Genomic DNA, 226,326 nt, shown 5'->3' with positions numbered 1-226,326 from the left:
TCGATCTGATATCATTGCATGTGGTCCCGGATGTCATACCACATATGCCGGTCCAAGCGCGTGTGGTGGAGGTCAGCAGTCTTGCCCGGGAGTTGATCCTGGCGGCACTGGAAGCCGGCCCTGCGGGGATTGCATCGAACCGTATGGATCTCGTCATGCCCTTGCTGCTCGACGTCTTGTCGGCACTGCCTGAACGGGAGCTCGGCCTGCCCTTTCCCCGCGATCCACGTCTTGCCACCCTTTGTCGTGACTTTGTCAAGAAACCGACAGCCGATCTCGCCATCGACGAATGGGCGCGCACTCTGTCGATGAGCAGGCGCAGTTTCACCCGCTTCTTTCGCCGGGAGACCGGGCTCAGCCTCTCTCTTTGGCGTCAGCAGGCCTGCCTGTTCTCCGCCCTCCCGCGCCTTGCCGATGGAGAGGCCGTGACCAGTATCGCGCTCGATCTCGGCTATGACAGCATCGCCGCCTTCACAACCATGTTCAAGCGGATGATGGGCGCACCGCCACGCGCTTATGTGGGCGCGCGCAGGTCTGCGGCGTAAAGACTGCGATCACCGATCGCCGGTGGCTATAGCTCCCAATAGGGTGTCGGCCCGTAGAGTTCGGTCAGATAATCGATAAACAGCCGCACCTTGGCTGGCAAAAATTGCCGGCTCGGATAGATGGCCGAAACCGAGACATTCTTGGAACTTTCATAGGCCGGCAGCACCTGTCGAAGCCTGCCGTCTTTCAGCTCCGGGCCGATATCCCAGGTGGAGCGCAATGCGATACCGAGGCCCTCGATCACGGCCTCGCGGATGACCTCGCTGGAATTGGTAATGAGCCGCCCCTCCGGGCGAAAGCTGACGGCGCCGTCCGGTCCTTCCAGTCGCCACAGGTCGAAATTATGCGGCGGCAGGCAGATGTGACGCTCCAGATCATCGAGGTTTGCGGGCTCTCCATAGGCGGCAATGTAATCCGGAGCGGCGCACAGCACGCGCCGCACGGAGGCAAGTTTGCGCGCCACAAGGCTGGAATCGGTGAGCTCGCCAATGCGGATCGCCAGATCGAAGCCGCCGCCGACAATGTCGGTAAATTCATCCGATAGCACGAGATGAATCGTCAGCTCTGCATGCCGCTCCATGAAGGCTTTCAGATGCGGGGCCACATGCATGCGGCCAAAGGATGTGGGGGCCGAAACCTTAAGCGTGCCGCGCACTTCGGACGAGCGTCCAGCGGCAAAGGCTTCGGCGTCTTCAAGACCCGCCAGCACGGCGATCACCCGTTCGTGAAAGCCTTGGCCTGCTTCCGTCAGCGAGATCTGCCTTGTGGTCCGCTGCAACAGCCGCGTGCCCAGCCGCTCCTCCAGCCGCTTGATGCGTTTGGACACAACAGCGGGTGAGAGGCCGAGTTCGCGCGCGGCCGTCGACATGCTGCCGGTGGCAATCACCTGCGCGAAGACTTCGAGATCACCGAGATTGGTCATGATACCGCATTCTTTCCTGATTTGTCATAAGTGCATAGCATTTGCGCCTTTTGTCGCAAAGTGGTAAAAAATAAATACCAGTTGAAGTCAGGCGTGTTGGTGTATATTCGAAAACCAACTGGGGAGGCCCTGCCATGTCCGATGCGATTGCATTCCTTGAACCCGACCGGAAGGTCCTGTCGCGGCGCGCCGAGATCATTGGCGACCTCAAGGAGTTGCTCCCTCCGGAGCGGCTGATCCACGAGGCGTTGGAACTCACCCCGTTCGAGACCGATGGCTTCATTGCCTATCGTCGTCGTCCGCTGGCTGTTGCCTTGCCGGAAACCACCGCCCAGGCCGCAGCGGTGATGAAATATTGCCATCGATACAATATCCCCGTCGTCCCGCGTGGTGCGGGAACATCGCTGTCCGGTGGCGCGATCCCGCAGGAAGATGCCGTCGTCATCGGCCTGTCCGCGATGGCGAAAATTCTCGAAGTCGATCTGCCCAACCGCTGCGCCCGGGTTCAGGCCGGCGTGACCAATCTGGCGATATCCGAGGCTGTTTCGGCAGACGGTTTTTTCTATGCACCCGATCCGAGTTCGCAACTGGCCTGCACCATTGGCGGCAATATCGGCATGAATTCCGGCGGCGCGCACTGTCTGAAATACGGTGTCACCACCAACAACCTCCTGGGCGTCACCATGGTGCTGGTCGATGGCACCGTGGTGCAACTGGGCGGCAAGGCGCTGGATGCGGAAGGCTACGATCTCCTCGGTCTCGTTTGCGGCTCGGAAGGCCAGCTCGGTATCGTCACCGAGGCCACCGTGCGCCTGATCGCCAAGCCGGAAGGTGCACGCCCGGTGTTGTTCGGTTTCGATAGCTCGGAGGCCGCCGGTGCCTGCGTGGCTGATGTCATCGGCGAGGGGATCATCCCGGTTGCCATCGAATTCATGGACAAGCCCGCAATTGAAATCTGCGAGGCCTTCGCCCATGCCGGTTATCCGCTGGATGTCGAGGCTCTGTTGATCGTCGAGGTCGAAGGTTCCGAAGCCGAGATGGACGCCATGCTCGCCAATATCGTCGAGATTGCCGGTCGCCACGGCGTCAAGACCGTGCGCGAATGCCAGTCTGCCACGGAAGCGGCGCTGATCTGGAAGGGACGCAAATCCGCATTCGGTGCAACCGGACGCATTGCAGACTATATTTGCATGGACGGCACGGTACCGCTTGGCCAGCTTTCCTATGTACTCAAGAAAACCGCCGAGATCATTGCCCGTTACGGGCTGCGCTGCGCCAATGTCTTTCATGCCGGCGACGGCAACATGCATCCGTTGATCCTCTACAACATCAACGACCCCGAAGATGCCGCCAAGGCCGAAGCCGCAGGCATGGACATCCTGCGCCTGTGCGTCGATGCTGGCGGCTGTCTCACCGGCGAGCACGGTGTCGGTATCGAAAAGCGCGACCTCATGCGCCATCAATATTCCGAGATCGACCTTGCCCAGCAAATGGCCATCCGCTCCGCCTTCGACGAAGCCTGGATCCTGAATCCGTCCAAGGTGTTCCCGCTGGAGGGGAGGGTGTGATGCAGGGGATTGCGAAAAGCCGCCGCAGGCCGGACCGTATGGCGCCTGAGATGAAAGAAATCGCGCAATGCTGATCCCCAACACCGAAACCGAAGCCGCAGACATCGTTCGCGCGCATGCAGACACTGCCGCAGCGCTGGACATCGTCGGCAATGCGACGCGCGGTGCAATCGGCAATCCGGTCGAAGCCGATCAAAAGCTGTCGTCGCGCGGGCTGACCGGCATCGTTTCCTATAATCCGGCCGAAATGGTGCTGTCGGCAAAGGCCGGCACGCCCATATCGGAGATAGAGGCGGCGCTGGCTGAGGCCGGCCAGATGATGGCCTTCGAGCCGATGGATCATTGCGGTATCATGGGCACATCCGGCGAGCCGACGATTGGCGGTGCATTTGCCGTCAATGCCTCCGGTCCACGCCGTATTTCGGCGGGAGCGGCGCGCGACAATCTTCTGGGCGTGCGTTTCGTCAACGGCATGGGCGAGTGCGTCAAGGCTGGCGGGCGGGTGATGAAGAATGTCACAGGCCTCGATCTGGTCAAGCTGCTGGCCGGTTCGCACGGCACGCTCGGCTTTTTGACCGAGGTAACCTTCAAGGTTCTGCCCGTTCCAAAATATTCCGTCACCATCGTCCTTTCCGGTCTCTATGAAGACGCGCAGGCAGCCGCTGTCATGGCAACCGCCCTTGGACTTCCGGTCGAAGTGTCGGGTGCCGCCCATCTGCCGGTCATGGTCTCGCCGCATCATCTGGATGGTAGCTTGCCGGAAGGCCCGGCAACCGTGTTGCGGCTGGAAGGTCTGGAGGCCTCGGTGCTGGTGCGGGCTGAAAAGCTGGAAAAGGCCATGGCAGGTTTTGCTCCCGTCTCGCGCCTTGGACCAGACGATACGGAAACGCTCTGGCGCGAAATCCGCGATGTGAAAGCCTATAGTGACGGTACGGAAAAGCCTCTCTGGCGTGTCTCCATGGCACCGACCGAGGGCGCCAAACTGGTCGCAAGGCTGAGGCTCGAGGCGGGCATCGATGCCTTTTACGATTGGCAGGGCGGGCTGGTGTGGATGCGTATGGATGCCGATCCTGAAGCCGATTCACTAAGGCAGATGATCAAGGCATTCGGTGGAGGCCATGCGACACTCATGCGCGCACCCGCAGCCCATCGAGACGGCATTTCCGCCTTTCAACCGCTGGCGCCGGCTGTGGCGCTGCTGTCGCAGCGTGTGAAGCAGAAAGTCGATCCCGTCGGCATCTTCAGCCCGGGGCGAATGGCCAGAGGAGAAGGCGCGTGATGAAGTCGATGTTACGCACGCGATTCCCAGGCCTGAGAGCTGGATCATCTGATTTTGCTGCAGCGACAGTCGCAGATGGCCTTGGCGCCGCCTGCCGTTTCGGAGGCATATAAGTGCAGACCAATTTCACCGCCAAACAGCTTTCCGATCCGCAGACAGCCGAGGCAGAGGCGATCTTGCGCAAATGCGTGCACTGCGGATTCTGCACGGCCACCTGTCCCACCTATGTGACCCTGGGCAATGAGCTCGACAGCCCGCGCGGGCGCATCTATCTGATCAAGGACATGCTGGAAAACGATCGTCCCGCCGACACGCAGACGGTCACCCATATCGATCGCTGTCTGTCCTGCCTTGCCTGCACCACCACCTGTCCGTCGGGCGTGGACTATATGCACCTCGTCGATCATGCCCGCGTCCATATCGAAAAGACCTATCGTCGTCCCTTCATGAACCGCCTGACGCGCGCGGTGCTGGCCATGGTGCTGCCCTATCCGGCGCGCTTTCGCGCGGCCTTGACGCTCGCGCGTTTCGGTCAGCCGCTTGCCGGCATGATGAAGGGTATAGCCCCGCTCAAGCCTTTCGCCGCCATGCTGGAACTGGCCCCGAAACAGATCCACACGCCATCGCAATTTGCAAAGCCCGCCATCCACCAGCCCGAAGGTCAAAAGCGCGGTCGCGTGGCCATTTTGACGGGTTGTGCCCAGCCGGTTCTCGACCCGAAGATCAACGAGGCCACCATTCGGTTGCTGACCCGTCTGGGCGTGGAAGTCGTGGTGCCGGACGGCGAGGGGTGTTGCGGCGCGCTGGTTCATCATATGGGCCGTGAGGAGCAGGCGCTCGCCAGCGCCCGCCGCAATGTCGATGTCTGGTTGCGTGAGTTGGAGCGCGGCGGTCTGGATGCGATCGTCATCACGGCGTCCGGCTGCGGCACAACCATCAAGGATTACGGCCATATGCTCAGGCTCGATCCGGCCTATGCGGAAAAGGCAGCCAGGGTCTCTGGCCTTGCCAGGGACGTGACGGAATATCTGGCCTCGCTCGATCTGCCGGAGGCCGAGCCCAAAGGCATCACCGTTGCCTATCACTCGGCCTGTTCGATGCAGCATGGCCAGAAGATCACCCTGTTGCCAAAGACCTTGTTGAAGAGGGCAGGCTTTACAGTCCGCGATCCGGCCGAAGGGCATCTCTGCTGCGGATCTGCCGGCACCTACAACATTATGCAGCCGGAGATTTCCGCCACACTAAAGCGTCGCAAGATCAAGAATATCGAAGCGACCAGGCCGGATGTCATTGCTGCCGGCAATATTGGCTGCATCACCCAGATCGCAACGGGCACCGCCATCCCGATCCTGCACACGATTGAACTGCTCGACTGGGCTTACGGCGGCACCATGCCGAAGACGTTATCCAATCGCTAACAGATCGCTGTTAGTATAAATTTGGAAACCATAATATACCGTCGATACAGGAGATCCGCATGTCGCGCTGGAACGCTTTGCCTATCGCCGCGATCCTGTCATTGGCAGCCGCCATGCCAGCCGCTGCGGCCAGTCGCTTTTATTGCGCCATAGATGACGCCGCGTTGAAGCTATCGCTGGAGAGCAATTTCACCGATGGCAGCGGACGCCGGCTCAACCATTTCCGTGGCAAGCTGCGCATCAAGGGCGACAAGGTTCCGGGCCTGTTTCAGGATCTGACGCTCAATACGCCGATGCTGACCCAGACCTGGGTGGACGAGAAAAGTTTGCGTCTGCGGTTCTATTACGTGACCGAACGCCAGTTTCCCTATGCCGCCATCGACATGATCGTGAATACGGAAGTTGTTCCGGGTGAAACGGCGCGGTTCCAGGGCAAATATTATATTGCCGCCGAGGCGGTAGACCCGAAAAGCGAGAAAACCGAAGAGGTTATTCGCACCCAGGGTCAGGTCGGGTGCGAATACAAATAAGGTTCTGCCTTACCAGTGGAAGGTCAGGCCGACATTGATGGCGTTGGTGAAGATTTCCGTCTTCAGCGACGAGCCGCTGTCGATATCCACATCCACCCACGAATAGTTGCCCTTGTATTCAGCAAAGGCCGACCAGTGTTCGGCGAACTGGTAGGAAACGCCAGCCTGTGCCTGCAGCGTTGCGCCACCGAGCTGGTAGTCGAAAGTCGAGCCTCCGGTGCTGGTGCGATCCACTTCCACATGCGGAATATTCACACCCGCACCGAGGCCGACATAAGGCGTAAACTTGGTGTTTTCGAGCGGCATGCGATAGAGCGCATTCAGCGTCAACAGGTTCAGACCATCGGTAAATTCAAAGTGGGTGAACCCTGCCGTCGTCTTTGTCGAATCGTCTGCGTAAACTTTTGTATGCGTATAGTCGAGCGCCACGCCCCAGTTGCTGTAGCCAAAATCGTCAAGCCACCAGGTTCCACGAACACCGTAATAAGGCGGGGCGCCGAACGACTTGCCTTCCCAGCTGGCCGTAAAGTCCTGAGCACCCGTCCCCGAGACGCTGACATCGCTATCGGTTGCACCTTGGACGCCGCCATAGACGGAAATACCCATCTCGGCATTGGCAGAACCTGCCATCAGGAAAACGAAGCCTGCCGCCGAAACGGAAGCAAGAAGAGAGGCTGGCAGAATTTTCATGAAGACATCCATCGTGCTGGAATAGACGGTCGAGACACGCAGGCCGCTATAGGTGATTCTCTGTTTATGACCCTGAACTTAAAGAGCTTGCTGCTATTTCTCTTTGACATTTGGATGCTTCCGTATCCGCCCGCCGTCACTTTACTCAGGTGATGTTGCCTAATCGCCACAACGATGCAACCGCAATCAATGAAAGCGCGCGATTGCTCGCGCGCTTTGCGTGTTCTTCCGCCAATTGTAGAGGTCAGCCGCCGAAAATCGTGCGCAGCAGATCGATGCCGTTATCCTCGAAATTCACCTTGCCCTGGCGGTTGCCGGGACCAACGACGATGACCTTGGTGCCGACATTGGCGCGAGCGTAGAGATGCTCCACATCCTTGTTCATCATGCGAATGCAGCCCGATGACATGTTGAGGCCGATGGTCCAGGGCTGGTTGGTGCCGTGGATACGGAAAATGGTATCGCGGCCACCCTTGTAGAGATACATGGCGCGCGCGCCGAGCGGATTGTCGGGGCCACCCTCCTGGACGATCGGCAGCTTATGTCCCTTTGCCGCTTCGCGGGCGCGCATGGAAGCCGGCGGACGCCATTCCGGCCATTCGGCCTTGCGCCCGATCTTCACCACGCCGGACCAGCCAAAGCCGTCGCGACCGACGCCGACGCCATAGCGTGTGGCGCGGTTCTTGCCATCGACGAAGTAGAGAAACTTGTTGTTGGTATCGATGATGATGGTGCCGGGCGCTTCATCCGTCTTGAAGTAGACGGAGCGGCGCTTGAACTTTTCCTTCACCGTCTTTTGCTGGGCCACCTGCACGACATTGCTCGGCACCGTATCCGAAATATTGGCCGGAGCACGGGTGAAGGCGCTCGCATCGAGCGGAGATAAAATGCCGGTCGCGGCAATGGCGACCGCCGCCATTGCGGAGATATATTTCGTCATGATGAGCCCTCTCTAATAGATCGACGGGAGGTTACTGAACTTCAGCATCGTTTCAAGAACGAATATGGGTCCGGAAAACGAATTTGTACCTTCCCCACCATTTTAGAGGGGAAAGGGCAATCCGATTACATGACGATTACAGACGTGCCGACCTTCACACGCTCATAGAGATCCGTCACGTCCTGATTGCGCATGCGAATGCAGCCGGACGACACGCCGTAACCGATGGTCCAGGGCGCATTGGTGCCGTGGATACGATAAAGCGTGGATCCGAGATACATGGCGCGGGCACCGAGCGGATTTTCCGGGCCGCCATCCATGCGGGCTGGCAGGTAATGTCCCTTGGCCGCCTCACGGGAAATCATCTCTTGCGGCGGTGTCCAGCTTGGCCACTCACGCTTGGCGGTGATCTTGTGGCGTCCGGCCCACTGGAAACCCGGTTTGCCGACCCCGACGCCATAACGCCGTGCCTGACCGTTGCCTGTGACCAGATACAAAAAGCGCTGCTCGGTATCGATCACGATCGTGCCGGGCTTTTCCTTGCCGTCATAGGCAACCATCTGCGGCAGGAAGCGCGGATCGATCTGCGTACGGGCAGGTTTGTTGGGGCGGGCAGCCACAGGCTGAGCCTGCGCAGGGCGCGGCGCTGCAGGAAACAGTGTCCGCTGGCTGCGGCCTTGCGAGGGACGAACGCTAGGTGGCGAATAGACCACCGGCCGCGCGGCGCCACCAAGCTGCATCACCCATGGGGCGCTGAGATCGGGGCTGATCAGTACCGGTGGGCGTTGCTGATAGCGGTCTCCGGCCAGAACCGGTTGCGTCAACGCCAGCATCAGGCTGGCGGTCAAAAGAAAGCTTTTCTTGATCATCGGACGAACTCACTACTATTTCACCGAGAAGGGGGACCGGAACCTCTGGTCGCTTGCCGTCATCGTGACTCCGAGAACGCCGCGAAATGGTAAAGATGCGTTCATGAAAATGCCGCCAAACCTGTAAACCTTTCATCAGGGTTAGCAGGGCGTTTGGAAAAACAGTGAACAAATGGTAAACGACTGTTGATCGACAGTGTAGGATTCTTGACGAATGGAACAAAACGGCCTGATTATCGGAGACGACGGTCTGACGCGCTGCTTCTGGCATGGCGGGCTGGAGGATTACCGCCGCTATCACGACCAGGAATGGGGCCGACCGGTAACCGACGATATCAGGCTGTTCGAGAAGATCTGCCTGGAAGGTTTCCAGTCCGGGCTCTCCTGGCTCACCATCCTGAGAAAGCGCGAGAACTTCCGTGCAGCCTTTGCCGGTTTCGATTTTCACAAGGTCGCGCTGTTCGATGACGCGGATATCGCCCGCTGCCTTGCCGATGCCGGCATAGTGCGCCATCGCGGCAAGATCGTCTCCACCATCAACAATGCCCGCCGGGCCGTCGATCTGAAAGCGGAATACGGCTCGCTGGCAGCCTATTTCTGGAGCTTCGAGCCCAGCGCCGACGAACGACCGGCCCGCATGGATTATGAAACCCTGCGGGCCAACCCGACATCGCCGACGTCTGTGAAACTGTCCAAGGAACTGAAGAAACGCGGCTGGAGCTTCGTCGGCCCGACAACCGTCTATGCCTTCATGCAGGCCATGGGGCTGGTGAACGACCATATCGAAGGCTGCTGTTGCCGCCCCGAAGTGGAGACGCTGAGGGCCGGTTTCGTTCGGCCGAAGGGGTGAGCGGCGCCCGATCCCTGGTTTCGGAGCATCTCAATACGCCGGTGGCCTGCCGGCCATCCTCACATCACGTCAATCGATACTCATCGCCAGCACCCGGCTGATCTCCACGAGGGATCGTCCTGACTGCGCGCGCCAGTCGTTGAACGCGGCCTGCACCGCTGCCTTGGCCTTGGCCGATGTCGGCGGTTTGTCGATCACGCCTTCCGCAATCAGCCGGTTCACCACACTTTGCGACAGGATGAAGCTGTCGATGCCGGCAAAGCGCAGGAAATATTGTCCGGTATTGCCACCAAGCCGGCTGCCGCGCTTTTTCAGGATCTCCAGCAGGCCGATGTAATCCTCCGCAGGCCAGCCGGCGAAAAAGGCGCCGGCACTGCCGTGTTCCGTTGCAAGATCGGACACGAAGCGCGCGTTTTCCTGGACCGTCCTGATCTTGGGACCGTGACGGACGATGCGGGTGTCGGATACCAGTCGCTCGAAGTCTTCGTCATGGAGCATGGCGCAGCGGGCGATGTCGAAACCGTCAAACGCGGCCTCGAATCCCGGCCACATGGCTTCCACCACTTTCCAGTTGAAGCCGGCCTGAAACACGCATTTCGCCATGAGGGACAGATAGCGGTCATCCGGCAGGGTTGCGATTTCAGCACGTGTCTTCGGCGTGGCGAGATTGTTCTCCACGGCCTCTTCGCTGCCCTTGCGCCCGACGGCAAGCGCATAGATCTCGTCAAATCTGTGCATGATATTCCAGTCTCTCGTCCATTACCCAAGGCTCTCGATCAAGTCTGGCAACTCGCCCAGATTGGCGATCTCGCGGAAGCGTGGCGCTTCGGAGGGTTTTTCCACATGCTCCAGAATCCAGGTGAGGGCATGTGGAACGAACACGCCCCAGGCGCCCGTGGCGATGGCCGGCACAACATCCGATTTCAGCGAATTGCCCACCATCATCGCCCGCTCGGGCTCTTCGCCATTCATCGAGAAAATGCGGCGATAGGTGGTGGCGGTCTTGTCCGAGACAATCTCGACATTGTCGAACAAGGTGCCGAGCCCCGACTGGGCAAGCTTGCGCTCCTGATCGAAAAGATCGCCCTTGGTAATCAGCACCAGATAATATTTTCCGGCGAGCGCCTCCAGGGTTTCCAGCGCATGCGGCATGGTCTCGACCGGATGACTTAGAAGCTCGCGACCGATCTTGAGGATTTCAGAAATGACGCTTGAGGGAACCTTGCCCTCGGTGATCTCCAGCGCCGTCTCGATCATCGACAGGGTAAAGCCCTTGATGCCGAAACCGTAATAGGAAAGGTTGCGTTTTTCGGCCTCCAGCAGACGTTCCGACACATGCTCGCCCTCGGCATAGTCAGTCAGCAGCGCCCTGAATTGCTCCTCGGTCAGCCGGTAATATTGTTCGTTCTGCCAAAGGGTGTCATCGGCATCGAAGCCCACGGTCGTCAGCGAGTGGCGGCTCATCGGATCTTGCTCCCTCCATCTGTTGAGGCGCAATCTAGCGCCGCCATCGTGGCGATGCAAAGGCCTGGATGATCAGGCGATCTGCAGCATGTGGATGAGCAAGATGCTGATGACCGACAGCAGCAGCAGCGAAAAGATGGCCGCCGTAATGACCCGTCCGCCGGCGCGGGCCGTGTGGCGGACATCGACAGACAATCCAAGGGCTGCCATGGCAATGATGGTCAACACATTGGTGATTGCGGAGATCGGGCCGAGGGCTGCTTCAGGAATGAAACCGAGCGAGCGAAGCGCGATCATGGCGGCAAAGCCCAGGATGAACCAGGGCAGCATGTGGCGCATGGAGATGCTGGTGTCGCGGGCACCGTGTACCAGTCCCAGAGTGAAGATGACAGGTCCGAGCATCAGCACGCGGATCAGCTTGACCAGCGTTCCAGCCTGCATGCTGATCAGGCCCGCCGGTGCCGTGGCCGCCAGAACCTGCGGCACGGCATAAACCGTCAGGCCGGCAAAGGTGCCGTATTGCAGGGAGGTTAGCCCCAGCAGCCCCTGCAAGAGCGGCATCAGCAACACGGCAAGCACGCCCAGAACGGCGGTAAAGGCAATGGAAGCGGCCACATCGTCCGCATCGGCATCGATCACCGGCGCGACGGCGGCAATGGCCGAATTGCCACAAATGGAGTTTCCGCAGGCAACCAGCGTGGAGAGCTTCGATGACAGTCCGAGCATGCGGCCGACAAGGAAGCTCAATCCGATCGAGATGATGACTGTCAGCGCGATTCCGACCACCAGTCCGGCACCGGCATCTTCAATCGCCTTGAGGCTGATCGATGCACCCAGAAGAACGACCGCGATCTCGAGCAGGAGCTTGGCACTGAAGGTGATGCCGGCCTCGAAATGCGGTTTGACATGCACGGTCGAGCGGATGGTCGCGCCAATGATGATGGCAAGCACCAGGCTTTCCAGCCAGCGTCCGCCCAGAAAGGCGATTTCGAATGTCTCAAGGGCAATGGCAGCGAGCGTAACGCCAAGACTGAGGAAAAGGCCGGGGAGAATATGGAGGCAACGCTGGGAAATGGGCATGGGAATAATCCGTGAACTTACTATGTTCCGATAAATCTCATGCGCGATCATGGATTTCCATCGAATAATATGGCATAATTCGTTCGGAAAAATAGAATGATATGCCTTGACCTTTGAACAGCTCGCCATTTTCGTCGCGGTTGCCGAGCGCGAACATCTGACCCGCGCTGCCGAAGCGATCGGGCTCACGCCCTCTGCCGTCAGTTCCGCTATCCGTACGCTTGAAAGCTTCTATCGGGTCGAACTCTTCAACCGGGTGGGGCGACGGATCGAGTTGACCGCCGAGGGCCATGCTTTCCTGCCCGAGGCAAAGGCCGTGCTGGGCCGGGCCAAAGCCGCAGAGCTGATGTTGGCGGAAATGGGTGGCCTGTCGCGGGGTGCGCTGTCCGTCCATGCCAGCCAGACGGTTGCCAGCTACTGGCTGCCAGGGGTGTTGATGCGCTTCCACGCAGACCATCCCGGCATCGAACTCAATCTCACCATCGGCAACACCTCCACCGTGGCGCGCGCCGTGCTGGAAGGCGTCGCCGATATCGGCTTTGTCGAAGGTCCGGTCGACGAGCCGGCACTGTCTGTCACCCGCATCGCCAGCGATGAAGTGATCCTCCTGGTCGGCCGCGATCACCCCTGGGCGGATGGTCGAAAACTGGCGCCGGAAAACCTCGTGGAGGATGGTGCCTGGGTGATGCGGGAACCGGGGTCGGGTACGCGCGCCGTGTTCGAAAGCGCTCTGTCGGCCTATGGCTTAGAGCCGTCGTCGCTGAAGGTCGTGCTGGAGTTTCCATCCAACGAGGCGGTGTTGTCGGCGGTCCGATCCGGTCTTTGCGCAGCCGTGGTCTCTGAAATTGCGGCCGAACCGCAATTGCGCGCGGGGCATCTGGCGCGTGCCAATTTCGCGCTTCCGGCGCGCCAGTTCTCCTGCCTGCACCACAAGGAGCGTCGCCTGAGCAAGGCTGCAGCCGCCCTGCAGCAATTGAGCCGGGAAGCGGCCGTGACCTGAAGACTTCTTCCGCCAATGATCCATTGAGCCTTGCCAAAACGTGCCCACCCTGCATCATTTGAGGGCCAGGCATCAATGGGGGAGGAGAACCATGCAAGGCGTGTTTGAAAAGGATAGTCGGCTGTGAGCAGGACACGTATTGCCATCATAGGTCTTGGAATGGCAGTCACGCCCCATGCGCGCGGACTGATCGATCTGGCCGATACGGTCGAGGTTGCCTATGCCTTCAGCCCCAGCGCTGCGCGACGTCAGGCATTCGCCGAAAAATATCCCTTTCCCCTGTGCGATGACCTCGACACCATTCTTGGCGATAGAAGCGTTGAAGCGGTCGCCGTGCTGACGCCGGCCAATACCCATTGCGAACTCGCCGAACGATGTGCCGACGCCGGCAAGCATGTGCTGATGGAAAAGCCGCTCGACATTACCACCGCGAAAGCAGAGCAAATGGTGGTCTCGTGTCGCAAGGCCGATGTCAAACTTGGTGTGGTCCTGCAGCATCGCTTTCGCCCGGCCGCTCTGCGCCTGACGGAACTGCTGCGCGAAGGCACACTCGGTGCCATCATAGGATGTTCGACGACGATAAGGCTGTGGCGCCCGCAGAGCTATTACGACGAACCCGGTCGCGGTACCTTCGCCCGGGATGGCGGCGGCGTTCTCATGTCGCAGGGTATCCACACACTGGACCTGATGTTGAGCCTTGCCGGGCCCGTCACCCATGTGACCGGTTTTACCGCCACAACGCCGGTCCACCAGATGGAAACAGAGGACATGGTCTGCGCTGCCGTCCGCTTCGAAAACGGTGCAATCGGCACCATCGACGCAACAACGGCGGCTTATCCGGGCTATCCTGAGGAGATCAATCTGACCTGCGAAAACGGCACCGCCCGCCTGCGCGGAACGGAGCTGCAGGTGACATTCCACGACGGGCGTATCGTGTCCATGGAGCCGGATCATTCAGCAGGCGGTGCCGGTGCCGATCCCATGGCCTTCCCGCACGACTACCACCGCGCCGTCATGGCCGACTTCATCTCGGCTATCAGACACGGTCACGAGCCCAAGATATCGGGCGAGGAGGCGCTCAAGGTCCACAGGCTGATTGACGCCCTGATCGAGACAGGCAAGACGAACCGTGTCGTGGAGATCGGCCAGGCAGCAGGGTTAGACGACAAGCGCTAGCCGTGCATTGCCGCGATGACCGTGTGCACGATCCGGTAGTCGGGTCTTTCCTCGCCAAGCGGCACCACGGGCCAGTCCCACTGCGCGCTATGCATCGGCCGCTCTGCCCCATACAAAAGATCGAAGCTCTCGTGCTGTTGGCCGGTGCGGTCGATCAGGCCGTAGGCGATATCGGTGATCAGGCACGTCCGGCAGGGCAGGTTTTGAAGACCGTCGATATGGGCGCGGGCAAGCTGTGCGACCGGTTCCATCGCCGGCTGTCCGCTCGCCTCCAGCCGCCGCTTGGCCCCGCGTCCGATCTGCGAGAGAAGGTTGGCGGATGCAACGAAATCGAGATAGGGCACCTGTCGCAGAAAATCGAGCGGCTGTGGTTCGCGGCCGGCGATCAAGGCGTCGAAGCCGGATAGATCGCGCTCGATCGATCGCACATTATGCAAGCCCTTGATGCGCAACCATGCCCGCACGCTCGCCAGATGCACGAGGTCGACCAGGACCACCGTATCGAAGGTTTTCGCCAGTTCGACAATCGGCACATCGCGCAACAGGCCGGAGCCCAGAACCACGGCGGTGCGTGTCTGCTTCAGATCGGCAATGGCCGATAGCATTGCCCGTTTGCTGTTATCCTCATGCGCGGCCCAATCCTTGGCGCAGCGGCTGGCACGCGACCACAGATTGACCGAATAGCGGATCGAGCTTCGATGATCCGCTGACGTGAGCGGCCAGGTGGCAAGATAGTTCAGCGCCTCAAGGATCATCGCAACGCCCTCAGCCGAGAAGAAGCGGCTTGGGGGCAAGTTGCAGATTGAGTTCGTGCGGAGTGTCGGCAAGGCCCGGCAGATAGCCGAAATCGAGCGTCATCCCCGTTGTCTCGGCACCCATGGCCGCCGCGTGTTCATGCAGGGTCCGAAAGCTCGAATCGATCTCTGACAATGGCCCTCGATGCAGCAGGCGAAGATATTGCCCGGCAGGGATCGAAACCCGTTCCAGGCCACCTGGGATCTTTGTCTTGCGCGCCGCCAGGAAGCCCACAAGCGCGCCGATCTGGTCGCCCGGCGCCGGCTGCGAGATCTTGAGGAAAGCTGTCGCATCGGTCTCCGTCGAATACAAGGTCTCGAAGGCGTCGGCCACGGCTCGGGGAAATTCCGCAGGGCTGGCCACAACGGCAATGCCGATGCAGATCAGTTCGGGCAGGTCTATGGTCTGGATATCTGTGCTCATGGCTTTGGCCTATTGGGATTCGCCGGCCGGGTCCAGCACCGTGCCGACAGGTTGATATTCATCGCCGGCGATAGATGTCGCCGCGGTGGCCAATCTCGACTACCGGCACGACGAGACGATCATCCTGAATGTCGCATTTTCTCGACGGAGTTGCGACCCTCCGTGTTGTCGTCAATCCGCCAGGTCACGCCAGAACTCTTCTTTGCTCGTCGCCTCGCCTCCTTGCGGCCTTGCCGTGAAAACCCCGATCCTCTAAGACAGCCGCAACTCTTCAAAGACATGAAAAGACGGTCCGAACCCATGAGCGAAAAGAACAAGAAGCCGCAGAAACTCAAAGCCCGCCTGCCGCGCGGTTTCGTGGATCGCGAGGCGCATGACATTCGCGCCGTCAACGAGATGACCTCGAAGATCCGCGAAGTCTATGAGCGTTACGGTTTCGATCCGGTCGAGACTCCGCTGTTTGAGTATACCGATGCGCTCGGCAAATTCCTGCCTGACTCGGACCGCCCCAACGAGGGCGTGTTCTCGCTGCAGGACGACGATGACCAATGGATGAGCCTGCGCTACGACCTGACGGCACCGCTCGCCCGCCATGTGGCCGAGAATTTCAACGAGATCCAGCTTCCCTACCGCACCTATCGCGCCGGCTATGTGTTCCGCAATGAAAAGCCCGGCCCCGGTCGTTTCCGCCAGTTCATGCAGTTCGACGCCGATACCGTCGGCGCCCCCGGCGTCCAGGCGGATGCCGAGATGTGCATGATGATGGCCGACACCATGGAGGCGCTCGGCATCAAGCGCGGCGACTATGTGATCCGGGTGAACAACCGCAAGGTTCTCGACGGCGTGATGGAGGCGATCGGCCTCGGCGGCGAGGAGAATGCCGGCCGTCGGCTGAACGTGCTGCGCGCCATTGACAAGCTCGACAAGTTCGGGCCGGAAGGCGTGAGGCTGCTGCTTGGTGAGGGCCGCAAGGATGAGAGCGGCGACTTCACCAAGGGTGCGGGGCTGGAGCCCATAAGCATAGAGTACGTTATCGCGGTGGTTCTCCGACAGCCCTTCCTCGAAGGAGGCAAGTCTGCACGCGCGGACGAGATATCTGCGGCGATGAAGGCCAGCAAAGCGTACAACGAAGGATTCGCTGAACTCGATTTGATTGATGGTTTGGTCAGCGGAGCCGGCTACGGTCCTGATCGCATCAAGATCGACCCCTCTGTCGTCCGCGGCCTCGAATACTACACCGGCCCCGTCTACGAAGCCGAACTCACCTTCGACGTCACCAATGAAAAGGGCGAAAAGGTCGTCTTCGGTTCGGTCGGCGGTGGCGGGCGTTACGATGGGCTTGTCTCCCGCTTCATGGGCCAGCCGGTGCCGGCCACGGGCTTCTCCATCGGCGTATCGCGCCTGATGACGGCGCTGAAGAATCTCGGCAAGCTCGGTCAGGACGAGGTGATCGCCCCCGTGCTCGTCACCGTCATGGACGGCGATGTCGAAAGCATGGGCAAATATCAGAAGTTTACCCAGGAGCTTCGCGCAGCCGGTATTCGCGCCGAAATGTATCAGGGCAACTGGAAGAAGTTCGGCAACCAGCTGAAATATGCCGACCGCCGCAACTGCCCGCTCGCCATCATTCAAGGTGGAGACGAGCGCGAAAAGGGTGAGGTCCAGATCAAGGATCTGATCGAGGGCAAGCGTCTCTCCGGCGAGATCGAGGACAATGCCGCATGGCGCGAGGCGCGCGTGGCCCAGGAAGTGGTCAGCGAGACAGACCTGGTCGCCAAGGTCAGGGACATGCTGGAAGCCCAGGCTGAAGACCGCCGCCGCGCCAACAGCTGAACTTTCCAACCGTCAGACTGTCAGGGGCAAAAGAGACAATCACGCCTCTCTCCCACTGTGTGGGGGAGAGAGCCGGTACGCCGATGGAGCCTCGTCTACGCGGTCTATTCGAGGGCTGCATTCGGCAGAAAATCATCCTATGCTCCCATGCGGAGGATCATCGGATGTCCATTCTCTTCATTGAACATGTCCAGCTTGCCATGCCTGCCGGTCGCGAGGCTGAAGCGCGGGCTTTTTATGCAGGCGTTCTCGGTATTCCCGAAGTTGAAAAGCCCGACAACCTCAAAGCCCGTGGCGGGTGCTGGTTCGAGGATGGGCCGGTGCGTGTCCATCTCGGTGTCGAGCCGGATTTTCGACCCGCAAGGAAGGCCCATCCGGCTTTCACCGTGGAAAACGTTGCCGCACTGGAGCGGAAGATTGCCCGAGCCGGCTATCTGGCAGTCCGCGACGAGCCCTTGAGAGGCTTTGATCGTTTCTATGCCGAAGATCCCTTCGGCAACCGCCTCGAATTCCTGCAGGCAATATGATTGCCGAACTCAGCGCCCGGTTTGCGGAAAAAATGGGCCAATCCGCCCGCCAATCGTTGACATCCGGGTCAAAGGGTGGTGTTCGCTTCCCCCGAAAGCCTGAACAACAGACTGCCGGGATAGCCTATGCCCTTGATCAATATGCCGGACTTCTCCGACGAGCTGCTGGCGGCCTTTGCCGAGCGACGCACCGAACGCGTTGATGCGCCCGTCATTCAGCCGGCCGAGCCTTTCCTCGACATGGCCGGAGAAGATCTGCGCCGCCGTATTTTCATGACCGAGAACGAGCGCGGCGAAAGCCTGTGCCTGCGTCCGGAATTCACTATTCCTGTCTGTCTGCGCCATATCGAAACGGCCACCGGCACGCCCAAGCGCTATGCCTATCTGGGCGAGGTGTTCCGCCAGCGCCGCGACGGCGCCAATGAATTTTATCAGGCCGGCATCGAGGATCTGGGCGATAGCGGCATTGCCGGTGCCGATGCGCGCGCCATTGGCGACGCCCATGCGGTGCTATCGAAACTGCTGGATGGCCGCAGGCTCGAAGTCACCCTTGGCGATCAGTCGGTATTCGAGGCGGTGCTGTCGGCCCTTGGCCTGCCGGATGGCTGGCGCAAGCGGCTCATCGATGCCTTTGGCAATGCCGAACGGTTGGAACAGTTGCTGCAGGATCTGGCGAGCCCGCACCCGGTCGCCGGTCTCGATTTCAAGGTGGCCTCGCTGGTGGCAGCCGGTGACGATGCGGCCCTGATCGCGCATATCGACGAGACCATGCATGCGACCGGATATTCCACCAATGCCAGCCGCGCACCGAAGGAAATCGCCACCCGGCTCAAGGAGAAGCTGGTTCTGGCCGCCACGCGGCTGGATGACAAGACGCTGGCGCTGCTGACGGAATTCCTGTCGCTGGAATTGCCGCTGGGCGAGGCAAGTGCCGCACTTGCCGGCTTTGCCGATGCGGCCGGGCTGAAGCTCGGTGCCGCCATTTCCCGTTTCGATGAGCGCGTGGCAGCACTTGCCAATATCGGGCTCGACCTTGCCACCGTCACCTATCGCGCAGCCTTTGGTCGTCCGCTGGATTATTACACCGGCCTCGTCTTCGAGATAGGGCTCGCAGGCGAGGAGGGCGTTCTCGCCGGTGGCGGTCGCTATGACCGGCTGCTGACATTGCTGGGCGCTGCCGACCGCATTCCAGCCGTCGGTTTCTCGCTGTGGTTGGACCGGATCGAAGCTTCAAGGGCAAAGCCATGACCATTACAATTGCGCTGCCCTCCAAGGGCCGGATGAAAGAAGATTGTGCTGCGATCTTCGAAAAGGCAGGCATGCCGATCACCGCTGTCGGCAATGATCGCTCCTATCGCGGTCGGGTCGAGGGCTTCGATGATATCGAGATCGCCTTCCTCTCGGCATCGGAAATCTCGCGCGAGATCGGCAATGGCACCGTGGATTTTGGCGTGACCGGCGAAGATCTGGTGCGCGAAGGTCTGGCCGATGCCGATAGCCGCGTGGAATTTTGCGCCCGCTTGGGCTTTGGCCATGCCGATGTCGTCGTGGCCGTGCCGGATATCTGGCTGGACGTGGACACGATGGCCGATCTCGGCGATGTCGCCGCCGATTTTCGCGCACGCCATGGACGCCGGCTGGCGATCGCCACCAAATACTGGCGGCTCACCCAGCAATTCTTTTCCCGCCGCCACGGCATCCAGGTCTATCGCATCGTCGAAAGCCTGGGCGCGACCGAAGGCGCACCCGCTGCCGGTCAGGCCGACATCATCGTCGATATCACCTCTACCGGCTCAACGCTGAAGGCCAATCACCTGAAAATCCTGTCCGACGGCACGATCCTCAAATCCGAAGCCTGCCTCGTGCGCGCCCGCAAGCCGGAACATGAGGGAAATGCTACGGTGGCCAGGATCATTGAGGCTGTCAAAGACGCGCTCTGACAGCACCGGCGCGAACTTTCTTGCCACCGCAGCAAGCAGATGATCGCGAAGGCTTAGCCGGACTGTTTGATGTTACATGTGTCGAACTTGCGAGAGGCGGCTACTGCTGCTACCTCTTCTCGGGAAGAGCAATAACACTTAGAGGTCCCACTTTGCCGTCGTAAAAGCCGGTCTCATCCAAAATCACCCCGCTTGGGCCGATGACGTTGTCATCGCGGTCGGGCGTATGCGTTCATCGGGTGGTGGTTCGAGACCGGTTCGGCATTGTCAGCGTGCCACCGGGCATCCCGCCCGATCCTGCTCTTCATCATCCAAAGACACAGCCAAACCGCGCCTGCACGGGTTTTCTCTCCTCGCCGCCCGCTGAACTTCCCTTAAGGAAGATCATGGCACTATGTCTTACATTCTCCGGGTCCTGTGGACCCTCACGCCGCGCGAAGCGCCGCGGCCCCTGCTCGCGTGCAGTTCATGCGGCGACGTCAGGCCCTTTCATTCCAGCGGCAAGATCAGGCTCAATGCAAACGGAAAGCGATTGGACGCCTGGCTCATCTATCGCTGCGACCAATGTGACGAAACCTGGAACCGGCCCGTCTTCGATCGACGGTCCATCCGCTCGCTCGATCCGGCAGTTCTTGCTGCCGCCAGCGATAGCGATCAGGTCTTCGTCGCGGCCTGCGCCTTCGATATGGAAGGTCTCAGGCGCTATGCGCGCCAAATCGAAACCTCCTCCGATGTTGCAATTTCCAAGACTGTGAAGGAGCCAGCTCGAAGTCGCGCGACCGCGCTGGAAATTGAACTCGGAGTGGCGCTGGCCATTGATCTGAGGATTGATCGTCTTCTCTCCCGCGAACTCGGCATGTCGCGCACGCGCGTCACGGCCCTGTTTGACCGGGGCCTCCTGACGACGAATGTCGGAGGGAAAAATGCGCTACGCCGTTCCGTGCAAGATGGCGTGTGCATCATGCTCGAACTATCGGGCGTGTCCGATGCCGCAGCCCTGTTGGATGCGGCGGCTGGACTGCAAATCTGAAGACCAAAAAAATGCCGCCGGATCGCTCCGGCGGCATTTTTGCTTGGGGCAGGGAAGCCTTAGGCGGTGACAGTGTTCATGCCACGGCGGGCATCGATCGAATAGGCGCCGGCACCGACAGTCGCGAGCAGAAGATAGCCGCCGGCCAGTGTGATGTTCTTCATCATCATGATCATGTTGAGCGTATTGATCCAGCCAAGCGCTGCATCCGGCCAACCTTCAATGGCAACGGTGCCGCTGTGGAAGACGAGACCGGTGAACACACAAAAGAGGGCCAGCAGAATAGCGGCGATCTTGGTCTGAAAGCCGACGAGGACGGCAAGGCCGGCCAAGAGTTCGAACGCACCTGCGAGATAGGCAAGCGCAGTTGCAGCCGGCAGGCCGGCGCCGGTGATCATGCCAGCCGTTGCGGCAGGGTCGGTCAGTTTGCCGAAGCCGGACATGATAAACATGAAGGACAGAAGGATACGGGCGACCAGGATCGCGACATTTGTCGTGTTGGACATATTTTTCTCCAGAAGCGAGTTGTTGGATCGGGGGACTGAACTATGTGGCTATAGATGTTCTTTTTCTGTCGTTCTGAATAGATGGACAATAATGCACATATTGTTCAACAAACGGAGACAATTAACGATCCTGCCTCGGTACTGGTTTGAAACGAGGACGTCTCGCTCAGTCGAACCGGTTCTGGCAAAAATGGAGAATGCCCATGTCTGATTTGACCGCCTATCCCGTCACCCGGCGCTGGCCTGCCAAGGACCCCTCGGTCATCCAGCTTTACTCGCTTGCGACCCCAAACGGTGTGAAGATCTCGATTGCGCTGGAGGAATTGGGCCTGCCTTACGAGCCGCATCTGGTGTCGTTTTCCACCAATGATCAAAAGACACCAGAATTCCTGTCGCTCAATCCCAATGGCAAAATTCCGGCCATTCTCGATCCGGATGGTCCAGCTGGCAAACCGCTCGGTCTGTTCGAATCCGGTGCAATCCTGCTCTATCTCGCCGAAAAGACCGGCAAGCTTTTGCCGTCGGATGCGGCGCTGCGCTATGAAACCATTCAGTGGGTTTTCTTCCAGGTGGGCGGCATCGGCCCGATGCTCGGTCAGTTCGGCCACTTCTTCAAATTCGCAGCCGACAAGGTGGCCAACAATTCCTACCCGATGGAGCGATACCGGGATGAGGCACAGCGTCTGCTCGCTGTGCTGGAACAGCGCCTCGAGGGCCGCGACTGGCTGATGGGGGCTGAGTATACGATTGCCGATATCGCCAATTTTCCGTGGGTGCGCGCCATTGAAGCGGCTTATGGCGCGGGCGACGTCATCGGCATTTCGGATTTTCCAAAGGTGATGAAGTGGGTCCAGCGCGCGGAGGCACGGCCTGCAAGCGTCAAAGGCCTGGAGATTCCGGAGACCAGCTGACCATGTCTGGATGGCGTGACGCCGTCACGCCATCGGCTGCGGACGGTTTGCGCCGAGCTTGAAGCGTGGAAAGATGAAGATGCCCAGCATGGTGCCGGCCAGCTTTTCTTCCAGCCCGTTCGATTCACCCATACAAAACACAGGCTGGCGGTTGCCATTCGCCTGCGTGATCATGGTCGAGTAGCAGAAGTTGGAGGAGGCCGTGGCGGCCTGCTCGAAAAGTTCGAGAATATGCCCGCGGTCATTGGTCTCATAGGCGCGCATCATCGACAAGAGGCCGCATTCCGGGCTTGTGAGGCCGTGAAGCGCCATGGCGCGCTCGCCGAGGCGGATCACGCCGTTCGAGAGGTCGCCGGTCCAGGTTTCGGAGGCAGCAAACTGCGACATGACGGATGAATTGCCGCTGTCACGTTCCGCACAGGCGGTAACGAGCGGTTCGGCAAAACTGGACTTGGCAATTTTAAACAAGTCATTCCTCAACGAGTCGCACCGATGGCCCCGCATCCCCAAAAAGATATGGTCTCGGCTGATATTTTCAATAACTGTACCGCCTCGGTCTTTTCTATGGCGGCGCAAGTAGCAGTTACGCGGGCGCGGTTAGAAAGCCCATTCATGCGTCATTGACCCGTCATGGCACCTTTGGAAGGCTCATGCCGACGGAAACTGCGCGGAGCCTGTCTATTGCGGGCATCCGGGCGGGCAGACAAGTCACCCCAGATCATGAGGTCAAGCGATATATAGCCGAGACATGTTTATATTTTGTTTTTGCGTGTCGGCAATGTGTCTTGTCAATATTCCGAGCCTGGAGTGACATTCGCCGGAAGTCGCACATCGCACACGTGTATTCTACCCAGCGTGCACGAAAAAGGGCGGTCCGAAGACCGCCCCGTATTTCTGAACCGATATGGTTGGCTTTCGCAATAAGGCTTTCGCCTTATTACATCATGCCACCCATGCCGCCATTTCAGCGCGCTTGACGCGCTGAAACTCTTGAAGGCAATGGGCGTGCTTTATGGTTGGCTTTCGTAATAAGGCTTTCGCCTTATTACATCATGCCACCCATGCCGCCCATGCCGCCCATGTCAGGCATGCCGCCGCCAGCAGCTTCCTTCTTAGGAAGTTCGGCAATCATGGCTTCTGTAGTGATCAGCAGCGAAGCAACCGAAGCTGCGTTCTGCAGAGCCGTACGGACAACCTTGACCGGGTCGACGATACCCATGGCGATCATGTCGCCATATTCAGACGTCTGGGCGTTGTAGCCGAAGTTGTCTGTGTCGCCGTCGAGGATCTTGCCGACAACGATCGAAGCTTCGTCACCGGCATTGGTGGCGATCTGGCGAACCAGCGACTGAAGAGCCTTGCGAACGATGTTGATGCCAGCTTCCTGGTCGTCGTTTGCACCCTTGACGGTGATCTTGGTCGAGGAGCGCAGCAGAGCTGTACCACCGCCAGGAACGATACCTTCCTGAACAGCAGCGCGTGTTGCGTTCAGAGCATCGTCGATGCGGTCCTTGCGTTCCTTGACTTCGATTTCCGTCGAGCCGCCAACGCGGATGACGGCAACGCCGCCAGCGAGCTTGGCAAGACGTTCCTGCAGCTTTTCGCGGTCGTAATCGGAAGAGGTTTCTTCGATCTGAGCCTTGATCTGGGAAACGCGACCTTCGATGTCCGACTTCTGGCCGGCACCATCAACGATCGTTGTGTTTTCCTTGGTGATCGAGACCTTCTTGGCGCGGCCGAGCATGTCGAGCGTGACATTTTCGAGCTTGATGCCGAGATCTTCGGAGATAACGGTACCACCGGTCAGGATAGCGATGTCTTCGAGCATGGCCTTGCGGCGATCGCCGAAGCCAGGAGCCTTGACGGCAGCAATCTTCAGGCCGCCACGCAGCTTGTTGACGACGAGCGTTGCAAGAGCTTCGCCTTCGACGTCTTCAGCGATGATGATGAGCGGCTTGCCAGACTGAACGACAGCTTCCAGAACCGGCAGCATTGCCTGAAGGTTCGAGAGCTTCTTTTCGTGGAGCAGGATGTATGCGTCTTCGAGATCCGCAATCATCTTTTCCGGGTTCGTCACGAAGTAAGGCGACAGGTAACCGCGGTCGAACTGCATGCCTTCGACGACTTCGAGTTCGGTTTCAGCGGTCTTGGCTTCTTCAACCGTGATGACGCCTTCATTGCCGACCTTCTGCATGGCTTCGGCAATATCTGCACCAACCTGCTTGTCGCCGTTTGCCGAGATCGTGCCGACCTGGGCCACTTCTTCAGAGGTCGAGATCTTCTTGGCCTTGGCCTGAAGGTCCTTGACGACTTCCGACACAGCCAGATCGATACCGCGCTTCAGGTCCATCGGGTTCATGCCGGCAGCAACAGCCTTGTTGCCTTCGCGCACGATGGCCTGGGCCAGAACGGTAGCAGTCGTGGTGCCGTCGCCTGCGATGTCGTTGGTCTTCGAAGCAACTTCGCGGACCATCTGGGCGCCCATGTTTTCGAACTTGTCTTCCAGTTCGATTTCCTTGGCAACCGATACACCGTCCTTGGTGATGCGCGGTGCGCCGAAGGACTTGTCGATGATGACGTTACGACCCTTGGGGCCGAGCGTTACCTTCACGGCGTCAGCGAGGATATCGACGCCATGAAGCATCTTTTCGCGCGCGGTGCGGCCAAACTTGATTTCTTTAGCAGCCATGTTTCAAAACTCCCGGAGCTTAGCTCTTTGGTGAATTGTTGATTGGATTGAGAAGTAACCGGCTAAATTCAGCCGATAACGCCCATGATGTCGGATTCCTTCATGATCAGAAGGTCAACGCCATCGAGCTTTACTTCGGTGCCCGACCACTTGCCGAACAGGACGCGGTCGCCGACCTTGACGTCCAGAGCGACGAGTGCGCCCTTGTCGTCACGAGCGCCGCTGCCGACAGCGATGATTTCGCCTTCAGCTGGCTTTTCCTTGGCAGTGTCAGGAATGATGATGCCGCCCTTTGTCTTTTCTTCAGACTCGACGCGCTTGACTACAACGCGGTCGTGCAGCGGACGGAAATTGGTGCTTGCCATTGTCTAATCCCTCGATCGAATGACATTCGCGGGATCTTTGGGTCCCGCATGGATGTTGTTAGCACTCTCATACGGGGAGTGCTAGCGAGCTCGATCTAAGGATGGGAAGGCTGAGAGTCAAGAAAAACGGCTAAAAATTTTTGCCGTCTTTTCTCTTTCTAGGCGTTTGCCATGTCGAGAATGTGTCTGGCGTGTCGGCATGTCTAAGTCAACCGGCTGCGTGATGCTGCGCATGAAAGGCGGCGACATCGTGGTAAAGGCCGAATTCTCCGGTGATGCCGCGCTCTGCCATGAAGATTTTCGGGTCGAAGCCGTCGACACTATAAAATTGGTCGACAGCCTCCTTTGCGGCCGTCAGGGCTGCCGCACTCTTCCATTCGACGATGGTGACGATCTTCACGGTCGAAGGTCCGGGCGCAACCGCAACCCGATTGTAAAGGCAGCCCTCAAGCGTGTCGAAATAGCCGTGGATAATGGCAAGGCGGTTGGAAAAGGCGCGCACATGATCGGGCGGGCACTCGAAGCAGTCGATGCGAAAGAGGCTGGCGCTTTCCGCCGGAGCTCCGTTTTCGTTGGCGGGGATTTGCAAGGACAATGACATGGCAGGCGTTCCTCTCTCAAAGGCGTGTTGTCAGGTGAACGCGAGCACGATAAAACCTCAACAAAGATTGAGGTCAAGGCGTATTTTCCATGTCGCAAACAACTCGCAAAACAGTGCAGTCTCTCTCGGTCGGTGAGATTGCCCAGCGCTCCGGCGTCGCCGTGTCGGCACTGCATTTCTATGAGCGAGAAGGGCTGATCGAAAGTTGGCGTTCCCAAGGCAATCAGAGGCGCTATCCGCGCGGTGTCTTGCGGCGCATCGCCGTCATCAAGACCGCCCAGCGACTGGGCATCCCCCTGGCCGAGATCCGCGTCGCACTGTCCAGACTACCGGCGGACCGACCTCCCAGTGCTGCCGACTGGCGCAAGCTGTCAGCCGCCTGGCGCGCCGAGCTCGACAGCCGTATCGAAACCATGATGGCGCTGCGCGATCAGCTCGACAGCTGCATTGGCTGCGGCTGCCTGTCGCTCGATGATTGTCCCCTTCGCAATACTGACGACAAACTGCGTTATGAGGGCGCCGGTGCACGGCTTTTGCCGTGATGATGGGGTGTCCGGTTTGGAGTTGAACAACGATGGCTGAAAATTCCGAAGCGGTTGCCCGTCCACAATTGTCGGAACTGGTGGGTGCCTTTGCCCGTATCGGCCTGATGAGTTTCGGCGGCCCGGCCGCGCAGATCGGGCTGATGCACCGTGTGGCCGTCGACGAGAAGCGCTGGATCTCCGAGGATCGCTTCCTGCATGCTTTGAACTACTGCATGCTGTTGCCTGGCCCGGAGGCCCAGCAACTTGCCACCTATATCGGCTGGCTGACCCACGGCGTGCGCGGCGGCGTCGTGGCCGGCCTGTTGTTCGTGCTGCCGGGGTTGGCCGTCATGCTCGGCCTTTCGGCTGCCTATGCGCTCTATCAGGATACCCAGTGGCTGACCGGCCTGTTCTTCGGCCTGAAGGCGGCAGTGCTGGCCATTGTCATCGACGCCTTGATCCGCGTCGGCAAGCGGGCGCTGAAGACGCGGTTTCACCGCATTGTCGCGGTCGTCGCCTTTCTCGCGCTTTTCCTCCTGTCGCTGCCATTCCCGCTGGTGGTTCTGGGGGCCGGCATGGCCGGGCTCGTCCTGGCCCGCTCCAGCGCAGCCACCGCGACAGGGGATATCGACCTGTCAGCGGTGCAAGCCAAACTCGTCGGCTCGCGCCAGGTGCTTGTCCTGTTGTTCTGGGTCGCTGTCTGGCAGGCACCGTGGGCGGTGTTGTGGCTTGTCGCCGGTCCAGACGGAATGACCGCGCTTTACCTGTTCTTCTCCAAAATGGCGCTGGTGACCTTTGGCGGCGCTTATGCCGTGCTGGCCTATGTGGCGCAGGTGGCGGTCGATCATTATCGCTGGTTGATGCCCGGCGAAATGCTGGACGGCCTGGCGCTGGCGGAGACCACACCCGGTCCGCTGGTGCTGGTCCTGTCCTTCGTCGGCTTCCTTGCGGGCTTTCGCGATGCCGGTTTGGGAGCGCCGCTTGTCGGTGGCGTGCTCGGCGCACTTCTGACCGCCTGGGCGACCTTCGTTCCAAGCTTCATCTGGATCTTCGCCGGTGCCCCCTATGTCGAGCGTCTGCGCGGCAATCGCTTTGCCTCCGCTGCCCTGTCCGCCATCACCGCAGCCGTGGTCGGCGTCATTCTCAACCTTGCGCTCTGGTTTGCGCTGCATGTCCTGTTTGCCAAGGTCGAGCGCATGTCATGGGATTTGGCCGGCGCCAGCATCCCGGTGCCGGAATGGTCAAGCCTCGATGTGGCGGCCCTCATCACCACACTTCTTGCCGTCGTCATGATCTTTGCCTTCAGGCAGGGGGTCGGCAGAACGCTCGTCGTCTGCGCTATCGCCGGCTATGGAACCCGTCTCATCCTGTGAGGCATAGAAGGCCTGCTGCATATGTTTTGGCCAACATCGCCATTAAAGGCGGATGTCTCTTGTAATCTGCGATCCGGTTTGCGATGTGACACCAGACTTTATCAAGCAGGACATTTTCCATGGCAAAGCGCATCCAGACCCTCGGTGAAGCCACAGGCGGCTATGACGTCATTCTGTGTGACGTCTGGGGCGTCCTGCACAATGGGATCGATGCGTTTCCCAAGGCGTCCGTGGCATTGACCGAAGCCCGCAACGCCGGTCTCACGGTTGTGCTGATCACCAACTCGCCGCGTCCCTCTCCGGGCGTCATCACCCAGTTGAAGGCAATCGGCGTCGCCGATACCGCCTTTGACCGGATCGTCACCTCTGGCGATGTGACCCGCAAGCTGATTGCCGAGGGACCGAAGAAGGTCTTCCTTCTCGGCCCCGAGCGCGATCTGCCGCTGCTGGATGGAACAGGTGCCGAAGCCGTCGATGCGGCTGATGCCGAAGCGATCGTCTGCACCGGTTTCTTTGACGACGAAAAGGAAACGCCGGAAGATTACCACGACATGCTCGTGGAATTCCAGAAGCGCCAAGTGCCGCTGATCTGCGCCAATCCCGATCTGGTGGTCGAGCGCGGCGAACGCATCATCCCCTGCGCAGGTGCGGTGGCTGTCTATTACGAGCAACTGGGCGGTCAGACCCGTATTGCCGGCAAGCCCCATCATCCGATCTATGAGGCTGCCATGGCAGCTGCTGCTGAAGCTCGTGGCGGCAAAATCGATCCGGCCCGCGTGCTGGCCATTGGCGACGGCATGCCGACCGATGTCCGCGGCGCGCTCGATGCCGGCTATGATCTCCTCTATATCTCCGGCGGCATCCATGCTGGTGAATACACTGTCGACGGCAAGACCGACGAGGCCATCCTGAATGCCTATCTCAAGCGGGAAAGCGCGACGCCGGTATTCTGGATGCAGCGGCTGGCATAAGGTTGGTTTCATGCCGGTGAACTGGACTTCGATCACGGCGAACTGTTGGCGCAAACCTATGTGTGTTAGCGCAACGGGTAATCCATGCCTTGACGCCACATCCGGTGGGCAGTGCCATTGCAGAGTGTCGGACAGCACGGCGTCCTTGTTCGGAAACGGAGCGTCGGCGTGACCGTTTTTCACCGCAACGAACAGAAGAACCCGCTTCCCGATGCGCTGAAGGGCGGCGTCATTGCCATCGGCAATTTTGACGGCGTGCATCGCGGCCATCAGGCTGTTCTGGGCGAGGCACTGGAACTGGCGCAAAGTCGCGGCGTCCCGGCCATCGTCTTGACCTTCGAACCGCATCCGCGCTCTGTCTTCAATCCCGACAAGCCCGTTTTCCGTCTCACGCCGCCATCGCTGCGCGCCCGGCTTCTGGAAGCGTTGGGCTTCCATTGCGTGGTCGAATATCCCTTCGATCGTGAATTCTCCACCACGTCGGCCGAAACCTTCGTGAAGTCCATTCTCGTCGATTGGCTGGGGGCCTCGCAGGTGGTGACCGGTGTCGATTTCCATTTCGGCAAGGGCAGGGAAGGCGGTCCGGCCTTCTTGATGGGCGCCGGCGAGCGCCACGGTTTTGGCGTCACCCTGATCGACCCCTTCCGCGACGAAGGGGCAGAGATCATATCCTCAAGCCGCATCCGAACGCTGATCGCCAAGGGCGATGTGGCACAGGCCGCAGGTCTTCTCGGCTATCGCTATACGGTGGAGGCAGAGGTGTTCAAGGGCCAGCAGCTTGGTCGCACCATCGGCTTTCCAACGGCCAATATGGAGCTGGCGCCGGAGGCGGAGCTGAAGCCCGGCATTTACGCCGTCAGGTTTCGTCGCGCCGATGGCACATTGTATGATGGCGTTGCAAGCTTCGGTTACCGCCCCACCGTCAGCAGCGATGGAGCCGCCTGGCTTGAGACCTACATCTTCGATTTCGACGGTGACCTCTACGGCGAGACCTGTTCGGTCTCCTTCTTCGGCCATCTACGCGATGAGTTGAAATTTGACGGCCTCGATCCGCTGGTTGCCCAGATCCGTCGGGACGAGGAAGAGGCGCGCGCGCTGCTGTCAGGTGTCAGAACGCTTGGCGACCTCGACACGGTCATCGCCTTTTAAATTCAAGTTTAACATTTTTCAGAAACAAAGAGATTGAAGTGCACCGTTTGACAGTCCCGGTCGAAGTCGGGGCTGAAAGGTGCATAATTTCTAAAATTAACAATTAATTTGTCCACATCCACTATAACTGGAGCGTAAGGACGATTTAGACTCATTGGATGCGATGTTGGAGCTAAAAACAATCTTCATCTATACAGCGATGATCAATCTCTCGATCGTCTCCGTCGTCACGATTGCCTGGCTACGAAATCCAAGGCAAAAAGATCTGGTCCTGTGGTGTATGGCGGCTCTTTGCGCGGTGCTCAGCGGCGTCTTGATGAGCAAATTCAAGTTGATCTCTGTGGACTATGTCGAGTTTTTCGGCGGCGCGCTTCTGATCAGCATGACCGGTTTCATATGGCTCGGCTTCAAAGACTTCTTCCGCTGCTCCTACCATCCCATCGAAGCTTTCGGCGTCACGGCCGCCGCTGCCATACTCATGGTTCTGGCGGGCTTCTTGCCTGATCCGGAAGGTGTGCGCGGCATGCTGATTTACGGGGGCTCAGCCGTGAATCTACTGCTGGCTGCCAATGTCGTCTGGGTCAGCCCGAGCAGCGAGCATCTTCCGTCACGCCGATTGGCCGCCCTGGTTCTCGTGGCCTATGCATTGACGAACATTCTGATTGCGCCAATGTCCATCGTGGCGCCCGTGGAGCTCGTGGTGAACACGCCGGTGTCGGCCTGGCTTGGTCCGGCAAGCATCCTGCTGGCGATCTTCAACATGGCGTGCTTCCTGGTCATCGTAGTCTTGAAGCTGGAGCGCACCAGCGAAAGGCAAAGGCAGCTTGCAGAACGCGACGCCCTCACGGGTGTGTTGAACCGGCGCATGTTTTTCACCCTTGGCGAGACACTGGCACGGACCGGCAATGGCGCTGTTGCAATCTTCGATCTCGATTACTTCAAGCGAATTAACGATACGTTTGGCCACAAGGGCGGCGATGATGCCCTGATTGACGTGACGAAGGTCATCGAGGCGAATCTTCCTTCCGGCGCTCTTCTGGGGCGCCTTGGGGGCGAGGAATTCGGCCTGTGCCTGCCGGAGCATGATCGGCGCGAGGCAGCAGCGGTGCTGGAGCGTGCGCGTGCGGCAATAGAAAAGCTGGAAGTCCAATCGGCAGAAAACCGCTTCAGTCTGACAATTTCCTGCGGCTATGTGATGATGAACACTAGCCCAGTGCGGACGCTGGATGCCTGGGTCAACGATGCCGACCGCGCACTTTATGCCGCCAAGAACGAGGGGCGCAATCGCGTCATCCTCCACCATGTGACGGAAGCCGCGAGCCCCTTTGAAGGCATTTCTCCGCCCAAACCGTCACCGGCATAGCAATGTGCCGCCCTCGGCCGGAGGTTTCAAGCAGCCGTCATTCGGTAGCCCGCCCGGTGAACGTCGACATTCTTGCCGGCCACCTCTTCCTTTTCCCGGTAAAACCGCCTAAACAACCGCCACCATGAGCAAGGTACGGCAGACGATATTCTTTCGAATTATTGGCCCGGCCTTCCGCGCGCTTTGAGAGCTGCCGGAGGGTCCGGGTTTTGGGCGCTTCGTTTGCCCCCCTCCGTCACCGCGAATTTCCTTGATTTTCGGCGCGCCTCAAGGCCGCCCCACTTTGGCTAGATCATGACAGATACTGTTGAAAAAGTAGACTATTCCTCCACTCTCTATCTGCCGCAGACGGATTTCCCGATGCGCGCAGGCCTGCCGCAAAAGGAACCGGAAACGGTCAAGCGCTGGCAGGAAATGGGGCTTTACAAGAAGCTTCGTGCATCCGCTGCCGGTCGCGAAAAATTCGTGCTGCATGACGGCCCTCCCTATGCCAATGGCAATATCCATATCGGCCATGCGCTCAACAAGATCCTGAAGGACGTGATCAACCGTTCCTTCCAGATGCGCGGCTATGACGCCAATTACGTTCCCGGCTGGGATTGCCACGGCCTTCCGATCGAATGGAAGATCGAGGAAAAATATCGCGCCAAGGGCAAGAACAAGGACGAGGTTCCGGTCAACGAGTTCCGTCAGGAATGCCGTGACTTCGCAGCCGAGTGGATCAAGGTCCAGTCGGAAGAGTTCAAGCGCCTGGGCATCGAAGGCGACTTCGACAATCCCTACACCACGATGAACTTCCACGCCGAAGCCCGCATCGCTGGCGAACTCCTCAAGATCGCCAAGTCCGGCCAGCTCTATCGCGGCTCCAAGCCGATCATGTGGTCGGTGGTCGAGCGCACGGCGCTGGCGGAAGCCGAGGTGGAATATCACGAGGTCGAAAGCGATACGATCTGGGTGAAGTTCCCGGTGGTTGAAGCATCTGACGAACTGAAATCCGCCTCCGTCGTCATCTGGACCACGACCCCTTGGACCATCCCGGGCAACCGCGCGATTTCCTTCTCGTCCCGGATCGAATACGGCCTCTATGAGGTCACAGAAGCAGCCAATGATTTCGGTCCGCAGCCGGGTGAAAAGCTGATCTTTGCAAAAAGCCTCGCCGAAGAATGCGCGGCAAAGGCCAAGGTGACACTGAACCTTGTGCGTGAGGTCGCAAGCGAGGAGCTGGCAGGGATGACCTGCGCCCATCCGCTGGCCTCGCTCGGTTACGACTTCGCCGTGCCGCTGATGGACGGCGATCACGTCACCGACAGCGCCGGTACCGGTTTTGTGCATACGGCCCCCGGTCACGGCCGCGAAGACTTTGACGCATGGATGGACAATGCCCGAGCGCTTGAAGCCCGCGGCATCTCGTCCAAGATCCCGTTCACCGTCGATGATGCCGGCTTCTACACCGATGAGGCATTTGGCTTCGGCCCCAGCGCCGAGGGCGGTGCCGCGCGCGTCATGGATGACAACGGCAAGAAGGGCGATGCCAACAAGCGCGTCATCGAAGCCCTGATCGCCGCCAACAACCTGTTCACTCGCGGCCGCATCAAGCATGATTATCCGCATTCCTGGCGTTCCAAGAAGCCGATCATCTTCCGCAACACGCCGCAGTGGTTTGTCTATATGGACAAGGAACTCGGCGATGGCACCACGCTGCGCTCGCGCGCACTGGGTGCCATTGAAGACACGCGCTTCGTGCCGGCTGGTGGCCAGAACCGTCTGCGCGGCATGATCGAAGGTCGTCCGGACTGGGTTCTGTCGCGTCAGCGCGCCTGGGGCGTCCCCATCGCCGTCTTTGCCGACGAACAGGGCGAAGTTCTGGTCGACGACGCGGTCAACGCCCGCATCCTTAAGGCCTTTGAGGCCGAAGGCGCTGACGCCTGGTTTGCCGAAGGCGCCCGTGAGCGCTTCCTCGGCGACCGTGCGGGCGAACCTTGGGTTCAGGTCAGGGACATCCTCGACGTCTGGTTCGATTCAGGCTCGACCCATACCTTCACGCTGGAAGATCGCCCGGACCTCAAATGGCCGGCGGACGTCTATCTCGAAGGCTCGGACCAGCATCGCGGCTGGTTCCATTCATCGCTGCTCGAAAGCTGCGCGACCCGCGGTCGTGCGCCTTACAATGCCGTTGTCACCCATGGCTTCACCATGGATGAGAAGGGCGAAAAGATGTCGAAGTCCAAGGGCAACACCGTTGTGCCCCAGGACGTGATGGCCCAGTCGGGCGCCGATATCCTGCGTCTGTGGGTCATGACCACCGATTATTCCGAGGACCAGCGCCTCGGCAAGGCGATCCTGCAGACCAATATCGACAGCTACCGCAAGATCCGCAACACCATCCGCTGGATGCTCGGCACGCTCGCCCACGACGAGGGCGATGAGATCGCCTATGCCGACATGCCGGAACTCGAGCGCCTGATGCTGCATCGTCTGGCCGAGCTCGATGCTTTGGTGCGCTCTGGCTATGACGCCTTCGATTTCAAGAAGATCACCCGCGCCTTGACCGATTTCGCCAATATCGAATTGTCGGCCTTCTACTTCGATATCCGCAAGGACGCGCTTTATTGCGATGCACCGTCATCGCATCGCCGCCGTGCCTCGTTGTTCGTCATCCGCAAGCTGTTCGATTGCCTGGTGACCTGGTTTGCGCCCATGCTGGCCTTCACCATGGAAGAGGCCTGGCTGTCGCGCAATCCGGGTGCCGAGTCAGTGCATCTTGAGCAGTTCCCGGACGTGCCGGCGGAATGGCTGGCACCGGAACTGGTCGCCAAGTGGGAAAAGATCCGCGACGTCCGCTATGTCGTCACGGGTGCCCTGGAAGTCGAGCGCCGTGAAAAGCGCATCGGCTCCTCGCTCGAGGCAGCACCGGTTGTGCATATCGCTGATCCGGAACTCCTGTCGGCGCTCGATGGGCAGGATTTCGCTGAAATCTGCATCACCTCTGCCATCACACTTGTGGCGGCCGAAGGTCCGTCGGATGCTTTCCGCCTCTTCGAAGTGCCAAAGGTCTCGGTGGAGCCGAAACCGGCGGACGGGATCAAGTGTGCACGCTCCTGGCGTATCACCCAGGATGTCGGATCGGACCCGGATTATCCCGACGTCTCGGCCCGTGACGCCGCTGCCTTGCGCGAATTGGCAGCGCGTGGATGACAAATGATGACCGGATAATTTGCGCTTTCGCGGGTCATCCGGTAAAATTGCCTGAAAATGGCCGGATTCATCGGTCAGGCGGTATAACAACATCGCGTGGGGCGGAGACCGGCAAGGCTGGAAGGGTTTCATGAAGACGGCAAATGCGTTTCGAGTTGGCGCCGGTATGGCGGGCATTCTCATGAGTTGCGTTGGCTTGAGCGGCTGCCTTGGCAGTCCGACTTATGGCACAGACAAGACTGCCATGGAGCAGCTGGCGGACGATCTGGGTGACGTCGCCTCCATTGGTGCCAACCCCAACAAGAACACCGGCGAGAAATACAATCCTCGCCCTGAACTGGTAATGCCGCCCAACCAGGAAACGGCCCAGTTGGTTCAGCCGCAGCAGTCTCTCGCCAGCAAGGAAAATCCTGCCTGGCTGGAAACGCCGGAAGAGACCCGTGCGCGTCTTCGCAAGGAAGCCGACGACAACAAGGACAATCCGAACTATCGTTCGCCGCTCCTCGTTGGTTACGGCAGTGCCGGCACCCAGACGGAAAAGCAGAAATGGGAAGCCTTCCGCGAGGCGCGCAAGATCCAGCAGGGCTCTTATCTCGATCAGCGCCGCTTCCTGGCCGATCCGCCGACGGAATATCGCGCAGCAGAAGCTGTCACGCTGGATGATCTGGGCGAACCGGAGTTGAAGAAGGCAAAGCGTCGCAAGAAGGAAGCCAAGGCTGCACAGCAGACCTCTTCCTGGTGGATGCCCTTCCAATAAGCGCAATCGACAGCATCGAAACGGCAGGCCAGTGGCCTGCCATTTTTTTTGGCTATTTATCTGGACTGAACAATGACTTTCACCATTCGCGACGCAACAGCCGATGATGTCGGCACCATCCTGCGCTTCATCACCGATCTGGCGATTTTCGAAAAGGCCGAGCATGAGGTCGAAGCCACAGAAGAAAGCCTGACGGCATCTCTGTTCGGCCCCGGCTCTGTGACCGGTTCGGCCATTCTGGAAGCCGATGGCCTGCCCGTTGGCTTTGCCGTCTGGTTTTTCAACTATTCCACCTGGCAGGCCCGTAACGGCCTTTACCTGGAAGATCTCTATATTGCCCCGGATTACCGTGGCTCCGGCGCGGGCAAGCTCCTGCTGCGCCACCTGGCCCGCATTGCCGTCGAAAAAGGCTGTGGCCGCTTTGAATGGAGCGTACTCGACTGGAACGAGCCGGCCATCCGCGTCTATGACGCTATCGGAGCCGAACCGCAGACCGAATGGATCCGATATCGCCTCACCGGAGACAAGCTGAAGACTTTTGCCAAGGGATAAATCTCGCTCAAGTCCCGTCGCGGAAGACCCGGCGCGGCAGGATCACATAGAAAACCTCGACTGCTGGGCGCGCCACAGTTGACCATGCCCGTCAGCGACCCTTGTATGGGATAGAGGATCAACGCTCCCGTTTCTCCTGAAAGAACCGTTTGAGAATATCGCCAGCGGCACGCTCGCCAATGCCGGAATAGACGTCCGGTGCATGATGGCAGGTCGGCTGGGCATAAAACCGCCCGCCATGATCCACGCCACCGCCTTTCGGGTCTTCGGCGCCGTAGTAGAGACGACGGATGCGGGCAAAGGAAATGGCGGCCGCACACATGGCGCAGGGCTCCAGCGAGACATAGAGATCGGCGCCCGATAGCCGTTCCTGCTGAAGCGCTGCTGAGGCCGCGCGAATAGCCTCTATTTCCGCATGCGCGGTCACATCATTCTTCTCGCGCGTGCGGTTGCCACCGCGCCCGACGATCTCTCCATCGAGCACCACAACGGCCCCGATTGGCACTTCGCCACGCTCTCCGGCGGCTTGCGCTTCGGCCAATGCCGCTTCCATGAAGCGATTTGTCTCCGCCATCCGATGATTTTCCTCTTAACCCGGACCGCGCGACCTGATAGGACACGCAAAATTGCCTCGCCCCCGCGGATATACCGCTTATGGTTGGCGCCATGCGGTCGCCCGAGGTTAGGAACACAGGCAAACAGCAAATGACACCTAAAGACAAGTCCACAGGACCCAAGCCTGCATACGCATCCCGCGGTTCGCGCGACAGCCGCAAATCGGATGGCGATGCGCCCAAGCGTGACAGCAAGCCGGCAGGAAAAGCGTCCGACAAGACGTTCAGCCGCTCATCGGCAGTCGCATCGGCATCGGGCGAAGCGACAAAGCCCGAGCGCATTTCCAAGCTGCTCGCCCGCGCCGGCATCGCCTCTCGTCGCGATATCGAGCGCATGATCATGGAAGGCCGCGTCAGCCTCAACGGCAAGGCGCTGGAAACCCCCGTGGTCAACGCAACCTTTGCCGACAAGATCGAAGTCGACGGCGAACCGATCCGTGGCGTCGAGCGCACGCGCCTGTGGCTCTACCACAAGCCAGCCGGACTGGTGACCACCAATGCCGATCCGGAAGGTCGCCCGACCGTCTTCGACAACCTGCCGGAAGAATTGCCGCGCGTCGTCTCCATCGGCCGTCTCGACATCAACACCGAAGGCTTGTTGCTGCTGACCAATGACGGTGGCCTTGCCCGCGTTCTGGAACTGCCGACAACAGGCTGGCTGCGTCGCTACCGCGTTCGCGCCTATGGTGAGGTCGAACAGGCCGATCTCGACAAGCTCAAGGACGGCATTGCCGTCGATGGCGTGCTCTATGGTGCCATCGAAGCCACGCTCGACCGCAAGCAGGGCCACAATGTCTGGATCACCATGGGTCTTCGCGAAGGCAAGAACCGTGAAATCAAGAACGTGCTGGGCGAGCTCGGCCTCGAGGTTAACCGCCTGATCCGTATTTCCTACGGACCTTTCCAGCTTGGCGACATTGCCGAGAGAAAGGCGCTGGAAGTGCGCGGTCGCATGTTGCGCGATCAGCTCGGCCCCCGCCTGATCGAAGACGCCAAGGCCAATTTTGACGCACCGCTCTTCTCCGACGGTGCTGCGGAAGAAAAAACAGAGGCCAAGGAAAAGCGTCCCTGGGGTGCACGCGAGAAGGGTTCGGATTTCCGCGAGGAAGGCCGTGCACGTCTCGACACCCGCAAGTCGTCTTCCGACCGCGGCGAACGCAAGTCGGCACCGAAGAGCTTTGGCGGCGGCAAATCTGCAGGCCGTGACGAAGACCGTGGTTATGGCGACAAGCCAAAGAGCCGGCCGGCTGCCACGCGCGCCCGCACTGCCAATGTCTGGATGGCGCCGGGTGCTCGCCCTGTGGCTGAAAAGACCGCAAGGGAAGAGGGCGCAGAAGCCCGCAAGCCCGCACGCCGCGATGGCGCTCCGCAGTCCAAGCGTTACGGTCGCGACAAGGATGGTCTGCCGACCAGGAGCCGCGGCAAGTTCGATCCCGACAGCAAGGGCAAGTCCGATTTCCGGCGCGACGACGGCCCACGCGTTGTGGTGAGCCGTACCCGCGACGAAGACGGCGAATGGATCCGCGCGGATTCGCCTGCCAAGCCCGACCGCAAGGACGGCGGCGGTTTCGGCGACAAACGCAGCTTTGGCGGACGCAGTGATCGTCCGGAACGCAATGATCGTGGTCCAAGAGATGACCGGGGCCAAAGAGGCGACAGAGGTCCCAGAGAGGACCGTGGCCCTCGTTCAGACAGAAGCGACCGACCGGCACGCGCTGAACGCAGCGGCGAAGGCCGTCCGGCCCGTGGCGACAGACCTTTTGGCGACAAGCCCTTTGGCGACAAGCCGCGCGGGGCAAAGCCTTTTGGCGATAAGCCCCGTGGCAAACCTGCCGGTGGTCGCGCCTTCGGCGACAAGCCCGGTGGCGGCAAGCCAAGCGGTGGGAAGCCCAGTGGCGGGCGATCCTTTGGTGACAAGCCCGGCGGCGATCGTCCGCGCGGCGACCGTCCCGGTGGTGGCAAGCCCCAGGGCGGACGTGGTCCATTCAAGGGCCGGAGGTAAGCGGTGCGGATTGTCGGCGGTGAGTTTCGCGGACGTGCTCTGGCCGGTCCGAAGTCGAATGATATTCGCCCGACGACCGATCGCACCCGCGAGAGCCTGTTCAATATTCTGGGCCACGCCTATCCGGAATGCCTGGATGGGACGCGCATATTGGACATTTTCGCGGGCACCGGCGCTGTCGGCATAGAGGCATTGTCGCGTGGATGCCGCACGGCGCTGTTTGTGGAAAACAGCGTCGAGGGCCGCAGCATTCTGTGGGAAAATATCGACGCCCTGGGCCTTCATGGCCGGGCCAGAATGCTGCGCCGGGATGCGACACAGCTCGGCGGACCGGGAACCATGGAACCATTCGACCTGGTGTTTGCCGACCCGCCTTACGGCAAGGGTCTTGGCGAAAAAGCCTTGGCCGGTGCCCATTCAGGCGGCTGGCTTGTACCCGGCGCCCTTGTCATTCTCGAAGAGCGATCCGATATCGAACCTGTCGTCGACCCCGTCTTCAACCTGCTTGAGGATCGCGGTTTTGGCGATACGCGCATGCATTTTTATCGCTACACGCCCGGCTGACGGGCCGCAAGAAAAGGTCGTCCGTCCATGGATCAATCGCAGTCTTTGACCGGTACGGAACGAAAAGCGCACTCCTCTGATCCGACCGTGGCCATTGCCTTCGGTGCCGGCGGCGCACGCGGCTTTGCCCATATTCCCGTTATCGAGGCGCTGGATGAAATGGGAATTCGCCCGGTGGCGATTGCCGGTTCTTCCATCGGCGCCATCATGGGTGCGGGCATGGCGGCCGGCATGACCGGTGCCGAAATCCGCGAATTTGCTCTGGAGACCGTTGGCAGGCGCGGCGCTGTCACCAGCAGGCTTTGGAGCCTCCGCGGTGGCACCATGCGCGATGCGCTGGGCGGCTTTCGGTTCGGTCAGTTCAATCTTGAAACCATTCTGCCCGCCTTCCTGCCGGCGCAGCTTCCGGACCAATTCTCCGGCCTGCAGATACCGCTGACAGTGATGGCGACCGATTATTACGGCCAGCGGGAAATCGCGGTGAGCGAAGGCAAACTGGTGACGGCACTGGCAGCCTCTGCCGCCATTCCAGCACTCTTCATGCCGGTCAGCCTCAACGGCGCGCTCTCGATCGATGGCGGTATCTTCAATCCCGTCCCCTATGACAAGCTGAAAGGCAGGGCCGATATCATTATAGGCGTCGATGTCGTCGGCGGTCCCGTGGGCGATCCGACAGAAGCACCCAGCCGTTTCGACAGTATTTTCGGGGCCGGGCAGCTCACCATGCTCTCGGCCATCCAGCTGATGCTGAAGATCTATACGCCGGAGATATTCCTGCGCCCGCCGGTTTCCGGCTTCCGGGTTCTCGATTTTCTCAAAGCCCAGCAGGTGCTGGAGGCGACGGAAGGTTTGAAGGACGGGTTCAAGCGCGATCTGGAAGGCAAGCTGGAAGCGGCTTCGCGCAAATCCGTCGAATAGCTTGTCTTATCATCCTGCCTCGGTGGAGGCCTCTTCGTCTGTTTTCTCGACAGGATTTTTGAGACGCTTCGGCTTGATCAGCGGTTCCGGGTTGACCGGTCTGTTATGCAGCATGTGTCGACCGGCCAGAATGCCATCTGCGGCCTGGATCTGAAGCCGCTCCTCGTCGCGGCGGCGCACATCCTTGACGATGGCACGCGCATCGTCCTCCGACATGCCAAGCGCCTGAATGGTTTTCCGCCCGAACATGAGGCCGGATTCCAGCGTTTCGCGCAGTTCGTACTCCACGTCCCGTGCCCGAAGCGACAGGCTGTGGACGCGGTCATAAGACCGCACGAACAGGCGCGCATGCGGATATTCGTCCCGCACCAGATCGACGATGCGGTCCGTCGTTTCCTTCTTCTGCGTACAGACAGCGACAATCTTGGCATGTTCGATACCGGCCGCCCGCAGGACATCCAGCCGCGTACCATCGCCGAAATAGATGCGAAAGCCGAAGGAGGCCGCCTGGCGCACACGGTCGGCGGAATCGTCGATGATGGTTACCTCGCGACCGCTTGCCAGCAGGATCTGCGCGCTGATCTGGGCGAAGCGGGAAAATCCGATCATCAGCACGTCCGCGCCGGCACCCTCGAAATCCTCTTCCAGTTGCTCGCGACCATCCTCTGTCAGGAACCGGCGCGACAGCAAAGCACCCAGCGGCGTGAGCGCCATGGTGAGTGTGACCATGGAAATGAGCAATGAGGCCGTGGCATTGGAAAACAGCCCGGCCGTGGTGGCGGTGGTGAACAGCACGAAGCCGAATTCGCCGCCCTGCGGGAGAAGGAAGGCAATGCGCACCGCATCGTTCCGGCTTGAACCGGTGAACCGCGCGAGCACAAACATGATCGACGCCTTGACCACCATCACGGCAACCACGCCGACGGCCAGCAGCAGCAGATTGTCCATGATCACGGCGAGCTCCATCGAAAGCCCGACTGCCATGAAGAACAGCGCCAGGAGCAGACCGCGAAAGGGCTCGATATCCGCTTCCAACTCGTGACGATAGGAGGATTCCGCCAGCATGACACCTGCCAGGAACGCACCCATGGCCATGGAAAGCCCCGCCACCTGCATCAAGGTGGCAGCGCCGATGACGACAAACAGCGCCGCCGCAATCATCACCTCGCGCGCACCGGTGCGGGCAATGATCTGGAAAAACGGCGTCAGCAGATAGCGTCCGGCCACAACGGTCGCAGCAATGGCACCGACGGCTTTCAGAATTTCGGGTAAAACCGCAGTCTCGGACTGGCTGTGACTGGTGCCCAGAATGCTGACCATCGCCAACAGCGGCACGATCGCCAGATCCTGCAACAGCAGGATCGAGAAGGCGCGTTGTCCATAGGTTGAGTTCCGGTCGCCCTGATCATTGAGAAGCTGCAGTGCGAATGCGGTCGAGGAAAGCGCAAGACCAAACCCGACCACCAGGCTTCCACGCCATTCTGCAATGCCCGCCACCATGGAAAGACCTGTCAGGGCCAAGCCTGCAAGCATCACCTGTGCGGTCCCAAGCCCGAAGATGTCGGCCCGCATGCGCCATAACCGCGACAGGTTGAGTTCCAGCCCGATGACGAACAGCAGGAACACCACGCCGAGTTCGGCAATGCTGAGAATTTCCTCCGCGCCGGTGATCAGATGGAGCACCGGGCCGATGACCACACCGGCTGTCAGATAGCCCAGAACGGTTCCAAGACCGATCTTGCGGAACAGCGGTGCAGCGACAACGGCACCGCCCAGAAGCAGCAGCGTTTCGGAAAACAGAGTTGTCGAGGTACTCATGAACGACTTTTCCTTCAACTCATTTGGCGACAATTGCCGCAGTTCTGCGGGAATCGACGGTGCTGCCCTTGATGCTGGGTGTATTGCACAATAAATGGTGCCCGAACGAAAGGCTATTTCATGTCGTCAGAATTCGATTCCGCCAGCCTGTTATCCCGCGCCGATCAACTTGTCGAGCTTGCCCGCGCCGCCGGTGCGGATCAGGCCGATGCCGTTGTTGTCCGGTCCCGCTCCAAGTCCGTGTCTGTGCGCCAGGGAAAAGTGGAATCCACGGATTCCGCCGAAAGCGATGATTTCTCTTTGCGCGTCTTCGTCGGCAAGCGTGTTGCCAGCGTCTCGGCAAATCCGGGCTTTGATTTGAAGGTGCTTGCAGAGCGCGCCGTGGCCATGGCCAAGGTGTCGCCGGAAGATCCTTATGCCGGTCTGGCCGACAAGGAAGATCTGGCGACGACCTTCCCGGATCTGAAGCTCTTCGACCCGACGGAAGTGTCGAGCGAAGAACTGACGCAAGCAGCCCTTGCCATGGAAGAGGCCGCCCTTTCGGTGGACGGCGTCACCAACTCCTCGGGCTCCGGTGCATCCTCTGGCCTTGGCGGCATGGTGCTTGTCACCTCCGACGGCTTTTCCGGCAGCTATATGGGCTCCCGCTTCGGTCGCTCCGTCAGCGTCATTGCTGGCGAAGGCACCAAGATGGAGCGCGACTATGATTTCGATAGCCGTCTTTATTATTCCGAACTGGATAGTTCCGAGGATATTGGCCGCCGCGCCGGCGAGCGCGTTGTCCGTCGCGTCAATCCGCGTCAGGTGAAGACCGCTTCCAATCTGACCGTGGTCTTCGACCCGCGTGTCGCGCGTGGCTTTGTCGGGCATATCGCGGGCGCCATCAACGGTGCTTCGGTTGCCCGCAAGACCTCGTTCCTGCGCGACAAGATGGGCGAGCAGGTCTTGAAGCCCGGTCTCACCATCATCGACGATCCACGCCGCGTCCACGGCTCGGCCTCGCGTCCCTTCGACGGTGAAGGCGTGGCCGGCGAGCGCCTGACCATGATCGAGGACGGTGTCTTGAAGCACTGGTTCCTCTCGTCGTCCACGGCGCGTGAACTGGGGCTGAAGACCAATGGTCGTGGCGCACGCGGTGGCACCTCTGTCTCCCCGACATCCACGAACCTTTCGCTGGAACCGGGCGACGTGTCGCCGGAAGAACTCATCCGTTCCATCGGCACAGGCTTCTACGTCACCGAATTGATCGGTCATGGCGCCAACATGATCACCGGCGAATACAGCCGCGGGGCATCCGGCTACTGGATCGAAAATGGCGAGATCGCCTATCCGGTCTCGGAAGTCACCATCGCGTCCAACCTCAAGGACATGTTCATGCGGTTGACGCTTGCAAATGACATCGACCGCGATTTCTCGGTGGCATCGCCGACCATCGCCATTGAAGGCATGACACTCGCCGGCCTTTGAACAGACCGGCCGGTCACCATAGAAAGGCAAGGGCTGCACCATGACATCCGCTCCGACGAACGAACGGCTTGCGGACCTCGCCCTTGTTGCCAAGGCGGCGCGCAGTGCCGGCGAAATAGCCATGACATTCTTCGGCCAGTCACCCGATGTCTGGTGGAAAAACGAGGGTAGCTCGCCAGTCAGTGCCGCAGACTTTGCCGCCAATGACCGCCTGTCGGATATCTTGCGCTCCGCACGTCCCGACTATGGCTGGCTATCGGAAGAAACCGACGACGATTCAGCGCGACTTGGCTATGAGACCCTGTTCGTGGTCGATCCAATTGATGGCACACGGGCGTTCATAGGTGCCAAGAAAACCTGGTGTGTGAGTGTCGCCGTCGTTCACCGGGGTCGCCCGGTTGCCGCAGCACTGTATGCCCCGGCCTTGGATGAGGAATTCCTGGCGGTCGCTGACGGCGCCGTCACCAGAAATGGCAGCCCGATTTCCGTCGCGGGTCCCTCGGCAGGTCCAACCCGGGTCGCGACCGCGACCGATATGCTGGACCTTCTCGATCCCGAGTATCGTGAGACGGTCGAGCGCGTGCCGCATATCCCCTCGCTGGCCTACAGATTGGCCTTGATTGCTGACGGACGTATCGACGCGACGCTGGTGAAGAAAAACTCGCATGACTGGGATCTGGCCGCCGCCGATCTTCTGCTGGAACGGGCCGGGGGGCAGTTGGTTGATTTTCGCGGTGAACCGCTTCAATACAATCGCGCCGAAGTTGTTCAGGATCACCTCTGCGCCGGCTCTGCGACCGCGCTGCCGGGCCTTCTGCAACATCTGCGGGTACCCCGCGCGGTTGACCTTTGAGCCGAAATCGCGCACAGCAATGGCAACAAAAACTGGAATGGAAGGATGACAAGGTATGACGGAAGCAGCAGGCAAGAAACAGCTTCTTCACCTGGTCTTTGGCGGCGAACTGTCCAATCTTCAGGAAGTTGAATTCCGCGATCTGAACGATCTCGACATCGTTGGAATTTATCCGGACTACGCATCGGCGCTGACAGTCTGGAAATCGAAGGCGCAGCAGACGGTGGACAATGCCCACATGCGATATTTCATCGTCCATATGCATCGCCTTCTCGACCCTGTCGGGAAAGACGTTGAAAAGAATTGATCCGGGTGCGCCCGCGACTGGCTTGATTAGCCATCGCGGGCGCCACTATTTTAACGAAGTTATAGCTCAGTCAGTATAGTGGTTTGTGGGGGTAACCAGAGCCACTTTTCAGGTGCCATATTTGATATGATGACGCGGATTTCATAACCCATGAGCAATGGATTGGCCTCGGTCGCGCTGACAGCATACCGGTGGGCGGGCGTCGCTGCCTATCCGCTGGCTGGTGCGTTTCTGGCGATCCGTGCAGCCAAGGGTAAGGAAGACAAATCGCGTAAGCTCGAGCGCTTCGGCTATGCCAGCGTCGAGCGTCCCGCAGGCCCGCTGGCCTGGGTCCATGCCGCAAGCGTGGGCGAAACTCTGGCCGTCATCCCGCTCTTGCGCGAATTGCGCCGACGCCAGATCCAGGTGCTGCTGACCACCGGAACAGTGACCTCCGCTGAAGTCGCAGCGCGCCGCGTCGGCGGCGACATTATTCATCAATATGTGCCGCTGGACGTGAAGCCCGCCATCAAGCGCTTTCTCAAATACTGGAAGCCGGACATAGCCCTGTCTGTGGAATCCGAAATCTGGCCCGCCACGATCATGGAACTGCGGCGTCGCCATATTCCCCAGGTTCTCGTCAACGCCCGCATTTCCGAACGCTCTTTCGATAGCTGGCGCCGCCATTCGGGCATCGCCGAAATCATCTTCGGGCAGATGGCGCTGGTCGTCAGCCAGACGGATATCGATGCCGAGCGCTTTCGCGATCTGGGTGCATGGCCCGTCAGCATTTCCGGCAATATCAAGGTCGATAGCGAAGCCCCGCCTTGCGATGAAGCGGTGCTGGCGCATTATGCCCAGCAGATCGGCAAGCGCCGCACCTGGGTGGCCGCGTCCACGTTCGAGGGCGAGGAAAAGGCCGCCGTGATGGTGCATCGCGCACTGAAAGCCCATACCGGCATATTGACCATTATCGTGCCGCGCCATCCCGAGCGCTGTGACGAGTTGGAAAAGACGATGACCGAGAAGGGGCTCCTGGTCGCCCGCCGCAGCCGCAATGACCCGATCACGGACGAAACCGATATCCTGCTCGGCGACACCATGGGCGAAATGGGTCTGTTCCTGCGCCTGACCGAGATTGCCTTCCTCGGCAAGTCGCTGACCGACAAGGGTGGGCAAAATCCGCTGGAGCCGGCCATGCTCGGCTGCGCAATCCTCTCCGGCCCCAATGTCGAGAACTTCCGCGAAACCTATCAGAAGATGGTGAAGGCCGGTGCGGCCCGCATGGTGCGCGATCCAGAAATGCTGGCCAAGGCCGTACATTTCCTCTCCAACAACGACATTCCGCGTCACAAGATGATGGATGCGGGCACCGAATGCCTGCAGGAGATGCGCGGTGCGCTGGCCGCCACCATCAAGGGTCTGGAACCCTACATCAATCCCCTGACCGTCAAGGCAAGGCTTCAACCGAGAGCAGCGCAGGTATGAGTGTATCAACGGTCGCCATGCCGACGCCCGAGCGTCTGGCCGCCATCGGCGGCATCCTGTTCGACAAGGATGGCACCCTTCTGGATTTCAACGAAAGCTGGGAACCGGTAAACCGCGCCGTGGCGCTGATGGCAGCGGGCGGAGACCCGGTGCTGGCTGCAGACCTGCTGAGGCTTTGCGGCATGGACCCGGCAACCGGCATGATCGCGCCCGACAGCCTCTTTGCAGCCGCCAATACACGAGAAATCGCAGAAGCGATGATTGCGGCCGGTGCGCGGTTCGAGCTGGAAATCTTGGTCGCGCGGATCGACGCCGAATTCGCCGGTGCTGCCGATCAGTCGGTGCCGGTCGCCGCGCTTGCACCCTTGTTTGAAAGCCTGAGCGCACGTGGTCTGAAACTGGGCATCGCATCCAGCGACAACGAGCGGTCGATCAGGGCCATCGCCGCGCGCTTCGGTCTCGATCCCTATCTCGATTTTGTCGCCGGATATGACAGCGGTCACGGCGTCAAGCCTGAGGCCGGCATGGTTCTCGCATTCTGCGATGCGACGGGCCTGGAGCCGCATCAGGTCGCCGTGGTCGGCGATAACAATCACGACATGCATATGGGCCGCAATGCCGGTGCCGGGCTCACCATCGCCGTGCTGAGCGGAACGGGGTTGCGCGAAACGCTTGCAGCCCATTCCGACCTCATACTTGACGATGTGACAGGTTTGCCTGTTCTCTTCGGGTAAGGAGTGGCGGCATCCGTTGGAAGAGCCGCCTGCAAGGGGGATAGATAGATATGGTTTCGGAAGCGCCTCCATTCTGGTGGACGCGGCGGGGATGGCAGGCAATCGCTCTGCTGCCGTTATCTTTTCTCTATGGGCGCGTGGCCGGCTGGCGCATGGGCGTGAAGAGCCGAAACTCCGTTCCTGTTCCCGTCATCTGCGTTGGAAACTTCACCGTCGGCGGTGCCGGAAAGACGCCCACGGCTGCAGCCCTTGCGCGTGAGGCCAAGGCCCGTGGTTTGCAGCCGGGCATTCTCAGCCGCGGCTATGGCGGTTCGCTGGACGTCACCACGCTCGTTGACGCAGATCACCACCGTGCAGCCGATGTTGGCGATGAACCGCTCTTGCTGGCGCGCGAGGCGGTCACTGTGGTGGCCCGCCGCCGCATTGCCGGTGCTCGCATGCTGGTCGAACAGGGGGTCGATCTGATCATCATGGATGATGGTTTCCAGAGCAATTCGCTGGTGACGGATTTCGCGTTGATCGTGATTGATAGCCGCCGCGGCATCGGCAATGGCCATGTGGTTCCGGGCGGACCGGTGCGCGCGCCGATCGGGCGTCAGATGCGGCGCCTGTCTGCGATCCTCAAGGTTGGTAATGGCGATGCCGCCGACAAACTGGTGCGAAGGGCGTCTCGAAGCGGCAAGCAGGTCTTCGTCGCAACCCTGATGCCTAAGGATGATGAAGGACTTGCGGGTCTGGGCGTTCTGGCATTTGCCGGTATCGGCGATCCGGAAAAATTCTACCGCACCCTGTCTGAGCTCAATATTCTGATCGAGGACAGGCAGGATTTCCCCGACCATCATCATCTGGCAGATGATGAAATTGTCGATTTGCTGACCCGCGCCGATGCCAAGGGGCTCCAGATCGTGACGACGGCCAAGGATATGGCGCGGCTCGCTCATGGCCATGGGCGCGCAGCCGAACTGGCCGCCAGGTGTCATGTCATCGATGTCGATATGGTTTTCGACGATCCGGGAGCACCATCACAGATCATCGACCGTGCCATCAACGCCTGCCGTGAGCGAAATCTCCGTCGCGGCCGGTCCTGATCCCGTTGGCGTTCAGCGCCCCGTCTGTACCGGAAGCGTGCCGGCACGCTTTTCGGCTTCGAACGAGGACGCGGCATCCACATAGGGCTCTTGGCGGGCAATGCTCCAGTAGCGCAACTCGTCGATGAGGATCTGTTTGCCGGTCATGGCGCAGATAACATGCGAACCCGGCGACAGGATCTGGAAATCCCCATCGAGATATTTGATCTTCGCTTCGCGATTGCTGCCGCCTTCGAACCGGTTCATGTCTTGCCCTTCCGTACTGCCGTCGTCTGCCTTAAACCGCCGAACGGTCGATTTCCAGAGAAAATCAGCTTCGTCCGAACAGACGCTCGATATCGGAGAGCTTCAACTCCACATAAGTCGGCCGACCATGATTGCATTGGCCGGAGCCCGGGGTCTCTTCCATTTTCCGAAGCAGGGCGTTCATTTCTTCCACGCGCAGCACGCGGCCTGATCGCACAGAACCGTGGCAGGCCATGGTGGCGGCCACATATTCGAGCTTGGCTGAAAGACCCCCGGCTGTATCCCACTCGGCAATCTCGTCGGCCAACTGGCGCACAAGCGCATCCGCATCGACCTCACCCAGCATCGCCGGGGTTTCGCGAACAGCAATGGCACCGGGGCCGAAGCGCTCGATGGCCAATCCCAACTGGTCCAGATCCGCGGCATGGGCCATCAGCCGGTCGCAGTCTTCTTCCGGCAGGTCGATGATCTCCGGAATGAGCAATCCTTGCGAAGGAAGACGCCGTCCCCGCAGCGCTGTGCGCAAGCTCTCGTAGACGAGCCGCTCATGGGCGGCATGCTGATCGACGATCACCAGCCCGTCCGGCGTCTGGGCGACAATGTAGTTCTTGTGCACCTGCGCCCGCGCAGCACCGAGCGGAAAGCGTTCCACCGGTTCGACGCCCGCAGTCTCTGTATCCGGGCGCATTGGCTGGACAGGCATCTCCGCGCGCGCGGCGGGCACGGTCATCGTGTCGAATGCGCTTTGCACGGGTTCGCCAAATCCGCCGGCAGCGCCGGGCGTAAAGGGCCGATACGGCGAAGACTGCGTCGTCCATGTTGCGGAGGGGCTAGGCTGCGGCGGGCGATAACCCGGCCTGAAGGCGCGTAGCATGTCGCTGGCACCTTTTGTCGATGATCGGTCGCCTTCACGCGTCAGCGCCTCGCGCACCGCCCCCACCACCAGGCCACGCACCATGCCCGGATCGCGAAACCGCACATCGGATTTTGCCGGATGAACATTGACATCGACCAAGGCTGGATCGAGCGTGAAGGACAGGACCACGATGGGATAGCGGCCATGCGGGATGGTTTCGGCATAGGCACCGCGCACGGCAGAGAGGATCAGCTTGTCCTGAACCGGGCGACCGTTGACGAAGGCATATTGATGCGCCGAATTGCCCCGGTTGAAGGTCGGAACGCCGGCAAAGCCGCTCAGCTGCACATCCTCGCGTTCCGCATCAAGCGCAATCGCATTGTCGCGAAAATCACTGCCGAGGATCTGGGCGATGCGTGCCAGATGGTCTTCGCCCGTTGCCGGGAATTCGAGTGTCGAACGGTCCGATCCGGACAGGGTGAAGCGGATTTTCGGAAAGGCGATCGCCATCCGTTTCACCACTTCGGTGATTGCGGCGGCTTCGGCACGTTCGCTTTTCAGGAATTTCAATCGGGCAGGGGTGGCGAAAAACAGATCGCGCACCTCGACCACGGTGCCGGGATTGGCAGCGGCTGGACGCACTGGCGAAACCTTGCCGCCGCTCAGCGCAATTTCGGCACCCTCGCTGGCCCCTTGCTTTCGACTGGTGATGATGACTTTTGCCACCGAACCGATCGAGGGCAGGGCCTCGCCGCGAAAGCCCAGGCTGTGGATATCGTCCAGCGTGTCTGAAAGCTTGGAAGTACAATGACGCCGCACGGCCAGTTCGAGATCCGTCGAATCCATGCCGCTGCCATTATCGGTAATCCGAAGCAGGCTCTTGCCACCGCCAGCGGTCGCGATCTCGATCCGGGTCGCCCCGGCATCGATGGCGTTCTCGATCAATTCCTTTGCGGCACTGGCAGGTCGTTCGATGACCTCGCCGGCGGCAATCTGGTTGATGAGCGTCTCGGAAAGTTGCTTGATGGCCATCTGTCTATTTTCGGGGATTCGCAGGCCTGAGGGAAGGGGAAATCGAAGAGAGCGGCGCGCAGTTTTATTGCTCCCGTCGGCAATTTACGATTAACACCGCCTTAATTGAAAGGCGCTAGTTTGCCGGGAAAATGAAATCCTGGCAAAGACGGGCCAAATGATGGCAAGCGCGAGCAAGCTTGAGCTTTCTTCCATAAAAACCGGTTCCAAGCCCCATGCCTCATCCGGGCATGCAATGTCTTCGTGCGCATCGATCACCGTTCGACCTCCAGCCTTTGAGGGAGTGCACGGTGACTGACTTTGCAAAATCGTCTTCAGGCGACCAGGCCCGCGACAGGACGCCCGATTCAGCGGCTTTGCGTGGCGGCGCGCTGCAGCCGGCAGTGCTTGAGGCTGCAGCCGACGCGCTGGGTGCGGCATTTCTCATCTTCGACCAGAACGACAAGATCATCTTTGCCAGCCGCAATGTCAGACAGTTTTTCCCTGTAGCGCCTCTTTTTCTGGAAGCCGGAACGCGTCTTCGCGATCTTTTTGGAGCGCTTTATGACGCGGGCATGCGTGTCAGTTCCGAGGCGCCGGCCTCTGCCTCGAAGGGGGCATCCCGAGAAGAGTGGATCGCCAGCCACACCTCCAGCCATTGGCGCGAGCGCAGCGACAAACAGGAGCGTGACGCCTCAGGACGTTGGCTGCGCTATTCCCGGCGCCGGTTGTCGTCCGGCTATGGCCTGTCGCTTGTGACCGATATCACCGAGCAAAAAAAACGCGAAGAACAGTGGCGCGCCGACATGGAGCGCGTGCAGTTGACCGAGGAAATCCTCGACAACCTGCCCAATCCCGTGGTCGTCCAGGATGCCAATCTGACCGTGGTCGCGGTGAACCTCGCCTTTTCCAACCTATTGTCGCTGAGTTCCGATGGGCTGCTGGGCAAGAGTATGGACAGGATCTTCAGGACCGATGTGGCCGAGCGCGTGAACGCGGCTTGCCGCCACACGCTGCAGACCGGTGCGCCGTCGGTCATCGCCCAGGAGATTGCGGCGGAAGACGACCCCTCGGCACCGGTCTTGATCCGCACCAAGCGCGTGGGAAAGCCGGGACGCTACTTCATCGTGACCACGATTGACGACCTTGCCGAGCTTCACGATCTGCTGCCGGCAGCTGCTGCATCCGCCTCGAACGGGATGCCGCGGCCAAGCCCTGCGTCCGACAGGCGTGACCATGCTGCCGGTCCGGCAGGTCCATTCCCTGTCACCGACCGCAACATTCTTCTCGTGACCGATGATCCGACGATCGAGGCGCAGGCGTTAAGAACGCTCATTGCCCTGGGTGCGGATTGCTGTGCCGTTCGCAGCATCGAAGAGGAAGAGGCATTTCTGCGGCTTGCCAGGTCCTCCGGCGCTCTGGTCGATCTGGTTCTGATCGACGCGCAGATGGATATCGCCTGTCTGGAACTCGCAGAAATGCAGGGGCTGGATGTTCTGCCACTGGATGCCTTCCAGCTGACATCGGACCTGCCGCAAACGATCGGCAATTACCTGGCGACGCGCGCGAATGCGCAAAGACATTTGCCGGATTGGCAATTCTTGACCGGCTCGGAAAAACGCACTGAGATTGATGACACTGACCGTCCCCTGGTGCTTGTGGCCGAAGACGACGAGGTCAACCAGATCGTCTTTGCCCAGATTCTGGAAAGTCTGGGTTACCCCTACAAGATTGCAGTCAGTGGCGATGAGGCAGTTCGCCTGTGCCGGGACCTTCAACCAGGCATCGTGATGATGGATGTCACGCTTCCTGTATTGTCGGGTCTGGAAGCCTGCCGAATAATCCGGGAACTGGGCGGACCGGCGGGCGCAGACATACCGATTATCGGAGTGATCGTAGATAAGTCCGGTGACCTGCGCGCGAGATGTCTTGCCTCTGGAATGAACGATACAATCGCCAAGCCGCTCAGTACAGAAATGATCCGAGATGTGTTCGAGCGTTTCCTGAAAAAGAGTGTGAGCCGCCTCGGCTGAACACTGTACCCCCAAAATTAGGGGTGAGAACATCTAGTCTTCGTCCGCCTATTGCTATGATCTTGTTAAGAGTTGCAGGGCCATTGTTCAGCGGCAGATAGTTGACGCAGGATGACTGAAATGAGGCCCGACAACAGGACTTCGCCGGATGAGAGCCATAAAGAGCTCCAGGCAATGGCCTATACGGACTCCTTGACCGGTCTGGGCAATCGCCACCGTCTTCGAGAGAAGGTCAAGCATCTGGCTGCCGAACGCGCGGATGATCCGGCTCCCTTCACGGTGGGGCTGGTCAATCTGGACGGTTTCAAGCCGATCAACGATCTCTTTGGAACCGAGGCTGGAGACGAGATCCTCTGTCAGGTCGCCCACAGGCTGAAGGCATGTGTGCCGGATGGCGCCACCGTGACCCGTCATGACGGCGATGAATTCGCAGTTGTCTTGCCTCTCATCTGCGAGCGCGTAAGCGCCGAGCGGATGGGCCAGATGATCAAGGATGTGCTGTCGGCACCCTATGATCTGGGCGATCGCAATGTTCGTCTTTCGGCCTGTCTTGGCTTTGCCGTCTATCCCTTTGCCGGTGCAGAATTCGAGGATCTGCAAAAGAGTGCGGAGACGGCACTCTATCGCTCCAAGCGCCGCGGCCGTGGCCACATCACGGTCTATTCCAGCGAAATCGCCCAGGAAATGATGCGGGCCACCCAGATGGAACAGGCATTGCGCCATGCCATCATCAACGACGCCGTCGAGGTCTACTTCCAGCCGATCGTGCGCCTGTTCGACAATCGCCCGGTGGGTTTCGAGGCACTGGCGCGCTGGAACGACCCCGATCTCGGCTTTGTATCGCCGTCGGTCTTCGTACCCCTTGCCGAAGAGCGCGGCTTCATCGATCTGCTGTCGGAGGCACTGCTGCGCAAGGCAGCGGAAGCGACCCTCACATGGCCGAGAGAACTCTTCCTGTCCTTCAATCTCTCTTCAGCCCAGTTGATGGATCTGCGCACCACCAGCAATATTCTGGCCATCCTCGCAAGCACCGGCTTCGATCCGCACCGGCTGGAACTGGAAATCACCGAAACGGCGGTCATGACATCGGCAGAAACTGCCGAGCGTATCATTCAGGATCTTCGTGACGCCGGGATACGCATTTCTCTGGACGATTTTGGAACCGGCCAATCAAGCCTTGGCCGACTGCGCGACTTTGCTTTCGACAAGCTCAAGATCGACCGTGCCTTCGTCTCCTCGATTTCCAAGGACCGCGCCTCCGAGCATATCGTCAAGGCCATCATTACCATGTGCGAAGGCCTTGAGCTGCAGGTTGTGGCCGAGGGTATCGAGACCGAGGCGGAAGCCAAAATGCTGCGCGCGCTGGGATGCGGCATGGGGCAGGGCTATTATTTCGGCAAACCGGTCGATGCCGCTGCCACCCTGCGCTATCTGAAGCAGCATTTTCACGAATTTACCGTCGCCGATCGCATGAACGCCTGAGATCGGCCGCCCGGTCGACCTCTTCGAGCTTGATTACCAAACGACGCACTTCGACCAGAAATCGCCGTGTCTCGACATTGCGGCTCACGGGGCGCTGCGCAACTATGGCAGACGATAGGCGGATCTTCGCCGTCCGGCAGCCATGCCGAAATGCAGCGCGAGTGTGTTCTTCATGCCTGATTTTTCCCGCGATCCGCTTCTTCAGCCATTCCAGCTCAAACATCTCACGTTGAAAAATCGGGTCATGTCGACGGCGCATGAACCAGCCTATTCCGAAGACGGCATGCCGACCGACCGCTACCGGCTCTACCACGTTGAAAAGGCCAGGGGCGGCATCGCCTTGACCATGACGGCGGGATCGGCAAGCGTTTCCAGCGACAGCCCGCCGGCATTTGGCAATCTGCTCGCCTACAGGGACGAAATCGTCCCGCATCTGAAGCGTCTGACCGATGACTGTCACGAGCATGGAACGGCGGTGATGATCCAGCTCACCCATCTTGGACGTCGGACCAACTGGAACAAGGGCGACTGGTTGCCGGTTTTGTCGCCTTCCCCGATCAGGGAGCCGGCCCATCGCCATTTCCCCAAGGAGATCGAGGACTGGGATATCGAGCGCATCGTCGCCGACTATGCCGCAGCAGCCCAGCGCATGCAGGCGGCCGGTCTCGATGGCATCGAGTTCGAGGCCTATGGTCACCTGATGGACAGCTTCTGGTCGCCCGCCACCAACCGGCGAGACGATGACTTCGGCGGATCGCTCGATAACCGCATGCGCTTTTCCAATATGGTGATCGATGCCGTGCGCCATGCCGTCGGTCCCGAATTCATCGTCGGCATTCGCATGGTCGCCGACGAGGACTGGGACAAGGGATTGTCGAAGGCGGAAGGCATGGAGATCGCCAAGCGTATCGCGGCCTCGGGCAAGATCGATTTTCTCAATATCATCCGTGGTCACATCGAACACGACGCCAGCCTGAACGATGTCATTCCGATCCAGGGCATGGCCGCCTCGCCGCATCTGGATTTTGCCGGAGAAGTCCGCCTGGCGACCAAATTTCCGGTGTTCCACGCCGCCAGGATTGCCGATGTGGCAACGGCCCGCCACGCCATTGCCGAAGGCAAGCTCGACATGGTTGGCATGACGCGTGCCCATATCGCCGATCCGCACATTGTCAGGAAGGTCATGGCAGGCGAGGAGGCACGCATCCGCCCTTGCGTCGGTGCGACCTACTGTCTGGACCGTATCTATGAAGGGGGCGAGGCACTCTGCATCCACAACGCCGCGACAGGCCGGGAAGGATTGATCGACCACGATATTGCAAAGGCGCAACGCCCGCGCAAGGCGGTGGTCATCGGTGCCGGACCGGCGGGGCTGGAAGCTGCCCGTGTGCTGGCCGAGCGCGGACATTCCGTCGATGTCCTGGAGGCGAGCGGAAACGCCGGCGGGCAAGTCAATTTGCTCACCCGCAATCCCCGTCGCAAGGAAATGGTGGGCATCGTCGACTGGCGGCTCGGCGAACTGGAGCGTCTGGGCGTTCAGATCCACTACGACACCTATGCCATGGCCGATGACGTTCTGGAATTCGAGCCGGATCTGGTGGTGGTCGCCACCGGAGGCATCGCCCAGCTGCCGGAGCTTGAGGCAGGCGAAGATCTGGTTGTCTCGAGCTGGGATATTCTGGCCGGTTCCGTCAAGCCGGCTGGTCCCGTCCTGCTCTACGACGACAATGGCGGTCATCAGGCGATGAGCGCCGCAGAAGTGATTGCCAATTCAGGCGTGGAACTGGAACTGGTCTCGCCCGAACGCTTCTTTGCGCCGGAAATGGGCGGCATGAACCATGTCCCCTATGCAAAGACCTTCGCCGAGAAGGGCGTCAAGGTGACGATCAATACGCGGCTGGTTTCCGTGCGCCGCGAGGGCAACGGGCTGGTGGCGATCCTGGGATCGGATTTTTCAAAAACCGCAATCGAAGAGCGGCGAGTGGCACAGGTAGTCGTCGAACATGGCACCATGGCCAATGCCGATCTCTATCTGGAGCTCAAGCCGCAATCGCGCAATCTCGGGGCCGTCGACTATTCAGCACTCATCAAGCGCAAGCAGCCTTTGCCGACCAGGAATCCGGATGGCACCTTCGAACTGATCCGCATTGGTGACGCGATAGAGAGCCGCAATATTCACGCGTCGATCTATGACGCTTTGCGCTATTGCACGCTGCTTTAGGCGAAACCTGTCGGCTGTCGGAGCGGGATATCGTCCGGCAGAGGACGAAAAGAAAGGGCGGCGCACGAGGCACCGCCCTTCGGGATCGTGACACGTCCCTCGTTCAAATGCTTAGTTAGCAGTAGACGAGGTGGTCGTGCTGTCGGGCATGGTCGTCGTCATGTCCGTATCGGCTTCGGCAGCCTGCTGATCCAGTGTCTTGAAGGCCGGTGCGGCTTCCAGGGATTCGGCAGTTTCAACCGTGGTCAGACGAACATCGTTGTTTTCGTCATGCGTCACATCGATCTTGGCCATTGGAACAGCGACATCCTTTTCACCGATGCCGAGGAAGCCACCGACGCCGATCACGGCTGCGGCAACCTTGCCGTCTTCACCGATAATCAGGTCGTTGATATCACCGATGCTTTCGTCCTTGCCGTTATAGACGGACGAGCCGATGAATTCGTTGGCGCTGACCTGGTTTTCGGCCTGTTCGGTCAGATATGAGTCTGTTGTCGCAGACGCGTCAGCCGACATGTCGACCTTGGGAGCAACGTCCTTGTTCATCGTATCGGTCGAAGGGTTTACACCCGTTGCCGATGGAGCTTCCACAGCTGGTGTAGCCGGGTCGACTGTTGCGTCCTGTGCGAGGGCAAACGGTGCTGCTGCACTGGCGAACAGGGCGGTGGCGGCGAGCAGATTAATAGACTTCTTCATAACAGATTCCTTTCCTCTCTCGTGAACATCTGGCGGGACGCTGATTGTCCAATCCCACCGTTGTGGTTCGGGGGGTAAATGGCGAAGACGGGCAGATCGTTCCGGAAAAGGCGCCAACTATATTTTTTCGAAGAACAGGAACCTTGGATTGCGGTTTGCGTTTGGCCGGCCGCCATTGATGGACGCACCTCGCTTTGAAAAAGACCCCCGTCTGATGGCCTATGGCCCACAACTTGTGCACCACCGCGGTGTCGCCCCGCAGCTGCATAGTCTTGAATTTACGCTGATAAACATGGCTTATGTTTCGAGTTTCGTTTTGATTGACCATGCAGTCAACGCGGAACACGCTGCGTGTCGCGTCGCTTGTCTATTGCGCGCTATGAGAGTGATCCAATTTTGATCAATCTGTGCAACGTGACTAGACGATAGGCATTTTTTGCGGATATGATGTATTGAGTTGTTCAAACCTAGAATTTTTACGATATGTCATATTTCTGACAGCGGGATCGTGGGGCGGGCAATTTTTATTGAGTATGTGGTATCTATTTAATTTATATTTTTATTGTATTCGGCTGAAGTTATTCAGTTCTCCCAGATCCGTGAACTTACCCATGACGGAAAACATAATTTTCATCATTGGTAATAGCTGACGTCATTAATAACAGTATTGGCTTTCAGGGGAATAGATTTGAATTTTCTTCTTTGGCCCTTGTGAAGAAAAGTGCATTATGACGCCAGCAGAACAAAATAATTCGGAGAGCTTTGTAACGCGCATGCTCACTGAGTTGCACTCGTACAAGACGCAATTCGATGTATTCCGCTTTATGAAGCGACTAACCGATAGCGTCGGTGCGCGAGCATTCATGGTCTTCAACATACCGCACGCAACGTCGGTTGATCTTTCCAGTAGCTCGATCATCACCAACTGGCCGGCTGAGCTCTTGTCGAGCTATGACCAGTCGCGCTTGCTGGCGAATAGTCCTGTCATCGAGCATATCCGGGTGTCGACGGTACCGCTCGCTTTTGATTTCGACGTTGACTACACCAACAAGTTTTCGGTGCCGGTCGAATCCGTGCGGGACCTCTTTGTCCGGTTTAACATGTGTCGCGGGACCTATTTTCCGGTTCATGATGCAACAGGAACGCGTGGGGCCGTCGCTTTTACCGGGGACAGGAAGCCATTCACTCAACAAGAAACGATCGAACTCTATTATCTCTCCGCCCATGTGTTCAATCGCCTGGCCGATATCCGCGATCTGGACAATCGCGCGACGGAAACCTTGACTGATCGGGAGATAGATTGCCTCAACTGGACGGCGGCCGGAAAGACAAGTGTGGAAATCGCCGAAATATTGGGGCTCTCGGAGCACACCATCAATCACTATCTCAATCGCGCGACCAAGAAGCTCGATACGGTCAATCGAACCCAGGCTGTCGCCAAGGCCCTGCGCATCGGGCTCATCAAGTAGCAGTCGCGGTGCATTCAGTTTGACGAGACAAGCGAGTGGCCCCTGGCGTTCATCCCCTCCGCTTCTCGTCCGATACTGCAAAGCAGCCGGAAGCCGCCTAAAACATGTTCAGGGCTGCGGCGCATCTATACGCACTGCACAATTATTCATCGTGTGCACGTCGGCGCAAGGTTCTGCCCAGTCAGACAATGTTGGCGGAAGTAACTGAAAAACAAGACGAATAAGCCGACCTGCCAAACTGGCACATATTCTGCATATCCTAAGGTAAGTCCAGAGGGGACTATGTAGAAGCGTCCATCTAAGGTCGCTCGAGACAAAGTCGCCAAGCCGCTCTCTTGCGCATTGCGTTGATGAGATCAGGCTTGGCGGCTTTTTCATGTTTAGCGTGGTAATTCACCACAACATGCGTCGGTGCTTCAATTTGCCTGCCACTCGCAGTCCCGTGGTTGGGCCACCCCGGGCGGTTAAAGGGTTTTTCACATTTTTCCGACACGATTCCGGAAAAGATGGAAGAGGCACTAGAAATGGCAGCGCGTGAATGTCTGGAGCTGTCGGTTGTAGCGCCGTGCTACAACGAAGAGGACGGTCTGGTAGAGTTTTGCCGCCGCGCGTTGGCGGCTGCGGCTGCCGCCTCGACCGATGGCGCCTACGAGCTAGTGCTGATCGATGATGGATCCAGCGACAGCACCTGGTCTTTGATCAGCGAGCAGGCGTCCCTGCACCCCCAGATCGTTGGTATCAGGCTTATGCGCAACCATGGTCACCAGTTGGCTGCCTCTGCCGGGCTTGCACATGCTCGCGGTAACCGTGTGCTCTTGATCGATGCTGACCTTCAGGATCCGCCCGAGCTGCTTTTGCTGATGATGCCGATCATGGATGGTGGGGCAGACGTTGTTTATGGCCAGCGCGCGGTGCGCAGAGGCGAAACCTGGTTTAAGCGTGCAACGGCAAGCGCCTTTTACCGAATGCTATCCTGGTTGTCGGAGACGGATATTCCAAAGGACGCCGGCGACTTTCGTCTGATGAGCCGTCGTGTGGTTGATGTGGTCCTGTCAATGCCAGAACGGGATCGGTTTCTGCGCGGTCTTGTCAGTTGGGTCGGCGGACGCCAAGTGCCGGTAATCTACGAACGCGATGCGCGTTTTGCCGGTGACAGCCATTACCCGCTGCGCAAGATGCTGCGCCTCGCGCTGGATGCCGTCACCTCATTTTCCACCAAGCCATTAAGGATCGCGTCCTGGTGTGGTGTCGTGACCGCAGCTTTTGCAATGCTGCTTTTGGCATACACGCTATGGCAATGGATCAGCGGCGCAACCGTGTCAGGCTGGGCGAGCCTTATGGTCGTACTGACGACCTTCAGCGCCGTCCAGTTGCTCACCCTCGGTATACTGGGTGAATATCTCGGGCGTCTGGTACAGCAAACGAAGGCAAGGCCCCTATATCTGGTCGACGAAATCGTCTGCCACAACGAGGTGACGACAAATCCCCGTGAAGCAACAGAAAAACCCAATACGGAACAATCTACCCGGACGGCAGGGGCACGGTCCGCTGAGTTGCCGCGTGCCGCGTCGAAGTGATTGGCGACGGATGTCAGTGCGACTTTTGTTGAGTTGGCTTCGAGGCAAAGTCTTTTTCAAATATGCGCTGACCGGCATTTTGAATACACTGATTGATCTTGCTATCTTCTCGGTTCTGTTGGCTTTTGGCGCTTCGGCCCAGCTGGCAAACATCATCGGTTTTCTGTCTGGCGCAGCAAATAGCTATGTTTTGAACCGCAATTTTACATTCGCTGTCGGTGGTGGACTGACCAGACGAAGCGAGCTTTCGCGAGTCCTCGCCTTTCTGATTGTCACGCTGATCGGTACCGCAATTTCATTCCTGACATTTTTTATACTTGATCCGTTGATCGGACACTTCGGTGCCAAATTACTGTCGATCCTGGCTGTGTTGTGGGTGGGGTTCGCACTCAATCGGTTCTTTGTATTTCGTACAGCCGACTGAAATGGCTGATGCGCCTGCTAAGCAACGGATCCGGGGAATTGGAAATGACCGAATGTGCACAAGACCATCAGTCGAAAATGTTCACCATTCTGTCGATTATCGTTTTCGTTATCTGCGCGGCACTTTTGGTGGCTGTGGTCGATATTCCACCCGTACTGGACTATCCAAATCACTATGCGCGCATTTGGCTGCTGTCCGGCGGTATTGGCGAGGCGCCGCTTTCCTCGATCTATGAGCTCGACTGGAGCCGGACATCGACCAATATCGGCATCGACCTGATCGCCTGGAAGCTTGGGCCGGTATTGGGGGCCGTTGCGATCGCCAAATCGGCTTTGTTCCTGGCAATAGTCATGCCGCCCTTGGGCGCGGCGCTCTTGAACCGCTATCTTCTTGGCGCGTGGCACCCCTGGCAGGTTGCCATTTTTTTCTTTGCCTGGTGCGCCACCATGATCGGTGGCTTCATGAATTTCCAGATCGGGATCGGCCTGGCGTTGCTCTTCGCCATCGCCGACGCGTGTCTTCACAAAAGAACTTGGGTTTTGCAGTTCGGCTGGCGCGTATGTGCCACTACCATCCTTTATTATGACCATGCCTTTGCCGCGGCCTTCTTTCTGCTTGTCGTCGTTGCCCTTGAATTCTCTGCACGGTTTACGCCCTTTCAGGATCGTCATGCGTTCTGGAACTTTTGTCGAAGGGCGATGATGGCGACAATGGCGTGGGGCGCGGCCTTGGTTGCGATTGCCTGCCTTCAGGAAGGAAAGGGGACCGTCCCGGGCGAAGACTTTCATGCGATGTGGAATGATCGAATGGTGTCGCAGGTGTGGAACCTGCTATCAGCCATTTGGTCGTATACCTTGATCGTCGATGTCCTGTTCTTGATTGGTTTACTCGTCGTCCAGAGTATATTGCGGAAAAATGGTTACAGACTGCATGCCGGTTTGCTGATCGCCGCCGCCCTTCTTGTGGTGCTGTCGATTGCGTCGCCACGGAGCGCTTTCGGGACTGGCTGGATCAGTTGGCGTTTTCCAATCATGGCAGCACTTGCTGCAACGGCTATGTTTTTGCCATCCCATTTGCAGCGGCGCAGCCCATCAATTGTGCTGTGTCTTATCATAGTCATGACGGTCTTTGGGCGGTTCGCCTGGATCAGCTACAATTGGGTGGCGTATCAGCCGACTGTCGTGCATGTCCGGGACCTCTTGGTCCAGATCCCGCCGGGGTCAGCAGTTTTGCAAGTTGGTCACGTATTTAAGGAGCGCTCTTCTCAAGCGCCGGCTTTTGAACGGATGAGCTGGTATGATGATACCTATCGTCATTTGGCGACGCTTGCCGTCCCGATTGCGCGCTCATTCGTGCCAACAGTCTTTACTGCCAAAGGCAAACAGCCGCTGATGGTCACGCCGCATTGGCGATCTATCGACGTGCCCGAGGATAACCTGATCTCGACATCCACATTGATCTGCATCCCACCCGAAAAGTTTGAAGGCGGATATCGAAACTACTTGGCTGACTGGCGGAACCGGTTTGATTATGTGCTGCTGTTGAACGCCGATCAGCCGGACAAAATCGCCGGAATGGACTTGATTGGTGGCTTGGACCTTGTAGACGGAAGCGGCTTTGCCCAACTTTACAGGGTGGACAGAGGCTGGCGTGCGGATATCGGTGACCTCAGGCCTGCCTATTGCGACGACGCCGAGCCTTGGCAGTGACGAAAGTCGGTGTTAGGCCGTGAATCCGCAGGATGCGCAACAGGCGTCTGTCGCGTATGAAATGTGTTAGGACGGGGTACAAAAATTATGACGGCTGTTACCAGAGAACAGGTTCTCGAAACGCTGAAGACCATTCGCGGGCCGGATCTGGAAGGCAATGTCGTCGATCTGGGCATGGTCTCGGATATTTTCATCTCCGACGCCAAGGCATATTTTTCGATCACGGTCCCTGCCGATCGTGCCAATTCGCTTGAGCCTCTGCGTGAGGCCGCCGAACGGGCGGTCAAGGCGATCCCCGGCATCAAGGGGGCGCTGGTGTCCTTGACGGCAGAAAAAAAGGCAGGTGCGCCCAATCCCACGCCCCAACCGGCGCGGCCTGCAGCAAAACCGTCTGCGGCACCGGCGCATGGCCATTCCCATGGACCGGCTTCAGGCAGCCGCCCGGCCAAGACCGATATCCCCGGCATCGGCGCTATCGTGGCCGTTGCGTCCGGCAAGGGTGGCGTTGGCAAGTCGACGACAGCAGTCAATCTGGCGCTGGGCTTCAAGGCCAACGGTCTGCGTGTCGGCATTCTCGATGCCGATGTCTACGGTCCTTCCCTGCCGCGCCTCATGGGCATTACCGGCAAGCCGAGCCAGATCGAAAACCGTATCATCGTGCCCATGGAAAACTACGGCATCAAGGTCATGTCCATGGGCTTTCTGGTGGATGAAGCGACCGCCATGATCTGGCGCGGACCGATGGTGCAGTCGGCACTCATGCAGATGCTGCGAGAAGTGGCCTGGGGCGATCTCGACGTTCTGGTCGTCGATATGCCGCCGGGCACCGGCGATGCGCAGTTGACCATGGCCCAGCAGGTGCCGCTGACCGGTGCCGTGGTGGTGTCCACGCCACAGGACCTGGCCCTCATCGATGCGCGCAAGGGCATCACCATGTTCAACAAGGTCGAGGTGCCTGTTCTCGGCATCGTCGAGAATATGAGTTATTTCATCGCGCCCGATACCGGCAATAGATACGATATCTTCGGTCATGGAGGCGCAAAGGCCGAGGCCGAGCGCATCGGCGTTCCCTTCCTGGGCGAGGTGCCTCTGACCATTTCGATCCGTGAGACGTCGGATGCAGGCACACCTGTCGTGGTATCTGAACCCGATGGTCCGCAGGCCAAGGTTTATCGCGACATTGCCGAAAAAGTCTGGCAGCAGGTCAGCGCGAAATCGCCGCGGTCGGCACCCAATATTGTCTTTGAGTAACGGGATATCGGCTTGCTGATCGACATAGATCAGCGACTTATTGAATAATCCCGACCGATGACCATATCTTCGATGTGCGCCTGGAACGACGCGCCAACTGCGGGCCCCTCTGGCGGGAAATTTCGGCTTTCCCGTGATGTCGGAGTTGTTGTTTCGTAATCCGCCGGTGGATTTATTCCTCCATGTACGCGCTCTCTGCTGATTTTATGGGGCAGCCACTGTGGATGTGGCTGGGCTACCTTACGTTCGTATTCGTTCTGCTTTCCTTCGATCTCTGGTTCCTCAGCCGCAAGGGCAGGGACATCGATATCAAGCAGAGTATGCGCCTTTCAGCTTTCTATATCTCGATGGGCCTTGCCTTTTCCGTCTTCATCTGGTGGCGTCTGGGCGGCGACGCGGCGGTCCTTTACCTCACAGGCTATGTGGTCGAAGAGAGCCTCTCGCTCGACAACATCTTCGTCATCGCCCTGATTTTCGGTTATTTCCAGATCCCGCAAAGTCATCAGCATCGCGCGCTCGTTTACGGCATCATCGGTGTCGTCCTGCTGCGCGGCCTGATGATCGGTGCCGGCACCGCCATGGTCGATCGCTTCCACTGGGTGCTTTACGTCTTTGCTGCCTTTCTGGTTTATACCGGCATCAGGATGCTGTTGTCGGCAGATGACCAATTCGACGTATCGAATGCCAGTCTGCTGCGTTTCCTGCATCGCCATCTGCCACTGACGACAGAGCTTCACGGCGATCGCTTCTTTGTTCGAGAGCCAAAGACAGGTGCCGAAAAGGCCGGATATTTGGCAACGCCCCTGTTTCTGGCGCTGGTCATGGTGGAGTTCGCCGACGTGATCTTTGCCGTCGACAGCGTGCCGGCGATCTTCTCGATCACCACCGAGCCCTATATCGTCTTCACCTCCAACATTTCTGCCATTCTTGGCCTTCGTGCGCTCTATTTCGCACTGTCGGCCATGCTGGAACGGTTCTCCCTTCTCAAATACTCGCTGTCTGCCGTGCTGGTCTTTATCGGCGGAAAGATCCTGATCGGTGAGATGATGGGACTTGGCAAAATGCCGGATCTCTGGTCGCTGGCGATCACCGTCGCCATTCTGGCTGCAGGCGTTGTCGCATCGCTGGCGTTGACCAAAACGCCTAATACGCAATAAAGAGCCTCCGAAACAGGATCTGCATCGTGATCAACGTTTACCATCAGGATGGCACGGCCAAGGCCTTGCAGATGTCGCAGCCGCCTCAGGTGCTGGCCGATAATGTCGTATGGCTCGACCTTCTCAATCCCGACAAGGGCGAAGAACATCTCGCTGAAACGCTGCTGGGCATCGAACTTCCGACGCGCGACGAGTTGAAGGATATCGAGCCCTCCAGCAGGCTTTATATCGAAGCCGAGGCTGTCTTCATGACAGCATCGCTCATTTGCAAGGCCGAAAGCGAACTGCCGCAACTGGCCGATATCGCCTTCATTCTGGCGGGCAATCGGCTGGTCACCATTCGCTATGCCGAACCAAAGGCCTTCACCTTGTTCGTGGCCGCGATGCAGCGCAATGGCGGCAAATGTCGATCGGGTTTCGAGGTTCTGGCACGCCTGATGGAGACTGTGGTTGACCGCACGGCGGAAGTGCTGGAACTGGCCGTGTCCCGCATCGACGACCTGTCCACAAATGTATTCGTGGATCGCAAGGCGGCCAAGCGCCGCCCTCCACGCTTTCTCGAAGACAAGCTTCTCGACATTGCCAGTCACCACCGCTTGGTGAGCAAGGCACGCGAGAGCCTGATCACGCTGGAGCGGCTGGCGACCTTCATGCGGGCGCTGCCACAGATCAAGAAGGACAAGGACGCCTCCGATCTCTGTCGTATCATTGCGCGCGATGTACAGTCACTGTCCGAACACGCCGCCTTTATCGCCAACAATATCACCTTCCTGCTCGATGCATCGCTTGGTCTGATCAATGTCGAGCAGAATGCCATCATCAAGATCCTGTCGATTGCCTCGGTGGTCTTCCTGCCGCCAACCCTTGTGGCATCGATCTACGGCATGAACTTTGAGTTCATGCCGGAACTGCACTGGAACTACGGCTATGCTGCCGCGTTGCTGGGCATGCTCGTCTCTGCCATCGTCCCCTTTGTCTTTTTCCGCTGGAAAGGCTGGCTCTAGCAGCCAGGGTCACCCATGTCCCAACCTTCATCCGTTGAAACCGCGCACCCGCGTGCGCCAAGTCTTTTCGCGCTCACGCTCGGCTCCGTCGGTGTCGTTTATGGCGATATCGGTACAAGCCCGCTCTATGCCTTTCGCGAGGCCCTAAAGCCGATCAGCGCAGACGGTATCGACAGGCCGGAAATCATTGGCCTCATTTCGCTGATGATCTGGGCGCTGACCATCATCGTCACCATCAAATATGTGCTCTTCCTGCTGCGTGCCGACAACGAAGGCGAGGGCGGCACGCTGTCGCTGCTGGCGCTTTTGATGAAGAATTCCGACCGATACATATCCGTCCTCACCATGATGGGCCTGGTCGGTGCGGCACTCTTTCTCGGCGATGCGATGATCACGCCGGCTCTGTCGGTCCTGTCGGCAGTCGAAGGCGTCAAGCTCGTGGCGCCAGGGCTGTCGGATTATGTCCTGCCGATTACGATCGGCATCTTGATCGGCCTGTTCCTGTTCCAGGTGCGCGGTACCGGAGCCGTCTCGGCATTCTTCGGACCGATTACGCTCGTATGGTTCGTCGTCATGGCGCTTGGCGGCATCGTGCATATTTCCGATGATTTCGGCATCCTGTCGGCCTTCAATCCCTGGTATGCCGTGGCATTCCTGATGGAAGACGGATTTCTGGGTTTTGTCGTTCTGGGGGCGGTCTTTCTGACAGTCACCGGTGCCGAGGCGCTATATGCCGATCTTGGCCATTTCGGCCGCAAGCCGATTCAGCTCGCCTGGTTCATCATCGTCTTTCCGGCACTCGTGCTCAATTATCTGGGGCAGGGCGCTCTGGTCTTGAAAGACCCTTCCGCCGCCAGCAACCCGTTTTTCCTGATGTTTCCCGATTGGGCGCTGTTTCCGGTCGTGATCCTGGCAACGGCTGCGACCATCATTGCCAGCCAGGCCGTCATCACAGGCGCATTTTCGCTCGTGCGCCAGGCCATCAACCTTGGTTTCCTGCCACGCATGCAGATCCTTTTCACATCCGAGACCCATACCGGCCAGATCTATCTGCCGTCGGTCAATCTCATGCTGCTGATCGGCGTGCTGTCGCTGGTGTTGCTGTTCCAGACATCCGACGCGCTGGCCACCGCCTATGGCATCTCGGTCACCGGTGCCATGGTGGTTACCACTATCATGGCATTTGAATTCCTGCGCACCCGCTGGAAGTGGCCGGCTTTCGCCGCCGTGCTGGTGTTGTTGCCGCTTCTGGTGCTCGAACTGGTTTTCCTTGGCGCGAACGCCATGAAGATCATGGATGGTGGCTGGGTGCCGGTGCTCTTTGCCATTGGCTTCACTGTCATCATGTGGACCTGGCGGCGCGGCTCTGACCTGTTGTTTGAAAAAACCAGGCATGCCGATATTCCGCTCGACAGCTTTATCGCTTCGATCGAGAAGAAGAGTGAACATGCGCCAGTCCAGGTGCCCGGAACCGCGATCTTCCTGACATCCGATCCGCAAACGGCCCCCGCGGCACTGCTGCACAATCTCAAGCACAATCATGTTTTGCACGAGCGCAACATCATCTTGACCATCAAGACGGTGAACCGTCCGCGCGCCACCGAGAGCGAACGCTTCATCGCCGAGAGCATTTCGCCGCGTTTCAGCAAGGTGGAATTGCGCTTCGGCTTCATGGAGAGCCAGAATGTCTCGCAGGCACTCGCCAAGGTGCGCAAGAACGGACTGAAGTTCGACATCATGTCGACCTCCTTCTATCTTGGGCGTCGCAAGCTGGTGCCGGATGCCAAGAGCGGCATGCCCTATTGGCAGGACAAGGTCTTCATCGTGCTGGCCAATGCGGCTGCAGATCCGTCGGATTACTTCCGTCTGCCGACCAATCGCGTGGTCGAGCTGGGATCGCATGTGATCATTTGACCGACCTGCAAAACCGACCGTAACGTGCATTTCAAGCACTCGGATCACGCTATTGCGAGATTTCGTTAGGGTTGCGTGCATTAGAGTTAACCAATCATCAAGGTTAACAAGGCATCTTTTTCGCATGTAACCGATGTCGCGTATGGAGTGCCGGTTTTGCGTTCGAGTAAGCCTGTGTCTAAGTCGTCCCGTGTCCGCCGCCGGGACTGGGTATCCCCTCTGGTCTTTGGCTGCCTTGCCTGGCTGGCCCTTCCCAACGACGCTGCACGCGGCGATTTGGCCGGCCTTCTGGCAGGCGAAGATAGTGGCCAGCAATGGCGCATGGTCCTGACCCCGTCACCGGCGGGGTCCGTCCATACCGCCGAATTGGCCTTTACCGGTTCGACCGGTCCTGCGGCCTTTTCGGGCGATGCCGGACTGATCATGCCCGACGGGCGCAAGATGGCCTTCGTCGATCTTGAAAAGGATGCGGTGGACACACCGGACGAAGATCGCGTCACCCGCACTCAGAAAAAATCGCGTGTTGTCACCGTCGAGCCCATGCAGCCACCCAAGGCTTTTACGGCGGGCTCGGTCCTGCAGCGTACCAGTATGCTGTTTACGCCGAAGAAAGATGGTGCTGAACAGGCGGCCTTTACCCGGGACAAGCCCAAGAACCTCAAGCTCGCAAGCTTCTACTACCGCAAATCCGACAAGAAGGCGGATCCGGGCGTGCCGACCATGCTGGCCGGCCTCGTGACCAACCGCAAGGCCGATATACTTGCGACCGCCTATGCGCCGCCTGAACCCGATTACGCAAGGGTCTCCCCTTTCGACGCCATTTTGGCAAAGCCGGACGCGGGCCGCTTCGTGCCGCAAATCGCACCCGACGACCACGCCTGGGCCGCCGCCGTGCTGCCGCCTGAGGTGTTTTCCGCCAAGGAGCAGCAATGTCTGGCATCGGGTGTCTATTTTGAGGCCCGCGGCGAATCGGTAAAGGGACAGGCAGCCGTTGCCCAGGTCATTCTCAACCGCGTCCGCAACCCGTCCTATCCGGATACGATCTGCGGCGTTGTCTACCAGAACCAGGATTGGCGCAATCGCTGCCAGTTTTCCTTTGCCTGCGACCGCATAAAGGACCGTATCAATTCGCAGTCGCACTGGAAGGTCGCGCGTGATGTGGCCATGGCGGTGACGGCTGGGAAGATCTGGCTTGATGAGGTTGGCTCTGCCACTCACTATCATGCCGTCTATGTCCGGCCTGCATGGGCACGCACCATGAAGAAGGTCGGCCGCATCGGTCTCCACGTTTTCTATCGCACCTATGGCGGCGGCTGGAGCTGAGGCACACGCCCCATTGGCCTTTCGCACGCAATGCGACAGCGATTCCCCGGCGTCGCTTTAACGGGGAATCGTCACATGCGACTTAAGTCTATGATTTCCCGGTAAAATTTAGTTCATTCACAACCCGATTCCACGCCTTGACTATGCGGGCACTCAAAATTATGGTGCGCGCGACTTCAAAGCGGGCCCGAGGAAGGCGTTACTCAGCCGATTGCATATCCGCAAAAGCCGTTTAGGCTCGCGATACGGCGCAAATCGGACGGAGGATGTCATGGCCAAGGACCGGGAAGAAAGTCTGGAAGAACGCCGCAAGCGACTGGGGGCCGAATTGGCAGAAGTCCGCACTGAGGCGACGGAAGACGGGGAGAGGGAAGTTCGGGCAGAGCAAAGCCGTAAAGGTTATGCACAGGCCATGAAGCTTTCCAGTGAATTCATCTCCGCAATCGTCGTTGGCGCCATTCTGGGCTATCTCTTCGACCGTTTTGTCGGTACAGCGCCATGGGGCATGATTGTTTTGCTGCTTCTGGGCTTTTGTGCCGGTGTATTGAACGTACTTCGCTCCGCTGGCGCCGTGGCCTCGCCACATCCGGTGGATCGTGACGTAGGTAAAGACAGCTCGAATGGGAACGGCAAGGCCTGAACCTGATCGAACAATTCAAATTCCGCGTTTCAGCGGCAAAGCGAGAGATTAAAGACGGTGTCAAACGATCCGACTCATCAGTTCCTGATCAACAAGATTGTCCCGATCGAAATCGGCGGAATTGATTTTTCGTTCACGAACGCGTCACTCTTCATGGTCGCGACCGTGGCTGCCGCATCAGGCTTTCTGTATTTCTCGACATCGAATCGTGGCCTGATCCCGGGCCGCATGCAGTCGCTTGCCGAGATGTCTTACGAATTCATCGCCTCCATGTTGCGTGAAGGTGCAGGCAGCGCGGGGATGAAGTTCTTCCCCATGGTGTTCTCGCTGTTCATGTTTGTGTTGACGGCGAACCTTCTGGGCATGTTCCCGTACTTCTTTACGGTGACCAGCCAGATCATCGTCACCTTTGCCCTTGCTCTCTTCGTCATCGGCACGGTTCTGGTCTACGGTTTCTGGAAACACGGACTGCACTTCCTGCAGCTCTTTGTTCCGCAGGGCGTCCCCGGCATGCTGTTGCCGCTGGTGGTGACGATTGAAATCATTTCCTTCCTGTCGCGTCCGATTTCGCTGTCCGTCCGTCTGTTTGCCAACATGCTGGCCGGCCACATCACGCTCAAGGTCTTTTCGGGCTTCGTCGCATCGCTTGGAGCGCTCGGCGCGCTCGGTATCGGTGGCGCAATCCTGCCTCTCATCATGACCGTCGCTTTGACCGGTCTCGAGTTCCTCGTTGCCTTCCTTCAGGCTTACGTCTTTGCGGTACTGACTTGCATGTATCTCAACGACGCGATCCATCCCGGCGGGCACTAAGGATAATCCACATTGGCGTCCTGAGGCGTCAGTCTACAGCCGCAACAACCCATTCAAGGAGTTTTCACATGGAAGCGGAAGCAGCAAAGTACATCGGCGCAGGTCTGGCTTGCTTTGGTATGGCCGGCACGGCTCTCGGCCTCGGCAACATCTTCGGCAACTATCTGTCGGGCGCACTGCGCAACCCGTCTGCCGCTGACAGCCAGTTCGGCCGTCTGGTATTCGGCTTCGCCGTTACGGAAGCTCTGGGCATCTTCTCGCTGCTCATCGCTCTCCTTCTCCTTTTCGCCGTTTAATTTCGGTCGGAGATCGGGATCACGGCCGGGCCATATGGCCCGCCGTGATCTCTTGCATTAGGAGTACACCTGGAGGTGAGCATGTTTGTGACCCCCGCCTTTGCCCAGGAAACTGCGGTAGAGGACCATAACACGGAGACCGGTGTCGCCCACGAGCAGGGACACGGCGGTGGCGCTTTCCCGCCATTCGACCAGACCACGTTTCCGTCCCAGCTGCTTTGGCTGGTGATTACATTCGGCCTCTTCTACATGCTCATGCAGAAGGTCATCGTGCCGCGCGTCGGTGGTATTCTGGAAAGCCGTCACGATCGCATTGCGCAGGACCTCGACGAAGCCGCACGGCTGAAATCGGAAGCCGATGCTGCGATTGAGACCTATGAGCGTGAGTTGACCCAGGCCAAGGCCAAGGGCAATGAAATCGCCTCTACTGCTCGTGCAGCTGCCAAGGCCAAGGCCGACGCGGAACGCACGGCACTGGAAGCTGAACTCAACGCCAAGCTTGCGTCAGCCGAAGCCAATATCGGTGAGATCAAGACCAAGGCTCTTGCCGAAGTCGATGAGATCGCCAGCGAAACGGTATCGGCCATTGTCGAGCAGCTCATTGGCGCCAAGGCCACCAAGGCGGACGTCAAGTCTGCCCTGACAGCATCCACCAAGGAGGCATGATCATGGCATTGGACGCAACATTCTTCGCTCTTGTCGGCCTGATTCTCTTCTTCGCGCTGATCGTTTATCTCAAGGTGCCGGGCATGCTCGGCAAGGCGCTTGACGAACGCTCCGACAAGATCCGTGAAGATCTGGCCGAAGCCAAGCGCCTGCGTGAAGAGGCTCAGCATCTGCTGGCCGAATATCAGCGCAAGCGCAAGGAAGCAGAAGCGGAAGCTGCAAGCATCGTTGCCGCTGCAGAACGCGAGGCAGCAGCTTTGGCTGCCGAGGCCAAGCAAAAGACCGACGAGTTCGTGGAACGCCGCACCGCGCTTTCCGAACAGAAGATCAAGCAGGCTGAAGTCGATGCGGTTAACGCCGTTCGCTCCGCCGCCGTCGATCTGGCCATTGCGGCTGCTGAAAAGGTTCTCGAAAAGAAAACCGATGAAGCTGTGCAGGCCAAGCTGTTCAAGGACGCTGTCGGGCAGGTCAAGTCACGTCTCAACTGAGAATGCGACCATACCCTTTGAACGAGGCCGGGTTTTGCCCGGCCTTTTTCGTTTATGCTGTCGACTGTGTTGCACAGACAATTGCAGCGATCCTGGAGGGGCAGGGGCCGGATCTCAATCCAGATCGCTGCGGAATGTTTTAAAGCTCAGGCGATGCAGCGGGCAGGGGCCATGCTCGACGATCGCACTGCGGTGTTTCGCAGTGCCATAGCCGGCATGGATCTCGAAACCATAGGCAGTGTGGACCGTGCCGGCCCTTTCCATCATTCGATCACGGCTGACCTTGGCAATGATGGATGCGGCTGCGATCGAGACACAGCGTCCGTCGCCCTTGATCACGGCTGTTCCTGGGCAGTTGAGGCCCGGCGGCACGTCTCGTCCGTCGGTGAGCACGTGCGCGGCTTTCAATTCAAGACCGGCGACGGCGCGTCGCATGGCATCGAGGCTTGCCTTGCGGATATCCGTCTTATCGATCAGTCGCGCGCTGGAGCTTGCGATGGAAACAAAGGCTGTGGCCAGGATTTGCTCAAACAGTTGATCGCGTTTGGCAGCTGACAGTTTCTTGGAATCGTTCAGCCCGTCCGGAATATTGTCGGGGTCGAGAATGACGGCAGCTGCGACCACCGGGCCGGCCAGCGGCCCGCGCCCGGCCTCGTCCGTTCCGGCAACTGGCCAGACACCTTGCCGCCTGAGCGCAAGTTCCATGGAAAAATCAGGCCCTTTGCTCAGGTCCTGAAAGAGTGTGGGAGAATCGGGCGGCGCGCGACGTTTCATGCGGCAGAAGTCGCACGCCGACCCGATTTCCTGCAAGCCCCCGATTGGCGCGTAAAGGGGATTAAAACGCGCCAGGCGGCAGTCCGGGGGCATTTTCCAGCACATGGCGGTGCGCCGGAACCTCAAGGCGTCAGCGCAGGCTGACAGCCGATCTTAAAGAAGCGACAACTGCACACCGCCGCCAGCCGGCGGAATGAACAGGTCATCGCGCAGGTGAATGCTGCGGCGGGTCATCTTCAGCCGTTTCGTCGCCATTTCGAAACGACGGCTGATCTGCCAGGCATAGGGGCCTGCACCCTTCATGCGCTTGCCGAATTCGGCATCGTAATCCTTGCCACCGCGCATGGAGCGCACCAGCGACATCACGTGACGATAGCGGTCCGGATAATGCTGCAGCAACCAGTCCCGAAACAGCGGGCTGACCTCCAGCGGCAGCCGAAGCAGCACATAGCTTGCCTCGGCAGCGCCGGCTGCCTTGCCAGAATCGAGGATACGCTCGATCTCGTGATCGTTGAGGGCCGGAATGATCGGGGCCATCATCACCGCAACCGGAACACCGGCGTCAGACAGGGTCTTGATGGCTTCCAGCCGTTTCGACGGTGTCGCGGCACGCGGTTCCATGGCACGCGACAGCTTGCGGTCGAGCGTGGTCACGGAAATGCCGACCTTCATCAATCCGCGCCCGGCCATGGAGGAGAGAATATCGAGGTCTCTCAGCACCAGAGCGGACTTGGTGACAATCGCCACCGGATGATTGGCCTTGTCCAGCACTTCGAGGATCTGCCGCATGATGCGCCACTCCCGCTCGATCGGCTGATAGGGATCGGTATTGGTGCCGATGGCAATCGTTTTCGGCTTGTAGCCAGGCTTGGACAGTTCCCGCTCCAGAAGCTTTGCCGCATCAGGCTTGGCAAACAGCTTGGCTTCGAAATCCAGTCCCGCCGAAAGCCCCATATAGCTATGGGTCGGTCGGGCAAAGCAGTAGATGCAGCCATGCTCGCATCCGCGATAGGGATTGATCGAGCGATCGAAGGGAATATCGGGCGAATCATTGCGGGTGATGACGGTGCGCGGACGTTCCACCTGGACTTCCGTGCGGAAGGGCGGCATGTCCTCAAGCGTCATCCAGCCATCGTCAAAGGCCACGCGCTCCGTCGGCTCGAAACGCCCGGACGGATTGAGCCCGGCACCACGGCCACGCCGCCGGTCGACCTCGATCCTGAGGCCGGAGGCGGTGACCATGGCATCGGCAATATCTGCCGTGTTCACAGGCTGGAATGCAGCCTGCGTCATATGAGTCAGCTCGTTCATCGAATTCTCCCGTGCGCAACCAGTCGTCCCGCTCAAGTGACTTTATTCCTATCCGCAAAATGAGAACAATGCAAGAACAAACTTCGAAATCCACAGTGGTATTTCGTTGTGCGATGCGGTAAACATAGCGAATGTTGACTGTCATCATGGAGTGCCGCAACCAGGAACCCGAGCTGGCCCAGACCTTGGCAGGTCTTGTCGTCGGCGCGGTGGAGGGCTTGGTAAGCGATGTAATCGTACTGGATCATGGATCCAGCGACGGCTCGTCACGCGTTGCCGATGCGGCTGGCTGCCGCTTTCATGCCGATTGGGACATGAAGGACATCGTGCGTTCGGCGCGGGGCGAGTGGATATTGCTGATCGAGCCCGGTTCGCGTCTGCATGGTCGCTGGATCGAAGAAATCCATGAATATATTGCACTCAACAAGCGCCCTGCGCGCTTTACGGTCGCCCGCCCTTATCGAATGCCATTCTACAAGCGCATTGTGCGCTCCAGTCCGCCACTGGAGCAGGGTTTCCTGCTGCCCAAGGACCAGGCATTGACGATTGCGAAGTCTGGCACGGATCTTGGAACGCTGGCACGCGGCCATAAGCCCAAGCAGTTGCTGACCGAGATGATCCCGTCCTGGGTCGCCCGCCGGGGCAGGGCGCTCGCCGGCGCGTGAAGCCTCGGCTTAGCCTTTTCCGCCACGCTTCAGATGTTCATCCAGACGCGGCATGATTTCCACGAAATTGCACGGCATATGGCGATAGTCGAGCTGCGCCTTCAATATCCCGTCCCAGGCATCCTTGCAGGCGCCGGGAGAGCCCGGCAGCACGAAGATGAAAGTGGCATTGGCAACGCCGCCGGTCGCGCGGGACTGAATGGTCGAGGTGCCGATCTTGTCGTAGGAAATCCGGTGGAAGACTTCTGAAAAGCCATCCATGCGCTTTTCAAACAGCGGTGCCAGCGCCTCCGGTGTCACATCCCGTCCGGTAAAACCGGTCCCGCCGGTTGTGATCACCACATCGATGTCATCGGATTTCGTCCAGGCTTCCACCTGCGCATAGATCAGTGCCTTGTCGTCGGTGACGATGGTGCGGTCCACCAGTCGGTGACCGGCCTCTTCGATCCGGGCGACCAGCGTATCTCCGGATTTATCGTCGGCAAGCGTCCGGCTGTCGGAAATGGTCAAAACCGCGATGCCGACGGCAATGAAGGGACGTTCGTCGTTGATCCGGCTCATGCTGCATCTCCCGCCATTGTTGTCGTTGCCGCAAAGTACCAGTCGGGCCTTCTGCGCGATAGGCTATCTGCTGCGGCTTGTGCTGCGACAAAATCACTGTAGATGCCAAAGCAGCTGGCACCCGAACCGGACATGCGCACCAGTTCAGCACCACTGTCGGCCATCCGTTCTGACAGCGCTGATATATCCGCCAGCAATGCGCGTGCGGGCGGCTCAAGATCATTGCGCAGATCAGCTAGCCACGCGATCCAGTCACCCGTCGACGCGTTCTGAGGACTAGCGCCAGCAGGCGGATTGGTCTTGGTCGTCAATTGCTGGAAGATCGCAGGCGTGGAGACACCCTTCAAGGGGTTCCCGAGCACCACGGCAAAGGCCGGCATGTGAGAAAGCGGTTGCAGCACGTCACCGATGCCGCTCACACGAAGCGGTCGGGATGTCATGCACATGGGCACGTCGGCCCCCAGTCTGACGGCAAGTGCCGATAGCACATCGCCCACAATCTCTGCCTGCCACAGCTGCAGCAACCCTCTGATGGCGGCCGCCGCATCCGCAGACCCGCCACCGATTCCGGCAGCCACCGGCAGGTTCTTCTCTAACGTGATCGCGACAGGTGGCGCCGGATGACCGGAAGCAACAAGGGCCTCACGCAGAAGATCGCGTGCCTTCAAAACGAGGTTTTGGGCTTCCGGTTCGGCGGATAACAGCGGCCCAAAACGCCCCCCCAGATGAAAGCTGTCGGTCTTGGCAGGTGAAAATGTCAGCTGATCGCCCAGAGCGGCAAATGTCACGATACTGTCGAGCAGATGATACCCATCCGCACGCTGGCCGGTGACATGCAGGCACAGATTGATTTTGGCCGGTGCGGTTTCCCTCACCGTGCCATCCACGGGGCTTGGACGCTCCGTCATGATATCAGGACTTCTTGTCCACTTCGCCTTCCACTGGCGCTGCGTCGGCAGGTTTTTCCGCGGTTGCGCCCGCATCGTCCTTCACCGGCGGCAATCCATCGGCGATCTTGGCCTCGAGCTCTGGAATAAGCGTCGCTTCAGGCTCGGATGCCAGTGCCCGCTTCCACTGATATACGGCTTCGAGCTTGCGGCCGACGCGCCAATAGGCATCGCCGAGGTGGTCGTTGATGGTGGCGTCGCCTGCCTTCAACTCGATCGCGCGTTCCAGTTCGGTCACGGCGTCATCGTATTTTTCCAGGCGGTAGTAAGCCCAGCCAAGCGAGTCGACGATGTAACCGTCATCAGGCCGCAGTTCGACAGCCTTGCGGATCATGTCCAGCCCCTCATCGAGGTTGCGGTTCATGTCCACCCAGGAATAGCCGAGATAGTTGAGGACCTGCGGCTGATCGGGGCTGAGTTCCAATGCCTTGCGGAAATTCGGCTCTGCCTTGTCCCATTCTTTCAACCGTTCATAGGCAATGCCGCGCTGGAAGAAGACAGGCCAATGCACCCGGTTCGGTGCAGGGCCGATCTCGTCTACGGCCGTGTCGTAATTGGCGGCCATGGCCTTGTAGTCCTTGGCGTCCGACAACACGCTGCCATAAGCCAGATAGCTGCGGAAATTCTTCGGATCGGACTCGATCAGCTCTGCCAGATGCTTGCGTGCCTCGTCGATCTTGCCGTTCTGCGCCAGTGCCAGACCCAGCTGCATTTCCGAAATCCGCGCCATGGGCGAAGTATCCGGCACGGACTGGTAGTATTTGATCGCCTGTTCCGGCTGATCGTTCTTTTCGGCAATCCCGGCCAGTAGGATCAGCGTGTCGGCAGCCTTTGGCGCCAGCGCATGGGAAAACTGCAGGTAAAGCGTCACCGTGTCTTCGGCGCCGGGGCGGTTCAAGGCACCGCCAACGGAAAACAGCACAGCGGCCGCCCCTTCCGTTGCAGTGCTGACGACCGGTTTTGGCTTCTCGCCTGCGTTGATCTGATCGCGCATCGCCTTGAAGGGCGCGTAATCGCGGATCATCGCATCGCCGATGGAAATGGCGTCCAGCGCCTTCTGCTTGTTGCCCTGAGATGCTTCCAGCGTCGCAAGGGCAATCACGGCACGGCTGAAGGTGTCGGTCGCAGTCGCCCCGCCGTCTCGATCGGTCACGGCCTCATTCAGGTGGCGACGCGCGGTATCGACATCGCCCAGCATGGCTGCAGCAACACCGGCATTGTAGTTCTTGAAGATGGCATACCATGGCGGACCGTCGAGATCGTCCATCATGGCCAGCGCTTGCTTGCCTTTGCCGGCACCAAGCTTGGCCCAGGCAACCAGAAGCGAATTCATCAGGCGGTCGAGATCGTTGGGGCCGTCATAGGCGAGCAGCTTTTCAGCCGCGTTGAACTCACGACTCCGGATAGCGTCAAGCCCGCGCGCAACGGCGGTCACCCGTTCTACCGCAGCATCGTTTTTCAGATCCTTGGCGTATTTCACGCCCTGATCGAAATCGCCCTTCATGAAATGCGCCAGCATCAGCCTCTGGCGAATTTCCACATTGCCGGGGTCCAGATCGAGAGCCTTCTTGTAGAAGACAACAGCGTTGACGAAATCGCGATCGGCATCGGCCGTGCGGGCAGCGAGAAACGCGCCTGAAAACGTGTCGATATCCGAAGGGTCGAAATCGCTGGTGTCGACCGAAGCCTTTGCGTCCCCGGCCGCAAAAGCGTCCATCTGGCCGGGTGCCAGCCACAAGAGGGCAGCGAAGGTTGCACTGGAAAGAAGACGGATGGCAAGTCTTTGCCGCATGAAAAAGCCTTTCAACAAGCGAGCGCCGGGCTCAGCCGGTGAGGTGAGTCGCGAGAGGCGAACTGATTCCGCAACACAATGGCTTTTTTGAAGCCGAGCCGCAAGGCAATGCCACGCCCGGCCCGTCAATTCACACGGGCCACGCAGAAATCGATCACCTCCATCAGGGCATCCTTGCAGGCCCCGTCCGGAACCGGCGCCAGAGCATCGCGAGCAATGGTCCCGTAATGCAGCGCGCGGGCGATTGTGTCGTTCAGACTGCCATATTTTGTGATCAGGCCGAGTGCCTTTTCAAGCTGGGCATCATCCGCATTGCCACCCTCGATCGCGTCCTTCCAGAAGGCGCGTTCTTCCTTGGTGCCACGGCGATAGGCGAGAATGACCGGAAGGGTGATTTTGCCCTCGCGGAAGTCGTCGCCGGTGTTCTTGCCAAGGTCGGCAGATTTGCCGCCATAGTCCAGCACATCGTCAACCAGCTGGAAGGCGAGGCCAAGATTCATGCCGTAGGATTTGAGCGCATTGCGACTGGCTTTGTCGACGCCTGCAATGATCGGTCCGACTTCCGAGGCTGCGGCAAAAAGCGCAGCCGTCTTGGCGCGGATCACCTGAAGGTAGTCGTCCTCGGTGGTTTCCATGTTCTTGGCGACCGACAGCTGTAGCACCTCGCCTTCGGCAATCACGGAAGCGGAGGTGGCAAGCACGTCCAGAGCATCGAGCGAGCCGACTTCCACCATCATCTTGAAGGCCTGGCCGAGCAGGAAGTCGCCCACCAGAACGCTTGCCTGGTTGCCCCAGATCATCCGTGCCGTCGACTTGCCGCGCCTAAGATCGCTTTCGTCCACCACGTCGTCATGCAGCAGGGTGGCCGTGTGCATGAATTCAACGCTGGTCGCGAGCTTGATATGGCCTTCGCCCTGGTAGCCGAACATCTGGGCTGCCGCGAGCGTCAGCATCGGCCGCAGCCGTTTGCCGCCCGAAGAGATCAGGTGGTTGGCCACTTCCGGGATCATCTCGACATCGGATCCGGCCTTTGACAGGATCAACTGGTTGACCCTGTCCATGTCCGAGCGCGTGAGGTCCACGAGCGGCTGGACAGAAGCCTGTTTGTTTTTGCTTTCGCCAAGCGGTATGACAACGCCCAATTTAGGCCACTCCTATTCACATGATTGAGCCGGACAATAATAAATGGCTCCGTCGCACGGCAAGAGGCGATTTGTCTCGTTGCACTCTAAAAAGGCGGTTTTTGCAGGAAATGCGTGAACTCATCCGAACCAATGACCCCGTTCTGCTCTCCTTTGCGGAAAGCCTTATGAAGGAAGTGGGCATTCACCACATGATTGCCGATCAGGCGACCAGCATCATAGAGGGATCTCTCGGCATGTTGCCGCGTCGTTTTCTGGTGGAGGAGGACCGCGCCGACGAGGCACGCGCGATTTTGCGCGATGCGGGTCTGGAGGCGGAATTGAGAGACGAGGTGTGAAAGCGGTGTTCTATTTGGGTTCAGGGGTGAGGAGCTTCTCGTTTTCGGTAGTGCGGCGCGGGACCTGCCACTCGAATTCCTGCCGCACATCTTTAGACTCCGTCGGCTCGAAGAGAGCTGGCCCATCGCGTCATGCCGATTTCTCCACCTGTGGGGGAGATGCCCGGCAGGGCAGAAGGGGGCTTTCCGATCTGACTTCAAAGACGAGGCGTCCCCAATGAGCTTGCCGGCCGAACCCACCGCTGAGCATACCGTCGACGCCTTTCACCGCGGCGGCTTCCATCTGGTTCAGCCCAAGGGTCGCGGGCATCGGGCGGGAATAGATGCGATGTTGCTCGCGGCACTGGTCGATGCCGATCGACCGGTGAGGGTGGCCGACCTCGGTGCGGGAGCCGGCGCGGCCGGTCTGGCGGTTGCCACCCGGTTGCCGCAGGCGTCCGTCACCCTTGTCGAACGCTCCGCCGAGATGGCCGACTATGCCCGCCGCAGCCTTGTTCTGGTCGAAAACGCCCATCTGGCTGACCGCATCACCGTTATCGAGAGCGATGTCACGCTCACCGGCAAAGCACGGGCTGAGGGCGGTCTTGAGAATAATGCATTCGACCATGTGATCATGAACCCGCCCTTCAATGACGGCGCGGATCGTGTCACGCCGGATGCGTTGAAGGCCGAGGCCCATGCCATGACTGGGGATCTGTTTGAAACCTGGATCCGCACGGCAAGTGCCATCACGGTCTCGGGCGGGCAATTGTCGCTGATCGCAAGGCCGCAATCCCTGGCCGAGATCATTGCCGCCTGCGGACGCCGCTTTGGCGGATTGCAGATCACGCCTGTGTATCCGAGGCGCGGTGAAAACGCAGTGCGTATTCTGGCAACGGCGATCAAGGGCTCTCGGGCAAGGCTGTCCTTGCGCGCGCCTTTGCTGATGCACGACGATCCCGAAAGCCATCGCTTTGCAGCCGACATTGATCGGTTGATCAATGGCCGGGTGGCATACCGACGCGCTTGAAACACTACATTGCGGCACCTGACAGGAAATCGATCACCAGCTTCACATTGAGCAGGCTGATGAGGCCGGCGATCAGGAGGGCGATGGCAGACAGCCAGCGTGGCGAGACCAGTGCGCCCATCTTCATGCGGTTGGCGGTCATCGTCACCAGCGGGAAAACCGCAAAGGGAAGTTGAAGGCTCAGCACCACCTGGCTCAGGATCAGCAATTCGGCAGTTCCGCTCTCGCCGTAGAGAATGGCAACGGCGCCGGCTGGTATGATCGCCAGACCTCGCGTGATCAGGCGCCGCACCCATGGCCTGACGCGAATATTGACGAACCCCTCCATCACGATCTGGCCGGCAAGGGTTGCCGTTGCTGTCGAATTCAGGCCGCTGCACAAAAGGGCTACGCCGAACAGAATTGGTGCCAGTGAACTTCCAAGCAAAGGGGCAAGCAACGCATGGGCATCGCCAAGCTCGGCCACTTCATGATGGCCGCTTTGGTGAAATGCCGCTGCGGCGAGGATCAGGATTGCGGCATTGACCAGAAAGGCAAAGGTCAGCGCCAGCGTGGAGTCGATGGTGGCAAAGGTCAGCGCCTCGCGCTTGCCCTTCGGGGTCTGCTCGATATGGCGTGTCTGCACAATGCCGGAATGCAGGTAGAGATTATGCGGCATCACTGTTGCGCCGATAATCCCGATGGCGATGTAGAGCATGTCCGGATTGAGCACGACCTCGCGGTCCGGCAGGAAGCCCGCAGCCACATCCGACCAGTCGGGATTGGCAAGCGCCAGCTGCACGGCGAAACTGCCGCCGATGATAGCTGTGAGCGTAATGACGAAGGCTTCAATCCAGCGAAACCCAAGTCGCTGCAGCATCAGGATGATGAACACGTCGAGTGCGGTGATCAGTACGCCGATCTCCAGCGGAATGCCGAAGATGAGCTTGATGCCAATGGCTGTGCCGATCACCTCGGCAATGTCGGTCGCGACGATGGCGACCTCCGCCAGAAGCCACAGCATGATGCCCGCAGGCCTGGAATAGGTATCGCGACAGGCCTGTGCCAGATCGCGCCCGGAGGCGATCGCAAGCCGGGCGGACAGCGACTGCAACAGCACCGCCATAAGGCTGGAAAGCAGAATGGCAACCAGAAGCGTATAGCCGTAGCGCGAGCCGCCGGCGAGAGACGTCGCCCAGTTTCCGGGATCCATGTAACCGACCGCCACCAGATAACCCGGACCCAGAAACGCCATGGCCCTTCGCCAGAACGGACGGCTGCTGACAACGGGAATGGAGCCATGCACATCCGCCATTGGCGGCTCGCCGCGCGCCCTGCGCCAGCCCCCGGCATTTTCCTCTTCGGCTAGCGCCTGCACGTCCGACATGATTGCCCATTGGAATTGAATGCGAATAAGTTGCAACTAAGCTAGTGCAAAGGGCAGTATGCTGCAAGGTCTATGGTTGCATTGCACAATGCGCGCCTGAAGTGCTGCCCATTGCGTTTCGCGCCCAAATACATACATCAGCAAGCAAGAGCCGGGCCGGGATGAGGATCACAACTCTGATCGCTGAATTATTCCGTCAACGGCATGGAACGACAATGCGGTCTGCTGCGCTATCACCATAGGCGCGGTATCGACCGCAACAAGGAGATAGAGATGGCCGGATTTATGACGCGTTACTTGCCCCAGCGGTTTCGCAAGACTGGAACTGTAATTCCGGTTATCCGTATGCAGGGCGCGATCATGAGCGGCGGCGGGAAATTCAAGACGCAACTCAATCTGGCAAGCGTCGCCCCCGGTCTGGAAAAGGCTTTCACCCGCAAGAAATCGCCGGCCGTCGCCATTATCATCAATTCGCCCGGTGGCTCGCCCGTCCAGTCGCGCCTGATCTTCGAGCGCGTGCGCACACTGGCGGAAGAAAACAACAAGAAGGTTCTGGTTTTCGTGGAGGATGTCGCAGCCTCCGGCGGTTATATGATTGCCCTTGCTGGTGACGAGATCTTTGCCGACCCAACCTCGATTGTCGGCTCAATCGGTGTGGTGTCCGGCGGCTTCGGCTTTCCCGAACTCCTGAAGAAGATCGGTGTCGAGCGCCGCGTTTACACAGCCGGCGAAAACAAGGTGATCCTCGATCCCTTCCAGCCGGAAAAGGAAAGCGACATCGAATATCTGAAGTCGCTGCAACTCGAGATCCATCAGATCTTTATCGACATGGTCAAGGACCGCCGTGGCAGCAAGCTTGTGGATGACGGCAACCTGTTCTCCGGCCTGTTCTGGACCGGCACCAAAGGACTTGAGCTTGGCCTGATCGACGGCATTGGCCACATGCGCACCATCCTCAAATCGCGCTACGGCAAGGACACCAAACTCGAACTCGTCAGTGGTGCGCGCGACTTTTTCGGTCGACGTACACCTGGAATTTCCGCAATCTGTCCTGAACAAATCGCCGCAGCCGGTGCCTCTGGTCTTGCAGAGGCGATGGAGGAAAAGGCACTCTGGAGCCGGTTCGGGCTCTGACAACGGCTGGGGGATAGATGCAGATTATCTTGTTACTGTTGCTGGTGGGCGCTGGAATGCTGCTGTATCGCCGCTTCATCGCCGACGCCCAGAAGCTGCAGAAGCGCTCGGAGCGCGAAGAAAAAGAGCGCGAAACGGGCGCCGTTGGAACATTGGTAAAAGACCCGGAAACCGGAGAATACCGGGTCAAGCGGGACGACGAATAGCTTACGCCCTCTGAACGGTCGATATGACCGGGCGACGCGTGATCGCGTTGCAATAGATTGATCGAGCGGAACGCCCGCGCCTGAGGGTCGGCGCAGGCGGGTCTTGAACGGCGGACATCAAAACCGGGTGGTAAGGTCCGTCAGCCAGACCGGCGATGTATCGACCAGGGTTGCCTCGAGCCGTTTGTCTGCCCCCGACAGGATCAGCACGCCCAGGAGTACCAGCACGATCCCGAATGCGCCTTTCAACACCTTGCCGGCATTCAGCATCCGGTCGCGCATGCGGTTGAACACATCGCGCGACAGCATGCCAAGCAGCAGCAGCGGCAGGGCCGCACCGATGCCGAATGCCAGCATCGTGGCAGCCACCTGACCCAGGTTCTCGCCTTGCGCCGCCATCAGCGAGGCGGCTCCCAGCGTCGGGCCCACACAGGGGCTCCACACCAGGCCCAGCAGCAGGCCGATGCCGAACTGGCCCTGCCAGCCCTCGCCATCGCCCCCGAAGCGGCGTTCGCTCCAGTTGCCAAGCGGGCCGGCCGCCAGCGCCAGTCGCGACTGCATGGATGGGACCAGCAGGACAGCTCCCAGAGCAATCATGATCAGCGCACCGATGTAACGGAAGAAGCCGAGATCGAAACCCAGGCTAAAGCCGATCAGCGCCACGAACATGCCAACCGCCAAGAAGGACACCGCAAGACCGACGGCAAGTGCCACAGGTCCCAAGCGATGTTTGCCCGATGCCGTTGCCAGCACGATCGGCACCAGCGGCAACACGCAGGGCGACAGGATTGACAAGACGCCGGCAAGGCCAGCCAGGAAGATCGTGGTGATCATGGTTTGGCCGAAAGCGTCGACTTGAACAGGTTTTCGATGGATTGAGGCTTGGTGTCGCCGACCGAGCGTCCGGTTTCGGTTTCGCCGTTAAAGGCAATCAACGTCGATTGCATATTGGCCCCAAGCGCGCGCACCACGTCCTTCTGGTCATCGAAATTCACTTCGAACACGGTGACCGGCTCAAGATCGGACGAGGTTGTCAGCGCCTGAATGATCGGCTTTTGCGCGCGGCATGTCGGGCACCAGCTTGCGGTGATGTCGACGACGATTGCGTCGCCCGCCTTTTGAGCAGCTTCGAACGCACCCTGTTCATAGGGCTTGATTTCGCCTGCAAAAGCGCTGGAAAAAGCGACTGCTGAAAGGGCTGTGGCGGCAAGGCCGGTCAGGATCTTGGATCGAATTGACATCTGGAGGTCTCCTTCGCATTGATGTTGAGCGCCTCCCGGTCGCAACCCTGGAAGACACCAGTCCGCCATGCTGTGCCCGCAAGCATCATGGCTTCATCGACGGTTACGCATTCATCCGGCCCATTGTTACATCTTCCCTAAGACACGTTTCCGTGTTTCCCGGGTGAAAGCGTAGCCCACGGGATAGCGTGTCAGACTTGACCCTGCCGCTGCACCGTGGCACCAGACGCCAAACAGATCCTCACAAGTCGGACAGTTATCCATGACCACCACGCTTGCACCCCATATGGACCCGAAGCGCTCGTTCCAGGCGCTGATCCTGACGCTTCACAATTATTGGGCGGACAAGGGTTGTGCCGTGCTGCAGCCCTACGACATGGAAGTGGGCGCTGGTACCTTCCATCCGGCAACGACATTGCGTGCGCTCGGGCCAAAGCCCTGGAAGGCCGCCTACGTGCAGCCCTCGCGCCGGCCGTCTGACGGTCGCTATGGTGAAAACCCCAACCGTCTTCAGCATTATTACCAGTATCAGGTCATCCTGAAGCCCAATCCGTCCAACCTGCAGGAACTCTATCTCGGCTCGCTGGCCGCAATCGGTCTCGACCCGCTGCTGCACGATATCCGCTTCGTCGAGGACGACTGGGAAAGCCCGACACTGGGCGCCTGGGGTCTCGGCTGGGAATGCTGGTGCGATGGCATGGAAGTTTCGCAATTCACCTATTTCCAGCAGGTTTGTGGCATCGAATGCTCGCCCGTTGCCGGCGAACTGACCTATGGTCTGGAGCGTCTGGCCATGTATGTGCAGGGCGTCGACAACGTCTACGACCTCAACTTCAACGGCCGCGAGGGTGACGAGAAGATTTCCTATGGCGATGTCTTCCTGCAGGCCGAGCAGGAATATTCCCGCCACAATTTCGAATTCGCCAATACCGAAATGCTGCATCGCCACTTCATCGATGCAGAAAAGGAATGCAAGGCGCTGCTGGAAGCCGGTGCTCCGGGCGAAAACGACAATCAGCGTCTGCACAAATGCGTCTTTCCCGCCTACGACCAGTGCATCAAGGCATCCCACGTCTTCAACCTTCTGGATGCCCGTGGCGTGATCTCGGTGACCGAGCGTCAAAGCTATATCCTCAGGGTCCGAACGCTTGCCAAGGCCTGCGGCGAAGCCTTCCTGATGACCGATGCCGGCGGTGTGAATTTCGGCAAGGCTGCCTGAACCGCCAAAACAGAATGTCGCCTGACGGTTTCCCGTCAGACGACATCCATGCTCGCTTGGAGAGGATCAGACAAGGTCACATATCCCGCAACGGCCCCCGTCGGAAGTTGCTTGGAGTAGATCTGCAGGGTCCGCCGAGTACCACAGGGTTCTACTCTCTGCATTGCAACTGCATAGTCGAAAAACAACGACAGAAACGCCGCCATATTGATCACATGCGTAGCGGTAGACATTCCTCGTTCCCCGCTATTCCAGCCATTTCGGGCTTCCGGTACTGGGAGGGACCCGTCCGCCTTGGGTCCCCTGCAGTTCCTTGCCTCGAACGATTACCAAGTTAGCTGCGTCGAGAAAAAAGCGGTATCCCGCGAACTGCCTAGCAAGATCTTTGTATAGCGAAGCGCGCGCCCTGTGATTTGCGCGTTGCATCCACAGTCCGAACCACTGGCGTGTCGCAGGAATGCTTCAGACCGGCCAGCGAGGATTGCGTGATTTTGATGCGTTGAGACAGCAAGATACGCGAAACCATGTGGGGCAGACCTGTTCATCCGGCCCGTCCGCCCCTATAGGTCGTTGTCGAGGGCGCGTCTTGAGATGACATCCATTCCCGTTGCGCCTATTGTCCCGCTGCTCATTTCGCCGGAGAAGCCCGATGTATATTACGCTTGCAGTCCTGGCCGTTCTCGCCGTCTATGCGGTCATCGTCTATAACGGACTGGTCAAGTCCCGGCAGATGACAGAGGAAGCCTGGTCCGGCATCGACGTTCAGTTGAAACGCCGTGCCGATCTCGTTCCCAATCTGATCGAGACCGTGAAGGGCTATGCCACCCACGAAAAGCAGACGCTGGAAGAAGTGGTCGAGCTTCGCAATCGCGCGCAGGGCGTGCCATCGGGCGATGTCGAGGGCAGGGCTGCTGCGGAAGGCATGCTGTCCCAGGCACTCGGACGCGTCATGGCGCTGGCTGAAGCCTATCCCGACCTCAAGGCCAATCAGAACTTTCTCGAATTGCAGCGCTCGCTGGAAACCATCGAGGGCGAGATCCAGATGTCGCGCCGCTACTATAATGGTGCGGCCCGTGATCTGAACGTCAAGGTCGACAGCTTTCCGTCCAATCTGGTGGCGCGTAATTTCGGTTTCACCAAGGCCGGCTATTTCGAAATTGCCAATGATGCCGATCGCGCGGTTCCAGCCGTGAAATTCTAATACCGGGCTGCAAGGCCCGTTTTGAGACCTGATATGACAACTGACAAGCTGACCATCATTCCGCCTGGCCATCCATTGACCGGCCGCGTGAGCCCTCCCGGCTCGAAATCCATCACCAATCGCGTGCTGCTTCTGGCAGGCCTTGCCAAGGGCACGAGCCGACTCACCGGTGCGCTGAAAAGCGATGATACCCGCTATATGGCAGACGCCCTGCGCGCCATGGGCGTCACGGTCGATGAGCCCGATGACACCACATTCGTGGTCACAAGCAGCGGTGAACTTACGCAGCCTGAAGCGCCGCTCTTTCTCGGCAATGCCGGAACCGCCACCCGCTTTCTCACCGCCGCATTGGCGTTGGGCAAGGGGCGCTATGTGGTCGATGGCGACGAGCATATGCGCAAGCGCCCGATCAAGCCGCTCGTCGATGCCTTGAACGCTCTCGGCGTCAAGGCGGACGCCCCGACCGGTTGCCCGCCCGTCACCATCGATGCCACAGGCCAGTTTGCCAGCCATCGTGTGGTGATCGATGCAGGGCTCTCCAGCCAGTATGTGTCGGCGCTCTTGATGGCGGGCGCCTGTGCGTCCGACCCTTTCGAGATCGAACTGGCCGGTGCCGAGATCGGTGCGCGCGGCTATGTCGACCTGACGTTGTCGGCCATGCGCGCCTTTGGAGCAACGGTCACCCAGCCGACATCGGCCTCCTGGCGCATTGCGCCAACCGGTTACACTGCCGCCGACTATCACATAGAACCGGATGCCTCGGCCGCCACCTATCTTTGGGCTGCCGAAGTGCTGACAGGCGGCGCGATCGACATCGGCACCGCGACGGCCGATTTCACCCAGCCCGATGCCAAATCGCAGGCCTATATGGCGCAGTTCCCGAATATGCCGGCCGAGATCGATGGTTCGCAGATGCAGGACGCCATCCCCACCCTTGCGGTGTTGGCGGCGTTTAACCGAACGCCGGTGCGCTTTGTCGGTATCGAGAACCTGCGCGTGAAGGAATGCGACCGCATCAGAGCCCTGTCGACCGGCCTCAACAATATTCGCGATGGCCTGGCTACGGAAGAGGGCGATGATCTGGTGATTGCCTCGGATCCGGACCTTGCCGGCCAGACCCTTCCAGCCGATATCGACACCTTCGCTGACCACCGGATTGCCATGAGCTTTGCGCTTGCAGGCCTGAAGATTGCCGGCATCACCATTCTAGATCCGGGCTGTGTGGCGAAAACATACCCGGCCTACTGGAACGCACTGGCGTCACTCGGCGTTGAATATGCTGGCACTGACGAGGGAACTTTATGACCGGCTAGGCATTATTTCCCCGGATCGGCGCGCTTCCGCGCGCCTGGAATTTCAGGAGTAATGCTTATGAGCCGCAGCAATGGCCTTTATCTCATCATCGGTGCACTGGCCGTCGTCGTCATTGGTCTGGCCACCTATGTCTATCAGGAAGAAACCGAGCCAAAGGGCGTTGAGCTGAGCATCGGCAAGAACGGCCTGTCCGTCGAAGAAAAATAACAGGCGAACGATCTGCCTGCATGTCAGGTAGCCGCGTTTCATGTTTCAATCCCCCTTGTCTGCGCCCTATAAGGGGACTGCAACAAGGGGGATTTTATTGATGAGACCTGTTTTCGGCCTCGTGCTGGCACTGCTTTTGAGCCTGGTCGGGCCACTATCGGCATCCGCCGAAGAATTCATCAAATCCTATCATGCCGACATCGCCGTCCGTCCGGATGCCTCCTTGCATGTTACGGAAACGATTACCGTCAATGCCGAGGGGCGCGACATCCGCCGCGGCATCTTCCGCGACTTCCCGCTGTTTGCGCGCGATGCCGACGGCAAAGTGGTACGTGTCGATTTCGATCTCTCTTCCGTCACCCGCGACGGCGAGCCTGAGGCCTTTCACACCGAGAGCATCAGTGGCGGCATTCGCATTTATGCCGGCGACGAGAATGTCTGGCTCGACAACGGCCTGCACACCTATAAGATTACCTACGACACCAGCCGCTGGATTGCCCGTTACGACGACCAGGATGAGCTCTACTGGAACGTCAACGGAACTGGCTGGCAGTTCCCGGTCCGCGAGGTCTCGGCAACCGTCACCTTGCCGGGCGATGCTGCGCCCACGCAAACCGATTATTTCGCCGGCGGTTACGGCGCGGAAGGCAAAGACGCCCGCGCGCGCATTACCGGGAGCAGCGCGCGGTTCGAGACGACCAGGCCGCTGGGGCCAAACCAGGGGCTCAGCATCATTGTTGGCATCCCCAAGGGTGTGCTGGCGACGCCCACCGATGCCCAGCGTACATGGTGGTTCTTTCGCGACTACAGCAATGTCATCATCGGGTTTGGCGGGCTGCTCGTCGTCGGGCTTTATTACCTGCGTGCCTGGCGTGCGGTGGGGCGAGACCCGGCAAGAGGCATTGTCGTGCCGCGCTGGGACGCACCCGATGGCCTGTCCCCGGCGCTGGTCAACTATGTCGACAACAAGGGATTTTCCGGCTCGGGCTGGACGGCCTTTTCCGCATCCGCCATCGATCTCGCGGTCAAGGGATTGCTGGAACTGGACGATCTCGACAAGACCTTGATCATGCGCCGCACGACAGCCGAGCCCAAGGCCGATCTGCCGCCGGGGCAGCTGAGCCTGCTCAATTCGGTTGGACCGCCCGGATCGAGCCTGACCGTCGACAAGGCCAATGGCGAGACGGTGCAAAAGATCGGTGTGCGGTTTCGCAGTGCCATCGAAAAGGAACATCGCAACAAATACTACAAGCATAATCTGGGATATATCGCAGGCGGCGTTGCCTTGAGCGTCGTGGCACTGCTCAGCCTTTTCATCTTTGGCTGGATTTCCGAAACCTCCATCGGCTTCATGGCGATGGCGGTGTTCGTCGGCTTTTTTGCAGGCGGCATCGCAGTCGCCTTCGGCAAGGAACTGCGCTCGGCATCCATGGTCAAGAAGATCGTGATCATTGCGGCCCTTGGCATCATTCTCTTCGTCGGGGTCATGATTGGCGGCCTCATCATCGCCAGTATGCTGACCGAGCTGGAGGGCATACAGCAGATTGCAGCTGTCATTGCCTTTGGCGGCATCGCTCTTCTGAACGTGCTGTTTTTCTTCCTCATGGGCGCACCGACCCCGCTGGGTCGCAAGCTGATGGACGGGATCGAGGGCTTGCGGCTTTATCTGACGCTGGCTGAAAAAGACCGCATGAACATGCAAGGCGCCCCCACCATGTCGCCGCGCCATTTCGAAACGCTTCTGCCATATGCCGTCGCGCTCGGCGTGGAAAAGCCCTGGACCCGAGCCTTCGAGGCCTGGCTTGCAACGGCGGCCGCGGGGGGTGCTGCGGCAAGCTATAGTCCGCTCTGGTATCACGGCGGCAATATGGGCGGCTTCTCCGACCGCATCGGCGGATTTTCCTCTTCCATGGCCTCGACTATCTCGTCTTCGCTGCCCGCTCCCAAGGCAAGCTCTGGCGGTGGCGGTGGCTTTTCCGGCGGCGGCGGTGGCGGTGGCGGCGGCGGTGGCTGGTGAGGTGGGAGTGAGAACGTGTTCGGCTTGAGCAAATCCGCCGACAGGTATCTTGCCATCGCAGCAACGGTTGCGAGCCTCCTGTTGCTGACTGCCTTCTTCACAAGCGATACCTTTTTCGAATGGGCATTCAATCGCCATCGGAACACGGCCTCGTGGGTCGCTCGTCCGCTGCTGCTTCTGCCAATGTGTTACTGCGCATGGAAAAGATCGTTCGGCGGGATCGGTGTCTGCATTTTTGCTTTGTTGAGCTCGATGTTCTGGTTTCCGGCACCTGTCGAACCGAGAGAGGATGTGACGGCCTTCCTCGCGATGGAGCGCGCCTTGCTTCGTGCGGGCTGGACCTGGTCAAACCTATCCGGACTGATCGCGGTGATGGTGTATGGCGCAGCTCTGCTGACGGCCTTCTGGCATCGCTCGTGGAAGCTCGGACTAGGGGTTGCCATAATCGGTGCCGTCGGCAAGATCGCCTGGAGCCTCGTTTACAGTCCGCAGGCGGGCAGTGCCGTCATACCTTATGCTGTGGGTGGGGCGCTTATTCTGGCTGCGGTCGTTTTCCTGTCGCGCAAGCATTTGCCTTAGGGTCTGCTGGATCCTTATCGGTTTTTCCTGCTTTTCGGATGACAACAGGCTTAGGCCTTGCTAAGTCCGCCGCAGCTTTTCTGTCCATTGAAAAAGACATTGTCCCATGCCCGATCTTCTTATCGAACTCCGCTCCGAGGAAATTCCAGCCAGCATGCAGCGCAAGGCCGCAGGCGACCTGAAGGCGCTGGTCACAGGTGCGCTGGTTGAGGCGGGGCTCAATTATGAAGGCGTCAAGGAATACTGGACGCCTCGTCGTCTGACACTGGATATCCGCGGCCTGTCCGCCCGCTCCGCCGATGTGCGTGAGGAAAAGAAGGGCCCCCGTGTCGATGCACCGGAAAAGGCCATCGAAGGCTTCCTGCGTGGGGCTGGCCTGTCCGACATTTCCGAAGCCGTGGTGCAGAGCGATCCGAAGAAGGGCGAATTCTACGTTGCCTTCATCGACAAGCCCGGCCGTGCTGCCCAGGAGATCGTCACCGAGGTAATGCCCGGCATCATCCGCACATTCCCGTGGCCACGCAGCATGCGCTCAGGCGCGGCCTCCAGCCCCCGGGGCTCGAGCTATAACGGTATTGAAGGCAAGGGCTCGGAAAGCCTGCGCTGGGTGCGCCCGCTGCAATCGATTGTCTGCACCTTCGGCATCGAACACGACGAAACCGAAGTCATCCCCTTCGAGGTCGACGGCATCACGGCCTCCAACATCACCTATGGCCATCGCTTCCATGCGCCTGAAGCCATCACCGTGCGCCGCTTCGACGATTATGCCGTCAGCCTGGAAAAGGCCAAGGTCGTGCTCGATGCCGAGCGCCGCAAGGAAATCATCGCCCAGGATGCGGCCAACCTGGCCTTCGCCAATGGGCTGGATCTGGTCGAGGATGCGGGCCTTCTGGAAGAGGTCGCAGGCCTCGTCGAATATCCGAATGTGCTTCTGGGTACCTTCGAGGAGAGCTTCCTGGCGATCCCGCCGGAAATCATTCGTCTGACGATCAAGACCAACCAGAAATGCTTCGTCACCCGCCCGACCGGCGAGACGGACAAGCTCTCCAACCACTTCATCCTCGTCTCCAACATCGAGGCAAAGGATGGTGGCAAGGAAATCATGCACGGCAATGGCAAGGTGGTGCGCGCGCGCCTCTCCGACGCTTTGCATTTCTGGAACCGCGACCAGGGCAATCTGCCCGATCTCGGCGATCTCGAAGCCTCGGCTGCGAAATTCGATCTGGACCTCACCAAGCCGCTCGACCAGCGCATGGCCAAGCTCGATGCGCTCAACGTCACCTTCCACGCCAAGCTCGGCTCGCAAGGTGACCGCGTCGCGCGTATCCGCGAACTGGCCAAGACGCTGGCGCCGGTCGTTGGCGCCGATCCTGCGCTCGTGGATCGTGCCGTGGTGCTCGCCAAGGCCGATCTGCGCACCGAAGCCGTCGGCGAATTCCCCGAACTCCAGGGCGCGATGGGCCGCAAATATGCAGCTCTGCAGGGCGAAGATGCCTCTGTCGCGGCTGCCATCGAGGACCACTACAAGCCGCAGGGCCCGTCCGACCGTCTGCCGGAAGACAAGGTTGGCCTGACGGTGGCGCTCGCCGACAAGCTCGATACGCTGGTGGGCTTCTGGGCCATCGACGAAAAGCCGACCGGCTCGAAGGACCCTTACGCGCTTCGTCGTGCAGCGCTCGGCGTCGTCCGCATGATCTTGGAGCGTGGCGTTCGGGTGCCATTGCTGACGGTGGTCAAGGACGCCGATCTCCTCTCCTTCTTCCACGATCGCCTCAAGGTCTATCTGCGCGATCAGGGCGCCCGCTATGACATTATCGATGCCGTGCTGACGCCGGATGCCGACGACCTGTTGATGGTGGCCCGCAAGGCCGAGGCGCTGACGGCCTTCATCACCTCGGAAGATGGGCTCAACCTGCTGGCCGGCACCAAGCGCGCCACACAATTGCTGGCCGCCGAAGAGAAGAAGGGCACTGTGGTTGCCGATGGCGTGTCGGTGGAACTGTTGAAGCTGGATGCTGAAAAGGCACTGGCGACTGCGGTCAAGGCCGCGACGGACGAAGCAGCAAAGGCGGTCGCCAAGGAAGACTTCCGCTCCGCCATGCAGGCGCTCTCGACGCTGCGCGTGCCGGTCGACACATTCTTCGAGGACGTGCTGGTCAACGACGAAGACACCGCCATCCGCGCCAATCGTCTGGCTCTTCTTTCAGCCATCCGCGAGGCGACGGGCACCGTGGCAGACTTCTCCAAGATCAGCGGATAATAAAAAGGCCCGGTCGATCCGGGCCTTCTGCTTTGTGCTTCTGTGTCCGCTCAGGCCGGCAGGCGCTTGTCGTAATCGCCTTTCAGGCTGGCCCAGTGTGCCCAGAAGTCCGGGCGTGCCATGCCGTTTGTCACGGCCACGAGCGCGTCGAGATGGGCGTGCCAGCCGGCGGAAACCATCAGCAGCATGGCGCGGTTGGCAACGCGGCGATGGGTGATGGTGAGCAGCACGTTCTCGCCTTTTTCAACAAGCGCAAACGCCACCTCGCCATTGTCTCCCCAAGTGAAAACCAGTGTATTGGGAGGATCGACCGCGACGATGCGGCTTTTCATGCTGTGCTCCGCTCCGAAATCTTCCGGGCGCGGGGTGGCTGGACCGTCGACGAGATTGTCGTTTCGCCAGGTGAGTTCGAAATCCGCACCGTTTTCAAGCTCCATCTCGCCGGAGGCGAGCCATTGGCTGCGCAGTTCGCTGTCGGTCAGATAGGACCAGACGCGCGAGATCGGGCCCGGCAATATGCGCCGGATCATCAGTGTGGTCGGGTCCTCAAGGGTCCCGTAGTCGTCACGCATGCTCATGTCGTTCATGTCTGCTTTCCTTCTTCGGGTGGGGTCTTCTGAGATTTGTCGTCCTGGCGCAGCAATTGCTCGAGCACATCGAGACGGCTGTTCCAGAAGCGTTCGTAATGGCGCAGCCACGCATGGGCGGCGCCCAGTGGTTGTGGCGCCAGCCGGCAGATATGGGTCCGGCCGCGGATTTCGCGGCGAACGAGCCCCGCATTCTCCAGCACCTTGATATGTTTGGATGCCGCCGCAAGCGACATCTCGTAGGGTTCGGCCAGCTGGCTCACAGTCTGTTCACCATCGGCAAGTGCATTCAGCATCCGGCGGCGTGTGGTATCGCCGAGTGCGTGAAAGACGGTATCGAGTTGGGATGCGCTTAATTCAACCATGTGGTTTAATATAAATGGATTGAGCGAATAGTCAACCGATTGGTTTAATAAATTGCAGCATTCTCTCCCGGACCCGCTTGCTGCCGATGCCCTGCGCGTCTTAGAAAAGCCCATGACCGGAAAAATTCTCATCAGTGCCTGCCTGCTTGGTCGTCCCGTTCGCTATGACGGCAAGGGCAAGCTGCTCGCCCATCCGGCCATCGAGCGCTGGCGCAAGCAAGGCCGGCTTGTCGGTTTCTGTCCCGAACAGGCCGGTGGCCTGCCCACGCCCAGACCTCCGGCCGAGATCGAAGGCGGCTTCAGCGCTGAAGATGTGCTGGCGGGCAGGGCACGGGTCGTGGAAGTGACCGGCGCGGATGTGACAGAGGCCTTTATTGCCGGAGGTCGTAAGGCCGTGGACAAGGCTCGCAATGCCGGTTGCCGCTATGCGCTGCTGATCGATGGCAGCCCGTCTTGCGGATCGGGCTTTATCTATGACGGTAGCTTTACCGGAAAAAGACATGCAGGCGAGGGCGTCACGGCCGCGTTGATGCGAGAGGCCGGCATCGAGGTTTTCTCTGACAATCAGGTCGATGAACTGGTGGAGCGTTTGAACATGGATGAAGCCGACCCGGCAATCTGATGCCTCTCGTTACGCTTTGGGGCCTCACGCAATTCAGCGGAAAGGAAAGGGCGGCATGTCGTTTTCAAACCGTCAGTCACGTCAGCGGCATGGCATAGCGACAACAGGACCTGCAGCGTGGCAGGCAAGGCAACAATGTCGCCGCGCGCGGATCCGCCCAAACTTTCAGTGGATGAGCCGGCAATGACACGCAACCTCTCCGACGTTCCAGACTGGATCTATCTCCTTCGCGAGTTCGAAACGCTCTATCGCTATGGCTCCGCCGGTGGCAGCAAGGCCATTCGCAGCCACCGCAAGCGGGTGCGCGATGCCCTGTCGGCCATCATCGACGCCAATCCGGAGATCGTCGAGCGCGACGTCGAGACCAGACCGGTCGTTCAGCATTTCGGCCGCGCCATCGATATAGGCAGCCGCAATGTCATGGCAGGGCTCAGTCGCGCTTTGTCGCGGCTCGAACATCAACTCACATGGGAATTCGGCTATGAGCGCGTGCCAAAGCCGCTGGAGCGCAAATATGCCTATTGCGAGGTCTTGGGCCCCAAGGGACCGATCAAGGCAGATAATCTGATCCTGGGTTTCGTGCTCTTTGCACCCAATACCACCTATCCGCAGCACAGCCACAAGGATATCGAGGAAAGCTACATCTCGATTGCCGGGGCATGGTCGGAAAACGACAGCGCCGTCTATGCGCCGGGCTCGCTGATCCTCAACCGCTCCGATCACGAACACCGTATCACCACCGGTGAATTCGAGCCATGTCTGCTGGCCTATGCCTGGATTGGGCCGATAGAGCGTCTGGCCTATCCGGGGATGAAATTTACGGCCATTCGAAAGCCCAAGCCACCAGGCCTTGCTCCACTCGATTGAACTGTCCTGGCTGTAAAAAAAGGGCCGCCGGACATATGTCTGGCGGCCCTTATGGCAGGCGGTGGATCTAAGGCAAGGTCAGCTTGCGCGGCGCATCTGCTGGGCTGCATGGTGCAGACCGCTTGTGGATGCACTCGAGACCTTGAAGCCGCGGATGAGGTTCAGAAGTTCCTCGGTATCGGCAGCCAGTGTCTCTGCCGATGCTGTGGTTTCTTCGGCCATGGCGGCATTCTGCTGCGTGGTCGTATCCAGCTGGTTCATCGACGAGGCAATCGAGCGCAGCGTTGTATCCTGCTCCGATGCCGAATGGGCGATCTTGGTTACGATATCCGAGGCCGACTTGATCTGGTCGGAGATACGCTTCAGCGCTTCGCCGGCCTGACCGACCAGTTGTACGCCGTTTCCAACTTGGTCCGAAGAGGTCGAGATCTGTTCCTTGATCTGCTTTGCCGCGGCGGCCGAACGCTGGGCCAGTTCACGCACTTCCTGGGCAACGACCGCAAAGCCCTTGCCGCTTTCGCCGGCACGCGCAGCTTCGACGCCGGCATTCAGCGCCAGAAGGTTTGTCTGGAAGGCGATATCCTCGATCACGCTGATAATGCTGGCGATCTGGGTTGAGGACTGTTCGATGCCGGTCATGGCATTGATGGCAGCCGTGACGACCCCATCCGACTTGTCCGCTTCGGAAGAAACGCTGACAACCCGCTTGGCGGCTTCCTTGGCACCATCTGCCGTCTGGCGAACGGCAACCGTCAGCTCGTCGAGAGCTGCCGATGTTTCTTCCAGATTGGCGGCCTGACGCTCGGTCCGCTGCGACAGCTCGTTCGAAGCCCGGCGGATTTCTTCCTTGGAGCCACTGATGTCGATGCCTTTGGCATTGACCTTGCCCATGGCCGCTTCGAGATGGTCCATCGCCTCGTTGAAATTGCCGCGAAGGGTTGCGTATTTCTGGCCGAGGTCGGCGCAACGCACGGTCAGGTCGCCCTTTGCCAGCTGTTCAAGGCTGGCGCCGATGGTGGAGACCACATGGGCCTGCTGCTCGGCTTCTGTGCGCTGCATGGCCGCATTCTGCTGGCGTTCGCTATCGAGCAGCGTCTGCTGTTCCGTCTGGCGTGCCACCATGGCATGGCGCTCGCGCACCTTTTCCTGCAGCGATTCCGTGGCTTTCGCCATCATCCCGACTTCATTGCCCATGTCGGTATGCGGGATCTTGATGCTGACATCCTCGTCAGCCACGGCTTCAAGCGACTTGTGGATCGCTGCCAGCGGCTTGGTGATGCCGCGGATCACGAACCAGGCGGCAAAAAGGACAACGGCAAGAACGCCGCCGCCGATGCCAACGGCCTTGAACACCATGCCGCGGATCTGCGCCTGCAGGTCATCGACATAGACGCCGCTGGCAAGAACGAGCCGCCATGGCTCGAAAGCCTTGGCATAGGAACTCTTCAGATAGTTGCCCGTTGGTTGGCCTGGTTTGACGGTGCTGTAATAGTCGACGATGCCTCCACCGGCCTTGCCGACAGAAACCATCTCGTCGCGATACAAATGCCCGGTCTGGTCTCCCTTGCCCTTGCCGGCTTCGCCGATCTTGCTGGCAACAGGGTGGATGCGCATGACGATGTCATAGTCATAAGCAAAGATATAACCGTCCGGATTATACTTGATTGTCGTGATTTCGCGGAAAGCCTGCTTTTGGGCTTCCTCTTCTGTGAGCTCGCCGGACACTTCGCGGTCGTAGAAAGACTGCATGATCGAAAGTGCAGACTCGACCTGCGAGCGCAGCATGCCGTAACGCTCGGCATAGATCGCGGTCGTCGCCATCTGGATCTGATAGTAGACGAGCCCGGCCGTGCCAACGACCAGAGCCATCACCAGCAGGAAGAGCTGGCGGGAAATCTTCATGTTCTTCATCAAAGGGCCTCTGAGAGGAAAACTGAAATTGTCGGGGGTGAGATGCGGACTAATCATGAGACGCATATCGAAGCGATGCATGGGGCCCGGCCATCATTGCCGTCAGCATTTTCCATTCGTCGATAAGGTTACGACCTAAAAGAAAATGATTTACTAAAATATTCGGACCTAAAAAAGATAGGTTTCCCAGGTCGTCTGTCTGATCAAACAGGAAAAGTTGCATTGGCACGTATCATTTCCGGTGTGCCTTGCACCACGTGCCTTTGAATTCGGCCCAAAAAGGAAGCGCCCCAGCGATAAGGCCGGGGCGCCCTTCCGCTCTTCGCGGATTGCCCATGCAGCTGGGATCGTGCAGCTGGAAGGGGCAGGGAAGTCTGGGGATCACTTCAGTCGAAGATCAAAACCGCCGACATCGGGACCGGCATGCATAGGCGGTGTGCGGCCCATCATTGAAGCCATTGCGGGTTCTGCTCCGCTTGCATCGTCAACAGCGGCGGTGGTCGCATTCCGATCAACGCTGCCATCGGCGATAGCAACAGCCAGTCCGTTCGCACCGCTTGTCCAGCCGGCAGCCTTGTGCACGAAGACCACGGGAGAACCGCCCATCCAGGCTTCTGTCCGAACCAGCTTCTTTTCGCCGTCGACATCTATCGCGACCGTGCGCTGTGTTCCGGTCTTGAGCTCCGGCACGATATAGCTCAGCCGTTTTTCCTTCGGCTTCAGCGGCGGGCAATCGGCGCAACTGATCGTCGTCACGCTGTTGTTCGGCACATCAGGCGTTTTCACGATCTCGATCGAAGACGCCAGTGTCGGTCCGGCGATCAGCACGGCTGCGGCGGTGAGGATCATATGACGCATTACAGGCACTCCTATCCAATTCGAAGGGCAGGATAGCGCCTGTTTATTGCGATCCGGTCAGGAGGGACGGTAAAATTTTACTGAATATGCCGATTTCACCCGGTAACCATGCGACCTAACGCGGAATTTCAGGCTTTTTCGCGAGCAATCGCCTGCCAGCCGATGTCTCGGCGGCAAAAGCCATTGTCCCAGGATACGGCGTCGACCTGTTCATAGGCGCGCGCCTGCGCCTGCGTGACGGTCTTGCCAAGGGCCGTAACATTCAGCACGCGTCCGCCAGTGGCGACAAGCTTGCCGTCCTTCAATGCCGTACCGGCATGGAACACCTTGGTTTCGCCACCTTCGTCCGGAAGCGAGGAAATCGGCGTATTCTTGTCATAAGCGCCGGGATAGCCCTTCGATGCCAGCACGACTGTCAAGGCAGTCTCGTCACGCCATTCAGCGGAGACCTGATCCAGCGTGCCGACAGCCGATGCATGAAGCAGAGGCAAGAGGTCGCTTTTCAGGCGCATGAAGACCACCTGGCATTCAGGATCGCCGAAACGCACATTATATTCGATCAGTTCCGGGCCCTTATTCGTGATCATGAGCCCGGCAAAGAACACGCCTTGAAATGGCATGCCGATCTCCGCCATGCCGCGCATGGTGGGTTCTATGATTTCCTTCATGGTGCGCTCCACCATGTCGGGCGTCATCACCGGTGCCGGCGAATAGGCACCCATACCGCCCGTGTTCGGTCCGGTATCCCCGTCGCCCACGCGCTTGTGGTCCTGCGCGGTCGCAAGCGGTAAAAGCGTCTTGCCGTCGGACAGGCAAAAGAAGCTTGCTTCCTCGCCGTCGAGATAGGCTTCCACCACGACTTCCGCACCGGCCTCTCCAAAGGCTCCCTCGAAGCAGTCGTCAATGGCTGCAAGTGCCTCATCCAGTGTCATCGCCACTGTCACGCCCTTGCCGGCCGCAAGTCCGTCGGCCTTGATCACGATCGGCGCGCCCTGTTCGCGCACATAGGCCTTGGCCTTGGGCGCATTGTTGAAGCGCTGATAGGCACCGGTTGGAATGTTGAAGCGGGCGCAGATATCCTTGGTGAAGCCCTTGGAGCCCTCAAGCTGCGCAGCGGCTGCAGACGGCCCGAAGACGGCAATGTCGGCGCTGCGAAGCGCATCTGCCATGCCGGCAACCAGCGGCGCTTCGGGACCGACAATGACCAGATCGATCTGCTTGTCCTGGGCAAAGGTCACAACGGCTGAATGATCGTCGATATCGAGCGACACCAGTTCGCAATGCTCCGCGATGCCCGGATTGCCCGGCGCGGCATAGAACTTGGTCAGAAGCGGCGATTGCGCGATCTTCCAGGCGAGTGCATGCTCGCGTCCACCCGATCCGATCAGCAATACTTTCATGTCCAAGCTCCTTATGGGATATCCTTGCGCGGTTAAGGGCAGGGGGGCGAAAGGTCAAGGATAAAGAGCGCCGGCCTTGCAGCCTTTCCTGTGGGCGCACGTGCTTCGCCGTTGCCTTGCCGTTTTCGCTGACTACAGTCGCGCGACTGAATTTCTGAGGAACTGACTGCCCATGGCCGACGATATGAAATCCATTGCTGCGATCATTGCAACCGAGATCAAGGCCCGACCGGACCAGGTGGCGTCGGCTGTCGGTCTGCTGGATGAAGGTGCGACCGTTCCCTTTATCGCCCGCTACCGAAAGGAAGTGACGGGTGGGCTCGACGATACCCAGCTGCGCGATCTGGCCGAGCGGCTGACCTATCTTCGCGAACTGGGTGCAAGACGGTCATCGATCTTCGAGAGCATCACCTCGCAGGGCAAGATGACCGATGAACTGGCGGTAAAAATTGCGTCGGTGAAGACCAAGGCGGAACTTGAAGATATCTATCTCCCCTACAAGCCCAAGCGCCGCACCCGCGCCGAGATCGCCCGCGAACGCGGTCTGGGACCGTTGGCCGAAGCCATTCTCGCAGATCGTAGTGCCGATCCGGCAAAGCTTGGGCAAGCCTATCTCACGGAAGAGGTCGCTGACATCAAGACCGCGCTCGACGGTGCCCGCGACATCATCGCGGAAGGCATTGCCGAAAATGCCGATCTGATCGGCCGTCTGCGCAACGACATGAAGGATCGCGCTGTCTTCTATTCCAAGGTGGTCGACGGCAAGGAAACTGCAGGCGAGAAATTCTCGGATTACTTCGACCATTCCGAACGCTGGTCCACAGTGCCGGGTCACCGCGCGCTTGCCATGCTGCGGGGCTGGAACGAGGAGTTCCTGACCCTCACCATCGAAATGGACAAGGACGATCCGTCGCCGATCAAGCCGGCTCAGCGCACAATTGCCGCCGCTTACGACATTCGTGACCGCGGCCCGGGCGACAAATGGCTGATGGACGTTGCCGGATGGACATGGCGGGTCAAACTTTCCATGTCGCTGTCGCTCGACCTGATGCGCGATCTGCGCGAGCGCGCCGAAGAAGAGGCAATCCACGTCTTTGCCCGCAACCTGAAAGATCTCCTCTTGGCAGCCCCCGCCGGCTCGCGTGCCACAATGGGGCTTGATCCGGGCATCCGCACCGGCGTCAAGGTCGCGGTCGTGGACGGCACCGGCAAGGTGCTTGATACCACAACCGTCTATCCTTTCCCGCCCCGCAACGATGTGCGCGGCACCCAGTCCGAGCTCGCTTCCCTCATCCGCAAACACAATATCGAGCTGATTGCGATCGGCAACGGCACCGGTAGCCGCGAGACCGAAAAGCTGGTGGCCGATATGTTGGCACAGATGCCGGCGACAGGTCCCAAGCCCACCAAGGTCATCGTCTCTGAAGCAGGTGCATCCGTCTATTCGGCCTCGGAACTGGCCGCCAGGGAATTCCCCGGTCTCGACGTGTCGCTGCGCGGCGCGGTCTCGATTGCCCGACGCCTGCAGGATCCGCTGGCAGAACTGGTAAAGATCGAACCCAAGGCCATCGGTGTCGGCCAGTATCAGCATGATGTCGACCAGAGCAAGCTGGGTCGCTCGCTCGATGCGGTCGTCGAAGATGCGGTGAATGCCGTTGGCGTCGACCTCAACACAGCCTCGGCACCGCTTTTGGCACGGGTCTCAGGGCTGAGCGCCTCGATTGCGGAGGCCATCGTCGGACATCGCGATCAGTCGGGTGCGTTCGCGAGCCGCAAGGATCTGATGTCGGTGCCGCGTCTGGGAGCGCGCACATTCGAACAATGCGCCGGATTCCTGCGCATCACCAATGGCAAGGAGCCGCTCGACTCTTCGTCCGTTCACCCGGAAGCTTATGGTGTGGCCAAGAAGATCGTCGCTGCCTGCGGGCGGGATCTGCGCTCGCTGATGGGCGACAGCGCCGCGCTCAAACAGGTCGATCCGCGCCAGTTCATCGATGAGAAATTCGGCCTGCCCACCGTCAAGGACATCATTGCCGAACTGGAAAAGCCGGGCCGTGATCCGCGTCCGTCCTTCAAGACGGCAACCTTTGCCGATGGAATTGACGAAATCACCGATCTGAAACCCGGCATGTTGCTGGAAGGCACCGTTACCAATGTCGCCGCCTTCGGCGCCTTTGTCGATATCGGCGTCCACCAGGACGGTCTGGTGCATGTCTCGCAGCTCGCCGATCGTTTTGTCAAAGATCCGCACGAGGTGGTGAAAGCCGGTGATGTGGTCAAGGTTCGCGTGGTTGAGGTCGATGTAAAGCGCAAGCGCATCGGACTGACCATGCGCAAGGATGGCGGCGAGGAAGCACCGCAGTCGATGCGGGAAAAACGCGGTCCGGCTACGCCTCGGCAGTCTTCCCCAAAACCGGGGGGCAAGCCCGAGCAGGCTGCCGTCGGCGGTCTCGGAGCAGCCTTGATGGATGCGATGCGCAAAAAATGAGTGTCCGCCGATAAGACCGTTTCATCAATGAATTTGAGCGGATCTTTTAAAAATATGACGCAACCCGGGCATTCTTCCGCTTGTTTCTGCGAAGAGACGCGCTAACCTTTACAGCATTGCTATCTTTTGATCTTACAATGTTGTGGGGGTGTTAATGACCTCGTCTCTTCGTGAGCTCCTTGGAAGAATTATACGTAAAGGCAATTTGGAAGTCACAGGCGCCGATGGTCGCAAGCAGACCTTCGGCGACGGCAGTGGTCCACCCCTGAAGATCCGCTTCACCGACAACAAGGCCGAAGATGAGGTCTACAGGGACGCGCAATTAAAGCTCGGCGAAGTCTATATGGACGGCCGGCTGATCGTGGAGCAAGGCGAGATCTACGATCTGCTCGCCATGGTCAAATCCAATACTCTGGTTGAGGATCTGAGTTTGGGCATGGCCTGGCGTGGCATTGCCCGCATCGCACTGAACAAGATCCGGTCGATGCTGCCGGTCAATCACAACAAGCGCAACATTGCCCATCATTACGACCTCTCTGCGAAATTATACGATCTCTTCCTCGATGAGGATTGGCAGTATTCCTGCGCCTATTTCAATCCGCCCGATATTTCGCTCGAGGAAGCGCAACTGGCGAAAAAACGCCATATAGCTGCAAAGCTGTTGGCAAAACCTGGCCAGAAGGCACTGGAAATCGGCTCCGGCTGGGGCGGCATGGCCATGTATCTGTCCGAAGCCTGCGATGTGGACGTGACTGGCATCACGCTCAGCGAAGAACAGCTGAAGATTTCGCGCGAACGCGCCGCGAAACGTGGCCTTGCCAACAGCGTTCGCTTCAATCTGCAGGACTATTATTATCTGCCCGCAGAGCGAAACTACGACCGTATCGTCTCGGTCGGAATGTTCGAGCATGTCGGCATCCGCAACTATCCGCGCTTTTTCAACAAGGTGAACGACGTTCTCGCCGATGATGGCGTGATGGTGCTTCACTCGATTGGCCAGCCCTATCCGGCGCTGCTCACCAATCCCTGGATCGAAAAATACATCTTCCCGGGCGGCTATATTCCCTCGCTGGGAGAGGTCATGCCAGCGGTTGAAAAGGCAGGTCTGCTGGTCTGCGATATCGAGATCCTGCCCATGCATTACGGTCACACGCTGCGAAAATGGCGCGAGCGGTTCATGGCCCACAAGCAGGAAGCGATTGCACTGTATGATGAGCGTTTCGTGCGCATGTGGGAGTTCTATCTGGCCGGTTCGGAAATGGCCTTCACCCACGAGAATTTCTTTATCTTCCAGATGCAGATCGCCAAGCAACGAAACGCAGTGCCGGACAACCGCGATTATATCTATGAGCGTGAAGCGGAACTGAAGAGTTTCGAACAGCGCCGCCCACCGCTCGACCGGATCGCGGTTTGAACACGGGTGTTGCGCGCGGGGCGAACCTGCGGGCAATGCTTGCGTCTTTCTGACGTGAACCTTCACATCCCTTGTCCGGCTTGACCGGGCAGGGCGCTGGACTTTAGATGCCGTCATGAAGATTTCTGCTGATTTGACCGACCGCGTTTCGGACGCGCCTTCCACCAATTGGGTCTATCGTTTGCTGCCGCGTGCGGTCTGGCCCTATGCGCAGCTGGCCCGGTGGGACAGGCCCATCGGCTGGCAATTGCTGCTGTGGCCATGCCTCTGGTCGTCGGCGCTGGCTGCCAATCACCTAGCGGCGCAAGACCTCTTGCCGGTTGGCCTGTTCATCTTTCACCTGGTGCTGTTCACCATTGGCGCTATTGCCATGCGCGGTGCCGGCTGCACCTATAATGATATCGTCGACCACGACATCGATATGGCCGTTGCCCGCACCCGGTCGCGGCCCATACCGTCAGGTCGCGTCAGCCGGCAACAGGCCAAGATCTTCATGGTGGCACAGGCGTTTGTCGGTTTGCTGGTGCTGTTATGCCTGAATTCGTTCTCGATCATTCTCGGCCTGTGCTCGCTCAGCCTTGTGGCGATCTATCCCTTTGCCAAGCGCTTTACCGATTGGCCGCAATTCTTTCTGGGGCTTGCTTTTTCCTGGGGTGCCCTGATGGGCTGGGCTGCCCTTGAAGGCGCACTCTCATCGGCAGCCGTCGTGCTTTACGTGGCAGCCGTGGCCTGGACCATCGGTTATGACACCATTTACGCCCATCAGGACAGGGAAGATGACGCCCTGATCGGTGTGCGTTCCACCGCGCGCCTGTTTGGCGAACAGACCAAGCAATGGCTGATTGGCTTTTATGGGTTGACGCTGCTTCTTCTGCTTGCGGCATTCCTGCTCGCGGGCGTTGGCATTCCGGCCTATCTCGGCCTCGCACTCGCTGCGGCAATGCTTGTCTATCAGATCGTCGTCTTGAATATTGACGATGGCGGCGAATGCCTCAGGCTCTTCAAGTTTAATTTCCATGTCGGCGCCATCATTTTCCTGGGGCTGATTATTGCCTTGCCCTTTGCCTGATGTCCCGATTTGACACGAAAAAGGCGGCTCCGAGATTGCCTCGGGGCCGCCTTTTGTTAATGCGCATGCTTTTGATCAGCTGCGGGCAATGATTTCCTTGCCGGAGATTTTCATCGCCACGCCCAGCGAACCCGTCGTGCGGCGGACCAGGAAGCGCGGACGGCGTTCTGCGAAATAGGAATGGCGCCGGCGCGGTGCCATCGGGCGGGTGCGAACCTCGCCCAGGTGATCTTCCAGCGGACGGGCAATGCCGTCGGCTTCAACCATCAGCATCGGGATGCGGAAGGCATCGGCCCAGCCACGCCAGTCAGCGGCGATATCGCTAAGGTCATGGGCAACCAGCAGCGGGATGCACAGTTCCGGATCTTCGTGGTGCAGTTCAAGCGTGACGGTCACTTCCCCGTCGCCATGGTCGATTGCCCGTGCGGCCACACCCTTGAAGGCGCGCGCCGGCAGCGCGAATGAAAGCGGCAGGCCGCTCGCGGGAAGAATTTTCCGCAGTACGGCACCGCGCTCATCGATCGTGATGGTCACATCACCCGAAGTTTCGCGCAGCGCATAGGTCACATGCTGTGGAAATCGCGAGGGGTCCAATCGCAATGTAGCGCCTGCCCAAGCAGGCTTCAAAACCGTATTCGTCATTCGTATTACCCTTGTTTTACCCGAGAGCCGTTGTGCGGTCTTCGCGTCGGGACTTTTCGTCCTCTGAGGGTGGAGAATAGGCGCGGGGTGTCACGGACGACTTAAGAATCGCGGTTAAAAAAAGTTTGAGATGCCAGATGGTTAGCAAAATCGAACGAGGCAGGGTTGCTCAAAAGTAAACCGGACCGCTTTGCTGTGCCGTCCATGAAAAAAGCCACGGGCAAGGCTCGTCGCGCACAATAGCGCCAATCGCTGCAACTATGTCCCATGGAAAAGGCCCCAAATGGTATCGACCTATCTGAGTTATGATCTCGTCTCGCGTGATCTCCGGTCGAGTATGAACCGTACCGCCAGCCAGGCGCAGGTCCAGCGAGACACGGAGTATTACAAGGAGAATATCGGAAAGGTGACCTCTGTCGACGAATTTGTCGACAATTACCGGCTCTACAATTACGCCATGACGGCCTTTGGTCTCGATGACATGGCTTACGCCAAAGCATTTATGAAAAAGGTTCTGGAAAGCGATCTCAGCGACGAGGACAGCTTTGCCAACAAGCTGTCCGATGCGCGCTACCGCGACTTTGCTGCCGCCTACCAGTTCGACAAGGGCACGGAAGTGCCCATGACGAGCAATCAGCTGGACGATGCCATCGGGCTTTATAACCAGAGCATCGAAAATCTCGATACCAGCATTCAGACGGAAACCAACTACTACAATGCCATGATGGGCGAAATTTCCAGCGTCGACGAGTTCCTCTCCAACGAGCGCCTTCGCTCCTACATGTTTACCGCCTTCGAGATCGACGAGAATACCTACGACCGCGATCTGATACGCGGCCTGATGACCTCGGATCTCGATGACGAGAACAGCTATTTTAACACGGAAATCTTGCCGAAGGCGACGAGCGCCAACGAGACCGTGTCTGCCAATGCGCAGACGCTGAGCGATATCGAGGCCCGTCAGACAGCGGTTACGACCATCGCCGCGCTCGAGGCGCTGCCGCAGTCGGTCTCCGATATTGATGATCAGATCTCGGCCTTGGAGGCCTCCAAGTCCGATGCCGGTGCCGATGTCGACGCAATCCAGGCTGAGATCGATGGGCTTGAGACACAGAAAGCCGGACTTTACACGGCAGCGGGCGTCGAAAACCAGAGTGAGATATCCGGAGCGATTAGCACCCAGCAGGCAATTGTCGACAGCTATGCCAGCACCTTGCCGGCGCTCGGTGCCGAGACGACGGCGCTTGTCAGCCAGCTTAACGCTGAAAACTCAACGGCGGCCTCCTATCTCAAATATGCGGCCGGATATCAAAACATCGTCCTTGCCTTTGATTTCAACGCCGACGGCAGCGTGCCTGAAGAAGGCCCGATGACGGAGGAAAACCAGCAGTCGATCAACAACAATTATATCTTCCTCCAGGAGCGTCTGACGAAGACTGGCGCCATGCTCAATGACGAGTATTTCCGCTCCGTCGTCAACACCTTCACCACCGTCGATGAGATGTTCGCGGACAGCCGGGTGGTCAATTATCTGGAGTCAGCCTTCGGTCTCTCAACCTATCCGGCGGTGGTCTCGTCCACCCTGGAGAATGCGATCACCAGTGATCCTGACGATCCGGACAGTTATCTGAACTCCCAATACAAGGGACGCGAATACTACGACAATCTGGTCGCGCTCTCGCGCACATTCAATTTCAAGGACGATGGCACATTGCCTGATGGCGTTCTGCCCGTTGATGAAAGCCAGCTGGATATACTCTCCAGCCGCTATTACTCAGGGTATAATGATGTGGACGAAGCAGCCGACGAGGCTGCGATCGAAGCTTTGAGGAATGCCATCGATTCATTTAATACCGATGACGGTGGGATTGCCACCGTGGATGACCTGTTGGGTAATTCCGCTGTTTACGAATTTGCGATGAAGGCCGTAGGGCTGGATAGCGACGAGGTCACCAAGCGGGTGATGAAGCAGGTTCTGATGAGCGACCTGCAAGATCCGAAGAGTTTCGTCTATACGCTCAAGGATGATCGCTACGTGGAGTTTGCCAAGCTCTTCAACTTCGACACATCGGGAGATCTGACCTGGCCGGTGATGGCACAATCCGAGCTGACAATGCAGGAATATGCCAGCCAGTACATCATCAACAAGAGTAAATTTGCTGACGAGAACGAGAAGGAAAAGATCAAGTCCGACGCCAGCGATGAATCGAAATACTATCAGGATAAGATCGCGGATATGGAGAGCTTGGACGAGCTCCTGTCCGACCGGCGTCTGATCGATTTCGTTCTCGTATCCAAGGGTATCGATCCGGACGATGTGACCGACGACTACATGAAACAGATGTTCCAGTCGGATCTGGACGATCCCAAGAGTTTCGCCAACACCGAACCCGACTATCGTTTCGCTGAAATCGTCGCCTCCTTCAACTTCGACGAGAACGGAAATGTCATTCGCGCCGAAGCCGATTCTCTGCAGACCGATGGCGATGTCATGGAGACGGTAAACCTCTATCTGCGCCAGACCATCGAGTCGCAGCAGGGAGAAGACAATACAGGCGTCCGTCTCGCACTCTATTTTGAGCGCAACGCTCCCAATCTTGTCGACGAATATGATCTGCTCGGCGACGAAGCCATGGTGGAGGTGTTCCGAACGACCTTCGGCTTCACCGAAGAATTCTCCACGATGGATATCGATCAGCAGGCAAAATATGTCGAGAAGAACCTCGATCTTTCCGATTTCCAGGATCCGGAGAAACTCAAGAAATTCATCGGACGCTTTACCGCCATGTATGATGCGGAAAACTCCACGTCCAATAGCCCGGCACTGACATTGCTGACGGGCTCGTCCGGAACCGGCATCAGTGCCGATCTCATGCTTTCGATTGCATCGCTGAAGAGCGGCTGACCGGCCAGATCAACGCTCCTTGACCGCCACCATCTTGCCGGGGTTCATGATCCCGGCCGGATCGAAGGCGGCCTTGATGCGGTTCATCAGTTCGGTCTCGACGGCCGGCCGCGTGGCAATCAGTTCGTCACGTTTCAACTGTCCGACGCCATGTTCTGCCGAAATCGATCCGCCATGGCGACGCACGATGGAATGAACAATGTCGTTTACCTCGTGCCAGCGCTCGAGAAAGGCCACTTTGTCGGCGCCGACGGGCTGGCTGATATTATAATGAATATTGCCATCGCCCAGATGTCCGAAGGCGCAGATGCGCGCGCCCGCAACGGCGGCCAACACGGCCGCATCTGCCTCATGCATGAAAGCGGGCACGCTTGAAACCGGCACGGAGACATCGTGCTTGATCGAGCCGCCCTCCGGCTTTTGCGACAGGGACATGCTATCGCGCAGGTGCCAGATTTCCTTCTGCTGGGCAACGGAACTTGCAATCACCGCATCCTCGATCAGCCCGGTCTCCAATCCCTCTTCCAGCAGTTCCGTCATCATCCGTTCTGCCGCTTCAGCTGTGTCGGATGTTGAAATATCGACCAGCACATACCATGCATGCTCTCCAGAAAGCGGATCGCGGACGCCTGGAATATGTTTGGTGGTAAACTCCACACCGATGCGTGGCATCAGCTCGAAGCCCGTAAGCGCGGAACCGCACAGCATCGAGGCACGATCAAACAGAGCAAGCGCATCTTCGGTCGATTTTACGCCGGCAAAAGCGACCTGATGGCCGCGCGGTTGGGGATAGAGCTTCAATACCGCACCGGTAATGATGCCAAGCGTGCCCTCGGCACCGATGAAGAGATCGCGCAGGTCGAACCCGCTATTGTCCTTTTTGAGCCGGCGCAGACCGTCCCAGATCTCACCTGTCGGAAGAACCACTTCGATACCCAGGCAAAGATGGCGCATATTGCCGTAAGCCAGCACGGCGGTACCGCCGGCATTGGTCGAAAGGTTGCCACCAATCTGGCAGGAACCCTCGGAACCAAGCGAGAGCGGAAAGAGGCGGTGATTGTCCTCGGCAGCCTTTTGCACGGTTGCCAGCACGCAGCCGCCGTCGACCACCACGACATTGGCGACCGGATCGATCTCGCGAATGCGGTTCAGCCTGTCGAGCGACAGCACGATGTCGCGCTGGCCATCACGCGGGACGCCGCCACCCACATGGCCGGTGCGCCCGCCAGCGGGAACGATGGGCGTACCTGTTTCGCTCGCAAGGCGCATGATGTCGGACACCTCCTGGACAGTGCCGGGTTTGAGCACCAGCGGCGAGGCGCCGTGATAAAGGCCGCGCGTTTCTTCCAGATACGGCGCGATATCGCTCTCAGACGTCAGCGCGTTGGCCTCGCCAACGATGGCGATGAACTGCTGGATCAACTCTTCCGGATAGGGGGCTGTCATGAAGGTGCTTCTCCTCAAGCGCCGCGCGGCGCCGCTGCCCGGCTCAGCCGGTCATTGATGGCCTCGCCAAGTCCCGTATCGGGAATGGACGCAACGGCAATACCTGTGGCACCTGCCGCATCGGCCTTTTTCATATAGTCAAACAGGTTGGCCGCGGCTTCGGCAAGGTCGCCGGTGGGACTCAGATTAAGCACAAACAGCGCGTCGCCCTCTCCGGTGATCCTGTCAGTCCCGAATGCAAGCAGCGCTTCGCCAGGCTCGATCGACGAGGCTTCAAGGCGGATAGGGGCATTGGGCGCATAATGCGATGCCAGCATGCCCGGTGCCTCGATTGCAGCGCCCGCTTTTTCCGGGCGCGCAACGGTGAGGCCCGTTGCCGCCTCTATCTCTTCGGCAGCGATGCCGCCCGGCCGCAGCAACCGGATTGCGCCATCTTCTACCTTGACGATGGTCGATTCCACCCCAACCCCGCAATGGCCGCCGTCCAGAATAAGTGAAATGCGCTCGCCCAGATCCTGCGCCACGTGATCGGCGCTTGTCGGGCTGACACGACCGGACGGATTGGCGCTCGGTGCGGCAAGCGGTTTGCCGAATTCAGCAATCAGTCTGGAGGCGAACCCCTTCGGCACGCGGACCCCCACAGTATCGAGGCCGGCAGTCGCGAGGGGATGGATCGCACTATCGCCTTTCAGCGGCAAAACCAGTGTCAGCGGTCCCGGCCAGAACCGTTCAGCAAGCTTTCGCGACAGCGGATCGAACACGGCATGGCGTTCGGCCATGGCAAGATCGGCCATATGGCAGATCAACGGATTGAACCGGGGCCGCCCCTTGGTCTCGTATATGGCGGTGATGGCTGCCGGATTGGTGGCGTCGGCCGCAAGGCCGTATACGGTCTCCGTTGGCACCGCGACGGGATGGCCGGCGGAAAGCACCGCACAGGCTGCCTCCATGGCCAGTGCTGGCGCTTGCGCAATCGATATCCGTCTTGCCATCATGCTCGATCTACCTGCCGTTTTAGCGTCAATAGCCTGTCTTGGCGGTGGGGATCAAACGCTCTTTTTCTGTGGATTGGAAATGCTGTCGCTACAGGCAATACCCCCGCGATCAGGCCCGTAATGCAGATCGGTCAAATTTTATGGATCGTTGTAAGAGAAAGAAAGAAACCTTCGCATACAGTTGCTGACAGGGAAGTTTGGACCATGTGCGGGAAAGAACAAAAAGATGCAGCCTCTTAAAAATCCGGCATCCAGTATCGCATTGCGCGTGGCAACCGCCATGCACCAGATGGGCATTGATGGCCTGCCGCGCAATTACGAACTGGTCTACGAGGCCTATTCCGGCGCCAATCCGGATCTGGTGCGTGAGTTTATCGCGCTGGGCAAGAACAAGACCCAGGAAGCGCTGGACGAACTCGGTCGTAAATATCTCCCCCACCATCACGAGGAAAGCATTCTTGGCCGTCATAACGGCAGGGTGCGCAAGGAGATGAGCAGCTTCATCAACCTCCTCAACGAGGAGAAGATCTCGCTGAGCGATTATGGCCGCCTGATCGGCGATGCTACCCGAGTGATCCTGAAGGAAGTCGGAGACGAGAGTAAGGGGCTTGGAAAATCGATTGCAGCGCTGAAGGCCGCCACGGAAAAGCGCGCCAACCAGAACAGCTCCGTGGTGCGCGCCGTGGTCGGAAAGACCGCAACGCTTGCCGAAATCCAGCGTGAGGCCGATGATGCCGATACGGCAAGATATGTCGATGCGCTCACCGGTCTTGGCAGCCGACGCGCGTTCAACAAGGCGCTCGCCAAGGTTTATGTGAACCCAGAAATGCCATTGATGTGCGGTCTCGCCATAGGTGAGATCGACGAATATACGCGGCTCACCGAACAGATGGGGCCGGCCGCTGCCGACCGTTTCTTGAAACAGGTCGCCAAGGTGATCGAGGCGCTGGCGGGGGGCGAGGATCTTGCCTGCCGTTTCGACGGTGGCCGCTTCGGCATGCTCTTCTACACGACCGACGAGGCCGAGATTTGCCGGCTGGTGGATCTCGTCCGTGCAAAACTGCGCAGCACTGCCGTGGTCAATACGGGCTCCGGACGTTCGCTCGGTCAGGTCCTGATGTCGTTTGGTATCTGCCTGTCGCAACAGGCACCCAATGCCTTCGACTTCACCAATCACGCCGAAAAGGCGCTCTCCACGTCCAAGGCCGCCGGCGGCGACACCGTCACGATCTATGGCACAAGCGATCCGTCATTCGTGCCCAAGGACTGGCTGATCTACAAGAAGCAGGTTGTCCCCGAAAAGGCGCAACGCTGAACTCTAAAGCCGGTCGATGGCGTCGCGCAGTTGCGGCGTCGCGGCCCCCAGCTTCAGCACGTTCTTCAGCGCGACCATCGGGTCATGTGTCTTGAACAGCAGGCCGTTGGGGCGGATAGAGCGGTCGATTGAAAATGTTCGCGTCGGGCGCTCGGGCTGCATGGCGACAGCGAAATACATGCGCGAATAATGGGGCTGGATGCGGTCGAAAAATGCGCCATCCTCGCCGATATCCGAAAAGAAGTTGGCGATATAGAAAGACCATTTCACGTCTGCAAAACTGGCGAAATTGGTACGCGAAGCGGTAACATGGCAATAGCCGAGATGCGGCGTGTCGGCAAATGTGCGGTGAAATACGATCCGGGGAAAGCGGATAGAGCGGTGGAATGAATTGATGCGCTCATGGGATTTCTCGCCCACCGCCTGCAAACGCTTTCCGGTCTTCTCCGCCACCTCCGCATAGCTAAGATAGCGACGTTCCTCCGAGACCCAGTCTTCCCGGCGCCGCGAAATACGACCTGTCCGCAGGAATTCCGAATGCGCAGTTTCTACAGCCTGCGGAACCGCAGCCTGTTTCTCGTTCTTCGCATAATATCGCAGTTCTGACTTGGACACGCTTGTAACTCCTGTACGTCGACGGATCTAAAAACGGTCCGAATCGACTTTCTTGGGAACAAACATGCCACGAAACGATTTCCCGAACCTTGCCGCTGCATTTTCCGTTGAAGGTTTTCAGGCCGGAAACCGTGAGCTGTTTCGACAAGAAGCCGGGTGCGGAACGCGTTAATCTTGCATTCAGGTTGGTTTTTCTAGGTTACCTACACGGAATTCGGCAACAGGTGAGATCGTTCCTTCAGGAACCTTCGCCTGCTTCGAACCGGTAGAAACGGTGAAGGGAGAATACAATGTCAAATATGTTCAAGCGCCTCACAACGACCGGCATTGCCATGGCGGTCGTCCTCGGCAGCTTCATGCCATCCGGCGCAGCCATGTTGCCTGTTCAGTCGCAGGCTTCCGTAGCCGTCGAAGGTGGCAACAATATCGTCGAAGTGAAGCACAGAGGTTATCGCCGCGGCTATTATCACGGTCATCGCGGTTATCGCCACAAGCGCCCCGGCTATCGTTATTATGACGGTTTCTGGTTCCCGCTGGCCGCCTTCGGTGCCGGTGCCATCATCGGCGGTGCCATTGCCCAGCCCGCACCGCCACCGCGTGCAGGTGCGATCAATCCGCGCCATTACCGCTGGTGCGCTGATCGTTATCGCTCCTACGATGCGCGCAGCAACACCTACCAGCCGTATAACGGTCCGCGTCGTCAGTGCCTTTCGCCGTACTATTGAGGCAAGTGCATCGATTGAAAACCAACGCCCGGCATTGCCGGGCGTTTTGCGTTTGAGCCGGAGACCATGCGGCGAACCCACCGCATCTCTCTTCCGGTGACTTGAGGCTAGCCAACCAGTGCGTTGTCGTCGCGCTTGATCGCGATGATCGTCGAGCGCGGCAGCTTGCCTTCGCCGTCCGGGAAGGGCGCGTCGGGATGCTGGATGCCAACGAAGTGGGTGCGGCGGTCGGCAGACCAGGTCTGGCCTGTGACTTCCGATCCCTTCGGCGCTGTCAGGAAGCGCTCGATGCGGCCCGTTGCCGGATCGCCTGCAAGCATCTGGTTATTGCCCTGGCCTGCAAAATCATCCTCGTTGCTGTCCTCGCCATCGGTCTGGATCCACAAGAGACCGGTGGTGTCGAACATCATGCCATCGGGAGAGTTGAACATATTGCCCGAATTGATGTTGGTCGAACCGGCATAGGCATCCTTGTGGACATCCGGATTACCGGCCATGCAGAACAGGTCCCACTGGAACTTGCCGTCGGCATGATCGTCATTTTCCGGATACCAGCGCACGATCTGGCCATATTCATTCTTCTCGCGCGGGTTCGGGCCACCGACCGGTGTCGCGTCGCCGCCGGCATTCGGCTTGACGCCGCGGTTCTTGTTGTTGGTCAGCGCGCAATAGGCTTCGACCGCAATCGGGTTGATCGCAACCCATTCCGGACGGTCCATCGTCGTGGCACCGACCTTTGATGCCGCCATGCGGGTAAAGACGAGGATTTCGTCCATCTTCATGCCGGTTGTGTCCGGCGTCAGGGCAAGCCATTCACCATTGCCGTCATCGCTGAACTTGGCGACGTAAAGCGTGCCCTTGTCGAGCAGCGTCGAGGTGTCGTTTCCGGCCACATAGACGTCGTCGGAAACGAACTTGTAGAGATACTCGCCGCGCTCGTCGTCCCCCATATAGACGATCACGCGACCGTCGCGGGCAATCGCCACGGCAGCATTCTCATGCTTGATACGACCCAGTGCTGTGCGCTTGACCGGTGTCGAGGAGGCGTCCGACGGGTCGATCTCGACGACATAGCCTGCACGATGCGGTTCGTTCGGGTTCTTCGAGATGTCGAAGCGCGGATCGAACTGCTCATAGGCATAACGTGTCTCGTTCGAGATGCCGTAACGCTTGTAGTCTTCCGGCAGGGTGAAATCCGCATCGGTCGATCCGAAATAGCCGTTGAAGTTTTCTTCGCAGGTGAGGTAGGTGCCCCATGGTGTGCGACCGGCACCGCAATTGTTGAAGGTCCCGAGACATTCCGTGCCGGTTGGGTCGGCTTCGGTCTTCAACAGATCGGAACCGGCGGCGGGGCCGGAAATTTTCATCGGCGTATTGTGGTGGATACGACGGTTGAACGGGCTGTCGAGCACGATCTCCCAGCCATTGTCGCCTTCAGCCACTTCCATCACGGTCACACCCTGCATGTTCTGCAGGATCTTCACGTCATCGGCGCTCTTCGGCATGCCCTTTTCGTTGTGCGGAAGATTGATCTCCGGGTTCACATATTCATGGTTTACAGCGATCAGCTGATGACCGCCCACCACGAACAGTTCCATGCCGTCGGTGTTCTCGCCGAATACCTTGTCGGAATTCTCGACGCTCACGCCATTGGCCGGGTCGACGTCGCTGACGTTGGAAAACAGCGGCTGGCCCCACTTGGCAAGCGGCTTCCAGTGATAGCCTTCGGGCACATGCACGGTATGGTCTGTTGCAATCGGAACCGGCTTGAAGGCAAAGCGGCTGGCTGCTTCCTGTGCCTCAGCCGAGGTCGAAGACATCAGGTTGCCAACTGTGCCCATGGCAGCCGCTGCCGAACCCATCGCCAGCACGCCACCCAGAAAGCCGCGACGCGAAATCGCGCGCTCGACCACGCGGTCGAATTCGGTTTCTGCCGGCGGCGGCGTCTGCAATTCGTCCCATTCGTCCCAGGACAGTTTGGATGTGTCGATATCGCTCATGGATTTTCCCTCGTTCACGTTTGGAATGGTTCCAGATGCGCGAATAGACTGTGAAAATCACAGCCGAATGACGATAGAGACATTTTACGGTTTGAGCGCATATGGTCGAAAATTTCTCCCCATATGCAATTCCAAAAAGTTGACGTTTACGTAAAAATCAACTAGCCAAGGAAAGGGATGGAAACTTCGCGAACATGGCGACATGATCGGCGCTCGCGAGGCATGGAAGGCAGGAGGATTGCATGTACAAGGCACCCGTTGACGAGATTGCGTTTACGCTCAAGCACGTGGCCAATATGGGCGATGCGCTCGATAAGGGGCTGCTTGGCGATCTGAGCGACGATCTGGTCGATGCCATCCTCCAGGAAGCCGGACGGTTCGCCACCGACGAGGTAGCCCCGCTCGCGGAAGTCGGCGATCGTCAGGGCGCCAGGCTTTTGGACGGAAAGGTCACGGTACCGGACGGCTGGGCCGATCTTTACCGGCATTGGGCCGAAGGTGGCTGGAATGCGCTGACAGCACCGGAGGAATTCGGCGGTCAGGCCCTGCCGCATATGCTCAATGTCGCCGCGCTGGAAATGTGGAATTCCGGTTCCATGGCTTTTGCCCTCGGTCCGACACTCACCATGGGCGCGTCTGAAGCCCTGAGCGCACACGGCGCGCCGGAGCTCAAGGAAAAATACCTGCACAAGATGGTGTCCGGCGAATGGACGGCCACCATGAACCTCACCGAACCGCATGCAGGCTCCGATCTCGGTGTGATGAAAACCCGAGCCGAGCGCCGCGACGACGGCACCTACCGGATCTTCGGCCAGAAGATCTTTATCACCTGGGGCGACCACGAGATCACCGACAATATCGTCCATCTTGTTCTGGCCCGCTTGCCGGATGCCCCGGCTGGAACCCGTGGCATCTCGCTCTTTCTGGTGCCGAAATATATCCTGAACGACGGCGGCACGCCCGGCGCCCGCAACGATCTCTATTGCCATTCTCTGGAACACAAGCTCGGCATTCACGGCTCGCCCACCTGCACCATGATCTATGGCGACGGCAAGTTTGGCGACGAAGCCGGTGCCGTGGGCTATCTGATCGGTGAGGAAAACCGCGGGCTGGCCTGCATGTTCACCATGATGAACAATGCGCGTCTGGCGGTCGGCATGCAGGGTGTCGCGATCTGCGAGGCAGCCACCCAGAAGGCGGTGGAATACGCCAGGGACCGCACGCAGGGGAAAGCGCCCGGCTGGTCTGGTTCGGGTATGAGCCCGATCATCGAACATCCGGATGTTGCACGCACGCTCGTTACCATGAAGGCCTTGACGCAAGGGTCGCGCGCCATCTGCTATTCCTGCGCCAACGCCATCGACCTGTCGCACCGCATGGAAGGTTCTGACGCCGCGCACTGGACGGAACGTGCCGCCCTTTTGACACCGATTGCCAAGAGCTTTGCCACTGATTGCGGCGTGGACGTCGCCTCGCTGGGTATCCAGGTGCATGGCGGCATGGGCTTCATCGAGGAAACCGGTGCCGCCCGTTATTGGCGCGACGCTCGCATTGCCCCGATCTATGAGGGCACAAACGGCATTCAGGCCATCGACCTCGTCACCCGCAAGCTGCCGCTCTCGAACGGAGATCAGGTGCGTGGCTTCATCGCCGAACTGAAAGACATCGCCTCAGCGGTCCGCGTGTCCAATCGCGATGGTTTCGCAGAAACAGCCGATCGCCTCGACGCCAGCATTGCCGATCTTGAGGCCGCAACCGACTGGCTGCTGATGCAGCTCTCCAAGGGCGATCAGACAGCCGCTTTGTCTGGAGCGACGCCTTATCTGCGCCTGTTCGGTCTGACGTTGACCGGTGCCTATCTTGCCAAGGGTGCGCTCGCCGAGGAAGAGCACGGGCGCGACCACCGCATCGCCCTGTGCCGCTTTGCCGCCGAAAACCTGATCGCCGAAACGGCCGCGCTGAAAGACCGCGTCATCAATGGCGAGGCGAGCCTCGCCGCCGCCCGCGCGGTCTTGGGGTGAGGGTTCATTCCCCGTCCCAACGTCTCCCCACAAGGGGGAGGGGCTGATGCGCCGAGATCGGTCGCGACCGCTGCGACCCGGAATTATCCCCTTGTGGGGGAGATGGCTGGCAGGCCAGGGGCGCAATTGATGCCGTCGGCAGCGACGCCAGGAGAAACAAGCTCACGGAGAGCCATCCAATGACCGACCACATCCTGATCGAACGTCCAGACGCCTATCCCGGCGTTCTCGTCATCCGCTTCAATCGCCCGGAAAAGAAGAATGCGATCACGCAGGCCATGTATCTGCGCATGATCGAGGGGTTAAAGGAAGCCGACGGCGATGAGGCCGTTCGCGCCGTTGCCTTCCTCGGCACCGAAGGCAGTTTTTCCGCAGGCAATGACATGATGGATTTTCTGGCCTTTGCCATGGCGGGTGCAACGGGTGAGCCGGCAGCCTTCTCGTTCTTAAAAGCGCTTGTTGGTGCCAGAAAGCCGCTTGTCTCTGGCGTGGATGGCTTGGCTATCGGTATCGGCACCACGCTGCACATGCATTGCGATCTGACCATTGCCTCTGATCGCAGCCTGTTCAAGACGCCGTTCGTGGATCTGGCATTGGTGCCCGAAGCCGGCTCCAGCCTGCTTGCCCCCTTGATGATGGGCCATCAACGCGCCTTCGCCCTTCTGGCGCTCGGCGAAGGGTTTTCAGCCGAAGTGGCCAGACAGGCCGGGCTCATCTGGAAGGTCGTGTCCCCCGAAGCGGTGGAGACCGAAACTCTGTCGCTGGCTGCAACCATTGCCACAAAGCCTCCTGAAGCCATGAGGATCTCGCGCGATCTCGTCCGCGGCGATCGCGATCAGTTGCTGGCGCGCATGGAAGAAGAGCTGAAACACTTTCTCGCACAGCTGAGAAGCACTGAGGCTCGCGCCGCATTCGAGGCCTTTATGAAAGGTCGTGGGTGAGGGGGCAGAGTGAGGCTTGATCCATATCGTCCGGGAACCGGTGCTTAAGGCTTGTCGTTGATACGATAATCGCTATCTGTGTTTCTGATTTCGAAGAGGTGTTCGTATGTTGATGAGTAGAATAGCCTTGGGTTTGATGCTGACGTTTGTCGCCTCTATGGCTAGCGCCGCAAATCTCACCCCCACCGCACAGGCAACGCAGCTGGCTCAGCTCCAGATGTCGCAGGCCCAAACGGGTATCACCATCAAGGAGAAGACCAAGCCGGACCGCGAGCATGGCTATCAGCCACGCCGTTATTGCATCATCGACAATGACCGTTTTTGCCGCGCCGACAATGATCGCGTGGGCGGCGTCTGCCGGTGCTCGGGCATGACGGGCAGCGGCAGGGTGGTGGTGCGCTAACAGCGATTGCTATTGCCCGAGACTACACTCTGGTCAGGGTCGCCACGGCTTCCACATGCGGCGACCACAAAAACTGGTCGACAGGCGTTACCGTATGAACGCGGTATCCGCCTTCTGTCAGGATTGCCAGATCGCGGGCGAGCGTCAGCGGATTGCAGGACACGGCCACGATCTTCTTGACCTTGGACCGGGCGATTTCCTTGCACTGCTCTTCTGCACCGGCACGCGGCGGGTCGAACACGATGGCGTCGAAATTCTTCAACTCCTGCGTCATCATGGGACGGCGGAACAGGTCGCGCTTTTCGATCGTGACGGGCTTCAGCCCCTGCGTGTGGCGGGCCGCCGCATCCAAAGCCTTCAGGGATTTTTCGTCCGACTCGACCGCCAACACCTGACCGATGCGCGCAAGCCTCAATGAAAACGTGCCACTGCCGGCAAACAGGTCGGCGATGCGCTTCGATTTGCCGACATGATCAAGCACCAGTTTCGCCATGGCCTCTTCGGCAGGGATTGTGGCTTGGGTAAATGCGCCGCCGGGAGGGGAAACCGTGACGCCGGAAAATTCGATCTGCGGCTTGACCGGCTCGATCACGATTTCTCCGTTCCAGGACACGCGCGCAATGCCGCGCATGCGAATGACGATTTCGGTCACAGCCTTGCGCTGCTTGTCGGTGATCTTGGCGGTGCCGTCACCAGCAATGTCGAAACCGGTGATGGTTTCAAGCACGGTCAGGCGGAAAGGTTCGGCATTGACGGATAGCGCCATGCCTATACGGCGGATGTCGTCCAGTCGCTGAACGATGCCATCCGAGGCCACGGGACATTCTGTCATGGCGACGATGTGATGGCTTTGTGCCTGGTTGAAGCCGAGAAGCAGGCCTTTTTCTGTCCGCCTGGCAGCCAGCACCACCCGGCGTCGCTGACCCGGTTCGGCTGTCATCAGTGGTGCAACCTCGGCCTCGATGCCCTTCGACTTCAATGCCGCAATCACGAGATCGCGCTTGAACATGTTGTAGAGTGCCGGTGAGATATGTTGCAGCGAACAGCCACCACAGGTGCCGCCATCTGCGTCCGGTCCAAAATGACGGCATGCAGGCTGAATGCGCTCGGGCGATGTCGAGGCAATAGACATGATCGTGCCCTGGTTCTTCACCCGGGCAATGGCGATCTTCTCGCCCGGCAGCGAAAAGGGCACGAAGATCGGGCCGTCAGCGCCATGGGCAATGCCGTCGCCCTGTGCGCCGAGGCTGTCGATGGTAACTGTCTCTGTGCTCAAGGCGCACTCTCCGGTTTTTGTCCAGCCAGAAGGAATTCCACATTACCGTCGCCGCCGGCAATCGGTGAGGGGATCAGGCCAAGGCTGGTCCAGCCCATTTCGTCTTGAAGCCAGCGCTCGAGTTCCGCTGCCACGTCTGGCGCGGTTTCCGGATCCTTCAACAGGCCGGCCTTGCTGATGGCATCGCGACCAGCCTCGAATTGCGGCTTCACCAGAAGCACACAGGTCGAACCCGCAAGAGCCATGTCGAGGGCCGGCACAAGCGCCAGCTTCAACGAAATGAACGAAACATCCGAGACAATGAAGTCGATCGGTCGGTTGCCGATATCCGAGGGTTCCAGATAACGTGCATTGAGGCCCTCGATATTGGTCATGCGCGGGTCTTCGGAAAGCCGCGCATGCATTTGGCCGTGACCAACATCGATCGAGGTCACATGGGCAGCGCCCCGCTTCAACAGCACTTCGGTAAACCCGCCGGTGGACGCACCGACATCCAGACATTCGCGACCCTCTGGCGACAGCTGGAAGTGATCCAGCCCCGCGACGAGCTTAAGTGCAGCGCGCGACACATAGTCCTGCGCCGGATCGTCGATCTCGAACAGATGATCGGCACTGAAGGTGAGGCTGGGCTTGGTGACGACCTTGCCATCGATCTTGACGGTCCCCCGTTCGATCGCATCGCGCGCGCGCGCGCGGCTGGCGAACAGATTGAGGGCGACGAGAAGCTGGTCGAGGCGTTGATTTTTTTGTTCTGAGGACATGGCCTGTCAATGGCGTTGCCAGCGTTCGGTTGCAAGTCTTTTATAGAGACTGCCGAAGAAACTGTACCCAAATGCCCTTGCGGACAGCATTTCGCCCGCTATCCTCCCGCGGGCCAGGTGGGGATCCGAGGCAAACAGGGGACATTCGATGAACACCAGAACAGCTTTTTCAGCCATGTCGATGTCAGCGACGTGCACGCTTGCGTGTCTTGCAGCCATGCCGGCCGGTGCCAATGACACTATGGCAGAGCTGGTGGCGGGCGGCCTTAACTTTGTCCAGACGGACGCCGTCTCCATGGTTGAGGAAGACCTCTATATTTCACCCGAGCGTGTCACGGTCGATTATGTCTTCCGCAACACAAGCGACAGTCAAGTGACATCCTACATCGCCTTCCCCATGCCCGACATCAAGGGGGACTATGAGTCTGAGATCGCGCTCAATGATCGCGAGGCAGACAATTTTCTGGGGTTCACCGTCACCCAGGATGGTCAACCAATACAGCCGAACCTGCAGCAGCGCGTGAGTGCCACCGGCATAGACATGACGGATGAGGTTCGGGGACAAGCTGTGCCATTGTTACCGTTCAGCGACCGCACCCATGAGGCACTGGCAAAGTTGCCATCCGATGTGCTTGAGGACTGGCGGGCGCGCGGCCTGATCTACGATGATGTCTATGAAGATGCAGGCGAGATGAAACATCATCCCATCCCGCTCTGGACGCTGCAATCGGCCTATTGGTGGAAAACAACGTTCCCTGCGGGACAGGATGTACGCGTGCATCACGAATATAGCCCAGGCGTCGGCGGAACGGCCGGCATCAGTTTTGCCGGGGAAGAGTTCAAGGGCGATGACTGGTTTGACAAGAACCAGCGCGAATATCGGCAGAAATACTGCATCGACGATAGCTTCATGCGTCTCGCCGACAAGCTGCAGAAAGACATGTCAGCGGGAACCGGTCCATACTACACGGAAAGCTGGATCTCCTATGTGCTGAAGACCGGCGCAAACTGGGCGGGGCCGATCGGCAAGCTGCGCATCACCATCGACAAGGGCGACAAGGCCAATTTTGTCAGCTTCTGTGGCAACGGGGTCAAGAAAACCGGGCCAACCACCTTCGAGATGAATGCCGTGGATTTCATGCCCGAGCAGGATATTCATGTTCTGCTTCTGGTGCGCGCGCAATCGGAAAACTGAACAGCGATAACCACTGTTTATATAAGAAAAGCCCGGCAACATGTCGCCGGGCTTTTTGTGTTCTTGTGGTCAGGCTCAGCTTTCGACGTCGTCCACGACGGAGCTTGCAGGTCGGTCTGTGCCATCGGCATGTTCGCGATGCCAGCGCCCATCTGCGTCTTGAAACGAGATTTCCGCGTCGTCACCGCTCAGGCCATGTTCTGTCGCAACGGCCCGTGCCGCGGCAAGAGCGTCTTCATGCGTTGGAAAAGGCTCTGAATAGACATCGCCAAGCCGATACGCAAAACCTTCATCGTGCTTGACGACGTGATAGGTAATGTCAGCCATGACGCTGTTCCTTAGTGCCAGCGCCAGCGTGTATCGCGCTCTGTTGTCTGGCTCTGGCCGATCAGATAGCCGACCACGCCGCCGATCAGGCCGACAGTCAGAAGTGCTGTGGAAGTCGCGGTTGGATATTCGCGCGCCATTGCAGCAGCACCGCCGGCTTCGTTGCGAGCGTAGCGGGCAGCATCGCGTGCCTTGGCCGAAGTCATTTCAAGGGCCTGAGCACCCCGAGCGCGCGCTCCCTCTGCAACGTTGCGTCCCTCGTCGCCAAGCATTTCGCGGTAGTGCGAAACCTGGTCCTGAAGCTTCTTCAGTTCTTTCATCATGTCGCGATCATTGTTGTCCATGTCGATATCCTTCCTGTTCGGATGGTTTCAAATCGTGTCGGAGGAATAACGCGGCGATGCGGCTTATGTTCCAGGCTCTTTGTCGAGCCTCGGGCCTGAAGGCATCACAAATAGAAGTACCCGGCTTCCAATGCATGCATGGAATAAAAGCTCCGCAAGCACCACTAATCTGACGAGCGGCAATAGTTTTGAGGAATGCCAAACAGAACAGTTTATTTACATTCGTCATTTATAAAATGGTAATACGCCAAAGGGATGTCTGGAAATGAAAATATCGATTGCGAAGCTGTTGACGGGCCTCACCGGACTTCTCGTTATGGTGATCCTCGTTCAGGGTTTATTTTCTGTCCGTTCACTGTCGTCGATCCGCACCGATGCGGAAACGGTGGTCAACAGTCGTGTTCCGGCATTCATTGCCCTGGGTAAAATCAACAGTGAACTGGCAAAAATGCGCAGTGTCGGAGGTGGCGTGCTGAACGCGGAGCCTTCCGACCGCCAGAGCTTCGAAGCCAAATTGGAAACGACCGCTACCTCCCTGAATGCAAACCTCGCTGCCTATGAGCCATTGATCGTCGATGTTGCCGATCGCGATGCCTTCAACGCCGTCAAGCAGGCTATCGCCGATATGAATTCCGAATGGGATGCAACTTTCGCGCTCCTGGAAAGCGGCGATAAAACCGCCGCCATCTCACGGTTTTTCGGTCCGGCTCTCACATCCTACGAGGCAGCAGCTTCTGCCTTGAACGACGCGGTCGAGGATATGTCTGGTGATGTGGAGGCCGAAGGTGACGCGATGCTGTCGACCACCGCGAGCGCCAGCGAGTTTACAATCATTGCATTGGCCGTTGCCCTTCTGGTCGGAATAGCATCCGCAATCATCGGCAATCGCAAGATTGCCCGTCCTCTCGTTCAGATGTCGGGCGTCATGCACCGATTGACCGAAGGCGATACCGATATCGTTGTTCCCGGTAGTGGGCGCCAGGATGAGATCGGCGACATGGCAGCCTCTGTCGAGGTCTTCCGTCAGGCAGCCATCACCAATAAACGCCTGGAAGCTGAAGCCGAGGCCAACCGGAAAAAGGCCGAAGCGGATCGCATCGCCACGCAAGAGCGGGCCGAGGCCGAAGCAGCGGAACGCCTTCGGATCGCAACCTCGGGTCTTGCGTCTGGTCTGAAGCGCATGGCCGACGGCGATCTCTCCTTCCAGCTGACGGAAGCGTTTGCGCCCGATTTTGAAGCACTGCGGCACGACTTCAACCTATCGATCGGCCAGTTGGCCAGCACGCTTTCGGTTGTATCGACGACGATTTCCACGATTGAGTCCGGGGCCCGGGAAATTGCCGGCGGAGCCAATGATCTGTCGAAACGGACCGAGCAGCAGGCAGCAGCCCTTGAGGAAACGGCAGCAGCCGTTGAGCAGATCACCTCCAATGTCAGCAATTCCGCCAAACGCACCGAGGAAGCACGAACTGTCGCGGTGCAGGCCAATCAATCGGCGGGCGAGTCGGCAAAGGTCGTGTCCTATGCCGAGGACGCCATGCGCCAGATTGAGGCTGGTTCAAAGCAGATCTCGACAATCATCGGCGTCATTGATGAAATCGCCTTTCAGACCAACCTTCTGGCGCTCAATGCCGGCGTCGAGGCAGCGCGTGCCGGTGAAGCTGGCAAGGGCTTTGCGGTGGTCGCCCAAGAGGTGCGCGAACTGGCACAGCGTTCGGCAAACGCCGCCAAGGAGATCAAGGGTCTGATCAACACCTCTGCCGGTCAGGTCAAGAACGGTGTGGATCTGGTGCGGGATGCCGGTGGCGCGCTGAACACGATTGGCCAGTTCATCGCCGAGATCAACACCCATATGGAATCGATCGCCGTGTCTGCCAAGGAACAGTCGGGCGGCCTGAACGAAGTCAACAAGGCCGTGAATTCCATGGATCAGTCGACCCAGCAGAATGCTGCCATGGTCGAGGAATCCACCGCAGCCTCCAACGCGCTTGCAATGGAATCGGCCAAGCTCAGGGAACTGGTCTCGCGTTTCCGTCTGACGGGCGAAGCGGCAAAAACACCCGCGCACCAACGGGCCGCTTAACATCTTCCCGCAGGGTCGCTTGCGGGAGGCTCACCTGAAATTTAGCTGGATAGGTGAAAGGACCGGCTCTTCCAGTCCTTTCCTCTTTGCCCCGTCTAACGCTTTGGGGTTTAACCGGCAGCGCCGATCCCCAGGCCCTTTTGCCCCAGCGCCCGGAACACCGTTTGCACGATGCCATGGCTGTCGAGTCCGGCGCGGGCATACATCACTTCGGGCTTGGCCTGATCCACCCAGGCATCCGGCAGCACGAGCGGCCTGACCTTCAGCCCGCTATCCAGCAGACCATCCATAGCCAGATACTGCATCACATGCGATCCGAAGCCACCCACGGCGCCTTCTTCCACGGTGATCAGGATCTCGTGTTCTTGCGCGAGGCGGCGGATCAGATCGTGGTCGAGAGGTTTGGCAAAGCGTGCATCCGCAACCGTGGTCGACAGGCCGGCAGCATCCAGATCCTCGGCGGCAAGCAGGCAGTCGGCCAACCTTGTGCCAAAGGACAGAAGCGCGACTTTGGTCCCTTCCTTGACGATCCGGCCCTTGCCGATTTCCAGAATTTCGCCGCGCTCCGGTATGTGCACGCCCACGCCCTCGCCGCGTGGATAGCGGAAGGAGAGGGGACCTTCGTCATAGGCAGCCGCAGTGCGCACCATATGCTTTAGTTCCGCCTCGTCGGCAGCCGCCATCACCACGAAGCCGGGCAGGGTGGCAAGGAAGGTGGTGTCGAACGATCCGGCATGGGTCGGGCCATCGGCACCGACAAAGCCTGCGCGGTCTATGGGAAAGCGCACCGGCAGTCCCTGGATTGCCACGTCATGCACAACCTGATCGTAGCCACGCTGCAGGAAGGTCGAATAAAGCGCACAAAACGGCTTGTATCCTTCTGTCGCGAGGCCTGCGGCAAAGGTCACCGCATGCTGCTCGGCAATACCGACGTCGAAGGTGCGCTGTGGAAATTCTTCCATCAACTTGTCGATGCCGGTGCCCGATGGCATGGCGGCGGTAATTCCGACAATCCTGTCGTCCAGCCGCGCTTCCTGCACCAGGCTCTCGCCAAAGACGCTGGTATAGCTGGGCGCATTGGGCTTGGCCTTGGCCTGCGCGCCGGTGATCACATCGAACTTGTTGACACCGTGATATTTGTCGGCCGCCGCTTCGGCCGGTGCATAGCCCTTGCCCTTTTGCGTGACCACATGGATGAGCACGGGCCCCTTGGCATTGTCGCGCACATTGCGCAGCACCGGCAAAAGATGGTCGAAGGAATGCCCGTCGATCGGGCCGATATGGTAAAAGCCGAGTTCCTCGAACATCGTGCCGCCGGTCACATAGCCGCGCGCATGCTCGACAGCGCGGGTAATCGCCCGATCGAATCCCTTGCCGAGATAAGCCGTCAGCTTCTTGCCCAGCTCGCGAAATCCCATATAGGTGCGGCCGGATGCCAGACGGGCGAGATAGGCACTCATCGCACCGGTTGGCGGTGCGATCGACATATCGTTGTCGTTGAGGATGACGATCAAACGTGCATCGAGCGCACCGGCATTGTTCAGCGCTTCGAAGGCCATGCCGGCACTCATCGCACCGTCGCCGATAACAGAAATCACCTTGCGGTCGGAATTCGACATGTCGGCGGCGACCGCCATGCCGAGACCGGCAGAGATCGACGTCGAGGAATGGGCAGCACCAAAGGGATCGTATTCACTCTCGGCGCGCTTGGTGAAACCGGAAAGACCGTCTTCCTGACGCAGCGTGCGAATACGGTCACGGCGTCCCGTCAGGATCTTGTGCGGATAACACTGATGCCCGACATCGAAGATCAGCCGGTCATCGGGTGTGTTGAACACGTTGTGGATGGCAATCGTCAGTTCGACCACGCCCAGTCCGGCACCCAGATGTCCGCCGGTGGTCGACACCGCGTCGATCATCTCGTCGCGCACTTCGCGGGCAAGCTGCGGCAGGTCGCGGTCAGCGATCTTGCGCAGGTCCGCGGGCAGCCGGACGGTATCGAGCAGCGGCGTATCAGGCTGGGAAGTCACAGGGCAGGCCTCATTGTTATTGCGGCGGGGCGGTCGCCTTTACGTTAAATCGCGCTGAGGCAAAAGCCACGCTGCCGCGTGTGCGGTTACGCCTATATAGGGCTTTATCCCGCATCGGGCAAAGGGGTAAACGACAATGCAGCAACCTCAATGGCCCGATTTTCACCGTTCCGGCAAGGGAACGAACTCTTCCTCGTCGCCCGGGACGATGTCAAAACGCCCCGTGCGCCACTCTTCCTTGGCCTGTTCAATCCGCTCCTTCGACGACGACACGAAGTTCCACCAGATATGGCGCTTGGACGCCATGGCAGCGCCGCCGAACAGCATCACATGACAGCCGCCGGCCCCGCCTTGAAGGGTGATCTCGTCACCGGGCCGCAAGACCAGAAGCTGATCGGCAGCAAAGCGATCGCCCGCGACCTCCAGTTCGCCGGACAGAATGTAGAGCGCGCGCTCCTCGTGGTCCGCGGAAAATGGGAACGTGCTGCCCGCCTCAAGTGTCAGGTCCACATAGAGCGTATCGGAAAACACGCGGACGGGCGATTTCATGCCGGAGAAATTGCCGATCACCACGCGACCGCTGGCCCCCTGGTGGTCGAACAGCGGCATGGCCGACTGTGCTGTATGACCAAAGGCCGGGTCGATTTCTTCCATCTGGTCGGGAAGGGCGATCCAGGTCTGCAGGCCGGAGATCGAAAGAGGGGCGCCACGCAGTTTTTCAGGTGTGCGCTCCGAATGCACGATGCCGCGTCCCGCCGTCATCAGGTTCACGTCGCCGGGTTGGATCACAAGCTCATTGCCAAGGCTGTCGCGATGCTTGATCTCGCCGTCAAACAGATAGGTCACGGTCGATAGCCCGATATGGGGATGGGGTTTCACATCCAGCGCCTCACCGGCGCGCATCACAGCCGGCCCCATACGGTCGAAAAAGATGAACGGTCCAACCAGCCGGCGCCGGACGGTGGGCAAGGCACGGCGAACGGCAAAGCCGCCAATATCGCTGGAACGGGGAATGATCAGCTGTTCCACGCCATCGCAGGCAAAGGCGTCACCGGCGACCGGGTCTTTTCCGGGAAAAAAGGACATGGGGACAGAACCTCCGATTTGTGTCTTCTCAGTCTATGACGGGCCGGATCGTCGCGGAAGGTGCAATTGGTGCACACAGCGTCAACTTTCCAAGTCGACAAAGTTGAAAAAAATCTCCGGCGCAGAGCTTGTCAAAATATCATAAGGGACTACATCATAAGCCACCTTATGAAAATCGAACTGTCGGCGGAGCCTCCTTTGCAACCTCCCAGCAAATCCTCGTTTGGAATTCTCCTGAAGGACGTCTCGCGCCTGATGGGCAAGCGGTTTGAATTCCGGGCGCGCCATTCGGGGCTCACCAGAGCCCAATGGCAGGCGCTGGCCTATATCTCGCGCAACGAGGGCATTCACAATGCTGCCCTGGCCGAGCTTTTGTCGGTGGAGCCGATCTCCCTGACCCGCGTGCTCGACAAACTGGTCGAGAAAGGTCTGGTCGAGCGCCGCTCCCATGAGACCGACCGCCGCTTGAGGCTCATGTATCTGACTGCGGCGGGGCGCGACCTCTTGAGCAGCGTCAGCGGCGTTGCCGAAGACACGCGCGTCGAGGCGATGGAAGGCTTGTCCGAAGAAGAGCAGGCCCTGCTGGTCAAAATGCTCGAACACGTGAAATCCAATTTGTCGAATGTCTGCCAGTGCCAATCCCAGCCTCTGGCCGAATAAGAGTCTTGAGAAAGTCATCCCATGAGTGAACATAGATCTGAGCAAGCCGGCGCCAGCGCGACCGAGGAGCGCCCGGACGCGGGTTCTGCGCCAACAGTCGCATCGACCCAAGCGCGGTCGAAACCTGCCAATAATGCGCGCCCCAACCAAGGTCGCAATCGGGTCCGGCGGCTACTGTTTCTCGTCGTGCCGGTCGCACTGGTTGCCGGAGGCTATTTTTACGTGAACGGCGGACAGGAGATGGAAACGGACAATGCCTATATCGGTGCCGATATCGTCAATCTGTCCACAGATGTCTCCGGCATCGTCAAGTCGATTGCCGTTCATGACAACCAGGAGGTCAAAGCGGGAGACGTCCTCTTTACTCTCGACGAGCGCCCGTTCCAGATCGCACTCGATGCGGCGGATGCCAAGCTTGGCGCTGCGCGCAACCAATTGCTCAACCTGAAGGCCGCCTACAAGCAGTCCCTGGCCGAGATCGAACAGGCCGAAGCCGATATTCCCTATTATCAGACGGCCTATGACCGTCAGATGCGGCTGAACTCGACCTCTGTCACATCCAAGACCAGCCTCGATGAGGCCAAGCATGCGCTTGTGGCCGCGCGCCAGAAAGTTGCCGTTGCCAAGGCGCAGGCCAACCAGACGCTCGCCGAACTCGGAGGCAAGGCCGATGCGCCCATCGAGCAGAATCCGATCTATCTGGAGGCAAAATCGGCTGTCGAAGATGCAAAGCGCGCGCTGGATCACTCTGTTGTCCATGCTCCCTTCGATGGCGTGGTCACCAATGTGAATGCGCTCCAGAAAGGCAGTTATCTGCCCGCGGCGCAGTCAGCCTTCTCGCTGGTCGCGACAGAGCATCTGTGGATCGATGCCAATCCCAAGGAAACCGAACTGACCTATGTACGTCCGGGCCAACCTGTGACGATTACGGTCGACGCCTATCCGGGTGCGACCTGGAAGGGCGAGGTGGCAAGTGTCAGTCCTGCCTCGGCATCCAGCTTTTCGCTTCTGCCCTCGGAAAGTTCGTCCGGAAACTGGGTCAAGGTCGTCCAGCGTATTCCGATGCGGATCGACATCGAGGATAACAAGGACAATCCGCCGCTGCGTGTCGGCATGAGCAGTGTCGTCTCCATCGAGACCGGGCATGCCCGTGGCCTGCCGCTCCTCGTTCAGAACCTGCTTGGCCAGCAAAGCGCCTACGCTCATGAGTGATACGACAGCAGATGCGGTCGCGCCGGCAATCAACCGCGGCGCGATCTCGGCCTGCGTCATCCTCGCGGTGATCATGCAGGCGCTGGACACGACGATTGCCAACGTCGCCTTGCCCTATATCCAAGGCAGCGTGTCAGCCAGTGCCGACCAGATCAACTGGGTGCTGACGTCTTATATCGTCGCCGCCGCCATCATGACGCCGCCATCCGGATTTCTGGCCGCCCGCTTCGGTCGCAAGCGGGTGCTTTTGATCGCCATTGCCGGCTTCGTCACCGCGTCCGTGCTGTGCGGCCTTGCCCAGTCGCTGACGCAGATTGTCGGCTTCCGCCTCTTGCAGGGCTTCTTCGGTGCGGCCTTGGTGCCGCTGTCGCAAGGCATCCTTCTCGACATCTATTCGGTCGAAGAGCGCGGATCTGCCATGGCCATGTTCGGCGTTTCCGTCATGGTCGGGCCGGTTCTGGGGCCTGTGATCGGCGGCTGGCTCACCGATCACTTCAGCTGGCGCTGGGTATTCTACATCAATGTGCCGATCGGCATTCTCGCCTTTGTCGGCATCTCGTCCTTTGTGCAGGAGACCAAGATCAATGCGGGGTCCAGGCTGGACTGGCTTGGCTTCGGCCTGCTGTCGGTCTCCATCGGCGCCTTGCAGATGATGCTGGACCGTGGCCAGCAACTCGACTGGTTTTCCTCCGGTGAGATCATCATCGAAACGATCATTTTCGTCAGCTGCTTCTACATGCTGCTGGTTCACACCTTCACCCGCGACAAGACCTTCATCAATCCGCGCCTGTTCCTCGACCGGAATTTTGCGGTGTCGATGCTCTTCATCTTCGTGATCGGCGTGACCTATCTGGCCTCGCTGGCACTGATGACGCCCTATCTGCAATCATTGATGGGCTATCCGGTCATCACCGCCGGTATCGTCATGGGGCCGCGTGGGCTGGGCACCATGGTCTGCATGGTAATTGTCGGGCGCCTGATCAACAAGGTCGACACACGGCTGCTTCTGTTTGCCGGTCTCGCAATCACGGCCTGGGCCATGTATGACATGACCGGCTGGACGCCCGATGTATCGCAATGGACGATCGTCTATGTGGGCTTCGTGCAAGGAGCGGGTCTCGGCTTCCTGTTTGTGCCACTGACGACCATGGCCTTTGCCACGCTTCCGGCAGACATGCGTGGAGATGGCACCGGACTTTACAACCTGTCGCGCAACATCGGATCGAGCGTGGGTATCGCCGTCGTTTCGGCGCTGCTGGTGCAAAACGTCCAGATCAACCATGCCGAACTGATGACCCATGTCACGCCGTTTAACCACGCCTTCGACAATCCGGCAGCCGCAGGCCTCAGTCCATGGACGGCAGCGGGCCGCGCCGCGCTCGACCAGATGATCACGCTGCAATCGACCGTGATTGCCTATGCCAACGACTTCAAGCTGTTGATGCTGATGTCGATCGCCGTCATGCCGCTATGCCTGCTACTGCGAAAACCGGGCACCAGCAAAAACGATGATGACGAGCTTGCCTTGGTCATGGAGTAAAAAAAGACCCGGCTGGATCGTCTCCGCCGGGTCTTCTAGTTTACAGATCGGATTACCCTTGCGGGCTATTCCCGGTCGAGCGGCTCCGTCCCCTGCGGTGTGCCGGCGCGATCCAGGCGGATCTTTTCGATCCGGTTTTCAGCAGCTGTCAGCAATGTCTCGCAATGCTTTTTCAGCGCTTCCCCCCGTTCGTAAATGGCGATGGATTCGTCGAGAGCCACATCGCCGCGTTCCAGCCTTGCGACAATGCTCTCGAGTTCGGCAACGGCCTTTTCGAAGCTCAGCGTGGCAATTTCGGTGGCGGCGTCCGTCATACTCAACCCTTCATCAGTCTCATGATGTGAAAACCGGCCGATTCGGCCAGACCCTCGAGATCATATCCGCCTTCGAGCAGGCTGACGACCCGGTTGCCGGCGAATTTGTCAGCGACTTCCATCAGCCGTCCGGTTGCCCAGTCGAAATCCTCACCGACCAGATTGATCTGCGCCAGCGGATCGCGGTGATGCGCATCAAAGCCGGCGGAAATCAGGATGAGGTCGGGAGAAAAGTCATTGAGTGCTGTGAGCACCCGCGACTTGAAGGCCTCACGGAAGTGGTCAGAGCCGACATTGGCCGACAGTGGCGCATTGACGATGTTGTTCTTGATGCCGGTCTCGTCGCGCTTGCCGGTGCCGGGAAACAGCGGCATCTGGTGGGTGGAGCAGAACAGCACGGACGGGTCGTTCCAGAAGATGTCCTGCGTACCATTGCCGTGATGCACGTCCCAGTCGACGATCGCCACCCGTTCGGCTCCGTGCTTTCGTTGAGCATGACGCGCGGCAATCGCAATCGAATTGAAATAGCAAAAGCCCATGGCCGTTGCCTTTTCTGCATGGTGGCCGGGCGGGCGTGCTGCGATGAAGGCGTTGGAAACGTCGCCGGTCATCACATCGTCCACGGCTGCCATGGCGCCGCCGATAGCCGTCAGCGCACTCTGTAGGCTCTTGGGCGAGGCATAGGTATCGGCCTCGATCTGCCGGATCTCGCCGTCCTCCTCCGGGATCTGCCGCATCACCGCAAACAGATGTTCCTCCGGATGAGCCAGGAGAATGGCATCCTCATTGGCCTGCGGAGCCTGGCGACGATCCAGCGGCGCAAAATTCGGATGCTCCAGCGCCACATTGAGCGCCCGCAGCCGGTCGGGCCGTTCGGGATGGCCGGGCGGAGTGAGATGTTCAAGAAAGATGGGATTTTCATAAAGGCGGGTGGTCATTGGTTTCTCCGCATGGATTGTCACCATAGGGGCCGGCACTGTCATGGTCTACGGGCTTTGGAGGCGCTATGCACAGATCAGCATTTGAGCGCTCATTTCGGTCCTGTTGCCCTTTGCCTGGAATGCTGCGATTTACCCCTTAACGCGACGGGCCTTGTTCAGGTTCGGTTTTTTATTCTAGACTGCCAAACCCGTTGAAATGCAGGGGCATATATGAACGACGATCAACGCGTCGAGGTGACGGAACTTCGGGTCCCTTACAGGGATATCGACATGAATGGGCTGATGCGGGCATCCGCCTATGTCGACCATGCCGAAACGGCGCTTGCCCATTTCTGGCGCTACCGTCCGCCATTGGAGGACGAGCCGGTTTACGTAACCAGCAAGCTGGAATGCCGCCTCTACGAGCCCTTGCGGCTGGATGATGCGCTCCGATTGACGGTCCGGATCGACAAGATCGGTGGAAAGTCCATCGGCTTCAACATCATGATCGAGCGCGGTAATTCGGTTGTTGCAGAAGTGGAACTCACCCGCGCAGCCACCGGCGTGGAAGCGGGAGAACCTGTTCCCTTGCCGGAAGATACCCGCGACTGGCTCTATGGCCATCTCGCGTGATCGCTTGGCCTGAATGGCAAGAGGGTCTACCGGCCTTTCGGCGGATAGTCGGCGCAAGAGGATAAAACACCCTCCGGCTTGCCGCCTTCGCTGCAGAAAATGCCGCCCCAGGTGAAACCTGTGCCGGAACTGCTCTTCACCTTGAACCACTGGTAATCGCCCATCCACGTGCCGGTCGCTTCCAGGACTTCGAGCGGCTGGCCCTCGCGCAGGCTCGCCTTCTTCTTGAACTCCATGCCCGGACCGGACCGCAGGATGCCGCCATAGGAAATGGCGGGCAGATCGGTTGCTGCTGGTGCATCCGAAGCCAGCGCATCGCGCTCGTCCTCGATCATCGACTGCACATCGCCTTCGCATTTGGCCGGTATCCTGGTCCAGGCGACTTCGGGCTCGAAACAGGTGCCAAGCGGTGTATCGCCACACAGGGACTTAACCGCATCGAGGCAATCCGCATCATAGCCCTGTGCAAGGGCCGGGGCGGCACCGCATGTCATCAGCAGCAGGCCGGCAGCAGTCGATATGGATCTGGTTCTTGTGCTCATGGAACCTCCGGCCGGCAAGTCATCGCAATGACCATCGGCAGTTTTCGCGCAAGCCCTTCAAGGAACTTGCGATCGCGATGTGTGGCGAGGAAATCCCCGCCGCACATCTCCAAATTCGACGCGATCAGGCGCGCTGCGGCAGCAGCGGATAGCCGACCATGACGGCACGGGCGGCCAGGGCTGCAACGCCAGCCTTCAAAAGGTCGCCCGGCACGAATGCCATGGAGCCGTAGAAGGCTTTCGAAAAGCCGATGCCGGCACCCCATGCAAGCCAGGCAATACCGAAGGCGTATTCAACGACGATACCGCCAATTACGGCCGCGACGAAAAACGCGATCACCTGAAAAACAGCATTGGAGGAAGACCGCGCAACTCGCTCAGAGATCAAGCCGGCGACATAGGCGGCAGGCACCCAGCCGATCAGGTAGCCGAGGGTCGGTGCGGCAAACACAGCAAGGCCGCCACGGCCACCCGACAGCACCGGCAGGCCGATCGCCACCAGCAGGATCACGAGAAGAGGCGCAAGTGCGCCGCGCTTTGCACCCAGGATCACGCCAGCCAGCATCACACCGAAGCTCTGCATGGTGATTGGAACGGGAATGAAACCGAGCGTAATGGGTGGCATCAAGCCGAAGGCAACAATCAATGCGGCAAAAAGCGAAATAAGGACAATATCACGTGTAGTCATAATGGCGTCTCTCTCCAGATCCCCAGCCTGCATTTCATTGGCGGCGAATTCCGCGGGCGTCAATGGCGTCGGCAATATTATCCGCATCCTTAAGCGTCAGGATGATGAGCGGACCGATCAGCGTCGCCGCCGAAATCTTGATGCCGCGCGCCTTGTGCGCGTCCCGGATTGCAGTATAGCGCGCCATCACTTCAGGAACGAAACGCAGCACCAGCCCGACCGCAAGCGCGATATCGGCTGCGCGCGCAAGCCTAAGCTTTTCCAGCGGCCAGGCGGCCTTCGTGACCGTTTCCATGAACGCGGTAATACGTGTGGTCGCCGTGACCGTCGCTGCAGCCAACATCAGCGTGGTCAGCCGCAAAACGGTGACCGCTGCCTCCTCGTGGCCATTGAACAGCCATTGAAGAGCGCCGACAATCAGGATGGTCAGCAAGATCGGCTTTAACGGCCGCATCGCTTCGCGAAGGGGCTGACCAAGCGAAAGATAGGCGGCAAGGGGCAGGGCCATGGCCAGCGTCAAAAGCAGCGGATTGCGGGTGAGAAAGACGGGCACCGCATAGACCGCGAGGGCTGACAGCTTCACATCCGGTGTCAGCCGGTGAAACAGGCTCTTTCCCTCGACATAGAGCGTCTTCATCGAAGAGCGATCTCCCGATAGGCGGAAACGGCCTCCGTGGCAGCGCCATCGAAGGCAAGCATGCCTGCATCAAACACCAGAACCCGCTCGAACCCTTCGATCAGTGCCAGATCATGGCTGATCACGATGGCCTGTTCATTCAGGCCGGCAATCGCATCCATCACCCGGGCGCGGTTCTTCAGGTCGAGCTGGTTGGTGGGCTCATCGAAGATCACCAGTTGCGGTTCGCTCACCAGCACCGCGGCGAGCGCTGCCAGCTGCAATTCGCCACCGGACAATTCATGCGGACGGCGGTCGGCAAGGTGCGGGATGCCCAGCCGCGCGAGAACCGCACCGACCTTCGCCTCCGTCTCTGCCTTGGAGAGCTTCAGGCTTTTCAGCCCAAGCGCAATGTCGTCGCGAATGATCGGCAGCACGATCTGGTTTCCGGGGTTTTGAAAAATGAAGCCAGTGCGACCGCGCAGGGCATCGGCATCCGCCACGGTATCCAGCCCGTCGAGGAACACATGTCCGGCACTTGGCTTCGTCAGCCCGGCAATCAGTCGCGCGAAACTGGTCTTGCCTGATCCGTTGAGACCGATCACGCCGATGCGGCGTTCGCCCAGCGAAAGCGTCAACGGGTGAAGCGCCGTTCCGGCTTCATGTGTCAGCGTTGCGGCGTCAAACCGGATATCCAATGATCGTGTCCCTTGCGTTTCTGGCTCCCCTATAACCTGTCGGCTGGCCCAGGCAAAGTGATGCGACTTGCTTTACGGTGGAGCCTTGCGCCCATCTCAAGGCGCTGCAATTCATGTTCAGGAGCTTACCGTGTCATCCCAGTTTCATCAGCCCGTCGACGCCACCGAAGTTCCCCGGTTTGCAGGTCCTGCGACCTTCATGCGGCTGCCGCTGGTACCCACTGCAGACGGTCTGGATATCGCGCTTGTCGGTGTTCCCTGGGATGGCGGCACCACTAACCGCGCCGGCCCGCGTCATGGGCCGCGTGAAATCCGCAACCAGTCAAGCTTGATCCGCCGCGTTCATCACGTCTCCAAGATCGCTCCATTCGAAATCGCCAATATTGCCGATGTCGGCGACGTCTCGGTCAATCCGATCGACCTGATGGATGGCCTGAAGCGCATTGAGGACGGTATGGCTGCCATCGTCGCAGCCGGTGCGCTGCCGCTCACAGCCGGCGGCGATCATCTGACCACGCTTCCGGTCATGCGCGCCGTGGCCAAGCAGCGCCCCGTCGGCATGATCCATTTCGATGCCCATTCCGACACCAATGACAGCTATTTCGGCGGCAATCTCTATACTCACGGAACACCCTTCCGTCGTGCCATCGAAGAGGGGCTTCTGGATCCCAAGCGTACGGTTCAGATCGGCATTCGCGGCTCCAACTTCTCCGCCGATGAGCATGACTGGGCAAAGGCCCAGGGCATCCGCATTATCTATATGGAAGAGGCGACACGCCGTGGCGCAGACGATGTCATGGCCGAGGCCAGAGAGATTGCCGGCGATGGCGCCACCTATGTCAGTTTCGACATCGACTGCATCGATCCTTCGATGGCGCCAGGAACCGGCACCCCGGAACTGGGCGGTTTTCTGACCCGAGAAGCCCAGGCCATGGTCCGCTTGCTGGAGGGGGTCAATGTTGTCGGCGCGGATGTCGTCGAGGTAGCACCGCCATTCGATCTGAATGGTATGACCGCACTGGCCGGCGCCACCATGATGTTCGAATTGCTCTGCATCATGGCGAAGTCCGTCGCCGACCGGCGAAAGCAGAAAAAAGTCAGCTGATCGCATCCGCATCAGGTCGTCGGTCTATTGCTTATTTGTAGATGCAGGCTAAGGGTTTTTCATCTCAACCTGCATGAAAGAATATCGAATGAACAGGACGATCCAGTTCGTCACGGCGTCGTGCGCCATCCTGCTGGCGACTGCCGGCGCAGCGCTTGCGGAAGATCTCGTCTTCACGCTGAAAAACAGCACAAGCGAAGTGCTGGAGCGCTTCTATACCTCGCCAAGCGGCGTTGAGGACTGGGAAGAAGATGTCTTCGGGCAGGACGTTCTCAAACCCGGCCAGAGCATCAAGATCACCATCGCCGATGGTCGGACGGTCTGCAATTACGATATGCGCTTCGAATTCTCCGAGGATTCCGATCTCGAAGACATGGAAGACACGCAGGACCTTTGCGAAACCGGGTCCTACGAAATCACCGAGTAGCCCTTATCGGCTTTACTCGTCATTCTGCCGGCGCTCAAATGCGTCGGTAGAATTGCCTGTTGAACATATCATGAACATTGTCTAGCGTTTGGGTATGGCGATTCTGATATCCAATGCGCAGGCGCGCAAAATCTTCATGGAGCGGCAGGGGCTGTCGCGGCCACCGCAAAAGGCGATGACGCGGCAGGCGCTTTACGATCTGATCCATGATCTGGGCTTCGTGCAGGTCGACAGCATTTCCACCGTCGAACGTGCCCATCACCAGATTCTTTTCTCCCGCAATCAGACCTATCGTCCAAAGCTCTTGAGCACGTTGATCGAAAAGGATCGGTTGCTGTTCGAACACTGGACCCATGATGCCTCGGTCATTCCTTCCGCCTTCTTTCCTTATTGGAAGCACCGCTTTACCCGCGAAGAAGCCCGCATCCGTCAGAACTGGACAAAATGGCAGGGCCGCAATTTCGAGGAGGACATCTTCGACGAGACGCTGGCGCGCATTGCCGAAGGCGGAGCACTGCTCTCGCGTGACATGAAGGCCGAAGACCATAAGTCCGGAGGCTGGTGGAACTGGAACCCCAACAAGACGGCACTCGAATTTCTCTGGCGCACGGGCAAGCTCTCGATTGCCGCGCGCGAGAATTTCCAGAAAGTCTACGATCTGTCCGAACGGGTGATCCCGGCGGATCATCACGCAGCGGAAGTCGGTCACGAGGACTTCGTCGATTGGGCCTGCCGCGAAGCATTGAAACGGCTTGGCTTTGCCACGTCTGGCGAGATCGCCGCCTTCTGGGATTTGGTGACGCCGGCAGAAGCCAAGACCTGGGTGGAAACCCATCAGGACGAGCTTCAACCGGTGACACTCGAAGGCATCGATGGCAAGCCACGCCTCTCATCCGCCTTTGTGGAAGGCATCGAAAATCTGCTCGACGCACCGGAGCCGCCCGGCCGCATTCGGGTCCTCTCGCCCTTCGATCCATTGCTGCGCGACCGCAAGCGTGCGGAACGCCTGTTCGGCTTCTTTTACCGCATCGAGATCTTCGTGCCCGAACCCCAGCGCCAATATGGCTATTACGTCTTCCCGCTCTTGGAAGGTGACCGCATGATTGGCCGCATCGACATGAAGGCAGACCGCAAGGCCGGCACGCTCGACGTCAAGCGACTATGGCTCGAACCGGGCGTGAGGGCCGTGCCCGGTCGATTCGACAAGCTCGACGCCGAACTCGTGCGCGTGGCCCGTTTTGCCGGCGTCGAAACCGTCAATTATCTCGATGGGTGGCGCGGCGACACGAATTAGAAGCAAAAAGAGGCGGTCGGGATGGACGAGATAGAGCGATTTATTGTGGATGCAAAGGCTGCCTGTTATGTCGCAAACGGATTGATCGAGCGGTCGTCGCGTCCGGAAAGTCACGACCTTTCCTTCCACCGCGACGACTGGGCCTATCTCGACAGCTACTACGGCGGTACTGATTTTCTCGGGCAAGAAGTGGTCTGGCACTCGGGAAATCCCGTCTGGGCCATGAACTACTACGGTCGCGTCACCGATGCGGCGCTGATTGACGCCGAACGGGCCGGCGCTGTCATAAAATCGGCGCTCAGCGATCTTTACCGGCAGGGACGCTTTCTGGGCGGCTTTGCCTGCCATGTGCTTGGTTTCGACTATGTCGACAGAAGCGATGGAAATTATCGCTGCTTTTCCGGCGTGGAGCGGATTCTGAAGGGCGGGCTTGAAGCCTACCGTCTGGACTATAACGGTGGCTTGATCCGGCCCTGAAAGGGGAAGGGTGGAAATCCGCCATCAAATGACATATATATAATTAGTCATTTGATGGAGGTCTTTATGCCTGAACATCTATTATCCGTTCCAGTCGCCAAAGCCGCGGCTCGGAACGGCTTTGCTGACGAGGCTGATCGCCTGCGGCTGTCGAACACGGCGCTGAAAGCCTTTCGCCGGATCGTCAGTGCCTGGGGCCTGACAGGGGCGCAGGCGGCAGCGCTTCTTGGCGTCTCCTCCAGTACATGGGAGCGGATGAAGCCGGAGGGCGGGACAAAGACGTTGAGCCAGGACCAGATGACCCGGATCTCGGCGCTGACCGGCATTTACAAGGGCCTGCATCTGCTCTTTGCCGATGCCATGGCTGACCGCTGGCCAGTGCTGGAAAATTCCGGTCCGCTCTTTGATCGGCGCTCTCCGGTTGGCGCCATGATCGACGGTGGCATTCCGTTGATGCTCGACGTCAGGCGTTATGTCGATGCGGTGCGCGGCGGATTGTAGATTGAAAGACGGGTTGAAGTCGGAAGGTGTCTAGGGTGGAAGTCGACGGCGTACCGGTCGCAACAATTGCTTATCCGCGCACTGTGCGGCTTGTGTCGACCGCGCGCCTGCGTCCGCCCGTTCTGGCGCAACTGACCGATAATGATCGCGAGATGCAGGAACTGGCCGAGATCGAGGCCGCCACCAGCAGCCGCATGAATGCGCAGGCGACGGGCATTTCGGGCCTTGCCGCCAACGAACTCGTCTACGATGTGCCCCATGCCGCCTTCATCAATGCAAGCTTTGCCTATGCAAAGCCGCGCGATCCCAACAGGTTCAACGGCGAATATCGCGGTGCCTGGTATGCAGCACTTCAGGTCGAGACCTGCCTGGCCGAAATCACCTTTCACATGACCGAGTTTCTGGCCAATGCCGGCGATTTCAATGCCACTGTCGAATATGCCGAAATGTATTGCAGCACCTCCGGCGAGTTTCTCGACCTGAGGGAAAGGATCGGCCATCCAGCGCTTCAGCCGCAAAAGGCATTTGGTTACGCCGCCGGAAATGCTCTTGCTGTCGCGGCCCGGGCCGCCGCGATGAATGGCATCATTTATCCTTCCGTCCGCCACGAAGGTGGAACCTGTCTGGCCATCCTGCGTCCGGCAGCCGTGCAGTCCGTGCGTCAGGGAGACGTCTATCGTCTGGTCTGGAGCGGTGAAGCGACCCCGGCGGTCGACGGGCCAACAGGCGTGGTGTGATCCTCAGCTTGCTTCCCGCTCAACATCGGCATCGTGTGCCGATGGTATGCTCAGACTGCGGAAATCGCTGGACGCGGAGGCCAGATGTGCCTCCCATTTCGGATTGGGCAGTTGTCCCTCGATGCTATGCAAATAGACATCCAAAAGCGCCGCAGTGCTGAAGGGCTCCAGCACGGAAACCTTGAATGCCCAGGTGAGGATTGCCGAAAAGATCAAGCCGAAGGCCCAGGCGGCACCCGGCAAGACATAGCCGATGGCTGTCACCGGTCCGATGATCATCAGGAAAAACAGCGCGGCTGACATCCAGCGAAAAGTCGCAAGCCACAGAGCGTTCTTTGCCAGCCGCCGCACATTCTGCGCGTAGAGTATAAGTCCTTGTCGGCAGCCATCGGACGGTTTGCCGCGCTGCTCATGCAGATCGTAGCCGAGAATGATCTCATTCGTTCGGACGATCGAGACGCGTGCCAGCACCCGCGCAATCCGAGAGGATTTTCCAAGCGCTGGCATGAGCTGCCCGGCATCCGCCATGACCTTCGCGACGAGGGAAAGCACGGCCCCGATTGTCTGGCTGAGATGCACAAGCGCCCGCGTCTCACCGAACCGCTCGCGAATGACGGATTGTGCATGGCCGACAGGTTCGTCGTTTGCGGAGGAAACAGGCACGGAATAGATCGCCCGCGTCATCGCCAAAATATGCGGTGCCTTGACCAGCTGAAACAGATAGTCGCGCGCCCAGCCCAGCCCATAGGTTACGAGCCCAAGCGACATCGCCCCGCCGACAACGCGGCCGATGGAGGGCATGCCGATCAGCACGCCAGCAACATAGCCGATGCCGGAGCCCAGGCCGAAGGTCAGCAGGTAGATCAGCGCAATTGCGAAATAGACGGCCAGCCTGAACCGGATGAAAGGCGCGGTCTGCGCCAGAATTCCAGCTGTCCGGCTGATCGAAAAATCCCACATATATGTCGTCCCTGCTTTGGCGTGCGGGACATTAGTTGAGGTCTATTGGGACTGCAACGTGGAGGGAAATGTTTGTACGCAAGCATCTGATTGGTGACGCAGTGTTTCTCACGAAAGGCTGCATTTGTCGATCTTTAGTCTTGGCGTGCTGACATGCGGCCCCTAGATTGTTATCAACGATAAAGTTCCAGCTGCCGGTCGCCCGATCCGGGCGATGAGACCGGCTCAAGATAGCGTGAGACGACATGACAAAGCCCGTGATCGGCGTGATCGGTAACATTTACAGCGTGGAAAACCGCTTCAACGTGCAGATGGCAGGCGACAAGAACCTCTATTCCGTCAAGCAGGTAGCCGACGCACTGCCGGTCATTTTCGCCGGCGATCCGGATATCACCGATATCGAAGATCTGCTGCAAGTGGTCGACGGCGTTCTCCTGACCGGTGCCCGCGCAAACGTCCACCCCAGCCGCTTCAATGTCGCGCCGGATCCAGCCCATGAACCCTATGACGAAGGCCGCGACGCTGTGGCCTTGCCTTTGATCGAGGCCTGTATCGAGCGTGGCGTACCGCTATTCGGCATTTGCCGCGGGTTTCAGGAAATGGCCGTCGTCGGTGGGTCCACGCTGCATCCGGAAATTCGCGATTTGCCGGGCCGCATGAACCACCGCATGCCCCGGCTGGAAAACGGTGAGATCCATCCGGATCCGGATGTTGTCTTCGCCGACCGTCACGATGTGACGCTCACGCCAAAGGGCACCTTTGCCAACATCCTGGGAAGCGAGGTCATTCGCGTGAACTCCCTGCACGGGCAGGGGATCGTCACCGTGGGAGATCGCATCGAGGTCGAAGGTGTTGCCGAAGACGGCACGATTGAAGCAATACGCTTCAAGGATGCCAAGGGCTTTGCGCTCGGCGTTCAGTGGCATGCTGAATATGATCCGGTCACCAACCCCATCAATCAGGCGCTCTTTCGCGCCTTTGGTGACGCCGTCAGGACCTACCGTCAGTCCAGGGGCTAAACCGGATCAGCAGGCGACCGCCATCCGGCGCCGCGTCGTCAGCACGACAATGCTGCCAAAGCAGACGAGAGCGCCGGCGCCAGTCAGGCCCGCAAGCCCGAGCGACGGCGCAACGCCCAGATGCGCCATGGCAAGCGACAGGCCGAATGGCGCAAGCGCTGAAGCGGTCTGCCGTGCGGCCGTCACCCAGCCCAGCAAGGCGCCATACCCTTTGCGACCGAAGAGTTCGAGCGGAAGCGTGCCGCTGACAATGCTGTTGAGCCCGGAACCAAGTCCGATCAAAACCGCAAACAGCACCCCGCCGGCGGCAGAGGGTGCGGTGGCAATCAACACGGCAAGTCCTATTGGCAACAGCGCCGATGAGATCACCGCAAGCCAGGTCTGCGACAATCGCCCGCCAAACAGCATATTGGTAAATCGGCTGGCCACCTGTGCCGGGCCGAACAGGCCGGCCACGAAAAGCCCCATGCTGCCCATGCCGAGCGCCTGCGTGAGCGGGACCAGATGGACGAGGATGGCAGAGAGCGTCAGACCCTCCAGCGCAAAGCCTGCCAACAACAGGATAAAAACGGCCTGACGCTGTGAGGCCGAAAAGGAAATTCCTGGCTGCTCTTCGCCAGCGCCTGCATTGGCGGTCTGCCTGCCGATGTCGCTTTGCCTTCGGCTCTGAGCGGCGATCATGGCATGTAACGGAGCGCAGACGGCGAGGTGTATCAGCGCGAACGCGACATAAACCGAGCGCCACGACAGTAACTCGTGCAGGAAGGTTGTCAGGGGCCAGAACAGCGTTGAGGCAAAGCCTGCAATGAGCGTGAGATGGACGATGCTGCGCTGGGCCTTGCTGCCCCCAAACTGCACGATGGCCACGAAGGCTGCGCTGTAGAGCACAAGCGTGGATGCGGCCTGTGTGACGGCCAGAAGCAGGACAAAAATAAAGCCATTCGGAGCTGCAGCGCTGGCCAGCAGTGCCAGAGCGCAGACAAATGAACCGACGGTCATGATGGGCCCCGCGCCATATCGATCCGCAAGCCGCCCGGCGGTTGGTGACACAAGTCCGGCCAGCAGCAATGCAAGCGAAAATGCTCCAAAGATCGATTGCTCTGTCCAGCCAAATTCATGCGCCATATCGGACGCAAGAATGCTGAAACTGTAAAATAATGTCCCGTATCCAAGGATTTGGGTGAAGCCGAGAGCCCAAAGGCCCGATGCAGGCATCCTATCTGCGGCCATGGTCAGGCAGTCTCTGCCCTGGCAGTGCGGTTCGAGGACAAGGCACCGCATCCGCATCCGCAACCGTCACCGCCGGCAGCTTTGGCATCGGCGTCACGTTTGCAACAGGCGTCCATCCTATCAGGTGCCGGACCGCCGCAGCATTCGCCGTTTTCGTCCAGTACCTCTCCGTCCATCGCGTTGGAACTGCACGCATCTGTTTTCGGCAAAACAAGATCCACGTCGCGCGCCGCCTTGTGGCCTGCCGCCATCGCTGTCCGGTTCGGAATGTTCGGCGCGAAACCGTGTTCAACACGACGCCCTGCCGCAGCAAGACCGATCGGATCGGTGCCTGTAACGGCAATGGGAGGATTTTCAGTCATGGCGCCCGATGCTCATTTTGTATTTCTGGAACAATCGAAATATCACGGCAAAATTTCTATTCTGTCTCTTCTCTCGGCGCTGGTTTACAGCCTGAATCCGCACAACACTCATCAACCAGGTAGCCAATGAGGTCATTCATGCGTGGATAGTGCGCCCGGCAAATCAAAGTCGTGGCCTGCCGCTCCTGTTCCACAAGTCCCGTCGCCACCAGCCGTTTCAGGTGATGGGAGAGGGTGGACGCGGCAAGCCCCAGCTTTTCCTGCACGCTGCCAACCGCAAGTCCGTCCTCACCGGCGCGCACAAGCGTCCGGTAAAGCCTGAGCCGCACGGGATTGCCCAGAGCTTCCAGTTGTGCTGCTGCTTTTTCGAGTTTCATGGAAATAAGCTATCACCGATGGTCATCATGTCAATCCCTATTTCGATCTTTGTCGAAATAGGGATCCTGCATGGGCGTTCGCGGCCAACCCGTGCGATCAAGGACGGCCCAGGAAGTCCAGCTTGCCAATGGGCACGCCCTTGTGGCGCAGCAGGGCATAAGCTGTGGTCGCGTGGAAGTAGAAGTTTGGCACGGCGAAGCCCAGAACATAATCGCGGGCGGTAAAGTGGCGCACACTGTCGCGTGTTTTCAGCTCCACCATGGCGTCGTCACGTCCGTCCATGGATGTCTCAGGCACCGATTTGAGGAAGGCGACCGTCTTCGCGATACGTGCCTGCAAGTCGTCCAACGAGGTTTCATCGTCCTCCATCGAAACCGACTCCACCTGGCCGACGCGAACGGCGGCAAATTTTGCCGTGTCGCTGGCGCGCTGAATTTGTGCGATCAGGTTGCCCATATCGGGGAAAAGCCGTGCTTCCAGCAAATCCTTCTCGTCGAGCCCGCTTTCGGTCGCGAAACGTCTGCCTTTTTCGAGAATGGCCGAGAGATTATCGAAGCCCCGAATGAAGACCGGGACGCTGACCTGGTAGAGTGTGACTGACATGAGATATCCCCAATCGGATTGGATGTGTTCCGGCATCGCGCCGGCAAACCGCTAAGTGGGGAGGCACGCGCCAGGCGGCAAGCGGGTTGCCAGAAAGTTCTGCCATGAATTCTGCGCAGGTCCGTGCCGTAGAGACGAGGACAGGTGGCCCGGTGCGCAAACAGCCGTCGCGCGCCGGGTACTGTCGTCAGCAGATTTCGGTGTCGACGATTTTGATGCCGAAGCCTTCCAGTCCGACATAATGGCGCTCGCGCGAGGCAAACAGCCGGATCGAGGACACACCCAGATCTTTCAGGATCTGTGCGCCAAGACCGATTTCCAGCCATTCACTTTCACGGGCCTGCGCTTCCTCATGCACCTCGCGGTCGTGCCAGCCAGAACGGGCCGTGGTCGAGGCGCCGACGCCCACCGAGCCTTCCCGCAGATAGACCACCACACCACGGCCCGCATCCGCGATCCGTTTCATGATCGCATCGATCTGCCGGTCCTTGCCAAACACATCCTTGCCCACATGTTCCTGATGCAGGCGGACGGGGATATCCTCACCGTCGCGAATGTCGCCGAAGACGACGGCCAGATGCTGCATCGGATCCCAGGGCAGGGAATAGGCATAGGCCTTGGCACGCCCATATGGCGTTTCAACCTCAAAGCTGGAGGCCAGCTGGATCAGTGTTTCCTTTCGCTGGCGATAGGCAATCAGATCGGCAACCGACACCTGCTTCAGCCCATGCTCCACCGCAAAGGCTGCCACCTGCGGTCCGCGCATCACGGTACCATTGTCATTGACCAGCTCACTGATCACGCCAATAGGGGGCAGGCCGGAGAGCTTGCACAGGTCGACGGCTGCTTCCGTATGGCCGGACCGCATGAGAACCCCGCCCTCACGGGCAATCAGCGGGAAAACATGGCCGGGCCGCACGAAATCGGCCGCACCCGCATTGGGATTGGCCAGATTGCGCACCGTCAGTGTGCGGTCATCGGCGGAAATGCCGGTGGTGGTGCCGTGCTTGAAATCGACGGAGACGGTGAAGGCTGTCGTGTGCGCGCTGTCGTTTTCCGCCACCATGGCGTTGAGGTTCAGCCGCTTGGCCTCTTCCTTCGGCATGGGCGCACAGACGATACCGGAGGTGTGGCGCACGATAAACGCCATGTTCTCGGACGTACAATGAACCGCCGCAACGATCAGATCGCCTTCGTTTTCACGATCGTCGTCATCCATGACAACGACGATTTCGCCAGCTTCGAAGGCCCGGATGGCCTCCACGACACGTTTCTGGTCATAGGCCATCAGGCAGTCCTTATTTCAGCCGGCCGGTCTGGCCGCGATCTCTCAAGTAATGGTCGGCAATGGCGCAGGCCATCATCGCTTCGCCCACCGGCACCGCGCGAATTCCCACACAGGGATCGTGGCGGCCCTTGGTGCGAATGTCGACATTGCGGCCGCTGGCATCGATCGACTGGCGCTCGGTCAGGATCGATGAGGTTGGCTTGATTGCGAAACGCACGACCACCGGCTCACCGGTGGAAATGCCGCCCAGAACGCCGCCGGCATTATTGGACAGGAAAATCGGCTTGCCGTCATTGCCCATGCGCATCTCGTCGGCATTCTCTTCGCCAGTGATTTCCGCCGCGCCGAAACCATTGCCGATTTCCACGCCCTTCACGGCATTGATCGACATCATCAGGCTGGCGATATCCTGATCGAGCTTGCCATAGACGGGAGCGCCGATGCCGGGTGGAACACCGTCGGCCACGACTTCGACAACGGCACCAACCGATGAACCGGACTTGCGGATACCATCCAGATACTCTTCCCAGACCGGAACGATGGCCGGGTCCGGAGCAAAGAACGGGTTCTCGTTCACCTGGGTCCAATCCCAGTTGTCGCGGTTGATCTTGTGCTTTCCGATCTGCACCAGTGCGCCGCGGATGTTCACATCCGGCACCACCAGGCGCGCCAGCGCACCGGCTGCCACACGGGCTGCCGTCTCGCGCGCCGAGGAGCGTCCGCCGCCACGATAGTCGCGAATGCCGTATTTCACGTCATAGGTATAATCGGCATGGCCCGGCCGGTATTGTTGCGCGATCTCGCCATAATCCTTCGAGCGCTGGTCGGTGTTTTCGATCATCAGCGAAATAGGGGTGCCGGTTGAAATGAAAGAACCGTCTTCCTGTGGCATGGCGCCGGAAAGCACCTTCACCAGATCGGCCTCGCGGCGCTGGGTCACGAACCGAGACTGGCCGGGTTTGCGCCGGTCGAGGAAAGACTGGATGTCATCTGTGCGAAATTTCAAGCCGGGAGGGCAGCCGTCGACAACACAGCCAAGCGCTGGGCCGTGGCTTTCGCCCCAGGTGGTAACGCGAAAAAGAACGCCGAAGGAATTGTGAGACATAGCTCCTGACCAATTGATGCGGGTGGGCCAGTGCTATCGGGCCACCCTCGCTGCTGGGCGGCACACTCTTAGTAGAAAAGCTGGAATGGGGAAATGCCTTTTCTTTCAAAACAACCGTGAGACCGCTGTCCTCTCGGTCGTCATGACATCACGATGCCTTGCGCCAGGGCTCGTCCGTCGCAAACGTAATCAGTTGGTCAAGGGGCAGAGGTCGCGCAAAGGCATAGCCCTGCAGGATGTCGCAGCCGAGGTCGCGCAACAATTCCCCGTGTGCCTTGGTTTCGACACCCTCGGCAACGGTTTCGACGCCAAGCGAGCGGGCGATCTCGACGATGGAGCGGACCAGCGCCAGTTCCTGCGGCGAATTGAGAATCGGCATCACCAGTTGTCGATCGATCTTCAGCCGCTTCGGCTTGAGCTTCAGCAGACTGACGATAGAGGTGTGACCTGTGCCGAAATCGTCGATCTCGACGTCGATGCCGAGTTCCTTGACGCGTTCGATATTGGTGGTGACCACATCTTCGCTCTCGTCGAGGAAAATGGATTCGACCAGTTCGAAGCAGATTTCGCCGGGCGTGATCTGCAAGCCTTTCAGACTGGTGATCAGGCCATCGTCATGGAGTCTCTTGGAGGAAACATTGACGGCCATTTTGGGGATTTGGACCCCGTGCGCGGCAAGGACCATCTTGTCGCGAAGCGTTTGTTCCAGCACCATCTGGTCGATCCGCGCCATCACATTCAACTCTTCTGCGGCTTTCAGGAAGCTCGCGGAGGTCAAAATACCCTTGTCCGGATGCTGCCAGCGCACAAGAGCCTCGGCGCCAATCAGTTTCATGGAACGGGCATCGAACTGCGGCTGGTACCAGACGGTAAACTCGTCGCGATCTAGACCGGCTAGGATCTCGTCGCTCATGCGCTTGGAGTTGATGATGTTGGCCTGCAGTTCCAGGGTGAAGAACTCGAAACAGTTGCGGCCCTTTTCCTTGGCCTTGTAGAGTGCAATGTCGGCATTGATGAGTGTCTTGCGCGCGTCGACCTGCATGCCACTGGCCTGCGCGATACCGATGGATACCCCGCAGCGACAGGAGAAGCCCTCGAAGTCGATGGGCCGGTTCATCTCGGCAATGATCCGCTCGCAAAGCTCGGTCAAATGCTGCGCATTGGTCATCTTGCGTGTCAGGATAACAAACTCGTCGCCACCTATACGCGCCACCAGGTCGCTCTCGCGCACGCAGCGCATCAGGATCTTTGCTGCGTTGACCAGCATGGCATCGCCGGCGGCATGGCCGAGCGTGTCGTTGATTTCCTTGAACCGGTCAAGATCCAGGTGGAGGATCGAGAACTTCTGGCCCTCATGTCTGCTGTCGCGCGACAGCATATCGAGTTCCAGGTCGAATTTGCGGCGATTGGCAAGCGACGTCAGCGGGTCATGTAGCGCGTTGAATTCGATGCGGTTCTTGGCGTCTTCCAGCTCGATATTGCGGGTATCGGCTTCTTCCTTTGCCAGCTTCAGCTCTTCTGTCATCAGAATGTCGGAGGTGATGTCGAAGGCAATGCCGATGATCTTGTTCTTGCCGTCTTTGCCGACATGAACCTGGCCCACCGACCGTACAAAGCGGAAGCTGCCGTCGGGCAGCGCAATACGCTGCACAGATTGCAAGGACTGTCCCTTGGAAATCCCGCGGTTGGTTTCATTCAGGATGATCCGTCGATCAGCCTCATGCAGGCAACTCAACCATTCCTGCTCGCTGACATGGCCGCCCTTCCTGTAGGGCATGCCATAGAGCTGGTGCATGCGAACATCCCAGATAGCGCCCCCATCGGCGGGGTCAGCTTCCCAGATGCCGCAATTGTAAGAGGCGAGTGCGAGCTCGAATTTGTGCGAAAGCTCGGAAAGCTCGTTTTCCCGCTGGGACAGCTCTTCCAGTGCAAGCTCCATCTCGGCATTCTTGATTTCGCTGTGGTCTTTGGCATTGCGCAATGTCTGGTGCGCCTGCATGTCGGTGGTCACGTCCCAAACGATGCCGGTAATAGTGTCCTCGTCCTGTCGTGACAGCGTTCCGACAGAACGCAGATAGCGCACCGAACCATCGCTCTGCGGCGACCGGTAAATGATGTCGAAGGGGTCTGTTTTATCTGTGTTCTTATACTGGAACAGCTGCTCTATGACGGCGCTTCTATCCCCGGCATGTGTTGCCCTTGCCCAGTCGTCTTTGCGGTTCTGGCCTTCGTCAATGCTGGGCGGGCAGCCGTGAATTTTCGCAGCACGCTCATCCCAGAAGAAGTGGTTCTGGTTGACGACTTCCCAAATGCCGATATTGGCAGCTGTCATCGCCATCTCGAACCGGTTGGACAGTTCCAGCAGCTTTTCCTCGCGCGCTTTGAGTGCCGCGATATTGCGATTGCGCTCGCCGACCAGAATGGTCGCAACGACAATGGACGCGATCAACGCGCCGGCGACAATGGCAAGGGTCAGGCGGAACGCAAATTCGTTCTTCGGTGGTGTGCTCCAGCCGCCCTTTGGCGCAGCGTGAACCTCCCAGTCGACAAGCGGGGACGACAGTTTGCGCGTGATCGGCTGGTCTTCCGAGGTGAGGGCCGCCCCCATGACAGGCAATGCCGGCGCATCGCGTTCGGCGATTGTCAGCGAAAGATAATCGAGCCCCTCAGTGCCCTCTGGCGTTGCAGGAAGACTGTAGATACCGCTCTTTTGCAGGAACTTCGTCTCATCGACGAGGATCAGCAGCGAGCCCCAGAGCTTTCGCTTGTCATTGTCCAGATAGACGGGGAAATGCAAGGACATGTATCCGTGCGCCGTACGTGACAGTGACGGAGATGCCGCAGAATGATCCGTGGTGTCGGCCGCGTGCCGTTCGATTTCGGTGCGCACCAGTTGGCGGGTGTCTTGTGCCAGATCCGATGCGGGCCTGACAGAATAAAGTGCGAAATGCGGGGCGAGACCTATGGAGGCGATATGCGCATGATGAGATATCACCCGGTCGGTCAATGTCTCCAGTTCCGCCATGGACATAGACGGATAAGCCACAATCGAATCGGCCAGGTGACGGGCGATATTCAGGTCACTGTCGATCTGCGAGTCCAGGCGCGTCTGGACGAAGGATGTATCCTTCTCCACATGCGCGCGAAGATCACGCAATGTCGCTGACTTATTTTGGGCATCGAGGTTGAGGCTTGCGAAAATGACGGCCAGCCCGATAAGTGCCACGCCAATCAACATGACGACCATGCGTCGCGACATACGCGTTAAGCCCGCAATACCTGGTAATTTACGATCCAAAACAGCCTTATGCCCCCAAAGTTTTGATCTGCTGAACTTAGGCACTGGCGGTTAATTTAGGCTTGCCTTGCCCTTAATGATATTCACCCTCATGCACACCACAATACCATTATTAAGTATGTGCTTAATTATCTGCAAAGATCGCCCAGTGACTTGATCGAGATCGTAATTCCGGTCATCAATCCCACGGTAAGATCACCTTTGTGGGCGAATTTAGCCATATTCCGGGAGCATACCTTGATGCGTACATTTACTTCGTTCAAAGCCTTGAGGAGCTCTGGCATGCGTATCTTGATTGCGGTTTTGCTTGCAACGGCGAGCTTCCTGTCACCTCTGCGCAGCATGGCCGCCAGCGACGATGTGGAATCGACGATTAAAGCGGTCAATGTCGATCAGCTCACCCTGACCCTGGATGATGGAAAGACCTATAGCGTTCCCGAAGAGTTCAATTTCGACGGACTGGAATCGGGTGTGAAGGTTGTGGTGTTCTACACAGAAGTCGACGGCAAGCGCGTGGTCAACGACCTTGAGGTCATTCAGTAAGGCATATCGCCTTTAAAGCCAGCCGACGCTGTTGGTGTCGGTCTCGACTTTCAGAATTCTGTCCTGGTGAATGCCGATGTCGCAGGCTTCTTCCGGCGGAGACAATCCGACAAGTTTGAAAATGCTGCGCATCACGCCGCCATGACTGACGCAGATTGTCGGGCGATTGACGGTGGCAAGCCATGCGCCCACCCGCCAGGACAGGATTTCGTAGCTTTCTGCCAGTTCGCCCGGAGGAATGAAGTCCCACTTGTTGCTCGAACGCTGCGCGATATGCTCGGGGTAGCGGGTTTCGAGTTCTGAGTAGGTATTGCCTTCCCAATCGCCAAAACAGATCTCGACGAGACGCTCATCGGTTCGATAATCCTTAGGTTCCAGACCCATGGCGGTGCGCACGCGCTCCATGGTTTCGCGCGTACGACCGAGCGGCGAGGCGACAAAGTCGAATGCCGCTGCATCGCCGCCCAGCACATGATCCATCACTTCGCCATTGGCGATCGCCTGTCCGCGGCCTTTGGCATTCAGCGGAATATCGTGCTGACCCTGGAAACGCCCTTCGGCGTTCCAGTCTGTCTGGCCATGTCGGATCATGTAGATGAGCAAGGTCAGTTGGCCTTGTTGGTGTCAGTCCTTGACGACGGAGATATCCGGCGCATCGACGGCTTTCATGCCGATGGTGTGGTAGCCGGAATCGACGTGGTGCACTTCGCCGGTCACAGCCGTGGACAGATCCGACAGGAGGTAAACGCCGGACTTGCCGACTTCATCCGTGGTGACGGTGCGCTTCAGCGGAGAATTGTATTCGTTCCACTTCAGGATATAGCGGAAATCGCCGATACCGGAGGCGGCAAGCGTCTTGATCGGGCCGGCTGAGATGGCGTTGACGCGAATGCCGCGACCGCCAAGGTCGACTGCCAGATAGCGCACGCTTGCTTCAAGGGCCGCCTTCGCAACGCCCATGACGTTGTAGTGCGGCATCACCTTTTCCGCGCCGTAATAGGTCAGCGTCAGCATGGAGCCGCCGTCATTCATGATCCGCTCGGCGCGATTTGCAACGGCGGTGAAGGAGTAGACGGAAATGTCCATGGTGCGCGTGAAGTTGTCCCGGCTGGTGTCGACATAGCGACCGGTCAACTCGTCCTTGTCCGAGAATGCGATGGCGTGGACGACGAAGTCGATCTTGCCCCACTTCTTTTCGAGCGTCTCGAACACGGCGTCGATGGAAGACATGTCGGTGACGTCACAGTCGCCAGCCATGAAGGCGTCGAGTTCTTTCGCCAGCGGCTCAACGCGCTTTTTCAGCGCATCGCCCTGCCATGTGAGAGCGATCTCTGCTCCCGCCTCGCGGCATGCTTTTGCGATACCCCATGCGATTGAACGGTTGTTTGCGACGCCCATGATGACGCCGCGCTTGCCTGACATGAGGTTGGAACCCTGAGCCATTTTACGCCCCTTGATACTTGCGATTGAAAATGCCTATGGCACAGCCGGAACCGGGGTTCAAGCTTCAACGGCATCATCAACTGTATGCTGGCGTAACAAAGGGTGTGTAGCGACCAAGCCGTTACAAATACAAGCCTTCGCGCATGATCCGCATGAGATCGGTCACCTTTTCGTCGGGCTTTTCCCACAGAATAACGCGAAGTTCGACCTTCAGCGCACCGCGACCACCTTCACCATTGTGCAATCCCTGATCGTCGACGGTCAGCACATGATCGGAACCGGACCAGGCCGGAACGGTAATCTCGATCGGCCCAGTTGGTGTCTCAACGGTCGTCTCGCAGCCCAGTACGGCATTCTCCAGCGTGATCGGCAAAACGGTCTTGATGTCGAACCCATCGATGGTGAATGTGTCGCTCTTCACCACGCGGATCGTCACGACCACATCGCCGCGGGTCATGCCGGGAACTTTCAGTCCCTGGCCCTTGAGGCGTACTGTCGAGCCTTCTGTAAGCCCACTTTGCAGCGTAACGCGCACATCGCGCCCATCCGGAAGCGTCGTCAGCACGGACAATTCGTTGAGAAGATCGTCGATGGCCACCATGGTTTCGACGAAAAGATCCGGCGCCTTTTCCGGCGGTGGCTGAACGCCACGGATACGGCGCACGAAATAAGACAGCAACTCAAGCGGTGCGAGACCGCGCGCTGCGGCCGCTTCGCGCGCTTCGGCATGCTCGTCTTCCTTGCTGCCGTCCTGGCGCAAGGCGTCGGCTGCCGCTTGAGCTTCAGCTGTTTCGCCGAAGATGCGCGAAACCACGTCTTCCGGCTTTTCTGACTTGGCATTTGCTTTGCCACCCGATTTGCCGTCAGGATTAGCCTGCCCGTTGGCATTGGCGGCAGCGCCGTTGGCTGCAGCGGTCTTGGCTGCCTTTGCCTTTTCCGCGGCTGCCTTCTCGGCCGCAGCGGCCTTGTCAGCCTTCGCCTTGGCCGCTTCCGCCTCAGCCAGTTCGGCCATCACCCGTTCGGCATTGGCCTTGGCTGCCTTTGCCCGTTCGGCCGCCTCTTGCGCGGCCTGCCTCTGCTGCATGATCGTGTTTTCGCGCTGCATCGCCTCCACCTTCGAGCGTTGCTCGTCATAGCGGTTTCGCTTGGCGGGATCTTTCAGCACCTCATAGGCACGGCCAATCTCTGCGAAGCGTTTGGTCGCATTGGGATCTTCCCGGTTTTGGTCCGGGTGAATGGATTTAGCCTTTGTCCGCCATGCCGCTTTTATTTCGTCAGCCGCAGCGTCCCGCTTTACGCCAAGAACAGAATACAGATCTCGCATAGGACATTCCGATACCAAGACGTCGCGGGTTTCATTCTCGCGCCGCCATCCTCCAACCTGCACGCCCAGTTCATCGGCGCAGCAGTATCCGGTCTGAGAATATGCCCGGAAGTTGCTAACTTTACGTTACGCGCAAAACGGCCTGAAAGTTCCCGCTGCGGTGGAAAAATGAAGCTTTGTCACGGAATGGCGTACCAAAGGTCTCCATTTGGCACAGGCAGCGGTCATCCAGTCTGGATCTCGCTCACGACGTCTTGTCGAATGCCAGCAGATGCCATGAGCCGTCGCCCAACAGGCAGGTTTTGCCGTTGAAGTTGGCAATGCCGGCATAAGAGTGGCGTGTGGTACTGAAGGAGCGGCAGAGGAGACCATCATTCTGGTCTTCCTGAATTGAGCTTACCACGCCGGCGCTTCCGCTGGAGGCATTGGCCCAGGGCAGGGGACTGCTGTCGAGTTTTTCAAGATCTGCCGAAGACACCGCATTGCGGATCGTCGCTTCATCCGAATTCGTCGTGGCGGGCTTGCCGGACGAAATGGTATTTGTGGAGATGGTGCGGTCGACCTTGTCCCCGCCGAAGAAGTCCAGGCTCGCGCCCATGCAACCGGTAAGCGGTAGACCCAGAATGAGGATCGTCGTTAGCCTGCGCATGCGTGCCGCGATATCCTTTGTAACCGTCTTTGACTTTGCTATGTGTTCCAAGGCGCATCCAGTCCAGTCACAAATCAGGCCGGCCATACTGAAAACTTTCAGGAGCATTTGAGTCAATATGTCAGAAAAAGTGTTAACAACAGGTGACTTTACCGAGGAGACGGAGCCCTTCGCGCTTTTCGCCTCCTGGCTGAAAGATGCGGAAGCCTCCGAACCCAACGATCCGAACGCAGTCGCCGTCGCGACGGTGGACGAAGACGGGCTCCCAAATGTGCGTATGGTGCTTCTCAAGGAGTTCGATAGCCGCGGTTTTGTGTTTTATACGAACTTTGAAAGCCAGAAAGGACAGGAAATCCTTGGCCAGAAGAAGGCGGCCATGTGCTTTCACTGGAAAACCCTGCGCCGTCAGGTGCGATTGCGCGGTGACGTCGAGGTGGTCAGCGATGCAGAGGCAGACGCTTATTTTCAGTCCCGGCCGCTGGGCAGCCGAATCGGTGCCTGGGCATCGAAACAGTCGCGCCCGCTTGAAGGACGTTTTGCTCTGGAAAAGGCCGTTGCCGAAACCACAGCGCGGTACGCGCTGGGTCAGGTTCCGCGCCCACCGTACTGGTCGGGCTTTCGGATCAAGCCGATCTCGATCGAATTCTGGCATGATCGCAAGTTCAGGCTGCACGACCGCATCGAGTTTCGCCGAGACCATGCCGAAGGCGACTGGTCAAAGGTGCGTATGTATCCCTGACGATAACCGCCTGAGGATCAGCCCTTCAGTTTGAAGGGAATACCGGAGGCCAGCGCCGAGACATAGCGCGGCTTCTGGAAATAGCCGTTGAGCGAAATGCGCGGCAGGCTTTGTGGACTGGAAAGCGCCTCCGCGTCGATCGTGCCGGGTACTGTTGATACGGCAATGGAAAATCCGGCTTCTGCGGCAAGCTTGCAGGTCTCATTGGTGACGCTGCGGTGATCCCCATAGGGATAGGCAAATGTTGTGGGGCGTTTGCCGGTGATTGCCTCCACATAGTCGGCCGAAGCGGCAAATTCTTGCGACGCCTCCTCGGCATCGAGAAAGGCCAGGGCGCGATGGCTGACGGTGTGTGCCCCAAGCGAAACCAGTGGGTTTTGCGCGAGTGCCTTCAATGCGTCCGCCTCCATGATCAGCTTTTTGCAAAGCGCTGCTGCATCCACCCCATACTTGGCGGCCGTCGCGTTGAGGTGGGCAACAGCCTCTGCCTCGCCGGGTTTCGTGATTTCTGCCGAGATGGCATGACTTGCCACCCAGCTTTCCATCAGGTTTGTCACGGGAAATTGCCGCGTTCCGTCGCTGAATTCGTAGACCACGGCATCGGTAGCATTCACCAAAGCTTCAAGCGTCTCCCACCACAGCGTGTGGCTGCGCTCAGAGAAGCCCTTGCAGACAAAGATCGTGAACGGCACCTGATGACGCTCGAATACCGGAAGCGCAAATTCGGCGTTGTCGCGGAATCCGTCATCGAGTGTGAAGACGGCGTAGCGTTCGCCTTTGTCTGGTTCCGCCAGACGCTCCGGAAGGCTTTCAAGTGACACGAATGTATAGCCATCGGCGCGCAATTGCCGGATCGCGGCATCCAGAAATTCCGGTGTGATCTCCAGATGGCGGTTCGAGGGCGACTTGCCGGGTACATAGGGTCGCACGTGATGAAGCGTGAAGATGGCGGCACGTCCGCGCGCCTTGGACATCAGGCCGAACTTCTGCAAAAGGTTCGAGGCCTCCAGGCCACCGGTGATGGCTGTTCGTTTGGCAATGCCTTTCAGTGTGGCGATCATTATAAAACCCTTGCAGGCAAGCTGTCGTGAAACTTCAAACTATGCGTGCAAGCTAATGGTGCGGGGTTAAGTGTTGCTGAATACCACCGGAAAGATCTCGCGCTCACCGGAGCCAGGGGTCCAGAAGAGGCAAGCCAATGATGGCCGCTGAACCGATGAGCCCATAACAGACGCGCCGGAACACGATTTCGCTGGCCCGCCCGAAACCATGCGACCCCAAAGAGAGCCCAAGGCCGAAGGCGGGGCCTATAAACAGGGCCATGGCGGCAGCCTGCCAGTTCAGCAGCCCCGCCAGCGTGTAATTGATGCCGGTCAGCACCGAGCCGAGGCCGAAATAGAAAATGATATTGGCGCGCACGATCGCAGCGGGAAGCGAGACGCCAAGCCAGTAGGCGATAACCGGTGGACCGCCCACCTGCGCCGCGCCGGCAAACAGTCCCGACAGGGCGCCCACCGCAATTGTTGCCGGCGCTGTGGGTTTGCCACGATAGCGCCAACCGGAAACGAGCAGCGCCAGAAGCAGGATCACCAGGACGACGATGGCCCAGCGAAGTGTCAGTGCATCTGCATAAGTCAGGACCATCGTGCCGAGCGGAGCTCCGACGACGGCACCCACCAGCATGGTTGCCACGGCCCGCTTGTCGGCCCGGCGATAGGCGGCGGGCACCATCGGAAACGCCATCACGGCGTCGATCATGAACAGCAATGCCGCAGCAAGCTTGGGGTCTATCACGGAACTTGCCAGCGGCATGAAGATGAGCGCGGCGCCAAAGCCGGCAAAACCACGCGAGAGCCCGGCAATGAAGGCAATAAAGCAGAGGAACGCGATCATCTGCCAATCGGGCAACAGGGCGGCAATCTGTGGCAAAGTTGGAAGGAACATGCGGCAAGTCCGGTGGGTGAAGCACGACATCTGATCTCACCCTACCGGTCGCTTGTCGTCTGATGCAGACCTCAGATGTCTTCCGGTAAACCGATATCGCGGTGCAATCGAGTAGATAGCGCCGTAACACTGTTTGACCGATGCTGTCGAGCGATGTGGCTGATGGTGGATGCACGCACAGCCCGTCTGGCGGCGAATATTCCAGGGATCGCCATCAAGGCAGCACAGAAGAAGGTCACCGTAAGCGGCAGATGCACAGCCTTGGCGGTCACCGAATCGCCAAGGCCTGCGGCATTGGCAGCAAGCCCGGCAAAGGCACCGCCAAAAGCGAAGCCGGCCGACTGCAGTGTCGGCAATAGCGCCGAGGTCTTGTCGCGCTCCATCTTCGGCGTTGCCTCCATCAGCGTCTGGCTGAGAAATGCCCAGCTGACGCCGAAGGCCGAGCCCGTCAGGATCTGACCGGGAATGATCAGGCCAAGGGTTCCCGTCGCGACGCCGGCGAAGAGTGAAAAGAAACCTGCGGCATGCAGTAATGGCCCGAGCCAGATCGCAGTCTGTTGCCAGTGCGTCGATTTGAGATTGGCCACCAGAATGGCCGACCCGCTCCACGAGATGGCCATGACTGCGCTTAAGGAGCCGGCAACGAAAGGCGAAAGCCCCCAGAGATGTTGAAGGGCAAAGATCAGATAAACGCCGCTCGTTGCCTGCGCGACAGGCATCAGCAACACGACCCAAAGCCCGAGACCAAGCGTAGAGCGAAGCGAAAAAGCCCCCTTGGGCATCAGCGAAAACGATGCCTTGCGGTCAAGCCGCACGGCGGCAGCGAGCACCGCTGCCGAGGCAAAAAGCGCGACGAAGGAAATGGACAGCGATGGTGAGAGCCCGGCGCTCATGGCGATCAGAAGGCTTGCCAGGAGCAGGGTCAGGCGCATGGCCGGGAAGCGTCCGCGTTCGGTGTCGCCGATATGCTTTGGCACTATGATCAGGGCCAGCAGGATGAAGATCGCAACGATCGGCACGTTGACGTAAAAGGCAGCGCGCCAGGAATGAAACTCGGTGAGATATCCGGCCACGGCCGGCCCGCCAAAGGCTGCAACACCCCACACCATGGCTTCGGCACCGAACACCTTGGGCACCAGTCGGGACGGAAACATCTCCGGGATCAGTGTGTAGGAGATGGCAACCACCACACCGTCTCCAACACCTTGCAACACCCGTCCGACCAGCACGGTCGTCATGTCATGCGCGCCGGCCGCCAGAAGCGTTCCGGCGAGAAACACGAACGCCGTTCCAATGAGAGCGAAACGTGCCCCGAACCGGCGCTTGATGAGCGGAGCCGCGGCCCCGGCAACGATTGATGACGCGAGGAACAGGCTGAGCGACCAGGATATCAGGCGCGCTCCGCCAAGTTCTTCGACGGCGGTGGGAAGAGAGGTCGAGACCAGGAAGTTGTTAAAGGCGTAAAGGGCGACGCCAATGCAGAGCATGATCGTTGTCGCCCCATATCGGGGTTGCAGCAGTTCGCGCCAGTTGCCATGGTCACCGCTAGTGGCTGCCATGGTCTCGTTCGTCTCAATCGTCTGCACGTTTTTTCTCCGGTCTTTGTCAATGTCCGGCGACGCTACAACCTCAACAATAGTTGAGGTAAAGAGACTTTTTCGATCAGGACGACTTTTTCTCCGGTATCCCGAGTCAGTGCCAGGCCCGTCCACAACAGCCGGGCTCGATCATGTCACGAACCCGGGACTGTTTAAGGCTTGCCCTCGGTGTCAGGCCGTTTACAATGATTTTAATCGCTTTTTAAGCATAACGGTGTCGTTCCGCTGCCGTGCTGCATTACTGCCCCATTTTGACACTATTGCCCCATGCGTCGCGCAACCGGGATTTGTGCGACGCAAGTGCCAGGTTTGGTTGCGGATGGGCGTTGCAAATCCTTGGATTTCGATCGCCGCAGCAAAAGCTGGCCTTGAACAACAATCGCCCAGTCGCTAGGCTCCGCGCCATATTGGTCGATTTTTTGAAATACGAATGATTTCAGGGGACGAAATGAGAAGACTGATACTGGCCGTTGCATGCCTCTTTTCTATTTTCGCCCTTCCCAATTTTGCCAGTGCCGGCAGTGCCCAATTCCTTCTTGATGTTCGGACCGGTCAGGTTCTGGCGTCCGAAAATCCCGATACGCTCAATCATCCAGCGTCTCTCACCAAGATGATGACGCTTTATATGACGTATGATGCGATCCACCGGGGCAAGCTTTCCTGGGATAGCCGCATCACCTTTTCCAAATATGCATCCAGCCGTCCGCCGACAAAACTTCGGGTAAAACCCGGAGATTCGATCACCGTCAAGGAAGCCGTGCTGGGCATGATCGTGCAGTCGGCCAATGACGCGGCAGCTGCCATGGCTGAAAAGCTCGGTGGTTCCGAAGAACGCTTTGCCGCCTTGATGACGGAGAAAGCCCGTGCGCTTGGCATGACACGGACGGTGTTCAAGAACGCGTCCGGTCTGCCAAACGATGCCCAGGTGACAACGGCGCGAGACATGTCGACCCTTGGCGTGGCACTGATGCGTGACTTCCCTCGGGAATATGCGCTGTTTGCAACGAAGAACTTCAACTTCCGCGGACGCACGATCCATGGCCACAACAATCTCATGTACCGCTATGGCGGCATGGATGGCATCAAGACCGGCTACACCAATGCGTCCGGCTTCAATCTCGTGAGCTCGGTCAAGAAGGGCGATCGCCGCGTTGTCGGCGTCGTCATGGGCGGGCGCTCTGCCGCAAGCCGTGACAGGATCATGGAAAAGCTGATCGACGCCTATATGGGACGCGCCTCCAGCGGGTCGCAGCTGATCGTCAGTACCGGACGCACGCCGGCATCCGTTCTGGCGCGCCTCGGCGATGATGTCCCTGTTCCGGCCTCCCGTCGCGACGATCCGATCGCTGCCATGATCGACGTGGCCGACGGCATTCCGGTTCCGTCTTCGCGTTATGAAACCGCCTTTGCATCCAGCTCCCCGGCACCGTCTGCAGCGGCGGCCTTTGCTGCCGCCACAACGCCTGTGGCAAAGGCGAAACCTGCACCTGCCAAGGGATGGCAGATCCAGATCGCTGCCGCCGGAAGCGCCGAAGCGGCAATGAGCCTGCTCGCCGATGCCCGCTCCAAGATCGGGGCACCATTGACGGAACGCGACATCTATACCGAACCGGTCAATGCCGGCGGAACCACACTCTACCGCGCCCGCTTCACCGGCTTTTCTTCCAAGGACGAAGCCCGCCAGGCTTGCGACAAGCTCGTAAAGATCCGCTACGACTGCCTGCTGATGCCGTCGCGGGGGTGAGGGCCTACACTTAAGGTGAGGAACGAGTGGACGGTTCCCGGCCGTTTTTGCGGGTCCAGCGGACCTCATCCGGTGTCGACGCGTTTTTGAGGTTCAGCCCGGATCGCGGCAATCGACGCTAAACGCTTCTCGTCCGCCTCCTGAAGGCCCATCTTGATCTTGGCATTCGGTCAAGCGCGCATGCCCGCATTTGCCTCGCCCGTCGCGGGAAGGCTGCATCATCGAACATCTTGCCTATGGATTGGAGCAGGCCTAAGCCCGCTCCGATCCGCTCACATCTGCGTGCCGCCAACGGTGATCTTGTCCATGCGCAGATGCGGTTGACCAACGCCGACGGGCACCCACTGGCCGCCCTTGCCGCAATTGCCGATACCGCCATCGAGCTGCATGTCGTTGCCGACCATGCTGACGCGCTTCATCGCATCCGGACCATTGCCGATCAGCATGACGCCTTTGACCGGCGCGCCGATCTTGCCGTCTTCGATCATATAGGCCTCGGTGCAGCCGAACACGAACTTGCCCGAAGTAATATCCACCTGACCGCCTCCGAAGGAGACGGCGTAGATGCCCTTCTTGACCGAGGAGATGATCTCTTCGGGCGTCTTGTCGCCCGACAACATATACGTGTTGGTCATGCGCGGCATGGGTTGGTGTGCATAACTCTGGCGACGTCCGTTGCCGGTCGCCTTCATGCCCATCAGTCGGGCATTCTGCCGGTCCTGCATATAGCCCACCAGCTTGCCGTTCTCGATCAGCACATTATAGCCGGAGGGTGTGCCTTCATCGTCGATGGTGATCGAACCGCGGCGATTGTTGATGGTGCCGTCATCGACCACGGTGACGCCTGGGGCTGCAACCATTTCGCCCATCAGTCCGGCAAATGCGGAGGTTTTCTTGCGGTTGAAATCGCCTTCGAGCCCGTGGCCCACGGCCTCGTGCAGCATCACGCCCGGCCAACCTGAGGCCAGAACGATATCCATCGTGCCGGCCGGTGCAGCGATTGCCTCGAGATTGACATGGGCCTGGCGCAGCGCCTTGTCGGCGCCGTCCTTCCAGCTGTCTTCGCTGAGGAAGTCGGAAAAGGTCATGCGCCCGCCGGTGCCAAACGAGCCCGATTCCTGTCGGTCACCGGAACCTGCAACGACGGATATGTTGAACCGCGTCATCGGCCGGATATCGCGCACCCGATGACCGTCGGCCCTGAGGATCTCGACAATCTGCCAGCTTGCGGCAATCGAGGCGGTCACCTGGCGGACGCTCGCATCCTTGTCACGCAGATACGCGTCTATCTCGGCCAGAAGCTTGGCCTTTTCCTCAAAGCTCGGCGCGCCGATCGGATTGTCGTCTGTATAAAGTCTCTTGTTTGTGCCTTGTGGTGCCGCCGCATAGCTGCCGGCAAAACCGCGCGTTACGGCGCCAACGGCATCGGCCGCACGGTCGAGAGCGGCAAGCGACAGGTCGCCGGAATGGGCGTAGCCAACCGCTTCGCCAGCCACAGAGCGCAGGCCGAAGCCCTGATCGGTGTTGAAACTGCCGCCCTTCATGCGGCCATTGTCGAAGGTCAGCGCTTCCGACTGCGAATGCTCCACATAGAGTTCGCCGTCATCGGCACCCGCAAGCGCGGTTTCCACACGGCGGGCAAGTGTCGCCTCATCGCAATCGAAAAGGGTGAGAAGGTTCTCTGTCATCATTGTCTCCTTGCCGCGTTCCTGCCCATGTAGTTCTGAAAAGGGCGTGCGGCAAGGCGCAAGCGTCATGGAAGGGCGTCGTAGCCTTCGGCAAAGCCTGTCAATTCGATCGGAATGCCGACCCGGTCCTGATCCGCAGATTCGCGCAGCGCAAACACGGCGCTTTTTCCGGCGCGCAGGATCTTCATCAACTCGTCGTCGATTTCGACCTCGACATAGCAGCCTTCGGTAAAGCAGCGGGTGAAATAGGCGCGGCCGATATTATTGCCGTCGACATAGAGTTCCATGCCGTCTTTCAGGAGGACGCCCAATGGCGCAAGAATCCGGAGGATCTTCGCCTTGCGGTCTGCCGTCTTCAGGACGACGACCGAAAGCCCGACTTCCGGTCTGTCCTCGGCAATGACATTCTGCATCAGGGCGCATTGTTCAACCGAGGAACCGGCAGGCATATCGCAGATCACCGACCACGCGCCATGGTTGGAGCGAACGGTTCCGGGTTGAGCCTGCTGCGCCGAGGCAGGTCCAAGGACTGCGCTTACCGCCAACAGGGAGGCAATGGCGATGGACGCAAATCTACTGAAACCCATGGAAACCTCTGGAAAACGAATCACTGTCGCCATTTTTGTCGTCCGGCGCCCGAATTGAAAGGGGTCAGCTTCCTTTTCAGTCGATCAAGGCGGAATTGGGACCCGAAAACCCGCGACGCGGCGCGAAGAATCGGCTATTTCTCATCAACTGATGAGCCCATCTGCTGTCAGTGCATAAGACTAAATGTCATTGTGAAAAAATGCCGCATGGGCTTTATAGCGCAGATATTGCGATTGCGACCAAACTATGATTTGAAACGCATAGAATGGCATAGTTTATGCGCTTGACGTTGATCTGGATCAAGCGTGAGAGGGAGAGACACAGTGTTCAAGAAAGCTTATGCAGCTTTGGCCTCGGCGGCCTGTCTGCTTTTTGCTTCAGGCAGTTATGCCGATCAGCCGGTAGATTGGCAGACTGATCTTCAACAGGCTGCCACGCCGATCATGCATCAAATCCGCTGGTTTGAAGAATACACGCTGTGGTTCATCGTTCCGATCACATTGTTTGTTCTGCTTCTTCTGATCGTGGTGACGGTGCGTTTCCGCGCGTCGAAGAATCCTGTTCCGTCCAAGACCAGCCATAACACGATCATCGAGATCGTCTGGACGGTCGGCCCGGTTCTCATTCTTCTGTTCTTCGCCATCCCGTCCTTCAACCTGTTGACGGATCAGCTGACGATCCCGGAAGATCCGGACCTCACCGTCAAGGCCACTGCGACCCAGTGGCAGTGGAACTACGAATATATGGACGACAGCGAACTGTCCTTCGACAGCTTCTTGCTGAAGGATGCGGACCGCGCCTCCTATGGCAAGGAAGACAAGGCCGCTTATCCGCATCTGCTGGCAGTGGACAACGAGTTGGTCGTTCCGGTTGGCGGTGTTGTTCGCGTTCTCGTCACGGCCGCCCCGACCGACGTTATCCACGCCTTCGCCATGCCATCCTTTGGCATCAAGATCGATGCCGTGCCGGGCCGTCTGAACGAAACCTGGTTCCGTGCCGATATCGAAGGCATGTTCTACGGGCAGTGTTCGGAGCTTTGTGGTAAGGACCACGCATTCATGCCGATCGCCATCCGTGTCGTCTCTGCAGAGCAGTACGCCACATGGAAGGCAGCAGCAGCCACGAACGTCGAGGACGCCAACAAGGCGCTGATGGCTTCGGTTGATGCAGGCAAGCCGTCGGTGCAAGTCGCCGACAACGTTTCGAATTAAGGGAGGAGCAGCACTATGGCTGGATCTGTTGCCCACGACGAGCACGCCCATGGCGAGCATCATGACCACAAGCCGGGTTTCGTGGCCCGTTGGTTCTTCTCTACAAACCACAAGGACATCGGCACCCTCTACCTGATCTTTGCGATCATTGCCGGTATCCTCGGTGGTGCACTGTCCGTTGCCATGCGCATGGAGCTTCAGGAGCCCGGTATCCAGATCTTCCACGGTCTGGCATCGATTGTTTACGGCTTTGAAGGTGACGCAGCCATCGATGGCGGCAAGCACATGTACAATGTGTTCACCACGGGCCACGCCCTGATCATGATCTTCTTCATGGTCATGCCGGCGATGATTGGTGGCTTTGCCAACTGGATGATCCCGATCATGATCGGCGCGCCTGACATGGCGTTCCCACGCTTGAACAACATCTCCTTCTGGCTGATCGTGCCTGCGTTCATTCTGTTGTTGATGTCGATGTTCGTTGAAGGTCCTGCAGGCGCCTACGGTGTCGGCGGTGGCTGGACCATGTATCCGCCCTTGTCTACCTCCGGGCAGCCTGGGCCGGCGGTCGATCTGGCGATCTTCGCATTGCATGTTGCCGGTGCATCCTCGATCCTCGGTGCGATCAACTTCATCACCACGATCCTCAACATGCGCGCTCCTGGCATGACGCTGCACAAGATGCCGCTGTTTGCCTGGGCCGTTCTGGTCACGGCATTCCTGTTGCTGCTCTCTCTGCCGGTTCTGGCAGGTGGCATCACCATGCTTCTGACCGACCGCAACTTCGGCACGACCTTCTTCGCGCCGGAAGGCGGCGGCGATCCGATCCTGTTCCAGCACCTGTTCTGGTTCTTCGGTCACCCTGAGGTCTACATCCTGATCCTGCCGGCATTCGGCATCGTCAGCCACATCATCTCGACCTTCTCCAAGAAGCCGGTTTTCGGTTATCTCGGAATGGCCTATGCCATGGTCGCCATCGGTGCCGTCGGCTTCGTCGTGTGGGCACACCACATGTACACGGTCGGTCTGTCGCTTTCGGCTCAGCGCTATTTCGTCTTCGCAACCATGGTCATCGCGGTGCCGACCGGTATCAAGATCTTCTCGTGGATTGCAACGATGTGGGGTGGTTCGCTGACCTTCCGCACACCAATGGTCTGGGCAATCGGCTTCATCTTCCTGTTCACCGTCGGCGGTGTCACAGGCGTACAGCTTGCCAATGCCGGTCTCGACCGTTCGCTGCATGACACCTATTACGTGGTTGCCCACTTCCACTACGTTCTGTCGCTCGGCGCCGTGTTCGGTATCTTTGCAGCCTGGTATTACTGGTTCCCCAAGATGTTCGGTTACATGTATTCCGAATTCCTCGGCAAGCTGCACTTCTGGGTCATGTTCGTCGGTGTGAACATGGTGTTCTTCCCGCAGCACTTCCTTGGTCTTGCTGGTATGCCACGCCGCTACATCGACTATCCGGATGCATTCGTTGGCTGGAACTACGTCTCCTCCATCGGCTCCTACATCTCGGCCGTTGGCGTTCTGATCTTCCTCGTCTGCGTTTTCGAAGCCTTCATGAAGAAGCGTGTTGCTGGCGATAACCCCTGGGGTGAGGGCGCAACGACGCTGGAATGGCAGCTTTCTTCTCCGCCGCCATACCACCAGTGGGAACAACTGCCGCGCATCAAGTAAGCGGCAGCCGTTCACGAAAACAGTCATCGGGTGCCGCGGATCAAGTCTGCGGCACCCGAAACAAGCGTAAGAGACAAGGCCAATACGATGACAGTAATCGACAATCGCGATGTATTCGGCGTCGAAGGCGATATCCGCATGTCCGAAGCCGGCCCGCGCGATTACTTCGAACTGCTGAAGCCAAGTGTGATGTCGCTTGTCGTCTTCACGGCCTTTTCAGGTCTGGTGCTCGCGCCTGGCCAAATCAATCCTATCCTCGCGGTCATCGCGGTACTGTGCATTGCCGTCGGCGCTGGCGCCTCTGGCGCACTTAACATGTGGTATGACGCCGATATCGACGCCATCATGACGCGTACTGCAAGACGGCCGATCCCGTCCGGTCGCATCGCGCCGACTGAGGCGCTGGCTTTCGGTCTGATCCTGTCCGCATTTTCAATATTCATCCTCGGTCTTGCGGTAAACTGGCTGTCTGCCGGCATCCTCGCATTCACCATTTTCTTCTATGCCGTCGTCTACACGATGTGGCTGAAGCGCTCGACCACGCAGAATATCGTCATTGGCGGTGCTGCCGGCGCGTTTCCGCCCATGATCGGCTGGGCCTGCGTCACCGGCGGTGTATCGCTGGATAGCATTCTTCTGTTCATGATTATCTTTCTGTGGACGCCAGCCCATTTCTGGGCTCTGGCTTTGTTCAAGATGGGGGACTATGGCGCGGTCGGCGTGCCGATGCTGCCCAATGTGGCCGGCGAAACCGCCACCAAGCGCCAGATCTTCGTTTATGCTGTCCTGACTGCCATTGCTGGCGTGCTGCCGAGCGTGACCGGATTGGCAGGCATGTTCTACGGACTGTTTGCAGCCGTGCTTGGCGCTATATTCGTCTACTGTTCCATCGCCGTTTGGCGCATGCCGAACGGCGATACGAAGATGGTTCCAGCCAAGAAGATGTTCGGTTTTTCGATCGTCTATCTGTTTGCGATCTTTTCGGCCTTGCTGGTCGATCATGCGGCACCATCGCTGGTCGCCTTTTTTGCAGGAGCACTCTGATGGAGACCGTCAAGCTGACTGACTCACAGAAGAAGTCGCGCCGTGGCCGCAACATTGCGCTTGGCCTCGTTCTGGCTGTTCTCGTCGTGCTGTTTTATCTCGTGACGCTGGTGAAGATCAGCAACATGGGACAATAAGAGCAATAGGGAGGGCGCTCATGACCGAAACACCGAACAGACCAAAGTCGAAACCCCGCTCCAATATCGCGGTGTTTGCCTATTGCGGCGTGTTCGTGGCGGGCATGGTGGGCATGAGCTATGCCGCGGTTCCGCTCTATCGCATGTTCTGTGCTGCGACCGGTTTTAACGGCACCACTCAGCGCGCCGAGCAGGCTTCGTCTGTCATCCTCGACAAGCGCATCACCGTCACCTTCGATGCCAATATGGCGCCTGGCCTCGACTGGAATTTCAAGCCCATGCAGCGCTCGGTCAAGCCGCGCATCGGCGAGACCCAGGAAGTGCGTTTTCTGGCGACCAACAAATCCAGGCATGCAGTCACCGGCCAGGCAGTGTTCAATGTCACGCCGCTGGAGGCTGCAGCCTACTTTAACAAAATCGAATGTTTTTGCTTTACTGAAACCACCTTGAAACCGGGTGAGAGCCTGGAAATGCCGGTGGTGTTCTTCGTCGATCCGGATATTACCACTGCCGAGGAAACCAAGAGAATCAGTACGATTACGTTGTCCTATACATTCTACCCGGAAGAGACGGATCAGCCACTGGCCGCGCTTCCGGCAGAAGATGAAGGCGACAACAAGAAACTGTAATGGAGAGAGGTCCGGACAGTCCGGGCTGGAGAGACTTCGGGGATAGATGACATGGCCGACGCCCATCAGAAACACCACGACTACCATATTATAGATCCGAGCCCATGGCCGATCCTCGGCTCGATCGGCGCTTTTGTGATCACCTTCGGCGGCGTTGGCTACATGCGCTATCTGAATGGTGGTTCGTTCCAGATGTTCGGTCTGGAACTGGCGACACCCTGGCTGTTCTTCATCGGCCTTGCCATCATTCTCTACACCATGGTCGGCTGGTGGGCAGATACCATCAAGGAAGCGCATGAGGGTCACCACACCCGCGTCGTGTCGCTGCATCTGCGCTACGGCATGATCATGTTCATCGCATCTGAAGTGATGTTCTTCGTTGCCTGGTTCTGGGCATTTTTCGATGCCAGCCTTTATCCGCACGAAGCCATTCAGGCTTCCCGTCTGGCCTTTACCGGCGGTCAGTGGCCGCCAGCCGGCGTTGAAGTGCTCGATCCCTGGCATCTGCCAATCTACAACACGGTGATCCTGCTGCTCTCCGGCACCACCGTGACCTGGGCGCACCATGCCTTGCTCCACAACGATCGCAAGGGCTTGATCAGCGGTCTTGCTCTCACGGTTGCTCTGGGCGTGCTGTTCTCCTTCGTGCAGGGTTACGAATATGCTCACGCACCGTTCGGCTTCAAGGATTCGATCTACGGCGCCACCTTCTTCATGGCCACCGGCTTCCACGGCTTCCACGTTCTGATCGGCACCATCTTCCTGCTGGTCTGCCTGTTGCGCGCGCTGAAGGGTGATTTCACCCCCAAGCAGCATTTCGGCTTCGAAGCGGCGGCCTGGTACTGGCACTTCGTGGACGTTGTCTGGCTGTTCCTGTTTTTCTCCATCTACATCTGGGGCGACTGGGGCGCTCCGCTGGCCCATTGATCGACGGTCTGACATAATTTTCGGAGGCGGCTGTGCAAACAGCCGCCTCGTTTCATTTCAGGAGATGAAAATGGATATCAGGGAAGAAACCACCGCATCGGGTGGGCGCTACGCAGCGACGGTGGAAGGCCATGAGGCCGAGATGACCTATTCGCGCGCGTCACCCCAGCTCATCATTATCGATCACACGGGCGTGCCCGACTCATTGCGGGGCAAGGGCGTCGGTCAGGCGCTTGCGGTGCACGCCGTGGAGGAAGCCCGAAGCGGCGGCTGGAAGATCTTCCCTCTCTGCCCCTTCTTCAAGGCCCAGCTGAACCGTCATCCCGAATGGAACGATGTGATCAGCGGACATTGAGCGGGAATGCTCAAGCGGCGGTCCAATTGACGCAGTATTTCGATTGGACGTGCGGCGGCTTGAGGGATACCTATGCGTCCATGGCGAGCTATTCTGAAAAGACAGGCTGCCCAAGTGCGAACAGGACAAGTGCATGAGTGAAGACGAAGCCCTTTATCCGCCCGTCGATCCCGTTAAGGCTGGCTTTGCCTGTACCTGCCCGCGTTGTGGTCAGGGAAAGCTGTTCGATGGTCTGACGAAACTGAAGCCCGTCTGCGCCAATTGCGGACTGGATTATTCCTTCATCGACGCCGGTGACGGCCCGGTCATCTTCGTTATTCTGCTGGCCGATCTGATCGTGGTCGGTTTGGCAGTCTGGATGGAGATCAACTATCATCCGCCTGTCTGGCTCCATGTCATCCTGTGGGGGCCGCTCGCCATCGGGCTGTCGATCTGGCTGTTGAGAACCATCAAGGCGCTGTTGATTGCGCTCCAGTTCAAGAACAATGCGCGTCAGGGCACGATTGAGCGTGAATAATATGAGGCCATTGGGCCGCGGCAGGAAAATTGCCGCCTGGATATTTTTTCCAATCGCGCTGGCCATCCTTTTGGCACTCGGCACCTGGCAGGTGCAGCGGCTGGCCTGGAAGGAAGGCCTGATCGCTTCCATCGAGGAGCGCCGGCATGCCGATCCCCTGGATGTACCGCAGATCGAGGCGCTGGTGGCGGAAGGCAAGCCGATCGACTATCGCGCAGCGCGCGCATCCGGCCGCTTTCTCAATGACAAGGAACGGCATTTCTTTGCCACCTTCGAGGGACGCAGCGGCTTTTACATTTATACCCCGCTTGCGCTGTCAGACGGTCGCTATCTCTTCGTCAATCGGGGCTTTGTCCCTTACGAGATGAAGGACCAGCAGACCCGCACAGCCGGCCTTCTGGACGGCGCGCAAACAGTCACGGGCCTTGCCCGCCAGAAGCTGACTGAAAAGCCGGGATCGCTGGTTCCGGAAAATGATCTGGCCAAGGACATCTTCTACTGGAAAGATCTCGATGCAATGGCCGAGACGGTGGGCCTGGATCAGGAAAAGGTCTTACCTTTCTTCCTCGATGCGGATGCAACGCCGGTCAATGGAGGATGGCCGGTCGGCGGAGTGACCCAGATCGAAATGCCCAACAATCACCTGCAATATGCAGTGACCTGGTATGGACTGGCAGCAGCCTTGATGGTGGTTGGGGGAATGGCCCTGTTTCGCCGCAAGGATTGATCGACGCCACTGCCGTTTCGTGACAAAAGAGATCGACGGGCAGGGGAGGGTAAATATGAAGCTTATCGCAGATCTTTTTATCGCACTTGTAGCATTGGAGCATGTCTACATTCTGGTTCTGGAGATGTTTCTCTGGACCAGGCCTGCTGGCCGGAAGGCCTTCCGCATGAGTGCGGCACAGGCCGAGGCGACGAAGATCATGGCGGCCAATCAGGGCCTCTATAACGGCTTCCTGGCCGCGGGACTGTTCTGGGCACTGATCCAGCCCGAACCTGCCTTCGCCCTTCAGCTCGCAGTCTTTTTTCTTGGCTGTGTGCTGGTGGCAGCCCTATATGGGGGAATGACCGCGTCTCGCCGCATCTTGATGATCCAGGGTGGGCCGGCGCTGATCGCCCTAATCTTCGTGTTGCTGACAGGCCTCTGATGACTGTATCCAATTCTCGCCCGCCACTGACCATTCGCCTGTGCGGCCCGCGCGGCTTTTGCGCTGGCGTCGACCGGGCCATTCAGATCGTCGTGCTTGCGCTGAAAGGCTATGGCGCTCCGGTCTATGTCCGCCATGAGATCGTTCATAACCGCTATGTTGTCGAAGGGCTCGAGGCCAAGGGTGCCATTTTCGTCGAAGAGCTGGACGAAATTCCCGAAGAGCACCGCAAGCAACCGGTCGTGTTTTCCGCCCATGGCGTGCCGAAATCCGTGCCCGCCGACGCACAGTCGCGCAATCTCTTCTATCTCGATGCCACATGCCCATTGGTGTCCAAGGTTCATAAGCAGGCCATGCGCCACGAGCGTCTGGGCCGCCATGTTGTGCTGATCGGCCATGCTGGCCACCCGGAAGTCATCGGCACCATGGGACAATTGCCGCCCGAAGCCGTCTCCCTCGTCGAGACCGTTGAGGATGCCGAGCGCTACCAGCCCAAGGATCCCGACAATCTCGGTTTCGTCACCCAGACCACGCTCTCGGTCGATGATACAGCTGGCGTGATTGCCAAGCTGCAGGAGCGCTTTCCCAATCTCAAGGCACCGGCCGCAGACAGCATCTGCTATGCCACGACCAACCGCCAGGAAGCCGTCAAGCAGGCCGCTCCCGGCTGCGATCTGTTCATCACCGTCGGTGCGCCCAACTCATCCAATTCCAAGCGCCTGGTCGAGGTCGCTTTGCGCGCAGGGGCCAAGCAGTCCATGCTGGTGCAGCGCGCCAGCGAGATCGACTGGAGCCAGATCGGCGACATCTCAACCCTTGGCCTCTCAGCCGGCGCCTCGGCACCGGAAGTGATCGTCAACGAGATCATCGAAGCCTTCAAGGCCCGCTATGAGACGACGGTGGAACTCGCAGAATTTTCGATCGAGAACGAACACTTCCTCGTCAATCGCGAACTGCGTGAGATAGAGCTCACCCACCACGACATGGCCTGGGTGAACGGGTGAGATGGGCTCCGACCAGCGAGAGCCGGTTGGAGCAAGCGATCCAGCGCCGCGATTGCAGCATCGAACGTCCTTAGCCCAAGCGAAGGGCGGGGGCGTGACGACATGCAGCAACCTCAAAGTTGCACTCTGGTGACCTCATCTTGAATGATACACATCAAGTGTGTATATTGGTCCGATGAGAAGCGCGGTCGTCATTGCGGCTCTGAAAGCGGACGGATGGTTCGAGGTGGCCACACGCGGCAGCCACGTGCAGTTCAAGCATGCCGAAAAGTCCGGGCGCGTGACGGTCCCCCATCCCAAACGCGACATCCCCATCGGCACATTGAAGAGTATCGAGAAGCAAGCGGATCTGAAACTGAGGTGACAATGGTGAATTTCATTGGACTGATCCACAAGGATGAAGGCAGCGACTACGGAGTTTCCTTTCCTGATTTCCCAGGCGTCGTGACTGCCGGTCAGGATCTCGACGATGCGCGCGTCATGGCAACGGAGGCGCTGGCCTTGCATGTCGAGGGTATGATCGAGGATGGCGATGCCATTCCCGAGCCATCGACATTGGAAGCAGTCATGAGCGACCCGGATAGTCGTGACGCGGTGGCTGTTCTCATCCCGCTGAAGGCTCAGGCCCGCAAAGCAGTACGGCTGAACATTACCCTTCCGGAGGATGTGTTGCGCGACATTGATGCTTATGCCGAGGCTCATGGCCTGACGCGTTCGGGGTTTTTGGCGCAGGCCGCCAAACGTCAGATATCCGTTGAGGAAGATTCCGGAAATCGACGGGACTATGCGGTTTCTGCCTGATACGCAGATATTTCTCGACCTGACATTCGTTCAAGTCCCACTACAACGACACCAATTTTTGTTGCTCGTGTCGCCGCGGGGCTTTCACTCCCATTTCGGCCCCTGTAAGGCTGTCGAGGATATTCGCGACAGAGCCGAGCGCAGGCAGGGTGAGAAAACGTGGCAGTCTACACCGACATTAATGAAGTCGATCTCAAGGCGTTTCTGGATCAGTATGATGCCGGAGATTTGCTGTCCTACAAGGGTATTGCCGAAGGCGTTGAGAACACCAATTTCCTGCTGCACACCACCAGGGATCCACTGATCCTCACGCTCTACGAAAAGCGCGTGGAAAAATCCGATTTGCCTTTCTTTCTGGGTCTGATGCACCATCTGGCAGCACGCGATCTGTCCTGCCCGCTGCCGCTGCCACGCAAGGATGGCGCACTCCTGGGCGAATTGTCGGGCCGCCCCGCAGCGCTGATTTCGTTCCTGGAAGGCATGTGGCTGAGAAAGCCCGAAGCCAAACACTGCCACGAGGTGGGCAAGGCCCTGGCGGCCATGCATGTCGCCGGTGAAGGTTTCCAGATCGAGCGCCCCAATGCCCTGTCGCTGGAAGGTTGGAAACAGCTGTGGGACAAATCGGAAAGCCGCGCCGACGAAGTGGAAAGGGGATTGCAGGCGGAAATACGCGCAGAAATCGATTTTCTCGATGCCAACTGGCCAATCGATCTGCCGGCTGGTGTCATCCATGCCGATCTCTTCCCCGATAACGTCTTCTTTCTGGGCGACACTCTTTCCGGCCTGATTGACTTCTATTTCGCCTGCAATGACTTTCTCGCCTATGACGTTTCCATCTGCCTCAATGCCTGGTGCTTTGAAAAGGACGGCGCCTTCAACGTCACCAAGAGCATGGCGCTCCTTGAAGGCTACCAGTCTGTGCGTGCGCTCTCTGAAGAAGAACACGCAGCATTGCCCGTCCTCGCGCGCGGTTCTGCCTTACGCTTTTTCCTCACCCGTCTCTATGACTGGCTGACCACGCCGGAGGGTGCTCTGGTGGTGAAGAAAGACCCGCTTGAATATCTGAAAAAGCTACGCTTCCACCGCGCTGTTGAAACCAGCGCAGAATACGGACTGAATGCATGAAACACGTTGATATCTTCACCGATGGCGCCTGCTCGGGAAATCCCGGACCCGGCGGCTGGGGCGCGGTTCTGCGCTATGGTGAGACGGAAAAGGAAATGTCGGGCGGCGAAGCCGAGACCACCAATAACCGCATGGAATTGCTGGCCGCGATCTCGTCGCTGAACGCGTTGAAGGATCAGTGCGAGGTCGATCTCTATACCGACAGCAAATACGTCATGGACGGCATTTCCAAGTGGATTTTCGGCTGGAAGAAGAATGGCTGGAAAACCGCCGACAAGAAACCGGTGAAGAACGGCGAACTCTGGCAGTTGCTGGATACCGCCAACCAGCGGCACAAGGTCAAATGGCACTGGGTCAAGGGCCATGCCGGTCACCCGGAAAACGAACGCGCAGACGAACTGGCCCGCAACGGCATGGCGCCCTTCAAGAACAAGGGACGCGGGTAAGAGACAAGCCTCTTTCGCGAGGAAAATTGGTCTTTCGCGAAATCTCCCCTGGCCTGCCGGCCATCGCGCCCACGACATAGCTCTTTCTCCTCGTGGGGAGGGGCGTCCATGAAGTCTGAGACAACGCCCCTTCAATTGCGCGTATTTGGCGCTTGCCAACACTTTGTCAGACCCTATTGTGCGGCCAACGAAATCAACGCGGAGTCTCCATATGATCCTTCATTGTGTTTTCCTGCGCTTCAAGTCATCGGTGCAGGAAGAGGAAAAGCAGGCGATCTACGAAGCAATCGCGGCTTTGAAGGAATTCATTCCCGGCATGGTCGATGTGAAGTTCGGCCCAAATGTCTCGCCGGAAGGCCTGAGCAGCGGCTATAATGACGGCTTCACGGTCACCTTCGAGGATGAGACCGTGCGCGATTATTATCTGTCCCATCCGGATCACAAGGCCGTGGGCGATCGCATCGTCCGCGCCACCGATGGTGGCCTCTCGGGCATCCTCGTCTTCGACATGGATATCTGACCAGCTCTGCCGGCGGCGGCACAAGCGGTAATGACAAAGGGGCGCCAGAAGCGCCCCTTGATCGTTTATAGACTGAATTTGTCTGAGATCAGAGCTGGCCCAGCATCGTCGACGCGCCTGAAGTCACGGCCTGACCGGGGCTCTCTTCGATATTGAGCTGCTCGACCACGCCATCCTTCACCAGCATCGAATAGCGCTTTGAACGGTGGCCGAGGCCACCGGCGGACAAATCCATATCAAGACCGGTCGCCTTGGCAAAATCGCCATTTCCGTCGGCCAGGAAGCGGATCTTGCCGGCAGCGCCCGTGTGCTGGCCCCAGGCGCCCATCACATGGGCGTCGTTGACCGATACGACGGCGATGTCGTCGACGCCGCGCGACAGGAAGGCATCGCGGTTTTCCAGATAGCCGGGCAGGTGATTATTGGTGCAGGTTGGCGTAAACGCTCCGGGCACGGCAAACAGCACGACTGTCTTGCCCTTGAAGAAATCCTCGGTCGTCACGTCGACGATGCCGTCGGCTGTCTTTTCCTTGAAGCTTGTTGCGGGCAGCCGGTCGCCGATTGCAATCGCCATGATGTCCTCCGAATGGGTTGGCTAAGGGCCTTATGGCCGCATGCAGAGGCAATATAGGGTGCCGCTATTCGAAGGCAAGCGCGCTTTCCATCGCCCGTGCGCCATCGACAACCAGAACCGACCACGTCTTGCCGGAGGGATCGTAATGCTCAGGCAGACGCGCGACCGGCATCTCGACAGACAGCGTGCCAGGTGCGCTTTCAACGACGGTGTAGTCGAGAAACAGCGTACCTTCCGGACCGGTCACAAACAGCTGCGGGTTTTCATCTGTCTTCGGCACAGCAAGATCGAGATGCAGCGTGCTGTGGTCGTCATTGAGAGAAAATCCGGTGACGGAAAAGTCCCGCGACGGTGGCTCAGGCAGCGCTGCCTTGGCCTCGGCCAGGATCAGGCCATCTCCCATATCGGTCTGCGGGCTGACATCGACGGTAAAATGCGCCTGAAAGGGAATGCAGATATTCTTGCAAATGCCGATAAAGGCGGAAGCCTCAAGCCTTCCGCCGGCAGCGACGGGACCGGAAAAGACCAGCGGAAACGTTACCTTCTGCTCATAGCCAACATCGCGCACGGGACCATTGTCGATGCGCACTGGGACCGGATAGGAAATGCTCTCGAGTTTGAAGTCGCTTCCCGGCATGACGCCCACCTGTGGCGGGATGCCGCTATCGCCCGGCTCGCGCCAGTAGGTGATCCAGCCGGCATTTGGCTCGATCTGCAATGCACCCTCATAGGTCCCTTTGTCGTCCCCTGGCATGAGGATCAACCGCATGCGCCCACCATCATTGATCGCCCATTCGGACTGTGCCGAAAGGGCAGACGTGGCCAAACCCAGGCCGATTAGCAGTGCTGCGGCAAGGGCGATGAAAGGGTGGGGGAACTGGACGCGCGTGCTCATTGCCGAAAGCTTTAGTCCGATTAGCGCCGGCAGGCCAGTCACGCTTTTTTTGCTTTCCATCATTTTCGGTTGATTGATCCTTGATGTTGCCCCATCCTTGCCACTCCACCGATCTAATATGTTTGCTGACTTGGACAGCGGTGACGCCATAGACACGGGAGGCAGCATGGCTTTTTCGGACCTCAAGAGTGATCGCGAACGTGGCTTTCTCGACGGCCAGTTCCTGATTGCCATGCCCGGCATGGCAGATGGGAACTTCTCCAGAAGCGTCGTCTATATCTGCGCCCACTCGCCAGCGGGTGCCATGGGCTTTATCATCAATCGCGCTCAACCGGTCAGCTTTCCGGATGTCCTCTCCCATCTCGAAATTCTGCCGCAGGATGAACTGATCATGCTGCCCGATACCGCGCGGCAATTCCCCGTGCAATGCGGAGGCCCGGTGGAAAGCGGTCGCGGTTTCGTGCTGCACTCCGACGATTACCTAAGCGGTTCCAGCATCCCGGTGACGGATGATATCTCGCTGACCGCGACCTTGGATGTGGTCAGAGCCATTTCCGGCGGCCACGGTCCGCGCCGCGCCACCATGCTGCTGGGTTATGCCGGTTGGGGGCCGGGGCAACTGGATGACGAAGTCGCCAATAATGGCTGGCTCAACTGCCCGCCGACCGAAGATCTGATTTTCGATACGGCGCTCGACACCAAATATGAGCGCGCATTGGCCCTGATGGGTGTCAGCCCTGCAATGCTGTCAGCCGAGGCCGGCCACGCCTGAGCAAATCATCCTGTCAACGGTAGGGATGACGCGCCTCAGGCTTTCTGCTTTTCGGCCTGCCGCTCCTTGAGCAGTCGCAGGACCGAATCGGAACCGATGGGTGCGCCGAACAGATAACTCTGGCCGAAACGGCAGCCCATCTTGGCCAAGGTTTCCGCATCCTCGTCGGTCTCGATGCCTTCAGCCACGACATCCATATCCAGATCCCGCGCCATGCCTATGATCGATTTCAAAAGCACGTTCTTCTTCGGGCTGTGGTCGCAGACCAGCGCCTTGTCGAGCTTGATCGTGTCGAAGGGAAAGCGTGTCAGATAGGCAAGCGAGGAAAAGCCGGTCCCGAAGTCATCGAGTGCAAGGCTGATGCCAGTGCTCTTCAGCTTGTCGAGAACCAGTCGGGCCTGTTCGGGGTTCTGCATCACAACCGATTCGGTCAGTTCCAGCTTGATCCGCTTTGGCTCACATTCGGTCCGCGACAGGATCGAACGCACATCGTTGTAGAGATCGTTGCTGAGCAACTGTGCGCTGGAAAGATTGACCGAGACAAACAGTGGCAGAGTGCCGTTCTGCTTTTCCCACTGCATCAGATCCGTGGTCGTGCGCTCAAGTGCAAAAATGCCAAGCGGCTCGATCAGATCCGACATTTCCGCAATCGGAATGAATTCGGAGGGCGGAATGCTGCCGCGCTTCGGATGGTCCCACCGCATCAAGGCTTCAAAGCCGGCGAGCTCGCCATCTTCCAGATGGATGATCGGTTGATAGACCATCGACATTTCGCGACGTTCGATGGCGCGGCGCAGATCGGTTTCCAGCTGCAGCCGGTCAGTGCCGGCGGTACGGAAGGCAGGTCGGAACGGTTCGACGCGATTGCCGCCCACACGCTTGGCGCGGTACATGGCAAGCTCGGCATCATTCATCAGGCTGGTGGCACTTTCCTGCTGGTCGACCCAGGAGACAAGCCCGATGGACGCCGTCAGCACGATCTCGCGATTGGCAAAATTGATCGGCACCATGATCGCCTTGGAAACGGCATCGGCAAAATCCGCCACCTTGGAGGGATCGCGTTCCGAAACAAGGATCAGACCGAACTGGTCGCCGGAAAGCCTCGCCAGCGTGTCCTGCGGCTTCAACAGACGGCGCAGACGGCGCGTGAGCGCAATCAGGATATTGTCGCCGGCGGCAATGCCAAGCGAATCATTGACCTGCTTGTAGCGGTCGATATCGATCGCCATCACCGTCGGGCGAAAGCCCTCATTGCTTGGCGCAAGCGTCAGCATCGATTGCAGGCGGTCGAGGAACACTTCGCGGTTCGGCAATCCCGTCAGGTTATCGTGCATCGCGTCCTGAAGAAGGCGATCGATCGAATTCTTCTGCTCGGTTGTGTCGATGATCGTGCCGACACAGCGGATCACTTCGCCATTCGATCCGAGAACCGGACGTGCGCGGATTTTCAGCCAGTGAAAATGGCCGTCTTCCGCGCGGATGCGGAATTCGTGGCTAAGACGGCCCTTGCGATGCTCCAGCAGCACGTCGAGCGTGGCGCGGAACCGGTCACGGTCATCGGGATGAAGCCGCGGCAACCAGTTGCGCGCGGCGCCATGCATGGTGCCGGGCGACAGGCCGAGCGGTACCGAAATGTCGGGGCTGGTGACAACCCGGTCGCGCGCCACATCCCAGTCCCAGACGGTATCGCCGGACCCGGTCAGCGCCAGAGACTGACGCTCCAGATCGGAAAACAGCCCCTGTTGATAGGCCCCGCCGGCAAAGGCGTGCTGCATCACGGTAAACCCGATCAGAAGGACGATCAGGACCAGTCCGCCACCCAGAGCCGGCTGTACGATGTCGTTGTCGAGCCGGCCCGTCACGGTCAGCCAGCCACCGAACAGCCACACCAGGATCAGCGCCCAGGTCGGCACCAGAAGGATGGCGCGGTCATAGCGGTTGAAGCCGAGATAGAAGATGAGCCCAATGCCAGCGGTGGCCGTCAGAGCGAAGGAAAGCCGCGCAATGCCCGAGGCAATGGACGGATCGTAGATCGCTACGCCGAACAGAAGCCCAAGCCCCAGCACCCAGGCAAATGTGGCATAGCCCAGATTGACGTGCCAGCGGTTGAGATTGAGATAGGTAAACAGGAAGATCACAAGGCTGGAGGCCAGCGCCACTTCCGCCCCCGCTCGCCAGATCTGCTGATCCGCCATGGAGACGTTGACGAGTTTGCCGAGAAAGCCAAAGTCGACGCAAATATAGGCAAGAACCGCCCAGGCCAGGGCCGCTGCAGCTGGCAGCATGGATGTGCCCTTGACCACGAACAGGATGGTCAGAAACACGGCCAATAGACCGGCAATGCCAAGCACGATACCGCGATAGAGCGTAAATGCGTTGACGGTGTCCTTGTAGGCATTGGGCTCCCACAGATTGATCTGCGGCAGGCTCGGTCCCTCAAGCTCGGCCACGAAGGTCACCACCGAACCAGGGTTCAGGGTAATGCGAAACACATCCGCCTCGTCGCTCGGTAAGCGGTCGAGCGCGAAGCCTTCGGACGGGGTAATCGATATGATCCGTTGCGAGCCGAGATCGGGCCAGAACATCTTGGAATTGGCGAGACGGAAATGCGGCGCGACAATCACGCGCTCCAGCTGTTCTTCCGAAACGTTTGCAAGCGCAAACACAGCCCAGTCGCCCTGGTGATTGTTGGATGTCGCGCGCACCTCGATCCGTCGACGGATGCCGTCGGCACCGGCGGCGGTGGACACCTGGAAAGCCTCGCCCTGATTCGTATAGATCTCGGTGGTCGGCGTCAGGTCCAGCGCCATGTCGTCGCGCGCGATCTTCACCGGCTCCAGCGCGAGGGCAGGCGACAGCGCAAGAGCAAGCCATGCGATCATCATTGCGGCAAGTGTCGTCGCCACCCGGCCGAGCGGTATCGCGTGCTGTGTCAGTGGATTGCTCATTCCGTCGGAAATTTCCCGTTGCCCTCGGCGTCACTGGACAACCGCGAAAAGATCGCATGGTCGCGCCACTGCCCGTTGATTTTCAGATAGTCCCGCAAGATGCCTTCTCGCTGAAACCCGGACTTTTGCAGAAGCCGGATGCTTTTTTCATTGTCCGGAATACAGGCTGCTTCAATCCGGTGCAACTCAAGCTCCCGGAAGATGTAGGGTATTGCGATTCCAAGTGCGGCAAACATATGGCCGCGACCCGAATGTCGCTCCCCCATCCAGTAGCCGATCATGCAGGTTCGGGCCGCACCCCTGCGGATCAGACCGATGGTGAGCCCGCCCAGAAGGACGTTGTCGGATTGCCGGAAGAGAAAAAGAGGAACGGCGCTGCCGGAGGAAAATTCCTGTTCATTACGCAGAACCCGCGCCCGGAAAGAGCGCTCGAACAGGTCGTCCGCACGCCATGCCGGCTCCCAGGGTTGCAGGAAGGACTGGCTTTCGCGCCGCAGTGACTGCCATTGGCGGAAATCGGAATGCCGGGGCAGGCGCAGATGGATGGTGCCATCGCAAAGGTCCGGGAGCTCCGGCTGCCGCGACAGAAACCGAAATACCGATCGTACCATGCCCAAACCCCAGCGCTTCGGGCCTGATGTCTCGCCCGCAGCCAGATCCTAAGTGTCGGTGGCCGGCCTTAGCCGGCAGCCGCCTTTGCCTTGTGCGGCTCAGACAGCGAGCCGACAATGTCGTCCAATGATGCAAGCTTATCCAGCGGTCCGATCGCCGAAAGCGTCGGCACCGTGTCGAAGAACAACCGTCCGGCAAGATCTGTCAAACGCTCGGTGGTGATGCCTTCAAGCCGGTCCATCATCTCCTGATTGGAGATTGGACGACCGTAGAGCATCATTTGCCGGGCAATCTGGCCAGCCCGTGCCGCCGGGCTTTCCTGGCCCATCAGCAACTGTGCACGGATCTGTGCACGCGAACGCTCGATTTCCTGCTGGTCGATCGATTGCGATGCCTTGCGCAGTTCCTCGATGATGACGGGCATCAGTTCCGGCAGGTTTTCGCCGCCGGTGGCTGCATGAACGCCGAAAATGCCGGTATCCGAGAAGCCCCAATGGAAAGCGTAGACCGAATAACAGAGGCCGCGGAACTCACGCACTTCCTGGAAGAGCCGCGACGACATACCGCCACCGAGGATGTTGGCCAGGATCTGCGAGGCGTAGAAATCGCGAACGTGATAGGCCTTGCCCTCGAAACCGAGCAGCACCTGCGCGTCCATGAGGTCGCGCGCCTGACGGGTCTCACCGCCGGTATAGCGTGCCGGTTCATTGACCGGTGAAACTTCCGGCTTGGTCGGGATCGAGGCAAAGCGCTGCTCGACCTGCTTGACGAACTTGTCGTGATCGACAGCGCCGGCCGCGACAACGAACATGCGGTCCGTGGTGTAATTGCGCGCAAGATAGGCGCGGATATCGTCGCTGGTGAAGCCCTTCACGGTGTCCGGCGTACCGAGGATCGGCCGACCGAGCGTCTGCCCGCGATAGGCGACCTCGGAAAAGCTGTCGAAGACCACGTCATCGGGAATATCGTTGGCGGCACCGATTTCCTGCAGGATAACGTGTTTCTCGCGCTGAAGTTCGTCAGCCTCGAAAACCGAATCGGTGAGGATGTCGGCCAGGATATCGACAGCCAGCGGCGTGTCGTTCTTCAACACGCGGGCGTAATAGGCGGTGGTCTCTGTCGAGGTTGCCGCGTTCAGTTCGCCGCCGACATTCTCGATTTCCTCGGCAATCTGCCGGGCACCGCGAGTGCGGGTGCCTTTGAACGCCATATGTTCGAGGAGGTGGGCGATGCCGTGTTCGTTTTCGGTTTCGTCGCGTGAACCGGATTTGATCCAGGTACCGAGAGCAACGCTTTCGAGGTGGGGCATGCTTTCGGTTACGACCGTCAACCCGGACGCAAGCCGGGTACTCTGCACATTCATGTTCCGTCTTTCTGCGTTTCTTTTACCGGGTGCGTACGTTGTCGCCGACAAAGCTTTCGACGGCTTTAAGGTCTGCATCCAGAATTGTGAAACGCTCCTCCCTGTCCATCAGGTCAGCAAGCCACGCCGGCAGGGCCGGGTCAATACCGCTTGCAGCTTTTACTGCCGCGGGGAATTTCGCCGGATGGGCCGTGGCCAGCACGATCATGGGAGTATTGGCCTTTTCGTGCTTCTTGGCAACATGGACACCGACAGCTGTATGCGGGTCGAGCAGATAGCCGGTCTCGGCAAGCGTGTCCTTGATGGTCAGCGCCACGTCCTTTTCCGAGGTCTTGCCGGCGCGGAAAGCCTTGCGGATCACCTTCAAGGCCTCTGGCTTGATTTCGAAGCCGCCGGACTGTTTCAGGCTGGTCATCGCGGCGCGAACTTCTTCCGGCTTACGGTCATTGGCTTCGAACAGAAGACGTTCGAAATTTGACGAAATCTGGATATCCATGGAGGGCGAGGTGGTCGCCTTGACGCCCTTCATCTCGTAGCGACCGGTGCGCATGGTGCGGGCGAGAATGTCGTTTTCGTTGGTCGCAATCACCAGCCTGTCGATCGGCAGTCCCATTTTCTTGGCGACATAACCAGCAAAGATATCGCCGAAATTGCCGGTCGGCACCGTGAACGACACCTTGCGGTCCGGGCTTCCAAGCGAAAGCGCCGACGTGAAGTAATAGACCACCTGCGCCATGATACGCGCCCAGTTGATCGAATTGACCCCGGAAATGCGATATTTGTCGCGGAAGGTGCCGTCGTTGAACATGTCTTTGACGAGGTTCTGGCAATCGTCGAAATTGCCCTTCACCGCGATGGCGTGAACATTCTTCTCGGTTGAACCTGTCATCTGCCGCTGCTGCACAGGCGAGACTTTTTCATGCGGGAAAAGAATGAAAATATCGGTGCGTTCGCGTCCGGCAAAGGCGTCGATGGCGGCGCCGCCCGTATCGCCCGAGGTGGCGCCGACGATCGTTGCGTGCTCATTGCGCTCGGCCAGAACATGATCCATCAGCCGCGCCAGAAGCTGCATGGCCACATCCTTGAACGCCAGCGTGGTGCCGTGGAACAGTTCGAGCACGAAGGAGTTGGCACCCGTCTGCACCAGCGGCACGACGGCTGGATGGCGGAAGGTTGCATAGGCCTCGTTGATCATCGAGCGGAAAGCGTCCTTCTCGATTTCCCCGCCGGTAAAGGGGTAAAGCACTTCGAAGGCGACTTCCTGATAGGTCATGCCGCGCATGGCGCGAATGTCTTTCTTGGAAAGCTCTGGCCATGTCTTTGGAAGGTAAAGACCTCCGTCGCGTGCGAGCCCGGTCAACAGGGCGTCGCGGAAGCCGAGGCTGGGTGCCTCGCCGCGGGTGGAGATGTATTCCATGGCAATGATCCTCGCTCGTAACGGCGGCCCGCCGTCAATCCCTCGATTGGCAAATGAGTGGCAAAGTCGATCCTGGGCGAAGACTGGGACGGGAGTTTGAAAACTGTACCAAAAACGCCCACGAACAGATCGATTTTTTGCCGCGCCGCTGGTATAGACCAATGCCAAGGCCAATGAAAAGGCCTGAGAGCGAAGGATTTGGCCGCATTCGACGGCCTGGAATGCAGAAGGTTGAGTATGGTGTTTCTGAACGTCTCTCGCGGCGTGGCCGCGGCATCGCTGCTGGTAGCCCTTGCTGGCTGCAACACCGACAGCACATTGGATCCCAAGGCCGCCCAGCGGGCAGCTGACGTCGCGGTGGTGCAGACCACATGCCCGGGGATTTCGCTTCGCGATGGAACGGCCTCCTACCGGACCTATGCCAGTGGCGGCAAGGATGACCCGGAAAAGGTGATCTATCAGGCCTCGCTTGCCGACACCACGCGTGCCTGCACCAAGAATGACGCGACGCTCACCATCACCGCCATGGTCCAGGGCCGCATCATCGCCGGCCCCATGGGCAAGGCCGGCAATATCGTCATGCCGATCCGGGTGTCTGTGGTCGATGGCGACAATGTGCTGTATTCAGAACTGACGAAATACGAACAAACGCTGGCCGATCCGGCTGTCGCGACGCAGTTCGTCTTCACCAAGGACGTCAATATTCCGGTTCAGGGTGATCTGAGCGGTCTTGCCCGTGTTTATATCGGCTTCGACGAAGGCAAGTCGAAACAGTAAGCCGGCCGGGGTGGCGCGATCAGATCGCGCCTTCCCATTCTGCCATGGCGGCAATCACCGCCGGCAGGTCCTTCATCCGCGAAATTACCGTTTCCGCACCGGCATCGGTCAGTTTGTCGGCATGCGAGGGATAGGTGTGTGAGGCGCCGGTAAAGCCAATCACGCGCATGCCGGCAGCGCGCGCTGCGTGGATACCATGGACGGAATCCTCAACCACCACGACTTTTGACGGGGACACGTTGAATTTTTCCGCGCCATGCAGAAAAATATCCGGCTTGGGCTTCACCCGGTCTGCGCCCAGATCCTTGGCGGAATAGACATGGTCGCCAAACGCCGCTTTGAGACCAACCTTGGTCAGCATCATGTCGAGACGGCTGGAGCCGGAATTCGAGCAGATGCAGCGCGGGCCTTCGAGCCGTGACAGTGCGTAGAGAACACCCTCGATGATCTTCACCTCGCGCGCCAGTCGCTGATCGAGAAGCTTCTCCGATTTGTCCAGCAGGCTGGCAGACAGCGGAATGTCGATTTCCTTTTCGATCGTCAGAAGAATGTTCTTCCAGGTCATGCCGGCAAAGCGCTCGCCCATTTCTTCCACCGAGATCGGATAGCCGGCATCGTTGAGCAGTCCGGATTCGACCTTGGCTGCAATGATTTCAGAATCGACGAGCACGCCGTCGCAATCGAAAATGGTAAGGTCGAAACCGCTCATGATGATGTCCGTATCTTGGGGTCTGGGAAGGCGGCTTTCCCTACACGATGTCAGGCGAAAGAACAACAAGTGCGCCTGGACAAGACAACATCGCCTCTCGCCATCACCGTCAGACACTTCGGCGGTTACCGAAGCTTCACCGGCAGGTGCCATGCGAAGACAGGGGCAGAAACCATAAAGGAGCCTGCCATGTTGACCTGCATCATCCGCTACGAGATCGATCCTTTTTCCCGCGATCAGTTCGCAACCTACGCCCGCAACTGGGGCGAAGCGATCCCGCGTTGCGGTGCTGATCTGGTCGGCTATTTCGGCCCGCATGAGGGCTCAACCACCACCGCCTACGGCATCTATCACATCGAAAACCTGGCCGCTTACGAGGCCTATCGGACAAGGCTCGCCGCAGATCCGCTCGGCCAGGAAAACTATGCGTTCTCTCGCCGCGAGCGCTTTATCCTCAAAGAGGATAGACTGTTTTTGAAATGCGTTTCCAAGCCCCATGGAGAGTTGCAAAAGCCATGATCGCAGTGATCTTCGAAGTGACGCCGGCAGAGGGCCGGATGGACGCCTATCTCGACATAGCCGCCGGGCTGAAGCGCCAACTGGAAACCATTGACGGCTTTATCTCGGTCGAGCGGTTCCAGAGCCTGAGCCAGCCTGAAAAACTGCTCTCGCTCTCCTTCTTCCGCGATGAAGAGGCGGTAAAGGCCTGGCGCAACACGCAGGAGCACCGCCTTGCCCAATCCGCTGGCAGGGGTGGCGTGTTTTCCGATTACAGGCTGCGTGTCGCCCATGTGCTGAGGGATTATGGATTGGATGAAAGGATGGAAGCGCCAGCCGACAGTCTGGCGCGTCACGGAGTGTGATGCCCTCAACGAGTGGCTGCCGGAGGGGGATAGTTCCGTGGTTTGGCGCCGGCACGTTTCCCGCTTCGACAGGTGCCGAAAATCTGCCATTATCCAGGCGAGGGGGCTTCGGTCATGCTGACACTCGATATGTTGCGCGACATCGTGCTGGCTTTGCCAGACGTCGTCGAAACGAAATCCTGGGACGCTGTGTCCTTCAAGGTCAACAACAAAGCGATCCTGTTCTGGAACCCCACCCATGATTGCCCCGTCTTCAAGGTGCCGTTCGAGGAGCGTGATTTCCTCATCGAGGTAGATCCGGACACGTTCTTCACCACGGACCATCACCGGCCATGGCCGCTGATCCTGGCTCGACCGGAAAAGGTCGATATCGATTGGGTGCGCGCGACGGTAGAGCGCACCTGGCGCAAGCAGGCCAGGAAGGCGACGGTCAGGGCTTATGATACTGTGGCGAACAGAGATCCCTGAACACGGCCATATTCCATCGCCATGTGCCGATTGCAGACATTTTTCTCGACTATTTCGCCAATGACTCTCCATCCTTCAGGGTTTGGTAACCAAGTTCGGTAACCATAACAGCCATCAAGTATCGCGTCCGTGTAAGAGTGAGTATCCGATGGCCTCTGTCTCCCCGATCGCCGAACTGCGTCGTTCGAGTGCACCGTCCTCCTTTATCGACACCATCATCAAGGGTGATTGCGTCGCAGCGCTGGAAGCACTTCCCGCCAATTCCGTGGACGTCATCTTTGCCGATCCACCCTATAACCTTCAGCTGGGCGGTTCGCTGACCCGTCCCGACCAGAGCCATGTCGACGCCGTCGACGATGACTGGGACCAGTTCGCATCCTTTCAGGCCTATGACGCCTTCACCCGCGCCTGGCTTCTCGCTTGCCGCCGCGTGCTCAAGCCAACCGGCACCATCTGGGTGATCGGCTCCTATCACAACATTTTCCGCGTTGGTGCCACGCTGCAGGACCTCAATTTCTGGATCCTCAACGATGTCATCTGGCGCAAGACCAATCCCATGCCGAATTTCAAGGGCCGCCGGTTCCAGAACGCCCATGAAACCATGATCTGGGCCTCTCCCGATCCGAAGACCAAGGGCTATACCTTCAATTACGATGCCATGAAGGCCTCCAATGACGACGTGCAGATGCGCTCCGACTGGCTGTTTCCGATCTGCAATGGCGGCGAACGCCTGAAGGGCGACGATGGCAAGAAGGTTCATCCGACCCAGAAGCCGGAAGCACTGCTGGCCCGTGTCATCATGGCCTCCACCAAGCCCGGCGATCTGATCCTCGATCCCTTCTTCGGTTCGGGCACAACCGGTGCCGTTGCCAAACGCCTCGGTCGCCATTTCGTCGGCATCGAGCGCGAGCAGGATTACATCGATGCGGCTCAGGCCCGCATTGAAGCAGTCGAGCCTCTCGGCAAGGCCGAGTTGACCGTGCTGACCGGCAAGAAGTCCGAGCCGCGCGTTGCCTTCAACACGCTGATCGAAAGCGGTCTGGTGAAGCCCGGTCAGGTTCTGACCGATGCCAAGCGCCGTTACAGCGCCATCATCCGCGCCGACGGTACGATCGCGTCTGGTGGCGATGCCGGCTCCATCCACCGGCTGGGTGCCAAGGTGCAGGGTTTCGATGCCTGCAACGGCTGGACATTCTGGCACTATGAGGACGGCGACGCTCTGCGTCCCATCGACGATCTGAGGTCAGTCATCCGCAGTGAACTGGCAAAGCTGGGATAGGATTGTCCATCATTTGATGGACGGTCCTGACGATCCACCCTTCTTTGCCCGTCTGCCCATCCTTCCTGCGGTTTTAGTACCTTCAGTCCCGCAGGAAGAAATAGACGCCCGGTCCTCGGTTACGAGGTCCGGGCGTCATGTATTCAAGCCAATTCATATAGGAAGACTGGCCAGCCTCGAGCAAGCTGACGCACCTAAATCTCCACCTCAAATTTGGGGTGCGAAATTTGACGGCTCTGTTGGACAAGGCAAAGCAGGCGTTTAACCGGGGCGATCATGCGGTCGCGCTCAAGGCGTTGGCGCGCCTGATGGAACGCGAAAAGCGCAATGCCGATGCCCGCATCCTCACAGCCATGGTGCACGAGAAACTGGGCGACCGCGCTGCGGCCGGACTTTATCTCGCCGGCGCCATCGATCTCGCAAGCGCCCGTCGCCGCGATGTCGCCTTTCGCGCTGCCTCGCATTTTCTGGCCGTCAACGACAACCAGTCGGCCCTTGCTGCGCTGTTGAAATTGCATGCCCATATGGCCAGCGACAGCGACGTCAATCACTCGATCTGCAGTCTTTACCGCGAAGCCGGGCGCTATGCCGAGGCCTTGCCCTTTGCCCGGCATCTGGCTGATCATGGCAGCAGTGCCGGCAATTTCCTCAATGCCGGCATCGTCCTCTCAGGACTTGGCCACTATGAGGAAGCCTATCCGGCACTTTTGAAAGCCTATGCTGCCAATCCCACCGAGCGGCTGGCTTTGAGCGAATTGTTCTGGTGCGCTGCCAATCTTTGCGATTTTTCGCTCTCAGCGACGCTTCAGTCCGAGCTGGAAGCGGCCTATGCCCGCGAGGGCGACCAGGCCGACATCCGCGAAAATGCCTTTCGTGCGCTCACATGGTCCGGCGATGAAGCCTATCACGCACTGTGCGCCCGCCGCACGGCGCAGGTTCTGTTGCCTCAACTGTCACCGCACCGTCCGCAGCCACGCAAGCGCACCCCCGAAGAACCGCTTCGCATCGGCTATGTCTCGGCGGATTTTTGTGAGCACGCAACCATGGCGCTGTTTGCAGGCGTTCTGGAAGCCCATGATCGCGACCGCTTCCAGATCTACGGTATCTGCCACACGCCGCAACAGGCGCGAACCGGCAATCATCGCGCACGGTTTCTCGCAAGTGTCGACCACTATATCGATATTCTGGACCTCGACGATCAGGCCGCAGCCGAGTTAATTCGCACCCTCGAACTCGATATCCTGGTCGATCTGAAGGGCTTCACCCAATCGAGCCGCCTTGGCATTTTCAGCCGTCGTCCCGCACCCGTTGCCATAACCTATCTCGGCTTTCCCGGCAGCGTGCCCGGTGCCGGCATCGACTATGCGCTGACCGATGCCGTGGTCACACCTGCCGCAAGCGAGCTGCATTACGAAGAAAGACTGCTGCGGCTTGATCCCTGCTATCAGTCGAACGACGATCGCCGTCCTCCGGTCGCGCGAACCGGCAACCGCGCGGCACACGGTCTGCCAAAGGATGCGATTGTCTTCTGTTCCTTCAATCAAACGCAGAAAATTCGTGGGCCGGTCTTTGCCGCCTGGATGCAGATTTTATCTGCCGTCGATGGATCGGTATTGTGGTTGCTCGACCATCAGGGCCTTGCCCGCACCAATCTGGAAAAGGCGGCAAGTGATGCAGGTGTCGATCCGAACCGTCTGATCTTCGCACCCAAAATGCCGATGACCGATCATCTGGCCCGCCTCGCCGAGGCGGATATCGCCCTCGATACCGCCCCCTATAACGGCCACACCACCACATCCGACGCCCTTTGGTGCGGCGTGCCAGTGCTCACATGGCATGGCTCAAGCTTTGCCAGCCGCGTCTCGGAAAGCCTGCTGCGTGCGGTCGGCCTGCCGGAACTGGTGGCAACAGATATTCAAGAATTCGTCCGCCTGGCGGTCGAACTGGCGCAGGATAAGGACCGCCATATCCGCCTGCGCCAGACCCTTTTGGAGGCGCGTAAATCCGCAGCCCTCTTCGATACCAAAGCGCTCACACGTCAGATCGAAGCGCATTATGAGGCGGTGACACGCGAACCCGCCGGCGCCTGAGCGTCAACGGGTTCGTTTCCGATCCGATTTCAGACGTCCACCCCATGGGCGGCGAGATCGGAGCGCAGCTTGTCAGCCCCGGTAAAATGCACTGCGTACCATCCGGCAGCCTTGGCACCCTCTACATTGGCGAGCGAATCGTCGATGAAAATGCTCCTGGACGGATCAAGGCCGAAGCTCTTGGCATGGGTCTCGTAGATGGCGATATCCGGCTTGATCAGCCCGACCTCGGCAGAAACCGTGACGCCGCGCGGGCGGTCGAGGAAGGGAAACATACCGCGGGCCTCACGAAACGTGTCGGCGGCGAAATTGGTGAGCATCGTCACATCGCGTCCGTCTTCGATCAGGCCAAGCATGATCGCGACACTGTCTTCATAGGCATGCGGCACCATTTCGCGCCAGTACTGCCGAAAGGCACGAATTTGCTCGGCGCGCTCGGGATGGTCGGCAATCAGCAGCGCTTCCGCTTCGGCCCAGTCACGACCGCGGTCCTGTTCGACATTCCATTCATGGGTGCAGACATTGTCGAAGAACCATTGCCGTTCGCTCTCATCGGGAATGATCCGGGAAAAGGGCAGGTTGGGATCGTAATGGATCAGAACCTTGCCGATGTCGAAAACGATATGCTGAATGTCTGCGGCCATGAATCATTTGCTCCGTGTTGGAAATGCGTGCGGCATAGCCTGCATGATTATCTTTTTCATGACGGTGGGCAGCGCTTGCTGTTCAAGATTTGCAACCGGCTCCCACCAGCCGTTATCGGCGGGTGCTTTGTCAACGTCGGCGCAATAGACACTCAGCCGCAATTCGAAATGTGTGAAGATATGCGTGACCACCCCTTTGGCCTGCCAGTCGGCGGGGAAGGGGGCGTGCTCGATCCCGGTTCCGCCATCTTGCCGTGAAGTCCACTCGGTTGTCGGAACCTCGGTCATGCCTCCCAGAAGACCGCTTGCCACACGCCGTCTCAGCAAAACACGGTCCTCATGTAGCGCCACATAAGCAGCACCCAAGCGAACAGGCTTTTCCTTTTTGGCAGCCTTGACCGGAAAGCGCTCCGGATCATCCTTCAGAAGCGCCAGACAGTGGGCGTTGAAAGGACAAAGAGAACAGGCGGGTCTCTTCGGCGTACAGATCGTTGCTCCCAGATCCATCATCGCCTGGGCAAAATCGCCGGGCCTCGATGCCGGTGTCATGGTCGCAACATGTGCCTTCATCACCGGCTTGGAGCCTGGAAGCGGGGCGTCGATCGCGTGAAGCCTGGAAATCACCCGCTCGACATTGCCATCCATCACGGCCGCTTGGCGGTCAAAGGCGATGGCGGCGATGGCGGCTGAGGTATAGTCGCCGATCCCCGGAAGCGCTTTCAAGCCCTCTTCGCTATCGGGAAAGATCCCGCCATGCTCGGTCGCCACCACTTCCGCACATTTCTTCAGATTGCGCGCACGAGCGTAATAGCCAAGTCCCGCCCAGGCGGCCATGACGTCGTCCACCGGGGCGTCCGCCAGATCCTTGACCGTGGGCCAGCGACTGAGAAATATCTGGAAATAGCTTTTGACCGCCTGCACGGTGGTCTGCTGCAACATCACCTCGGAAAGCCAGATATGGTAGGGATCGGCCACCACGCCATGCTTGCGCATCGACGGCGATACCCGCCAGGGCAATTCCCGGTGGTGGCGGTCGTACCAGGCGAGAAGCGCCATGGCCTCGGCGTTTTCGGGGATATTGTGTGTCATCATTTGCCGCATATGGGGAAAGTGCCGTATATCTGGACAAATCAGTCGCTGTAATCAAGGCGAGAAGCGTAAGGCACATGCCGGTCCATGAAAAAACAACAGCCATGAAGAAACCACGCAGAGGCGCGTTCCAGATTGCCGAACTCGCCAACGGTATCATCGATCCCGTCCTCTCCCGCCGTGCAGGTATCACCACGGCGCTGCTTGGTTCGTGGGAAGATATTGCCGGCGAGAACTTTGCCGATTGCACCCGTCCGGAAAAGATCACCTGGCCGCGCCACAACGATTTCAACGAGGCTGGCGGTCACCGCCCCGGCGTGCTGGTGGTTGCCTGCGAGGGTGCCCGTGCCCTGTTCCTCAATCACGCGCAGGGCGAATTGATCGATCGTATCAACGGTTTTTTCGGCTATCCCGCCATTGCCCAGATCCGCATCGTGCAAAAGCCGGTATCGCAATCCTACAACCATCGCCGCAAATTGCGCCCGCTGGAGGGCGAAAGGGCAAGAAGGCTGGAAGCCATGCTGGACGGAATTGAAAGTGAAACGCTGAAATCGGCAATCCGAAAACTCGGGACCGGCGTGCTTTCTTCCGCCAAGCGTAAATAAGCGCGCGGTAACATGGAAGAAATTTAATGATTGCGACCTTTTCTTCTCACAATTCTTTGATGAAAGTGGCGACCAACCGCCTTGTTTGCGGCCAATGGCCGATATAACGAATTGGCAGACCCGAAATTCATAATTGCAGGATAGACCGATGGCTAATCTTGAACTCACCACCACCAGGCGCCTCCTTCTGGGCGGCATCGCCGTCGGTGCTCTTTCCGTAGGCCTTGCTTCTTGCAGCGACGAGAAGGCGCCCAATGCCCTTGCCAATGCATCAGATAGCGCCAAGGACGGTGTTGACCCGGTAACGACGGCTGCCACAAGCAGCACGGAAATTCCAAAATCCGACCGCGATGTCGATATGGCCGACGTGCTCAAGCCCGGCCCGCTGCCGGAAATGACCATGGGCGACGCAAATGCACCGGTAAAGATCGTCGAATACATGTCGATGACCTGCCCGCATTGCGCCCATTTCCATGAAACGACGCTTGAACCGATCAAGACCAAATACATCGACACCGGCAAGGTCTATTTCGTCATTCGCGAATTCCCCTTCGATCCTGCGGCAACCGCCGCCTTCATGCTCGCGCGCTGCGCGCCGGAAGGTCAGCAGCTTCCTTTCATCTCGATGTTCATGAAGCAGCAGCGCGCCTGGGCGGCTCCGTCCGACGGCGATGTGCGCGGTGCGATGCTGCAATTGTCGAAACTGGCAGGTTTTACACAGGAGAGCTTCGAAGCCTGCTTGACGAACCAGAAGCTAGCCGCTGATGTGACGGCTATCAGGGACCGCGGTGCGAAGGATTTCGGCGTGAATGCCACACCGACCTTCTTCATCAACGGCAAGACCTATTCTGGAGACATGTCGGTTGAATCCATGTCGGCGCTTATCGACAGCATGCTCTAACCAACGCTCCGTTGCGAGAACGGGCGGCGGGCGGACCCGTGCGCCCGTTTTTTTGTGTTTTTCCGCCCCCGCAATGGGGATGTATCGGAAGCCGCTGGACCGGCTTTCGCACGCCTCGTCTGAGCTCTTCAGCCTCCTTCTCACCGTCGCGGACAAGACGAGGTCGGTGTCATGAGGTTTACCAAGCTCAGGCTGCAGGGCTTCAAGTCTTTCGTCGAACCGTCCGAATTCATCATCGAACGCGGCCTGACCGGCGTTGTCGGGCCCAATGGCTGCGGCAAGTCCAATCTTGTCGAGGCCCTGCGCTGGGTGATGGGCGAGAATTCCTACAAGAACATGCGCGCGTCCGGCATGGACGACGTGATCTTTTCCGGGTCAGGCAACAGGCCCGCTCGCAATTCGGCGGAGGTCGGCCTTTATCTCGACAATTCCGACCGCACCGCACCAGCGGCCTTCAACGATCAGGATGAGATTCAGGTCACCCGCCGGATCGAGCGTGAGAATGGTTCGGTCTATCGCATCAATGGCAAGGAAGCCCGTGCCAAGGATGTGCAGCTTCTGTTTGCCGATGCCTCCACCGGTGCCCGTTCGCCTTCCATGGTGGGGCAGGGCCGGATCGGCGAACTCATTCAGGCAAAGCCTCAGGCCCGTCGGCAATTGCTGGAAGAGGCAGCCGGGATTTCCGGCCTGCATTCGCGTCGCCATGAGGCCGAGCTTCGTCTGCGTGCCGCCGAAACCAACCTCGAGCGGCTTGAAGACATCACTGTTCAGTTGGAAAGCCAGATCGAGAGCCTGAAACGTCAGGCCCGCCAGGCCAACCGCTTCAAGGCACTGTCTGCCGATATCCGTGCCCGCGAGGCCATGCTGTTGTATATCCGCTGGCTGCAGGCCAAGGACGCCGAGGCCGAGGCGGAAACCGCGCTCAATCAGGCAACCGCCATCGTTGCCGAAAAGGCGCAGATCCAGATGGAAGCCGCCAAGGCACAGGCCATCTCCAGCCTCAAGATGCCGGAATTGCGCGACGCCGAAGTGGCCGCTGCCGCAACCTTGCAGCGCCTTCAGATCGCCCGCTCGCAGCTGGACGAAGAGGCGAACCGTATCCTCAAACGTCGCGACGAACTGACCCGTCGGCTGGCCCAGCTGGATGAGGATATTCGGCGCGAGGAACGGCTGACCGCCGACAATACCGAGGTGCTCAACCGTCTTGCCGAGGAAGAGGCGGAACTGGAAGAGATCCTTTCCGATTCCGGGCGCCAGTCGGAAGAAACAAGGGCTGCTTTCGAAGCAGCCGCCGCCGATCTCGCAGAGGCGGAAAAACGCTTTTCAATTCTGACTGCAGAGCGTGCAGAAGCCTCTGCCGGGCGCAATGCGCTGGAACGGAGCATCCGTGATCTGGCCGAGCGCCGCCAGCGTCTCGAGCGTCAGGCAGAGGAGGCGGGCCGCGAGATCGATACGATCGCAGCGCGTATGGCCGAACTGCCCGACCCCTCGGAAAAGCAGGAACTGGTCGAGGCCGCCGAAGTCGCCATTGAGGATCTGGAAGTCCAGATGGCCGAGGCCGAGGAAGCGGTATCCGCCGCTCGCCGCGCCGAAGCCGATCTGCGCCAACCATTGGAAGTGGCACGCTCCAGGGTCAATGCACTGGAAACCGAAGCCCGCACGATCCAGAAAATGCTGGCAAGCGGTGCGACCTCGGGTGAGTTTTCACCGATCGCCGATGCGCTGACCGTCGACCGCGGCTTCGAGACGGCGCTGGGGGCGGCACTGGGCGACGATCTGGATTCCCCGCTGGACGAGCGCGCCCCCGCCCACTGGACCGAAACTAGTTCCGGCGATAGCGACCCGGGCTTGCCGGAGGGTGTTTCTCCGTTGATCGGCCATGTTCAGGCACCCGACGCGCTCCACCGCCGCCTGCGTCAGGTCGGGCTGGTCGATGCCGCCGAGGCTGCAACACTGATGAAACGGCTGCGGCCAGGCCAGCGGTTGGTGACGCGCGATGGCGCCGTCTATCGCTGGGACGGTCATGTGACGGGCTCGGAAGCCCCGAGTGCGGCAGCGCTGCGTCTGGCCCAGAAAAACCGTCTGGCCGAGCTTGAGGCTGAAAGCGAAGAAGCCCGCGACATGATGGCGGAGGCGGAGGATAACCTTGCAAGTGCCGGCGAGGGCATTCGCATTGCCGAAGCGCGTATGGCCGAGAGCCGCGAAGGCCAGCGCATCGCCATCCGCCAGTTGGCCGAAGCCCGCGAGGCATTGGCCGCTGCAGAGCGCGCATCCGGTGATCTGGTTCGCCGCCGCGATGTCATCAATGAAGCCCGAAACAGCCTGAGCGGCCAGCTGGAAGATCTCGCCATCAACGAGGAAGACGCCCGCATTGCCCTTGAGGATGCGCCCGATCTATCCGACCTGGACGAAAAATTGCGCGAGGAACAGGCCTCTGTTGCCACCCTTCGCGGTGTGCTGGCCGAAGCGCGGGCCGTGCATGAAAGCCTGAATCGCGAAAACGAACAGCGCCAGCGCCGCATTCTGTCGATCCGGCAGGAGCGCTCGACCTGGCAGGCACGCGCCGCCAGTGCCGAGGCCCAGATCGCAACCTTGAGAGAGCGCGATGCCGAGGCCCGCGACGAACTTGCCGAGCTGGAACTGGCACCTGACGAGTTCGACGACAAGCGCCGCATGCTGATGACCGAATTGCAAAAGGCCGAGGGCGAACGCAAGGCAGCCGCAGACCGCCTGGCCGAGGCCGAAACCCGCCAGCGTGAAGCCGATCACAAGGCGGCAACGGCTCTGTCGGAACTGGCCGAAAGTCGCGAGCGTCGTGGCCGCGCCGAGGAGCGGCTGGTATCGGCCCGCGATCGCCGCAAGGAAGGCGAGGCCCGCATTCAGGAAACGCTCAATGTTCAGGCGCATGAGGCCTTGCGTCTGACCGGGATGAAGGATGCCTCCGACATTGCCGACCTGCGCGATGTCGAACGCGATCTCGACCGGCTGCGCATGGAGCGCGAGCGTCTGGGCGCGGTCAATCTGCGCGCCGAAGAAGAACAGCAGGAATTGTCGGATCAACTGAGTGCCCTGATCAAGGAGCGCGACGATATCATCGATGCCATCCGCAAGCTGCGCGGCGCGATCCAGAACCTCAACAAGGAGGGCCGCGAACGGCTGCTGGCCGCCTTCGATGTCGTCAACGCCCAGTTCCAGCGCCTGTTTACTCATCTCTTCAACGGCGGGACCGCAGAGCTTCAGCTGATTGAAAGCGACGATCCGTTGGAAGCTGGCCTCGAAATCCTCGCCCGCCCGCCCGGCAAGAAGCCGCAGACCATGACACTGTTGTCCGGTGGCGAGCAGGCGCTGACAGCCATGGCGCTGATCTTTGCCGTGTTCCTCACCAATCCGGCCCCGATCTGTGTGCTGGACGAGGTGGACGCCCCTCTCGACGACCACAATGTGGAGCGCTACTGCAATCTGATGGACGAAATGGCGGCCTCGACCGAAACCCGCTTCGTCATCATTACCCACAACCCCATCACCATGGCGCGCATGAACCGCCTCTTCGGCGTAACCATGGCCGAGCAGGGTGTGTCGCAACTGGTGTCAGTCGATTTGCAGACAGCAGAGCAACTCCGCGAGCGCGATCTGGTGTGAAGCCTCAGCTCAGGCAGCCAGGCTCAACCGATCGCGACCACTGTGCTTGGAAGCGTAGAGCGCTGCATCGGCACGGGCAAAGACGGATTCGACTGTATCGCCCGCCATGATTTCTGAAATGCCGGCAGACGTGGTGTAGGTGAAGCTGGCATCTTGCGCCAGCGGGTGACTTTCCCGCACGGATTTCAGCACCCGGGAAATCATGCCGCTGCTTTGCTCCAGACTGGTGTCTGGCAAGATCAGCATGAACTCCTCTCCGCCCACGCGTCCGAAAATATCGGTTCGGCGGATATGCTGCTGCACCGTGCGGGCAAAATGCACGATCAGGGCGTCACCGGCCTGATGACCATAGTCATCGTTGACCTGCTTGAAATAGTCGATATCGAAGAGGCATACACAGCCGCCACCGGTTTGACCGCCACTATTTCCCGCCAGCACATTGTCGAGCTGTTCCATGATGTGGCGACGGTTGGATATACCGGTCAGATCATCGGTTTGCGAGGCGCGTCGGGCAAAGTCGCGGGTCTGGCGCAATTCCCGCTCATCCATGCGTAACTCAGTGATGTCGACGCCGGTCATCAACAGCCAGCCATCTTCCCGCAGGCTTTCGACCACCCAGATCCATCGGCCGTCAACCAGATCGACCTCAAAGCCGCGTTTTGTGGATTTTCCCCGGCGTGTAAATGCAGTTGCCAGCCAGGATTCAATATTGGGATCTTTGATCACGGGGCCGCGCTTTGCGGCGTGGTTTCGGCGCATGATATCCGCCCAGACGATGCTCTCTCCCTCGTCGACGAAGTAGGCATCCCGAAAGGCGGTATTGCAGTACTGCAGGCGATCGTCCGCGTCGAAGGCGGCCGTGATCACGCTGGCGCCGTCTTGCAGGTGCAACAGTTCGTCTGCGATGGACCGCATCCCGCCTTGGCTCCATGTGTCAATTCGAATGAACTTATAAGTATCCCACGCGAAGCTGAAAATTGCCTGAAGCAATTGCCTAAACTTTTCCCCATTGGCCGCCCGGATTTGATTTTATCGCTCACCTCGGACAAAACACTTATTATGGTCCGTCTCCGACGGTCGGAACTACACGGGTTTTAGCTATGCGTTTTCTAATTTTTATCGCAACAGTCGTTATTTTCGCGACATCTGCCCAGGCGCAGGACAATCTCTCCGGTCGGTTTTTATTCCGCGTCGTCGAGCAATCGGAAGTCTATGCCGATACGCTTTCGGCCCTGATCAAGGGTCGCGGCGATATTCCAAACTGGGTGCGCAACATGGTCTCGCGCGGCGGTTATGTCGCCATGGGGTCGAGCCGTGAAACCGTCGATGGCAAGCCGATGGAGCGCTTCATGGCGTGCCAGGCAGGCCATTGCCCGGATAGCCAGCTGCATGTGCTGTTTTCGGCTGACGGCAAGCACGCTGTCATGCGCGTCGTCGACAAGGACAAGGGTGAAGTTTTCCTCGGCGATCCGAGCGATGCTGAAAAGGCCGCGCTGATTGCACCCGATGACTGAAGCGGAGGCCTTTTCGCTGGTTTCGATGAAGGAGGCAAGGCGGCGCCGGAAACAGTCATGCTGCAGCGCAATAAAATCTTGGCTGTCACCGTTCCCAAGCCGTCACAATTCATATAAACATTAGGAAATAAAGGCATTTCGGGTGGAGCAAGGGAATGACGAAGTGGGTCTACACGTTCGGCGGCGGTAAAGCCGAAGGCCGGGCGGTTGATCGCGAATTTCTGGGGGGAAAGGGTGCCAATCTGGCGGAAATGGCGGCACTGGGTCTACCGGTTCCTCCCGGTTTGACCATCGTCACGGATGCATGCGCCTATTACTACAAGAATGATCGCGCATTGCCCGATGGCTTGAAGGCGCAGGTGCTGGAAGGCTTGAAGGGTATCGAGGCCGAGACCGGTCGCCGCTTCGGCCATGACAAAGATCCGCTGCTGCTCTCGGTTCGCTCCGGTGCCCGCTCCTCCATGCCCGGCATGATGGATACGGTCCTCAATCTCGGTCTCAACGATGAAACGGTGCAGGCGCTGGGTCATTCGTCTGGCGACGCCCGTTTTGCCTGGGATAGCTACCGCCGATTCATCCAGATGTATGGTGATGTGGTGATGGGCCTCGACCATGTCGTTTTCGAGGAAATTCTCGACCACGAAAAGGCCATGCTCGGTCACGATAGCGATACCGAGCTCACTGCCGTCGATTGGCAGCACGTGATCACGCTCTACAAGGAAGCGATTGAAGAGGGTCTGGGCGAAAGCTTTCCCCAGGACCCCTATGATCAGCTCTGGCGCGCCATCGCAGCCGTCTTTGCAAGCTGGATGAACCCGCGTGCCGCAACCTACCGGATATTGCACAAAATTCCCGGCGAATGGGGCACCGCCGTCAATGTCCAGGCCATGGTCTTCGGCAATCTCGGCTCGACTTCTGCGACGGGCGTTGCCTTTACCCGCAATCCTTCGACGGGCGAAAAATCGCTCTATGGCGAATTCCTGATCAATGCCCAGGGCGAGGATGTCGTGTCCGGCATCCGCACGCCGCAATCCTTGACGGAGGAGGGCAGGCTTTCGGCCGTGTCGGAAAAGCCATCGCTGGAAAAGGCCATGCCAGAGGCCTTTGCCGAATTCACCGGCATCTGCACCCGTCTGGAAAGCCATTACCGCGACATGCAGGATCTGGAATTTACCATAGAGCGCGGCAAGCTGTGGATGTTGCAGGCCCGCTCCGGAAAGCGCACCACCAAGGCTGCCATGAAGATTGCCGTCGACATGGTGGCTGAAGGCGTGATCACGGAAGATGAGGCGGTCGCGCGCATTGAGCCATCTTCGCTGGATCAGCTTCTCCATCCGACAATCGATCCACGCGTCGAGCGCCATGTGATTGGCTCCGGACTGCCGGCATCGCCAGGTGCTGCCACCGGCGAGATCGTCTTTACCGCGGAAGAAGCCGTTCTGGCCGAAGAAGAAGGCCGCAAATGCATTCTGGTGCGCGTCGAAACCTCGCCTGAGGATATTCATGGCATGCATGCCGCCGAAGGTATCCTCACCACCCGTGGCGGCATGACCAGCCATGCGGCTGTCGTCGCACGCGGTATGGGCATTCCCTGCGTGGCCGGCGCAGGGACCATGCGCGCCGATTTGCGCAACGAGGTGTTGATCGGCATAGGCGTGACGCTGAAAAAGGGCGATATCATCACCATCGATGGCTCGTCCGGTCAGGTGCTCAAGGGCCATGTGCCCATGCTCCAGCCGGAACTGTCGGGCGATTTCGCCAAGCTGATGGAATGGGCCGACAAGACACGCCGCATGACGGTGCGCACCAATGCCGATACGCCGGGCGATGCCCGGGCCGCGCGCTCTTTCGGAGCCGAAGGCATCGGCCTTTGCCGCACCGAACACATGTTCTTCGAGGGCGAGCGCATTCAGGTGATGCGCGAGATGATCCTGGCGGAAGACGAACGGGGCAGGCGTGCGGCCCTCGACAAGCTGCTCCCCATGCAGCGTTCGGATTTCACCGAACTCTTTTCCATCATGCATGGCCTGCCGGTCACGATCCGCCTGCTCGATCCGCCGCTCCATGAATTCCTGCCGAAAACGGACGCGGAAATCGAGGAAGTGGCAGCGGCCATGGGCATCGACGTTGCGTTCATGCGCCGCCGCATGGACGCGCTGCATGAGTTCAATCCCATGCTCGGGCATCGCGGCTGCCGACTGGCGATTTCCTATCCTGAAATCGCCGAAATGCAGGCCCGCGCTATTTTCCAGGCAGCGGTTGCTGCTGCCCGTGAGACCGGTGCGCCCGTGGTGCCGGAAGTCATGGTCCCACTGGTGGGACTGAAGTCGGAACTCGATTATGTGAAGACGGTGATCGACCGCATTGCAAACGAAGTCATGGACGAAGCCGGGCTCTCCATCTCCTATCTCGTCGGCACCATGATCGAATTGCCAAGAGCGGCCCTGCGCGCCCATGTGATTGCCGAAGCCGCCGAATTTTTCTCGTTCGGCACCAATGATCTGACCCAGACCACATTCGGTATTTCCAGAGACGACGCCTCTGCCTTCATCACCACCTATCAGAAAAAGGGGGTGATCGAGCATGATCCCTTCATCTCGCTCGATTTTGACGGTGTGGGTGAACTGATCCGGATCGCGGCCGAGCGTGGACGCCAGACACGGCCCGACATGAAGCTCGGCATCTGCGGAGAACATGGCGGCGACCCGGCCTCGATCCATTTCTGCGAGAGCGCCGGCCTCGATTATGTGTCCTGCTCCCCCTTCCGCGTGCCGATCGCCAGACTTGCTGCAGCGCAGGCAGCCATCGAGGCAAGGAAAGCGGGCGAAGGAGCGGTCAGACGGTAGGCGCGGTCCGCAGCATGGAGGGCCGGGCGGACATTTCCGTCCACCAGTCTTGCAGTGCCGGATAGTCGCCGATCAGCTTCTTGCCGTCCTTTGCCATCAGGAAATAGTCGAATATCGGCGCACAATAGAGATCGCCAAGCGACAGCGTGTCTCCCAGCAGCCAGGGGCCGTTTTGCTTGAAGCCTGAAAGCGCGCTCAACACCTGTCGCGATATCTCCAGCGATGCCGCAAACCTGGCCTCGTCCATCGGCTGACCATTGGTTGGCTTTTCGACCTGCTCGACAAATACACCCCAGACCATATGCATATAGGCATAGTTGTCGGCGATGCTGATGATCTGATTGCAGCGTGCCCGTGTCTCCGCGTCCTTCGGCTGCAACGCCTGCCCCTCGAAGGCCTCGTCTATATAGCGCGTAATCGCCCCGGTCTCATAAAGCCGGAAACCGCCATGGTCGAAGGCCGGGATGCGGGCGAAGGGATGGCGCGCGAGGTAATCTGCAGATGGCCCCCCTTCGGCAAAGATATCGACGGGCACGAGTTCGTAGTCTGCGCCCTTTTCCTCGAGCGCCAGCCGCGCAATGCGCACATAAACGCTATAGTCCGCGCCAAACAACCTGATATCCGTTCCCATGCTTTTGTCCTTGCGCCGTCGGCGCGGTTGCCGATCCTGATCGAAGAAAGCCGATCCTTGCAGCTTGGCGAGGAGGCTGCAATGATGACATAAGCTCGGCTTTGTGAAATAGCCGCATCATGTGAAATAAAGAGCAGTTCGTGGACATCCGGACTGGCTGAATGAATGGCAAGCCGGAAGAACAGTCAGCAACAGATCGCTTCCGTCGACAACACGGATGCACAATCAGCGTCAGCGCTTTCCCGCGCCGAGCGCCGCCGCCTTTCGCGTGAAGGCGTTGCGCAACTTGAGGCACCGAAAGCCGGATGGCCGCGCATCCGTGCCATCATGCAGACGTCGACCTTCCGCTTTGCCGCTGCATTCTTCGCAGCGGGGCTGCTGATCGTCTTTTTCTCCCAGGTGCTGCCGCATGATTACGGCTTTCTCGAACTGGGCTGGCTGTTCACGCTCTCCGTCTACGATCTGGTTCTGGCCATGCTCGGCCTTTCCGTGGCCGTCGCCATGGCCGGGACCGCGCGTCGCGCCGCCATGATCGTCGTGGTCTTTGCCGCCGTCATGTTGCCCATGCTGCTCGTCTTCGACCCGATTTTTACGGTCATCCGGGAATCGCCCTTGGGGCAGGTCCTGTTCCTGGTTGCACCTGCCGCCGTGTTCTGTTCCGGCGCGGTGCTCTGGCTGCCGGGCAAATGGCGTGACCATGCAGCCATTCTCGCATCCGCCATCGTCTCCTTGTCGCTTGCACTCTTCATCGGGCTCGATGATCTCGGCGTCGGTATTGCCGATTTTGCCTCAGGCGCGTTTTTCTGCGCTCTCTGGCTCATCATCGCGCCGGCATTGCTGCTTCGCCCTTTCAGGGGCGCATGGCTCACTATTCCGGCCCGCATTATCGGCAGCTGGCTGATCGTGATTTCCATGATAGTCACCGCCTCGCTTTACGTGCCGGACTTCCAGATTGCACCGCAAGTGCCTGCAATGGGTGACAATGCCGAACAGATCCTGCCCGGTGTCGGCGTTCAGTCTGAGGGCGGTGGCACCATGATCCAGGTCGATCCTTCCGCTGGCGAGCCGTAGGCAGCGAAGTCGCAATTGCGCGATGGATCGTCTTGTCGCATCGCCGCTGCGCCGATAAACAGTAAGGCGAGCCGCTTCGGCGACCCTGTGAGCATATGGATCCTTCATGTCAGTCCGCTACGACCGCCCGGTTTCCGTCTCGGCCCGTCTCGCCGGTCAGTTCGGTGTCTTTTCCATCACCATGCTCGTTGTCGTTTTTCTGTGGCATCGTTTTGGCCCCCTGACAGATCCGGATTTTGTCGGCCTTATACTTGTTGCGGCCATACCGGCGGCATTCGCGGTGCCGCTGGCCATCATCGGCCTTTGCCAGTTGTGGTATTCCGGCGCTTTTGGCGGCCTCAAGGCGGCACGTGGGCTGATCCTCGGCCTGTTTCCACTCGCACTCGTCGGCTTTGCCGCTTACCGCTACATCGTTTTGCCGCCGATCTATGATGTGTCCACCGATCTGGTGGAGCCACCGCGCTGGATCGTGACGCCCGATGCAGCGCAGAAATGGTTGCCCGACCGCCCCGAAATCACGCCGCAGATGCGCGAGGCGCAATTGATCGCCTATCCGGCCCTCAACGGTCGACGCTATGAAGGCGCGCTGGACCGCGTTTATGAGGCGGTACTGAAGGTTGCCCAGCAAAACGGCTTCAAGGTTATGGAAAGTCTGGGCGAGGAATATGCCGCGCCGGAACTCACACCCGAACAGGAAAAAGACCTGGAAGCTTCCGTCGAAGCGCCGGGCGGCGCCGTGGCGCCCGATGTCGGCCCGGTACCATCGCCGCGCCCCGAACCGGCGCCGCCGGGCGTGGAATCTCCGCTCAATCCACCGGGTATCGTGCGTCTGCAGGTCGATACACGCAGTTTCTTCTTCGGCTTTCCCTTCGATGCGGTGATCCGGCTGCGCGAGGAAGCGGAAACGACACTGGTGGATATCCGCGTGGCCAGCCGCTACGGGCCGCATGATCTGGGCTTCAGTGCCGAGATCGCCCAGCGCTTTCTTCACGCTCTCGATGCCGAATTGCTGGGGATCGCCGGCGGTTGATGGTGCGCTCAAGCCGGGTGGTAGTCGCCGTCAAGTCTAGGCGGTCCGTCGGTCGTGATCGCGCCTTTTTCCACCAGATCCTCGATATGAGCCAGAACCGAGAGCGCTGCTGCGCCATGCAGCTTGGGACTGGTCGTGGCGTAGATCACCTTCACCATGTCGGCGATCTTGCGGTCACCCGCCTTGATCCGCTCCAGGATCGCACGTTCGCGCATGCGCCGGTGCGTGCGAAGGCCGCGCAGGAATGCCGAGGGCTGTTTGACTGGCCCGCCATGGCCTGGAAAATAGATCCGGTCCTCGCGCGCCAGCAGTTGCTCGAGCGACGCCATGTAATCGCTCATCGAACCGTCGGGCGGCGCAACGATGGATGTTGCCCAGGCCATCACATGATCTGCGGAAAAAAGAATGCCGCTATCGGCAAGCGCAAAGGCTGCATGATTGGCGGTATGTCCGGGCGTCAGCACGGTCTCCAATGTCCACCCGTCGCCCTCGACCCTGTCGCCGTGCTGGAGCGTGATATCCGGCATGAATAGCGTATCCGAGCTTTCCCCAAAGGGATTGCTTTCGCCGTCATGCAGAACGCGCGATGCGCGGTGCGGACCTTCGGCCACAATCACGGCACCCGTTGCAGCCTTCAACCTCCCCGCCAGCGGCGAATGGTCCTTATGGGTATGGCTCACGGCAATATGGGTTACTTCCCGTCCCTCCAAAGCCGCCATCAGCGCCTGAAAATGGGCATCGTCGTCCGGGCCAGGGTCGATCACCGCCACCGACCTGTCGCCGACGATATAGCTGTTGGTACCGTGAAAAGTGAAGGGGGAGGGATTGTTGACCGTGATGCGCTGGACGTGTCTCGCAACGGGTACAGCCGTTTCGTGTGCCGGCTCGAACGACAGGTCGAAGTCCAGGCTCTCCGGCGCCGGCGTCTTCATTTGTACTCGATCTCGATAAAGCTCATCGCTCGCTCGCCGCCATTGATGACATTATGTTCCACGCCGGCATCGCGCCGATAAGCCTCTCCGGCCTGACTGGTCACCCGCCGTTCGCCGTCCTTGTCCTCGATCAGGAAATGGCAGTCTGTCAGCGGCACCACCACATAGCCCATGCCATGGGTGTGATGGCCCGTTGCCGCACCCGGTTCGAAATCCCAGCGCGTAATGCGAACATTGGCATCGTCTTGCAGGACGGTGGAAAGGGCGGGGATACGAGCAGAATAACCGGGCATGGGCAATGATCCTGATGCTGAACGAGACAGAAGTGTTATCGCGCCCGGCCTTGGCAGGCAAAGAAAAAGGCGGCGGCCCGAAAGCCACCGCCTGTTTTTGAATGATCGTCTCTCTCTCCATAGGGATCGAGATCGACACGCGGCCTCAGGCCGCGCGGCGTTCGTGGCGGCCTTCTTCGACCTCTTCCACGATCTTGGACACAAACGCATCCAGATCCTCAGGGGAACGCGAGGTGATAATGCCCTTGTCGGTCACAACGGCCTCGTCGTGCCAGCGGCCACCGGCATTGATGACGTCTGTCTTGATCGACGAATAGGATGTTACGTCAACACCCTTCACGGCATCGGCCTCCACCAGTAGCCAGGGCGCGTGGCAGATGGCTGCAACCACCTTGCCGCTGTCGACAAAGTCACGCACCAGCTTGACGGCATTGGCCTCCTTGCGCAGCAGATCCGGATTGATCTGTCCGCCGGGAAGAACGATGGCGTCGTAGTCGGCGATATTGACGTCATCAATCGTCAGATCGACGTCGATCGTATCGCCCCAATTCTTCTCGTCCCAGCTCTTGATCGGCTCCTTCTTCAAGGATGCGATGGTGACCTTGGCCCCCTGTGCCTTCAGCTTGTCAAAGGGCACGCGAAGTTCCGAGCGCTCATAGCCGTGGGTGGCGAGAATGAGAATGTTCGAAGATGTAATCGAGGTCATGATGTCCTCCTTTTCGGGTTGCTAATGGTCTGCCTAATCAACCGTTGGGCCGCCATGATGTTCCCGCCCGATTTTTGCCATGGTCGAAGAGAGCGCGTGCGAAGCACGAAAGCCGGTAAAAAACCGTCAGGGCATATTGCCCACCCGCCAGTCCTTTGCTATCAGGCAGCACCATCGACGAACGCCAATTGCGCGTCGATCGGGTTTTGGGGCGTAGCCAAGCGGTAAGGCACTGGTTTTTGGTACCGGCATGCGGAGGTTCGAATCCTCCCGCCCCAGCCACACTCTCTCTTCCTTGATGATCCATCGAATAACGCCTGGCGCTGCTCAATCGTGCGTCTACGGGCCGCCTCGTGGCATGCCGTCTCTCCTTCTCGCGCCGCTTGGCCGATGTAAGAGCATTGCCCGGTACACCGCGCCGACCGGCGACCCGCACGACATTATCCACTGGGTTCCGATCATCGGCACATGGTCTTAATAAGCAGTTAGGTAATGCTAACGGCCAGTGAAGTGTCGATTGTGAGTATAACTAAGTATTAACCATAAAAAATGAGACCTATACGCACTTTATTAACCCTAACAGATATATAAACTCTGTCATCCTCAGCAAGTATTGCGTTGGAGGTTTCTGTTGGCGAATGCAGCGGTTCCGTAGTCTGTTGCGTTAGCTGTCTGATGTTGTTTTTGCGTGAGTGTGTCATGATTAGCTTCAATACCAATAGTGCGGCGCTTGGCGCTCTCGATATCCTTCGCTCCACTGATAGCCAGCGAAACAACTCTCTTTCACGCATGCAAAGCGGCTACCGCGTTGCCACCGCCAGTGACGATGCTGCCTATTGGTCGATCGCAACCACCATGCGGTCCGACAATCAGACCTTGGCTGCAGTGGAAGATGCCCTGGGAATGGCCAGCGCTGTTGTCGATACCGCATATAATGGATTTGAGAGCGCGACCGATCTCATGGCGGCGTTCAAACAGCGTCTTGTCCTGGCCCGCGAGCCGGGTGTCGATCGCGACAAGATCAATGAGGAGCTGACGGTCTACAAGCAGGAGCTTCAGACCATCGCCCATGCTTCCTCATTCTCGGGTGAGAACTGGATGTGGCGCACCTCAACCGTGGATGACCGCGATCGGTCGCTGGTCGGCTCGTTTCATCGCGAAACAAGTGGTGAGATCAAGGTCACCGATGTCAATTACGAGATCGCCGGAACGGCGGGCACCACGGACGTCAATTTCCTCGTCGACGATCTCTCGGGCGACAGCGGCATTCTGACCGGAAGCGGCTTTGCCGCAGCCCTTGGCACCTCCAGGACATGGGTCATGTTCAATGGCGAAAATGGTCCGACCTATGATGAGATGACCATCGGTGAAAACACCACCGATGCGGAAATCGAGGAGATGATCAGCGTCGTTGACGCGATGGCTGAACGCGTGACGGATGTCAGCTCTTCCGTGGGCGCGCTATCCAGGCGCGTGGAGCTGCAGACAAGCTTTGTCAAGGATCTGCAGGACTCGCTGACCTATGGGGTTGGCCGCATGGTCGATGCCGATCTCAATGAGGAAGCGACGCGTTTCAAGGCGCTGGAAACCCAGCGCAAGCTCGGCATGGAATCGCTGTCCATGATCAACACGACCTATATCGATTTCTTCGAGTTGATGTCGGCCTGACCGCCCGCTCGACGAAAACAGGATTCCAGGGAAAACTGCGCTGCGCCGGATGGTGGAGCGCAGTGTCTCTGTCGGCAGGAAGACGTGCTGCGTTTATGGCTTGCCGAGGAATTCTTCGCAGTAGCTCGGGCCGCCATCGATGCCGGGTTTGTCGACCACCAGACGCACGCTGCGGATTACGTAATCTGGGGAAACGGTCAACTGCGCTTCGCAGCGCACATATTCGGTGCGGGCCGAATGCAGCATTTTGCCCTTCTTGCCATTGATGGTCTCGTAAACCGCCGGGATCGTCCGTGTCTGGTATCCGCCACGCCAGGTGTAGAGCGTGCTGCCGCCGGCGGCCGCATCGCTGATCGGCGGACCGAACTTGGCAAAAAAGGCACCGGCCTGCTGCCCGTTCCAGCGCGCTTCGACATCATTGCGTGGCGCACCCGTGGTTGTGCATCCTGCAAGTGCCAGTATCAGGCCTGTCGTGACGGTCGCGCGAAAATTCATCTGTCTTCCCTTAAGAGTGAACAATTCAAACGAAGGAGAATTGCGCAATCTGCAAGCCCGCAAGTCCAGGGCGCGCCGTGCCAGTCCCATCGTCAACAGCCCCCGTGTAAACCCATTCGTACACGGGTGAAATCGCTCAAGGCGACCTCCCGTTAAATTATCTCATCTGATGCAAGCGTGTCACGTTTGCAGCTGTTCCCGTCAACAGCGACGAGGCCGACAGACAGGCGGATGAATACCGGTCTCAACAATTGAGACTTTCGTCGTATGTTTTTCACATTCCCGCTTGTGCATGAAAAAAGGCTGGTTTATGAAAACGCCGCTGGTCGCGGAGTGTAGCGCAGTCTGGTAGCGCACCACGTTCGGGACGTGGGGGTCGCAAGTTCGAATCTTGCCACTCCGACCAGCCAAAAACTCCTGAAATCATTTGTCTTTTTTGCAATCGCCAGTTTTGTTGGCGGTTGGTGTTCTGGCTTGCGGGCGTGTGTCAGAGGCTGCTCCGACTGACGGGCTTGGAAGCCCGCCGGTGCGAGCCGCTCCCAGGAGGAGCGAAGGTCGTGCCACCTTTCTGGCCGATTTTCAGGCAATGTCACTCCTTCTTTCCCCATCGATACCTCGGTGGATCACCACCAGATGATCGCTTGCCCTATGAACGAAGTTGCGGCATTGCAGTGTCGGTTGCACTTCGCGCTGCCAAACTTCACTGTAATCAGCCGCGCCGTTCGCAAGATTTTGGAATGTGAGGGAAGAATGGGACTGAGATCGACATTTGGGAAATGGGCTCTTCGACGTGGCTATTTCTTCGAAAAGGCTGAAAAAAAAGACAGGTCCGAAGCATTTCTGAGAAAGATCAGACCACTTGTCACCGATTTTCCTCTTCTGCGTTTCGGCTCCGCGATGGACGGTGGATACCTTGTTCCCGATGATCTGGAAGGTATAACCGCTTGCTTCTCTCCCGGCGTTAAAGATTCTTCGGACTTCGAACTGGATGTTGCGGCAAGAGATATCCCTTGCTTCATGGCCGATTTTTCCGTCGACGGCTTACCGGTTCAGCACCCGAAATTTGACTTTATGAAGAAATTCATCGGTGCCGTGGAGACTGAAGACTTTATCACTCTCGACGGCTGGGTAGACGCGAAAGCGCCGGGTGACAGTGATCTCCTGTTGCAGATGGATATCGAAGGATTTGAATACGAAACGATTCTCTCCGTCAGTGACGGACTGTTGCGGCGGTTTCGGATCATGGTGATCGAGTTTCATGGGCTTGATGGAATATTCTCGAAAAGGTCACTTCCCATTATCAACGCAACTTTTGAAAAGTTGTTGAAAAGCTTTGAAATTGTTCATATCCATCCCAATAACTGCGCGGAATCGGTGCAGATGCGCGGGTTGGAGGCGCCTCCTGTGCTGGAATTCACTTTCCTCAGGAAAGACAGAATCGCATCGTCACAACCAAACCGGCAGTTTCCGCATCCACTCGACAATATTAATCTGTCTGGCAAACCCGCTGTTCAGCTTCCTGCGTGCTGGTATTCGTAAGGAGGCATCTGCTTGACGGGCTTTTCGACTTTGTCGCGCGCAATGCTTCCAGCCGGCTGAGTGCGCAAGATCGAAGCCCAATGCCGACGATCGCGAAGCTGTTTTTGTCCGAGCTGCAACTGTGCTTGACGCCATCAAACCTTGTTGCGATGAAGCACCCGACCGAGGGGAACGCGAAGATCGAGAGAGAACGTGGCAGAAAAGATTGTCGTCCAGGCTTGGACCCAAAAAGCCCGAAACTATGAGCAGACCGCAAAAGACGGATTCTGGGGTATTGGTGATCTGCTCCGGGGCTCCAATGTTCTGTTCGATGCCTGCAAGGCCATCGGTGCTGGCTATGTTCTCGATATAACCGGACATCCTGTCTCAAATATATTCACGCCTGCCAACAGCGTTGGCGCCGACCCCGGCGATGTCGAATTCTGGACGTTCGGCCCTCCGGAGGAGGTGTCGGAACGTCTCACCAATGCCCTCGCTGTCAGCGACCGCTTGGTCCTTAACACCAATGGTGGTCGCAACTGGCCCGCGGAGTCGTCGGCCGACTGGAGCAAATTGGTTCGCCAGGTCATGACGCCAAACCCAATCTTCGAGCAGCATCTGGCACAGGTCATGCCGTCCGAGCCCTACAATATCTTCCACTTCCGCTTGGGGGATGCGGGTTTGGTTCGAGGGGAAAAATCCCAATTGCGGCGTGCCATACAAGCGTTGGACCGGCATGGAGAACACGACGATATTGTCATCACGGACTCACTGGAATTTCAGGAATATATCCGCAATCACAGGAAGTGTTTCCGCGTCAGCGACGCAATACCGGTCCATACCGGCCTAAGTTCTGACACGACAACCATTGCTCAGACAATGGGCGATTTTTTTCTGATTGGTCATGCCAAGAAGGCAAAAAGCTACAGCGTTTACGGCCACACCTCAGGCTTTGTCGTCGCCGCATCGCGCCTGTTCGATGTCCCCTTGATATCCCTGAGTGTTAGATCAAAGAGCCGCACGAAGAATCTCTTCAAAAAACTCAAAGCGCTCTGGCGTTGAAGAATATCAAGATGTCCGCTTTGTAATTCGCAGATGCCCATGCTCCGGCTTTGGTAACCGGTTCAATACATCCTGGTATAGAGTTTCTAGCGGCAATCAATCTTACGATTTTCCGGTGCAGCCTGTGCATTTGTTCTGCCCGTCCAAGCCGGTGCCGTCATGTTCAGTAGAACACTTATAAATATGTATTCTTATCAATAAGCACGCTAAAATAGATTCAACAGAATCTAAATTAGATAGTTCTTAATGATGTGCGTGATATCCCTTTGCCCATGGCAAGGGAGGCGTCAATGGCGGCAGTCGGAAAGATCATCGTGTCGGATATGGCATCGGATCCCGATTGGATTTTGCCGTCTACGACAATGTCTCTGCGTCCCCAAATCCCCACAGCAATGCAGCATGCCAGAAATTTGGCCATTCAAGGCCTTGGCTGTCTCACACGCCTGTCGCAATGCCGCGCACCATCTTCGGGCGCCCATTTGGCACGGCATCCGATGAAAGCCGAGAGTTCGCCTACGGCAGGCTTCCGTTTCGACAGCATGGCATTTGCGCAGCTTCAGGAGAACTCTGATGCTTGACTACGTCGCTCCACCCACGGAAACCCAGACATTTTCCTCGAGCGGCGGACGCGTTCTGCTGGTTGACGATGACCGGATCGGCATTCAGATTTTGAAGGCCCTTCTCGAGAGCCTCGGCTATTGCGTCGATACCGCGGAAAACGGTGCCGATGCCTATGCCCTGCTGCGAGAAGATCCCGGTTGCGTGGATCTGGTGGTCACGGACCGGCTGATGCCGGTGATGGACGGCCTGGCACTGACGCGCCGGCTCAAGCGCGATCCGAAGGCTGCCGATATTCCGATCGTCATCTTGACCGGGGCCATGGAAGTGGACGAAATCGCGTCCGGCATCGAGGCGGGAGCCTTCTATTATCTCTCCAAACCCGTGATCCCTGAAATTGTCAGATCGGTGCTGGATTCGGCGATGCAGCGTTCGCGCCGCATGCAGGTCATCACCGAGAAACCCCAGGGTCTGCAAGCGGGTTTCGCCAATGTGCAGATCCTGCGCACCACCCTGTCCAAGGCGTCAGAGGTTGAACGCGTCTGTCGTCTGTTGGCCAATGTCCATCCCCATCCGGAAACGGTGATCCAGGGTATCTACGAACTCGTTCAAAACGCCGTGGAGCATGGCTTGCTGCGCTTCAACAGGGAGACCAAGGAGCGTTTGCTGTCAAACGGCACATGGCTGCAGGCGATGGCCGACCGCGCCCGCGATCCGGCATATGGGCACGGCATCGTCGAAGCAAACATGCTCCGACGTCCGGATTCGCTCGTCCTCACCGTCAAGGATCCCGGTCCGGGCTTCGACTGGAAGCCCTGTCTGGTGGATGGACCGCCTTCGCCTTCGGCCTTGTGCGGTCGCGGCATTGCGCGGGCAGTGGATTTCATTTTCGACGGCCTGACCTACAATGAGGCGGGCAACGAAGCGACGGCAATCATGCAATTGCGACAGGCATTCAGGTGCTAGTCCATGACGGCTGACGGAACGACACGGATAGCCATCCGTCCGAGATATTTTCTCGTTGCGCTGATACTTGTCCTGACGGCATCCCTGCTGGCCTGGTTGGTCATTTCTGCCGTGCGAGTCAGCATGGCAGATTTTGAACAGGACACCGACAATGCATCGAAACTGGTGCGCCAGAAACTGGATACGGTGGCCATCCGCTTGAAGGATCTGTCGACCTTTGTCGCATCGGGCATGGAGGATCAGATCAAGGCCAAGCTCAGTCGGATCAGTCGGGTGTCACCCTATATGACCGAGCTTGGCTATGTCCGCTCCGATCATCCAGGTTCGCCGCAGATCTATTATAGCCAAACATCTCATATGGATCCGAAAGCGGCTGATTTCCCGGAGATTCTCGCAGCGTTGAACGCGCAGCCCGGTCAGGTTGCATTCTTCGCAAAAGCCTTCAAACCAGCCTCGGTTTTCAGCCGTTTGAGCGAGGACGATCTGGTCTTCGCTCAAAGTACCAGGGCACCCAATGCACTGGGGCTGAGATCCCATCTTGATCCGTTTCTTGTGACCTATGCGGTCATCGACATGCACCAGCTTCTGATGCAGTCGGCTGCCGAATTGCGCAATGCGCAACTGGTCGGGGTCCACTATACGGCCGATGGAATGTATCGCGAACTGGAGATCGAGCAGGTCGACAACAGGAGCCTGCTGCAACTGGTCATGTCGCAGACCAAATCCGTTCCCGTGCTCGCCTCCAACAATCTCAACATGGTTCTCGAACTGAGAGGCGATTTCAAGGGCGGAGCAACGCTGTTGTTCTTCGTGCTCGGCATATTGACCCTGTCTTCGATTGCGACCGGGTTGTTCATCATGGCGGAATTCCGCAATCAGGCCGTGCGAAAAACCTTGCAACAGGCAGCCGAACGCGAACGTGTGGCCAATAATGCCAAGTCGGAATTTCTGGCCAATATGAGCCACGAAATCCGCACGCCGCTGAATGGCGTTCTGGGCATGTCTGAATTGCTTGCCAGATCCAGTCTGACACCGGCGCAGCAGCGCTATGCCGATCAGATCAAGACCTCGGGCATGACACTGCTGGGTATCCTGAACGATATTCTCGACATGTCGAAGCTGGAGAGCGGTCAGTTGGCCATCGACGCGGTCCGCATCGATTTGCCCGCCCAGCTTCGCGAAACGCTCAGCTTCTTTACCGCCAATGCTCGCGCCAAGGGCATCGGCTTGCTGCTGGATATCGATGTTGACGTTCCCACTGCCGTGGTGGTCGACCCCATGCGCCTGCGCCAGATCCTTTCCAATCTCGTATCGAATGCCATCAAGTTTACCGAGGTGGGCGAAATTGTCGTGTCGGTCTCCTTCACGCCCTCGCAATCGGGGGAGGGCCATGTCGTTATCGCGGTCAGAGACCAGGGTATTGGCATGAAGCAGGAAGAGGCGGATCGCCTGTTCAAGCGCTTCAGCCAGGCCAATGCGGCAACCACACGCAATTACGGGGGCACGGGCCTGGGACTGGCCATCTGCAAACAGCTTTGCGATGCCATGGGCGGAACCATCACGGTTGAAAGCGAGCGCGGAAAGGGCTCCACCTTCTATGTCTCGCTGCCGGCTGCTGTCGAACAACAGGAGCAGATGCCAATCTGGAAGTTTGGCGAGATTGCCATCGTCAGCAATTCCGACGGTGTTGCAGCCATTGTCGACAAGGCCCTTGCCAATGCGGGCGTCCGACCGAAACGCTTCCGCTACACACGGGATCTTTCCAGTCGTCTTTTGGCAGGACCGGAAGGCGGTCGCGAGAACTTCAGCCTTATCCTGTTCAACGATGACGGGGATGTGCATCACGCCAAGGACGAATGGAATGCGATCAAGGGCAAGATCGCGCCGGCAGCCAAATCGGTCATATTGGGCGAAATGCAAAGCAACCGGAATTACGTTGCTTTCGATGGCGTCGTAGTCAAACCCTTTGCGCCCACGGGCCTCATGGAAACCGTCATGCGCGTTATGGCGGACGGAGACGAACTGATCTCGCCAGAAGCGTCAGCGAAGCGCGCGCCAAGGTCCACGCGCCGGTTTGACGGTTACAAGCTGCTGCTGGTCGATGACAACCACGTGAATCTGCTGATCGCCGAGGAGTTCCTGAGTGAATACGGTTTCCAGGTGGTCACGGTCACGGATGCACGCAAGGCCATTTCTGTCGCGCAGACAGGTGATTTCGACTTGATTTTCATGGACTGCCAGATGCCGGACATGGACGGATACGAGGCAGCCGAAATTCTCCGTCAGTTGATGTCGGAAGACAGGATTCGCCGCGTTCCGATCGTCGCGCTCACGGCCAATGCGCTGAAGGGCGACAGGGAGAAATGTCTAAGGGCCGGGATGGACGAGTTCGTTGTCAAGCCGCTGCAGACCCAAAGCTTAAGCGACATGTTCGAACGTCTGGTCACGATGGATGAATTTGGTGGGCTGACCAGGAACCGCACAGGACCAGCCGTCAGCACTGCGCCAGCCACGGCGACACCCGTCGAGGAAGCCAACCAGCCTTTGGCTATCTCGTCACCGCTGGAGACCGTCGAAGAGGTGCGGCGAACCGAGATCTCTCAAAGCCCGGATACCGCTTTGCCAAAACTGACGCTGGTGGCTGAAGCACCGCCCATGCAGCAGGGCAGTGATCAGGACCTATCGATCATGGATGTCGTCGTCTTCAAGCGAACCCGCGCATCGATGAAGAAGTTCGATACGCTCATGTCCTTCTACCGCAATGATACAGCCGACTACATGGAAGCGATCCGGCAGGCTTTGCACAACGGCGACGAGAAACTGGCAATTCTGCCGGCGCACACAATCAAGAGTTCCAGCGCTATGATCGGTGCTGTCGGTCTCTCGGCGCTGGCGGCCAAGATGGAAAAGCATCTTCGCATGCTGGATGCACCATCCGAGACCGAACTGGCATCCATTTTTGAAAAAATGCAGACCGCCTTTGAAGCGACGCTCAGACAGATCGATCTGCTTGTCGGTCAAAAGGAAGACCGGGCAGTCGGGTAAGTTCCTATAGCGGCTGTGTCAGCCACCTGCATTTTTTCGCTGGGTGCCGGCAATTGCCAAAAATGCGGTCCCTGCAGTCGCACTTGCCAAAAACCCTTATTTCGCTATTTTCATCGTTATGTAGTTTATCTGCATAACGATGAAAGGCGCTGACATGAACGCTACCAGTTTGAGGCCGGCACTCGATTTCCATGGTGCCAATGGCCACCGCGCCGGTGCCGATCGCTTTGCCTTGCTTGACGCCATCGACGAGACCGGCTCCATATCCGCGGCTGCCAAGCAGGTTGGCCTCAGCTATCGTGGAGCATGGGATGCGGTAAATGCGCTCAACAATCTCTTTCCAAGACCGATTGTTACCGCACGGCCCGGCGGCAAGCAGGGTGGCGGTGCGGAAGTGACGGAGGAGGGGCGGCAAGCGCTGTCGCTTCACCGGCGCCTCACGGCATCGATTGCAGAAATCCTGTCCAGCGTGGAAGCCGGTCTGGCGGCCGGTGCCATCCCGCAGTCGCTGATATGGAGCCCGATGATGAAAACCAGTGCGCGCAACACATTCCACGGTGTCGTCACGGCCGTCGAGCATGGTGCCGTCAATGCCGAAGTTCTGCTGAAGATCTCGCCTGATGTCACCATGGCCGTCATCCTCACGGAAAAAAGCCTGACCGAGTTGAAGATCGAGCCTGGTGTCGAGGCCTATGCCCTGATCAAGGCCTCGACGCCGATCCTCATGGCGGATGACGGAACTTTGCGCACCTCGGCCAGAAACAGCATTGCCGGCACAGTGATCTCTGTTGAACCCGGTGCCGTCAACACCGAGGTCGTGATGGATATCGGCGAGGGCAAGACACTCTGCGCCATCGTCACCGATGACAGTGCAGACGCCATGGGCATCAGGCCCGGAAACCGGATGCGCGCGCTCATCAAGGCATCCCAGATCATTCTGGCACTCGCCTGATCCCTTCCCATCTGTCCTGTAACCTGGTGATCGATATGAAATTTGTCCTCTCCATCCTTGCCGCGCTGACACTGTTTGCCGCAACCGCTCAAGCCGGCGAAACCCATGTCGCGGTCGCCGCCAATTTCACCGCAACGGCGAAGGATATTGCCGCGGAATTTGAAAAGAAAACCGGCAACACCGCAATCTTGAGCTTCGGTTCCACCGGCAAGCTCTATACCCAGATCGCCAACGGTGCCCCGTTCCAGATATTCCTGGCCGCTGACGATGTGCGCCCCGCCAAGGCCGAGGACGAAGGTCTTGCCGTCGCCGGAAGCCGCTTCACCTATGCCATGGGCAAGCTGGTTCTTTATTCGACAGACAAGACCCTGGTCGACCGGGACGGAGCCGTTCTGGCAATACCGGATGCCTTTGCAAAACTCGCGATCGCCAATCCGAACACCGCTCCCTATGGCAGCGCTGCCGTCGAGGTGATGAAGGCGAAGACCGTCTATGATGCCGTGGCGGATCGCCTGGTTCAGGGCGACAGCATCGCCCAGACCTTCCAGTTCGTCGAAACCGGCAATGCAGCTTTGGGCTTTGTTGCCCTGTCGCAGGTGATCGCGTCTAAACAGGGCTCCCGCTGGATCGTGCCGCAGGATCTCTACACGCCCATCCGACAGGATGCAGTTCTGCTGAAAACCGGTGAACAGAATGAAGCGGCCAAGGCCTTCCTTGATTTTCTAAAGGGCCCTGAGGCGAAGAAGATCATCCAGTCCTACGGCTATGGCCTCGACAGCGCTTCCTGAGAGATCGGCTCATGGCAGAAACAATCCTCCTGACGCTGCAACTGGCAGTCACCGTCACCATCCTGCTGCTGCTGATCGGCATTCCCATTGCCTGGTGGCTGGCCCGCTCGAAGGCATGGTGGAAGGAGGCGGTCGGTGCGATCGTCGCTTTGCCGCTGGTGCTCCCGCCCACTGTGCTCGGTTTCTATCTGCTGCTGGCGCTGGGACCGTCCAGTCCGCTGGGCCAGGCCATTCAGGCCGTCTTCGGTCGTGCGCTTCCCTTCACCTTTGAAGGACTGGTGGTTGGATCGGTCGTCTATTCCATGCCCTTCGTCGTGCAGCCCATCCGCAATGCCTTCGAGGCCTTTGGCGACAAGCCCATGGAGGCAGCGGCGACGCTCAGAGCATCGCCGCTGGACCGGTTTTTCACCGTCGCTTTGCCGCTGGCGCGTCCTGGCATCCTGACCGGCGCCATCCTGGGCTTTGCCCATACGGTGGGCGAATTCGGCGTCGTTTTGATGATCGGTGGCAATATTCCCGGCGAGACAAAGGTGCTGTCGATTGCCATCTATGATTATGTCGAGACGCTGGAATGGCAAAAGGCCCATATTCTGGCCGGCGGCATGGTGGTCTTCGCCTTCCTGGTCGTTCTCGCCATGATGGCAAGTGAACGGCGCATGCGGAGCCGCTTTACATGATGATCGAGGCCCGGTTTGCTGGCGATCTCGGCGCTTTTCGTCTGGATGCCAGTTTTGCATTCCCTGACCGGGGCGTCACCGCCTTGTTCGGCCCTTCCGGTTGCGGCAAGACCAGCCTGCTGCGCTGCTTTGCCGGTCTCAACCACCTGCCGCAGGGAAAGCTTACAATTGATGGCACGCCATGGCAGGACGAGGCGCGCTTTCTGCCGCCGCACCGGCGTGCGGTCGGCTATGTCTTTCAGGATGCAAACCTGTTCGCCCACCTGTCGGTCAGGGACAACCTTCTCTATGGCCGCAAGCGCGCGCTGAAGAAACCGCTCTCGGCCAAAGACGACGATGTGGATGATTTGGTCTCGCTGCTTGGAATTGGTCACCTCCTCGATCGCGCACCGGCCAATCTCTCCGGCGGCGAACGCCAGCGCGTGGCAGTCGGGCGCGCACTGCTGGCCGAACCACGGCTGCTGTTGATGGATGAGCCGCTCTCGGCCCTCGACTATGGTGCCCGCGAGGAAATCCTGCCCTATCTCGAGCGTCTGCCAAAGTCGCTCTCCATTCCCATCCTCTACGTCACCCACGCGCCGGATGAAGTGGCCCGCCTTGCCGATCATATCGTCCTGATCGACAAGGGCAGGGTGCGCGCAAGCGGCCCTGTGAGCGAAATCATGGCACGGCTCGATCTGCCGATGCTAAACGACGAGGACGCCGGTGTCGCAATCGAGGCCCATATCGGCGAACGCGATCCGCAGTGGCATCTGGCTCGCGCCGATTTTGCGGGCGGCTCCCTCTGGATCCGCGATCCGGACCGTGCGGTGGGCGCGCCAGTCCGTTTGATGATCCGCGCCCGCGATGTCACGCTGGCCTTGTCTCCGCAAACGGATTCCAGCGTGCTCAACAGCATTCCGGCTGTGATAACCGACATCGCGCCGTCAACGCACCCGGCCGCGATCACGGTGCGGGCCGTGATGGGTGAGACGCCGGTGCTGTCTCGCGTCACCACCCGTTCTGCCGCCGAACTTGGGCTCGCGCCGGGCAGCGATGTCTGGGTTCTGGTGAAATCGGTTGCCGTCCTCGATTGACGAGCAGGCGACGGCTGGAACAATTGTGTGCCGTGGAGCGTATCAGCACAAGACGGCGCAATCCCTGCGCTGGATTGGAGGAACTTCCATGGTGCAGAAACCGCAAACTTTCCACGGCGAACCGCCGGAAATTGAGCAGGAGTTCGAAACACGGGCCGACCTGGAAAGCAAGATCGCCGAGCAACTGGCCGTTTCCGATGGGATTGACGCCTCCGATGTCCGGGCGATCCTGACCGAAAACGGGGACGTGTTGCTCGATGGTCATGTCATGATGCAGTCCGAAGTGGATCGCGCAGTCGAGATTGTGCGGTCCGTTGCGGGTGTTGGTCAGATTACGGTGAGGCTTGCCGTCGGTTAAGCCGGGTTGGCAGCAGGGCAACCTAGCTTGCAATGAAACGTCAATTGCATCCATTCAAGCATCGGTAAAATCAATAAAAATGGCTGTTGGCGGCAATCACTGTCACCAATGTCCACTTTTGTCTGTGGATGAGGTTGTGCGCAGATGCAACTCCCGCTTGAAAAATCGAAACTTTGATATGTATGGGTGATTAGATGCTTTATTAGATAGGTGTTTCTTGCCCGGCAGACGGCGAAGAGAATATGATCGGGTGACGCTTGCCGATGTTGCGCGTGCCGCCGGTGTCAGCGCTATCACGGTATCCCGGGCCTTGCGAAATCCTGAGCAGGTGTCACCAAATCTGCGTCACGCCATTCTCAAATTGGTGGACGATCTGGGCTATGTGCCCGACTTTGCCGCGCGTACTCTGGCCACCAAGAAAAGTAGTGTCTTTGCTGTTCTCGTGCCCTCCATGGCCGAGTATCTTTTCATGAATGTCATGAGCGGCATCGAGGACTGCGTAAGGCCGACGGAATACCGCATCCAGTACGCAAATTCCCACATGGACGTGCGCGAGGAAATACGCCAACTCAAGCTGTTCCTCGGCCAGAACCCGGCCGGCATCATCGTGTCTGGCACCGAGGGTCACGTCGAAAGCATGGAGCTTCTGCAAAAGGTCGGCTGTCCGCTGGTGCAGATCATGGATACCGGTCTCGAACCGATCGATATGGGGCTGGGCATCAATCACTTCGATGCGGGAAAAGCGGCCGCACAACACCTGGTCGATTGCGGTTACCGACATATCGGTCTGTTAGGAGATTTTGCCGGTAAGCGTGCAGAACGGCGCTATCACGGTTTTCACTCGATCCTCGCGCCCCTCGGATTATTTGATCCGGCATTCATCTTTTCAGAAGACCGGTCGCCAAGTGTACGGGGTGGGGCCAGGCTCATGGCCAGATTGTTGGAAACCGCACCGGAAATAGACGCCGTCTTTTGCCGAAGCGACGATATCGCGCTCGGCGCCCTGTTCGAGTGTCAGCGGCGTGGAATTCGTGTCCCCGAGGACTTCGGCATTTGTGGTTTCAGCGATCTCAGTTTCGCCAATACCTCCGTTCCAGCTCTCACCACCATAAGGGTGCCACGCTATGAGATGGGCTATTGCGCCGTCGGCATGCTGCTCGACCGCGAAAAAGGCGTCCAGGATATGCCCAAAGTGGTCGATCTCGGCTTCCAGCTCATTCATCGGGAATCGACCAGAAGACCAAAACATCAGGACTGAGAACCAGTGCCACCTGTTAGAGCATAGATTTGGCAGCCAAAGTCGGCACCGTCAGATCTTTTACGATCGGGGCGACGAACTGAACCCGTGCTGATCGTCTGCCATTGACTGTAGAGCGCCGCTCGGATCTTGCCGGCGTATGACGATGCGCTTGCCGTTTGCCGATTGCTGGGCGCTTTGACGCGCAGCGGCAAGAGCCAGCCAGAAGCTGTTAAAGCCGCGCGGCTTTTGACCTTCGATCAAGCATAGCCACCCCCCGGAATGCGGGACGATATCGCAATAAGTGGTATCCATCGGATTGCTCCTCCTTCAACTCAAGAACGCCCCAGTCGATGCGCGGTTCCTGAAATGAGGACGGATAGCAGAGATAATGTCAGGCATGCATTCGGGTCAGCATGCCCGTCACGTCGTGATAGTCGGCAGGCTTTGCCAATATGAAATCTGCGGGAATGCCCGAACTCGCGATCTCGGCAATTGGACGGCCTGAAACGATGCGAAATGGCGTTCCCATCTCCATCAGACGCTTCGCCACGATCACGGAATCGCCATCCAGAAGATTGAAGTCAAGGATCGCGCATTTGAACCGCACACCCTCGAGCATTGCCAATGCCTCGCCGCATCGGGCGGTGATTGCGACATCAAAGCCGGCATCGGCCACCGCAGTGGCCGCATCCAGTGCCAACATCGGATTATCCTCTAAAACGAGGATCGTCTCCATCGGTGTCTCGTTTTGGGATAAGGTCATGTCATGTCTCCATAAGCTATTGATCACCCAATGCCCCAGCACCGCATTAGGTTCATTTTAAACTTATGAAAACGCGTGATTATGGTTACCGGTCGGTAAATGCCGGTTTGCAGGACATGCGCAAACCGTCTCGTCTTGCTGCACTGCGGAACCAAATCCCCTCTTGGGAATTACAGTCGCACAGGCACTGATGGAGAAGCCAATGGATACGCTGAAGACGTCCTTCGAAATGAGACCCGGCGATCCGAGCAAGCGCGGAGCCACCTTTGACGGAGAGGGCGTCAATTTTGCCCTGTTCTCCGCAACTGCCGAGGGCGTCGAGCTTTGCCTGTACGATCCAACCGGCAAGACAGAGATCGCCCGGCTTGCGCTCACCGAATATACCAACGAGATCTGGCACGGCTATGTGCCGGGCTTAAAGCCCGGCGCCCTGTATGGCTACCGCGTCCATGGTCCCTATGATCCGGCCAATGGCCACCGCTTCAACGCCAACAAGCTTCTGATCGACCCCTATGCCCGCGAACTTGTTGGCGACATCAAGTGGGGACCGGAAGTCTTTGCCTACGATCTCGAAAGCGAAGACAAGGATCTGAGCTTCGACGAGCGCGACAGCGCCGCCTTCATGCCCAAGGCCCGCGTCACCGATCCGGCCGCCATCGACTGGGGCAATGACCGGCCGCCGCTGATCGGTTGGGCCGATACCATCGTCTATGAGACCCATGTGAAAGGCTTCACTCATCTGAACCCGGCCATCCCGAAGGAACTGCGCGGCACATTTGAAGGTCTGGGCCACAAGGCAGCGGTTGATTATATCAAGAGCCTTGGCATCACCGCCGTGGAACTGATGCCGATTCATGCATTTCCCGACGACAGCCATCTGCTCGACAAGGGGCTGAAGAACTACTGGGGCTATAACACCATCGGCTTCTTTGCGCCGGCCTCGCGCTATTTCGGGCCGCGCGGCCTGCAAGGCTTCCGCGATCTGGTGCGCGCATTCCACGATGCCAATATCGAGGTGCTGCTGGATGTGGTCTATAACCATACCGCAGAAGGAAACGAGCTCGGACCAACGCTCTCCTTCAAGGGCATCGACAACTTTTCCTATTACCGCACGCTGCCCGACAATCATCGCTATTATATCAACGATACCGGCACCGGAAATACCGTCAACACCTCCCATCCGCGCGTGTTGCAGATGGTGATGGACAGCCTGCGTTACTGGGCCGAAGACATGCATGTCGATGGTTTCCGCTTCGACCTCGGCACCATTCTGGGCCGCGAGCCGGAAGGCTTCGATCAGCGCGGCGGCTTCTTCGATGCGGCCATGCAGGACCCGACGCTGTCGCGCGTCAAGCTGATCGGCGAGCCCTGGGATATCGGTCCTGGCGGTTATCAGGTCGGAGGCTTTCCGCCCGGCTGGGCAGAATGGAACGACAAATATCGCGACTCGAGCCGCGAATACTGGCTGAACGGTGCCGGTGCCGCGCCCGATTTCGCTGCCCGCATCCTGGGTTCTGGCGATATCTACGACCGGCGCGGTCGACGTCCATGGTCCAGCGTCAATTTCATCACGGCCCATGACGGCTTCACGCTCAACGACCTCGTATCCTATGACATGAAGCATAACGACGCCAATGGCGAGGACAATAACGACGGTCACAACCACAATATCAGCCACAATTATGGTGTTGAGGGGCCGACCGACGACGAGGCCATCAACGCGGTGCGCGATCGCCAGAAGCGCAACTTTCTCGCCACCATGTTCTTCTCCCATGGCACGCCCATGCTGATTGCCGGCGATGAGTTCGGTCGAAGCCAGATGGGCAATAACAACGGCTATTGCCAGGACAGCGAGATTTCCTGGCTGCACTGGGAGGATTTGCCACCCAGCAATGAAGAACTGCTCGATTTCACCCGCCGGCTGATTGCCCTTCGCAAGGCCCAGCCGCTGCTGCGCCGACAAAGCTGGCGCGACGGCACCCAGATCCACTGGTTCAACGCCACAGGCGGCGAACAACTGCCCGAACACTGGCTCGACGACAATACGCTGACACTGCAATTAAAGCGTGATGATCTGAAGGGTGAGGAAGGCATCTGGTCCGACGCGCTGATGCTGTTCAACCCGCTTAGCGAGGATACCGAATTCGTCCTACCCGCCAGCGATTGCGCCTGGACACTCGAACTCTTCACCCACCAGCCCGAACGCGAGCGCGAAGTGATCGGCAACGGCAACTTCATCATGCCACCGAGAAGTCTGGCGCTGTTTTCGGGCGCGGAATGAGGGAATATGTCTGTGCCTTTCGAGCAGGAGCTAGCGTTGCGACGGGGCACAAAGCCGCGCAGCTTCTGCGTCAACGGAAGCGGTAGTCTGACAGGCAGGGTCGATCGCAAGATGCGGCCATAATTGGTGGGCGTAACGCCTCATCTCTCGTCGCATAGGTCGAACTTTAAAATATCGCTGGTCATTTCCCTAACCACTCGGCGAGCCTCTCATCGGCCTTCAGCTTGTCGAGCTGGACGTTGCATGCCAAAACTCAGTCTTTGAGATTTTCGCAATGAAACGTTCTCATATCAGGCTTGGTATCGCTGCGGTTTTGGCGGTTGGCGTCTGGTTTCTGATTTTCCCGACCTATTCCTGGCATCAGAAGCTGACAATTCGTGTCGTCACGCCGCAAGGCGCGGTCGAGGGGTCTTCCGTCGTCAAGGTGGCCTGGACCCGCGACCTGAAGCTTCTGCCGGACATGCGGGCCGCCCATGGGACGGTGACGGGTGAAGCGACCGTCGTTGCCCTGCCAAACGGCCGCTATCTCTTCGCGCTGCTTCCCAGCGAGTATTATGCCGCCCGTATCTTCGTCCCTGAAATGTTGCCCCAGAACGGATCGATCTCGCGCGACAGCATGATCCCGATTGCGCTGGCGATAACCTTGTACAAGGGCAAAACGCGCACGCTCACACCCGACCAGTACCCAGTCCTGGTAACCTTCGAAGACATCAACGATCCGGCGAGCGTGAAACATGTCCTTCCGGATGAGTTCGCAGCCGCCTTCGGCCCCGGCTACCGGCTCGACGCCATGACCATGTCGATTACCGGGGAAGCGTTGACCGACGGGAAGGTGGTGAGCGTGTTGGGATGGTTGCCTTCTACGGGCTTCATTGTTCCGCCCGAGCAACAGCCTGAGCTCGCCCGAGACCAAACCATTGAGCAGCGACTTAGACCAAGCAATTTCATCGATATAGATACTTGGGCAGTCCTTAGAGGCAAGGAAAAATCAAAAAATGGCCATCTCAAATGAACTATTTTCTGCAGTGCTCTCGATGGACGCTTACAATAGAGGCTATAAATCAGGATTATCTGATGGGGTCAACGTCGTTAATGGTGTCGATATTGACGGCCTCGGTGAACGCGGTCCCGTCGGAGCTTCAGAGATCATCACCTATGAGAACTTGGAAATTGACGAAGAGCAATTCAAAGCGTGGGAGGCTGCAGGCTTCTATGCGGTCGCATACAAAATCATGGACGAAAACGGAAACGCGGAAATCGTGATTTCGTACCGCGGGACAGACTCTGTCGGCGAGTTGTTGACGACGGATCCAACTATTACATTTTTCGGTGACGAACAGGACCCGTCGATTGAACTGGCTCGGGATTTTGACAATCAGTCATCGAACAAAACCCAGCGAGGTGATGGGAGGCGGCTGCTTGCTCCATGGCCGCCATACATCCTCCACCGGCTGATGGCGGGGGCTCAAGGGGAGCCCCCTTCAATCCAGATCCTCGATCACGTGCTTGGCCTTGGCTGCCGTCACGCGGCGCAGTTCCACCTCGTCGCGGCGTGAGGCGAGGAGTTCCAGCGCCATCACTTCGTCTGCAAGGTCTGCGGGCAGCGACAGGATCACACGACCGGCATTGGCGTTAAGGCCGCCGATGTCCGAACGCCTGGCCGTGATCATCCCGCCGGCCACTGTGTTGTTGGTGTCGGGATCGATGAGGATGAAGGCGCCGGTGGCGCGGTTCTGTTCGTACGGATCGAAGAAGGCCGTCTCGTCGAAACTCAACTGCACCTTGCCGATGGCATTCATGGCGAGGCTGTCTGCCGGCCCCCACTTGCCGCTCTTCAGGTCGAGCTGCGACACCGGCTGCACCTGCACGCGCTGGCGGCGCGACCCGGCCTTCAGCCAGTAGCGCTTGCCCGGCTGGATCGGTTCTGCCTGCAGCGCCACGATCTGGGCGTCGAAGGCAAGGCCTGCCTGCGGCTGGCCTTCCAGCGAGACGATCATGTCGCCGCGCGACACATCCACCTGCCGGTCGAGCACCAGCGTGATGGCATCGCCGGTAACGGCAGCATTGCGCACCAGGTCGAAAGTCACGATCTGCTTGACATTGGCAATCGCGCCCGATGGCAGGATGGCCACGCTGTCGCCGGGCTTGACCGAACCGCCGGCAACCGTGCCCTGATAGCCGCGAAAGCTTTCGCCCGGACGCGAGACGCGCTGCACCGGCAGGCGGAAACCGCTGGTCTGCGAGCCGCGCAAGGTGGCAAGCTCCAGTGTTTCCACAAGCGTCGGGCCTTCATACCATGGCATCACGGCGGCGCCGGAATAGACCACGTTTTCGCCCTTCAGTGCCGACATCGGAATGGTCGTCACCTGACGCACGCCAAGCGACAGCGCCAATGTCTTGAACTCGTTGCTGATCGCCTCGAAGCCGGCGCGGTCATAATCGGTCAGGTCGATCTTGTTGATCGCCAGCACGAACTGCTTGATCCCCATCAGCGCGGCAATGGTGGCATGACGGCGGGTCTGCTCCAGAAGGCCGGCGCGTGCATCCACCAGCAGTATGGCCAGATCGGCGGTCGAGGCCCCGGTTGCCATATTGCGGGTATATTGCTCATGGCCGGGGGTGTCGGCGACGATGAAGGAGCGCTTGTCGGAGGCGAAATAGCGATAGGCGACATCGATGGTAATGCCCTGTTCCCGCTCGGCCTGCAGACCGTCCAGCAGAAGGGCGAAATCGGGCAGGCCCAGATCGTTCTGGCTGCCGCTGTCGCGGGCAAGGGTGGCCGCCTGGTCTTCCTTGACCGCCTTGGTGTCCCACAACAGGCGCCCGATCAGCGTCGACTTTCCATCGTCCACCGACCCGCAGGTGATGAGACGCAGCGGTCGTGTGTCGCGGGTGACAGGTGCCGGCTGGGCTTCCGGAGTGGTCTCGACAAGGGCTTCGGCGAGGGCGTTGCTGGGTGCGGTCATCTCAGAAATATCCTTCGCGTTTTTTCTTTTCCATCGAGCCGGACTGGTCGCGGTCGATCGCGCGGCCCTGGCGTTCCGACACCGTGGCAATTTCCAGCTCGGAAATCACTTCCTGCAGGGTCGTGGCAGTGGAACGGATCGCGCCCGTCAGCGGCCAGCAGCCGAGGGTACGAAAGCGGATCATGCCTTCCTGGATCTGTTCATCGGGCAGAGCCTCGAAGCGTGGATCTTCCGCCCAGACCAGCATGCCGTCGCGCTCCACATATTGGCGTTTCTTGGCATAATAGAGCGGCACCAGCGGAATGTTTTCCGCCTCGATGTAGCGCCAGATATCGACCTCGGTCCAGTTCGACAGCGGGAAGGCGCGCACGCTTTCGCCCTGACGGATCATGCCGTTATAGATGTTCCAGAGTTCCGGGCGCTGGTTGCGCGGGTCCCAGCGATGATCGGGCGTGCGGAAGGAATAGATGCGTTCCTTGGCGCGACTTGCCTCTTCATCACGCCGTGCACCGCCAAAGGCTGCATCATATTTGCCGGCATCCAGGGCCTGCCGAAGCGCCTCGGTTTTCATGATGTCGGTATAGAGCGATGACCCATGGCTGAACGGCGTGATACCCTCGGCCTCGCCGCGCGGGTTCTTGTGTTCGATCAGGTCCAGATCGTAGCGCTTGGCGATCTCGTCGCGAAAGCCGATCATTTCCGGAAACTTCCAGCCGGTGTTCACATGCAAAAGCGGGAAGGGCACGCGACCGGGATAAAAGGCCTTGCGCGCCAGATGCAGCAGAACGGAGGAGTCCTTGCCAATGGAATAGAGCATCACCGGCTTGTCGAACTCGGCAGCCACCTCGCGAAAGATATGGATCGCCTCGTTTTCCAGCGCCTTCAGATGCGGATCGAGCGGCGGCTTGGTCGGGGCGTCTTTCGAATGTGGATCGAATTCGGAATGATGCAGGGTGTCCATGAACTGAATTCCAGTCTTGTGGCCGAACGGCCTGTCTCAGAGTGAGCTTGAATTGGGTGAGGATGCAGCGGCTTCCGGCACATGCAGGCCGCATTCGCGTTTCTCGTCGTTTTCCCACCACCAGCGGCCAGCCCGTTCAGGCTCGCCGGGCTTGATGGCGCGGGTGCAGGGTTCGCATCCGATCGAGGGATAGCCGCGCTTGTGCAGCGGATTGGTCGGCACGGCCTGCTCTTCGACATAGGCATTGATATCGTCGATGGACCAGTCGGCCAGCGGGTTCACCTTGATGAGATTGCGCTCGCTGTCATATTCGGCGAACGGCGTGTTGGCGCGGTTGCCGGACTGCGAGCGGCGCAAGCCCGTGACCCAGACCGAGGCACCGTCCAGAGCCTTGGAAAGCGGCACGATCTTGCGCACATGACAGCAGGCGTGACGCGCTTCGACGCTTTCGTAAAAACCGTTGAGGCCGTATTTGGCGGCATATGTATCGATGTCGTCCTGCGTGGGGCGGTAGCGCTCGATCTCGATACCGAAGCGGTCTTCGGTCTCATTCATCAGCGCCAGAGTTTCGGCAAAGAGGCGACCCGTTTCCAGCGTGGAGACGGTTATGGGCAAGCGGTCGAGGCCGATGGCCGCCGTGATCACCTGGTCTTCGATGCCAAGCGAGGTGGTAAAGACGGCCCGTCCGCCGAGATTGGCAACAAGCGCCAGTCGACCGGCAAGATCGAGGGCTGCCAGTTGTTCATCAAGCGCTGCTGCTGTTTGTTCTCGGCTGTGCAATGTCATTGGATCATCCTGCGTCCATCGTCAGCGGATTATCCCAGCAGCGCGGACAAACGGACAGAAATAGCCGTTCAGATTCGCTCAAACGCTGAGCAAATCTGTCTCGCATTGCCGCATGACGGGAAAAACACGCCCCGAATGACAGCAATCGCGAATATGTTCGCTAGCT

At 59.0% G+C, this 226,326-nt stretch carries 218 protein-coding genes and 2 tRNA genes (1 of these 220 only partly in view); 133 read left to right on the top strand and 87 right to left on the bottom strand.

Annotation, left to right across the window (positions count from 1 at the left end):
- Nucleotides 1-545, top strand: partial view of an AraC family transcriptional regulator gene (locus tag ACWPM9_RS16820; protein WP_484755899.1) — the 3' portion only. 265 nt of this gene lie to the left of the window's left edge; 545 of the gene's 810 nt are visible here — the last part of the coding sequence; its start codon lies off the left edge, out of view; it ends in the stop codon at nt 543-545.
- Nucleotides 546-571: 26 nt separating this feature from the next.
- On the opposite strand, the gene ACWPM9_RS16815 is transcribed toward ACWPM9_RS16820, so the two are convergent.
- On the bottom strand, nt 572-1,468 hold the full coding sequence (locus ACWPM9_RS16815) for a LysR family transcriptional regulator (protein WP_484755898.1): 897 nt from the start codon (nt 1,466-1,468) through the stop codon (nt 572-574).
- Nucleotides 1,469-1,602: 134 nt separating this feature from the next.
- On the opposite strand from ACWPM9_RS16815, the gene ACWPM9_RS16810 reads away from it, so the two are divergent.
- The 4 genes from ACWPM9_RS16810 to ACWPM9_RS16795 all read left to right on the top strand — a co-directional run bounded on the left by ACWPM9_RS16810 (nt 1,603) and on the right by ACWPM9_RS16795 (nt 6,263).
- Nucleotides 1,603-3,036, top strand: coding sequence for an FAD-linked oxidase C-terminal domain-containing protein (locus ACWPM9_RS16810; protein WP_484755897.1), 1,434 nt, complete (start codon nt 1,603-1,605; stop codon nt 3,034-3,036).
- 67 nt (nt 3,037-3,103) lie between these two features.
- Complete coding sequence (locus ACWPM9_RS16805; RefSeq protein ID WP_484755896.1) at nt 3,104-4,315, top strand: FAD-binding protein; 1,212 nt, start codon at nt 3,104-3,106, stop codon at nt 4,313-4,315.
- A gap of 113 nt (nt 4,316-4,428) precedes the next feature.
- A complete protein-coding gene (gene glcF, locus ACWPM9_RS16800) occupies nt 4,429-5,733 on the top strand; it encodes a glycolate oxidase subunit GlcF (protein WP_484755895.1) in 1,305 nt (434 codons plus the stop codon).
- Nucleotides 5,734-5,792: 59 nt separating this feature from the next.
- On the top strand, nt 5,793-6,263 hold the full coding sequence (locus ACWPM9_RS16795) for a hypothetical protein (RefSeq protein ID WP_428185747.1): 471 nt from the start codon (nt 5,793-5,795) through the stop codon (nt 6,261-6,263).
- Nucleotides 6,264-6,272: 9 nt separating this feature from the next.
- Here the strand turns inward: ACWPM9_RS16795 and ACWPM9_RS16790 are convergent, their stop codons facing one another.
- From ACWPM9_RS16790 to ACWPM9_RS16780, 3 genes are all read right to left on the bottom strand, one after another.
- Entirely contained in the window at nt 6,273-6,953 is a 681-nt protein-coding gene (locus tag ACWPM9_RS16790) for an outer membrane protein (protein WP_428185746.1), read from the bottom strand.
- Between the two features lie 244 nt (nt 6,954-7,197).
- A complete protein-coding gene (locus ACWPM9_RS16785; protein ID WP_428185745.1) occupies nt 7,198-7,893 on the bottom strand; it encodes a L,D-transpeptidase in 696 nt (231 codons plus the stop codon).
- A gap of 125 nt (nt 7,894-8,018) precedes the next feature.
- The gene (locus tag ACWPM9_RS16780; RefSeq protein WP_484755894.1) at nt 8,019-8,762 is read right to left on the bottom strand and encodes a L,D-transpeptidase; all 744 of its coding nucleotides are present in this window, start codon (nt 8,760-8,762) and stop codon (nt 8,019-8,021) included.
- A gap of 214 nt (nt 8,763-8,976) precedes the next feature.
- On the opposite strand from ACWPM9_RS16780, the gene ACWPM9_RS16775 reads away from it, so the two are divergent.
- A complete protein-coding gene (locus tag ACWPM9_RS16775; RefSeq protein ID WP_484755893.1) occupies nt 8,977-9,612 on the top strand; it encodes a DNA-3-methyladenine glycosylase I in 636 nt (211 codons plus the stop codon).
- A gap of 69 nt (nt 9,613-9,681) precedes the next feature.
- On the opposite strand, the gene ACWPM9_RS16770 is transcribed toward ACWPM9_RS16775, so the two are convergent.
- From ACWPM9_RS16770 to ACWPM9_RS16760, 3 genes are all read right to left on the bottom strand, one after another.
- Nucleotides 9,682-10,350, bottom strand: a complete 669-nt coding sequence (locus ACWPM9_RS16770; RefSeq protein WP_484755892.1) for a DNA-3-methyladenine glycosylase I — start codon at nt 10,348-10,350, stop codon at nt 9,682-9,684.
- A gap of 21 nt (nt 10,351-10,371) precedes the next feature.
- Nucleotides 10,372-11,076 carry an HAD family hydrolase gene (locus ACWPM9_RS16765; protein WP_484755891.1) on the bottom strand — a complete coding sequence of 235 codons (705 nt, stop codon included), beginning with the start codon at nt 11,074-11,076 and terminating at the stop codon, nt 10,372-10,374.
- A gap of 72 nt (nt 11,077-11,148) precedes the next feature.
- The gene (locus ACWPM9_RS16760; protein ID WP_484755890.1) at nt 11,149-12,156 is read right to left on the bottom strand and encodes a YeiH family protein; all 1,008 of its coding nucleotides are present in this window, start codon (nt 12,154-12,156) and stop codon (nt 11,149-11,151) included.
- Between the two features lie 106 nt (nt 12,157-12,262).
- On the opposite strand from ACWPM9_RS16760, the gene ACWPM9_RS16755 reads away from it, so the two are divergent.
- A complete protein-coding gene (locus ACWPM9_RS16755) occupies nt 12,263-13,156 on the top strand; it encodes a LysR substrate-binding domain-containing protein (RefSeq protein ID WP_484755889.1) in 894 nt (297 codons plus the stop codon).
- Nucleotides 13,157-13,279: 123 nt separating this feature from the next.
- On the top strand, nt 13,280-14,332 hold the full coding sequence (locus tag ACWPM9_RS16750) for a Gfo/Idh/MocA family protein (protein ID WP_484755888.1): 1,053 nt from the start codon (nt 13,280-13,282) through the stop codon (nt 14,330-14,332).
- Here ACWPM9_RS16750 and ACWPM9_RS16745 read toward each other — a convergent pair.
- Together ACWPM9_RS16745 and ACWPM9_RS16740 are read right to left on the bottom strand one after the other, a co-directional pair.
- Nucleotides 14,329-15,087 (bottom strand): hypothetical protein, encoded by a 759-nt coding sequence (locus tag ACWPM9_RS16745; protein ID WP_484757669.1) that lies wholly within the window; start codon nt 15,085-15,087, stop codon nt 14,329-14,331. The two genes, ACWPM9_RS16750 and ACWPM9_RS16745, sit on opposite strands and share 4 nt — an antisense overlap.
- A 10-nt stretch (nt 15,088-15,097) precedes the next feature.
- Entirely contained in the window at nt 15,098-15,550 is a 453-nt protein-coding gene (locus ACWPM9_RS16740) for a GyrI-like domain-containing protein (protein ID WP_484755887.1), read from the bottom strand.
- 300 nt (nt 15,551-15,850) lie between these two features.
- Here ACWPM9_RS16740 and hisS point away from each other — a divergent pair, with 300 nt between their 5' ends.
- From hisS to ACWPM9_RS16715, 5 genes are all read left to right on the top strand, one after another.
- Nucleotides 15,851-17,383 carry a histidine--tRNA ligase gene (gene hisS / locus ACWPM9_RS16735; RefSeq protein WP_484755886.1) on the top strand — a complete coding sequence of 511 codons (1,533 nt, stop codon included), beginning with the start codon at nt 15,851-15,853 and terminating at the stop codon, nt 17,381-17,383.
- A 164-nt stretch (nt 17,384-17,547) separates the two neighbouring features.
- Nucleotides 17,548-17,910, top strand: a complete 363-nt coding sequence (locus tag ACWPM9_RS16730) for a VOC family protein (RefSeq protein WP_428185734.1) — start codon at nt 17,548-17,550, stop codon at nt 17,908-17,910.
- A 126-nt stretch (nt 17,911-18,036) separates the two neighbouring features.
- Nucleotides 18,037-19,158 (top strand): ATP phosphoribosyltransferase regulatory subunit, encoded by a 1,122-nt coding sequence (locus ACWPM9_RS16725; protein WP_484755885.1) that lies wholly within the window; start codon nt 18,037-18,039, stop codon nt 19,156-19,158.
- Nucleotides 19,155-19,850, top strand: a complete 696-nt coding sequence (gene hisG / locus ACWPM9_RS16720; protein ID WP_484755884.1) for an ATP phosphoribosyltransferase — start codon at nt 19,155-19,157, stop codon at nt 19,848-19,850. The genes ACWPM9_RS16725 and hisG overlap by 4 nt, the downstream gene beginning before the upstream one ends.
- Nucleotides 19,851-20,382: 532 nt before the next feature.
- Nucleotides 20,383-20,880: a DUF1062 domain-containing protein gene (locus ACWPM9_RS16715; RefSeq protein ID WP_484755883.1), complete on the top strand. Its 498-nt coding sequence runs from the start codon at nt 20,383-20,385 to the stop codon at nt 20,878-20,880.
- A 59-nt stretch (nt 20,881-20,939) separates the two neighbouring features.
- On the opposite strand, the gene ACWPM9_RS16710 is transcribed toward ACWPM9_RS16715, so the two are convergent.
- On the bottom strand, nt 20,940-21,386 hold the full coding sequence (locus ACWPM9_RS16710) for a DoxX family protein (RefSeq protein ID WP_484755882.1): 447 nt from the start codon (nt 21,384-21,386) through the stop codon (nt 20,940-20,942).
- 203 nt (nt 21,387-21,589) lie between these two features.
- Between ACWPM9_RS16710 and ACWPM9_RS16705 the strand changes: the two genes are divergently transcribed.
- Nucleotides 21,590-22,297, top strand: coding sequence for a glutathione binding-like protein (locus tag ACWPM9_RS16705; RefSeq protein WP_484755881.1), 708 nt, complete (start codon nt 21,590-21,592; stop codon nt 22,295-22,297).
- 24 nt (nt 22,298-22,321) lie between these two features.
- On the opposite strand, the gene ACWPM9_RS16700 is transcribed toward ACWPM9_RS16705, so the two are convergent.
- The 4 genes from ACWPM9_RS16700 to ACWPM9_RS16685 all read right to left on the bottom strand — a co-directional run bounded on the left by ACWPM9_RS16700 (nt 22,322) and on the right by ACWPM9_RS16685 (nt 25,952).
- Nucleotides 22,322-22,765, bottom strand: coding sequence for a hypothetical protein (locus ACWPM9_RS16700; RefSeq protein ID WP_428185729.1), 444 nt, complete (start codon nt 22,763-22,765; stop codon nt 22,322-22,324).
- 577 nt (nt 22,766-23,342) lie between these two features.
- Nucleotides 23,343-24,986 carry a chaperonin GroEL gene (groL, locus tag ACWPM9_RS16695; RefSeq protein ID WP_484755880.1) on the bottom strand — a complete coding sequence of 548 codons (1,644 nt, stop codon included), beginning with the start codon at nt 24,984-24,986 and terminating at the stop codon, nt 23,343-23,345.
- 68 nt (nt 24,987-25,054) lie between these two features.
- Nucleotides 25,055-25,351 (bottom strand): co-chaperone GroES, encoded by a 297-nt coding sequence (gene groES, locus ACWPM9_RS16690; protein WP_428185727.1) that lies wholly within the window; start codon nt 25,349-25,351, stop codon nt 25,055-25,057.
- A gap of 208 nt (nt 25,352-25,559) precedes the next feature.
- The gene (locus tag ACWPM9_RS16685) at nt 25,560-25,952 is read right to left on the bottom strand and encodes a hypothetical protein (protein WP_484755879.1); all 393 of its coding nucleotides are present in this window, start codon (nt 25,950-25,952) and stop codon (nt 25,560-25,562) included.
- A gap of 89 nt (nt 25,953-26,041) precedes the next feature.
- Here ACWPM9_RS16685 and soxR point away from each other — a divergent pair, with 89 nt between their 5' ends.
- The 8 genes from soxR to ACWPM9_RS16645 all read left to right on the top strand — a co-directional run bounded on the left by soxR (nt 26,042) and on the right by ACWPM9_RS16645 (nt 35,836).
- Entirely contained in the window at nt 26,042-26,494 is a 453-nt protein-coding gene (gene soxR, locus ACWPM9_RS16680; RefSeq protein ID WP_428185725.1) for a redox-sensitive transcriptional activator SoxR, read from the top strand.
- Between the two features lie 32 nt (nt 26,495-26,526).
- Entirely contained in the window at nt 26,527-27,849 is a 1,323-nt protein-coding gene (gene chrA, locus ACWPM9_RS16675; RefSeq protein ID WP_484755878.1) for a chromate efflux transporter, read from the top strand.
- Between the two features lie 119 nt (nt 27,850-27,968).
- Nucleotides 27,969-28,820 carry a TIGR01459 family HAD-type hydrolase gene (locus ACWPM9_RS16670; RefSeq protein ID WP_484755877.1) on the top strand — a complete coding sequence of 284 codons (852 nt, stop codon included), beginning with the start codon at nt 27,969-27,971 and terminating at the stop codon, nt 28,818-28,820.
- 168 nt (nt 28,821-28,988) lie between these two features.
- Nucleotides 28,989-29,969: a bifunctional riboflavin kinase/FAD synthetase gene (locus ACWPM9_RS16665; RefSeq protein ID WP_484755876.1), complete on the top strand. Its 981-nt coding sequence runs from the start codon at nt 28,989-28,991 to the stop codon at nt 29,967-29,969.
- A 163-nt stretch (nt 29,970-30,132) separates the two neighbouring features.
- Complete coding sequence (locus ACWPM9_RS16660; protein WP_484755875.1) at nt 30,133-31,332, top strand: GGDEF domain-containing protein; 1,200 nt, start codon at nt 30,133-30,135, stop codon at nt 31,330-31,332.
- Nucleotides 31,333-31,626: 294 nt separating this feature from the next.
- Nucleotides 31,627-34,527 (top strand): isoleucine--tRNA ligase, encoded by a 2,901-nt coding sequence (ileS, locus tag ACWPM9_RS16655; protein WP_484755874.1) that lies wholly within the window; start codon nt 31,627-31,629, stop codon nt 34,525-34,527.
- A 130-nt stretch (nt 34,528-34,657) separates the two neighbouring features.
- The gene (locus tag ACWPM9_RS16650; protein ID WP_484755873.1) at nt 34,658-35,284 is read left to right on the top strand and encodes a hypothetical protein; all 627 of its coding nucleotides are present in this window, start codon (nt 34,658-34,660) and stop codon (nt 35,282-35,284) included.
- A 72-nt stretch (nt 35,285-35,356) separates the two neighbouring features.
- Nucleotides 35,357-35,836 (top strand): GNAT family N-acetyltransferase, encoded by a 480-nt coding sequence (locus ACWPM9_RS16645; RefSeq protein ID WP_484755872.1) that lies wholly within the window; start codon nt 35,357-35,359, stop codon nt 35,834-35,836.
- A gap of 118 nt (nt 35,837-35,954) precedes the next feature.
- On the opposite strand, the gene ACWPM9_RS16640 is transcribed toward ACWPM9_RS16645, so the two are convergent.
- The gene (locus tag ACWPM9_RS16640; RefSeq protein ID WP_484755871.1) at nt 35,955-36,410 is read right to left on the bottom strand and encodes a nucleoside deaminase; all 456 of its coding nucleotides are present in this window, start codon (nt 36,408-36,410) and stop codon (nt 35,955-35,957) included.
- Nucleotides 36,411-36,541: 131 nt separating this feature from the next.
- On the opposite strand from ACWPM9_RS16640, the gene ACWPM9_RS16635 reads away from it, so the two are divergent.
- From ACWPM9_RS16635 to ACWPM9_RS16625, 3 genes are read left to right on the top strand one after another with little or no spacing between them, the layout of a single operon-like run.
- Entirely contained in the window at nt 36,542-38,452 is a 1,911-nt protein-coding gene (locus ACWPM9_RS16635; RefSeq protein ID WP_484755870.1) for a pseudouridine synthase, read from the top strand.
- A 3-nt stretch (nt 38,453-38,455) separates the two neighbouring features.
- Entirely contained in the window at nt 38,456-39,016 is a 561-nt protein-coding gene (rsmD, locus tag ACWPM9_RS16630) for a 16S rRNA (guanine(966)-N(2))-methyltransferase RsmD (protein WP_484755869.1), read from the top strand.
- Nucleotides 39,017-39,043: 27 nt separating this feature from the next.
- On the top strand, nt 39,044-39,934 hold the full coding sequence (locus ACWPM9_RS16625; RefSeq protein WP_484755868.1) for a patatin-like phospholipase family protein: 891 nt from the start codon (nt 39,044-39,046) through the stop codon (nt 39,932-39,934).
- A 9-nt stretch (nt 39,935-39,943) separates the two neighbouring features.
- On the opposite strand, the gene ACWPM9_RS16620 is transcribed toward ACWPM9_RS16625, so the two are convergent.
- Entirely contained in the window at nt 39,944-41,752 is a 1,809-nt protein-coding gene (locus tag ACWPM9_RS16620; protein WP_428185713.1) for a monovalent cation:proton antiporter-2 (CPA2) family protein, read from the bottom strand.
- A gap of 120 nt (nt 41,753-41,872) precedes the next feature.
- Here ACWPM9_RS16620 and ACWPM9_RS16615 point away from each other — a divergent pair, with 120 nt between their 5' ends.
- The 6 genes from ACWPM9_RS16615 to lpxK all read left to right on the top strand — a co-directional run bounded on the left by ACWPM9_RS16615 (nt 41,873) and on the right by lpxK (nt 47,668).
- Entirely contained in the window at nt 41,873-43,219 is a 1,347-nt protein-coding gene (locus ACWPM9_RS16615) for a TldD/PmbA family protein (RefSeq protein ID WP_428185712.1), read from the top strand.
- A gap of 40 nt (nt 43,220-43,259) precedes the next feature.
- Complete coding sequence (locus tag ACWPM9_RS16610; protein WP_484755867.1) at nt 43,260-44,072, top strand: 3'(2'),5'-bisphosphate nucleotidase CysQ; 813 nt, start codon at nt 43,260-43,262, stop codon at nt 44,070-44,072.
- A 55-nt stretch (nt 44,073-44,127) separates the two neighbouring features.
- Nucleotides 44,128-44,379 (top strand): DUF4170 domain-containing protein, encoded by a 252-nt coding sequence (locus ACWPM9_RS16605; RefSeq protein WP_484755866.1) that lies wholly within the window; start codon nt 44,128-44,130, stop codon nt 44,377-44,379.
- A 150-nt stretch (nt 44,380-44,529) separates the two neighbouring features.
- Complete coding sequence (gene waaA, locus ACWPM9_RS16600) at nt 44,530-45,846, top strand: lipid IV(A) 3-deoxy-D-manno-octulosonic acid transferase (RefSeq protein ID WP_484755865.1); 1,317 nt, start codon at nt 44,530-44,532, stop codon at nt 45,844-45,846.
- A complete protein-coding gene (locus ACWPM9_RS16595; RefSeq protein ID WP_484755864.1) occupies nt 45,843-46,580 on the top strand; it encodes an HAD family hydrolase in 738 nt (245 codons plus the stop codon). Before waaA ends, ACWPM9_RS16595 begins: the two co-directional genes overlap by 4 nt.
- Nucleotides 46,581-46,630: 50 nt before the next feature.
- Nucleotides 46,631-47,668 carry a tetraacyldisaccharide 4'-kinase gene (gene lpxK / locus ACWPM9_RS16590; RefSeq protein WP_484755863.1) on the top strand — a complete coding sequence of 346 codons (1,038 nt, stop codon included), beginning with the start codon at nt 46,631-46,633 and terminating at the stop codon, nt 47,666-47,668.
- Between the two features lie 12 nt (nt 47,669-47,680).
- On the opposite strand, the gene ACWPM9_RS16585 is transcribed toward lpxK, so the two are convergent.
- Together ACWPM9_RS16585 and mutL are read right to left on the bottom strand one after the other, a co-directional pair.
- Entirely contained in the window at nt 47,681-47,914 is a 234-nt protein-coding gene (locus ACWPM9_RS16585; RefSeq protein ID WP_428185706.1) for a DUF2093 domain-containing protein, read from the bottom strand.
- A gap of 64 nt (nt 47,915-47,978) precedes the next feature.
- Complete coding sequence (gene mutL / locus ACWPM9_RS16580; protein WP_484755862.1) at nt 47,979-49,802, bottom strand: DNA mismatch repair endonuclease MutL; 1,824 nt, start codon at nt 49,800-49,802, stop codon at nt 47,979-47,981.
- Nucleotides 49,803-50,092: 290 nt separating this feature from the next.
- Between mutL and ACWPM9_RS16575 the strand changes: the two genes are divergently transcribed.
- The 3 genes from ACWPM9_RS16575 (at nt 50,093) to ACWPM9_RS16565 (ending at nt 55,517) form a co-directional block, all read left to right on the top strand.
- Entirely contained in the window at nt 50,093-51,814 is a 1,722-nt protein-coding gene (locus ACWPM9_RS16575; protein WP_484755861.1) for a response regulator, read from the top strand.
- Between the two features lie 120 nt (nt 51,815-51,934).
- Nucleotides 51,935-53,296 (top strand): putative bifunctional diguanylate cyclase/phosphodiesterase, encoded by a 1,362-nt coding sequence (locus ACWPM9_RS16570; protein WP_428185703.1) that lies wholly within the window; start codon nt 51,935-51,937, stop codon nt 53,294-53,296.
- Nucleotides 53,297-53,468: 172 nt separating this feature from the next.
- Complete coding sequence (locus tag ACWPM9_RS16565; protein ID WP_484755860.1) at nt 53,469-55,517, top strand: oxidoreductase; 2,049 nt, start codon at nt 53,469-53,471, stop codon at nt 55,515-55,517.
- A gap of 111 nt (nt 55,518-55,628) precedes the next feature.
- On the opposite strand, the gene ACWPM9_RS16560 is transcribed toward ACWPM9_RS16565, so the two are convergent.
- Entirely contained in the window at nt 55,629-56,213 is a 585-nt protein-coding gene (locus ACWPM9_RS16560; protein ID WP_484755859.1) for a PRC-barrel domain-containing protein, read from the bottom strand.
- 728 nt (nt 56,214-56,941) lie between these two features.
- Here ACWPM9_RS16560 and ACWPM9_RS16555 point away from each other — a divergent pair.
- The 14 genes from ACWPM9_RS16555 (at nt 56,942) to ACWPM9_RS16490 (ending at nt 70,941) form a co-directional block, all read left to right on the top strand.
- The gene (locus ACWPM9_RS16555) at nt 56,942-57,682 is read left to right on the top strand and encodes a helix-turn-helix transcriptional regulator (RefSeq protein ID WP_484755858.1); all 741 of its coding nucleotides are present in this window, start codon (nt 56,942-56,944) and stop codon (nt 57,680-57,682) included.
- 506 nt (nt 57,683-58,188) lie between these two features.
- Entirely contained in the window at nt 58,189-59,259 is a 1,071-nt protein-coding gene (locus ACWPM9_RS16550; protein WP_484755857.1) for a glycosyltransferase family 2 protein, read from the top strand.
- A gap of 10 nt (nt 59,260-59,269) precedes the next feature.
- Nucleotides 59,270-59,683, top strand: a complete 414-nt coding sequence (locus tag ACWPM9_RS16545) for a GtrA family protein (RefSeq protein ID WP_484755856.1) — start codon at nt 59,270-59,272, stop codon at nt 59,681-59,683.
- Nucleotides 59,684-59,691: 8 nt separating this feature from the next.
- Nucleotides 59,692-61,392 carry a hypothetical protein gene (locus ACWPM9_RS16540; protein WP_484755855.1) on the top strand — a complete coding sequence of 567 codons (1,701 nt, stop codon included), beginning with the start codon at nt 59,692-59,694 and terminating at the stop codon, nt 61,390-61,392.
- 87 nt (nt 61,393-61,479) lie between these two features.
- Nucleotides 61,480-62,643, top strand: coding sequence for an iron-sulfur cluster carrier protein ApbC (apbC, locus tag ACWPM9_RS16535; RefSeq protein WP_428185696.1), 1,164 nt, complete (start codon nt 61,480-61,482; stop codon nt 62,641-62,643).
- A gap of 182 nt (nt 62,644-62,825) precedes the next feature.
- Nucleotides 62,826-63,800: a TerC family protein gene (locus ACWPM9_RS16530; RefSeq protein WP_484755854.1), complete on the top strand. Its 975-nt coding sequence runs from the start codon at nt 62,826-62,828 to the stop codon at nt 63,798-63,800.
- Between the two features lie 26 nt (nt 63,801-63,826).
- Nucleotides 63,827-64,804, top strand: a complete 978-nt coding sequence (locus tag ACWPM9_RS16525) for a magnesium transporter CorA family protein (RefSeq protein ID WP_484755853.1) — start codon at nt 63,827-63,829, stop codon at nt 64,802-64,804.
- Nucleotides 64,805-64,819: 15 nt separating this feature from the next.
- Complete coding sequence (locus tag ACWPM9_RS16520; RefSeq protein WP_428185693.1) at nt 64,820-66,718, top strand: potassium transporter Kup; 1,899 nt, start codon at nt 64,820-64,822, stop codon at nt 66,716-66,718.
- 156 nt (nt 66,719-66,874) lie between these two features.
- Nucleotides 66,875-68,041 (top strand): cell wall hydrolase, encoded by a 1,167-nt coding sequence (locus ACWPM9_RS16515; protein ID WP_484755852.1) that lies wholly within the window; start codon nt 66,875-66,877, stop codon nt 68,039-68,041.
- A 271-nt stretch (nt 68,042-68,312) separates the two neighbouring features.
- The gene (locus ACWPM9_RS16510) at nt 68,313-68,681 is read left to right on the top strand and encodes an AtpZ/AtpI family protein (RefSeq protein ID WP_484755851.1); all 369 of its coding nucleotides are present in this window, start codon (nt 68,313-68,315) and stop codon (nt 68,679-68,681) included.
- 57 nt (nt 68,682-68,738) lie between these two features.
- Complete coding sequence (locus tag ACWPM9_RS16505; protein ID WP_484755850.1) at nt 68,739-69,491, top strand: F0F1 ATP synthase subunit A; 753 nt, start codon at nt 68,739-68,741, stop codon at nt 69,489-69,491.
- A 68-nt stretch (nt 69,492-69,559) separates the two neighbouring features.
- Nucleotides 69,560-69,787 (top strand): F0F1 ATP synthase subunit C, encoded by a 228-nt coding sequence (locus ACWPM9_RS16500; protein ID WP_006466154.1) that lies wholly within the window; start codon nt 69,560-69,562, stop codon nt 69,785-69,787.
- Nucleotides 69,788-69,868: 81 nt separating this feature from the next.
- A complete protein-coding gene (locus tag ACWPM9_RS16495; protein ID WP_484755849.1) occupies nt 69,869-70,453 on the top strand; it encodes a F0F1 ATP synthase subunit B in 585 nt (194 codons plus the stop codon).
- Nucleotides 70,454-70,455: 2 nt separating this feature from the next.
- Nucleotides 70,456-70,941 carry a F0F1 ATP synthase subunit B gene (locus ACWPM9_RS16490; protein WP_484755848.1) on the top strand — a complete coding sequence of 162 codons (486 nt, stop codon included), beginning with the start codon at nt 70,456-70,458 and terminating at the stop codon, nt 70,939-70,941.
- Between the two features lie 114 nt (nt 70,942-71,055).
- Here ACWPM9_RS16490 and ACWPM9_RS16485 read toward each other — a convergent pair whose 3' ends face one another.
- Both ACWPM9_RS16485 and ACWPM9_RS16480 read right to left on the bottom strand, forming a co-directional pair.
- Entirely contained in the window at nt 71,056-71,715 is a 660-nt protein-coding gene (locus tag ACWPM9_RS16485) for a ribonuclease HII (protein ID WP_484755847.1), read from the bottom strand.
- A 153-nt stretch (nt 71,716-71,868) separates the two neighbouring features.
- Nucleotides 71,869-73,026 carry a PA0069 family radical SAM protein gene (locus ACWPM9_RS16480; protein ID WP_484755846.1) on the bottom strand — a complete coding sequence of 386 codons (1,158 nt, stop codon included), beginning with the start codon at nt 73,024-73,026 and terminating at the stop codon, nt 71,869-71,871.
- 131 nt (nt 73,027-73,157) lie between these two features.
- Here ACWPM9_RS16480 and ACWPM9_RS16475 point away from each other — a divergent pair, with 131 nt between their 5' ends.
- Nucleotides 73,158-73,691 (top strand): glycosyl transferase, encoded by a 534-nt coding sequence (locus ACWPM9_RS16475; protein WP_484755845.1) that lies wholly within the window; start codon nt 73,158-73,160, stop codon nt 73,689-73,691.
- 9 nt (nt 73,692-73,700) lie between these two features.
- On the opposite strand, the gene moaB is transcribed toward ACWPM9_RS16475, so the two are convergent.
- The 4 genes from moaB to ACWPM9_RS16455 form a co-directional block, all read right to left on the bottom strand.
- On the bottom strand, nt 73,701-74,252 hold the full coding sequence (gene moaB, locus ACWPM9_RS16470; RefSeq protein ID WP_484755844.1) for a molybdenum cofactor biosynthesis protein B: 552 nt from the start codon (nt 74,250-74,252) through the stop codon (nt 73,701-73,703).
- The gene (locus ACWPM9_RS16465; RefSeq protein ID WP_484755843.1) at nt 74,249-75,160 is read right to left on the bottom strand and encodes a 4-(cytidine 5'-diphospho)-2-C-methyl-D-erythritol kinase; all 912 of its coding nucleotides are present in this window, start codon (nt 75,158-75,160) and stop codon (nt 74,249-74,251) included. Before ACWPM9_RS16465 ends, moaB begins: the two co-directional genes overlap by 4 nt.
- Before the next feature lie 4 nt (nt 75,161-75,164).
- The gene (locus ACWPM9_RS16460; protein WP_484755842.1) at nt 75,165-76,991 is read right to left on the bottom strand and encodes a tetratricopeptide repeat protein; all 1,827 of its coding nucleotides are present in this window, start codon (nt 76,989-76,991) and stop codon (nt 75,165-75,167) included.
- Nucleotides 76,992-77,116: 125 nt separating this feature from the next.
- Nucleotides 77,117-78,133, bottom strand: coding sequence for a polyprenyl synthetase family protein (locus tag ACWPM9_RS16455; RefSeq protein ID WP_428185681.1), 1,017 nt, complete (start codon nt 78,131-78,133; stop codon nt 77,117-77,119).
- 110 nt (nt 78,134-78,243) lie between these two features.
- Between ACWPM9_RS16455 and ACWPM9_RS16450 the strand changes: the two genes are divergently transcribed.
- Both ACWPM9_RS16450 and ACWPM9_RS16445 read left to right on the top strand, forming a co-directional pair.
- Nucleotides 78,244-78,471: a putative signal transducing protein gene (locus ACWPM9_RS16450; RefSeq protein WP_428185680.1), complete on the top strand. Its 228-nt coding sequence runs from the start codon at nt 78,244-78,246 to the stop codon at nt 78,469-78,471.
- 217 nt (nt 78,472-78,688) lie between these two features.
- Entirely contained in the window at nt 78,689-79,480 is a 792-nt protein-coding gene (locus tag ACWPM9_RS16445; RefSeq protein WP_484755841.1) for a tRNA1(Val) (adenine(37)-N6)-methyltransferase, read from the top strand.
- A 4-nt stretch (nt 79,481-79,484) separates the two neighbouring features.
- Here ACWPM9_RS16445 and ACWPM9_RS16440 read toward each other — a convergent pair whose 3' ends face one another.
- Nucleotides 79,485-80,846 (bottom strand): Nramp family divalent metal transporter, encoded by a 1,362-nt coding sequence (locus tag ACWPM9_RS16440; RefSeq protein ID WP_484755840.1) that lies wholly within the window; start codon nt 80,844-80,846, stop codon nt 79,485-79,487.
- 273 nt (nt 80,847-81,119) lie between these two features.
- Between ACWPM9_RS16440 and ACWPM9_RS16435 the strand changes: the two genes are divergently transcribed.
- Nucleotides 81,120-81,980 carry a S49 family peptidase gene (locus ACWPM9_RS16435; protein WP_484755839.1) on the top strand — a complete coding sequence of 287 codons (861 nt, stop codon included), beginning with the start codon at nt 81,120-81,122 and terminating at the stop codon, nt 81,978-81,980.
- A 17-nt stretch (nt 81,981-81,997) separates the two neighbouring features.
- Nucleotides 81,998-82,186 carry a hypothetical protein gene (locus ACWPM9_RS16430; protein WP_484755838.1) on the top strand — a complete coding sequence of 63 codons (189 nt, stop codon included), beginning with the start codon at nt 81,998-82,000 and terminating at the stop codon, nt 82,184-82,186.
- Between the two features lie 117 nt (nt 82,187-82,303).
- On the opposite strand, the gene ACWPM9_RS16425 is transcribed toward ACWPM9_RS16430, so the two are convergent.
- Nucleotides 82,304-83,020 (bottom strand): cytochrome c biogenesis CcdA family protein, encoded by a 717-nt coding sequence (locus ACWPM9_RS16425; protein ID WP_484755837.1) that lies wholly within the window; start codon nt 83,018-83,020, stop codon nt 82,304-82,306.
- Complete coding sequence (locus ACWPM9_RS16420) at nt 83,017-83,427, bottom strand: thioredoxin family protein (RefSeq protein WP_484755836.1); 411 nt, start codon at nt 83,425-83,427, stop codon at nt 83,017-83,019. Before ACWPM9_RS16420 ends, ACWPM9_RS16425 begins: the two co-directional genes overlap by 4 nt.
- 286 nt (nt 83,428-83,713) lie before the next feature.
- Here ACWPM9_RS16420 and ACWPM9_RS16415 point away from each other — a divergent pair, with 286 nt between their 5' ends.
- From ACWPM9_RS16415 to glyS, 7 genes are all read left to right on the top strand, one after another.
- Nucleotides 83,714-84,646, top strand: coding sequence for a glycine--tRNA ligase subunit alpha (locus ACWPM9_RS16415; RefSeq protein WP_484757668.1), 933 nt, complete (start codon nt 83,714-83,716; stop codon nt 84,644-84,646).
- Between the two features lie 649 nt (nt 84,647-85,295).
- Nucleotides 85,296-85,847 carry a LemA family protein gene (locus ACWPM9_RS16410; RefSeq protein WP_484755835.1) on the top strand — a complete coding sequence of 184 codons (552 nt, stop codon included), beginning with the start codon at nt 85,296-85,298 and terminating at the stop codon, nt 85,845-85,847.
- Between the two features lie 33 nt (nt 85,848-85,880).
- A complete protein-coding gene (gene aroA, locus ACWPM9_RS16405; protein ID WP_484755834.1) occupies nt 85,881-87,152 on the top strand; it encodes a 3-phosphoshikimate 1-carboxyvinyltransferase in 1,272 nt (423 codons plus the stop codon).
- A 66-nt stretch (nt 87,153-87,218) separates the two neighbouring features.
- The gene (locus ACWPM9_RS16400) at nt 87,219-87,368 is read left to right on the top strand and encodes a hypothetical protein (RefSeq protein WP_428185671.1); all 150 of its coding nucleotides are present in this window, start codon (nt 87,219-87,221) and stop codon (nt 87,366-87,368) included.
- A gap of 100 nt (nt 87,369-87,468) precedes the next feature.
- Nucleotides 87,469-89,385, top strand: a complete 1,917-nt coding sequence (locus ACWPM9_RS16395) for a DUF2207 domain-containing protein (protein WP_484755833.1) — start codon at nt 87,469-87,471, stop codon at nt 89,383-89,385.
- A 15-nt stretch (nt 89,386-89,400) separates the two neighbouring features.
- A complete protein-coding gene (locus tag ACWPM9_RS16390) occupies nt 89,401-89,964 on the top strand; it encodes a hypothetical protein (RefSeq protein ID WP_484755832.1) in 564 nt (187 codons plus the stop codon).
- A 106-nt stretch (nt 89,965-90,070) separates the two neighbouring features.
- Complete coding sequence (gene glyS, locus ACWPM9_RS16385; protein WP_484755831.1) at nt 90,071-92,224, top strand: glycine--tRNA ligase subunit beta; 2,154 nt, start codon at nt 90,071-90,073, stop codon at nt 92,222-92,224.
- Between the two features lie 50 nt (nt 92,225-92,274).
- On the opposite strand, the gene ACWPM9_RS16380 is transcribed toward glyS, so the two are convergent.
- Nucleotides 92,275-92,811 carry an SRPBCC family protein gene (locus ACWPM9_RS16380; protein ID WP_484755830.1) on the bottom strand — a complete coding sequence of 179 codons (537 nt, stop codon included), beginning with the start codon at nt 92,809-92,811 and terminating at the stop codon, nt 92,275-92,277.
- Nucleotides 92,808-93,176, bottom strand: a complete 369-nt coding sequence (locus tag ACWPM9_RS16375; protein WP_484755829.1) for an ArsR/SmtB family transcription factor — start codon at nt 93,174-93,176, stop codon at nt 92,808-92,810. The genes ACWPM9_RS16380 and ACWPM9_RS16375 overlap by 4 nt, the downstream gene beginning before the upstream one ends.
- Before the next feature lie 112 nt (nt 93,177-93,288).
- Between ACWPM9_RS16375 and ACWPM9_RS16370 the strand changes: the two genes are divergently transcribed.
- Together ACWPM9_RS16370 and ACWPM9_RS16365 are read left to right on the top strand one after the other, a co-directional pair.
- Nucleotides 93,289-93,798, top strand: a complete 510-nt coding sequence (locus ACWPM9_RS16370) for a 2-thiouracil desulfurase family protein (protein WP_484755828.1) — start codon at nt 93,289-93,291, stop codon at nt 93,796-93,798.
- A gap of 183 nt (nt 93,799-93,981) precedes the next feature.
- A complete protein-coding gene (locus ACWPM9_RS16365; RefSeq protein WP_484755827.1) occupies nt 93,982-94,665 on the top strand; it encodes a dimethylsulfonioproprionate lyase family protein in 684 nt (227 codons plus the stop codon).
- 78 nt (nt 94,666-94,743) lie between these two features.
- Here ACWPM9_RS16365 and ACWPM9_RS16360 read toward each other — a convergent pair whose 3' ends face one another.
- From ACWPM9_RS16360 to purD, 3 genes are all read right to left on the bottom strand, one after another.
- Complete coding sequence (locus tag ACWPM9_RS16360) at nt 94,744-96,576, bottom strand: methyl-accepting chemotaxis protein (protein WP_428185663.1); 1,833 nt, start codon at nt 96,574-96,576, stop codon at nt 94,744-94,746.
- Nucleotides 96,577-96,957: 381 nt separating this feature from the next.
- Nucleotides 96,958-97,434 (bottom strand): plant virulence effector HPE1-like domain-containing protein, encoded by a 477-nt coding sequence (locus tag ACWPM9_RS16355; RefSeq protein WP_428185662.1) that lies wholly within the window; start codon nt 97,432-97,434, stop codon nt 96,958-96,960.
- A 128-nt stretch (nt 97,435-97,562) separates the two neighbouring features.
- Nucleotides 97,563-98,834 (bottom strand): phosphoribosylamine--glycine ligase, encoded by a 1,272-nt coding sequence (gene purD, locus ACWPM9_RS16350; protein ID WP_484755826.1) that lies wholly within the window; start codon nt 98,832-98,834, stop codon nt 97,563-97,565.
- Nucleotides 98,835-99,006: 172 nt separating this feature from the next.
- On the opposite strand from purD, the gene ACWPM9_RS16345 reads away from it, so the two are divergent.
- The 3 genes from ACWPM9_RS16345 to ubiA all read left to right on the top strand — a co-directional run bounded on the left by ACWPM9_RS16345 (nt 99,007) and on the right by ubiA (nt 103,805).
- On the top strand, nt 99,007-101,322 hold the full coding sequence (locus ACWPM9_RS16345) for a Tex family protein (RefSeq protein WP_484755825.1): 2,316 nt from the start codon (nt 99,007-99,009) through the stop codon (nt 101,320-101,322).
- A 154-nt stretch (nt 101,323-101,476) separates the two neighbouring features.
- The gene (locus ACWPM9_RS16340; RefSeq protein ID WP_484755824.1) at nt 101,477-102,736 is read left to right on the top strand and encodes a cyclopropane fatty acid synthase; all 1,260 of its coding nucleotides are present in this window, start codon (nt 101,477-101,479) and stop codon (nt 102,734-102,736) included.
- A 115-nt stretch (nt 102,737-102,851) separates the two neighbouring features.
- Nucleotides 102,852-103,805: a 4-hydroxybenzoate octaprenyltransferase gene (gene ubiA / locus ACWPM9_RS16335; protein WP_484755823.1), complete on the top strand. Its 954-nt coding sequence runs from the start codon at nt 102,852-102,854 to the stop codon at nt 103,803-103,805.
- 75 nt (nt 103,806-103,880) lie between these two features.
- On the opposite strand, the gene ACWPM9_RS16330 is transcribed toward ubiA, so the two are convergent.
- Nucleotides 103,881-104,447, bottom strand: a complete 567-nt coding sequence (locus ACWPM9_RS16330; protein WP_428185657.1) for a DUF6101 family protein — start codon at nt 104,445-104,447, stop codon at nt 103,881-103,883.
- A gap of 283 nt (nt 104,448-104,730) precedes the next feature.
- Here ACWPM9_RS16330 and ACWPM9_RS16325 point away from each other — a divergent pair, with 283 nt between their 5' ends.
- Entirely contained in the window at nt 104,731-107,352 is a 2,622-nt protein-coding gene (locus ACWPM9_RS16325) for a DUF1217 domain-containing protein (protein WP_484755822.1), read from the top strand.
- A 9-nt stretch (nt 107,353-107,361) separates the two neighbouring features.
- On the opposite strand, the gene ACWPM9_RS16320 is transcribed toward ACWPM9_RS16325, so the two are convergent.
- Nucleotides 107,362-108,798, bottom strand: coding sequence for an FAD-binding oxidoreductase (locus ACWPM9_RS16320; RefSeq protein ID WP_484755821.1), 1,437 nt, complete (start codon nt 108,796-108,798; stop codon nt 107,362-107,364).
- A gap of 14 nt (nt 108,799-108,812) precedes the next feature.
- Complete coding sequence (locus ACWPM9_RS16315) at nt 108,813-109,790, bottom strand: L-threonylcarbamoyladenylate synthase (protein WP_484757667.1); 978 nt, start codon at nt 109,788-109,790, stop codon at nt 108,813-108,815.
- A 229-nt stretch (nt 109,791-110,019) separates the two neighbouring features.
- Between ACWPM9_RS16315 and ACWPM9_RS16310 the strand changes: the two genes are divergently transcribed.
- On the top strand, nt 110,020-111,108 hold the full coding sequence (locus ACWPM9_RS16310) for a GGDEF domain-containing protein (RefSeq protein ID WP_428185654.1): 1,089 nt from the start codon (nt 110,020-110,022) through the stop codon (nt 111,106-111,108).
- A gap of 3 nt (nt 111,109-111,111) precedes the next feature.
- On the opposite strand, the gene ACWPM9_RS16305 is transcribed toward ACWPM9_RS16310, so the two are convergent.
- On the bottom strand, nt 111,112-111,723 hold the full coding sequence (locus ACWPM9_RS16305) for a DUF6656 family protein (RefSeq protein WP_484755820.1): 612 nt from the start codon (nt 111,721-111,723) through the stop codon (nt 111,112-111,114).
- A 290-nt stretch (nt 111,724-112,013) separates the two neighbouring features.
- Between ACWPM9_RS16305 and ACWPM9_RS16300 the strand changes: the two genes are divergently transcribed.
- The gene (locus ACWPM9_RS16300; RefSeq protein WP_428185652.1) at nt 112,014-112,448 is read left to right on the top strand and encodes a BA14K family protein; all 435 of its coding nucleotides are present in this window, start codon (nt 112,014-112,016) and stop codon (nt 112,446-112,448) included.
- Between the two features lie 107 nt (nt 112,449-112,555).
- On the opposite strand, the gene ACWPM9_RS16295 is transcribed toward ACWPM9_RS16300, so the two are convergent.
- Nucleotides 112,556-114,448 carry a PhoX family protein gene (locus ACWPM9_RS16295; protein WP_484755819.1) on the bottom strand — a complete coding sequence of 631 codons (1,893 nt, stop codon included), beginning with the start codon at nt 114,446-114,448 and terminating at the stop codon, nt 112,556-112,558.
- A 242-nt stretch (nt 114,449-114,690) separates the two neighbouring features.
- Between ACWPM9_RS16295 and ACWPM9_RS16290 the strand changes: the two genes are divergently transcribed.
- From ACWPM9_RS16290 to ACWPM9_RS16280, 3 genes are all read left to right on the top strand, one after another.
- Nucleotides 114,691-116,469 carry an acyl-CoA dehydrogenase family protein gene (locus tag ACWPM9_RS16290; protein ID WP_484755818.1) on the top strand — a complete coding sequence of 593 codons (1,779 nt, stop codon included), beginning with the start codon at nt 114,691-114,693 and terminating at the stop codon, nt 116,467-116,469.
- A gap of 179 nt (nt 116,470-116,648) precedes the next feature.
- On the top strand, nt 116,649-117,410 hold the full coding sequence (locus ACWPM9_RS16285) for a crotonase/enoyl-CoA hydratase family protein (RefSeq protein ID WP_484755817.1): 762 nt from the start codon (nt 116,649-116,651) through the stop codon (nt 117,408-117,410).
- Between the two features lie 136 nt (nt 117,411-117,546).
- The gene (locus ACWPM9_RS16280; RefSeq protein ID WP_484755816.1) at nt 117,547-117,813 is read left to right on the top strand and encodes a hypothetical protein; all 267 of its coding nucleotides are present in this window, start codon (nt 117,547-117,549) and stop codon (nt 117,811-117,813) included.
- A 22-nt stretch (nt 117,814-117,835) separates the two neighbouring features.
- On the opposite strand, the gene ACWPM9_RS16275 is transcribed toward ACWPM9_RS16280, so the two are convergent.
- Together ACWPM9_RS16275 and ACWPM9_RS16270 are read right to left on the bottom strand one after the other, a co-directional pair.
- Nucleotides 117,836-119,089, bottom strand: coding sequence for a class I SAM-dependent RNA methyltransferase (locus ACWPM9_RS16275; RefSeq protein WP_484755815.1), 1,254 nt, complete (start codon nt 119,087-119,089; stop codon nt 117,836-117,838).
- The gene (locus ACWPM9_RS16270) at nt 119,086-119,850 is read right to left on the bottom strand and encodes a TlyA family RNA methyltransferase (RefSeq protein ID WP_428185646.1); all 765 of its coding nucleotides are present in this window, start codon (nt 119,848-119,850) and stop codon (nt 119,086-119,088) included. The genes ACWPM9_RS16275 and ACWPM9_RS16270 overlap by 4 nt, the downstream gene beginning before the upstream one ends.
- Before the next feature lie 148 nt (nt 119,851-119,998).
- Here ACWPM9_RS16270 and ACWPM9_RS16265 point away from each other — a divergent pair, with 148 nt between their 5' ends.
- The gene (locus tag ACWPM9_RS16265; RefSeq protein ID WP_484755814.1) at nt 119,999-121,045 is read left to right on the top strand and encodes a DUF4424 domain-containing protein; all 1,047 of its coding nucleotides are present in this window, start codon (nt 119,999-120,001) and stop codon (nt 121,043-121,045) included.
- 75 nt (nt 121,046-121,120) lie between these two features.
- Here the strand turns inward: ACWPM9_RS16265 and ACWPM9_RS16260 are convergent, their stop codons facing one another.
- Together ACWPM9_RS16260 and ACWPM9_RS16255 are read right to left on the bottom strand one after the other, a co-directional pair.
- Nucleotides 121,121-121,372: a DUF2188 domain-containing protein gene (locus tag ACWPM9_RS16260; protein WP_428185644.1), complete on the bottom strand. Its 252-nt coding sequence runs from the start codon at nt 121,370-121,372 to the stop codon at nt 121,121-121,123.
- Between the two features lie 11 nt (nt 121,373-121,383).
- Entirely contained in the window at nt 121,384-121,716 is a 333-nt protein-coding gene (locus ACWPM9_RS16255; RefSeq protein ID WP_484755813.1) for a hypothetical protein, read from the bottom strand.
- A gap of 265 nt (nt 121,717-121,981) precedes the next feature.
- Between ACWPM9_RS16255 and ACWPM9_RS16250 the strand changes: the two genes are divergently transcribed.
- A complete protein-coding gene (locus ACWPM9_RS16250) occupies nt 121,982-123,799 on the top strand; it encodes a methyl-accepting chemotaxis protein (RefSeq protein ID WP_484755812.1) in 1,818 nt (605 codons plus the stop codon).
- A gap of 110 nt (nt 123,800-123,909) precedes the next feature.
- Here the strand turns inward: ACWPM9_RS16250 and dxs are convergent, their stop codons facing one another.
- Together dxs and ACWPM9_RS16240 are read right to left on the bottom strand one after the other, a co-directional pair.
- Nucleotides 123,910-125,829 carry a 1-deoxy-D-xylulose-5-phosphate synthase gene (gene dxs, locus ACWPM9_RS16245; RefSeq protein ID WP_484755811.1) on the bottom strand — a complete coding sequence of 640 codons (1,920 nt, stop codon included), beginning with the start codon at nt 125,827-125,829 and terminating at the stop codon, nt 123,910-123,912.
- Between the two features lie 162 nt (nt 125,830-125,991).
- A complete protein-coding gene (locus ACWPM9_RS16240) occupies nt 125,992-126,915 on the bottom strand; it encodes a pirin family protein (RefSeq protein WP_428185640.1) in 924 nt (307 codons plus the stop codon).
- 168 nt (nt 126,916-127,083) lie between these two features.
- On the opposite strand from ACWPM9_RS16240, the gene ACWPM9_RS16235 reads away from it, so the two are divergent.
- The 3 genes from ACWPM9_RS16235 to ACWPM9_RS16225 are packed head-to-tail and all read left to right on the top strand — an operon-like array spanning nt 127,084 to nt 130,327.
- Entirely contained in the window at nt 127,084-127,575 is a 492-nt protein-coding gene (locus ACWPM9_RS16235; RefSeq protein WP_484755810.1) for a MarR family winged helix-turn-helix transcriptional regulator, read from the top strand.
- A gap of 21 nt (nt 127,576-127,596) precedes the next feature.
- Nucleotides 127,597-128,787 carry an HlyD family secretion protein gene (locus tag ACWPM9_RS16230; protein WP_484755809.1) on the top strand — a complete coding sequence of 397 codons (1,191 nt, stop codon included), beginning with the start codon at nt 127,597-127,599 and terminating at the stop codon, nt 128,785-128,787.
- Entirely contained in the window at nt 128,780-130,327 is a 1,548-nt protein-coding gene (locus ACWPM9_RS16225) for a DHA2 family efflux MFS transporter permease subunit (RefSeq protein WP_428185637.1), read from the top strand. The genes ACWPM9_RS16230 and ACWPM9_RS16225 overlap by 8 nt, the downstream gene beginning before the upstream one ends.
- Before the next feature lie 65 nt (nt 130,328-130,392).
- Here ACWPM9_RS16225 and ACWPM9_RS16220 read toward each other — a convergent pair whose 3' ends face one another.
- Nucleotides 130,393-130,641 carry an exodeoxyribonuclease VII small subunit gene (locus tag ACWPM9_RS16220; protein ID WP_428185636.1) on the bottom strand — a complete coding sequence of 83 codons (249 nt, stop codon included), beginning with the start codon at nt 130,639-130,641 and terminating at the stop codon, nt 130,393-130,395.
- A 2-nt stretch (nt 130,642-130,643) separates the two neighbouring features.
- Nucleotides 130,644-131,579, bottom strand: a complete 936-nt coding sequence (locus ACWPM9_RS16215) for a histone deacetylase family protein (protein WP_484755808.1) — start codon at nt 131,577-131,579, stop codon at nt 130,644-130,646.
- Between the two features lie 213 nt (nt 131,580-131,792).
- Here ACWPM9_RS16215 and ACWPM9_RS16210 point away from each other — a divergent pair, with 213 nt between their 5' ends.
- Complete coding sequence (locus tag ACWPM9_RS16210; RefSeq protein WP_428185634.1) at nt 131,793-132,194, top strand: acyl-CoA thioesterase; 402 nt, start codon at nt 131,793-131,795, stop codon at nt 132,192-132,194.
- A gap of 26 nt (nt 132,195-132,220) precedes the next feature.
- On the opposite strand, the gene ACWPM9_RS16205 is transcribed toward ACWPM9_RS16210, so the two are convergent.
- The 4 genes from ACWPM9_RS16205 to ACWPM9_RS16190 all read right to left on the bottom strand — a co-directional run bounded on the left by ACWPM9_RS16205 (nt 132,221) and on the right by ACWPM9_RS16190 (nt 134,738).
- Nucleotides 132,221-132,736, bottom strand: a complete 516-nt coding sequence (locus tag ACWPM9_RS16205; protein WP_484755807.1) for a hypothetical protein — start codon at nt 132,734-132,736, stop codon at nt 132,221-132,223.
- 124 nt (nt 132,737-132,860) lie between these two features.
- Nucleotides 132,861-133,424, bottom strand: coding sequence for a biotin transporter BioY (locus ACWPM9_RS16200; protein WP_484755806.1), 564 nt, complete (start codon nt 133,422-133,424; stop codon nt 132,861-132,863).
- A 34-nt stretch (nt 133,425-133,458) separates the two neighbouring features.
- Complete coding sequence (locus ACWPM9_RS16195; RefSeq protein WP_428185631.1) at nt 133,459-134,061, bottom strand: energy-coupling factor transporter transmembrane component T family protein; 603 nt, start codon at nt 134,059-134,061, stop codon at nt 133,459-133,461.
- Nucleotides 134,058-134,738 carry an energy-coupling factor ABC transporter ATP-binding protein gene (locus ACWPM9_RS16190; protein WP_484755805.1) on the bottom strand — a complete coding sequence of 227 codons (681 nt, stop codon included), beginning with the start codon at nt 134,736-134,738 and terminating at the stop codon, nt 134,058-134,060. Before ACWPM9_RS16190 ends, ACWPM9_RS16195 begins: the two co-directional genes overlap by 4 nt.
- A gap of 130 nt (nt 134,739-134,868) precedes the next feature.
- Between ACWPM9_RS16190 and speB the strand changes: the two genes are divergently transcribed.
- The 6 genes from speB (at nt 134,869) to ACWPM9_RS16160 (ending at nt 139,279) form a co-directional block, all read left to right on the top strand.
- Nucleotides 134,869-135,843 carry an agmatinase gene (gene speB / locus ACWPM9_RS16185; RefSeq protein ID WP_484755804.1) on the top strand — a complete coding sequence of 325 codons (975 nt, stop codon included), beginning with the start codon at nt 134,869-134,871 and terminating at the stop codon, nt 135,841-135,843.
- A gap of 88 nt (nt 135,844-135,931) precedes the next feature.
- Nucleotides 135,932-136,270 carry a hypothetical protein gene (locus ACWPM9_RS16180; protein ID WP_428185628.1) on the top strand — a complete coding sequence of 113 codons (339 nt, stop codon included), beginning with the start codon at nt 135,932-135,934 and terminating at the stop codon, nt 136,268-136,270.
- Nucleotides 136,271-136,364: 94 nt separating this feature from the next.
- The gene (locus tag ACWPM9_RS16175; protein WP_484755803.1) at nt 136,365-137,564 is read left to right on the top strand and encodes a winged helix-turn-helix domain-containing protein; all 1,200 of its coding nucleotides are present in this window, start codon (nt 136,365-136,367) and stop codon (nt 137,562-137,564) included.
- 21 nt (nt 137,565-137,585) lie between these two features.
- The gene (locus ACWPM9_RS16170) at nt 137,586-138,041 is read left to right on the top strand and encodes a DUF5680 domain-containing protein (RefSeq protein WP_484755802.1); all 456 of its coding nucleotides are present in this window, start codon (nt 137,586-137,588) and stop codon (nt 138,039-138,041) included.
- A gap of 66 nt (nt 138,042-138,107) precedes the next feature.
- Nucleotides 138,108-138,542 (top strand): antitoxin Xre-like helix-turn-helix domain-containing protein, encoded by a 435-nt coding sequence (locus ACWPM9_RS16165; RefSeq protein ID WP_484755801.1) that lies wholly within the window; start codon nt 138,108-138,110, stop codon nt 138,540-138,542.
- 35 nt (nt 138,543-138,577) lie between these two features.
- A complete protein-coding gene (locus ACWPM9_RS16160; RefSeq protein ID WP_484755800.1) occupies nt 138,578-139,279 on the top strand; it encodes an RES family NAD+ phosphorylase in 702 nt (233 codons plus the stop codon).
- A gap of 3 nt (nt 139,280-139,282) precedes the next feature.
- Here the strand turns inward: ACWPM9_RS16160 and ACWPM9_RS16155 are convergent, their stop codons facing one another.
- Complete coding sequence (locus tag ACWPM9_RS16155) at nt 139,283-140,239, bottom strand: hypothetical protein (RefSeq protein WP_484755799.1); 957 nt, start codon at nt 140,237-140,239, stop codon at nt 139,283-139,285.
- A 245-nt stretch (nt 140,240-140,484) separates the two neighbouring features.
- On the opposite strand from ACWPM9_RS16155, the gene ACWPM9_RS16150 reads away from it, so the two are divergent.
- Nucleotides 140,485-141,258: a gamma-glutamyl-gamma-aminobutyrate hydrolase family protein gene (locus tag ACWPM9_RS16150; RefSeq protein ID WP_428185623.1), complete on the top strand. Its 774-nt coding sequence runs from the start codon at nt 140,485-140,487 to the stop codon at nt 141,256-141,258.
- A gap of 6 nt (nt 141,259-141,264) precedes the next feature.
- Here ACWPM9_RS16150 and arsK read toward each other — a convergent pair whose 3' ends face one another.
- From arsK to ACWPM9_RS16115, 7 genes are all read right to left on the bottom strand, one after another.
- A complete protein-coding gene (gene arsK, locus ACWPM9_RS16145) occupies nt 141,265-142,488 on the bottom strand; it encodes an arsenite efflux MFS transporter ArsK (RefSeq protein ID WP_484755798.1) in 1,224 nt (407 codons plus the stop codon).
- A gap of 2 nt (nt 142,489-142,490) precedes the next feature.
- Nucleotides 142,491-142,850 carry a hypothetical protein gene (locus ACWPM9_RS16140; RefSeq protein WP_484755797.1) on the bottom strand — a complete coding sequence of 120 codons (360 nt, stop codon included), beginning with the start codon at nt 142,848-142,850 and terminating at the stop codon, nt 142,491-142,493.
- Nucleotides 142,851-142,906: 56 nt separating this feature from the next.
- A complete protein-coding gene (locus tag ACWPM9_RS16135) occupies nt 142,907-143,227 on the bottom strand; it encodes an ArsR/SmtB family transcription factor (RefSeq protein WP_484755796.1) in 321 nt (106 codons plus the stop codon).
- A gap of 97 nt (nt 143,228-143,324) precedes the next feature.
- On the bottom strand, nt 143,325-143,831 hold the full coding sequence (locus tag ACWPM9_RS16130) for a DUF1993 domain-containing protein (RefSeq protein WP_428185619.1): 507 nt from the start codon (nt 143,829-143,831) through the stop codon (nt 143,325-143,327).
- A gap of 187 nt (nt 143,832-144,018) precedes the next feature.
- Nucleotides 144,019-145,119: a 3,4-dihydroxy-2-butanone-4-phosphate synthase gene (gene ribB, locus ACWPM9_RS16125; RefSeq protein WP_484755795.1), complete on the bottom strand. Its 1,101-nt coding sequence runs from the start codon at nt 145,117-145,119 to the stop codon at nt 144,019-144,021.
- A 10-nt stretch (nt 145,120-145,129) separates the two neighbouring features.
- On the bottom strand, nt 145,130-146,224 hold the full coding sequence (gene aroC, locus ACWPM9_RS16120; RefSeq protein WP_484755794.1) for a chorismate synthase: 1,095 nt from the start codon (nt 146,222-146,224) through the stop codon (nt 145,130-145,132).
- A 148-nt stretch (nt 146,225-146,372) separates the two neighbouring features.
- The gene (locus tag ACWPM9_RS16115) at nt 146,373-149,483 is read right to left on the bottom strand and encodes a bifunctional diguanylate cyclase/phosphodiesterase (protein ID WP_484755793.1); all 3,111 of its coding nucleotides are present in this window, start codon (nt 149,481-149,483) and stop codon (nt 146,373-146,375) included.
- A gap of 321 nt (nt 149,484-149,804) precedes the next feature.
- On the opposite strand from ACWPM9_RS16115, the gene ACWPM9_RS16110 reads away from it, so the two are divergent.
- Nucleotides 149,805-150,065, top strand: coding sequence for a DUF1344 domain-containing protein (locus ACWPM9_RS16110; RefSeq protein WP_484755792.1), 261 nt, complete (start codon nt 149,805-149,807; stop codon nt 150,063-150,065).
- A 12-nt stretch (nt 150,066-150,077) separates the two neighbouring features.
- Here the strand turns inward: ACWPM9_RS16110 and ACWPM9_RS16105 are convergent, their stop codons facing one another.
- The 4 genes from ACWPM9_RS16105 to ACWPM9_RS16090 all read right to left on the bottom strand — a co-directional run bounded on the left by ACWPM9_RS16105 (nt 150,078) and on the right by ACWPM9_RS16090 (nt 153,532).
- Nucleotides 150,078-150,668, bottom strand: coding sequence for a histidine phosphatase family protein (locus ACWPM9_RS16105; protein WP_428185614.1), 591 nt, complete (start codon nt 150,666-150,668; stop codon nt 150,078-150,080).
- Nucleotides 150,669-150,689: 21 nt separating this feature from the next.
- Nucleotides 150,690-151,508: an enoyl-ACP reductase FabI gene (gene fabI, locus ACWPM9_RS16100; RefSeq protein ID WP_484755791.1), complete on the bottom strand. Its 819-nt coding sequence runs from the start codon at nt 151,506-151,508 to the stop codon at nt 150,690-150,692.
- A 121-nt stretch (nt 151,509-151,629) separates the two neighbouring features.
- Entirely contained in the window at nt 151,630-152,832 is a 1,203-nt protein-coding gene (locus tag ACWPM9_RS16095; protein WP_484755790.1) for a DnaJ domain-containing protein, read from the bottom strand.
- Between the two features lie 244 nt (nt 152,833-153,076).
- A complete protein-coding gene (locus ACWPM9_RS16090; RefSeq protein WP_428185611.1) occupies nt 153,077-153,532 on the bottom strand; it encodes an RT0821/Lpp0805 family surface protein in 456 nt (151 codons plus the stop codon).
- A 67-nt stretch (nt 153,533-153,599) separates the two neighbouring features.
- Here ACWPM9_RS16090 and pdxH point away from each other — a divergent pair, with 67 nt between their 5' ends.
- The gene (gene pdxH / locus ACWPM9_RS16085) at nt 153,600-154,220 is read left to right on the top strand and encodes a pyridoxamine 5'-phosphate oxidase (RefSeq protein ID WP_428185610.1); all 621 of its coding nucleotides are present in this window, start codon (nt 153,600-153,602) and stop codon (nt 154,218-154,220) included.
- A gap of 17 nt (nt 154,221-154,237) precedes the next feature.
- Here pdxH and ACWPM9_RS16080 read toward each other — a convergent pair whose 3' ends face one another.
- From ACWPM9_RS16080 to ACWPM9_RS16070, 3 genes are all read right to left on the bottom strand, one after another.
- On the bottom strand, nt 154,238-155,281 hold the full coding sequence (locus ACWPM9_RS16080) for a polysaccharide deacetylase family protein (RefSeq protein ID WP_484755789.1): 1,044 nt from the start codon (nt 155,279-155,281) through the stop codon (nt 154,238-154,240).
- A 103-nt stretch (nt 155,282-155,384) separates the two neighbouring features.
- Nucleotides 155,385-156,164: a sulfite exporter TauE/SafE family protein gene (locus tag ACWPM9_RS16075; RefSeq protein ID WP_484755788.1), complete on the bottom strand. Its 780-nt coding sequence runs from the start codon at nt 156,162-156,164 to the stop codon at nt 155,385-155,387.
- A 71-nt stretch (nt 156,165-156,235) separates the two neighbouring features.
- Nucleotides 156,236-157,750, bottom strand: a complete 1,515-nt coding sequence (locus ACWPM9_RS16070; protein WP_484755787.1) for an MFS transporter — start codon at nt 157,748-157,750, stop codon at nt 156,236-156,238.
- 460 nt (nt 157,751-158,210) lie between these two features.
- On the opposite strand from ACWPM9_RS16070, the gene ACWPM9_RS16065 reads away from it, so the two are divergent.
- The gene (locus tag ACWPM9_RS16065; RefSeq protein WP_484755786.1) at nt 158,211-159,506 is read left to right on the top strand and encodes a serine hydrolase; all 1,296 of its coding nucleotides are present in this window, start codon (nt 158,211-158,213) and stop codon (nt 159,504-159,506) included.
- A gap of 272 nt (nt 159,507-159,778) precedes the next feature.
- Here ACWPM9_RS16065 and tldD read toward each other — a convergent pair whose 3' ends face one another.
- Both tldD and ACWPM9_RS16055 read right to left on the bottom strand, forming a co-directional pair.
- Entirely contained in the window at nt 159,779-161,194 is a 1,416-nt protein-coding gene (tldD, locus tag ACWPM9_RS16060) for a metalloprotease TldD (protein WP_484755785.1), read from the bottom strand.
- A gap of 65 nt (nt 161,195-161,259) precedes the next feature.
- Nucleotides 161,260-161,781 carry an invasion associated locus B family protein gene (locus ACWPM9_RS16055; protein WP_428186472.1) on the bottom strand — a complete coding sequence of 174 codons (522 nt, stop codon included), beginning with the start codon at nt 161,779-161,781 and terminating at the stop codon, nt 161,260-161,262.
- A 324-nt stretch (nt 161,782-162,105) separates the two neighbouring features.
- On the opposite strand from ACWPM9_RS16055, the gene coxB reads away from it, so the two are divergent.
- The 16 genes from coxB to ACWPM9_RS15975 all read left to right on the top strand — a co-directional run bounded on the left by coxB (nt 162,106) and on the right by ACWPM9_RS15975 (nt 173,332).
- Nucleotides 162,106-162,993, top strand: a complete 888-nt coding sequence (gene coxB / locus ACWPM9_RS16050; RefSeq protein WP_428185604.1) for a cytochrome c oxidase subunit II — start codon at nt 162,106-162,108, stop codon at nt 162,991-162,993.
- Between the two features lie 15 nt (nt 162,994-163,008).
- Nucleotides 163,009-164,676: a cytochrome c oxidase subunit I gene (gene ctaD / locus ACWPM9_RS16045; protein ID WP_428185603.1), complete on the top strand. Its 1,668-nt coding sequence runs from the start codon at nt 163,009-163,011 to the stop codon at nt 164,674-164,676.
- An 87-nt stretch (nt 164,677-164,763) separates the two neighbouring features.
- Nucleotides 164,764-165,720: a heme o synthase gene (locus ACWPM9_RS16040; RefSeq protein ID WP_428185602.1), complete on the top strand. Its 957-nt coding sequence runs from the start codon at nt 164,764-164,766 to the stop codon at nt 165,718-165,720.
- Nucleotides 165,720-165,857 (top strand): hypothetical protein, encoded by a 138-nt coding sequence (locus ACWPM9_RS16035; RefSeq protein WP_428185601.1) that lies wholly within the window; start codon nt 165,720-165,722, stop codon nt 165,855-165,857. The genes ACWPM9_RS16040 and ACWPM9_RS16035 overlap by 1 nt, the downstream gene beginning before the upstream one ends.
- 20 nt (nt 165,858-165,877) lie before the next feature.
- On the top strand, nt 165,878-166,486 hold the full coding sequence (locus ACWPM9_RS16030) for a cytochrome c oxidase assembly protein (protein ID WP_428185600.1): 609 nt from the start codon (nt 165,878-165,880) through the stop codon (nt 166,484-166,486).
- A 51-nt stretch (nt 166,487-166,537) separates the two neighbouring features.
- Nucleotides 166,538-167,413: a cytochrome c oxidase subunit 3 gene (locus ACWPM9_RS16025; RefSeq protein WP_428185599.1), complete on the top strand. Its 876-nt coding sequence runs from the start codon at nt 166,538-166,540 to the stop codon at nt 167,411-167,413.
- A 70-nt stretch (nt 167,414-167,483) separates the two neighbouring features.
- On the top strand, nt 167,484-167,768 hold the full coding sequence (locus ACWPM9_RS16020; RefSeq protein WP_428185598.1) for a GNAT family N-acetyltransferase: 285 nt from the start codon (nt 167,484-167,486) through the stop codon (nt 167,766-167,768).
- 133 nt (nt 167,769-167,901) lie between these two features.
- Nucleotides 167,902-168,285 (top strand): DUF983 domain-containing protein, encoded by a 384-nt coding sequence (locus ACWPM9_RS16015; protein ID WP_428185597.1) that lies wholly within the window; start codon nt 167,902-167,904, stop codon nt 168,283-168,285.
- Complete coding sequence (locus tag ACWPM9_RS16010; protein WP_484755784.1) at nt 168,254-169,012, top strand: SURF1 family protein; 759 nt, start codon at nt 168,254-168,256, stop codon at nt 169,010-169,012. The genes ACWPM9_RS16015 and ACWPM9_RS16010 overlap by 32 nt, the downstream gene beginning before the upstream one ends.
- A 55-nt stretch (nt 169,013-169,067) precedes the next feature.
- Nucleotides 169,068-169,436, top strand: coding sequence for a DUF1304 domain-containing protein (locus ACWPM9_RS16005; RefSeq protein ID WP_428185595.1), 369 nt, complete (start codon nt 169,068-169,070; stop codon nt 169,434-169,436).
- On the top strand, nt 169,436-170,440 hold the full coding sequence (gene ispH, locus ACWPM9_RS16000; RefSeq protein ID WP_428185594.1) for a 4-hydroxy-3-methylbut-2-enyl diphosphate reductase: 1,005 nt from the start codon (nt 169,436-169,438) through the stop codon (nt 170,438-170,440). The genes ACWPM9_RS16005 and ispH overlap by 1 nt, the downstream gene beginning before the upstream one ends.
- A 175-nt stretch (nt 170,441-170,615) precedes the next feature.
- Nucleotides 170,616-170,804, top strand: coding sequence for a type II toxin-antitoxin system HicA family toxin (locus ACWPM9_RS15995; protein ID WP_484755783.1), 189 nt, complete (start codon nt 170,616-170,618; stop codon nt 170,802-170,804).
- 2 nt (nt 170,805-170,806) lie between these two features.
- Complete coding sequence (locus ACWPM9_RS15990; RefSeq protein ID WP_484755782.1) at nt 170,807-171,241, top strand: type II toxin-antitoxin system HicB family antitoxin; 435 nt, start codon at nt 170,807-170,809, stop codon at nt 171,239-171,241.
- A gap of 159 nt (nt 171,242-171,400) precedes the next feature.
- Nucleotides 171,401-172,366: a homoserine kinase gene (locus ACWPM9_RS15985; protein ID WP_484755781.1), complete on the top strand. Its 966-nt coding sequence runs from the start codon at nt 171,401-171,403 to the stop codon at nt 172,364-172,366.
- On the top strand, nt 172,363-172,812 hold the full coding sequence (rnhA, locus tag ACWPM9_RS15980; RefSeq protein WP_428185591.1) for a ribonuclease HI: 450 nt from the start codon (nt 172,363-172,365) through the stop codon (nt 172,810-172,812). The genes ACWPM9_RS15985 and rnhA overlap by 4 nt, the downstream gene beginning before the upstream one ends.
- 211 nt (nt 172,813-173,023) lie before the next feature.
- Nucleotides 173,024-173,332, top strand: a complete 309-nt coding sequence (locus tag ACWPM9_RS15975) for a Dabb family protein (RefSeq protein ID WP_484755780.1) — start codon at nt 173,024-173,026, stop codon at nt 173,330-173,332.
- Between the two features lie 88 nt (nt 173,333-173,420).
- Here ACWPM9_RS15975 and ACWPM9_RS15970 read toward each other — a convergent pair whose 3' ends face one another.
- Nucleotides 173,421-173,906: a peroxiredoxin gene (locus tag ACWPM9_RS15970; RefSeq protein ID WP_428185589.1), complete on the bottom strand. Its 486-nt coding sequence runs from the start codon at nt 173,904-173,906 to the stop codon at nt 173,421-173,423.
- A 64-nt stretch (nt 173,907-173,970) separates the two neighbouring features.
- Nucleotides 173,971-174,861 carry a protein-disulfide reductase DsbD domain-containing protein gene (locus ACWPM9_RS15965; RefSeq protein WP_484755779.1) on the bottom strand — a complete coding sequence of 297 codons (891 nt, stop codon included), beginning with the start codon at nt 174,859-174,861 and terminating at the stop codon, nt 173,971-173,973.
- 106 nt (nt 174,862-174,967) lie between these two features.
- On the opposite strand from ACWPM9_RS15965, the gene ACWPM9_RS15960 reads away from it, so the two are divergent.
- A complete protein-coding gene (locus tag ACWPM9_RS15960; protein WP_428185587.1) occupies nt 174,968-175,573 on the top strand; it encodes a YqgE/AlgH family protein in 606 nt (201 codons plus the stop codon).
- A 35-nt stretch (nt 175,574-175,608) separates the two neighbouring features.
- Here the strand turns inward: ACWPM9_RS15960 and ACWPM9_RS15955 are convergent, their stop codons facing one another.
- From ACWPM9_RS15955 to thrC, 4 genes are all read right to left on the bottom strand, one after another.
- Entirely contained in the window at nt 175,609-178,521 is a 2,913-nt protein-coding gene (locus tag ACWPM9_RS15955) for an EAL domain-containing protein (RefSeq protein WP_484755778.1), read from the bottom strand.
- Nucleotides 178,518-179,132 (bottom strand): GNAT family N-acetyltransferase, encoded by a 615-nt coding sequence (locus ACWPM9_RS15950; RefSeq protein WP_428185585.1) that lies wholly within the window; start codon nt 179,130-179,132, stop codon nt 178,518-178,520. Before ACWPM9_RS15950 ends, ACWPM9_RS15955 begins: the two co-directional genes overlap by 4 nt.
- 68 nt (nt 179,133-179,200) lie before the next feature.
- Nucleotides 179,201-180,496, bottom strand: a complete 1,296-nt coding sequence (locus ACWPM9_RS15945; protein ID WP_428185584.1) for a M16 family metallopeptidase — start codon at nt 180,494-180,496, stop codon at nt 179,201-179,203.
- A 22-nt stretch (nt 180,497-180,518) separates the two neighbouring features.
- Entirely contained in the window at nt 180,519-181,913 is a 1,395-nt protein-coding gene (thrC, locus tag ACWPM9_RS15940; RefSeq protein WP_484755777.1) for a threonine synthase, read from the bottom strand.
- Nucleotides 181,914-182,150: 237 nt separating this feature from the next.
- Here thrC and ACWPM9_RS15935 point away from each other — a divergent pair, with 237 nt between their 5' ends.
- Nucleotides 182,151-182,690: a hypothetical protein gene (locus tag ACWPM9_RS15935; protein WP_428185582.1), complete on the top strand. Its 540-nt coding sequence runs from the start codon at nt 182,151-182,153 to the stop codon at nt 182,688-182,690.
- Between the two features lie 19 nt (nt 182,691-182,709).
- On the opposite strand, the gene ACWPM9_RS15930 is transcribed toward ACWPM9_RS15935, so the two are convergent.
- Nucleotides 182,710-183,399 (bottom strand): HAD family hydrolase, encoded by a 690-nt coding sequence (locus tag ACWPM9_RS15930; protein WP_428185581.1) that lies wholly within the window; start codon nt 183,397-183,399, stop codon nt 182,710-182,712.
- Nucleotides 183,400-183,588: 189 nt separating this feature from the next.
- On the opposite strand from ACWPM9_RS15930, the gene ACWPM9_RS15925 reads away from it, so the two are divergent.
- The 5 genes from ACWPM9_RS15925 (at nt 183,589) to ACWPM9_RS15905 (ending at nt 188,099) form a co-directional block, all read left to right on the top strand.
- Nucleotides 183,589-183,918 (top strand): NIPSNAP family protein, encoded by a 330-nt coding sequence (locus ACWPM9_RS15925; protein WP_484755776.1) that lies wholly within the window; start codon nt 183,589-183,591, stop codon nt 183,916-183,918.
- Nucleotides 183,915-184,262, top strand: a complete 348-nt coding sequence (locus ACWPM9_RS15920; RefSeq protein WP_484755775.1) for an antibiotic biosynthesis monooxygenase family protein — start codon at nt 183,915-183,917, stop codon at nt 184,260-184,262. Before ACWPM9_RS15925 ends, ACWPM9_RS15920 begins: the two co-directional genes overlap by 4 nt.
- Before the next feature lie 114 nt (nt 184,263-184,376).
- Nucleotides 184,377-184,730, top strand: coding sequence for an MmcQ/YjbR family DNA-binding protein (locus ACWPM9_RS15915; RefSeq protein ID WP_484755774.1), 354 nt, complete (start codon nt 184,377-184,379; stop codon nt 184,728-184,730).
- Between the two features lie 148 nt (nt 184,731-184,878).
- On the top strand, nt 184,879-186,009 hold the full coding sequence (locus ACWPM9_RS15910) for a site-specific DNA-methyltransferase (protein WP_428185577.1): 1,131 nt from the start codon (nt 184,879-184,881) through the stop codon (nt 186,007-186,009).
- 227 nt (nt 186,010-186,236) lie between these two features.
- Nucleotides 186,237-188,099 carry an O-linked N-acetylglucosamine transferase, SPINDLY family protein gene (locus ACWPM9_RS15905; protein ID WP_484755773.1) on the top strand — a complete coding sequence of 621 codons (1,863 nt, stop codon included), beginning with the start codon at nt 186,237-186,239 and terminating at the stop codon, nt 188,097-188,099.
- Between the two features lie 29 nt (nt 188,100-188,128).
- Here the strand turns inward: ACWPM9_RS15905 and ACWPM9_RS15900 are convergent, their stop codons facing one another.
- Both ACWPM9_RS15900 and mutY read right to left on the bottom strand, forming a co-directional pair.
- Nucleotides 188,129-188,743, bottom strand: a complete 615-nt coding sequence (locus ACWPM9_RS15900) for an HAD family hydrolase (protein WP_428185575.1) — start codon at nt 188,741-188,743, stop codon at nt 188,129-188,131.
- Between the two features lie 3 nt (nt 188,744-188,746).
- Entirely contained in the window at nt 188,747-189,844 is a 1,098-nt protein-coding gene (mutY, locus tag ACWPM9_RS15895) for an A/G-specific adenine glycosylase (protein WP_484755772.1), read from the bottom strand.
- A 92-nt stretch (nt 189,845-189,936) separates the two neighbouring features.
- Between mutY and ACWPM9_RS15890 the strand changes: the two genes are divergently transcribed.
- The 3 genes from ACWPM9_RS15890 (at nt 189,937) to smc (ending at nt 194,977) form a co-directional block, all read left to right on the top strand.
- A complete protein-coding gene (locus tag ACWPM9_RS15890; protein ID WP_428185573.1) occupies nt 189,937-190,437 on the top strand; it encodes a DUF721 domain-containing protein in 501 nt (166 codons plus the stop codon).
- A gap of 148 nt (nt 190,438-190,585) precedes the next feature.
- On the top strand, nt 190,586-191,338 hold the full coding sequence (locus ACWPM9_RS15885) for a DsbA family protein (RefSeq protein WP_484755771.1): 753 nt from the start codon (nt 190,586-190,588) through the stop codon (nt 191,336-191,338).
- A 171-nt stretch (nt 191,339-191,509) separates the two neighbouring features.
- Nucleotides 191,510-194,977, top strand: a complete 3,468-nt coding sequence (smc, locus tag ACWPM9_RS15880) for a chromosome segregation protein SMC (RefSeq protein WP_484755770.1) — start codon at nt 191,510-191,512, stop codon at nt 194,975-194,977.
- A gap of 9 nt (nt 194,978-194,986) precedes the next feature.
- Here smc and ACWPM9_RS15875 read toward each other — a convergent pair whose 3' ends face one another.
- Nucleotides 194,987-195,892 carry a GGDEF domain-containing protein gene (locus ACWPM9_RS15875; RefSeq protein ID WP_484755769.1) on the bottom strand — a complete coding sequence of 302 codons (906 nt, stop codon included), beginning with the start codon at nt 195,890-195,892 and terminating at the stop codon, nt 194,987-194,989.
- Between the two features lie 185 nt (nt 195,893-196,077).
- Here ACWPM9_RS15875 and ACWPM9_RS15870 point away from each other — a divergent pair, with 185 nt between their 5' ends.
- Both ACWPM9_RS15870 and ppdK read left to right on the top strand, forming a co-directional pair.
- Nucleotides 196,078-196,491: an Ivy family c-type lysozyme inhibitor gene (locus ACWPM9_RS15870; protein ID WP_428185569.1), complete on the top strand. Its 414-nt coding sequence runs from the start codon at nt 196,078-196,080 to the stop codon at nt 196,489-196,491.
- A gap of 155 nt (nt 196,492-196,646) precedes the next feature.
- Nucleotides 196,647-199,337 (top strand): pyruvate, phosphate dikinase, encoded by a 2,691-nt coding sequence (ppdK, locus tag ACWPM9_RS15865; RefSeq protein ID WP_428185568.1) that lies wholly within the window; start codon nt 196,647-196,649, stop codon nt 199,335-199,337.
- On the opposite strand, the gene ACWPM9_RS15860 is transcribed toward ppdK, so the two are convergent.
- Entirely contained in the window at nt 199,327-199,968 is a 642-nt protein-coding gene (locus ACWPM9_RS15860; protein WP_484755768.1) for a glutathione S-transferase family protein, read from the bottom strand. The genes ppdK and ACWPM9_RS15860 overlap by 11 nt on opposite strands.
- A gap of 165 nt (nt 199,969-200,133) precedes the next feature.
- Between ACWPM9_RS15860 and ACWPM9_RS15855 the strand changes: the two genes are divergently transcribed.
- Together ACWPM9_RS15855 and ACWPM9_RS15850 are read left to right on the top strand one after the other, a co-directional pair.
- Nucleotides 200,134-201,039 carry a hypothetical protein gene (locus ACWPM9_RS15855; RefSeq protein ID WP_484755767.1) on the top strand — a complete coding sequence of 302 codons (906 nt, stop codon included), beginning with the start codon at nt 200,134-200,136 and terminating at the stop codon, nt 201,037-201,039.
- Between the two features lie 106 nt (nt 201,040-201,145).
- Nucleotides 201,146-202,069 carry a DUF1499 domain-containing protein gene (locus ACWPM9_RS15850; RefSeq protein WP_484755766.1) on the top strand — a complete coding sequence of 308 codons (924 nt, stop codon included), beginning with the start codon at nt 201,146-201,148 and terminating at the stop codon, nt 202,067-202,069.
- 8 nt (nt 202,070-202,077) lie between these two features.
- Here the strand turns inward: ACWPM9_RS15850 and ACWPM9_RS15845 are convergent, their stop codons facing one another.
- The 3 genes from ACWPM9_RS15845 to ACWPM9_RS15835 all read right to left on the bottom strand — a co-directional run bounded on the left by ACWPM9_RS15845 (nt 202,078) and on the right by ACWPM9_RS15835 (nt 204,000).
- Nucleotides 202,078-203,001 (bottom strand): MBL fold metallo-hydrolase, encoded by a 924-nt coding sequence (locus ACWPM9_RS15845; protein ID WP_484755765.1) that lies wholly within the window; start codon nt 202,999-203,001, stop codon nt 202,078-202,080.
- The gene (locus tag ACWPM9_RS15840) at nt 202,998-203,294 is read right to left on the bottom strand and encodes a cupin domain-containing protein (RefSeq protein ID WP_484755764.1); all 297 of its coding nucleotides are present in this window, start codon (nt 203,292-203,294) and stop codon (nt 202,998-203,000) included. The genes ACWPM9_RS15845 and ACWPM9_RS15840 overlap by 4 nt, the downstream gene beginning before the upstream one ends.
- 145 nt (nt 203,295-203,439) lie before the next feature.
- Nucleotides 203,440-204,000: a type 1 glutamine amidotransferase domain-containing protein gene (locus ACWPM9_RS15835; RefSeq protein ID WP_484755763.1), complete on the bottom strand. Its 561-nt coding sequence runs from the start codon at nt 203,998-204,000 to the stop codon at nt 203,440-203,442.
- A 207-nt stretch (nt 204,001-204,207) separates the two neighbouring features.
- On the opposite strand from ACWPM9_RS15835, the gene ACWPM9_RS15830 reads away from it, so the two are divergent.
- Together ACWPM9_RS15830 and ACWPM9_RS15825 are read left to right on the top strand one after the other, a co-directional pair.
- Nucleotides 204,208-204,282: transfer RNA gene (locus tag ACWPM9_RS15830), tRNA-Gln, on the top strand.
- A 417-nt stretch (nt 204,283-204,699) separates the two neighbouring features.
- Nucleotides 204,700-205,668, top strand: coding sequence for a flagellin N-terminal helical domain-containing protein (locus tag ACWPM9_RS15825; protein WP_484755762.1), 969 nt, complete (start codon nt 204,700-204,702; stop codon nt 205,666-205,668).
- Nucleotides 205,669-205,761: 93 nt separating this feature from the next.
- On the opposite strand, the gene ACWPM9_RS15820 is transcribed toward ACWPM9_RS15825, so the two are convergent.
- The gene (locus ACWPM9_RS15820) at nt 205,762-206,163 is read right to left on the bottom strand and encodes a hypothetical protein (RefSeq protein WP_484755761.1); all 402 of its coding nucleotides are present in this window, start codon (nt 206,161-206,163) and stop codon (nt 205,762-205,764) included.
- Nucleotides 206,164-206,492: 329 nt separating this feature from the next.
- Here ACWPM9_RS15820 and ACWPM9_RS15815 point away from each other — a divergent pair.
- The 11 genes from ACWPM9_RS15815 to ACWPM9_RS15765 all read left to right on the top strand — a co-directional run bounded on the left by ACWPM9_RS15815 (nt 206,493) and on the right by ACWPM9_RS15765 (nt 218,421).
- Nucleotides 206,493-206,569 (top strand) — tRNA-Pro (locus ACWPM9_RS15815).
- A 242-nt stretch (nt 206,570-206,811) separates the two neighbouring features.
- Complete coding sequence (locus ACWPM9_RS15810) at nt 206,812-207,702, top strand: FkbM family methyltransferase (RefSeq protein ID WP_484755760.1); 891 nt, start codon at nt 206,812-206,814, stop codon at nt 207,700-207,702.
- A 192-nt stretch (nt 207,703-207,894) separates the two neighbouring features.
- Entirely contained in the window at nt 207,895-208,743 is an 849-nt protein-coding gene (locus tag ACWPM9_RS15805) for a hypothetical protein (RefSeq protein ID WP_484755759.1), read from the top strand.
- A 570-nt stretch (nt 208,744-209,313) separates the two neighbouring features.
- Complete coding sequence (locus ACWPM9_RS15800; RefSeq protein ID WP_484755758.1) at nt 209,314-210,267, top strand: response regulator; 954 nt, start codon at nt 209,314-209,316, stop codon at nt 210,265-210,267.
- Nucleotides 210,268-210,270: 3 nt separating this feature from the next.
- Nucleotides 210,271-213,312: an ATP-binding protein gene (locus ACWPM9_RS15795; RefSeq protein WP_484755757.1), complete on the top strand. Its 3,042-nt coding sequence runs from the start codon at nt 210,271-210,273 to the stop codon at nt 213,310-213,312.
- Between the two features lie 154 nt (nt 213,313-213,466).
- Nucleotides 213,467-214,264, top strand: a complete 798-nt coding sequence (locus ACWPM9_RS15790; RefSeq protein ID WP_428185554.1) for a TOBE domain-containing protein — start codon at nt 213,467-213,469, stop codon at nt 214,262-214,264.
- A 35-nt stretch (nt 214,265-214,299) separates the two neighbouring features.
- Complete coding sequence (gene modA, locus ACWPM9_RS15785; protein WP_484755756.1) at nt 214,300-215,052, top strand: molybdate ABC transporter substrate-binding protein; 753 nt, start codon at nt 214,300-214,302, stop codon at nt 215,050-215,052.
- Nucleotides 215,053-215,063: 11 nt separating this feature from the next.
- The gene (gene modB / locus ACWPM9_RS15780; protein ID WP_484755755.1) at nt 215,064-215,729 is read left to right on the top strand and encodes a molybdate ABC transporter permease subunit; all 666 of its coding nucleotides are present in this window, start codon (nt 215,064-215,066) and stop codon (nt 215,727-215,729) included.
- Nucleotides 215,726-216,805 carry a molybdenum ABC transporter ATP-binding protein gene (gene modC / locus ACWPM9_RS15775; protein ID WP_484755754.1) on the top strand — a complete coding sequence of 360 codons (1,080 nt, stop codon included), beginning with the start codon at nt 215,726-215,728 and terminating at the stop codon, nt 216,803-216,805. The genes modB and modC overlap by 4 nt, the downstream gene beginning before the upstream one ends.
- Before the next feature lie 88 nt (nt 216,806-216,893).
- Nucleotides 216,894-217,163, top strand: coding sequence for a BON domain-containing protein (locus tag ACWPM9_RS15770; protein WP_484755753.1), 270 nt, complete (start codon nt 216,894-216,896; stop codon nt 217,161-217,163).
- A gap of 250 nt (nt 217,164-217,413) precedes the next feature.
- Nucleotides 217,414-218,421, top strand: a complete 1,008-nt coding sequence (locus tag ACWPM9_RS15765; RefSeq protein ID WP_484755752.1) for a LacI family DNA-binding transcriptional regulator — start codon at nt 217,414-217,416, stop codon at nt 218,419-218,421.
- Nucleotides 218,422-218,481: 60 nt separating this feature from the next.
- On the opposite strand, the gene ACWPM9_RS15760 is transcribed toward ACWPM9_RS15765, so the two are convergent.
- The gene (locus ACWPM9_RS15760) at nt 218,482-218,715 is read right to left on the bottom strand and encodes a hypothetical protein (RefSeq protein WP_484755751.1); all 234 of its coding nucleotides are present in this window, start codon (nt 218,713-218,715) and stop codon (nt 218,482-218,484) included.
- Nucleotides 218,716-218,794: 79 nt separating this feature from the next.
- Nucleotides 218,795-219,166 (bottom strand): response regulator, encoded by a 372-nt coding sequence (locus ACWPM9_RS15755; RefSeq protein WP_428185547.1) that lies wholly within the window; start codon nt 219,164-219,166, stop codon nt 218,795-218,797.
- Between the two features lie 202 nt (nt 219,167-219,368).
- Here ACWPM9_RS15755 and glgX point away from each other — a divergent pair, with 202 nt between their 5' ends.
- From glgX to ACWPM9_RS15740, 3 genes are all read left to right on the top strand, one after another.
- Nucleotides 219,369-221,447: a glycogen debranching protein GlgX gene (glgX, locus tag ACWPM9_RS15750; RefSeq protein WP_484755750.1), complete on the top strand. Its 2,079-nt coding sequence runs from the start codon at nt 219,369-219,371 to the stop codon at nt 221,445-221,447.
- A 274-nt stretch (nt 221,448-221,721) separates the two neighbouring features.
- On the top strand, nt 221,722-222,459 hold the full coding sequence (locus tag ACWPM9_RS15745; protein WP_484755749.1) for a hypothetical protein: 738 nt from the start codon (nt 221,722-221,724) through the stop codon (nt 222,457-222,459).
- Nucleotides 222,443-223,003 carry a hypothetical protein gene (locus ACWPM9_RS15740; RefSeq protein WP_484755748.1) on the top strand — a complete coding sequence of 187 codons (561 nt, stop codon included), beginning with the start codon at nt 222,443-222,445 and terminating at the stop codon, nt 223,001-223,003. The genes ACWPM9_RS15745 and ACWPM9_RS15740 overlap by 17 nt, the downstream gene beginning before the upstream one ends.
- On the opposite strand, the gene cysN is transcribed toward ACWPM9_RS15740, so the two are convergent.
- Genes cysN through ACWPM9_RS15725 form a run of 3 tightly spaced genes read right to left on the bottom strand, consistent with a single transcriptional unit; the run spans nt 222,929 to nt 226,160 of the window.
- Nucleotides 222,929-224,413 (bottom strand): sulfate adenylyltransferase subunit CysN, encoded by a 1,485-nt coding sequence (gene cysN / locus ACWPM9_RS15735; protein ID WP_428185544.1) that lies wholly within the window; start codon nt 224,411-224,413, stop codon nt 222,929-222,931. The two genes, ACWPM9_RS15740 and cysN, sit on opposite strands and share 75 nt — an antisense overlap.
- A gap of 1 nt (nt 224,414) precedes the next feature.
- Nucleotides 224,415-225,374, bottom strand: coding sequence for a sulfate adenylyltransferase subunit CysD (cysD, locus tag ACWPM9_RS15730; RefSeq protein ID WP_428185543.1), 960 nt, complete (start codon nt 225,372-225,374; stop codon nt 224,415-224,417).
- Between the two features lie 36 nt (nt 225,375-225,410).
- The gene (locus ACWPM9_RS15725) at nt 225,411-226,160 is read right to left on the bottom strand and encodes a phosphoadenylyl-sulfate reductase (RefSeq protein WP_484755747.1); all 750 of its coding nucleotides are present in this window, start codon (nt 226,158-226,160) and stop codon (nt 225,411-225,413) included.
- Nucleotides 226,161-226,326 lie beyond the last annotated feature (166 nt).

The organism is Agrobacterium sp. H141 (assembly GCF_057158725.1).
This window is presented reverse-complemented; position numbering and strand designations above follow the sequence as displayed.

Excerpts from the sequence above, each read along its gene's own strand:
- ACWPM9_RS16815 (WP_484755898.1), bottom strand. The coding sequence starts at position 1,468 with ATGACCAATCTCGGTGATCTCGAAGTCTTCGCGCAGGTGATTGCCACC.
- ACWPM9_RS16810 (WP_484755897.1), top strand. The coding sequence starts at position 1,603 with ATGTCCGATGCGATTGCATTCCTTGAACCCGACCGGAAGGTCCTGTCG.
- ACWPM9_RS16805 (WP_484755896.1), top strand. The coding sequence starts at position 3,104 with ATGCTGATCCCCAACACCGAAACCGAAGCCGCAGACATCGTTCGCGCG.
- ACWPM9_RS16795 (WP_428185747.1), top strand. The coding sequence starts at position 5,793 with ATGTCGCGCTGGAACGCTTTGCCTATCGCCGCGATCCTGTCATTGGCA.
- ACWPM9_RS16790 (WP_428185746.1), bottom strand. The coding sequence starts at position 6,953 with ATGAAAATTCTGCCAGCCTCTCTTCTTGCTTCCGTTTCGGCGGCAGGC.
- ACWPM9_RS16785 (WP_428185745.1), bottom strand. The coding sequence starts at position 7,893 with ATGACGAAATATATCTCCGCAATGGCGGCGGTCGCCATTGCCGCGACC.
- ACWPM9_RS16780 (WP_484755894.1), bottom strand. The coding sequence starts at position 8,762 with ATGATCAAGAAAAGCTTTCTTTTGACCGCCAGCCTGATGCTGGCGTTG.
- ACWPM9_RS16775 (WP_484755893.1), top strand. The coding sequence starts at position 8,977 with ATGGAACAAAACGGCCTGATTATCGGAGACGACGGTCTGACGCGCTGC.
- ACWPM9_RS16770 (WP_484755892.1), bottom strand. The coding sequence starts at position 10,350 with ATGCACAGATTTGACGAGATCTATGCGCTTGCCGTCGGGCGCAAGGGC.
- ACWPM9_RS16765 (WP_484755891.1), bottom strand. The coding sequence starts at position 11,076 with ATGAGCCGCCACTCGCTGACGACCGTGGGCTTCGATGCCGATGACACC.
- ACWPM9_RS16760 (WP_484755890.1), bottom strand. The coding sequence starts at position 12,156 with ATGCCCATTTCCCAGCGTTGCCTCCATATTCTCCCCGGCCTTTTCCTC.
- ACWPM9_RS16745 (WP_484757669.1), bottom strand. The coding sequence starts at position 15,087 with ATGATCCTTGAGGCGCTGAACTATCTTGCCACCTGGCCGCTCACGTCA.
- ACWPM9_RS16740 (WP_484755887.1), bottom strand. The coding sequence starts at position 15,550 with ATGAGCACAGATATCCAGACCATAGACCTGCCCGAACTGATCTGCATC.
- hisS (WP_484755886.1), top strand. The coding sequence starts at position 15,851 with ATGAGCGAAAAGAACAAGAAGCCGCAGAAACTCAAAGCCCGCCTGCCG.
- ACWPM9_RS16730 (WP_428185734.1), top strand. The coding sequence starts at position 17,548 with ATGTCCATTCTCTTCATTGAACATGTCCAGCTTGCCATGCCTGCCGGT.
- ACWPM9_RS16725 (WP_484755885.1), top strand. The coding sequence starts at position 18,037 with ATGCCCTTGATCAATATGCCGGACTTCTCCGACGAGCTGCTGGCGGCC.
- hisG (WP_484755884.1), top strand. The coding sequence starts at position 19,155 with ATGACCATTACAATTGCGCTGCCCTCCAAGGGCCGGATGAAAGAAGAT.
- ACWPM9_RS16710 (WP_484755882.1), bottom strand. The coding sequence starts at position 21,386 with ATGTCCAACACGACAAATGTCGCGATCCTGGTCGCCCGTATCCTTCTG.
- ACWPM9_RS16705 (WP_484755881.1), top strand. The coding sequence starts at position 21,590 with ATGTCTGATTTGACCGCCTATCCCGTCACCCGGCGCTGGCCTGCCAAG.
- groL (WP_484755880.1), bottom strand. The coding sequence starts at position 24,986 with ATGGCTGCTAAAGAAATCAAGTTTGGCCGCACCGCGCGCGAAAAGATG.
- groES (WP_428185727.1), bottom strand. The coding sequence starts at position 25,351 with ATGGCAAGCACCAATTTCCGTCCGCTGCACGACCGCGTTGTAGTCAAG.
- ACWPM9_RS16685 (WP_484755879.1), bottom strand. The coding sequence starts at position 25,952 with ATGTCATTGTCCTTGCAAATCCCCGCCAACGAAAACGGAGCTCCGGCG.
- soxR (WP_428185725.1), top strand. The coding sequence starts at position 26,042 with ATGTCGCAAACAACTCGCAAAACAGTGCAGTCTCTCTCGGTCGGTGAG.
- chrA (WP_484755878.1), top strand. The coding sequence starts at position 26,527 with ATGGCTGAAAATTCCGAAGCGGTTGCCCGTCCACAATTGTCGGAACTG.
- ACWPM9_RS16670 (WP_484755877.1), top strand. The coding sequence starts at position 27,969 with ATGGCAAAGCGCATCCAGACCCTCGGTGAAGCCACAGGCGGCTATGAC.
- ACWPM9_RS16660 (WP_484755875.1), top strand. The coding sequence starts at position 30,133 with ATGTTGGAGCTAAAAACAATCTTCATCTATACAGCGATGATCAATCTC.
- ileS (WP_484755874.1), top strand. The coding sequence starts at position 31,627 with ATGACAGATACTGTTGAAAAAGTAGACTATTCCTCCACTCTCTATCTG.
- ACWPM9_RS16650 (WP_484755873.1), top strand. The coding sequence starts at position 34,658 with ATGAAGACGGCAAATGCGTTTCGAGTTGGCGCCGGTATGGCGGGCATT.
- ACWPM9_RS16645 (WP_484755872.1), top strand. The coding sequence starts at position 35,357 with ATGACTTTCACCATTCGCGACGCAACAGCCGATGATGTCGGCACCATC.
- ACWPM9_RS16640 (WP_484755871.1), bottom strand. The coding sequence starts at position 36,410 with ATGGCGGAGACAAATCGCTTCATGGAAGCGGCATTGGCCGAAGCGCAA.
- ACWPM9_RS16635 (WP_484755870.1), top strand. The coding sequence starts at position 36,542 with ATGACACCTAAAGACAAGTCCACAGGACCCAAGCCTGCATACGCATCC.
- ACWPM9_RS16625 (WP_484755868.1), top strand. The coding sequence starts at position 39,044 with ATGGATCAATCGCAGTCTTTGACCGGTACGGAACGAAAAGCGCACTCC.
- ACWPM9_RS16620 (WP_428185713.1), bottom strand. The coding sequence starts at position 41,752 with ATGAGTACCTCGACAACTCTGTTTTCCGAAACGCTGCTGCTTCTGGGC.
- ACWPM9_RS16615 (WP_428185712.1), top strand. The coding sequence starts at position 41,873 with ATGTCGTCAGAATTCGATTCCGCCAGCCTGTTATCCCGCGCCGATCAA.
- ACWPM9_RS16610 (WP_484755867.1), top strand. The coding sequence starts at position 43,260 with ATGACATCCGCTCCGACGAACGAACGGCTTGCGGACCTCGCCCTTGTT.
- ACWPM9_RS16605 (WP_484755866.1), top strand. The coding sequence starts at position 44,128 with ATGACGGAAGCAGCAGGCAAGAAACAGCTTCTTCACCTGGTCTTTGGC.
- waaA (WP_484755865.1), top strand. The coding sequence starts at position 44,530 with ATGAGCAATGGATTGGCCTCGGTCGCGCTGACAGCATACCGGTGGGCG.
- ACWPM9_RS16595 (WP_484755864.1), top strand. The coding sequence starts at position 45,843 with ATGAGTGTATCAACGGTCGCCATGCCGACGCCCGAGCGTCTGGCCGCC.
- lpxK (WP_484755863.1), top strand. The coding sequence starts at position 46,631 with ATGGTTTCGGAAGCGCCTCCATTCTGGTGGACGCGGCGGGGATGGCAG.
- ACWPM9_RS16585 (WP_428185706.1), bottom strand. The coding sequence starts at position 47,914 with ATGAACCGGTTCGAAGGCGGCAGCAATCGCGAAGCGAAGATCAAATAT.
- mutL (WP_484755862.1), bottom strand. The coding sequence starts at position 49,802 with ATGGCCATCAAGCAACTTTCCGAGACGCTCATCAACCAGATTGCCGCC.
- ACWPM9_RS16570 (WP_428185703.1), top strand. The coding sequence starts at position 51,935 with ATGAGGCCCGACAACAGGACTTCGCCGGATGAGAGCCATAAAGAGCTC.
- ACWPM9_RS16565 (WP_484755860.1), top strand. The coding sequence starts at position 53,469 with ATGCCTGATTTTTCCCGCGATCCGCTTCTTCAGCCATTCCAGCTCAAA.
- ACWPM9_RS16560 (WP_484755859.1), bottom strand. The coding sequence starts at position 56,213 with ATGAAGAAGTCTATTAATCTGCTCGCCGCCACCGCCCTGTTCGCCAGT.
- ACWPM9_RS16555 (WP_484755858.1), top strand. The coding sequence starts at position 56,942 with ATGACGCCAGCAGAACAAAATAATTCGGAGAGCTTTGTAACGCGCATG.
- ACWPM9_RS16550 (WP_484755857.1), top strand. The coding sequence starts at position 58,189 with ATGGAAGAGGCACTAGAAATGGCAGCGCGTGAATGTCTGGAGCTGTCG.
- ACWPM9_RS16545 (WP_484755856.1), top strand. The coding sequence starts at position 59,270 with ATGTCAGTGCGACTTTTGTTGAGTTGGCTTCGAGGCAAAGTCTTTTTC.
- ACWPM9_RS16540 (WP_484755855.1), top strand. The coding sequence starts at position 59,692 with ATGCGCCTGCTAAGCAACGGATCCGGGGAATTGGAAATGACCGAATGT.
- apbC (WP_428185696.1), top strand. The coding sequence starts at position 61,480 with ATGACGGCTGTTACCAGAGAACAGGTTCTCGAAACGCTGAAGACCATT.
- ACWPM9_RS16530 (WP_484755854.1), top strand. The coding sequence starts at position 62,826 with ATGTACGCGCTCTCTGCTGATTTTATGGGGCAGCCACTGTGGATGTGG.
- ACWPM9_RS16520 (WP_428185693.1), top strand. The coding sequence starts at position 64,820 with ATGTCCCAACCTTCATCCGTTGAAACCGCGCACCCGCGTGCGCCAAGT.
- ACWPM9_RS16510 (WP_484755851.1), top strand. The coding sequence starts at position 68,313 with ATGGCCAAGGACCGGGAAGAAAGTCTGGAAGAACGCCGCAAGCGACTG.
- ACWPM9_RS16500 (WP_006466154.1), top strand. The coding sequence starts at position 69,560 with ATGGAAGCGGAAGCAGCAAAGTACATCGGCGCAGGTCTGGCTTGCTTT.
- ACWPM9_RS16495 (WP_484755849.1), top strand. The coding sequence starts at position 69,869 with ATGTTTGTGACCCCCGCCTTTGCCCAGGAAACTGCGGTAGAGGACCAT.
- ACWPM9_RS16490 (WP_484755848.1), top strand. The coding sequence starts at position 70,456 with ATGGCATTGGACGCAACATTCTTCGCTCTTGTCGGCCTGATTCTCTTC.
- ACWPM9_RS16485 (WP_484755847.1), bottom strand. The coding sequence starts at position 71,715 with ATGAAACGTCGCGCGCCGCCCGATTCTCCCACACTCTTTCAGGACCTG.
- ACWPM9_RS16480 (WP_484755846.1), bottom strand. The coding sequence starts at position 73,026 with ATGAACGAGCTGACTCATATGACGCAGGCTGCATTCCAGCCTGTGAAC.
- ACWPM9_RS16475 (WP_484755845.1), top strand. The coding sequence starts at position 73,158 with ATGTTGACTGTCATCATGGAGTGCCGCAACCAGGAACCCGAGCTGGCC.
- moaB (WP_484755844.1), bottom strand. The coding sequence starts at position 74,252 with ATGAGCCGGATCAACGACGAACGTCCCTTCATTGCCGTCGGCATCGCG.
- ACWPM9_RS16465 (WP_484755843.1), bottom strand. The coding sequence starts at position 75,160 with ATGACGGAGCGTCCAAGCCCCGTGGATGGCACGGTGAGGGAAACCGCA.
- ACWPM9_RS16460 (WP_484755842.1), bottom strand. The coding sequence starts at position 76,991 with ATGCGGCAAAGACTTGCCATCCGTCTTCTTTCCAGTGCAACCTTCGCT.
- ACWPM9_RS16450 (WP_428185680.1), top strand. The coding sequence starts at position 78,244 with ATGCGTGAACTCATCCGAACCAATGACCCCGTTCTGCTCTCCTTTGCG.
- ACWPM9_RS16445 (WP_484755841.1), top strand. The coding sequence starts at position 78,689 with ATGAGCTTGCCGGCCGAACCCACCGCTGAGCATACCGTCGACGCCTTT.
- ACWPM9_RS16440 (WP_484755840.1), bottom strand. The coding sequence starts at position 80,846 with ATGTCGGACGTGCAGGCGCTAGCCGAAGAGGAAAATGCCGGGGGCTGG.
- ACWPM9_RS16435 (WP_484755839.1), top strand. The coding sequence starts at position 81,120 with ATGGCCGGATTTATGACGCGTTACTTGCCCCAGCGGTTTCGCAAGACT.
- ACWPM9_RS16430 (WP_484755838.1), top strand. The coding sequence starts at position 81,998 with ATGCAGATTATCTTGTTACTGTTGCTGGTGGGCGCTGGAATGCTGCTG.
- ACWPM9_RS16425 (WP_484755837.1), bottom strand. The coding sequence starts at position 83,020 with ATGATCACCACGATCTTCCTGGCTGGCCTTGCCGGCGTCTTGTCAATC.
- ACWPM9_RS16420 (WP_484755836.1), bottom strand. The coding sequence starts at position 83,427 with ATGTCAATTCGATCCAAGATCCTGACCGGCCTTGCCGCCACAGCCCTT.
- ACWPM9_RS16415 (WP_484757668.1), top strand. The coding sequence starts at position 83,714 with ATGGACCCGAAGCGCTCGTTCCAGGCGCTGATCCTGACGCTTCACAAT.
- ACWPM9_RS16410 (WP_484755835.1), top strand. The coding sequence starts at position 85,296 with ATGTATATTACGCTTGCAGTCCTGGCCGTTCTCGCCGTCTATGCGGTC.
- aroA (WP_484755834.1), top strand. The coding sequence starts at position 85,881 with ATGACAACTGACAAGCTGACCATCATTCCGCCTGGCCATCCATTGACC.
- ACWPM9_RS16400 (WP_428185671.1), top strand. The coding sequence starts at position 87,219 with ATGAGCCGCAGCAATGGCCTTTATCTCATCATCGGTGCACTGGCCGTC.
- ACWPM9_RS16395 (WP_484755833.1), top strand. The coding sequence starts at position 87,469 with ATGAGACCTGTTTTCGGCCTCGTGCTGGCACTGCTTTTGAGCCTGGTC.
- glyS (WP_484755831.1), top strand. The coding sequence starts at position 90,071 with ATGCCCGATCTTCTTATCGAACTCCGCTCCGAGGAAATTCCAGCCAGC.
- ACWPM9_RS16380 (WP_484755830.1), bottom strand. The coding sequence starts at position 92,811 with ATGAACGACATGAGCATGCGTGACGACTACGGGACCCTTGAGGACCCG.
- ACWPM9_RS16375 (WP_484755829.1), bottom strand. The coding sequence starts at position 93,176 with ATGGTTGAATTAAGCGCATCCCAACTCGATACCGTCTTTCACGCACTC.
- ACWPM9_RS16370 (WP_484755828.1), top strand. The coding sequence starts at position 93,289 with ATGACCGGAAAAATTCTCATCAGTGCCTGCCTGCTTGGTCGTCCCGTT.
- ACWPM9_RS16365 (WP_484755827.1), top strand. The coding sequence starts at position 93,982 with ATGACACGCAACCTCTCCGACGTTCCAGACTGGATCTATCTCCTTCGC.
- ACWPM9_RS16360 (WP_428185663.1), bottom strand. The coding sequence starts at position 96,576 with ATGAAGAACATGAAGATTTCCCGCCAGCTCTTCCTGCTGGTGATGGCT.
- ACWPM9_RS16355 (WP_428185662.1), bottom strand. The coding sequence starts at position 97,434 with ATGCGTCATATGATCCTCACCGCCGCAGCCGTGCTGATCGCCGGACCG.
- purD (WP_484755826.1), bottom strand. The coding sequence starts at position 98,834 with ATGAAAGTATTGCTGATCGGATCGGGTGGACGCGAGCATGCACTCGCC.
- ACWPM9_RS16345 (WP_484755825.1), top strand. The coding sequence starts at position 99,007 with ATGGCCGACGATATGAAATCCATTGCTGCGATCATTGCAACCGAGATC.
- ACWPM9_RS16340 (WP_484755824.1), top strand. The coding sequence starts at position 101,477 with ATGACCTCGTCTCTTCGTGAGCTCCTTGGAAGAATTATACGTAAAGGC.
- ubiA (WP_484755823.1), top strand. The coding sequence starts at position 102,852 with ATGAAGATTTCTGCTGATTTGACCGACCGCGTTTCGGACGCGCCTTCC.
- ACWPM9_RS16330 (WP_428185657.1), bottom strand. The coding sequence starts at position 104,447 with ATGACGAATACGGTTTTGAAGCCTGCTTGGGCAGGCGCTACATTGCGA.
- ACWPM9_RS16325 (WP_484755822.1), top strand. The coding sequence starts at position 104,731 with ATGGTATCGACCTATCTGAGTTATGATCTCGTCTCGCGTGATCTCCGG.
- ACWPM9_RS16320 (WP_484755821.1), bottom strand. The coding sequence starts at position 108,798 with ATGACAGCCCCCTATCCGGAAGAGTTGATCCAGCAGTTCATCGCCATC.
- ACWPM9_RS16315 (WP_484757667.1), bottom strand. The coding sequence starts at position 109,790 with ATGGCAAGACGGATATCGATTGCGCAAGCGCCAGCACTGGCCATGGAG.
- ACWPM9_RS16310 (WP_428185654.1), top strand. The coding sequence starts at position 110,020 with ATGCAGCCTCTTAAAAATCCGGCATCCAGTATCGCATTGCGCGTGGCA.
- ACWPM9_RS16300 (WP_428185652.1), top strand. The coding sequence starts at position 112,014 with ATGTCAAATATGTTCAAGCGCCTCACAACGACCGGCATTGCCATGGCG.
- ACWPM9_RS16295 (WP_484755819.1), bottom strand. The coding sequence starts at position 114,448 with ATGAGCGATATCGACACATCCAAACTGTCCTGGGACGAATGGGACGAA.
- ACWPM9_RS16290 (WP_484755818.1), top strand. The coding sequence starts at position 114,691 with ATGTACAAGGCACCCGTTGACGAGATTGCGTTTACGCTCAAGCACGTG.
- ACWPM9_RS16285 (WP_484755817.1), top strand. The coding sequence starts at position 116,649 with ATGACCGACCACATCCTGATCGAACGTCCAGACGCCTATCCCGGCGTT.
- ACWPM9_RS16280 (WP_484755816.1), top strand. The coding sequence starts at position 117,547 with ATGCTGACGTTTGTCGCCTCTATGGCTAGCGCCGCAAATCTCACCCCC.
- ACWPM9_RS16270 (WP_428185646.1), bottom strand. The coding sequence starts at position 119,850 with ATGTCCTCAGAACAAAAAAATCAACGCCTCGACCAGCTTCTCGTCGCC.
- ACWPM9_RS16265 (WP_484755814.1), top strand. The coding sequence starts at position 119,999 with ATGAACACCAGAACAGCTTTTTCAGCCATGTCGATGTCAGCGACGTGC.
- ACWPM9_RS16260 (WP_428185644.1), bottom strand. The coding sequence starts at position 121,372 with ATGGCTGACATTACCTATCACGTCGTCAAGCACGATGAAGGTTTTGCG.
- ACWPM9_RS16255 (WP_484755813.1), bottom strand. The coding sequence starts at position 121,716 with ATGGACAACAATGATCGCGACATGATGAAAGAACTGAAGAAGCTTCAG.
- ACWPM9_RS16250 (WP_484755812.1), top strand. The coding sequence starts at position 121,982 with ATGAAAATATCGATTGCGAAGCTGTTGACGGGCCTCACCGGACTTCTC.
- ACWPM9_RS16240 (WP_428185640.1), bottom strand. The coding sequence starts at position 126,915 with ATGTCCTTTTTTCCCGGAAAAGACCCGGTCGCCGGTGACGCCTTTGCC.
- ACWPM9_RS16235 (WP_484755810.1), top strand. The coding sequence starts at position 127,084 with ATGAAAATCGAACTGTCGGCGGAGCCTCCTTTGCAACCTCCCAGCAAA.
- ACWPM9_RS16230 (WP_484755809.1), top strand. The coding sequence starts at position 127,597 with ATGAGTGAACATAGATCTGAGCAAGCCGGCGCCAGCGCGACCGAGGAG.
- ACWPM9_RS16225 (WP_428185637.1), top strand. The coding sequence starts at position 128,780 with ATGAGTGATACGACAGCAGATGCGGTCGCGCCGGCAATCAACCGCGGC.
- ACWPM9_RS16220 (WP_428185636.1), bottom strand. The coding sequence starts at position 130,641 with ATGACGGACGCCGCCACCGAAATTGCCACGCTGAGCTTCGAAAAGGCC.
- ACWPM9_RS16215 (WP_484755808.1), bottom strand. The coding sequence starts at position 131,579 with ATGACCACCCGCCTTTATGAAAATCCCATCTTTCTTGAACATCTCACT.
- ACWPM9_RS16210 (WP_428185634.1), top strand. The coding sequence starts at position 131,793 with ATGAACGACGATCAACGCGTCGAGGTGACGGAACTTCGGGTCCCTTAC.
- ACWPM9_RS16205 (WP_484755807.1), bottom strand. The coding sequence starts at position 132,736 with ATGAGCACAAGAACCAGATCCATATCGACTGCTGCCGGCCTGCTGCTG.
- ACWPM9_RS16200 (WP_484755806.1), bottom strand. The coding sequence starts at position 133,424 with ATGACTACACGTGATATTGTCCTTATTTCGCTTTTTGCCGCATTGATT.
- ACWPM9_RS16195 (WP_428185631.1), bottom strand. The coding sequence starts at position 134,061 with ATGAAGACGCTCTATGTCGAGGGAAAGAGCCTGTTTCACCGGCTGACA.
- ACWPM9_RS16180 (WP_428185628.1), top strand. The coding sequence starts at position 135,932 with ATGAACAGGACGATCCAGTTCGTCACGGCGTCGTGCGCCATCCTGCTG.
- ACWPM9_RS16175 (WP_484755803.1), top strand. The coding sequence starts at position 136,365 with ATGGCGATTCTGATATCCAATGCGCAGGCGCGCAAAATCTTCATGGAG.
- ACWPM9_RS16170 (WP_484755802.1), top strand. The coding sequence starts at position 137,586 with ATGGACGAGATAGAGCGATTTATTGTGGATGCAAAGGCTGCCTGTTAT.
- ACWPM9_RS16165 (WP_484755801.1), top strand. The coding sequence starts at position 138,108 with ATGCCTGAACATCTATTATCCGTTCCAGTCGCCAAAGCCGCGGCTCGG.
- ACWPM9_RS16155 (WP_484755799.1), bottom strand. The coding sequence starts at position 140,239 with ATGTGGGATTTTTCGATCAGCCGGACAGCTGGAATTCTGGCGCAGACC.
- ACWPM9_RS16150 (WP_428185623.1), top strand. The coding sequence starts at position 140,485 with ATGACAAAGCCCGTGATCGGCGTGATCGGTAACATTTACAGCGTGGAA.
- arsK (WP_484755798.1), bottom strand. The coding sequence starts at position 142,488 with ATGGCCGCAGATAGGATGCCTGCATCGGGCCTTTGGGCTCTCGGCTTC.
- ACWPM9_RS16140 (WP_484755797.1), bottom strand. The coding sequence starts at position 142,850 with ATGACTGAAAATCCTCCCATTGCCGTTACAGGCACCGATCCGATCGGT.
- ACWPM9_RS16135 (WP_484755796.1), bottom strand. The coding sequence starts at position 143,227 with ATGAAACTCGAAAAAGCAGCAGCACAACTGGAAGCTCTGGGCAATCCC.
- ACWPM9_RS16130 (WP_428185619.1), bottom strand. The coding sequence starts at position 143,831 with ATGTCAGTCACACTCTACCAGGTCAGCGTCCCGGTCTTCATTCGGGGC.
- ribB (WP_484755795.1), bottom strand. The coding sequence starts at position 145,119 with ATGGCCTATGACCAGAAACGTGTCGTGGAGGCCATCCGGGCCTTCGAA.
- aroC (WP_484755794.1), bottom strand. The coding sequence starts at position 146,224 with ATGTCTCACAATTCCTTCGGCGTTCTTTTTCGCGTTACCACCTGGGGC.
- ACWPM9_RS16115 (WP_484755793.1), bottom strand. The coding sequence starts at position 149,483 with ATGTCGCGACGCATGGTCGTCATGTTGATTGGCGTGGCACTTATCGGG.
- ACWPM9_RS16110 (WP_484755792.1), top strand. The coding sequence starts at position 149,805 with ATGCGTATCTTGATTGCGGTTTTGCTTGCAACGGCGAGCTTCCTGTCA.
- fabI (WP_484755791.1), bottom strand. The coding sequence starts at position 151,508 with ATGGCTCAGGGTTCCAACCTCATGTCAGGCAAGCGCGGCGTCATCATG.
- ACWPM9_RS16095 (WP_484755790.1), bottom strand. The coding sequence starts at position 152,832 with ATGCGAGATCTGTATTCTGTTCTTGGCGTAAAGCGGGACGCTGCGGCT.
- pdxH (WP_428185610.1), top strand. The coding sequence starts at position 153,600 with ATGTCAGAAAAAGTGTTAACAACAGGTGACTTTACCGAGGAGACGGAG.
- ACWPM9_RS16080 (WP_484755789.1), bottom strand. The coding sequence starts at position 155,281 with ATGATCGCCACACTGAAAGGCATTGCCAAACGAACAGCCATCACCGGT.
- ACWPM9_RS16075 (WP_484755788.1), bottom strand. The coding sequence starts at position 156,164 with ATGTTCCTTCCAACTTTGCCACAGATTGCCGCCCTGTTGCCCGATTGG.
- ACWPM9_RS16065 (WP_484755786.1), top strand. The coding sequence starts at position 158,211 with ATGAGAAGACTGATACTGGCCGTTGCATGCCTCTTTTCTATTTTCGCC.
- tldD (WP_484755785.1), bottom strand. The coding sequence starts at position 161,194 with ATGACAGAGAACCTTCTCACCCTTTTCGATTGCGATGAGGCGACACTT.
- ACWPM9_RS16055 (WP_428186472.1), bottom strand. The coding sequence starts at position 161,781 with ATGGGTTTCAGTAGATTTGCGTCCATCGCCATTGCCTCCCTGTTGGCG.
- ctaD (WP_428185603.1), top strand. The coding sequence starts at position 163,009 with ATGGCTGGATCTGTTGCCCACGACGAGCACGCCCATGGCGAGCATCAT.
- ACWPM9_RS16040 (WP_428185602.1), top strand. The coding sequence starts at position 164,764 with ATGACAGTAATCGACAATCGCGATGTATTCGGCGTCGAAGGCGATATC.
- ACWPM9_RS16035 (WP_428185601.1), top strand. The coding sequence starts at position 165,720 with ATGGAGACCGTCAAGCTGACTGACTCACAGAAGAAGTCGCGCCGTGGC.
- ACWPM9_RS16030 (WP_428185600.1), top strand. The coding sequence starts at position 165,878 with ATGACCGAAACACCGAACAGACCAAAGTCGAAACCCCGCTCCAATATC.
- ACWPM9_RS16025 (WP_428185599.1), top strand. The coding sequence starts at position 166,538 with ATGGCCGACGCCCATCAGAAACACCACGACTACCATATTATAGATCCG.
- ACWPM9_RS16020 (WP_428185598.1), top strand. The coding sequence starts at position 167,484 with ATGGATATCAGGGAAGAAACCACCGCATCGGGTGGGCGCTACGCAGCG.
- ACWPM9_RS16015 (WP_428185597.1), top strand. The coding sequence starts at position 167,902 with ATGAGTGAAGACGAAGCCCTTTATCCGCCCGTCGATCCCGTTAAGGCT.
- ACWPM9_RS16010 (WP_484755784.1), top strand. The coding sequence starts at position 168,254 with ATGCGCGTCAGGGCACGATTGAGCGTGAATAATATGAGGCCATTGGGC.
- ACWPM9_RS16005 (WP_428185595.1), top strand. The coding sequence starts at position 169,068 with ATGAAGCTTATCGCAGATCTTTTTATCGCACTTGTAGCATTGGAGCAT.
- ispH (WP_428185594.1), top strand. The coding sequence starts at position 169,436 with ATGACTGTATCCAATTCTCGCCCGCCACTGACCATTCGCCTGTGCGGC.
- ACWPM9_RS15995 (WP_484755783.1), top strand. The coding sequence starts at position 170,616 with ATGAGAAGCGCGGTCGTCATTGCGGCTCTGAAAGCGGACGGATGGTTC.
- ACWPM9_RS15990 (WP_484755782.1), top strand. The coding sequence starts at position 170,807 with ATGGTGAATTTCATTGGACTGATCCACAAGGATGAAGGCAGCGACTAC.
- rnhA (WP_428185591.1), top strand. The coding sequence starts at position 172,363 with ATGAAACACGTTGATATCTTCACCGATGGCGCCTGCTCGGGAAATCCC.
- ACWPM9_RS15975 (WP_484755780.1), top strand. The coding sequence starts at position 173,024 with ATGATCCTTCATTGTGTTTTCCTGCGCTTCAAGTCATCGGTGCAGGAA.
- ACWPM9_RS15970 (WP_428185589.1), bottom strand. The coding sequence starts at position 173,906 with ATGGCGATTGCAATCGGCGACCGGCTGCCCGCAACAAGCTTCAAGGAA.
- ACWPM9_RS15965 (WP_484755779.1), bottom strand. The coding sequence starts at position 174,861 with ATGGAAAGCAAAAAAAGCGTGACTGGCCTGCCGGCGCTAATCGGACTA.
- ACWPM9_RS15960 (WP_428185587.1), top strand. The coding sequence starts at position 174,968 with ATGGCTTTTTCGGACCTCAAGAGTGATCGCGAACGTGGCTTTCTCGAC.
- ACWPM9_RS15955 (WP_484755778.1), bottom strand. The coding sequence starts at position 178,521 with ATGAGCAATCCACTGACACAGCACGCGATACCGCTCGGCCGGGTGGCG.
- ACWPM9_RS15950 (WP_428185585.1), bottom strand. The coding sequence starts at position 179,132 with ATGGTACGATCGGTATTTCGGTTTCTGTCGCGGCAGCCGGAGCTCCCG.
- ACWPM9_RS15945 (WP_428185584.1), bottom strand. The coding sequence starts at position 180,496 with ATGAATGTGCAGAGTACCCGGCTTGCGTCCGGGTTGACGGTCGTAACC.
- thrC (WP_484755777.1), bottom strand. The coding sequence starts at position 181,913 with ATGGAATACATCTCCACCCGCGGCGAGGCACCCAGCCTCGGCTTCCGC.
- ACWPM9_RS15935 (WP_428185582.1), top strand. The coding sequence starts at position 182,151 with ATGGTGTTTCTGAACGTCTCTCGCGGCGTGGCCGCGGCATCGCTGCTG.
- ACWPM9_RS15930 (WP_428185581.1), bottom strand. The coding sequence starts at position 183,399 with ATGAGCGGTTTCGACCTTACCATTTTCGATTGCGACGGCGTGCTCGTC.
- ACWPM9_RS15925 (WP_484755776.1), top strand. The coding sequence starts at position 183,589 with ATGTTGACCTGCATCATCCGCTACGAGATCGATCCTTTTTCCCGCGAT.
- ACWPM9_RS15920 (WP_484755775.1), top strand. The coding sequence starts at position 183,915 with ATGATCGCAGTGATCTTCGAAGTGACGCCGGCAGAGGGCCGGATGGAC.
- ACWPM9_RS15915 (WP_484755774.1), top strand. The coding sequence starts at position 184,377 with ATGCTGACACTCGATATGTTGCGCGACATCGTGCTGGCTTTGCCAGAC.
- ACWPM9_RS15910 (WP_428185577.1), top strand. The coding sequence starts at position 184,879 with ATGGCCTCTGTCTCCCCGATCGCCGAACTGCGTCGTTCGAGTGCACCG.
- ACWPM9_RS15900 (WP_428185575.1), bottom strand. The coding sequence starts at position 188,743 with ATGGCCGCAGACATTCAGCATATCGTTTTCGACATCGGCAAGGTTCTG.
- mutY (WP_484755772.1), bottom strand. The coding sequence starts at position 189,844 with ATGCGGCAAATGATGACACACAATATCCCCGAAAACGCCGAGGCCATG.
- ACWPM9_RS15890 (WP_428185573.1), top strand. The coding sequence starts at position 189,937 with ATGAAGAAACCACGCAGAGGCGCGTTCCAGATTGCCGAACTCGCCAAC.
- ACWPM9_RS15885 (WP_484755771.1), top strand. The coding sequence starts at position 190,586 with ATGGCTAATCTTGAACTCACCACCACCAGGCGCCTCCTTCTGGGCGGC.
- smc (WP_484755770.1), top strand. The coding sequence starts at position 191,510 with ATGAGGTTTACCAAGCTCAGGCTGCAGGGCTTCAAGTCTTTCGTCGAA.
- ACWPM9_RS15875 (WP_484755769.1), bottom strand. The coding sequence starts at position 195,892 with ATGCGGTCCATCGCAGACGAACTGTTGCACCTGCAAGACGGCGCCAGC.
- ACWPM9_RS15870 (WP_428185569.1), top strand. The coding sequence starts at position 196,078 with ATGCGTTTTCTAATTTTTATCGCAACAGTCGTTATTTTCGCGACATCT.
- ppdK (WP_428185568.1), top strand. The coding sequence starts at position 196,647 with ATGACGAAGTGGGTCTACACGTTCGGCGGCGGTAAAGCCGAAGGCCGG.
- ACWPM9_RS15860 (WP_484755768.1), bottom strand. The coding sequence starts at position 199,968 with ATGGGAACGGATATCAGGTTGTTTGGCGCGGACTATAGCGTTTATGTG.
- ACWPM9_RS15855 (WP_484755767.1), top strand. The coding sequence starts at position 200,134 with ATGGCAAGCCGGAAGAACAGTCAGCAACAGATCGCTTCCGTCGACAAC.
- ACWPM9_RS15850 (WP_484755766.1), top strand. The coding sequence starts at position 201,146 with ATGTCAGTCCGCTACGACCGCCCGGTTTCCGTCTCGGCCCGTCTCGCC.
- ACWPM9_RS15845 (WP_484755765.1), bottom strand. The coding sequence starts at position 203,001 with ATGAAGACGCCGGCGCCGGAGAGCCTGGACTTCGACCTGTCGTTCGAG.
- ACWPM9_RS15840 (WP_484755764.1), bottom strand. The coding sequence starts at position 203,294 with ATGCCCGGTTATTCTGCTCGTATCCCCGCCCTTTCCACCGTCCTGCAA.
- ACWPM9_RS15835 (WP_484755763.1), bottom strand. The coding sequence starts at position 204,000 with ATGACCTCGATTACATCTTCGAACATTCTCATTCTCGCCACCCACGGC.
- ACWPM9_RS15825 (WP_484755762.1), top strand. The coding sequence starts at position 204,700 with ATGATTAGCTTCAATACCAATAGTGCGGCGCTTGGCGCTCTCGATATC.
- ACWPM9_RS15820 (WP_484755761.1), bottom strand. The coding sequence starts at position 206,163 with ATGAATTTTCGCGCGACCGTCACGACAGGCCTGATACTGGCACTTGCA.
- ACWPM9_RS15810 (WP_484755760.1), top strand. The coding sequence starts at position 206,812 with ATGAACGAAGTTGCGGCATTGCAGTGTCGGTTGCACTTCGCGCTGCCA.
- ACWPM9_RS15800 (WP_484755758.1), top strand. The coding sequence starts at position 209,314 with ATGCTTGACTACGTCGCTCCACCCACGGAAACCCAGACATTTTCCTCG.
- ACWPM9_RS15795 (WP_484755757.1), top strand. The coding sequence starts at position 210,271 with ATGACGGCTGACGGAACGACACGGATAGCCATCCGTCCGAGATATTTT.
- ACWPM9_RS15790 (WP_428185554.1), top strand. The coding sequence starts at position 213,467 with ATGAACGCTACCAGTTTGAGGCCGGCACTCGATTTCCATGGTGCCAAT.
- modA (WP_484755756.1), top strand. The coding sequence starts at position 214,300 with ATGAAATTTGTCCTCTCCATCCTTGCCGCGCTGACACTGTTTGCCGCA.
- modB (WP_484755755.1), top strand. The coding sequence starts at position 215,064 with ATGGCAGAAACAATCCTCCTGACGCTGCAACTGGCAGTCACCGTCACC.
- modC (WP_484755754.1), top strand. The coding sequence starts at position 215,726 with ATGATGATCGAGGCCCGGTTTGCTGGCGATCTCGGCGCTTTTCGTCTG.
- ACWPM9_RS15770 (WP_484755753.1), top strand. The coding sequence starts at position 216,894 with ATGGTGCAGAAACCGCAAACTTTCCACGGCGAACCGCCGGAAATTGAG.
- ACWPM9_RS15760 (WP_484755751.1), bottom strand. The coding sequence starts at position 218,715 with ATGGATACCACTTATTGCGATATCGTCCCGCATTCCGGGGGGTGGCTA.
- ACWPM9_RS15755 (WP_428185547.1), bottom strand. The coding sequence starts at position 219,166 with ATGACCTTATCCCAAAACGAGACACCGATGGAGACGATCCTCGTTTTA.
- glgX (WP_484755750.1), top strand. The coding sequence starts at position 219,369 with ATGGATACGCTGAAGACGTCCTTCGAAATGAGACCCGGCGATCCGAGC.
- ACWPM9_RS15745 (WP_484755749.1), top strand. The coding sequence starts at position 221,722 with ATGAAACGTTCTCATATCAGGCTTGGTATCGCTGCGGTTTTGGCGGTT.
- ACWPM9_RS15740 (WP_484755748.1), top strand. The coding sequence starts at position 222,443 with ATGGCCATCTCAAATGAACTATTTTCTGCAGTGCTCTCGATGGACGCT.
- cysN (WP_428185544.1), bottom strand. The coding sequence starts at position 224,413 with ATGACCGCACCCAGCAACGCCCTCGCCGAAGCCCTTGTCGAGACCACT.
- cysD (WP_428185543.1), bottom strand. The coding sequence starts at position 225,374 with ATGGACACCCTGCATCATTCCGAATTCGATCCACATTCGAAAGACGCC.
- ACWPM9_RS15725 (WP_484755747.1), bottom strand. The coding sequence starts at position 226,160 with ATGACATTGCACAGCCGAGAACAAACAGCAGCAGCGCTTGATGAACAA.